The organism is Bacillus canaveralius, assembly GCF_002860125.1.
Taxonomy (GTDB): Bacteria; Bacillota; Bacilli; order Bacillales; family Cytobacillaceae; genus Bacillus_BJ; species Bacillus_BJ canaveralius.
Genome location: NZ_PGVA01000024.1, coordinates 1 through 230,686 on the forward strand (window position 1 = coordinate 1; position 230,686 = coordinate 230,686).

250 protein-coding genes, 1 tRNA gene, 1 other RNA gene, 5 pseudogenes and 6 riboswitches (1 of these 263 cut by a window edge) are annotated in these 230,686 nt (G+C 41.8%); of the genes and pseudogenes, 73 read left to right on the forward strand and 184 right to left on the reverse strand.

Annotated elements, in window-relative coordinates; all coding sequences use genetic code 11:
• Positions 1–139: 139 nt before the first annotated feature.
• Positions 140–1,207, forward strand: coding sequence for a TRAP transporter substrate-binding protein (locus tag CU635_RS09895; protein ID WP_101577209.1), 1,068 nt, complete (start codon positions 140–142; stop codon positions 1,205–1,207).
• An 80-nt stretch (positions 1,208–1,287) separates the two neighbouring features.
• Here the strand turns inward: CU635_RS09895 and ribD are convergent, their stop codons facing one another.
• The 6 genes from ribD to CU635_RS09925 all read right to left on the reverse strand — a co-directional run bounded on the left by ribD (position 1,288) and on the right by CU635_RS09925 (position 7,450).
• Entirely contained in the window at positions 1,288–2,397 is a 1,110-nt protein-coding gene (ribD, locus tag CU635_RS09900) for a bifunctional diaminohydroxyphosphoribosylaminopyrimidine deaminase/5-amino-6-(5-phosphoribosylamino)uracil reductase RibD (RefSeq protein WP_101577210.1), read from the reverse strand.
• A complete protein-coding gene (locus CU635_RS09905; RefSeq protein WP_101577211.1) occupies positions 2,390–3,148 on the reverse strand; it encodes a GTP cyclohydrolase II in 759 nt (252 codons plus the stop codon). The genes ribD and CU635_RS09905 overlap by 8 nt, the downstream gene beginning before the upstream one ends.
• Before the next feature lie 128 nt (positions 3,149–3,276).
• Positions 3,277–4,170, reverse strand: a complete 894-nt coding sequence (locus CU635_RS09910) for an ROK family protein (RefSeq protein ID WP_101577212.1) — start codon at positions 4,168–4,170, stop codon at positions 3,277–3,279.
• A 156-nt stretch (positions 4,171–4,326) separates the two neighbouring features.
• A complete protein-coding gene (locus CU635_RS09915) occupies positions 4,327–4,752 on the reverse strand; it encodes a GtrA family protein (RefSeq protein WP_245917402.1) in 426 nt (141 codons plus the stop codon).
• Positions 4,721–5,758 carry a glycosyltransferase family 2 protein gene (locus CU635_RS09920; protein WP_101577214.1) on the reverse strand — a complete coding sequence of 346 codons (1,038 nt, stop codon included), beginning with the start codon at positions 5,756–5,758 and terminating at the stop codon, positions 4,721–4,723. The genes CU635_RS09915 and CU635_RS09920 overlap by 32 nt, the downstream gene beginning before the upstream one ends.
• Positions 5,759–7,450 carry a DUF6044 family protein gene (locus tag CU635_RS09925; RefSeq protein WP_101577215.1) on the reverse strand — a complete coding sequence of 564 codons (1,692 nt, stop codon included), beginning with the start codon at positions 7,448–7,450 and terminating at the stop codon, positions 5,759–5,761.
• A gap of 226 nt (positions 7,451–7,676) precedes the next feature.
• Between CU635_RS09925 and CU635_RS09930 the strand changes: the two genes are divergently transcribed.
• A complete protein-coding gene (locus tag CU635_RS09930) occupies positions 7,677–8,237 on the forward strand; it encodes a 3-oxoacyl-[acyl-carrier-protein] synthase III C-terminal domain-containing protein (RefSeq protein ID WP_101577216.1) in 561 nt (186 codons plus the stop codon).
• Positions 8,238–8,544: 307 nt separating this feature from the next.
• Here the strand turns inward: CU635_RS09930 and CU635_RS09940 are convergent, their stop codons facing one another.
• Positions 8,545–8,751: a hypothetical protein gene (locus CU635_RS09940; protein WP_101577218.1), complete on the reverse strand. Its 207-nt coding sequence runs from the start codon at positions 8,749–8,751 to the stop codon at positions 8,545–8,547.
• Positions 8,752–8,828: 77 nt separating this feature from the next.
• Positions 8,829–9,596, reverse strand: a complete 768-nt coding sequence (locus CU635_RS09945) for an N-acetylmuramoyl-L-alanine amidase (RefSeq protein WP_101577219.1) — start codon at positions 9,594–9,596, stop codon at positions 8,829–8,831.
• A 388-nt stretch (positions 9,597–9,984) separates the two neighbouring features.
• Here CU635_RS09945 and pssA point away from each other — a divergent pair, with 388 nt between their 5' ends.
• Positions 9,985–10,686 (forward strand): CDP-diacylglycerol--serine O-phosphatidyltransferase, encoded by a 702-nt coding sequence (gene pssA, locus CU635_RS09950; RefSeq protein ID WP_101577220.1) that lies wholly within the window; start codon positions 9,985–9,987, stop codon positions 10,684–10,686.
• A gap of 205 nt (positions 10,687–10,891) precedes the next feature.
• Positions 10,892–10,965 (forward strand) — tRNA-Arg (locus tag CU635_RS09955).
• A 122-nt stretch (positions 10,966–11,087) separates the two neighbouring features.
• A riboswitch (cyclic di-GMP riboswitch) is annotated at positions 11,088–11,174 on the forward strand.
• 342 nt (positions 11,175–11,516) lie between these two features.
• Here the strand turns inward: CU635_RS09955 and CU635_RS09965 are convergent.
• From CU635_RS09965 to CU635_RS09990, 6 genes and pseudogenes are all read right to left on the reverse strand, one after another.
• Positions 11,517–12,198, reverse strand: a pseudogene (locus CU635_RS09965) (FAD-binding oxidoreductase); the annotation flags it as partial.
• A gap of 56 nt (positions 12,199–12,254) precedes the next feature.
• The gene (locus tag CU635_RS09970; RefSeq protein WP_101577453.1) at positions 12,255–13,436 is read right to left on the reverse strand and encodes a YeeE/YedE family protein; all 1,182 of its coding nucleotides are present in this window, start codon (positions 13,434–13,436) and stop codon (positions 12,255–12,257) included.
• Positions 13,437–13,688: 252 nt separating this feature from the next.
• The gene (locus tag CU635_RS09975; RefSeq protein ID WP_180956528.1) at positions 13,689–14,585 is read right to left on the reverse strand and encodes a peptidylprolyl isomerase; all 897 of its coding nucleotides are present in this window, start codon (positions 14,583–14,585) and stop codon (positions 13,689–13,691) included.
• A 123-nt stretch (positions 14,586–14,708) separates the two neighbouring features.
• Positions 14,709–15,938: a S1C family serine protease gene (locus CU635_RS09980; RefSeq protein ID WP_101577222.1), complete on the reverse strand. Its 1,230-nt coding sequence runs from the start codon at positions 15,936–15,938 to the stop codon at positions 14,709–14,711.
• 184 nt (positions 15,939–16,122) lie between these two features.
• The gene (locus tag CU635_RS09985; protein WP_101577223.1) at positions 16,123–17,292 is read right to left on the reverse strand and encodes an AI-2E family transporter; all 1,170 of its coding nucleotides are present in this window, start codon (positions 17,290–17,292) and stop codon (positions 16,123–16,125) included.
• A 127-nt stretch (positions 17,293–17,419) separates the two neighbouring features.
• A complete protein-coding gene (locus CU635_RS09990) occupies positions 17,420–18,403 on the reverse strand; it encodes a Gfo/Idh/MocA family protein (RefSeq protein ID WP_101577224.1) in 984 nt (327 codons plus the stop codon).
• 383 nt (positions 18,404–18,786) lie between these two features.
• On the opposite strand from CU635_RS09990, the gene CU635_RS09995 reads away from it, so the two are divergent.
• Complete coding sequence (locus CU635_RS09995) at positions 18,787–19,779, forward strand: potassium channel family protein (RefSeq protein ID WP_101577225.1); 993 nt, start codon at positions 18,787–18,789, stop codon at positions 19,777–19,779.
• A 12-nt stretch (positions 19,780–19,791) separates the two neighbouring features.
• Here CU635_RS09995 and CU635_RS10000 read toward each other — a convergent pair whose 3' ends face one another.
• From CU635_RS10000 to CU635_RS10010, 3 genes are all read right to left on the reverse strand, one after another.
• Positions 19,792–20,196: a YugN-like family protein gene (locus CU635_RS10000; RefSeq protein WP_101577226.1), complete on the reverse strand. Its 405-nt coding sequence runs from the start codon at positions 20,194–20,196 to the stop codon at positions 19,792–19,794.
• A gap of 93 nt (positions 20,197–20,289) precedes the next feature.
• On the reverse strand, positions 20,290–21,639 hold the full coding sequence (locus CU635_RS10005; protein ID WP_101577227.1) for a glucose-6-phosphate isomerase: 1,350 nt from the start codon (positions 21,637–21,639) through the stop codon (positions 20,290–20,292).
• Between the two features lie 155 nt (positions 21,640–21,794).
• Entirely contained in the window at positions 21,795–22,958 is a 1,164-nt protein-coding gene (locus tag CU635_RS10010) for an iron-containing alcohol dehydrogenase (protein WP_101577228.1), read from the reverse strand.
• Positions 22,959–23,126: 168 nt separating this feature from the next.
• Here CU635_RS10010 and CU635_RS10015 point away from each other — a divergent pair, with 168 nt between their 5' ends.
• Positions 23,127–23,360, forward strand: a complete 234-nt coding sequence (locus tag CU635_RS10015) for a DUF378 domain-containing protein (RefSeq protein WP_101577229.1) — start codon at positions 23,127–23,129, stop codon at positions 23,358–23,360.
• A gap of 63 nt (positions 23,361–23,423) precedes the next feature.
• Here the strand turns inward: CU635_RS10015 and CU635_RS10020 are convergent, their stop codons facing one another.
• Both CU635_RS10020 and yugI read right to left on the reverse strand, forming a co-directional pair.
• Positions 23,424–24,620 carry an ornithine--oxo-acid transaminase gene (locus CU635_RS10020; protein WP_101577230.1) on the reverse strand — a complete coding sequence of 399 codons (1,197 nt, stop codon included), beginning with the start codon at positions 24,618–24,620 and terminating at the stop codon, positions 23,424–23,426.
• A gap of 310 nt (positions 24,621–24,930) precedes the next feature.
• Positions 24,931–25,335 (reverse strand): S1 domain-containing post-transcriptional regulator GSP13, encoded by a 405-nt coding sequence (gene yugI / locus CU635_RS10025; protein WP_101577231.1) that lies wholly within the window; start codon positions 25,333–25,335, stop codon positions 24,931–24,933.
• A 328-nt stretch (positions 25,336–25,663) separates the two neighbouring features.
• Here yugI and CU635_RS10030 point away from each other — a divergent pair, with 328 nt between their 5' ends.
• Complete coding sequence (locus CU635_RS10030; protein ID WP_101577232.1) at positions 25,664–26,038, forward strand: helix-turn-helix domain-containing protein; 375 nt, start codon at positions 25,664–25,666, stop codon at positions 26,036–26,038.
• 107 nt (positions 26,039–26,145) lie between these two features.
• Here the strand turns inward: CU635_RS10030 and CU635_RS10035 are convergent, their stop codons facing one another.
• Both CU635_RS10035 and CU635_RS10040 read right to left on the reverse strand, forming a co-directional pair.
• Positions 26,146–27,315 carry an aminotransferase gene (locus CU635_RS10035; RefSeq protein ID WP_101577233.1) on the reverse strand — a complete coding sequence of 390 codons (1,170 nt, stop codon included), beginning with the start codon at positions 27,313–27,315 and terminating at the stop codon, positions 26,146–26,148.
• Positions 27,315–27,815: an Lrp/AsnC family transcriptional regulator gene (locus CU635_RS10040; protein ID WP_101577455.1), complete on the reverse strand. Its 501-nt coding sequence runs from the start codon at positions 27,813–27,815 to the stop codon at positions 27,315–27,317. Before CU635_RS10040 ends, CU635_RS10035 begins: the two co-directional genes overlap by 1 nt.
• A gap of 204 nt (positions 27,816–28,019) precedes the next feature.
• On the opposite strand from CU635_RS10040, the gene CU635_RS10045 reads away from it, so the two are divergent.
• Positions 28,020–28,847, forward strand: coding sequence for an alpha/beta fold hydrolase (locus CU635_RS10045; RefSeq protein ID WP_101577234.1), 828 nt, complete (start codon positions 28,020–28,022; stop codon positions 28,845–28,847).
• Between the two features lie 62 nt (positions 28,848–28,909).
• Here CU635_RS10045 and CU635_RS10050 read toward each other — a convergent pair whose 3' ends face one another.
• A complete protein-coding gene (locus tag CU635_RS10050; protein WP_101577235.1) occupies positions 28,910–29,170 on the reverse strand; it encodes a DUF1871 family protein in 261 nt (86 codons plus the stop codon).
• Positions 29,171–29,254: 84 nt separating this feature from the next.
• Between CU635_RS10050 and CU635_RS10055 the strand changes: the two genes are divergently transcribed.
• Positions 29,255–30,421, forward strand: coding sequence for a MalY/PatB family protein (locus CU635_RS10055; RefSeq protein ID WP_101577236.1), 1,167 nt, complete (start codon positions 29,255–29,257; stop codon positions 30,419–30,421).
• 46 nt (positions 30,422–30,467) lie between these two features.
• On the opposite strand, the gene CU635_RS10060 is transcribed toward CU635_RS10055, so the two are convergent.
• Both CU635_RS10060 and CU635_RS10065 read right to left on the reverse strand, forming a co-directional pair.
• Positions 30,468–31,244, reverse strand: coding sequence for a TerC family protein (locus tag CU635_RS10060; protein WP_101577237.1), 777 nt, complete (start codon positions 31,242–31,244; stop codon positions 30,468–30,470).
• Between the two features lie 512 nt (positions 31,245–31,756).
• Positions 31,757–31,963 (reverse strand): hypothetical protein, encoded by a 207-nt coding sequence (locus CU635_RS10065; protein WP_101577456.1) that lies wholly within the window; start codon positions 31,961–31,963, stop codon positions 31,757–31,759.
• 217 nt (positions 31,964–32,180) lie between these two features.
• Between CU635_RS10065 and kapB the strand changes: the two genes are divergently transcribed.
• Positions 32,181–32,558: a kinase-associated lipoprotein KapB gene (gene kapB / locus CU635_RS10070; protein ID WP_180956527.1), complete on the forward strand. Its 378-nt coding sequence runs from the start codon at positions 32,181–32,183 to the stop codon at positions 32,556–32,558.
• 74 nt (positions 32,559–32,632) lie between these two features.
• On the opposite strand, the gene kapD is transcribed toward kapB, so the two are convergent.
• Positions 32,633–33,253: a 3'-5' exonuclease KapD gene (gene kapD, locus CU635_RS10075; protein ID WP_101577239.1), complete on the reverse strand. Its 621-nt coding sequence runs from the start codon at positions 33,251–33,253 to the stop codon at positions 32,633–32,635.
• 278 nt (positions 33,254–33,531) lie between these two features.
• Here kapD and CU635_RS10080 point away from each other — a divergent pair, with 278 nt between their 5' ends.
• Together CU635_RS10080 and CU635_RS10085 are read left to right on the forward strand one after the other, a co-directional pair.
• The gene (locus CU635_RS10080) at positions 33,532–34,716 is read left to right on the forward strand and encodes an MFS transporter (RefSeq protein WP_281258881.1); all 1,185 of its coding nucleotides are present in this window, start codon (positions 33,532–33,534) and stop codon (positions 34,714–34,716) included.
• 82 nt (positions 34,717–34,798) lie between these two features.
• Positions 34,799–36,649, forward strand: coding sequence for a transglycosylase domain-containing protein (locus CU635_RS10085; RefSeq protein WP_101577240.1), 1,851 nt, complete (start codon positions 34,799–34,801; stop codon positions 36,647–36,649).
• 46 nt (positions 36,650–36,695) lie between these two features.
• Here CU635_RS10085 and CU635_RS10090 read toward each other — a convergent pair whose 3' ends face one another.
• Positions 36,696–37,253 (reverse strand): DUF5366 family protein, encoded by a 558-nt coding sequence (locus CU635_RS10090; protein ID WP_101577241.1) that lies wholly within the window; start codon positions 37,251–37,253, stop codon positions 36,696–36,698.
• A 298-nt stretch (positions 37,254–37,551) separates the two neighbouring features.
• Between CU635_RS10090 and CU635_RS10095 the strand changes: the two genes are divergently transcribed.
• From CU635_RS10095 to sfnG, 8 genes are all read left to right on the forward strand, one after another.
• Entirely contained in the window at positions 37,552–39,942 is a 2,391-nt protein-coding gene (locus tag CU635_RS10095) for a Na+/H+ antiporter subunit A (RefSeq protein ID WP_101577242.1), read from the forward strand.
• Positions 39,939–40,361: a Na(+)/H(+) antiporter subunit B gene (locus CU635_RS10100; RefSeq protein WP_101577243.1), complete on the forward strand. Its 423-nt coding sequence runs from the start codon at positions 39,939–39,941 to the stop codon at positions 40,359–40,361. Before CU635_RS10095 ends, CU635_RS10100 begins: the two co-directional genes overlap by 4 nt.
• Complete coding sequence (locus CU635_RS10105; protein WP_101577244.1) at positions 40,361–40,702, forward strand: Na(+)/H(+) antiporter subunit C; 342 nt, start codon at positions 40,361–40,363, stop codon at positions 40,700–40,702. The genes CU635_RS10100 and CU635_RS10105 overlap by 1 nt, the downstream gene beginning before the upstream one ends.
• Positions 40,695–42,176 carry a Na+/H+ antiporter subunit D gene (locus CU635_RS10110; RefSeq protein ID WP_101577245.1) on the forward strand — a complete coding sequence of 494 codons (1,482 nt, stop codon included), beginning with the start codon at positions 40,695–40,697 and terminating at the stop codon, positions 42,174–42,176. Before CU635_RS10105 ends, CU635_RS10110 begins: the two co-directional genes overlap by 8 nt.
• Before the next feature lie 6 nt (positions 42,177–42,182).
• Positions 42,183–42,659, forward strand: coding sequence for a Na+/H+ antiporter subunit E (locus CU635_RS10115; protein ID WP_101577246.1), 477 nt, complete (start codon positions 42,183–42,185; stop codon positions 42,657–42,659).
• Positions 42,660–42,706: 47 nt separating this feature from the next.
• Complete coding sequence (locus tag CU635_RS10120; RefSeq protein WP_373270874.1) at positions 42,707–42,943, forward strand: Na(+)/H(+) antiporter subunit F1; 237 nt, start codon at positions 42,707–42,709, stop codon at positions 42,941–42,943.
• Complete coding sequence (gene mnhG / locus CU635_RS10125) at positions 42,927–43,301, forward strand: monovalent cation/H(+) antiporter subunit G (RefSeq protein ID WP_101577458.1); 375 nt, start codon at positions 42,927–42,929, stop codon at positions 43,299–43,301. The genes CU635_RS10120 and mnhG overlap by 17 nt, the downstream gene beginning before the upstream one ends.
• Before the next feature lie 120 nt (positions 43,302–43,421).
• A riboswitch (SAM riboswitch) is annotated at positions 43,422–43,529 on the forward strand.
• A gap of 208 nt (positions 43,530–43,737) precedes the next feature.
• Positions 43,738–44,835, forward strand: coding sequence for a dimethylsulfone monooxygenase SfnG (sfnG, locus tag CU635_RS10130; RefSeq protein ID WP_101577248.1), 1,098 nt, complete (start codon positions 43,738–43,740; stop codon positions 44,833–44,835).
• Between the two features lie 96 nt (positions 44,836–44,931).
• On the opposite strand, the gene CU635_RS10135 is transcribed toward sfnG, so the two are convergent.
• The 4 genes from CU635_RS10135 to CU635_RS10150 form a co-directional block, all read right to left on the reverse strand.
• Entirely contained in the window at positions 44,932–45,315 is a 384-nt protein-coding gene (locus CU635_RS10135) for a hotdog fold thioesterase (RefSeq protein WP_101577249.1), read from the reverse strand.
• Between the two features lie 224 nt (positions 45,316–45,539).
• Positions 45,540–46,142: a DedA family protein gene (locus CU635_RS10140; protein WP_101577250.1), complete on the reverse strand. Its 603-nt coding sequence runs from the start codon at positions 46,140–46,142 to the stop codon at positions 45,540–45,542.
• A 279-nt stretch (positions 46,143–46,421) separates the two neighbouring features.
• Positions 46,422–46,637: a hypothetical protein gene (locus CU635_RS10145; RefSeq protein ID WP_101577251.1), complete on the reverse strand. Its 216-nt coding sequence runs from the start codon at positions 46,635–46,637 to the stop codon at positions 46,422–46,424.
• 187 nt (positions 46,638–46,824) lie between these two features.
• Entirely contained in the window at positions 46,825–48,327 is a 1,503-nt protein-coding gene (locus CU635_RS10150) for a leucyl aminopeptidase (protein WP_101577252.1), read from the reverse strand.
• 493 nt (positions 48,328–48,820) lie between these two features.
• On the opposite strand from CU635_RS10150, the gene CU635_RS10155 reads away from it, so the two are divergent.
• Together CU635_RS10155 and CU635_RS10160 are read left to right on the forward strand one after the other, a co-directional pair.
• Positions 48,821–49,288, forward strand: a complete 468-nt coding sequence (locus CU635_RS10155) for a divergent PAP2 family protein (RefSeq protein WP_373270873.1) — start codon at positions 48,821–48,823, stop codon at positions 49,286–49,288.
• 11 nt (positions 49,289–49,299) lie between these two features.
• Positions 49,300–50,088 (forward strand): cobalamin-binding protein, encoded by a 789-nt coding sequence (locus CU635_RS10160; RefSeq protein ID WP_101577254.1) that lies wholly within the window; start codon positions 49,300–49,302, stop codon positions 50,086–50,088.
• A 20-nt stretch (positions 50,089–50,108) separates the two neighbouring features.
• Here the strand turns inward: CU635_RS10160 and CU635_RS10165 are convergent, their stop codons facing one another.
• The 5 genes from CU635_RS10165 to CU635_RS10180 form a co-directional block, all read right to left on the reverse strand.
• Positions 50,109–50,822: a 3D domain-containing protein gene (locus CU635_RS10165; RefSeq protein ID WP_245917419.1), complete on the reverse strand. Its 714-nt coding sequence runs from the start codon at positions 50,820–50,822 to the stop codon at positions 50,109–50,111.
• 302 nt (positions 50,823–51,124) lie between these two features.
• Positions 51,125–51,445: a YuiB family protein gene (locus CU635_RS10170; RefSeq protein ID WP_101577256.1), complete on the reverse strand. Its 321-nt coding sequence runs from the start codon at positions 51,443–51,445 to the stop codon at positions 51,125–51,127.
• A gap of 113 nt (positions 51,446–51,558) precedes the next feature.
• On the reverse strand, positions 51,559–51,684 hold the full coding sequence (locus CU635_RS23295) for a YuiA family protein (RefSeq protein WP_180954815.1): 126 nt from the start codon (positions 51,682–51,684) through the stop codon (positions 51,559–51,561).
• Between the two features lie 155 nt (positions 51,685–51,839).
• Positions 51,840–52,328 carry an NUDIX domain-containing protein gene (locus CU635_RS10175; RefSeq protein ID WP_101577257.1) on the reverse strand — a complete coding sequence of 163 codons (489 nt, stop codon included), beginning with the start codon at positions 52,326–52,328 and terminating at the stop codon, positions 51,840–51,842.
• A gap of 112 nt (positions 52,329–52,440) precedes the next feature.
• Positions 52,441–53,658 carry an NAD(P)/FAD-dependent oxidoreductase gene (locus tag CU635_RS10180; RefSeq protein WP_101577459.1) on the reverse strand — a complete coding sequence of 406 codons (1,218 nt, stop codon included), beginning with the start codon at positions 53,656–53,658 and terminating at the stop codon, positions 52,441–52,443.
• A gap of 394 nt (positions 53,659–54,052) precedes the next feature.
• On the opposite strand from CU635_RS10180, the gene CU635_RS10185 reads away from it, so the two are divergent.
• Positions 54,053–55,051, forward strand: coding sequence for an NAD(P)/FAD-dependent oxidoreductase (locus CU635_RS10185; RefSeq protein WP_101577258.1), 999 nt, complete (start codon positions 54,053–54,055; stop codon positions 55,049–55,051).
• Between the two features lie 35 nt (positions 55,052–55,086).
• Here CU635_RS10185 and CU635_RS10190 read toward each other — a convergent pair whose 3' ends face one another.
• Positions 55,087–55,449 carry a HesB/IscA family protein gene (locus CU635_RS10190; protein ID WP_101577259.1) on the reverse strand — a complete coding sequence of 121 codons (363 nt, stop codon included), beginning with the start codon at positions 55,447–55,449 and terminating at the stop codon, positions 55,087–55,089.
• A 377-nt stretch (positions 55,450–55,826) separates the two neighbouring features.
• On the opposite strand from CU635_RS10190, the gene CU635_RS10195 reads away from it, so the two are divergent.
• Entirely contained in the window at positions 55,827–56,525 is a 699-nt protein-coding gene (locus CU635_RS10195) for a DUF2225 domain-containing protein (RefSeq protein WP_101577460.1), read from the forward strand.
• Between the two features lie 93 nt (positions 56,526–56,618).
• On the opposite strand, the gene CU635_RS10200 is transcribed toward CU635_RS10195, so the two are convergent.
• Positions 56,619–56,858, reverse strand: a complete 240-nt coding sequence (locus CU635_RS10200) for a YuzB family protein (protein WP_101577260.1) — start codon at positions 56,856–56,858, stop codon at positions 56,619–56,621.
• A gap of 355 nt (positions 56,859–57,213) precedes the next feature.
• On the opposite strand from CU635_RS10200, the gene CU635_RS10205 reads away from it, so the two are divergent.
• The gene (locus CU635_RS10205) at positions 57,214–58,281 is read left to right on the forward strand and encodes an NAD(P)/FAD-dependent oxidoreductase (protein ID WP_101577261.1); all 1,068 of its coding nucleotides are present in this window, start codon (positions 57,214–57,216) and stop codon (positions 58,279–58,281) included.
• Between the two features lie 27 nt (positions 58,282–58,308).
• On the opposite strand, the gene CU635_RS10210 is transcribed toward CU635_RS10205, so the two are convergent.
• Positions 58,309–58,632, reverse strand: a complete 324-nt coding sequence (locus CU635_RS10210; RefSeq protein ID WP_101577262.1) for a YuzD family protein — start codon at positions 58,630–58,632, stop codon at positions 58,309–58,311.
• 304 nt (positions 58,633–58,936) lie between these two features.
• On the opposite strand from CU635_RS10210, the gene CU635_RS10215 reads away from it, so the two are divergent.
• Positions 58,937–59,173, forward strand: coding sequence for a NifU family protein (locus CU635_RS10215; protein ID WP_101577263.1), 237 nt, complete (start codon positions 58,937–58,939; stop codon positions 59,171–59,173).
• A gap of 39 nt (positions 59,174–59,212) precedes the next feature.
• Here CU635_RS10215 and thrB read toward each other — a convergent pair whose 3' ends face one another.
• From thrB to yutH, 4 genes are all read right to left on the reverse strand, one after another.
• Complete coding sequence (gene thrB, locus CU635_RS10220; RefSeq protein WP_101577264.1) at positions 59,213–60,133, reverse strand: homoserine kinase; 921 nt, start codon at positions 60,131–60,133, stop codon at positions 59,213–59,215.
• The gene (gene thrC, locus CU635_RS10225; protein ID WP_101577265.1) at positions 60,130–61,191 is read right to left on the reverse strand and encodes a threonine synthase; all 1,062 of its coding nucleotides are present in this window, start codon (positions 61,189–61,191) and stop codon (positions 60,130–60,132) included. The genes thrB and thrC overlap by 4 nt, the downstream gene beginning before the upstream one ends.
• Positions 61,191–62,486, reverse strand: a complete 1,296-nt coding sequence (locus tag CU635_RS10230) for a homoserine dehydrogenase (protein ID WP_101577266.1) — start codon at positions 62,484–62,486, stop codon at positions 61,191–61,193. The genes thrC and CU635_RS10230 overlap by 1 nt, the downstream gene beginning before the upstream one ends.
• Positions 62,487–62,718: 232 nt before the next feature.
• Positions 62,719–63,723 carry a spore coat putative kinase YutH gene (gene yutH, locus CU635_RS10235; protein ID WP_101577267.1) on the reverse strand — a complete coding sequence of 335 codons (1,005 nt, stop codon included), beginning with the start codon at positions 63,721–63,723 and terminating at the stop codon, positions 62,719–62,721.
• Positions 63,724–63,930: 207 nt separating this feature from the next.
• Between yutH and CU635_RS10240 the strand changes: the two genes are divergently transcribed.
• Positions 63,931–64,434 (forward strand): phosphatidylglycerophosphatase A family protein, encoded by a 504-nt coding sequence (locus CU635_RS10240; RefSeq protein ID WP_101577268.1) that lies wholly within the window; start codon positions 63,931–63,933, stop codon positions 64,432–64,434.
• A gap of 85 nt (positions 64,435–64,519) precedes the next feature.
• Here CU635_RS10240 and CU635_RS10245 read toward each other — a convergent pair whose 3' ends face one another.
• Positions 64,520–65,284: a TIGR01457 family HAD-type hydrolase gene (locus tag CU635_RS10245; protein WP_101577269.1), complete on the reverse strand. Its 765-nt coding sequence runs from the start codon at positions 65,282–65,284 to the stop codon at positions 64,520–64,522.
• Positions 65,285–65,421: 137 nt separating this feature from the next.
• Complete coding sequence (gene hepT, locus CU635_RS10250) at positions 65,422–65,859, reverse strand: type VII toxin-antitoxin system HepT family RNase toxin (RefSeq protein WP_101577270.1); 438 nt, start codon at positions 65,857–65,859, stop codon at positions 65,422–65,424.
• 163 nt (positions 65,860–66,022) lie between these two features.
• Here hepT and CU635_RS10255 point away from each other — a divergent pair, with 163 nt between their 5' ends.
• The gene (locus tag CU635_RS10255; protein WP_101577271.1) at positions 66,023–66,289 is read left to right on the forward strand and encodes a DUF3055 domain-containing protein; all 267 of its coding nucleotides are present in this window, start codon (positions 66,023–66,025) and stop codon (positions 66,287–66,289) included.
• A 181-nt stretch (positions 66,290–66,470) separates the two neighbouring features.
• Here the strand turns inward: CU635_RS10255 and CU635_RS10260 are convergent, their stop codons facing one another.
• On the reverse strand, positions 66,471–66,791 hold the full coding sequence (locus tag CU635_RS10260) for a YutD family protein (RefSeq protein ID WP_101577272.1): 321 nt from the start codon (positions 66,789–66,791) through the stop codon (positions 66,471–66,473).
• Positions 66,792–67,020: 229 nt separating this feature from the next.
• On the reverse strand, positions 67,021–67,938 hold the full coding sequence (gene lipA, locus CU635_RS10265; RefSeq protein WP_101577273.1) for a lipoyl synthase: 918 nt from the start codon (positions 67,936–67,938) through the stop codon (positions 67,021–67,023).
• A 229-nt stretch (positions 67,939–68,167) separates the two neighbouring features.
• Between lipA and CU635_RS10270 the strand changes: the two genes are divergently transcribed.
• Positions 68,168–69,130, forward strand: a complete 963-nt coding sequence (locus CU635_RS10270; protein ID WP_101577461.1) for a M23 family metallopeptidase — start codon at positions 68,168–68,170, stop codon at positions 69,128–69,130.
• Between the two features lie 90 nt (positions 69,131–69,220).
• Here the strand turns inward: CU635_RS10270 and yunB are convergent, their stop codons facing one another.
• The 34 genes from yunB to CU635_RS10430 all read right to left on the reverse strand — a co-directional run bounded on the left by yunB (position 69,221) and on the right by CU635_RS10430 (position 102,501).
• Entirely contained in the window at positions 69,221–69,979 is a 759-nt protein-coding gene (gene yunB / locus CU635_RS10275; RefSeq protein ID WP_101577274.1) for a sporulation protein YunB, read from the reverse strand.
• 130 nt (positions 69,980–70,109) lie between these two features.
• Positions 70,110–70,412, reverse strand: coding sequence for a YunC family protein (locus tag CU635_RS10280; protein WP_101577275.1), 303 nt, complete (start codon positions 70,410–70,412; stop codon positions 70,110–70,112).
• A 93-nt stretch (positions 70,413–70,505) separates the two neighbouring features.
• Complete coding sequence (locus CU635_RS10285; protein WP_101577276.1) at positions 70,506–71,888, reverse strand: bifunctional metallophosphatase/5'-nucleotidase; 1,383 nt, start codon at positions 71,886–71,888, stop codon at positions 70,506–70,508.
• Between the two features lie 17 nt (positions 71,889–71,905).
• On the reverse strand, positions 71,906–72,031 hold the full coding sequence (locus CU635_RS24080; protein WP_257985651.1) for a hypothetical protein: 126 nt from the start codon (positions 72,029–72,031) through the stop codon (positions 71,906–71,908).
• A 46-nt stretch (positions 72,032–72,077) separates the two neighbouring features.
• On the reverse strand, positions 72,078–72,923 hold the full coding sequence (locus CU635_RS10290) for a DUF72 domain-containing protein (protein ID WP_101577277.1): 846 nt from the start codon (positions 72,921–72,923) through the stop codon (positions 72,078–72,080).
• Positions 72,924–73,132: 209 nt separating this feature from the next.
• Positions 73,133–73,807: a methionine ABC transporter permease gene (locus CU635_RS10295; RefSeq protein ID WP_101577278.1), complete on the reverse strand. Its 675-nt coding sequence runs from the start codon at positions 73,805–73,807 to the stop codon at positions 73,133–73,135.
• Entirely contained in the window at positions 73,788–74,819 is a 1,032-nt protein-coding gene (locus CU635_RS10300) for a methionine ABC transporter ATP-binding protein (RefSeq protein WP_101577279.1), read from the reverse strand. Before CU635_RS10300 ends, CU635_RS10295 begins: the two co-directional genes overlap by 20 nt.
• Positions 74,820–74,843: 24 nt before the next feature.
• Entirely contained in the window at positions 74,844–75,683 is an 840-nt protein-coding gene (locus CU635_RS10305; protein WP_101577280.1) for a MetQ/NlpA family ABC transporter substrate-binding protein, read from the reverse strand.
• Positions 75,684–75,704: 21 nt separating this feature from the next.
• Positions 75,705–76,823 carry an iron-containing alcohol dehydrogenase family protein gene (locus CU635_RS10310; protein WP_101577281.1) on the reverse strand — a complete coding sequence of 373 codons (1,119 nt, stop codon included), beginning with the start codon at positions 76,821–76,823 and terminating at the stop codon, positions 75,705–75,707.
• A gap of 137 nt (positions 76,824–76,960) precedes the next feature.
• Positions 76,961–77,073: riboswitch (SAM riboswitch) on the reverse strand.
• Positions 77,074–77,198: 125 nt separating this feature from the next.
• Positions 77,199–78,596, reverse strand: coding sequence for a Fe-S cluster assembly protein SufB (gene sufB / locus CU635_RS10315; protein WP_101577282.1), 1,398 nt, complete (start codon positions 78,594–78,596; stop codon positions 77,199–77,201).
• Between the two features lie 120 nt (positions 78,597–78,716).
• Positions 78,717–79,157 carry a Fe-S cluster assembly sulfur transfer protein SufU gene (sufU, locus tag CU635_RS10320; RefSeq protein WP_101577283.1) on the reverse strand — a complete coding sequence of 147 codons (441 nt, stop codon included), beginning with the start codon at positions 79,155–79,157 and terminating at the stop codon, positions 78,717–78,719.
• The gene (locus CU635_RS10325) at positions 79,147–80,376 is read right to left on the reverse strand and encodes a cysteine desulfurase (RefSeq protein ID WP_101577284.1); all 1,230 of its coding nucleotides are present in this window, start codon (positions 80,374–80,376) and stop codon (positions 79,147–79,149) included. Before CU635_RS10325 ends, sufU begins: the two co-directional genes overlap by 11 nt.
• A complete protein-coding gene (gene sufD, locus CU635_RS10330) occupies positions 80,376–81,686 on the reverse strand; it encodes a Fe-S cluster assembly protein SufD (protein ID WP_101577285.1) in 1,311 nt (436 codons plus the stop codon). The genes CU635_RS10325 and sufD overlap by 1 nt, the downstream gene beginning before the upstream one ends.
• A gap of 17 nt (positions 81,687–81,703) precedes the next feature.
• A complete protein-coding gene (sufC, locus tag CU635_RS10335; RefSeq protein ID WP_101577286.1) occupies positions 81,704–82,489 on the reverse strand; it encodes a Fe-S cluster assembly ATPase SufC in 786 nt (261 codons plus the stop codon).
• 341 nt (positions 82,490–82,830) lie between these two features.
• On the reverse strand, positions 82,831–82,983 hold the full coding sequence (locus CU635_RS24465; RefSeq protein ID WP_483860567.1) for a YuzK family famiily protein: 153 nt from the start codon (positions 82,981–82,983) through the stop codon (positions 82,831–82,833).
• A gap of 199 nt (positions 82,984–83,182) precedes the next feature.
• Positions 83,183–83,551, reverse strand: a complete 369-nt coding sequence (locus tag CU635_RS10340; protein WP_101577287.1) for a carboxymuconolactone decarboxylase family protein — start codon at positions 83,549–83,551, stop codon at positions 83,183–83,185.
• A gap of 262 nt (positions 83,552–83,813) precedes the next feature.
• On the reverse strand, positions 83,814–84,668 hold the full coding sequence (locus CU635_RS10345; protein ID WP_101577288.1) for a MetQ/NlpA family ABC transporter substrate-binding protein: 855 nt from the start codon (positions 84,666–84,668) through the stop codon (positions 83,814–83,816).
• Between the two features lie 14 nt (positions 84,669–84,682).
• The gene (locus CU635_RS10350) at positions 84,683–85,351 is read right to left on the reverse strand and encodes a methionine ABC transporter permease (RefSeq protein ID WP_101577289.1); all 669 of its coding nucleotides are present in this window, start codon (positions 85,349–85,351) and stop codon (positions 84,683–84,685) included.
• Entirely contained in the window at positions 85,344–86,369 is a 1,026-nt protein-coding gene (locus tag CU635_RS10355; protein ID WP_101577290.1) for a methionine ABC transporter ATP-binding protein, read from the reverse strand. Before CU635_RS10355 ends, CU635_RS10350 begins: the two co-directional genes overlap by 8 nt.
• Positions 86,370–86,558: 189 nt before the next feature.
• Positions 86,559–86,674, reverse strand: a riboswitch (SAM riboswitch).
• Between the two features lie 129 nt (positions 86,675–86,803).
• Positions 86,804–88,120, reverse strand: coding sequence for an O-acetylhomoserine aminocarboxypropyltransferase/cysteine synthase family protein (locus CU635_RS10360; protein ID WP_101577291.1), 1,317 nt, complete (start codon positions 88,118–88,120; stop codon positions 86,804–86,806).
• 124 nt (positions 88,121–88,244) lie between these two features.
• A riboswitch (SAM riboswitch) is annotated at positions 88,245–88,371 on the reverse strand.
• A gap of 62 nt (positions 88,372–88,433) precedes the next feature.
• Positions 88,434–88,802 carry a hypothetical protein gene (locus CU635_RS10365; protein ID WP_101577292.1) on the reverse strand — a complete coding sequence of 123 codons (369 nt, stop codon included), beginning with the start codon at positions 88,800–88,802 and terminating at the stop codon, positions 88,434–88,436.
• Positions 88,803–88,958: 156 nt separating this feature from the next.
• Entirely contained in the window at positions 88,959–90,230 is a 1,272-nt protein-coding gene (locus CU635_RS10370) for an MFS transporter (protein ID WP_101577293.1), read from the reverse strand.
• A gap of 163 nt (positions 90,231–90,393) precedes the next feature.
• Positions 90,394–90,708 (reverse strand): thioredoxin family protein, encoded by a 315-nt coding sequence (locus tag CU635_RS10375; protein ID WP_101577294.1) that lies wholly within the window; start codon positions 90,706–90,708, stop codon positions 90,394–90,396.
• Between the two features lie 9 nt (positions 90,709–90,717).
• Complete coding sequence (locus CU635_RS10380) at positions 90,718–91,074, reverse strand: toprim domain-containing protein (RefSeq protein ID WP_101577295.1); 357 nt, start codon at positions 91,072–91,074, stop codon at positions 90,718–90,720.
• A gap of 180 nt (positions 91,075–91,254) precedes the next feature.
• Positions 91,255–91,638 carry a glycine cleavage system protein GcvH gene (gene gcvH / locus CU635_RS10385; RefSeq protein ID WP_101577296.1) on the reverse strand — a complete coding sequence of 128 codons (384 nt, stop codon included), beginning with the start codon at positions 91,636–91,638 and terminating at the stop codon, positions 91,255–91,257.
• 104 nt (positions 91,639–91,742) lie between these two features.
• Positions 91,743–92,099 (reverse strand): arsenate reductase family protein, encoded by a 357-nt coding sequence (locus tag CU635_RS10390; RefSeq protein WP_101577297.1) that lies wholly within the window; start codon positions 92,097–92,099, stop codon positions 91,743–91,745.
• A 240-nt stretch (positions 92,100–92,339) separates the two neighbouring features.
• Positions 92,340–94,124, reverse strand: a complete 1,785-nt coding sequence (locus CU635_RS10395) for an acyl-CoA dehydrogenase family protein (RefSeq protein ID WP_101577298.1) — start codon at positions 94,122–94,124, stop codon at positions 92,340–92,342.
• A gap of 65 nt (positions 94,125–94,189) precedes the next feature.
• Positions 94,190–95,365, reverse strand: coding sequence for an acetyl-CoA C-acetyltransferase (locus CU635_RS10400; RefSeq protein WP_101577299.1), 1,176 nt, complete (start codon positions 95,363–95,365; stop codon positions 94,190–94,192).
• A 61-nt stretch (positions 95,366–95,426) separates the two neighbouring features.
• Positions 95,427–97,811, reverse strand: coding sequence for a 3-hydroxyacyl-CoA dehydrogenase/enoyl-CoA hydratase family protein (locus tag CU635_RS10405; protein ID WP_101577300.1), 2,385 nt, complete (start codon positions 97,809–97,811; stop codon positions 95,427–95,429).
• Between the two features lie 277 nt (positions 97,812–98,088).
• A complete protein-coding gene (locus CU635_RS10410) occupies positions 98,089–99,006 on the reverse strand; it encodes a proline dehydrogenase family protein (protein WP_101577301.1) in 918 nt (305 codons plus the stop codon).
• 217 nt (positions 99,007–99,223) lie between these two features.
• Positions 99,224–99,484, reverse strand: a complete 261-nt coding sequence (locus tag CU635_RS10415; protein WP_101577302.1) for a YusU family protein — start codon at positions 99,482–99,484, stop codon at positions 99,224–99,226.
• A 68-nt stretch (positions 99,485–99,552) separates the two neighbouring features.
• Positions 99,553–100,377: an ABC transporter ATP-binding protein gene (locus CU635_RS10420; RefSeq protein WP_101577303.1), complete on the reverse strand. Its 825-nt coding sequence runs from the start codon at positions 100,375–100,377 to the stop codon at positions 99,553–99,555.
• A gap of 61 nt (positions 100,378–100,438) precedes the next feature.
• Positions 100,439–101,500: a FecCD family ABC transporter permease gene (locus CU635_RS10425; protein WP_101577304.1), complete on the reverse strand. Its 1,062-nt coding sequence runs from the start codon at positions 101,498–101,500 to the stop codon at positions 100,439–100,441.
• Positions 101,497–102,501 carry a FecCD family ABC transporter permease gene (locus CU635_RS10430; protein ID WP_101577305.1) on the reverse strand — a complete coding sequence of 335 codons (1,005 nt, stop codon included), beginning with the start codon at positions 102,499–102,501 and terminating at the stop codon, positions 101,497–101,499. The genes CU635_RS10425 and CU635_RS10430 overlap by 4 nt, the downstream gene beginning before the upstream one ends.
• A gap of 323 nt (positions 102,502–102,824) precedes the next feature.
• Between CU635_RS10430 and CU635_RS10435 the strand changes: the two genes are divergently transcribed.
• The 4 genes from CU635_RS10435 (at position 102,825) to CU635_RS10450 (ending at position 107,638) form a co-directional block, all read left to right on the forward strand.
• Positions 102,825–103,814, forward strand: a complete 990-nt coding sequence (locus CU635_RS10435; protein ID WP_101577306.1) for an ABC transporter substrate-binding protein — start codon at positions 102,825–102,827, stop codon at positions 103,812–103,814.
• A 163-nt stretch (positions 103,815–103,977) separates the two neighbouring features.
• Entirely contained in the window at positions 103,978–105,471 is a 1,494-nt protein-coding gene (locus tag CU635_RS10440; RefSeq protein ID WP_101577307.1) for a spore germination protein, read from the forward strand.
• Positions 105,472–105,485: 14 nt separating this feature from the next.
• Entirely contained in the window at positions 105,486–106,580 is a 1,095-nt protein-coding gene (locus CU635_RS10445; protein WP_101577308.1) for a GerAB/ArcD/ProY family transporter, read from the forward strand.
• Complete coding sequence (locus CU635_RS10450) at positions 106,577–107,638, forward strand: Ger(x)C family spore germination protein (protein ID WP_101577309.1); 1,062 nt, start codon at positions 106,577–106,579, stop codon at positions 107,636–107,638. The genes CU635_RS10445 and CU635_RS10450 overlap by 4 nt, the downstream gene beginning before the upstream one ends.
• Before the next feature lie 81 nt (positions 107,639–107,719).
• Here CU635_RS10450 and CU635_RS10455 read toward each other — a convergent pair whose 3' ends face one another.
• Together CU635_RS10455 and CU635_RS10460 are read right to left on the reverse strand one after the other, a co-directional pair.
• Entirely contained in the window at positions 107,720–108,892 is a 1,173-nt protein-coding gene (locus CU635_RS10455) for an FtsW/RodA/SpoVE family cell cycle protein (RefSeq protein ID WP_101577310.1), read from the reverse strand.
• Positions 108,893–109,016: 124 nt separating this feature from the next.
• Positions 109,017–109,472, reverse strand: coding sequence for a FixH family protein (locus CU635_RS10460; RefSeq protein ID WP_101577311.1), 456 nt, complete (start codon positions 109,470–109,472; stop codon positions 109,017–109,019).
• A gap of 295 nt (positions 109,473–109,767) precedes the next feature.
• Here CU635_RS10460 and CU635_RS10465 point away from each other — a divergent pair, with 295 nt between their 5' ends.
• From CU635_RS10465 to CU635_RS10485, 5 genes and pseudogenes are all read left to right on the forward strand, one after another.
• Positions 109,768–110,679 carry a helix-turn-helix transcriptional regulator gene (locus tag CU635_RS10465; protein ID WP_101577312.1) on the forward strand — a complete coding sequence of 304 codons (912 nt, stop codon included), beginning with the start codon at positions 109,768–109,770 and terminating at the stop codon, positions 110,677–110,679.
• A gap of 19 nt (positions 110,680–110,698) precedes the next feature.
• Positions 110,699–111,544, forward strand: coding sequence for an ABC transporter substrate-binding protein (locus CU635_RS10470; protein WP_101577313.1), 846 nt, complete (start codon positions 110,699–110,701; stop codon positions 111,542–111,544).
• A 27-nt stretch (positions 111,545–111,571) separates the two neighbouring features.
• Entirely contained in the window at positions 111,572–112,270 is a 699-nt protein-coding gene (locus CU635_RS10475; RefSeq protein ID WP_101577314.1) for an ABC transporter permease, read from the forward strand.
• A 53-nt stretch (positions 112,271–112,323) separates the two neighbouring features.
• Positions 112,324–113,016: pseudogene (locus CU635_RS10480) on the forward strand (energy-coupling factor ABC transporter ATP-binding protein); the annotation flags it as partial.
• Between the two features lie 95 nt (positions 113,017–113,111).
• Entirely contained in the window at positions 113,112–113,867 is a 756-nt protein-coding gene (locus CU635_RS10485) for a (S)-benzoin forming benzil reductase (RefSeq protein WP_101577316.1), read from the forward strand.
• Between the two features lie 163 nt (positions 113,868–114,030).
• Here the strand turns inward: CU635_RS10485 and CU635_RS10490 are convergent, their stop codons facing one another.
• On the reverse strand, positions 114,031–114,411 hold the full coding sequence (locus CU635_RS10490; RefSeq protein ID WP_101577317.1) for a helix-turn-helix domain-containing protein: 381 nt from the start codon (positions 114,409–114,411) through the stop codon (positions 114,031–114,033).
• A 170-nt stretch (positions 114,412–114,581) separates the two neighbouring features.
• On the opposite strand from CU635_RS10490, the gene CU635_RS10495 reads away from it, so the two are divergent.
• Together CU635_RS10495 and CU635_RS23300 are read left to right on the forward strand one after the other, a co-directional pair.
• Entirely contained in the window at positions 114,582–114,872 is a 291-nt protein-coding gene (locus tag CU635_RS10495; protein ID WP_101577318.1) for a helix-turn-helix domain-containing protein, read from the forward strand.
• 65 nt (positions 114,873–114,937) lie between these two features.
• Positions 114,938–115,102 (forward strand): hypothetical protein, encoded by a 165-nt coding sequence (locus CU635_RS23300; RefSeq protein ID WP_180956526.1) that lies wholly within the window; start codon positions 114,938–114,940, stop codon positions 115,100–115,102.
• Between the two features lie 58 nt (positions 115,103–115,160).
• On the opposite strand, the gene CU635_RS10500 is transcribed toward CU635_RS23300, so the two are convergent.
• Positions 115,161–115,397: a hypothetical protein gene (locus tag CU635_RS10500; protein WP_101577319.1), complete on the reverse strand. Its 237-nt coding sequence runs from the start codon at positions 115,395–115,397 to the stop codon at positions 115,161–115,163.
• Positions 115,372–115,692, reverse strand: a complete 321-nt coding sequence (locus tag CU635_RS10505; RefSeq protein WP_180956525.1) for a DUF4937 domain-containing protein — start codon at positions 115,690–115,692, stop codon at positions 115,372–115,374. Before CU635_RS10505 ends, CU635_RS10500 begins: the two co-directional genes overlap by 26 nt.
• Before the next feature lie 143 nt (positions 115,693–115,835).
• Between CU635_RS10505 and CU635_RS10510 the strand changes: the two genes are divergently transcribed.
• Positions 115,836–116,045 (forward strand): hypothetical protein, encoded by a 210-nt coding sequence (locus CU635_RS10510; protein ID WP_101577321.1) that lies wholly within the window; start codon positions 115,836–115,838, stop codon positions 116,043–116,045.
• Positions 116,046–116,076: 31 nt separating this feature from the next.
• On the opposite strand, the gene CU635_RS10515 is transcribed toward CU635_RS10510, so the two are convergent.
• The 7 genes from CU635_RS10515 to CU635_RS23305 form a co-directional block, all read right to left on the reverse strand.
• Complete coding sequence (locus CU635_RS10515) at positions 116,077–116,706, reverse strand: precorrin-2 dehydrogenase/sirohydrochlorin ferrochelatase family protein (RefSeq protein WP_101577322.1); 630 nt, start codon at positions 116,704–116,706, stop codon at positions 116,077–116,079.
• On the reverse strand, positions 116,675–116,902 hold the full coding sequence (locus CU635_RS10520) for a hypothetical protein (RefSeq protein WP_101577323.1): 228 nt from the start codon (positions 116,900–116,902) through the stop codon (positions 116,675–116,677). Before CU635_RS10520 ends, CU635_RS10515 begins: the two co-directional genes overlap by 32 nt.
• A 6-nt stretch (positions 116,903–116,908) precedes the next feature.
• Complete coding sequence (locus CU635_RS10525) at positions 116,909–117,439, reverse strand: sirohydrochlorin chelatase (protein ID WP_101577324.1); 531 nt, start codon at positions 117,437–117,439, stop codon at positions 116,909–116,911.
• 31 nt (positions 117,440–117,470) lie between these two features.
• The gene (cobA, locus tag CU635_RS10530) at positions 117,471–118,943 is read right to left on the reverse strand and encodes a uroporphyrinogen-III C-methyltransferase (protein WP_101577325.1); all 1,473 of its coding nucleotides are present in this window, start codon (positions 118,941–118,943) and stop codon (positions 117,471–117,473) included.
• 80 nt (positions 118,944–119,023) lie between these two features.
• Complete coding sequence (gene nirD / locus CU635_RS10535; RefSeq protein WP_101577326.1) at positions 119,024–119,344, reverse strand: nitrite reductase small subunit NirD; 321 nt, start codon at positions 119,342–119,344, stop codon at positions 119,024–119,026.
• Positions 119,345–119,357: 13 nt separating this feature from the next.
• Complete coding sequence (gene nirB, locus CU635_RS10540) at positions 119,358–121,784, reverse strand: nitrite reductase large subunit NirB (RefSeq protein ID WP_101577327.1); 2,427 nt, start codon at positions 121,782–121,784, stop codon at positions 119,358–119,360.
• A gap of 280 nt (positions 121,785–122,064) precedes the next feature.
• Positions 122,065–122,214 carry a hypothetical protein gene (locus tag CU635_RS23305; RefSeq protein WP_180955618.1) on the reverse strand — a complete coding sequence of 50 codons (150 nt, stop codon included), beginning with the start codon at positions 122,212–122,214 and terminating at the stop codon, positions 122,065–122,067.
• A gap of 303 nt (positions 122,215–122,517) precedes the next feature.
• Between CU635_RS23305 and CU635_RS10545 the strand changes: the two genes are divergently transcribed.
• A complete protein-coding gene (locus tag CU635_RS10545; protein ID WP_101577328.1) occupies positions 122,518–123,144 on the forward strand; it encodes an FMN-dependent NADH-azoreductase in 627 nt (208 codons plus the stop codon).
• Between the two features lie 608 nt (positions 123,145–123,752).
• Here CU635_RS10545 and CU635_RS10550 read toward each other — a convergent pair.
• Positions 123,753–123,935, reverse strand: a complete 183-nt coding sequence (locus tag CU635_RS10550; RefSeq protein WP_101577329.1) for a hypothetical protein — start codon at positions 123,933–123,935, stop codon at positions 123,753–123,755.
• 801 nt (positions 123,936–124,736) lie between these two features.
• On the opposite strand from CU635_RS10550, the gene liaG reads away from it, so the two are divergent.
• The 5 genes from liaG to CU635_RS10570 all read left to right on the forward strand — a co-directional run bounded on the left by liaG (position 124,737) and on the right by CU635_RS10570 (position 128,835).
• Positions 124,737–125,594: a LiaG family protein gene (gene liaG / locus CU635_RS10555; RefSeq protein ID WP_101577330.1), complete on the forward strand. Its 858-nt coding sequence runs from the start codon at positions 124,737–124,739 to the stop codon at positions 125,592–125,594.
• A 660-nt stretch (positions 125,595–126,254) separates the two neighbouring features.
• Positions 126,255–126,515 carry a hypothetical protein gene (locus CU635_RS10560; RefSeq protein WP_101577331.1) on the forward strand — a complete coding sequence of 87 codons (261 nt, stop codon included), beginning with the start codon at positions 126,255–126,257 and terminating at the stop codon, positions 126,513–126,515.
• A 572-nt stretch (positions 126,516–127,087) separates the two neighbouring features.
• Positions 127,088–127,927 (forward strand): hypothetical protein, encoded by an 840-nt coding sequence (locus tag CU635_RS23780; protein ID WP_125928030.1) that lies wholly within the window; start codon positions 127,088–127,090, stop codon positions 127,925–127,927.
• A gap of 3 nt (positions 127,928–127,930) precedes the next feature.
• Complete coding sequence (locus tag CU635_RS23785; RefSeq protein ID WP_245917405.1) at positions 127,931–128,452, forward strand: hypothetical protein; 522 nt, start codon at positions 127,931–127,933, stop codon at positions 128,450–128,452.
• A gap of 92 nt (positions 128,453–128,544) precedes the next feature.
• Positions 128,545–128,835 (forward strand): hypothetical protein, encoded by a 291-nt coding sequence (locus tag CU635_RS10570; protein WP_101577332.1) that lies wholly within the window; start codon positions 128,545–128,547, stop codon positions 128,833–128,835.
• A 211-nt stretch (positions 128,836–129,046) separates the two neighbouring features.
• Here the strand turns inward: CU635_RS10570 and CU635_RS10575 are convergent, their stop codons facing one another.
• From CU635_RS10575 to CU635_RS10620, 10 genes are all read right to left on the reverse strand, one after another.
• Positions 129,047–130,681 (reverse strand): glycoside hydrolase family 13 protein, encoded by a 1,635-nt coding sequence (locus CU635_RS10575; protein ID WP_101577462.1) that lies wholly within the window; start codon positions 130,679–130,681, stop codon positions 129,047–129,049.
• A gap of 31 nt (positions 130,682–130,712) precedes the next feature.
• Positions 130,713–132,392: a glycoside hydrolase family 13 protein gene (locus CU635_RS10580; RefSeq protein ID WP_101577333.1), complete on the reverse strand. Its 1,680-nt coding sequence runs from the start codon at positions 132,390–132,392 to the stop codon at positions 130,713–130,715.
• 66 nt (positions 132,393–132,458) lie between these two features.
• On the reverse strand, positions 132,459–133,277 hold the full coding sequence (locus tag CU635_RS10585; protein WP_101577463.1) for a carbohydrate ABC transporter permease: 819 nt from the start codon (positions 133,275–133,277) through the stop codon (positions 132,459–132,461).
• Between the two features lie 2 nt (positions 133,278–133,279).
• A complete protein-coding gene (locus CU635_RS10590; protein WP_101577334.1) occupies positions 133,280–134,143 on the reverse strand; it encodes a carbohydrate ABC transporter permease in 864 nt (287 codons plus the stop codon).
• A gap of 62 nt (positions 134,144–134,205) precedes the next feature.
• Entirely contained in the window at positions 134,206–135,441 is a 1,236-nt protein-coding gene (locus CU635_RS10595) for an ABC transporter substrate-binding protein (RefSeq protein ID WP_101577335.1), read from the reverse strand.
• 136 nt (positions 135,442–135,577) lie between these two features.
• A complete protein-coding gene (locus CU635_RS10600; RefSeq protein WP_101577336.1) occupies positions 135,578–136,573 on the reverse strand; it encodes a LacI family DNA-binding transcriptional regulator in 996 nt (331 codons plus the stop codon).
• A 210-nt stretch (positions 136,574–136,783) separates the two neighbouring features.
• On the reverse strand, positions 136,784–137,497 hold the full coding sequence (locus tag CU635_RS10605) for an exonuclease domain-containing protein (protein ID WP_101577337.1): 714 nt from the start codon (positions 137,495–137,497) through the stop codon (positions 136,784–136,786).
• The gene (locus tag CU635_RS10610; RefSeq protein WP_101577338.1) at positions 137,494–138,465 is read right to left on the reverse strand and encodes a DUF294 nucleotidyltransferase-like domain-containing protein; all 972 of its coding nucleotides are present in this window, start codon (positions 138,463–138,465) and stop codon (positions 137,494–137,496) included. Before CU635_RS10610 ends, CU635_RS10605 begins: the two co-directional genes overlap by 4 nt.
• 59 nt (positions 138,466–138,524) lie before the next feature.
• Positions 138,525–139,790: an ammonium transporter gene (locus CU635_RS10615; protein ID WP_101577339.1), complete on the reverse strand. Its 1,266-nt coding sequence runs from the start codon at positions 139,788–139,790 to the stop codon at positions 138,525–138,527.
• A 278-nt stretch (positions 139,791–140,068) separates the two neighbouring features.
• A complete protein-coding gene (locus CU635_RS10620; RefSeq protein WP_101577340.1) occupies positions 140,069–141,466 on the reverse strand; it encodes an amino acid permease in 1,398 nt (465 codons plus the stop codon).
• A gap of 98 nt (positions 141,467–141,564) precedes the next feature.
• A riboswitch (Lysine riboswitch) is annotated at positions 141,565–141,745 on the reverse strand.
• Between the two features lie 270 nt (positions 141,746–142,015).
• Here CU635_RS10620 and CU635_RS10625 point away from each other — a divergent pair.
• A complete protein-coding gene (locus CU635_RS10625; protein WP_101577341.1) occupies positions 142,016–142,168 on the forward strand; it encodes a YpzG family protein in 153 nt (50 codons plus the stop codon).
• Between the two features lie 70 nt (positions 142,169–142,238).
• On the opposite strand, the gene CU635_RS10630 is transcribed toward CU635_RS10625, so the two are convergent.
• From CU635_RS10630 to CU635_RS10655, 7 genes are all read right to left on the reverse strand, one after another.
• The gene (locus CU635_RS10630; protein ID WP_101577342.1) at positions 142,239–143,231 is read right to left on the reverse strand and encodes an LLM class flavin-dependent oxidoreductase; all 993 of its coding nucleotides are present in this window, start codon (positions 143,229–143,231) and stop codon (positions 142,239–142,241) included.
• Positions 143,232–143,420: 189 nt separating this feature from the next.
• The gene (gene fdhD, locus CU635_RS10635) at positions 143,421–144,218 is read right to left on the reverse strand and encodes a formate dehydrogenase accessory sulfurtransferase FdhD (RefSeq protein WP_342751451.1); all 798 of its coding nucleotides are present in this window, start codon (positions 144,216–144,218) and stop codon (positions 143,421–143,423) included.
• 107 nt (positions 144,219–144,325) lie between these two features.
• On the reverse strand, positions 144,326–144,466 hold the full coding sequence (locus tag CU635_RS23310; protein ID WP_180955620.1) for a hypothetical protein: 141 nt from the start codon (positions 144,464–144,466) through the stop codon (positions 144,326–144,328).
• 20 nt (positions 144,467–144,486) lie between these two features.
• Positions 144,487–144,720 (reverse strand): heavy-metal-associated domain-containing protein, encoded by a 234-nt coding sequence (locus tag CU635_RS10640; protein ID WP_101577344.1) that lies wholly within the window; start codon positions 144,718–144,720, stop codon positions 144,487–144,489.
• A 17-nt stretch (positions 144,721–144,737) separates the two neighbouring features.
• Positions 144,738–145,235, reverse strand: a complete 498-nt coding sequence (locus CU635_RS10645; RefSeq protein WP_101577345.1) for a helical membrane plugin domain-containing protein — start codon at positions 145,233–145,235, stop codon at positions 144,738–144,740.
• On the reverse strand, positions 145,210–148,194 hold the full coding sequence (fdhF, locus tag CU635_RS10650) for a formate dehydrogenase subunit alpha (RefSeq protein WP_373270872.1): 2,985 nt from the start codon (positions 148,192–148,194) through the stop codon (positions 145,210–145,212). Before fdhF ends, CU635_RS10645 begins: the two co-directional genes overlap by 26 nt.
• A 29-nt stretch (positions 148,195–148,223) precedes the next feature.
• Positions 148,224–149,006, reverse strand: a complete 783-nt coding sequence (locus CU635_RS10655; protein WP_101577347.1) for a formate/nitrite transporter family protein — start codon at positions 149,004–149,006, stop codon at positions 148,224–148,226.
• A gap of 171 nt (positions 149,007–149,177) precedes the next feature.
• Between CU635_RS10655 and CU635_RS10660 the strand changes: the two genes are divergently transcribed.
• Entirely contained in the window at positions 149,178–149,396 is a 219-nt protein-coding gene (locus CU635_RS10660) for a hypothetical protein (protein ID WP_101577348.1), read from the forward strand.
• A 62-nt stretch (positions 149,397–149,458) separates the two neighbouring features.
• Here the strand turns inward: CU635_RS10660 and CU635_RS10665 are convergent, their stop codons facing one another.
• From CU635_RS10665 to CU635_RS10675, 3 genes are all read right to left on the reverse strand, one after another.
• Entirely contained in the window at positions 149,459–149,758 is a 300-nt protein-coding gene (locus tag CU635_RS10665; RefSeq protein WP_101577349.1) for an iron-sulfur cluster assembly accessory protein, read from the reverse strand.
• A 148-nt stretch (positions 149,759–149,906) separates the two neighbouring features.
• Positions 149,907–150,575, reverse strand: coding sequence for a ribose-5-phosphate isomerase RpiA (gene rpiA, locus CU635_RS10670; RefSeq protein ID WP_101577350.1), 669 nt, complete (start codon positions 150,573–150,575; stop codon positions 149,907–149,909).
• A gap of 268 nt (positions 150,576–150,843) precedes the next feature.
• Positions 150,844–151,254, reverse strand: coding sequence for a DoxX family protein (locus tag CU635_RS10675; RefSeq protein ID WP_101577351.1), 411 nt, complete (start codon positions 151,252–151,254; stop codon positions 150,844–150,846).
• A 226-nt stretch (positions 151,255–151,480) separates the two neighbouring features.
• Between CU635_RS10675 and CU635_RS10680 the strand changes: the two genes are divergently transcribed.
• Entirely contained in the window at positions 151,481–152,473 is a 993-nt protein-coding gene (locus CU635_RS10680) for an NADPH:quinone oxidoreductase family protein (RefSeq protein ID WP_281258883.1), read from the forward strand.
• A gap of 97 nt (positions 152,474–152,570) precedes the next feature.
• On the opposite strand, the gene CU635_RS23315 is transcribed toward CU635_RS10680, so the two are convergent.
• From CU635_RS23315 to CU635_RS10715, 8 genes are all read right to left on the reverse strand, one after another.
• Complete coding sequence (locus tag CU635_RS23315; protein WP_180955622.1) at positions 152,571–152,714, reverse strand: hypothetical protein; 144 nt, start codon at positions 152,712–152,714, stop codon at positions 152,571–152,573.
• A gap of 37 nt (positions 152,715–152,751) precedes the next feature.
• A complete protein-coding gene (locus CU635_RS10685) occupies positions 152,752–154,056 on the reverse strand; it encodes an acetamidase/formamidase family protein (protein WP_101577352.1) in 1,305 nt (434 codons plus the stop codon).
• Positions 154,057–154,227: 171 nt separating this feature from the next.
• Complete coding sequence (locus CU635_RS10690; protein WP_101577465.1) at positions 154,228–154,878, reverse strand: DsbA family oxidoreductase; 651 nt, start codon at positions 154,876–154,878, stop codon at positions 154,228–154,230.
• Between the two features lie 124 nt (positions 154,879–155,002).
• Positions 155,003–155,377, reverse strand: coding sequence for an IDEAL domain-containing protein (locus CU635_RS10695; protein WP_245917407.1), 375 nt, complete (start codon positions 155,375–155,377; stop codon positions 155,003–155,005).
• A 260-nt stretch (positions 155,378–155,637) separates the two neighbouring features.
• Complete coding sequence (locus tag CU635_RS10700; RefSeq protein ID WP_101577354.1) at positions 155,638–156,057, reverse strand: RrF2 family transcriptional regulator; 420 nt, start codon at positions 156,055–156,057, stop codon at positions 155,638–155,640.
• Positions 156,058–156,240: 183 nt separating this feature from the next.
• Positions 156,241–157,248: an LLM class flavin-dependent oxidoreductase gene (locus CU635_RS10705; RefSeq protein WP_101577355.1), complete on the reverse strand. Its 1,008-nt coding sequence runs from the start codon at positions 157,246–157,248 to the stop codon at positions 156,241–156,243.
• A 90-nt stretch (positions 157,249–157,338) separates the two neighbouring features.
• Positions 157,339–157,542 (reverse strand): hypothetical protein, encoded by a 204-nt coding sequence (locus tag CU635_RS10710; RefSeq protein ID WP_101577356.1) that lies wholly within the window; start codon positions 157,540–157,542, stop codon positions 157,339–157,341.
• Positions 157,543–157,615: 73 nt separating this feature from the next.
• Positions 157,616–157,996 carry a winged helix-turn-helix transcriptional regulator gene (locus CU635_RS10715; protein WP_101577357.1) on the reverse strand — a complete coding sequence of 127 codons (381 nt, stop codon included), beginning with the start codon at positions 157,994–157,996 and terminating at the stop codon, positions 157,616–157,618.
• Between the two features lie 198 nt (positions 157,997–158,194).
• On the opposite strand from CU635_RS10715, the gene hxlA reads away from it, so the two are divergent.
• The 4 genes from hxlA to CU635_RS10735 all read left to right on the forward strand — a co-directional run bounded on the left by hxlA (position 158,195) and on the right by CU635_RS10735 (position 160,868).
• Complete coding sequence (gene hxlA, locus CU635_RS10720; RefSeq protein WP_101577358.1) at positions 158,195–158,827, forward strand: 3-hexulose-6-phosphate synthase; 633 nt, start codon at positions 158,195–158,197, stop codon at positions 158,825–158,827.
• 7 nt (positions 158,828–158,834) lie between these two features.
• A complete protein-coding gene (hxlB, locus tag CU635_RS10725) occupies positions 158,835–159,392 on the forward strand; it encodes a 6-phospho-3-hexuloisomerase (RefSeq protein ID WP_101577359.1) in 558 nt (185 codons plus the stop codon).
• Between the two features lie 60 nt (positions 159,393–159,452).
• A complete protein-coding gene (locus CU635_RS10730) occupies positions 159,453–160,169 on the forward strand; it encodes a 3-ketoacyl-ACP reductase (RefSeq protein ID WP_101577360.1) in 717 nt (238 codons plus the stop codon).
• Positions 160,170–160,340: 171 nt separating this feature from the next.
• Complete coding sequence (locus CU635_RS10735) at positions 160,341–160,868, forward strand: potassium channel family protein (RefSeq protein WP_180955623.1); 528 nt, start codon at positions 160,341–160,343, stop codon at positions 160,866–160,868.
• An 84-nt stretch (positions 160,869–160,952) separates the two neighbouring features.
• Here CU635_RS10735 and CU635_RS10740 read toward each other — a convergent pair whose 3' ends face one another.
• The 14 genes from CU635_RS10740 to yhfZ all read right to left on the reverse strand — a co-directional run bounded on the left by CU635_RS10740 (position 160,953) and on the right by yhfZ (position 174,071).
• Entirely contained in the window at positions 160,953–161,141 is a 189-nt protein-coding gene (locus tag CU635_RS10740; RefSeq protein ID WP_101577362.1) for a hypothetical protein, read from the reverse strand.
• A 141-nt stretch (positions 161,142–161,282) separates the two neighbouring features.
• Entirely contained in the window at positions 161,283–161,771 is a 489-nt protein-coding gene (locus tag CU635_RS10745) for a DinB family protein (protein ID WP_101577363.1), read from the reverse strand.
• A 446-nt stretch (positions 161,772–162,217) separates the two neighbouring features.
• The gene (locus CU635_RS10750; protein ID WP_101577364.1) at positions 162,218–163,321 is read right to left on the reverse strand and encodes a glycerol dehydrogenase; all 1,104 of its coding nucleotides are present in this window, start codon (positions 163,319–163,321) and stop codon (positions 162,218–162,220) included.
• 280 nt (positions 163,322–163,601) lie between these two features.
• Positions 163,602–164,465 (reverse strand): aldose epimerase family protein, encoded by an 864-nt coding sequence (locus tag CU635_RS10755; RefSeq protein WP_101577365.1) that lies wholly within the window; start codon positions 164,463–164,465, stop codon positions 163,602–163,604.
• Between the two features lie 18 nt (positions 164,466–164,483).
• Positions 164,484–165,302: a histidinol-phosphatase gene (locus CU635_RS10760; RefSeq protein WP_180956524.1), complete on the reverse strand. Its 819-nt coding sequence runs from the start codon at positions 165,300–165,302 to the stop codon at positions 164,484–164,486.
• Positions 165,303–165,466: 164 nt separating this feature from the next.
• A complete protein-coding gene (gene nagB, locus CU635_RS10765) occupies positions 165,467–166,210 on the reverse strand; it encodes a glucosamine-6-phosphate deaminase (RefSeq protein ID WP_101577366.1) in 744 nt (247 codons plus the stop codon).
• Positions 166,211–166,265: 55 nt separating this feature from the next.
• The gene (locus tag CU635_RS10770; protein WP_101577367.1) at positions 166,266–167,453 is read right to left on the reverse strand and encodes a phosphopentomutase; all 1,188 of its coding nucleotides are present in this window, start codon (positions 167,451–167,453) and stop codon (positions 166,266–166,268) included.
• A gap of 3 nt (positions 167,454–167,456) precedes the next feature.
• The gene (locus tag CU635_RS10775) at positions 167,457–168,620 is read right to left on the reverse strand and encodes a YhfX family PLP-dependent enzyme (protein ID WP_101577368.1); all 1,164 of its coding nucleotides are present in this window, start codon (positions 168,618–168,620) and stop codon (positions 167,457–167,459) included.
• A 7-nt stretch (positions 168,621–168,627) separates the two neighbouring features.
• On the reverse strand, positions 168,628–169,734 hold the full coding sequence (locus CU635_RS10780) for an aminotransferase class V-fold PLP-dependent enzyme (protein ID WP_101577369.1): 1,107 nt from the start codon (positions 169,732–169,734) through the stop codon (positions 168,628–168,630).
• A gap of 54 nt (positions 169,735–169,788) precedes the next feature.
• Complete coding sequence (locus tag CU635_RS10785) at positions 169,789–170,706, reverse strand: phosphotriesterase family protein (protein WP_101577370.1); 918 nt, start codon at positions 170,704–170,706, stop codon at positions 169,789–169,791.
• Between the two features lie 57 nt (positions 170,707–170,763).
• On the reverse strand, positions 170,764–172,266 hold the full coding sequence (locus tag CU635_RS10790) for a YhfT family protein (RefSeq protein ID WP_101577371.1): 1,503 nt from the start codon (positions 172,264–172,266) through the stop codon (positions 170,764–170,766).
• 11 nt (positions 172,267–172,277) lie between these two features.
• On the reverse strand, positions 172,278–172,649 hold the full coding sequence (locus tag CU635_RS10795; RefSeq protein ID WP_101577372.1) for a DUF2620 domain-containing protein: 372 nt from the start codon (positions 172,647–172,649) through the stop codon (positions 172,278–172,280).
• A complete protein-coding gene (locus CU635_RS10800; protein WP_101577373.1) occupies positions 172,649–173,011 on the reverse strand; it encodes a PRD domain-containing protein in 363 nt (120 codons plus the stop codon). The genes CU635_RS10795 and CU635_RS10800 overlap by 1 nt, the downstream gene beginning before the upstream one ends.
• Before the next feature lie 139 nt (positions 173,012–173,150).
• Entirely contained in the window at positions 173,151–174,071 is a 921-nt protein-coding gene (gene yhfZ / locus CU635_RS10805) for a GntR family transcriptional regulator YhfZ (protein WP_101577374.1), read from the reverse strand.
• Between the two features lie 187 nt (positions 174,072–174,258).
• Here yhfZ and CU635_RS10810 point away from each other — a divergent pair, with 187 nt between their 5' ends.
• Positions 174,259–175,023: an HAD family hydrolase gene (locus CU635_RS10810; protein ID WP_101577375.1), complete on the forward strand. Its 765-nt coding sequence runs from the start codon at positions 174,259–174,261 to the stop codon at positions 175,021–175,023.
• 140 nt (positions 175,024–175,163) lie between these two features.
• Here the strand turns inward: CU635_RS10810 and CU635_RS10815 are convergent, their stop codons facing one another.
• The 6 genes and pseudogenes from CU635_RS10815 to CU635_RS10840 form a co-directional block, all read right to left on the reverse strand.
• Positions 175,164–175,679, reverse strand: coding sequence for a Ger(x)C family spore germination C-terminal domain-containing protein (locus tag CU635_RS10815; RefSeq protein WP_444500391.1), 516 nt, complete (start codon positions 175,677–175,679; stop codon positions 175,164–175,166).
• Positions 175,680–175,724: 45 nt separating this feature from the next.
• Positions 175,725–176,182, reverse strand: a pseudogene (locus CU635_RS10820) (Ger(x)C family spore germination protein); the annotation flags it as partial.
• Positions 176,183–176,188: 6 nt separating this feature from the next.
• Positions 176,189–176,604 (reverse strand): annotated as a pseudogene (locus CU635_RS10825) (spore germination protein); the annotation flags it as partial.
• Positions 176,605–176,639: 35 nt separating this feature from the next.
• Positions 176,640–177,407, reverse strand: coding sequence for a GDSL-type esterase/lipase family protein (locus CU635_RS10830; RefSeq protein ID WP_180956523.1), 768 nt, complete (start codon positions 177,405–177,407; stop codon positions 176,640–176,642).
• A gap of 209 nt (positions 177,408–177,616) precedes the next feature.
• The gene (locus CU635_RS10835) at positions 177,617–178,303 is read right to left on the reverse strand and encodes a zinc metallopeptidase (protein WP_101577379.1); all 687 of its coding nucleotides are present in this window, start codon (positions 178,301–178,303) and stop codon (positions 177,617–177,619) included.
• A gap of 253 nt (positions 178,304–178,556) precedes the next feature.
• Positions 178,557–179,324: a TraR/DksA C4-type zinc finger protein gene (locus CU635_RS10840; protein ID WP_101577380.1), complete on the reverse strand. Its 768-nt coding sequence runs from the start codon at positions 179,322–179,324 to the stop codon at positions 178,557–178,559.
• A 171-nt stretch (positions 179,325–179,495) separates the two neighbouring features.
• Between CU635_RS10840 and CU635_RS10845 the strand changes: the two genes are divergently transcribed.
• From CU635_RS10845 to CU635_RS23320, 3 genes are all read left to right on the forward strand, one after another.
• A complete protein-coding gene (locus CU635_RS10845; RefSeq protein ID WP_245917409.1) occupies positions 179,496–179,705 on the forward strand; it encodes a YozQ family protein in 210 nt (69 codons plus the stop codon).
• A gap of 145 nt (positions 179,706–179,850) precedes the next feature.
• Positions 179,851–180,594 carry an alpha/beta hydrolase gene (locus tag CU635_RS10850; protein ID WP_101577382.1) on the forward strand — a complete coding sequence of 248 codons (744 nt, stop codon included), beginning with the start codon at positions 179,851–179,853 and terminating at the stop codon, positions 180,592–180,594.
• 355 nt (positions 180,595–180,949) lie between these two features.
• Positions 180,950–181,117 carry a hypothetical protein gene (locus CU635_RS23320; RefSeq protein WP_180955452.1) on the forward strand — a complete coding sequence of 56 codons (168 nt, stop codon included), beginning with the start codon at positions 180,950–180,952 and terminating at the stop codon, positions 181,115–181,117.
• 47 nt (positions 181,118–181,164) lie between these two features.
• Here the strand turns inward: CU635_RS23320 and CU635_RS23325 are convergent, their stop codons facing one another.
• Positions 181,165–181,311: a hypothetical protein gene (locus CU635_RS23325; protein ID WP_180955450.1), complete on the reverse strand. Its 147-nt coding sequence runs from the start codon at positions 181,309–181,311 to the stop codon at positions 181,165–181,167.
• Between the two features lie 327 nt (positions 181,312–181,638).
• Positions 181,639–182,400, reverse strand: a complete 762-nt coding sequence (locus CU635_RS10855; protein ID WP_101577383.1) for a kanamycin nucleotidyltransferase C-terminal domain-containing protein — start codon at positions 182,398–182,400, stop codon at positions 181,639–181,641.
• Between the two features lie 161 nt (positions 182,401–182,561).
• Between CU635_RS10855 and CU635_RS10860 the strand changes: the two genes are divergently transcribed.
• A complete protein-coding gene (locus CU635_RS10860) occupies positions 182,562–182,723 on the forward strand; it encodes a VOC family protein (protein ID WP_245917411.1) in 162 nt (53 codons plus the stop codon).
• 48 nt (positions 182,724–182,771) lie between these two features.
• Here the strand turns inward: CU635_RS10860 and cotJC are convergent, their stop codons facing one another.
• Genes cotJC through CU635_RS10875 form a run of 3 tightly spaced genes read right to left on the reverse strand, consistent with a single transcriptional unit; the run spans position 182,772 to position 183,868 of the window.
• Positions 182,772–183,341 carry a spore coat protein CotJC gene (gene cotJC, locus CU635_RS10865; protein WP_101577384.1) on the reverse strand — a complete coding sequence of 190 codons (570 nt, stop codon included), beginning with the start codon at positions 183,339–183,341 and terminating at the stop codon, positions 182,772–182,774.
• Between the two features lie 21 nt (positions 183,342–183,362).
• Complete coding sequence (locus CU635_RS10870; RefSeq protein ID WP_101577385.1) at positions 183,363–183,623, reverse strand: spore coat protein CotJB; 261 nt, start codon at positions 183,621–183,623, stop codon at positions 183,363–183,365.
• Positions 183,620–183,868: a spore coat associated protein CotJA gene (locus CU635_RS10875; RefSeq protein WP_101577386.1), complete on the reverse strand. Its 249-nt coding sequence runs from the start codon at positions 183,866–183,868 to the stop codon at positions 183,620–183,622. The genes CU635_RS10870 and CU635_RS10875 overlap by 4 nt, the downstream gene beginning before the upstream one ends.
• A 219-nt stretch (positions 183,869–184,087) precedes the next feature.
• On the opposite strand from CU635_RS10875, the gene CU635_RS10880 reads away from it, so the two are divergent.
• Entirely contained in the window at positions 184,088–184,270 is a 183-nt protein-coding gene (locus tag CU635_RS10880) for a hypothetical protein (RefSeq protein ID WP_125929021.1), read from the forward strand.
• A 143-nt stretch (positions 184,271–184,413) separates the two neighbouring features.
• Here CU635_RS10880 and CU635_RS10885 read toward each other — a convergent pair whose 3' ends face one another.
• The 9 genes from CU635_RS10885 to CU635_RS10925 form a co-directional block, all read right to left on the reverse strand.
• A complete protein-coding gene (locus CU635_RS10885) occupies positions 184,414–185,046 on the reverse strand; it encodes an ABC transporter permease (protein WP_101577388.1) in 633 nt (210 codons plus the stop codon).
• Positions 185,047–185,060: 14 nt separating this feature from the next.
• A complete protein-coding gene (locus CU635_RS10890) occupies positions 185,061–185,954 on the reverse strand; it encodes a glycine betaine ABC transporter substrate-binding protein (RefSeq protein ID WP_101577389.1) in 894 nt (297 codons plus the stop codon).
• 27 nt (positions 185,955–185,981) lie between these two features.
• The gene (locus CU635_RS10895; RefSeq protein WP_101577390.1) at positions 185,982–186,629 is read right to left on the reverse strand and encodes an ABC transporter permease; all 648 of its coding nucleotides are present in this window, start codon (positions 186,627–186,629) and stop codon (positions 185,982–185,984) included.
• A complete protein-coding gene (locus tag CU635_RS10900; RefSeq protein ID WP_101577391.1) occupies positions 186,630–187,763 on the reverse strand; it encodes an ABC transporter ATP-binding protein in 1,134 nt (377 codons plus the stop codon).
• Between the two features lie 321 nt (positions 187,764–188,084).
• Positions 188,085–188,873, reverse strand: a complete 789-nt coding sequence (locus CU635_RS10905) for a PAS domain S-box protein (protein WP_245917414.1) — start codon at positions 188,871–188,873, stop codon at positions 188,085–188,087.
• A gap of 880 nt (positions 188,874–189,753) precedes the next feature.
• Complete coding sequence (locus CU635_RS10910; protein WP_101577392.1) at positions 189,754–190,797, reverse strand: spore coat protein; 1,044 nt, start codon at positions 190,795–190,797, stop codon at positions 189,754–189,756.
• 336 nt (positions 190,798–191,133) lie between these two features.
• The gene (locus CU635_RS10915) at positions 191,134–191,535 is read right to left on the reverse strand and encodes an HI0074 family nucleotidyltransferase substrate-binding subunit (protein ID WP_101577393.1); all 402 of its coding nucleotides are present in this window, start codon (positions 191,533–191,535) and stop codon (positions 191,134–191,136) included.
• Positions 191,490–191,834, reverse strand: a complete 345-nt coding sequence (gene mntA / locus CU635_RS10920) for a type VII toxin-antitoxin system MntA family adenylyltransferase antitoxin (RefSeq protein WP_219619897.1) — start codon at positions 191,832–191,834, stop codon at positions 191,490–191,492. Before mntA ends, CU635_RS10915 begins: the two co-directional genes overlap by 46 nt.
• Positions 191,835–192,089: 255 nt before the next feature.
• Positions 192,090–192,272: a hypothetical protein gene (locus tag CU635_RS10925; protein WP_101577395.1), complete on the reverse strand. Its 183-nt coding sequence runs from the start codon at positions 192,270–192,272 to the stop codon at positions 192,090–192,092.
• Between the two features lie 282 nt (positions 192,273–192,554).
• Here CU635_RS10925 and CU635_RS10930 point away from each other — a divergent pair, with 282 nt between their 5' ends.
• Complete coding sequence (locus CU635_RS10930) at positions 192,555–193,133, forward strand: class I SAM-dependent methyltransferase (RefSeq protein WP_101577396.1); 579 nt, start codon at positions 192,555–192,557, stop codon at positions 193,131–193,133.
• 199 nt (positions 193,134–193,332) lie between these two features.
• On the opposite strand, the gene CU635_RS10935 is transcribed toward CU635_RS10930, so the two are convergent.
• The gene (locus CU635_RS10935) at positions 193,333–194,154 is read right to left on the reverse strand and encodes a glycosyltransferase family 8 protein (protein WP_101577468.1); all 822 of its coding nucleotides are present in this window, start codon (positions 194,152–194,154) and stop codon (positions 193,333–193,335) included.
• A 700-nt stretch (positions 194,155–194,854) separates the two neighbouring features.
• Here CU635_RS10935 and CU635_RS10945 point away from each other — a divergent pair.
• The 3 genes from CU635_RS10945 to CU635_RS10955 are packed head-to-tail and all read left to right on the forward strand — an operon-like array spanning position 194,855 to position 198,199.
• Positions 194,855–196,135, forward strand: a complete 1,281-nt coding sequence (locus CU635_RS10945; RefSeq protein ID WP_101577398.1) for an ArsB/NhaD family transporter — start codon at positions 194,855–194,857, stop codon at positions 196,133–196,135.
• Between the two features lie 40 nt (positions 196,136–196,175).
• A complete protein-coding gene (locus tag CU635_RS10950) occupies positions 196,176–197,516 on the forward strand; it encodes a TrkH family potassium uptake protein (protein WP_101577399.1) in 1,341 nt (446 codons plus the stop codon).
• Between the two features lie 26 nt (positions 197,517–197,542).
• The gene (locus CU635_RS10955) at positions 197,543–198,199 is read left to right on the forward strand and encodes a potassium channel family protein (RefSeq protein WP_101577400.1); all 657 of its coding nucleotides are present in this window, start codon (positions 197,543–197,545) and stop codon (positions 198,197–198,199) included.
• A 265-nt stretch (positions 198,200–198,464) separates the two neighbouring features.
• On the opposite strand, the gene CU635_RS10960 is transcribed toward CU635_RS10955, so the two are convergent.
• From CU635_RS10960 to CU635_RS11055, 20 genes are all read right to left on the reverse strand, one after another.
• Positions 198,465–199,886, reverse strand: a complete 1,422-nt coding sequence (locus CU635_RS10960) for an aldehyde dehydrogenase family protein (RefSeq protein WP_101577401.1) — start codon at positions 199,884–199,886, stop codon at positions 198,465–198,467.
• Between the two features lie 58 nt (positions 199,887–199,944).
• Complete coding sequence (locus CU635_RS10965; protein ID WP_101577402.1) at positions 199,945–201,144, reverse strand: MFS transporter; 1,200 nt, start codon at positions 201,142–201,144, stop codon at positions 199,945–199,947.
• Between the two features lie 25 nt (positions 201,145–201,169).
• The gene (locus CU635_RS10970; protein WP_101577403.1) at positions 201,170–202,228 is read right to left on the reverse strand and encodes an XdhC family protein; all 1,059 of its coding nucleotides are present in this window, start codon (positions 202,226–202,228) and stop codon (positions 201,170–201,172) included.
• Positions 202,229–202,351: 123 nt separating this feature from the next.
• Positions 202,352–203,347 (reverse strand): fumarylacetoacetate hydrolase family protein, encoded by a 996-nt coding sequence (locus tag CU635_RS10975; protein ID WP_101577404.1) that lies wholly within the window; start codon positions 203,345–203,347, stop codon positions 202,352–202,354.
• Between the two features lie 26 nt (positions 203,348–203,373).
• Complete coding sequence (locus CU635_RS10980; RefSeq protein ID WP_101577405.1) at positions 203,374–203,667, reverse strand: putative quinol monooxygenase; 294 nt, start codon at positions 203,665–203,667, stop codon at positions 203,374–203,376.
• 2 nt (positions 203,668–203,669) lie between these two features.
• On the reverse strand, positions 203,670–204,386 hold the full coding sequence (locus CU635_RS10985) for a phosphoglycerate mutase family protein (protein ID WP_101577406.1): 717 nt from the start codon (positions 204,384–204,386) through the stop codon (positions 203,670–203,672).
• Entirely contained in the window at positions 204,383–206,683 is a 2,301-nt protein-coding gene (locus CU635_RS10990) for a xanthine dehydrogenase family protein molybdopterin-binding subunit (RefSeq protein WP_101577407.1), read from the reverse strand. Before CU635_RS10990 ends, CU635_RS10985 begins: the two co-directional genes overlap by 4 nt.
• Positions 206,684–207,160 carry a (2Fe-2S)-binding protein gene (locus CU635_RS10995; protein ID WP_101577408.1) on the reverse strand — a complete coding sequence of 159 codons (477 nt, stop codon included), beginning with the start codon at positions 207,158–207,160 and terminating at the stop codon, positions 206,684–206,686.
• A 2-nt stretch (positions 207,161–207,162) separates the two neighbouring features.
• Positions 207,163–208,044, reverse strand: a complete 882-nt coding sequence (locus CU635_RS11000; protein ID WP_180956522.1) for an FAD binding domain-containing protein — start codon at positions 208,042–208,044, stop codon at positions 207,163–207,165.
• Positions 208,028–208,501: an SRPBCC family protein gene (locus tag CU635_RS11005; RefSeq protein ID WP_101577410.1), complete on the reverse strand. Its 474-nt coding sequence runs from the start codon at positions 208,499–208,501 to the stop codon at positions 208,028–208,030. Before CU635_RS11005 ends, CU635_RS11000 begins: the two co-directional genes overlap by 17 nt.
• An 18-nt stretch (positions 208,502–208,519) precedes the next feature.
• Positions 208,520–209,251: a cyclase family protein gene (locus CU635_RS11010; RefSeq protein ID WP_101577411.1), complete on the reverse strand. Its 732-nt coding sequence runs from the start codon at positions 209,249–209,251 to the stop codon at positions 208,520–208,522.
• A gap of 101 nt (positions 209,252–209,352) precedes the next feature.
• Positions 209,353–211,047 carry a PEP-utilizing enzyme gene (locus CU635_RS11015; protein WP_101577412.1) on the reverse strand — a complete coding sequence of 565 codons (1,695 nt, stop codon included), beginning with the start codon at positions 211,045–211,047 and terminating at the stop codon, positions 209,353–209,355.
• Positions 211,048–211,117: 70 nt separating this feature from the next.
• A complete protein-coding gene (locus tag CU635_RS11020) occupies positions 211,118–211,771 on the reverse strand; it encodes a GntR family transcriptional regulator (RefSeq protein ID WP_101577413.1) in 654 nt (217 codons plus the stop codon).
• A gap of 15 nt (positions 211,772–211,786) precedes the next feature.
• Positions 211,787–212,914 carry a PEP/pyruvate-binding domain-containing protein gene (locus CU635_RS11025; RefSeq protein ID WP_101577414.1) on the reverse strand — a complete coding sequence of 376 codons (1,128 nt, stop codon included), beginning with the start codon at positions 212,912–212,914 and terminating at the stop codon, positions 211,787–211,789.
• A gap of 75 nt (positions 212,915–212,989) precedes the next feature.
• Positions 212,990–213,619 carry a nucleotidyltransferase family protein gene (locus CU635_RS11030; protein WP_101577415.1) on the reverse strand — a complete coding sequence of 210 codons (630 nt, stop codon included), beginning with the start codon at positions 213,617–213,619 and terminating at the stop codon, positions 212,990–212,992.
• Positions 213,620–213,742: 123 nt separating this feature from the next.
• Positions 213,743–214,174 (reverse strand): DMT family transporter, encoded by a 432-nt coding sequence (locus tag CU635_RS11035; RefSeq protein WP_101577416.1) that lies wholly within the window; start codon positions 214,172–214,174, stop codon positions 213,743–213,745.
• Positions 214,175–214,494: 320 nt separating this feature from the next.
• On the reverse strand, positions 214,495–215,277 hold the full coding sequence (locus CU635_RS11040) for an ABC transporter permease (RefSeq protein ID WP_180956521.1): 783 nt from the start codon (positions 215,275–215,277) through the stop codon (positions 214,495–214,497).
• Positions 215,278–215,282: 5 nt separating this feature from the next.
• Positions 215,283–215,666, reverse strand: a complete 384-nt coding sequence (locus CU635_RS24085) for an ATP-binding cassette domain-containing protein (protein WP_101577418.1) — start codon at positions 215,664–215,666, stop codon at positions 215,283–215,285.
• A gap of 173 nt (positions 215,667–215,839) precedes the next feature.
• Positions 215,840–216,619, reverse strand: a complete 780-nt coding sequence (locus tag CU635_RS11050; RefSeq protein WP_101577419.1) for a TatD family hydrolase — start codon at positions 216,617–216,619, stop codon at positions 215,840–215,842.
• A gap of 155 nt (positions 216,620–216,774) precedes the next feature.
• On the reverse strand, positions 216,775–217,194 hold the full coding sequence (locus CU635_RS11055) for an RrF2 family transcriptional regulator (RefSeq protein WP_101577420.1): 420 nt from the start codon (positions 217,192–217,194) through the stop codon (positions 216,775–216,777).
• Between the two features lie 176 nt (positions 217,195–217,370).
• Here CU635_RS11055 and CU635_RS11060 point away from each other — a divergent pair, with 176 nt between their 5' ends.
• The 5 genes from CU635_RS11060 (at position 217,371) to CU635_RS11075 (ending at position 221,647) form a co-directional block, all read left to right on the forward strand.
• Positions 217,371–218,243, forward strand: coding sequence for a sulfite exporter TauE/SafE family protein (locus tag CU635_RS11060; RefSeq protein ID WP_101577421.1), 873 nt, complete (start codon positions 217,371–217,373; stop codon positions 218,241–218,243).
• A gap of 252 nt (positions 218,244–218,495) precedes the next feature.
• Positions 218,496–218,660, forward strand: a complete 165-nt coding sequence (locus tag CU635_RS23330; protein WP_180956520.1) for a hypothetical protein — start codon at positions 218,496–218,498, stop codon at positions 218,658–218,660.
• A 534-nt stretch (positions 218,661–219,194) separates the two neighbouring features.
• The gene (locus CU635_RS11065; protein ID WP_101577422.1) at positions 219,195–219,470 is read left to right on the forward strand and encodes a hypothetical protein; all 276 of its coding nucleotides are present in this window, start codon (positions 219,195–219,197) and stop codon (positions 219,468–219,470) included.
• Between the two features lie 84 nt (positions 219,471–219,554).
• Positions 219,555–220,883 carry a Mur ligase family protein gene (locus CU635_RS11070; RefSeq protein ID WP_245917415.1) on the forward strand — a complete coding sequence of 443 codons (1,329 nt, stop codon included), beginning with the start codon at positions 219,555–219,557 and terminating at the stop codon, positions 220,881–220,883.
• 5 nt (positions 220,884–220,888) lie between these two features.
• On the forward strand, positions 220,889–221,647 hold the full coding sequence (locus CU635_RS11075; protein ID WP_101577423.1) for a type 1 glutamine amidotransferase: 759 nt from the start codon (positions 220,889–220,891) through the stop codon (positions 221,645–221,647).
• A gap of 150 nt (positions 221,648–221,797) precedes the next feature.
• On the opposite strand, the gene ssrS is transcribed toward CU635_RS11075, so the two are convergent.
• The 3 genes from ssrS to CU635_RS23340 form a co-directional block, all read right to left on the reverse strand.
• Positions 221,798–221,991, reverse strand: a non-coding RNA gene (ssrS, locus tag CU635_RS11080) — 6S RNA.
• Positions 221,992–222,096: 105 nt separating this feature from the next.
• Entirely contained in the window at positions 222,097–222,246 is a 150-nt protein-coding gene (locus tag CU635_RS23335; protein WP_180956519.1) for a hypothetical protein, read from the reverse strand.
• Between the two features lie 239 nt (positions 222,247–222,485).
• On the reverse strand, positions 222,486–222,632 hold the full coding sequence (locus CU635_RS23340; protein WP_180956518.1) for a hypothetical protein: 147 nt from the start codon (positions 222,630–222,632) through the stop codon (positions 222,486–222,488).
• A 286-nt stretch (positions 222,633–222,918) separates the two neighbouring features.
• On the opposite strand from CU635_RS23340, the gene CU635_RS11085 reads away from it, so the two are divergent.
• Positions 222,919–223,125, forward strand: coding sequence for a hypothetical protein (locus CU635_RS11085; RefSeq protein ID WP_101577424.1), 207 nt, complete (start codon positions 222,919–222,921; stop codon positions 223,123–223,125).
• A gap of 197 nt (positions 223,126–223,322) precedes the next feature.
• Here the strand turns inward: CU635_RS11085 and CU635_RS11090 are convergent, their stop codons facing one another.
• A complete protein-coding gene (locus CU635_RS11090; RefSeq protein ID WP_101577425.1) occupies positions 223,323–224,246 on the reverse strand; it encodes a S66 peptidase family protein in 924 nt (307 codons plus the stop codon).
• 602 nt (positions 224,247–224,848) lie between these two features.
• On the opposite strand from CU635_RS11090, the gene fdhA reads away from it, so the two are divergent.
• Complete coding sequence (gene fdhA / locus CU635_RS11095) at positions 224,849–226,066, forward strand: formaldehyde dehydrogenase, glutathione-independent (RefSeq protein WP_101577426.1); 1,218 nt, start codon at positions 224,849–224,851, stop codon at positions 226,064–226,066.
• Positions 226,067–226,715: 649 nt separating this feature from the next.
• Here fdhA and CU635_RS11100 read toward each other — a convergent pair.
• Entirely contained in the window at positions 226,716–226,979 is a 264-nt protein-coding gene (locus CU635_RS11100; protein ID WP_101577427.1) for a hypothetical protein, read from the reverse strand.
• Between the two features lie 112 nt (positions 226,980–227,091).
• On the opposite strand from CU635_RS11100, the gene CU635_RS11105 reads away from it, so the two are divergent.
• Positions 227,092–227,379, forward strand: coding sequence for a hypothetical protein (locus CU635_RS11105; protein ID WP_101577428.1), 288 nt, complete (start codon positions 227,092–227,094; stop codon positions 227,377–227,379).
• A 652-nt stretch (positions 227,380–228,031) separates the two neighbouring features.
• Here the strand turns inward: CU635_RS11105 and CU635_RS11110 are convergent.
• Positions 228,032–228,505 carry a hypothetical protein gene (locus CU635_RS11110; protein ID WP_101577429.1) on the reverse strand — a complete coding sequence of 158 codons (474 nt, stop codon included), beginning with the start codon at positions 228,503–228,505 and terminating at the stop codon, positions 228,032–228,034.
• A pseudogene (locus tag CU635_RS11115) lies at positions 228,477–229,031 on the reverse strand (site-specific integrase); the annotation flags it as partial. The pseudogene CU635_RS11115 and the gene CU635_RS11110, both read right to left, overlap by 29 nt.
• Before the next feature lie 386 nt (positions 229,032–229,417).
• On the opposite strand from CU635_RS11115, the gene CU635_RS11120 reads away from it, so the two are divergent.
• On the forward strand, positions 229,418–230,035 hold the full coding sequence (locus CU635_RS11120) for a GntR family transcriptional regulator (protein WP_101577430.1): 618 nt from the start codon (positions 229,418–229,420) through the stop codon (positions 230,033–230,035).
• 73 nt (positions 230,036–230,108) lie between these two features.
• Here the strand turns inward: CU635_RS11120 and CU635_RS11125 are convergent, their stop codons facing one another.
• Positions 230,109–230,686, reverse strand: partial view of an ABC transporter permease/substrate-binding protein gene (locus tag CU635_RS11125; RefSeq protein WP_101577431.1) — the end only. It continues 997 nt past the right edge of the window; the window shows 578 of its 1,575 coding nt (coding positions 998–1,575); its start codon lies off the right edge, out of view — the gene reads right to left on this strand; its stop codon occupies positions 230,109–230,111.

Sequence of the window (230,686 nt, forward strand, 5' to 3'; positions counted from 1 at the left end):
ATCTGTTTTGTGGCAGAACGGAACCCTCAAAGCCGAGTTTTCATAGAACTTTTTACACTACCCTTTAAAATCATCTTTACGAAAAGAACACTTCTCCGGTATGCTTACAATAATGAATGGAAGAGGAGGCTCGAACATCATGAAAAGAACGCTTACTCTTTTGCTTCTTTTAACAGTCGGCATTGCGGCTGCATTATTTATCGCGTTCCACAATTCCACTCCCCCTGAGGCACTTTCATATGACGATGATCAGGAAGGGCTGAAAGATCAAATTGTTTTTAAGTTCAGTCATGTCGTCGCGGAAAATACACCTAAAGGTCTGGCAGCCAACAAGTTTGCTGAACTTGTCTACGAAAAATCAAATGGAGATATAAAAATAGAAGTTTTTCCAAATGGAAGCCTTTATTCTGATATCGAAGAGATTAATGCCCTAAAAGAAGGACAAGTCCATTTTATTGCACCTTCAACTTCAAAGCTTGGAATGCTCTCCCCCAAGTGGGGTGTACTAGACTTACCCTTCGCGTTCCCAGATCACAAAGCTATCCAAGCAGGCTTAAACGGCAAAATTGGCGATCAATTGCTCCAATCATTGGAGAAAGACGGATTGAAAGGACTTGCCCATTGGACAAACGGATTTAAACAAATTACTTCTAACAAAAGGCCTGTTTACAGTCCTGACGATCTCAAAGGACAATCGTTGCGAATTATGCAAAGCAAAGTGATCCAGGCGCAGTATGATCTACTGGACGCCGATGCCCATCAAGATTCATTTAATTCTACTTACCAGTTGCTTGAAGCAGGCCAGGTTGATGGAGAAGAAAACACGATTTCAAACATCTATTCAAAAAAATTTTATAACGTGCAAAAGCATTTGACAATCAGTAATCATGGTTATTTAGGTTATGCCGTGATGATGGATCAGCAGGTTTGGAAACGACAATCAGAAAAAACGCAGCAAATCCTGCTTGAAGCAATGGAAGAGACCACGGCCTGGAATGAACGGCATTCTATTAAACTGAATGAAGAGCAACTAGAGCTGATCAAGCAACATTCATCTATCGAAATTCATGAATTAACTGAAACACAAAAACAGGAATGGATCAACAAACTCGATCCGGTGTATGATGACCTTGCACCATATATCGGCAAAGAATTAGTAGAGGACATTAAAAAATTGAGGAAGCAATACGAGGCTGACGGGACTTAAGTTGACCAGAATTTAAGATGCTCGGCCAGAAAAAAATCCTGAAGGAGATAGCATTTTTTCCTTCAGGATATTATAATCATTCATTTTTCACTTTGTTGGTCGATGTAAACTGGATACCCAACAAATTTAAAATCCTTTCCAACTGAAATGATGCTGGCATCGGAAAGTTCAATGGCATCTCCCATCTTATCAATGCCTGCTCCCTCGAGAAACGTCGGGGCTTCCCGTCCGCCGACTAATTTTGGGGCGATGTAAATAACGGCTTTATCCACTAATTTATTTTCAAGAAAAGCAGCGTTTATCGTTCCTCCACCTTCAATTAATAAAGAAGAGACAAGCTTTTCTCCCAATGTTTGAACTACATCGACCGGGTTTACATGCGGGGATCCTGTTGTTGGCCAAACCTTGATCCCTAATTCTTCTAATATTTTTCGCTTTTCTTCATCATAATGCTCTGCTGTAAAAATCCATGTCTCAGCCTGCATATCTTTGATGACTTTAGCATCTAACGGAATTTGTAAAGTTGAATCCAAAATGACGCGAATCGGGTTTCGTCCATTAGGTATCCTTGTAGTCAATTCTGGATTATCCTTAACAATCGTGTTAATACCGACAAGTATCGCCATATTTTCATTTCTAAGCTGGTGGACATCTTGCCTGGCTTCTGCGGATGTAATCCATTTGCTGCTCGAGGAGTACGTAGCAATTTTGCCATCCAGGCTGATTCCTGATTTAAGTGTGACAAATGGTTTTTTCTCGACAATGAACTTATTAAACACTTCATTCATTTTCTTTGATTCTTCCGCGCGTACCCCGGTAATGACTTCAATACCAGCATCTTTCAGGATGCTGACGCCTTGCCCGGAAACAAGTGGATTGGGGTCAAGCGTTGCAATCACCACTGTTTTAAGGCCCGCGTCAACAATCGCTTCCGCACACGGTCCTGTCCTGCCATGGTGGGAACATGGTTCGAGGGTGACATAAATGGTCCCTCCCCTTGCTTGATCTCCAGCCATTCGAAGCGCATGAATTTCGGCGTGCGGTTCCCCTGCCTTTAAATGGGCACCTATTCCAACTACGCGGTTGTCATTAACAATAACTGCTCCCACTAATGGGTTCGGGTCGGTTTGCCCTTTCATTGCTTCGGCGTTTTTTAAAGCCAAATCCATATAGAAATGATGATTAGTCATTTGGGCAAGTTCCTCCGTCTTCGATGTGGCCGGAGCGCTCTACCTTCGTTTTCAGATAGTTCTCGTTAAACTCGGATTTATCTCCCCATAAAGGTGTTCGGCCAGAAACAGGCAATCCGGAATTTCTTAATGCCTCGAGCTTTTTAGGGTTATTTGTGATCAACGTAACCGGTTTTGTACGCAATGCCTTTAATACGCGAATGGCATCATCGTAGTTTCGCGAATCATCGACAAAGCCAAGATGTAAATTGGCCTCGACAGTATCGTAGCCATTTTCCTGAAGGACGTAAGCTATCGCTTTACTGAATAAACCAATTCCCCTGCCTTCATGGTTCGCTAAATAAAATAGCGCTCCTGTTCCATTTTCGACGATCATTTTCATCGACTGTTTGAGCTGGAAACCGCAGTCACAGCGTTTACTTCCAAAAATATCCCCAGTATGGCAAATAGAATGCATTCGAATCATCGCATTATCGGAGTATTCAAAATCTCCATAAACAAGCACGCTTGACTGTTGAAGTTCGGCCAGATTGGACGATGATAGTTTATCAATTATCTGCTGATAATCCTCGGTTACTTCGTTGCATTGCAGCCAGCAGTACCACTGAAAAATGACCGTTTCGCCGTATAAATTAACCGGGAGCCGGATCGGCCCGACTAAGTAAATCGCGCTATCCTCATTTGTTTTAATTAATTGGATTTTATCTTCTAAAATAGAAAGAACTTTTGATTCAAGTTCGGTTTGTTTCACAATGTCATTCCCCTTTTTTGGTTAGTGTGCGAGAAGATGTTCTATTACATGTAATGATTTTACCAAAAGATTGATAACATATAAAAAAAAAGGAATTACCTGTGGTAACCCCTGGATTTTTTTTATTTTCACTTTGCTCGCGTTACTGCGTCTTCATAAGCCTGGACGGCCAGTAAAAGAGAACCGGTAATTCCCGCATTATCGCCTAATCCGGGACTGACGATATATTGTTCGATATCGCTCGTCAATTCCGGGACAACTACATAGTTATTTAAAAATTGCTGAAGGTATTTATTTATGATCGGAAAAATTTGCTTCTGCTTCATAACGCCGCCGCCAAGAATGATTTTTTTCGGCGAGAGGATCAGAATGTATTGCATAAGAGCCTGGGCGATATAAAAGCCCTCCAGCTCCCATACTTCCTGTTTGTTTTGCAAGGATGCCCCTTTTTCTCCCCAGCGCTCTTCAAGAGCTGGACCGGCCGCCAATCCTTCAAGGCAATCATGGTGGTATGGACATTTTCCTTTATATATATCATTTTCATGGCGCCGGACGAGGATATGCCCCATTTCCGGGTGCGAAAGACCTTGCAGCAGCTTACCTTGCATGATCGCACCTGCTCCTATTCCCGTTCCGACCGTGATGTACAAACAGCTGTCCAAACCCTTTGCCGCTCCGAGAGTTGCTTCCCCCAAAGCTGCAGCATTCACATCCGTATTGAATCCGATTGGCACCTGAAAAGACTCGCGAATCGTGCTCACAAGCGGGTAATCCCGCCAAGCTGTTTTCGGGGTGGTCGTAATATTCCCGTAAGTCGGACTGTCGTGATTGACGTCGACAGGACCAAATGATCCGATGCCGACTGCGCTCAGCTGATAATTTTTAAAAAATGCAATAACCTGTTCCATCGTTTCTTGCGGAAAGGTAGTTGAGACAGAAATTCTCTCAACAATATTTCCCTTTTCATCGCCGACAGCACAAATAAATTTTGTACCGCCTGCCTCAATTCCTCCAAAAAGCATGGTTTCTCCTCCTAAAACGCTGTTTATTTGCAATGGTTTCTATTAACTCTGTTAATGTTTATTTTAAAGGAATTTGCTGAGTTTTCCTATGTATTCAAGTGAAATTTACTCAAGTTGAAAAACTTATGAAAAAATTAGTAAAAGTCATCTGGACTATCACCGGCTGAATACTAAATATTTTTGTCCCAAAAAATTGGCAATCGTGTACAGAGCCGTGCCGATCAGGATGGCCAGCTCTTTTTCCGAAGAAATAATAGTGCCAAAAATGCTTTGCATAATTGTCCAGCCGGCCAAAATATCAGCAGTTCCATAGGCTAAAAAATAGCAGGCCAGTATGATGAGGAGGAAACGGGGCGCGCCCTTCCTGAACGTAACCGTGCTTTGGAAGGTAAATGCCCTGTTTAAGGTAAAGCTTATCACCGCTCCGAGACTATTTCCGATAAATGTTGCGATCCAGTAGGACTGCTGCAAGAGGTTCATCAGGATGAACATGACCGACAGGCCGATGATCGTGTTAATGATGCCAACAACCAAGAAGCGCAAGAACGGCTTAATTTGTTTCAGAGAGTGTTCCAAAATCACGGCCAAATGTCTCCCCTTCCTCTCTATCCGTATTTTTCAAATGGTCCGGCAAGGGCAGGTTGTAAAAGTCAATATCAACTGAAAATTTTGGGCGCCGCTTTGATTCTTTATATATCTTTCCGATATATTCGCCGACGAGCCCAATGGCAATTAGCTGCAGGCCGCCGATCAGCCAGATCGATGTAATTAACGATGTCCAGCCGGTTTTTGTATGTCCCATGAATTTTAGCGTTAAAAAATAACTGCCAAAAATGAGGCTTACTAAAAAAGAAGTACAGCCAATAAAAAGCACAAAGCGGATTGGTGTAACGGAAAAAGAGGTAATCCCGTCAAAAGCGAAAGCAAGCATTTTCTTTAAAGGGTATTTCGTTTCACCGGCAAGCCGTTCTCTCCTGTCATAGTAAACGGAGGCAGACCGGAAGCCAATCATGGGGACAATTCCCCGCAAAAACAAATTCACTTCATCAAACCGTTCAAGCTCATCAAGGGCCCTCTTGCTCATTAAACGATAATCGGCATGATTATAGATTAAGTCAACACCCATTTTTCTCATTAATTTATAAAATGCTTCAGCTGTAGTCCGCTTGAACAGTGAATCCTTATCGCGTTTTTTCCTGACTCCATACACGACATCAAAGCCTTCATCAAACTTTTCGATAAATTCCCGGATCACGGAAATATCGTCCTGCAAATCAGCATCAATCGAAATCACACAATCAGATCTATCCTTTGCTGTAAACAGGCCCGCCAGCAACGCGTTTTGATGGCCTACGTTTCGGGACAATTTTAAGCCGCGGATTTGTTCGTTTCTTAAGCCTTCCTTATAAATCATCGGCCATGTGCGATCCTTGCTTCCGTCATCGACAAAAAGGATTCTGCTTTTATGTGAAATAAGCCCTTCCATGATCAAATTTTTTAATAATCCGCCCAACTCGGAAATCGTGTATGGTAAAACCTCTTCCTCGTTATAACAAGGTACAACGATCGTCAAGATTGTTTGTTCCATTTATGGTCGTCCTCCTGTTGATAAATTAACTTTGTATAAGTAAATTTTCCAGGCTGCAGTGTCCGATGTAAAAACCTTGTCCAGCTGTAATTGATTTTCAAGCGCATTATCGATCGGAAGTGCAGAGAGGATGTATCTGCCGCCCATTTCTTTAAAAGGTTCAATGTTTAACTCGAGGGTATCGAGCCGCTTTTTTGAATCCTTTTTAAACATATAATGCTTTCCGAGCTCGTCCGTAAACAGATAGCAGCGCCCGCCCCATTCATCAAAATAAATGCGAATCGTTTTATTTTTTGCCAATTCTTGCTCGATTATTTTTCTAAACTGATATTTGTATTCGAGAGGATAAAAATTATTGTATGTATCAAGAGTGTAAAATCCATTATATTGCGGGATAGCCGGGTGAATTCCAAGGCTGGCAACCCGGTAATCCTCAAGGGGCGAGTTAATATGCTCCTTTATATCGCTGAATAAGTCTTCGGCATAGAATTCTTTAACAGAGGGCTTTGACTGATAGATGATTTCATCATTAAAAGCGGCTAACAATAGTATCTGTGCGACAATAAAGAAATGAACGATTGATTTCCATCCCTTTAAGTACGTCCAAATGATTTTCAATCCTAAAGCAAACCCCATGTAAATGACGAGCGGCCTCAAAAAATGAAATCTGGCAAAATTAAAAGTATCCATAAAGTGAAATCTTTCTGTAAGCGGGAGCCAGCCCTTATAAAACCAGAAGGCATACCATGCGGAAAGGGCAAAATTCAAGGCGAACAAATAGATGAAAATTTTTTCCTGCTTCCAGAGCCTCTTTTTTACCACAACATAAACGGAGATCAAGGTCACCGGCAAAATAATTAAGCCATGGACTGTCATTACATGCGTATGCCCGAGGACAAAATTTTTAAAAGTTAACCGAATCGCCCGCCACAGGGACAATCTTGCATGAAAATATTCATCCCGGCTATTTGGTTCATTATCAAACAGAAATGAATGGACAAGCCGATATTCGACAATAAAATAGATGAAGGCCATATAGGCAATCGCAAGGAGAAAAGGGAGATTGAATTCTTTTTTCCTGAAAAGATCGATCACCCAAAGCACTCCGATTGAAAACAGGAAAAAGAAAAAACCTAAAACAATGCTTGAGTAAAACGGCAAAAGTGTGAGCGTCAGATAATTCTTCCATGACCTTTCCCCGTTCCGGATATTTAAAAAGGCCCACAACGCGAGTGGCATCCCCAACGTACTCAGCATACCGGAAGGCCAAAAAGGGGTGAGTGAAAAAGCCAAAGCCGTCCCAACGGTGATCCAGGCCATGTCGGGGCTTTTGATAAAATGCTTTTTAAGAAGAAGGTACATGCCCAGAAAAGCAATGACCCTTGTAATCGTTTGGCTTAATGCATAAGCAACCATCGTTGGAAATAAGACAAAAAGCCAGACTATTACCGTAAACTCCGAGCCAAAAGCATTACGCGGTAGCCCATTTATAATTTGGGGAATCACAGCGTCAACAGAGCCAAATATTTGTCCGCTCCTTGCCAGCACCTTATACCAGGCAAGGTTTGAATCCAAATTATCATGCACCCTGATATGGGCATTTTCACCCAGCAAAAATAACGGCGAAAGATAAACAGCTAAAATAAGAAAAGCAAAGAGGATTAGTCTTTGCTCTTTATTATTTGTCATCATGGACAAGTACAACACCTCAAGAATCGATAATTAACTATAATTTTCGCAATAGCGGTCAATTCTATTCTTAGGAAAATGAAGCTGTTAAAGCATTTTATTAAGATAATTTCTTTGAAAATAACAAAAAACTCGTTTGATCACACAGTTCAAACGCTATTTGCTTAATCATCGGCTTTAACCTTTCAATATATAGTTCGGAGGATTTAGATACTAAGAACCAAGTTTAGTGATTGGCTCGGATTACAACTCGCTTGTTTGTAATCCGGAGGATGAAATTACCTATTCCAATTATGGGGATGCAGCCGCGGCGGTTATTTTAGAAATGACCGAAGAAGATACCGGGTTTATTGACTCAATTTATTTTACGAATTCAGTAAGCCGCAAGAACATTATGTATCCTGAAAACGGCTTATCCAACGCGTTACAGGACCGTTCAGACGGAAAGTATATTAAATGGATCCCATTTGACGGCACTGAAAGCATGCCATATGTTTATGAATCGTTTGAAAAACTGATGGGCAGATACAATTTAATGCCGAATGACATTGGAGCATATTGCTTATCTCAATTTGCCCTTGCTAACATTAAACTCATCCAAAATAAATTTGATATTGATGATGAAAAAATAGTTTACGTCGGAGACAGATTCGGCTACACCGGGACAAGCAGCCCGTTTCTTGCTCTTCATGAAGGGATAAAAAGCGGCCGCATCAAACGCGGTGACCATTTAATATTCTGGACAATCGGTGCAGGCTACCAGATCATTACCATGCTTTATAAATATTAATTGAAATCCCCCGCTTAAGCTATGCGGGGGTTATTGATGCTGCAGGGCCGTTGATAATCTTCTACTCTTCAACTTTCAGAGTTATCATCTACTTCGGCCAGTTGACAGTGAACTCTTTCTGCCATGTCATCAACTTCGGAGGGTTTATCATCATCTTTCCAGGATATATCGTCAACTTCGGTCATTTTATCGTCAACTTTCCGATAAATCATCAACTTAAGATGGTTTATCGTCAACTTTCCAGGATATTTCACCAACTTCAGTTATGTTATCATCAACTCCTCTGACTTATCATCAACTCGCATACTTACTTGGCAAAACGTTTAATTATAAAAGCAATTGCAAAACCGATAATCGTACAGGGAAGGATGCTGGCTGCCAGCATGCCGAGTCCAATCCCATACCATGGATTACGGATTACTGCCACAGCAAAACTGGCGACAAATATTGTAACTGAGTAATAGTAAACTGGATCGCAAATAAAACCAAAAAAATTGGAGAACCGTTTTGTCATGGTTCTCCAAATTAAGCATCCTTAAAATTTTTATAGCTTACTTGATTCGAATTTTGACAGAGTTAAGCGTCAGTGCCTTATTCCTGAATGACGATGGCTTCGAAACCGGCTTCTATAGCTTTCCCTGCTAGCTGATCCGCGTTTTCCCGATTGGCGAATGCGCCGATTTGCACTTTATAGTATCCGTCGCGATAGCTTATATAGGTGTCGAATCCTTTTTCCTCTGCTTGTGCAGCTAACTGGTCAGCATTAGTGCTTACAGTAAAGGCGCCGATCTGGACCCTATATAGCGGCCCGGCCAGATTTTTTCGCACCAGCCCGAATGAGCGGACTAATCCATTTACATGGCCGCGCGCGATTTGTTCAATAAATGATGATTGTTTAAGCTTTGCAGCATCCGATGTGTTGTCGATAAAACCGTTCTCGGTTAATACGGCCGGCATGTTGGACTCACGGAGGACATGAAGGTTCGCTTGTTTCTTTCCACGGTCGCGGTAATCAACTTGTTTAAGAACCTCCTCATGAATCAAGTTCTGGTAAGTTGTCGTCGGCGCACCAAGTCCTGGAAAAATATAGTCTTCGTAACCAGTCCCGCCTCCAGCATTAACATGAATAGAAAGATAGAAATCTGCCCCCCAGTTATTCGCCGCATCTGTGCGCTGAGTAAGGCTCGTCGTTTGGTCACCTGTGCGGCTCATTAACACAGAAATTCCTTCGTATTCATTTAAAAGAATATCCCTTATTCGGGAGCTGATCTGCAAAGTGAGGTTTTTCTCTTGCATTCCATTTCCCACTGCACCAGGGTCTGTTCCACCATGACCGGGATCTATGAAGATTTTTGTCACTTTTTATCACCTCATCCTATTCTATGTATTTCAAAATAAACTGGTTGTACATTTTACATAGGATAAATACTCAATTTGCATTAGATGAGGATGGGTAATAACTGGATTGAAAATCATAGAGTGCTTTCGCGGCGGGGGAAATTGGCTGATAAGTACTGGATTGAATTAAAAGCCAGTTACTTTTACATCTTTAACTAAAATAATGCCGGGCCGGCATGCAAATGATTCAGTTTACTTCCACTTCATGTATAATATATTTATCAAATGCTTCTCTTTTCGATGTTAAAATTGATTTTCAAAGGGATATTGCAACAGATGGTGGCAAATTGGGAAAGCTGTGTATGTTTTAAGAACGATAAATTCATGTGATTTGGGGTTACTAAATAAGATGAAGTTTAAAAAAGCTATACCTAATTTATTTACGCTAAGCAATTTATTTTGTGGTTTTTTATCGGTGTTATTAACTGCTCACGGCGACACAAGGAACGCATCAATACTGATTTTGATCGGGATGATGCTCGATAGTATGGATGGACGAATCGCGAGAATGCTAAAAGCCGAATCCGAAATCGGAAAAGAGCTTGATTCTCTGGCTGATATTGTCACTTTCGGCGTTGCGCCTGCGATTCTCGTCTATTATGTATCGTTTTCTCAATATGGATTAATCGGAATGATTATAGCCGGTTTGTTTCCTTTGTTCGGGGCGTTCAGGCTGGCGCGCTTTAATGTCAACGCAAGAAGCTCTATCTATTACTTTACCGGTGTCCCAATCACCGCAGCAGGCGGTTTACTAACGCTGGTGGCAATCCTGCACCGCTGGATTCCCGATATCCTGATCAGCGTCTCCTTCATGGCTTTATGTTTCTTAATGGTCAGCAAATATAAAATACCAAGCTTAAAAAACGTTCCCCTTCCGAAATACGGAACGATAGTCACAGCGCTGCTCGGATGCCTTATTTTTATTATTTTTAAAAATCAGCAGCAAGAAATGCCTTATTTTATTTATATCGCAGTCCCCCTCTATATCGGTTTTATCGGCTACCGTCTGAAAAAACGCCGGGATAATGGCGGGAAAAATCATAAGAGCTAATCGATGAGATACGCAAAAGAACCGCACCCGGAAATTTCGGTGTAGTTCTTTTACGGTCTTTATTCAACATTCTTTAACGACTCGAACCGAAGTGTACTGGAACAACAATAGATTGGATTGGCTTCGGCGTTAAAAATTTGGTAAATACTCGTACTTGACCTTATCGGCTCTAAACAATATAATTAATAATGTTTTCAACTTATATGTCCCAGTAGCTCAGCAGGATAGAGCAACAGTTTCCTAAACTGTAGGTCGGGAGTTCGAATCTCTTCTGGGACGTTAACTCATGCGGGAAATTCCTTTATTGATAAGGAATTTCCCTTTTGTCATTTTGTTTATAAATCCATGTAATAAAAGGAAAAAAATTTAAATTAAGCTTTTTTCTACAATTTATGTTATTATATCCCTTAGGGCAAATTTTACGAAAGTAAAAGACGCAAAGCCACGGGCCTAAAGCATTGAGTTGTCATGGCAGCCGGGTTGCATAAGTCACATACTTGTTTGTTCGATCCCTTTCTAATTTGCCTAAATTAGCTAAAAAGAAGGGTGAAAAATGTTTTATCCAACCGTTTATAGTAAGGAAAATGATCAAAGGCACATTGTAAAAGACAAAAACATCTGTGAATGTGGATTCAAATACAATGGTTTTTCGACGTTTATCATGCGCGACTTTAAAAAGATTCAATTTAAACATGTTAAAGAAATAACATGCCCAAAGTGTAAATCCGTCTTAAAACAATAAGATGGATTTTTTCATTTTCCAGAGGCTATTTCGCCAAACTTCCCATTGGCCCGAAAAATTCAAAGTGAATTTTATCTTCACGAAAGCCTCCTCCGCTTATTAAAACAACTGGATTTAACCGGTCAGAATGTAAGATAAAGTCACCGGCTGGTGCACTTACTTGCAAAGTGTCTCCCTCTTCTACTTGGTTGTGAAGATAGTTTGAGACGATGCCATCAGGTGCTTTGTTTCCATCTTCACGTTTAACTGAAATACGGTAATAATCTTTTCCAGGTGCATCGGCGAGGCTGTATTGGCGAATATGGGTGTAATTTTCCCCGTCAATATTGAACTGAAGGCTGACATATTGACCCGGGATAAAATCTGCGATCTCCGCTCCGTCCGCTGCCTTTAAATAGAAAGAGGTAATGACATCACTTTCCTTTACTTTCTCTGTTACCATGAAGCTGCGGAAATCTTTTCCATCCGCCTTTCTGGCTGGACGCTTCGGCATACATGTCAAATTCAACACTTATAAATGCATCAGCTTTTATTGCATAGGCTCTTTCCCAGGCATGGATGATTTCCGGAGTTGCAGCATCACCTAAAACATCCTGAATCGCCAAAAGAAGGTGTTTCCCGACTATTGGGTATTGTTCCGGTTTAATCCCAATGCTGCGGTGTTTATGTGCTATTTGCTTCACAACCGGGATAATCGCTTCTAAATTATCGATGTACTTTGCGGCTGCATAAACAGTACCGGCTAAAGCCTTCTGCTGTCTGCCCTGTTGCTATTGTGAACGCAAAAAACTCCCTTCATTGTAAAAAGGGAGTTTTTCGCATTCCATTAACACACTGAATCTGTCGATTTTGGGACTGTTAATCCAAACAGCGGACGGATAAATAAAGCGAGCAATGTTCCGAGCATTGCCATAACCATCCAGACCCAGCCATGGAGGCTGAAGGATGCGATCCCGCTGAAGTAAGCCCCGATATTACAGCCGAAGGCAAGACGTGCTCCATAGCCCATCATAATTCCGCCTACGATAGAAGCTGCCGCCACTCCCGGTTTAATTCTGCCGGGTTTAAAGGTACCTTGTGCTGCCGCAGAAACAAAAGCACCAAGAATAATTCCGAAGTTCATTACGCTTGTCGGATCAGCCAACACGGTATTGGCAAGTGCGGCACCGTTTGGTCCCGAATAATAACCCCAGCTCGTCACATCAATGCCCATTGCCATCATAGCCTTGCCGCCCCATAGTGCAAAGGCGGAAGTGATTCCCCATGGATTTCCGCGAATAGTTAAGGTTAACGCGTTTAAAACAGCTAAAACGATTGCTGCTGTAAAGAGCGGCCAAGAACCGCGAATAATCTTTTTCCAGCCTGTTGTGGTCGGAAGCGGCTTCATCATCGGCGGATTTTTCTTTTTCGCAATTTGAACTGTTACCCAATAAATAAGGGCAAACGCCACCAATTGTACAAGCAGCGCACCGAAATAGCCGAGACCGGTCGATTGCGCAAGGGAAATCGCTGGCAGGGAAGGCATATCCTCCATCCAGAAAGTGAAATGGTAGGCTCCGAGCACGGATCCTGCAATAAAAGCCAAAAGCGTTAATATCATTGATGACGAACCGCCACCAACTGAATATAGGGTACCAGAGGCGCAGCCGTTGCCGAGCTGCATGCCAATTCCAAAAATAAATGCCCCAAATAAAACACTGACACCTACAGGTGAAACGTTCCCGGAGGGTGCGACACCAGTGAAGCTAAAACCTGTGCCAAGAATAATCGCAAATAAAGTCGATGCGACAGCAAGCATGAGCATGTGGGCTTGCAATCCCTGAACATTGCCGACTGACATTAAGCGCCGGAATGCCGATGTGAATCCAAATCGGGCATAAAGCAAAGTGATTCCCAACAAAAGCCCAATTACAAATAAAGTACCTTGTGTCCAGTTCGTTATAGAAACAATCATAATAAATAAAATAACTGCTGCAAAGACACCTAATGCCACAAGTGGCTTTTGCATTGGACTGAGGGTTGTCACAAAAGTTGTCGACTTTTTATCCCATTCCAATGAAGGAACTGTTGAAGTTTGTGCCAATCTAATCTACCCCTTTTCTTACCAGTTTACTTGGTTTTGTTGTTTAACTATTTCATACTATAACGATTTGAACCAATTGTAAACCAGTTAGCTTTGAGTCGTAATAACTAAAATTTGTATAAATAAAGAAGGAGCAACCGCAACAATCCGGCTGGCTCCTTCTTAAGATATATTCTACTATTTTTTGTCGTCATCGAGGTAGTTCTCAATTTTATATTCTTTTTTTCGCTCTTCCAGCCAGGTTGGATACTCGGTTTGAAACTTTTGATCATAGAGCAAATCGCGTATCTCTTCTTTATGGTCCTCTAAGCTTGCTTCTTTTGCCGCTTTTTTATCAAGCACTTGAATGAGATGGAAGCCGTGTTCAGTCTTAACCGGCTCGCTGATTGCGTCAACATCGAGCGAAAAAGCAGCCTCTTCAAACTCAGGAACCATATCTCCCCTTGCAAAATAGCCCAAGTCACCACCGGACTCTGCATTTGTCTCATCCGTCGAAAATTCCTTTGCCAGTGCAACGAAATCTTCGCCGGCGTTAAGCTTTGCTTTTACTTCTTCAGCAGTTTTCTGGTCCTCTACTAAAATATGCCGTGCTTTAACCTGTTCTTCTTCAGCAAACTGGGCTTTATTTTCATCGAAATACGTTTGCATCTCTTCTTCTGAGATCGCAATTTTGTCCTTGAGTAGCTTTCTTGTTAATAAATACATATCGATTTCTTCCTCGATACTGGCTTTTGAAATCCCGCTCATTTTCAGCTGCTCATTAAAGGCTTCTTTGCCTCCGTATGAATCCATAAGAGTTTTGAGTTCAGCTTCCTTTTCTTTGTCGCTTACCGTGATTTTTTGCTTTTTAGCTTCGAGGGCAACAATTTTATTGGAAATCAGTGAATCCAAAGCCTGCTTGCCATATAGATCAACCAGCATCTTATTTAATTCCGCCTCTTTGATCGGTTCCCCCTCCACTGTTGCAACTGCATCATTATTTTTTGAAAAAGCGACTGTAATCACTGCCGCACTCGCGATGATAATCGCAACCAAGATAAAATAAAACTTTCTGTTTCGCAAAACGGAACTCATTTTTCCCCTCCAAATTTTATTTCTATCTTTTATACTTTAACAGGCAATTATGAACAAATGATGACCAAATCCATAAAAAAATGATAATAAACAGGAAGCGGACCTTCGCTTCCTGTTACTTTACTAGTTGTTGCTCGTTAACGTTATTGGAATGGTTTTTAAGCTTCCTGCTTGATAAACTTTTAACTCGATTTTGTCGCCGACCTTAAGATTTGTATATAAGTATTTTCTTAAATCTTTCGAATTTGTAACTTCTGTATCGTTGATCGCGACAATGACATCCTCTACCCGCAAGCCGGCTTCAGCTGCTGCAGAGTCTGGATCAATATTGGCGACGATCGCACCCTTAGTTACGCTATCTGGAACATTTTTCAAATAACTCCTCGGAATTTCTTCTAAATTTGCTAATCCGACTCCAAGATATGGCCGTTCCACCTTGCCGTTTTCGATTATTTCTTCGACAATCGGCAGAAGGTCGTTACTCGGAATCGCAAAGCCCAGTCCTTCTATACCATTTTGAGAAATTTTCAGGCTATTTATCCCGATCACTTCACCCTGTGTATTGATTAGCGCTCCCCCACTATTTCCGGGGTTGATCGCAGCATCTGTCTGGATTACATTTAAATCCCATTCACCTGCTGAAGTAGGGACGGAAATACTTCGATCAACCGCACTGACAATTCCCTGGGTCACTGTCCGGGATAAATCAAGACCAAGCGGATTTCCTATCGCCAGTACTTGATCCCCTGGTCTTAATGTTGATGAATCACCGAATTTAATCACGGAATCGGCATACTTGGCATCCATTTTCAAGACGGCCAGGTCAGTCAAGGCATCTGCCCCGATTAATTCCGCCGTTGTCTTTTCTCCATTATATAGAGATATCTCAATTTCTTCCGCCGCTTCAATCACATGGTTATTTGTGACGATATAAGCACTGTCTTTATCTTTTTTAAAAATAACGCCAGAGCCTGAACCACGTTGGGCATTTTCACGGTTATTTTCAAAATAACCCTGTTGCCCCTGCAGATTTACGATTCCAACGATCGCCTTCGAAGAAGTTTCGACAATATCGGCGATCGAAGTTGATGAATTTTGTGCAGAAGCAGGGACAATATTGCTTGCACCTTGTTCTGTTTCAGTTTTTTCATTGTTCGCCGCTGCTTGGCGATCTTCAGCTAAATCGAGGGTCTGAAGCAGATCCGTATTGGCGGCCAATGTTAAGGTCAGCATTGAGCCTGCCACTCCTGCTGATAACAACGAAAATACATTTTTTATTTTTGACTTGCCAGATATTTTTTTCTCCTTGCTACTATCATTTTCGTGTGAATTTATTTCATTAAAGTCTGTCATGCTCATTTCCTCCTCTATCTTCTAACACAAACATTGTTATGATTTGTTTTTATCATATCCATAATTTATGACGAAATTATTAACAATCTTTGAAGAGAGTTAGAAAAAATGAAGAAGAATTCAAGATGTGTGTTAAATTAAAAATTGCCTTTATCATCCCGATAAAGGCAAAAACAGTATTTTTTCACTCTTCGAATGAAATCCCCCGGCGTTCATCCACGCTGTTTTCGTAAAGGTTGCTGCGGTGTTTAAACCACTCGAACAGATGGGTGATGATGACCTTTAAAATCGCATAGCCCGGTACTGCCAGCAGGATTCCGACGACGCCGAACAAGTTACCAGCCGTTAAGATCACAAAAATGATCGTAATCGGGTGGATATGAAGATTCCTGCCCATAATTTGCGGTGAGATAAACTTTCCTTCTATTAATTGTACAATCGTCCAGACAATGATTAGCTTAAGAAGCATAAACGGGGATGTGACAATCGCAATAATCAAAGCAGGCGTAATCGCGATCGCCGGCCCCAGATACGGGACAATGCTTGTAAAAGCAGCAATAAGGGCTAATAAGGATGCATAATCGAGCCCAATCGTTAAGAACCCGATAAACAGCAGAATCCCAATGCAGAAGCTGACGATGATCTGCCCCCTGATATAGGAACTGATTTGATTATTCATTTCCTGCATCACCGTTGCGGTCTGTTTGCGCAGCGACACAGGCAGCAAGCTGCGGATATATTTTGGCAGCTTATCTCCGTCCTTCAATAAGTAAAACAAAATGAATGGCAGGGTAATGACCGCTAAAATAAAATCCTTAACTGCTCCGACAAAGCTCCCGATCCCTGTCCACGTATTTTCAATTAGTGTCGTTGCCTGGCGGGAAAGATTATTGGATAAATCAGCTACATTTATATTTAATGTCCTTTGCGCCTGATTAACAAATTCGCTGCCAAGTATTTGTTTTGTCATCGATTCAACATCCCTGGCATATTGCGGGAAGCTATAAATGAGGCTCAACACCTGGTCGCGCAGGAACGGGATTACCGATACAATTAAAATCGTCAGCACCCCAATGATGATAAGAAATAGCATGAGAATGGAATAAACCCTTTTTATCTTAAATTTCTCCAGGAAATCTACAATTGGATTCAATAAATAATAGACAACAGCAGTCATAATAATGGGCAGCAAGACCGTCTTTAATAACACCACAATCGGCGTGAAAATAAATGATACTTTCATATAGACGAGAATATTCAACCCAATTAACAACAGAATCAACAAGAAAAGCACGAATCTATTATTCAGGACGAACCTGCGGAAAACCCCCATCCTTGTCTGACGGACATCCATATGTAATTCCCCATTTCTTTAAAAAGCACTACGATTTAAAAAGTTGTTAATCAATCGCCGAGCATTGTTGAAATGTTTGTAATAAGGCGCCCCTAAAAGGGACCGCCTTATTACTTTTCCGGCCAGCTTATTTATCAGCGGGAAAAACAACCCCGACCTGGCGTCGGACCTCATCGAGGATTTCGATAACTGCCGCAGAGTTTGCCAGGGAATTTGTTTGAGATTCTGTCTGTCCGCTTTGAATTAAGTCAATAAATTCCTTCGCCTCATAATACATTGAATTTCGATCCTGATTCCGCGTAATATTTTCAACAGAACCATCCCGATAGTGGATTTCTGCTTTTTCGGGAATATTGATCTTATCAATCACAATATTGCCATTTTCACCCTGGATTTCGGCGGGAAGAGCAGAATTCGTTATTTTTGAATACATGATCACTGCATCCATGTCTTTATATTTGAGCACCAAGCTGCCCTCACCGTCGACTCCGGATTCAAGCAGCAGTCCGGTTGCCTTCACTTCATCCGGTTTGCCAAACAAAACAACAAGCGGATAAACGCAATAAATGCCAATATCCATGATCGCCCCGTTCGAAAACTCCGGTTTAAAGGCGTTTAAAATGTTCCCGGATTTGTAGGCATCATAACGGGATGAGTATTGACAATAACTCGCGAAATACCTTCGCGCTGTTCCAATTTTGGTGAGGTTTTCTTGTACAGCTTTAAAATTCGGGAGCAATGTTGATTTTAAGGCTTCCATCAGCAGCACCCCGTTTTTCTTTGCGGCCGTCATCATTTCTGCTATTTCCTTACTATTTGAAGCGATCGGCTTTTCACATAAAACGTGCTTGCCATGATTCATGAATATGATCGCCTGTTTTCCATGGAGCGAGTTGGGACTTGCAATATAAACCGCGTCAATCTCCCCGCTGTCCGCCATGCTTTCTAAATCAGTGAAAGTATGGACAACGCCAAATTTCCTTGCGAATTCCTTTGCCTTTTCCTCTGTCCGCGAATACACCGCAGTTAACACAAAATCCTCTACTTCGCTTGCCGCTTTGATAAATTCTTCTGTAATCCAGTTTGTCCCAACAACGCCAAATCGCACCATTTCAGTTCCTCCTCGGAATAATCAATATATGTAAGGTCATTCAATTATAAGAATAACAGGTTCTTTGCTATCTTTTCCACCTCTGCAGTGAAAAGAAAAAGGAAAAACCTCCGGTATGTGCTGAAGGCCTCCACTTCAACCATATATTGTCCAATTTACCAGCAATATAATGAAGAATAATAGCAATGCTCTAGCAAATGAATCTTAGGTGAATGAATTTCACAAGGTAAATTAATTGAAAACAAACAGATATTTAAAATGTAGACAACTCCATTCTTTTTTCCGTTTAGCTTATTACATTCAAATTATAAATTAGATACAATTATCTTATTGAAGCTTTTCGTCAATAATGTGTTCATACTATTCTTTTGAGGTGAGAGTGCTTGCAGCAGCATCTTTATTCGAATTTTTTACGTCTGCCGCTCCTTATCCGGATTTTGATGATCGCCCTGCTTGTGATCGTTACTTTTGGCGCGATTATTCATTTGATCGAGCCGCAAAATTTCCCGTCTATTTTTGATGGAATTTGGTGGGCAATTATCACCGCTTCGACTGTGGGCTATGGTGATTACGCACCTGAAAGTTTTTGGGGAAGAATCGTCGGCGTCCTGCTTATTCTCGTCGGTGCAGGTTTGTTATCGTCCTATTTTGTAACGATTACAGCGACAACCGTGAAAAAGCATAATGAATATATCGATGGAAAGGCCGTATATCGGGGCATGGGACATATTATCATAATTGGGTGGAATGAACGGTCAAAGGAAATCATTCAAAGTATTTTAAACACTGACAAACATATGCAAATCATTTTAATTGATGAGACATTGCAAAAAAAGCCTTTATCAATGCGGCAACTTCATTTTTTAAAGGGGAGGGCCAACCAAGATGAAATACTGCATAAAGCCAATATAAATGGCGCTGGAAAGGTGTTAATTACAGCTGATCAAAATAAAGATGAGCTTCAGGCAGATATGAATTCAATTTTAACTCTGCTCTCGATAAAAGGGATTCGTCCCGAGCTGACTTGCATTGTCGAGATTTTAACGTCGGAGCAAGTTGCCAATGCAAAACGCGCCGGAGCCGATGAAATAATCCGGACAAATAGCCTGACCAGCTTTGTGATGATCCACGGCCTCACCTCCCAGGAAAAAATGGGCTCGATCCTCGAGTTGCTTAGCCAGCTTGAAGGAAGCAGACTTACCTTCAGCGGAGTAACGGACCAATTGATCGGCAAAACATTTATGGATGCTGCGGCAGAAATGCTCGCTAACGGAATATTAATCGTGGGGGTAAAAAGAGGCAAAGAAACATATATTAACCCTCCCCATCCGTTTACGATTGAACGTAACGATCAGCTGCTTGAGATTGTCAGTTAACCACATCAATTCCTAATCTGCAAACAAGGTTGATTCCAACTCATTCACGAGTGATTTTCCGATATCAACATACTTTTCGGGAAAATTTGCGTCTTTATCGACAGGTTCGGAAAACTGGTTGAAAGCTGCTGTCATATTGCCCGTGACGGCATGGTCATCAATACCCTGCTGGTATTTATGTGAAAGAAGGAACGGCCTTCCAATTGCCACGGTGCAGCCATTTGAATCAAGCTGGCCATCAATAGCCCGGAATGGCACGCGTAAAAACTGATAGCCGTCATCATCAATTTTATAATCAAACGAGCCATGGTCATAGTCCCAGCCACTGCCAATCGTATAGCCGAGCGGCTTTAGCATCCTTTCAAGCTTAAATAAATCAAAATGCATTCCCTCGGCTTTGGACGGTATTTCTATCATGAAAAATCCACCCTCTCGGAGTTTTCCCCTTAGGTTCTCCAATCCGGTGGATTTCATAATCTTTTCTAGCTTCGTGTTTTTTGCAGTGAAACGTTATTTTAAGCGTTTTTCAAGCTCCGCTTTCTTCTCTTCAAAACCTGGCTTGCCAAGAAGCGCAAACATATTCACTTTGTAAGCTTCAACTCCTGGTTGGTCAAATGGATTTACCCCCAATAAATAGCCGCTCATTGCACAGGCCTTTTCAAAGAAATAGGCAAGATAGCCAAAAGTGAATTCATCCTGCTTCGGAATGGATACAATTAAATTTGGAACGCCTCCATCTGTATGGGCAAGCATCGTCCCTTCAAACGCCTTGTTGTTGACGAAATCAACACTTTTACCGGCAAGATAATTCAAGCCGTCCAAGTCGCTGTCGGCCGCTTCGATCGTAAGTTCATGGCGCGGTGTCTCAACCTTAATGATCGTTTCAAACAGGTCTCGGCGCCCTTCCTGTACATATTGCCCCAGCGAATGAAGGTCGGTAGAGAAGTTGGCTGATGAAGGGAAAATTCCTTTTTGGTCTTTCCCTTCACTTTCGCCAAACAGCTGCTTCCACCATTCTGCGAAATATTGGAGCCCCGGTTCATAGTTGACCAACATTTCAATCGTTTTTCCTTTGTTATAAAGGATGTTGCGCACAGCTGCGTATTGGTAAGCAGCGTTTTCTTCAAGCTCGGAATGGCTGAAATCCTCGCGCGCCTTGGCAGCACCCTGCATCATTGCTTCAATGTCTGCCCCGCTTGCTGCAATCGGAAGCAAACCTACAGCGGTCAGTACTGAGTATCGGCCGCCGACGTCATCAGGAATAACGAAGGATTCGTAGCCTTCTTCAGATGCCAGAGTTTTTAACGCACCTCTTTCTTTGTCTGTTGTCGCATAAATGCGTTTGCGGGCTGCCGCGGCTCCATACTTTTCTTCTAAAAGCTTGCGGAAAATCCGGAAGGCAATCGCCGGTTCTGTGGTCGTACCCGATTTTGAAATAACGTTAATAGAAAAGTCTTTGCCATCGAGCAGATCGATGACATCGTTCATGTATGTTGAACTGATGTTGTTGCCGACAAACAAAATTTGCGGCGTGCTTCTTTTTTCTTTTGGAAGGGCATTATAAAAGCTGTGCTGCAGCATTTCGATTGCAGCCCGGGCTCCCAGGTAAGAACCGCCGATACCAATCACAAGCAATACGTCGGAATCCGCTTTAATTTTTTGTGCCGCTTTTTGAATGCGTGAAAATTCTTCTTTATCATAATCAACAGGCAGGTCAATCCAGCCCAAAAAGTCGCTGCCCGCTCCCGTTTGCTCATGAAGGGAATGATGGGCAACTTTTACCTGATCTCTTAAGTATGTAAGTTCATGTTCGCCAAAGAAACTTAATGCTTTCGAGTAATCAAAACGAACGTGTGTCATATCTGATCCTCCTCGTATTTATTCATTTACCACTTTAACGAATGCTGTTCGGAATATCAAGAAACAGCCGATAATGTAAGCGCGTCCAATTATGACATATTTTTTACTCTTAAAAAAGGACCCAGCAACAATGCTGAATCCTTCCATGCATTTCTTTATAAAGAAGCTCTATATATTGCGAGTACATCCTCGCGGTTCAACTTTTTAAAGTTGCCGAACTCTCCATTGACCATTGCTTTGTCTGCCATAACATCCAACTGGCTGTCATCAATATCATAATCGGCTAAATGGGCAGGAGCGCCAATGCTGTTCCAGAATTCACGAAGCTTTTCAATGCCTTCGAGTGCTGTTTCTTCAACTGTTTTCCCTTCTGGATTGACACCAAATACCCGAACAGCGAGCTGTGCAAAGCGTTCCGGCTTGACCTTCAGATTGTGCTTCATCCAGTTGGGGAACAAAATAGCCAGTCCGCCGCCATGAGGGATATCATAAACAGCTGATACAGCATGTTCAATATTGTGGGTTGCCCAGTCACCGCGATAACCCATTGATAGCATTCCGTTCAGTGCCATCGTTCCACAGTATAGAATCGTCGCCCTGTGCTCATAGTTTTCCAGATCTTCTAAAAGCTTTGGAGCTGTTTCCATAACAGTAATCAACAAAGATTCACACATGCGATCCTGGAGAAGCGTATTTTCCTCGGGATGAAAATAATGTTCGAACACATGTGACATCATATCAACAATCCCGTAAATCGTTTGATCTCTCGGAACTGTAAAAGTATTTTCCGGTTCAAGAATTGAAAATCTCGGGAAGACAGCCGGGCTGCCCCAGCCATATTTTTCATTCGTTTCCCAGTTCGTAATCACCGAGCCGGCGTTCATTTCAGATCCCGTCGCGGCCAATGTTAATACAGTTCCAAACGGAAGCGCGTCTTCTGCAGCTGCCTTTTTTGTAACAAGATCCCATGCATCTCCATCATATTTTGCACCTGCTGCAATAGCTTTCGTACAATCAATGACACTGCCGCCGCCAACAGCCAATATGAAATCAATTTTTTCCTTTTTGCAAATCTCTACTCCTTTATGAACAGTGGACAGGCGTGGATTTGGCTCCACACCAGACAATTCGTGAATATCTGCACCGATTTCTTGCAAATACTTGACCACTCTGTCATATAATCCGCTTCGCTTAATACTTCCGCCGCCATATACAAGCAGAACTTTGTTTCCGTATTGGGGAATCTCATTTTTTAACTGTTCCAGTTGGTTTCTGCCAAAAATTAATTTTGTAGGGTTCCAATATGTAAAATTTTGCAAAATGATTCAGCCTCCTTTTTACTTTATTATCCCCCCTATGTGCCAACAATGCAAAAAAGACGTTTTTCACAAAGCACATTTGGATAAACAAAAAACATAGCCTTGTATGAATAAATTAAGTAAGGCTGTATCACTCTATAAAAGAATCCATTAAAAGGAGGAAACTTCATGAGTACAATTCAACGTATTGCTCTAGTACTTACTATCATTGGTGCGATTAACTGGGGTTTAGTCGGTTTTTTCCAATTTGATTTAGTTGCAGCTATTTTTGGCGGTCAGGATTCCGCCTTGTCACGAATTATTTACGGTTTAGTAGGGATTGCTGGTCTTATCAATCTAGGTCTTCTGTTCGCACCAAGTGAACAAGCTGAGCGTCAAGCGGGAACAAATCCCAGCCGTTAACCTTTAAAAACATAGAGAAAACGCTTTGCCAGAGTTGGCAAGGCGTTTTCTTTGTGTTATGGATCACATTAAAACTTTTTTAATTCGCTCAATCGCCCAGTCAAGATCTTCTTGGCTGATGACAAGAGGAGGAGCAAAGCGAATCACTGTATCATGCGTTTCCTTGCAGAGCAACCCCTCTTCTTTCAACTGCTCACAGTATTTTCTTGCTGGTTCATTTAGTTCGACTCCGATAAATAAGCCCCGGCCGCGAACGTCCCTGATGATTGGGTTATCAATCTCTTTTAGCTTTGAGATGAAATAATCGCCAAGCTTTTTCGAGCGTTCGGCCAAATTCTCATCAATCAGGACATCGAGTGAAGCTACTGAAACCGCACAAGCAATCGGGTTTCCGCCAAAAGTTGAACCATGTGAGCCTGGATTAAATACACCAAGCACATCTTTGTTTGCCACTACGCATGAAATAGGAAAAACTCCGCCGCCGAGTGCTTTTCCGAGAATATACATGTCAGGGACGACGTCTTCCCATTCGCACGCAAACATCTTTCCGGAGCGGGCTAAGCCTGATTGAATTTCGTCTGCAATCAATAAGACATTATTTTGTTTACAAAGCTCATATGCCTGCTTCATAAAGCCCTCCGGCGGAATAATAATTCCTGCTTCGCCCTGTATCGGCTCAATTAAAAAAGCCGCTGTGTTTGGAGTAATCGCCTGTTTGAGCGCGTCCAAATCACCGTAAGGAATTAATTTTATACCCGGGAGCAGCGGACCGAACCCGCGTTTATATTCGTCTTCTGATGAAAGTGAAACAGCCGTCATTGTCCGGCCATGAAAATTTCCGGTGCAGGCAATAATTTCTGCTTTGTCTTCGGCAATGCCTTTCACATCATATGACCAGCGGCGGGCCGCTTTGATGGCGGTTTCAACCGCTTCTGCCCCGGTATTCATCGGCAGTGCCATTTCTTTATTTGTTAGTGTACAAATCTTTTCATACCATGGGCCAAGCTGATCATTATGGAATGCGCGTGAAGTCAAGGTTACCTTATCAGCCTGGTCTTTTAAGGCTTCGATAATACGCGGATGGCGATGTCCCTGGTTGAGCGCCGAGTAAGCGCTTAACATGTCCATATACTTTTTCCCTTCCGGATCTTCTACCCAGACACCCTCGGCTTTTGAAATGATAATTGACAGTGGATGATAATTGTTAGCCCCATATTTTTCAGTTTGTTCGATTAACTCCCGCGTTTTCGTTTCTGTCATATTAATTCCTCCATTTCCCTGTTCACTTAGCCCCGCAAAATAACTGGTCAGTCCAGTGACCTTGTCGATCCTGCGACATATCCCATCCAGTTCATTGTAACGCAGACCGTCTGTTGTTTGTAGATGCTTCGCTTATTTTACCCTATTCTCGGTCGGGAGCACCTTTTCCTGCATAACGAAACGTCCACTTCTTTATGCACTATATTGCTCGCTGGCGAGGCATTATTTTCGTGGATATATCAATTCTTGCACACTTTGGCCGTCTGAAAAAAAGTATAAAAAAAACCGAGATATCCCCGGTTTTTCCAACTTACTTTTTAATTAAATCTTCACGCTGTGACTGCTCAATCCACTCTTCCAGCTTGTCTTTTAACGTATTGAATCCTTGCGGTGATTCTTCTGTTTGCTGTTGCAGAGTAGGCTGGCGCTTACGAGCGGCTTTTTTCGGTTTGGCCTCCTGTTGGACAGGGGCTTCTTCTGTTGCACGGATTGAAAGACCGATTTTGCCTGCAGCTTCGTCGACCGACAACACTTTAACCTTAACTTCATCTCCGACCTTTAAATGTTCGTTAATATCCTTTACATACCCGTGGGTAATTTCTGAAATATGAACAAGTCCCTGGGTATTTTCGTCAAGCGCCACAAACACGCCGTATGGCTGTATACCAGTTACCTTTCCTGTTATGACACTTCCTGTTTCGATTTTTTCTGACATAGAAACACTCCTAAATATAAATTTATTTACTCTTTTTTATACGCAATTAAAAATTATATCACAGAAGGACCCTGTTATCAAAGGGATATTAGGTTTTTTCCACATTTCCGGCAGGATTAAACGCGGATTTCATTCAAAAACCGCACCACTACTCTTTATCGATTATGAGTAGTAAATACTGGGCTTTCCAAAAAAAGCACCGCTTAACATGCATTTTATTTAAAATTGAGCAGGATTATGTAACTGAATGTTCACCTCGAACACCCGAATTTTGCCTGCCTTCATGATAAAATAAACTTAAAACAGGTCCTTGAAAGGAGAGAGAGGTATGTCCGCAATTGGTGAAAACATCAAAATGAGCCGGGAAAGGCGAAATTTAAGCCAGCAGGAGCTTGCGATGAAAGTCAGGGTGGGAACGGGAACAATTGAAAAATATGAATCAGGGGAAAAGCTTCCGGACATACAAACTATTTTAAAAATCTCTACAGCCCTTGATACACCTGCATCGGAACTTCTTGAAAAAGCCTATCAAACAAATCCTTCCGGCATCGATCATGAAATAGAACAGTTAGTAAAAGAAATTGGCACGAAAAAAGCAAAGCTGATTCTGAGGAAAGCAAAGGAATTCTCTGAGGATGATTTTCTGCGTGCTATGCAAATGCTCTATGAGATTAAACACAAAAAAGTAAACAACGACGTATAAAAAAAAGGGGGACTGGAAAGCCTGATATCGTAAGGCTTTCTAGTATTCCCCCCTTTTTTTGTTGAGGTTAACCTGAATGGTTAAGCCTCTTTTTTTTATTGCTTGAACTAACAAATCGAGTCAACAAAGCGATTGATGCGTTTCAGCGCTTCCTGGAGCTGCTCCATTGAAGAAGCATAAGAGCAGCGTACATGTCCTTCTCCACTATCCCCAAATACATTGCCCGGAACGACAGCGACCTTTTCCATTATCAGCAGCTGTTCTGCAAATTGCTCTGAAGAAAGTCCCGTTTTTTCTATTGATGGAAAAGCATAAAATGCTCCGCCTGGAACATGGCATTCAAGGCCGATTTCCGTTAGGGAGTGGACAAAGTAGTTTCGCCTGCGCCTGTAGCTTTTGCGCATTTCCTCAACATCTCCGCTGCCGTTTTTTAATGCTTCGATCGCCGCATGCTGCGCCATCGTTGGCGCACACATCATTGCATATTGATGGATTTTCAGCATCGCTGCACATATTTCTTCCGGCGCACAAACAAATCCGAGCCGCCAACCGGTCATCGCAAACCCCTTCGAAAAACCGGACACAACGATTGTACGCTCCTGCATGTGACTGATCGCAGCCATCGAGGCATATTTTTCATCATAAACAAGCTCAGCATAAATTTCATCGGACAAAACGAGCAAATCATACTTCTCCGCAATAGCGGCAATTCCTTCAAGCTCACTTTTGCTTAACAGGGTTCCCGTCGGGTTATTTGGGGAGCAGAGCATGATGATTTTCGTTCTTTCAGTGACAGCCTCTTCCAACTGGGAAGGCTGGATTTTGAAATCATTTTCCTTTAATGACTGGACATGGACAGGAACTCCTCCAGCCATTGTCACCAGAGGCGCATAGGAAACAAAACACGGTTCAATCACGATCGCTTCATCACCGGGATCGAGCACCGCCCGCAGCGCAATATCAAGCGCCTGACTTGCACCGACTGTCACAATAATTTCTGAATCGGGAGCATAGCGAACTTCAAATTGTTTTTCCATATAATAACTAATCTCTTCGCGAAGCTCCAATAACCCGGCATTGGCCGTATAGGAGGTATATCCTTGTTCAAGCGAAAGAATCGCTGCTTCTCTTACAGACCATGAAGTTACAAAATCCGGCTCGCCAACCCCAAGAGAAATGACTCCTTCCATGCCGGCAGCAAGATCAAAAAAACGGCGGATTCCGGAAGGCTTTAACTGGCCAACGGTTTTTGATACATATGCAGTCTTTTGCTTCATCAAGGGGACACCACGATGCGCTTATCTTCATCTTGTTGTTCAAATACCGTGCCGTCATGCTTATATTTCTTCAATATAAAGTGCGTCGTCGTCGAAATCACGGATTCCAAAGTTGATAGTTTTTCCGAAACAAATCTGGCCACTTCATTCATCGACCTGCCTTCGACAATCACAGACAGATCATATGCACCCGACATCAAATAAACAGATTTCACCTCTTTAAAGCGATAAATCCTCTCGGCTACGCCGTCAAATCCCACTCCCCGCTTCGGTGTTACCTTTACATCAATCATCGCTGTTACACCTTCATGTCCCTCAACCTTCGACCAGTCGATCATAGACGCATAGCGGACAATGATCTTTGCTTCTTCTAATTTAGCAAGAATGTCTTCTGCTTCGCCTGCTTTTAAACCAACCATTTTTTCAAGGTCAGCAATCGGTATTCTCGCATCCTTTTCCAATATTTCAACAATCTCTAATTCCTTATCGGTTAAATGCATCGAATCCATCCCTCAATTCTGCTTTATAAAATATGTTCATTATAGCAAAATTTTCGATCAAAATAGATTCCTTTTATTTATTTTTTTTATGTGCCTTTTAAAAAATAATACTGTCATTATTTTAGAAAATGATAATCTTTTATGTGTATAGTGGAAAAGCTAAGGGAAATTAACGGTAAAAAGATTTTCAAGGAGAAGATTAAAATGGTCCCAACTGCTGCAGCCGAAACAAAAAGAATCAACGGGAATGACGTTTATTATGAGTATTACCTAAATACACAGTCTTGTGAAACCATTGTGCTGCTGCATGGGTTTCTTTCTTCGAGTTTCAGCTTCCGCAGATTAGTTCCGCTGCTGAAGAATGATTACAGCGTAATCTCGATAGATTTCCCCCCGTTTGGAAAAAGCGGTAAGTCGCGTAACTTTCATTACTCGTATCAAAATATCGCCCGCACGATCATCGGCCTGCTGGAGTCGCTTAACATCAATAACTTCAACATTATTGGCCACTCAATGGGCGGACAAATCACGTTAAATATGCTTCACTACCGTCCAGATCTTGCGGACAAAGCGGTTTTGCTATGCAGTTCCGGTTATCTCAGCCCTTCAAAAATACCGCTCGTCTTTTCCAGCTATCTTCCGTTTTTCCATGTATTTGTGAAGCGGCGCCTTGAAAAATCGGGGCTGAGGACCAACTTGGAGAATGTCGTCCACAACCGATCGCTGATTGATGAGGAGATGGAGAACGGCTATCTTCAGCCTTTCCTGGACGAAAATATTTTCAAAGCATTAACAAGAATGATCCGTGACCGCGAAGGCGATTTACCATCCAATGTGCTTAGGGAAATTGAAACTCCGTGCCTTTTGATCTGGGGTGAGCATGACAAGGTTGTTCCGCTCCGCGTCGGCAGGAAATTGCATAAAGATTTACAGCATTCCAAGCTCGTCGTCTTGAAAGATACCGGACATCTTGTTCCTGAAGAAAGACCCGCTGAGGTTTACCACTATATTAAGAAGTTTCTTACCGGGTGAAAAAGGCTCGTTTCACATGCAAAAGGGCCGGCCGGTGTTGTATCCGGTCAGCCCTTTCGCCGCTATACTGAGCAAGATCCCTGACCCTTAATTTCCAGCAAAGCGACGGCAATTTTTCTGCAGTCGTCCAGTTGAATGATCTGTTCGAATGAAAATTCGTATATGCTCTGAATTTTTCTGGCAAGCTTGTTGGCATCATCTTCGTCATGCACGGCCTGGACTACATCGGCAATCTCCGTGTCATATCCGCCCTCACCGCAATGAAAAGGATCCCAGCTGTTTAAAACATCGACAAGACGTAAATTTATTTGTTGGGTTTGCATATAATCACCTATTATTTTAACTTTTGACGTTCATATCTTATCATATTAGTATCAGTAGATAAAAACATGATAGAGGGTGAAAAGATGGCAGGCTATGATTTTCATGAAAAAATCGATCGCGTTAACACTGCGTCTGTAAAATGGGGAATGACAAAGGAAGTTTTTGGTTCGGATGATCTTTTGCCGATGTGGGTCGCCGATATGGACTTCCGCCCGCCCGAAGAGGTCCAGAAAGCGCTGGCGAAACGAATTGAACATGGCATCTACGGCTACACATATGTGCCGCCTTCTGTTTCCAAAGCGATCCAAAGCTGGCTCTACAAACGGCACGATTGGCAAATAAACCGATCATGGCTTTTATATGCTTCCGGAGTTGTTCCGGCAATCAGCACAGCCATTCAAGCATTTACGGTTCCCGGTGATAAAGTGATGCTTCAATCACCAGTATACTATCCGTTTTTTGAAATGGTCGAAAAAAATGACCGCATTGTTGTCAACTCTCCTCTTCAACTCACAGGCTCGCAATACGAGATCAATTTTACTGATTTTGAAGAATGCCTAAAACAGGGCGTAAAGCTATTCCTGTTATGCAGCCCGCACAACCCGGGTGGGCGAGTTTGGAATGAAGAAGAACTGACAGAGATCGGCAGACTATGTGTCAAATACGACTGCCTCATTCTTTCTGATGAAATTCATTCCGATTTGGTTTTCTCACCCTATCGCCATATTCCGATTGCATCCTTTGAACCGTTCAGCAGCCATGTCATCACTTGTATCGCCCCTTCAAAAACGTTTAACTTAGCAGGATTGCAAGCAGCGGCCCTGATCATTAAAAATGAGAAACTGAGAGAGCAATTTCGGGAAGCCCAGCAGCGCCAAGGATTTTTCAGTTTAAACACATTTGGAACACTAGCTATGGAAGCCGCTTTCCGCTACGGTGAACCATGGCTTGATAGTTTGCTTGACTATTTGCAGGGAAATGTTGGAATCGCCAAAAAGTATTTTCAGGAACACCTGCCCCGGTTCCGATTAATTGAGCCTGAATCAACATACCTATTATGGATTGATTGCCGTCCGCTTGGGCTAACAGATGAACAATTACAAGATCGGCTTTTGGAAAAGGGCAAACTTGCCCTTGAACCAGGCAGCAAGTTTCGCCAGGGCGGGGAAGGGTTTGTCCGGATGAACATCGGCTGCCAGCGCGAAGTTCTGATCGAAGGATTGGAGCGGTTTACGAAAGCATTTGCATAATTTAAAACACCCAAAGCTATTAGCGGCTTTGGGTGTTTTAATTGTATTATGAAGCTTTTTCACCAGCTTGGACTTGCTTATCTTTTGATAAAAACCAACCGCCAACCGCAATTAAAATTAAGACAACGTAAAAGCTGATTTTCCATTCGGAAGATTTCGCAAATGCTTCGGGCAGGACACTCAGTGCCGGATGGGACAGAGTATAAACGGCAAGCTTGACCCCGACCCAGCCGACGATCATAAATGCAGCGATTTCCAGCCCCGGCCTGCGCTGCAACAGTGTTACAAAATAATTGGCTGCGAAGCGCATGATGATTAGACCTATTAAACCTCCAGCGAAAATGACGAGGAATTTCCCGCCGTCAAGTCCTCCAATCTGTGGGAGTGGCGTGTTCGGAAGCGTCACAGCCAGCGCAACAGCGGCTAAAATCGAATCGACCGCAAATGCAATATCCGCCAATTCAACTTTAAAAACGGTCGCCCAGAAGCTTGATCCCTTCTTTTCCTCTTTTTTCACTTCAGTTCTGTCCTTATTTATGACGAACTTACGGACAATATGGTTAATGGCAATAAAGAGAAGGTAAAGAGCTCCGATTGCCTGTACTTGCCATACGTCGACAAGGAAGGAAATGATAAACAGTGACCCGAAGCGGAAAATAAAAGCTCCGAAAAGACCATAGAAGAGCGCTTTTTTCCTCTCCTCCTCAGGAAGGTGTTTCACCATAATAGCCAAAACCAATGCATTGTCAGCAGCCAGAAGTCCTTCAAGTGCAATTAGGACAAGTAATACCCAGCCGTATTCCAGTAAAATTGATACATCCATGAAAAAATTCCTCCTTGAATTTTATTATTTGCTGGCAGTCAAATAGATTTTTCCCACCGGCCTTGCAGATACAAAAAGGCAATCTCATATGTCGGGTTAACAACAGGTGAACATAATAATGAATTACCCCATACCAAGAAAACAAAGCATAGTTGTAGTCCCGGGCAATGAAAAAAGGCCTTTACTCATGTAAAGGCCCGAAACATACAAAAAGACCTTTACACATGTCTGTAAAGGTCTTGCTAACAACGGTAAGGTTGCCAATAAAGCCGGAGATATGTATCCCGAAATGACGACTTTATTGTCCAGCTACTCCCCTTTAAAAAGGATTATTGAATTAATATAAATATAAAGGAAACTGTTCTGAAAAGTCAAGTCAATTCCGATAATCTGGTTGATTTTTAGAAAATTAGCTCTATGAGCACCAACCCATCTATCATCTTATACAGCTAAATTATTTTGGTGTTGCAGTTAATTGATCAGGAACATCTGAAAAAAGACGCAGAGCCATGTTAACGGTCTTTGTTTCGTTGGTTTTGTTCGTTTATTCTTTTTTCAAGCTCCTCCGTTTTGCGGGCTTCCCGTTTGGAAACATTTATGATGAATCTCATCGTTAAAATGGCCGCAATCAAGAAGACGACAAGCGTAATAGCCGAGGGGATATATTCAGATTTATCTTCAGGAAAATATAAAAAGAGGGAAAGCACATACCATTGCATCGTCTGTTTCTTCCTTTCTGCCGGGGCAGGGTTCCATTCATCTATTATAACGCGAACGGCCGGGGCCGGTCTTTTTGACAAAATCCAGCGGGAGACCCCTGATATCACGTTGAATCCCGTTCCCGAAAATTAAACAACTGCGGATTCAGGTTATTATGATACCATATGAATAAGCTATTTACACTTTCAGAGATTTAATCCAAGGAGGAGAGCAGTCGTGGAATTACAAATTGGCGATAAGGTAACAGCCCATTATAAGACGGGAAAATATGCAGGGGAGATTACTGATGTTCGGCCCGCGCATTACTTAGTGAGAGTCCTTGCTGTTTTAAAGCATCCGAAGCAGGGTGATTTACATAGCCCGAATGAAGCTGAAGGAGTTTTCTTCCACGAAAGACGTGCGCTTGCCCACCGGGAACAAGCAAACATTACGAAGCAAATGGTCAAGCCTTTTGCCGATGACATGCCCGACTATGATGAATCGTTGCGGGCGGCAATCGCGAAAATGAAGGAAGAACTGGCCAATGACAGTTCCAAATGGACCGAACTGAGCTTAAGAAATCTTGAATCATTAGAAAAAGATTATTTTAAATGAACATCCTCGTCTGTGTCATCATGCATGCTCATTAACTAAAAAGCCAAATCTCCAATTACAGGGGATTTGGCTTTTTAGGCGAACTTATTTAACAGCTTGGAAAAATCAACGCGATCACCGATCGTCGTGGGAGTTGGCTTCTGTAAATATTGCTTATCCTTTTCGACCAAACGGAAAATGCTGTAAGTGGTCATGGCGTCATCTAAAGCGCGATGGTGTTTGCCTGTCCCTTCCTTTCCGTACTCCTGGACTGCCTTCCATAAACCCGTCTGGTTTTGGTCTCCAAAGAATTGTTTGTATTCCATCGATAAGTCGATTTCCTTCCCGGAAAAAGGAAATGGCAACCCGGCCTTTGCACAATTTTGGCGAAGTACCCTCATATCCATATTTCCCCATGTGACAACCGTGCTTGAAGCTCCCCGATCCAAATGCTCCAATTTTTTAATCAGTTCATAAAAAGAAACTCCCTGATTCACCTGTGCCTGTGAAATATGTAAAAACGATTTGCAGCGGTCTGTTAATTTGGGGAAGCGCAACGGGATAACAAATGAAGAAAATTTCTCGAAAATATTCTCTTCTTCTACGATGACGATACCCGCTTCAATAATTTCCGGGTAAAACCCTGTTAACTTGCCTTTTCGATCTGGCATTGTAAACTCAAAATCAATAAATAAATACCGGTGCTTCTCCTTCACTTATTCACCTGCTTTCCCCTTGTGAATCAACCAATTCCGTGAATTAAAGTTCGATACAGCGATTGTTTTAAATTATTATATCATGTTCAATTTTAAATTTTTAAATTTTCTGCATTATTTTTCCCTATTTTTTTTTTGCAGACTTTCAATTAAAGGATTTTTTTATTAAAATTAATATTTAGATAGACGAAATAATTTTATTAACAATATCCAGAAATTCACTGTGGATAAATTCCAACAAGAAGGTGTTTATAATTCAGTTACAACGAAGAAACCTGATGATTATGTGGTTTGCGAATTTTTTAGTCGCTGCAAGTGCCACGATGATCTTGCCTTTTTTATCCCTATATATTGAAACAATGGGAGCATTTAGTGATGATTATGTACAGCGTTGGTCCGGATTCGTCTTCGGTATTACATTTTTAGCTGCGTTTTTCATTTCTCCATTATGGGGACGGTTTGGAGACAAGCACGGGTACAAACCAATCCTGATCATTACTGGCTTTGGAATTGCTTCGTGCATTTTTTTAATGGGCCTGGTTGATTCTGTGCAGGGATTATTTATCCTGCGGCTTGCGATGGGGGTTGTCACCGGGTTTATCCCGACATCACTAGCACTCATTTCATCGCAAACAAGAAAGGAAGTTGCCGGGAAAACGTTGGGAACCTTACAAATGGGGACTGTATCCGGAAGCTTGTTGGGACCGCTGATCGGTGGAATGATGGCCGATATATTCGGGTTTCAATATACGTTTTTGATTACTTCGTTTGTAATCGCTCTGGCCACGGTGTTAGTTGCAGTAGGTATAAAGGAGAAACGGCGTGAAAAAGCGGCAGATTATGGAAAGTCGTTTTCACGGAAGGATGTTGTAAGCCATATTTTTCATAACCGGGTATTGCTTACAATTATGATTTTGTCTTTGCTTGTCAACACAGCCAACTTTAGTATCCAACCGTTGCTTGCCCTTTACGTCAATCAATTAAATCATTCTAGCAATATCGCTTTTCTGGCCGGGCTGGCATTCTCGGCAACCGGCTTTGGAAACCTGCTTTTCACACGAAGCTGGGGAAAGCTTGGTGATTCAGCTGGACATGACCGGGTTTTAATGATCCTGCTCGTCCTCTCAGCCCTGCTGTTTATACCTCAGGGGCTTGTCGAGTCCTTATGGCAGCTTATCTTGTGTAGATTTTTATTTGGCGTCGCGATCGGTGGGGTGATTCCATGCATCACCGCTTACATCCGCCAGATGGCACCACTTGCAATGCAAGGAGAAATCCTTGGTTATAATGTTTCGTTTCAATTTATGGGGAACGTAATAGGGCCGGCAATGGGTGGATTGCTCTCCGGATTATTTGGCATTTCTACCGTCTTTTTTGTAACAAGTGCTTTATTCGTTGCTGCTTTTGGCTTATTATGGTGGAGTGTTAGAAAATCAGGAGAGCTGGCCCAGTCCTCTTCCTGAATTAATAGTTTACAGAAAAGCTAAGATCATTTTAATTGCGGCTATAGATATTCTTATATTTTAGAAGGAACGGGATAACAATTTGCGGACATTAAGCGGCTACTTCATCATTTCGATTCTTTTCCCTTTATTAATTGGTACAGTCTTTTATGCGACGCAAGAAACAAAAAAGGCAAAAAGCCTGGATACGATCTTAGAAGATATACATGTTGAAGAAACAAATTTAAAGCAAAAAAGCCTGATCCTGGCCGGAAATGGCAGCATCGCAACCGAGCTTTACAATCCGGAGAACAGAGTTTTTTTGCCTTTTGAACAGATCCCGGCCTTTCTAAAAGACATATTTATTGTCAGTGAAGACCAAAATTTTTATGAACATCCAGGGTTTGATTTAACTGCAATTGGGCGGGCTTTGACGGTCAATATTAAAGAAGACGGGATCGAACAGGGTGCAAGTACGATCACCCAGCAGGTCGCCCGAAACTTATACTTAAGCCATAATAAAACCTATAACCGCAAGCTCAGCGAGATTTTATATGCATATCAACTCGAACGGACCTTCTCAAAGGATCAAATACTGGAGCTTTATATCAATGCCATTTATTTTCAAAACGGGGCATACGGAATTGAAGCAGCAGCAGGTTTTTATTTTAATAAAAACACAGCCCAGCTAACAAAGGGGGAGTTAGCTTTCCTTGCAGCGATCCCGAACAACCCCTCCTATTACGATCCTATTGAACATTTTGATCACACAAAACTGCGCCAGGAAAGACTGATTGGCCTGCTTAAACACAGCGGCCTTATCGGCGGGTCGGAGGCGGAGCAAATAAAAGGGGAGCCGATCGTTCTCCATATAAAAAAACGCGTCGACCAGTTTCCGGACTATACTGCCTATGTAGAAGATGAACTGCATAGGCTCGTCGCCCAGCAGGACGGCTACGATGCCCGATTTGCTGAAGCATCTGAACAAGAACAGGCAATTCTCGAAGAGGAACTGGCTGCAAAAGTGGACGATCTGCTGTCCTCCGGAATTATCATCCATACGGCGCTGGACGCTGGAATCCAGGAAAAAACGGTACAGGCAGTCCAGAATCATTTAGGGAATATCGATGCCCAGGGAGCAGCAGCGGTAATCCGCCATCGCGACATGGAAATTATCGCCTTATCCGGTGGTAAAAATTATCAAAAATATGATTTTCATCGCGCTTATCAGGCATACCGGCAACCAGGATCAGCCATAAAACCGTTGCTCGTCTACGCCCCATACTTTGAAAGAACAAAGGCTACTGCTTCGGAAAATGTCGATGCAGGCCGATATTGCAATAAAAATTATTGCCCGGAAAACTACGATGGCGCCACTTACGGACGGGTGCCAATCGAGCAGGCTTTTATCCATTCCTACAATACTCCGGCTGTCAGGCTGCTTGAGAAAATCGGCATTCAAGAGGGCTTTGCCGATATTGATCATTTTCATTTCAAACAAGTGGTTAGTGATGACCACGTCTTGCCTGCAGCTGTTGGTGGTTTCACGTACGGGATGACACCGCTCGAATTAACGGGCGCTTATACAGTTTTCCCAAATGGCGGCCAATATCGGACTCCAAGAACGATTCGAAAGATTACCGATCGAAACGGAAAAATCCTTTATGCCTGGAATGACCAGCCCGTACAGATTTGGAGTCAACAAACGATTGAAACGGTTGATCAGCTTTTGCAAAAAACGCTGTCCTCCGGCACCGCACGAAAAGCGTACCTGCCAAACCGGGCAGCAGGAGGGAAAACCGGAACAACCAATCATTTTAAAGATCTTTGGTTTGTCGGCTATGCGGACGATTTAACTGCTGGAGTTTGGGTCGGCAAGGACCAGCCGGAAAGCATTGAGTCACTGCAAAACAAGGCGCCCCAGCTGATGATCTGGCGTGATATTGTTAAATAAATTAGGATTAGAAAAAGGCGGTGGGCTAATTAATCCCTTCCGCCTTTTAAACTGGCAAACTTGCGATCACACTGTTATAGATTTTAATAGACAAATAGAATACACCAGTCAACAGAGATGCCCAGACTACAACCTGAAAGAAAATCATGCCAATAATCCCCCCAGCAGACAGGTCCTGGCTTGTTTTATGGACAAAATAAATAAAATAAATGACTGTCGTAATGAGCAGGATGGCACCGATCCCGATAAAGCTGTACATGCTGGCAACAGATAATGCACTGCCAACAAAATAAATAATCGAACCGCTGCGAATCTTTTTCAAGCTGTCCCCTTCAGAATCCTTCGAAAAAAACAGCAAGGACATGCCATTTATCGTATCGGCTACCAATTTTAACGCAGCAAACACCATAAAAAACACGACAACCAATAAAATCAGCAGGGAAAGCTTTATGCCCCCTTCCGAAAAGAATTCGAGCATTCCCTTATAAATACCAATCTTTTTTAAAAAATCCAACAGCCATAATTCCACACGGATGGCCAGGGCAAGGCTGAACAAAATAATCGACATAAGCGGGAAATAGCTTGTTAAGTATGTATTTTTCATATGTTGTTGGGCTCCCGGTTTCATTTCATGTATCAAAATTTATTATGATTGAAATCCCGGCTTTGCACAACCGTATTTTTGAACACTCCGAAGGTAGACGGTCATCACCATCCCCGGCTCCGTTTAATGGATTCTTTGCATGCATGCGTTTTTAATTTAGGTTATAATTTGTTCTAAGGCAGTAATAAGAGATTAAATATTCGCATTTTTGGGTTCACTACATAGGGGATTTAGTGTTAACGTTCATTTTGCACAGGAGAAATGCTCATGAAAATTTACGATTAAGGGGGTTATGTTTTTGTCATTGCTTCATCTTGCTATTTTATCACCGCTATTGCTTGCGATAGCTATACCTTTATTATATAAGTACTTTCGGCAAATCCATACCGGCTGGTTTGTTTTACCTCTGCCTATCGTGCTCTTCATTTATTTTTTACAGTACATATCTCTGACAAGAGAAGGCTCCGCCATGATCAAGTCAATTGCATGGATTCCATCACTCGACATCAATTTTTCGACAAAAATAGACGGGCTTGGTTTGCTGTTTGCCCTGTTAATTACCGGGATCGGCTCGCTCATCGTCCTTTATTCGATCTATTATTTATCAAAGGATAAAGAAAAGCTTAATACTTTTTATGTGTATCTGCTGTTATTTATCGGGGCTATGCTCGGTGTGGTTTTATCGGACAACCTGATCGTTCTGTACGCCTTTTGGGAACTGACAAGCTTTTCTTCCTTTTTGCTGATCGGCTACTGGCACCACCGGGAAAAATCACGTTATGGTGCACAAAAATCAATGCTGATCACCGTATTTGGCGGTCTCGCCATGCTTGGCGGGTTTCTTTTGCTTTATATCATGACCGGCACCTTTAGCATTACGGAAATCATCTCTCACTCTGATCAAATCTTTACACATTCTTTATTTGTACCTGCACTGTTATGTGTCCTGTTAGGAGCATTTACAAAGTCGGCACAATTCCCCTTCCATATCTGGCTTCCTGATGCAATGGAAGCACCTACTCCTGTCAGCGCTTACCTTCATTCAGCAACGATGGTTAAGGCGGGTATTTATGTTGTTGCGAGGTTCTCGCCAATTTTCGCTGAAGACAGCTTATGGCTATCGCTTGTGGCTGGTTTTGGAATTGTTACGATGTTCTGGGGGGCTTTTTCTGCAGTAAAACAGACGGATTTGAAAGCGATTCTTGCGTTTTCAACAGTCAGCCAGCTTGGTATGATTATGTCGCTTTTGGGCGTTGGCGCTGCAGCGATCCATTTTGAAGAGATTGATAACAGCTATTTTACAGTTGCGACGACAGCTGCTGTTTTCCACCTTATTAATCACGCCACCTTTAAAGGCAGCCTCTTTATGGTCGTTGGAATTATCGACCATGAAACCGGCACACGAGATATTCGCAAGCTGGGCGGATTGATCAGCCTGATGCCAATATCGTTTACAATCGCACTGATTGGTGCCTTTTCAATGGCCGGTTTGCCGCCTTTCAATGGATTTTTAAGTAAAGAAATGTTCTTCACCGGCATGCTCGGGGTGGCGGAGATGAATATCTTAAACCTTGATACATGGAGTGCGCTGTTTCCGATTATCGCCTGGGTCGGAAGTATTTTTACTTTTGTTTACAGCATGATTATTGTGTTTAAATCGTTTACCGGAAAATATCAGCCGGAAAAACTTGATCGAAAACCGCATGAAGCTCCATTTGGGATGCTGATTCCGCCATTGGTTCTCGCCGCTCTTGTGATTATTTTCGGGATATTCCCAAATATTTTGTCAGAGACGCTGATTGCACCTGCGATGATGTCAATATTACCTGGTTTTAGCTTCGATGTTCATATTTCTTTCTGGCATGGTCCTAAACCAGAGTTGTTTATGACATTGGGAGTCGCTGTAATAGGAACAATTCTTTATCTGACCCTGGCAAAATGGCGTGGAGTGTATGGCTTGCTTCCTGAAAAGCTTGCGTTAAACAGGTTTTATGATGAAGGGCTTGAAAAAGCGCAATACGGTTCCTTCCGGTTAACGAGTACATATATGAACGGCTTTATCCATACGTATTTAGTGTATATTTTCACCTTTTTCATCGTCATATTGGGGACGACGCTGTTTGTAAAGGATGCGCTGTCGATAGACACCGCTAATGTAGCACCTGTTCGTTTTTATGAGGTGATTTTGGCCCTGATCGTAGCTGTTTCAGCAATTTCGATTCTTTTCGCCAAATCGCGCCTGACTTCAATCATTTTACTCGGGGCTGTTGGATACACAGTCGCTTTGCTGTTTGTTGTTTTCCGCGCACCTGACCTTGCTTTAACTCAGCTTGTTATTGAAACCGTCTCTGTAGCGTTGTTCCTGCTTTGCTTCTACCATTTACCTGAAATCAGCCGAAGTGAAGAACGGATTCGCTTTAGAATGACGAATGCGGTCATCTCAATTGGAATAGGAGCAATTGTCACACTGATTGCTTTATCTGCCCACAGCACAAAACTGTTTGATTCGATTGCGCACTACTATGTTGAAAACACCTATGAAGAAGCTGCCGGAAAAAATATGGTGAACGTTATTCTTGTTGACTTCCGGGGCTTTGATACGATGTTTGAAATAACCGTATTGGGCATTGCGGCACTAGGGATCTTTACCATGATTAAGCTTAGGCTGGCAAGGAGGAAAGAGGGATGAAAACAAATGATATCATTTTACAGACTGTCACAAAAATAACCGTTTTTATTATTATTCTTTTTTCCATCCATTTGTTTTTCGCCGGCCACTATTATCCAGGAGGCGGATTTGTCGGCGGATTAATGACTTCGGGCGCCATCGTTTTATTGCTGCTGGCGTTTGACATGAAAACGGTAGCCAATGTACTGCCGATTGATTATAAGCATTTAATCGGCATCGGGCTTTTTTTCGCTATCGGTACCGGGTTAGGCGGGCTTATATTTGATGCTCCGTTCCTGACACATGCATTTACGGATGTAAATTTGCCGCTTTTAGGCGAAACCTCACTGCATACAGCCGTTTTATTCGATACTGGCGTGTTTCTTGTTGTTATCGGTGTAACGATGACCATTATTCAAACGATAGGGGAGGACGAATAATGGAGATTTTAATGGCTTTTGTTATCGGCATTTTATTTATGGCTGCGACGTATTTAATGCTGTCAAAAAGTCTGCTCCGCATCATAATCGGAACGGGATTATTAAGCCATGGTGCCCATCTTTTACTTTTAACTATGGGCGGTCTTAAGCGTGGTGCTGCACCGCTGTTGGGTGAACATGCTAAGGCTTACACTGACCCAATTCCACAGGCGCTTATTTTGACGGCGATTGTGATCAGCTTTGGAGTTACCGCCTTTTTTCTTGTTCTTGCTTACCGGGCTTACCAGGAGCTGGGAACGGATAATATGGAGCGCTTGAGAGGAACGGAAAGAAATGAATAATTTGATTATCCTGCCGATATTGATCCCTTTAATATCAGGGGTCTTTCTAATCTTTTTCAGTAAAAACATCCGCATCCAGCGATGGGTGTCTGCCCTATCTTCACTTGTGACTATGATTCTTGCTGTTATGCTGGTCCATCAAGTTAAATCAGAGGGTATCCAGACGATGAATGTGAGCAACTGGGAAGCGCCGTTTGGAATCACACTCGTTTCAGATATGCTTTCCGCCTTGCTTGTATTAACGACAAGCATCATTGGGTTGACGTGCATTATCTACTCGTTTCGCTCGATTGGAGAAGACCGCGAAAGGTTTTATTACTATCCGGTTGTTTTCTTCTTAATCGTCGGTGTCAACGGGGCGTTTACGACTGGCGATATTTTTAACCTGTTTGTGTTCTTTGAAGTGATGCTGATGTCATCCTACGTTTTAATTGTCCATGGCGGTACAAAGATACAGCTTCGGGAATCAATTAAATATATTCTTGTGAATGTTATTTCTTCCGCGCTCTTTGTTATTACTGTCGGTTTTCTGTATTCCGTTGTCGGAACTCTGAACATGGCTCATATTTCACAACGGATCAATGAAGTGGACGAGTCCGGAATATTAACCGTTATTTCGATCCTGTTCTTGATTGTATTCGGGTTAAAAGGTGCCATTTTCCCGCTTTACTTTTGGCTCCCGGGCTCCTATTATGCTCCCCCTGCAGCAATAACGGCGTTGTTTGGTGCATTGCTTACCAAAGTCGGTGTCTATTCGATCATGCGGACACATACATTATTTTTCAGCCATGATACTGGCTATACACAGCAAATTTTAAGTGTTCTTGCGGTCATGACGATTATTTTTGGAGTAATTGGCGCGATTGCGTATTGGGATTTCAACAAGATTATTATTTACAATATTATCGTTGCGGTCGGGATCATTTTATTTGGATTGTCAACAATGACTCCAACTGCTTTAGCAGGGTCAATTTTTTATCTTATCCACGATATGATTATCAAAGCAGCACTGTTTTTCCTCGCAGGTATTGTGATAACCATTACAGGGACAAGCAACCTGCGCGGCTTTAGCGGTTTAATAAAACCGTATCCCGGTGTCGGCTGGACCTTTTTCCTGGCTGCCCTTGCACTGGCAGGAATTCCGCCACTGAGCGGTTTTGCGGGGAAACTGTTAATTGTCCAGGGAGGGTTTGAAGGAGGGCAATTCTGGGGAGCAGGTATCGTCCTAATGTCCAGCCTGCTTGTACTGTTTTCCGTTATGAAAATATTTATACATGGTTTCTGGGGGAGTGCCGATACTTTTAAAGGTGATGATAAAGTGCCGGTTAGAGCCCTTATGATCGCTCCAATTGTATTGGTTGCGCTATCTGTTTTATATGGAATCGGCTCAGAGTTTGTGATGCCTTACATTATCGAGGCTGCAGAAACATTATCCGATCCGTCCATTTACATTGAAGCTGTTTTAAAGGAGTAATGGACTATGGCATTTCAAATCTTATTAAACTTTCTATTAGCGTTCACATGGATGTTTATCAAAGTCTCGTTTGACCAGGTCACCTTTTTTGTTGGCTATTTTTTCGGGCTCCTGATTATTTTTGCCTTTAGACGGTTTTTCAGCTCCCGTTTTTATTTGCACCGAGTGAATGCAGTTATAGCGCTGTTGCTTATTTTTATTAAAGAACTGGTGCTATCCAACATCGCCGTTTTAAAGGTCGTGTTAAAACCGAAGCTCGACATGAAGCCAGGCATTTTTGCACTGCCTACCGTACTCGAAAAAGATTGGGAGATTACCGTGCTGGCCAATCTCATCACATTAACGCCCGGAACGCTTGTCGTTGATATTTCACCGGACAACAAAATTCTTTATGTTCATGCCATGGATATTGACGATGTTGACGACGCAATCAGCAGCATTAAAAACACGTTTGAAAAAGCAATCATGGAGGTGAGCCGCTAATGTTTCATTTCATTATACAATTATCGCTCGTTTGTATTTCACTCTCGATGCTCGGCCTCATTTATCGTGTCATTAAGGGCCCCAGCGTCCCTGACAGGGTTGTCGCACTCGATGCAATTGGAATCAATCTTGTTGCGATTATCGCGCTCGTATCCATTCTCCTGAGGACAAATGCATTCCTCGAAGTTATTTTATTAATTGGGATTCTCGCCTTTATTGGAACCGTTGCCTTTTCGAAATATATTGAAAAGGGGGTAATTATTGAAAGTGATCGAGATCTTTAGATTTATAAGCGGAGCGTTAATTCTTATTGGGGCGTTTTTAAGCCTTGTAGCAGCTTTTGGAGTCATCCGCCTGCCAGACGTCTATACACGGAACCATGCGGCTTCAAAAAGCGCCACGCTTGGGGTAATGTCTATCCTGCTAGGTACGTTCGTCCATTTTTTTATGGAACAGGACCACTTCAACTCGCGAATCATCCTCGGGATTGTGTTTATTTTCATAACATCTCCGGTCGCCGGGCATCTGATCAGCCGGGCTGCTTATAACTCTGGTGTTAAACTGTGGGAGAAAAGCGTTCAGGATGATTTAGAAGAGGCGGTTTGGAGACGCAATAACCGTGTCAGACAAAGAGACAATTAGAACTCTGCAGCCATTAAGTGGATAATGGCTATTTTTTGAAATCATTAAAAATTCAAAAAAGGTTGACGAATTAATATTCAATGATTATGATGTACATTATACAGTTTAATAAAGCTATTCTTCTTATCAAGAGAGGTGGAGGGACTGACCCTGCGAAACCTCGGCAACCAGCATTTATTTGCCCGGTGCCAAATTCAGAGGAAATACCATTATTTCCGAAGATGAGAAGGCGGAACGTTGAATATATTCATCCACCCCCTTCTCTCTTTTCGAGTAAGGGGGTTTTTATTTTTCAATGACTAGATAAAGAGATACTGCAAAATGGTCCATGAGGAAAATAGTGTTCATTTCAATTACGGAAAGTGTGGCCGCTCCATGTTTACCTTTAAACTATAAAAACAAGGTGTAGTCCGCTTTAAAAAGGAGACGATGCTTTATGGGAAATTTTCAATTTGCTTACTGGGTACCAAATGTCAGCGGTGGGCTTGTTGTATCCAAACTGCCTCAAAGAACAGGGTGGAATTTCGAGTCAAATAAAAAATATGCGCAAATTGCAGAACAATCGGGTTATGACTACGCTTTGCTGCAAACCCGCTTTTTTGCAAGCTATGGAGCAGAAAACCAGCTGGAGGCAATCACACTTGCTTCTGCACTCGCATCAGTCACGGATAAGTTAAAATTGATTTCTGCTGTCCATCCGGGGTTATGGCATCCTGGTGTGTATGCGAAAATGCTGGCTACTCTAGATCAAATAAGCAATGGACGCGCCGCAGTCAATATTGTCAGCGGATGGTTCAAGCAGGAATTCATCGGGTATGGCGAACCTTGGCTGGAACATGATGAACGATACCGGAGAGCGGAGGAGTTTATTCAAGTGTTAAGATCGATGTGGACAGAAGAAACAACCACTTTTAAAGGAGACTTTTACCGCATAAATGAAGCCCCGCTTAAACCAAAGCCGGTGCAGGGGGCAGAACTGCCAATATTCCAGGGCGGCAATTCTTTGGCTGCCAAGCAAATGGCTGCCCGTGTTTCCGACTTTTACTTTATGAATGGGAATACACTGGAAGGCTTTAAGACCCAAATACATGAAGTAAAAGCACTTGCTGAAAAAGAAGGGCGCAACTTAAAGTTTGCGGTAAACGGCTTCGCTATCGTCAGGGATACAAAGGAAGAGGCAGTGCAACTATTACGGGATATCGTCGCCAGTGCAGATGTTGAAGCAGTTAACGGCTTTAAAGAAGCGGTTAAAGAGGCTGGGCAATCAACGAGAGATAAACAGGGAATGTGGGCGAATTCCACGTTCGACGATCTTGTTCAATACAATGATGGATTTAAAACCGGCTTGATTGGGACAGCTGAACAGGTGGCTGATCGGATCATTGAGTTAAAGAAAATTGGCATCGATCTCATTTTAACCGGGCATTTCCACTACGAAGAAGATTTGCAGCGCTTTGGCGAAGAAGTCATTCCTCTTGTTAAGAAAAAAGAGCAATTATTAGAAAAAGAGGGAACTGCAGCTTCATTTTCATAAGACTATTCATGTAGCTAAACCTTTAAAAAGCCATTCTGGTTGAGTGACTGGAAGAAGGAAGCTTGATTGCTCCCTTCTTCTTAAAAATTTATGATGTTATTTTCTTTTTAGCACCGCCATTGTGCATCTTGAAACACAGATCAGCTTTTCCTGTTCATCAACAATTTTAATATCCCATACCATCGTCGTTTTTCCCTGATGCAGTACTGTGGCTCTTGCTGTAACAACTCCATCCGTTTTGCCGCGGACATGATTGGCGTTAATTTCCAGTCCTGCAACAGCTTCTGTTTCTTTGTCGACCAGCTCATACGCACCTATACTTGCAACGGTCTCCGCAAGGGCTACAGAAGCTCCTCCATGCAGAAGGCCAAAAGGCTGCCTCGTTCTTTCATTAACCGGCATTGTCGCAGTTACCTTCCCCTTTTCGAGTTCAGTGATCTCAATCCCGAGTGTGCTGATAAACGTCTTTTCAATGTTCAAACCGATTCCCCCTTAATATGATAACATCGTTATTATAACGGGCCTGGATGTAATTGTCGTGTATAGTCATGGTTATAGAAGTTTGAAATTGCCCGCTTTTTAACTTTCAAATATATCGTCATTTCAGCCGCTTTATCGTCAACTTTTCTAATATATCATTAACTTCAGCCGCTTTATCGTCAACTTTTCTTATATGTCATCAACTTCACCCTCTTTATCGTTGACTAACTTGCCTGCATCTTTTCCCTTCGCTTTTTTCGAACCACTTTAACCGATAGAAAAATGGCTGCACACACCCCCAAGATCAATAACAGCTCTTTCCCGTATTGCATAATTGTGTCGATCTCCTCGCCAAATATGTATCCTAACGTGAACATAATCAACAGCCAAACGAAAGCACCTGAATACGCAAATAATGCAAAAGATTTATAAGGCAGCCGGCTGGAGCCATACAAAAAGGGGACGAAGTTTCTGACACCGGGCAGAAAATAGCTGAACGAAAGAGAGAATGCATGATATTTTTCGATTAAATACAATGATTTGTCTATCGACTTGGAGAACTTGTTCTTTTTTGCGAACATGCGGAGCAGCGGCCTTCCAAGAAAATGGCCAAGCGCATAGATCGTTGTTAATGCCGTCAAAATTCCAAAGTACACAACGAGAAAGGTCAAGATTGGATTTAAAACACCTTGTGATGTTGCAAGGCCTACGGTCATTACAATTAACTCATTTGGGATCGGCATTCCAAAAATACCTAACCACAGCCACAGGAAAAGCGCCCAATAACCGCCCTCCTCAATAATATTAAGTATAAACTCCAGATCCACTCGCATTCCCTCCCCTCGCAATTCCATTTAGGGCATGCGTACTCTCGAGCTATTTTATATTGTATTATTAATTTCGATGTTTTTTTATGTTTTCCTTTTTTAATAATCACGTAGCTTGCGTAAACGAGCAGGTTTCCAGAGAATTAAAAGACCGCTAATGACTGAACACCAGCGGTCTTACAGATAATTCACGTAAAGCATCCATCTCACGAATTATAAATCGGAGCCTGCAGCTCTAAATATCTTAAACATCTCCTCCAAAGAGCTGTTTTGCTTGAACTAGTACGGATAGCCGCCGTAGCCGCCGTATCCACCATAGCCACCGTAGCCATAGCCGTATGGAGGATATGGAGGATAATAAGGATATGGTGGGTAGTACGGACGTGGATACAATAAAGCGCTGCCGACAAGCCCGCCTATTAGCCCACCGACAAATGGCCCGCCAAAAAAGAACCTTCTTCTTCCATATCCATAAGGTCGTCTATAATCATACATTTGGGTACCTCCTTCTCCTATAAAACTTGCTTACACTACTTCATATGCAAAATGCCCCTACTTTGAGTGGGCGAATCCAGTATTTGCAAGGGTTCCTTACATTGTTGACGAGGTTCTTCCGAAAGATCCCATTCTTTCATCCGCATAAAAAAACCCCGGAAACTGAGGTTCCGAAGTTTCATTTACTCTATTTTGTCTCAAAACGTTCAACAAGCAGGGCAAGTGTCCGCACCATAACTCCTGTCGCACCGGCAGGACCGAGGTTGCTTTCTTTTTTTGTCGTTGCTGTACCGGCAATGTCAAGGTGTACCCAAGGTGTGTCTTCTGCGAACTCACCAACAAACGCTCCGCCCATAATCGCATGGCCTTCACGGCCAGGAGAATTGTTTAAATCGGCAATTTTGCTGCTTCTAACCCGTTCTTTATCATCTTCAAATAATGGCAGGCGCCAAATCCGTTCTCCAGCTTCCAATGACGCTTCAAGCACTTGCTCAAAAAGCTGCTCATTATTCGTCAACGCCCCGGTTGTCTCTGTTCCAAGTGCAACGATCACTCCACCTGTTAATGTGGCAATATCAACTAAATAATCAGCACCGTGATGCTTTGCATACGTAACTGCATCTGCAAGGACGAGCCTGCCTTCCGCATCGGTATTCAGGACTTCAATTGTTTTTCCGCTCATCGAGGTAATTACATCATCAGGTTTCATTGCTGATCCACTGATCATATTATCTGTCGAAGCAATGACAGCAACGACGTTTTGCTCCGGTTTCAGCTCGCCGATGACCTCCATGGCGCCAAGGACAGCTGCCGCGCCTCCCATATCCATTTTCATCCCAACAATTCCATCCTTCGGTTTAAGCGAATAACCACCGGTATCAAACGTTATTCCTTTCCCCACAAGGCCAATAACGTCCTTCCACTCTTCTTTTCCCTGGTATTTGAGGACAATCATTTTGGGTGGTTCGGAAGATCCCTGGTTTACGGCTAATAATGCTCCCATCCCAAGCTTCTGCATTTCTTCTTTGCCCAGTACCTCGGCTTCAAAATCATATTTGGCGGCAAGCTCCTTCGCGTAGTTTGCCATATCTGTCGCAGTAAGCATATTGCCGGGAAGGTTTACTAGCGTACGGGCGGAGTTTGTTCCGTGACCATAGGCTGCGCCAACTGATAATGAAGCGCGAATGTCCTCTTCATCCGCCAGTTCACAGTAGACGGAGATGATTTCGATTTTCTTTTCCGGTTCATTCGACTTTTGCTTATAGCCTTCAAAACGGTATGTCGTCAAGGCGAAAGCTTCACTTAAAGCATGGGCGGCGTCCTGTGAGTCGACGTCCTCATTCGTAAAAGAATCCAAATATACAGCGGCTTCCTGGTACTTGGCTGATTCGATAGCCTTAAATGTTGCACCAAAGGCTTCACGGAGCAGTTCGAATGAAAAATCTTTTTGTTTACCGAGCCCGACAAAAACAATCCGTTTTGCAGCAATTTTTCCAAATGTATGTATGATAGAGATTGCTTTTTTCTTTGCTGCAATATCGCCGTGTTTTATAAGTTCATTCAGCTGGGCTGCAAATTCGTCATCGACACCTGCGATGATTCCTTCAAGCTTGGCCGGTTTATCAAAAATGCCAACCACTAAGCATTCATGCTCATTTGCAAAACTAAAGTCTTTTTTTATTTGAAACATTCCAACCACCCCCAAAGTATTGGATTTATTATAACGAAAAAAAACAAATATTTCGAGTGTCTAATCATCTTTCAAAATTAAATACAACTTTGCAACTCAGTAAACCGTCTGTTCGTGAAAAAGGAACACGATCGATATCTTTTGGTATAATAATATGGCATTGTTCCATAAACTGATTGATTCTTTTCTAGATCAAGTCCACTTTATCAAAAACTCATAATACTCAAGATGAAGATACACGGGCAACTTCACTCCCTGTGATGAACGGCGTATATTCTCATTTTGCACATTAATCTCAGTCAATTTTTATCCTTAACAAAAGTAGCAAACCATTTTAAATGTTTTCAATTTTTCATAGAGGTTATTACATAATATAGCTGGTTTTGGATATATTACGATTTTTCCTAAAGGAACAATTCACTAACTTTTCTTTTATCGTATATAAGATATAGAGGTATTAACTAAAAAGGTGGTTTTTTAATTGGATTTTTTTATGAATTTTCCTTTCTGGGCGGCGTTGGCAGCGATTTTTTTCGCTCAGTTTGTGAAAGTCCCGATTCAATTCATCGCAACCAGAAGGCTTGACTGGTCCTTGCTGACGAGCACGGGGGGAATGCCAAGCTCCCATTCCGCAGCCGTTACTGCTCTATCAACAGGTGTGGCGCTTGAGACGGGTTTAGACTCCGCCGTGTTTGCTGTGGCAGCTGTTTTTGCGATCATTACGATGTTCGATGCAACCGGTGTGCGCCGCCAGGCTGGCGAGCAGGCAATTGTGCTTAACCAGCTTGTTGCTGATTTTGCCAAGTTCGTCGTGGAGGCAAAGGTATGGCAGCAAAAGCCGGAGCAGGAAAAGCGGAAAGAGCTTAAGGAGTTGCTCGGGCATAAGCCGATTGAAGTCTTTTTTGGTGGATTAACTGGAGTGCTCCTGACTTTGCTTCTCTATTTTCTCTTTAACGTATAGGAGGCCGTATCATGCGAATCGTGTCATTATGTCCAAGTAATACAGAAATCATTGCTTATCTGGAACTGACCGAAGCTCTGGTCGGGGTTGATGATTTTTCCGACTGGCCGGATTGTGTACATCACCTCCCGAGGCTCGGACCTGATTTGTCAATTGATCTTGACAAGGTTGAACAATTGAAGCCGGATCTTGTACTGGCGTCATTGAGCGTACCAGGGATGGAAAAAAATGTGGCGGAGCTCGAAAAAAGGAGCATCCCGCATATCGTTTTAAATCCGCAAAGCCTTTCCGATATTCAGGAAGACCTCCTGAAAACCGCTGAAGCTTTAAATGTGCCGGCACACGGGAGAAGAGCCGCCGCCAATTTTGCACTAAGGCTTGCGAAATTGAACGAGGCGGCCTCAACAGTTCAACAGCGGCCGTCGCTTTATTGGGAATGGTGGCCCAAGCCCGTATTTACGCCGGGGAAAATAAACTGGCTGACCGAAATTAGCCAAGCTGTCGGTGCTTATAATGTCTTTCACGATGTTGAGCTTGCAAGCGTCCAGACAGATTGGAACGATGTACTTGATCGGAACCCGGATTATATTTGCCTTGCCTGGGTTGGTGTAAGGCGGGGAAAAGTAAATCCCGATATCGTAAAAAAGCGGCCTGGATGGTCCAAGCTTAAAGCCATAGAACACAATCGGATCTTTGTTCTTGAGGAAGAACTTTTTTGCCGCCCATCCCCCCGGCTGCTTGAAGGAGCCGAAAAACTCTTCCAATTAATTCATGGCAAACAAAAAACAGGCAGCGTGTAAAATAACTGCCTGTTTTTATTCTATTCTTTGTCCGTGCTTATATACTGCTGCCTGAATACTTGCATCGGTTCGGCTTCGTTCAATGCTGTTAAATCCTCTTCCGTGAGTTTCCCATCTCCACGCTCAACAACGAAAACATCAATTGTTTTCTTGCCCCAATTCGTGAAAACATCGTCGACGGTTTCGTAATAAAGATCGAGTTTATTGCCTTTAATGGCTCCGCCTTTATCTGCTACCACACCAAAGCCATAACCAGGAATGAACAAAATGGTTCCGATCGGAAATACATTTAAATCTGCTGCTACTGTCGAATAGAGATCCCTTTTCACCTTCACCCCGGAGTATGTAATGCCGTAAGCAGGGTGGTCAGAACCTTTTCCGGTAGACTCATAGCCGGCTGTGTAACCTGTGGCCACAACAGTCTCTGTCGGATACTGATTCAAATTAAACTGGTCCTCTAATGATGGCAAAGTTCCAGCTACAGCATTGGTTGACGAGATTTTCGGTTCAACCTGTGCTACTTTTTGAATAAACTTAAATGCAAGCCCGATAGTTTTTATATTATGATCAAAATAGTTTCTGTCTTCAATCTCATTTTGCCCTTCATGTCCCCTTTGTGCCATCGCAACAAACGTCTTCGCTTCAACACCTGAAATAGCTTGGAATGTTGTCGATATAGCTGCCAAACATAAAATAGTCATTACTGAACGCTTAATCCAAACTTTTGGTTTCATCAAAATTTTCACTCCTCCCAAGACTATTCATTTCCCATATATCAGAGAAATATTCCTAAAAGGAGAAAAAACACAGGAAAATAAGGCTATAAGCTAAAAGTTTTGCAATTTACTAGCAAGTTATGTATTATGGAAGCTTTGTGCTGGATAAGGGAAAGGCATGATGAGCCGGATTGCCCGGGATAATAATGTTTGTTAATATAAATGCGGAATTTTGTCGTTTTTTGTTGGCGCAATTTGCCCTTCTTATCTACCGGGTTGATTTAAGCATAAAAAAAGAACCCTCTCAAAATGAGAAGATTCTAAAACATTTGATAGCCCTTTTTACGAAGCAGTTTAATGACGATTCCGGCCAGAATCGCTCCAGCCAGGCCGCTGCTTAAAATCAGCACATCAGACAAGGCCAATCTTGAAAATTTTACACCCAAATCAGTTAATGCTGTTTTGCTGCTAGTGAAATATTCGATAAAACGAACATCGTCGACAATAATGATCGCGATCAGAGGATACACAATTGCCATTATCCAAGACATGCGCAGTAGCATATTTAATAAAAAACCAATGCCAAAAAACAACACAAAAAACAAAAGCATTGATATGATTAATGTAACAATCGTTAGCATTCCATTTCCTCCCTTAACACATCAATTTTAAGTGTACTGAAAGGAAGTAAACCCGTCAATTTAAATAACAGAAAAAAACTCCGCATTTTGCGAAGTTTATTCATTAATTATTGTTATTTTTTGCTTTTCCCCGAACCGCCGCAGCAGGAGCATGTTTCAGAGCCACCTAGCAAAAGCTGAAAATACCCTTTTCCTGCGCAGTATGGACAATCTTTTGAATCCAGCTTCTTTGCTGTCATCTGAACCATCTCCTTATATATCACTGAATGTTCTGATAATATATCAAAATTTATTTTAAAAGCAAAGGAGCAAAATCAACGAAAAAACGCATGTGTAAACGCATACATAACTCTTTTTCTCCTGATTTCATTTGTTTACTCAATATTTCTGAATATTATAAAAATAATTTATATGCTGTGTAATTAAAGTGATCGCCCGGATTTATGCCGTTGATTGGCGCTTTTACGGCAGCATCTTTAAGGTTGGCCAAATGATGGAGAAGCACTGAAGCCGATTTTTCAGCAAGCAATTCATCTGGGTCTATAAAGCGAGCCTCCAAAATTTCGCTTTCCTGTACTTTAATAATTTGATCCTCTTTCGGCTTAAGCGAAAATACCAACATATTATCACTGATTTCATCGCTAATGACACCCGTTCTTAAGCCGATTAAACCTTGAATCGCACAATTGATTCCGGTTTCCTCGAAAACCTCGCGAACTGCCGCGGCATCAGCTGTTTCTCCAGGCGCAACAAAACCGGCCGGCAGTGACCACATTCCTTTCAATCCCCCGTAGCTTTTTTTGACAACAAGCCACTCGAAGGCTTCATTTATAACCAGGCCGGACACCCCTAACCAAACATTTCCTCTTTTGTTCACACTCATCCCCTGCACCCCTGTTTGTTTAATAATTCTATTTTATCAAAAGGCCCCACTTTCGGTGCCGTCGGGCGAAAAGGGTAAGTAAAAGCAGGCAGATCTTTGTCTGCCTGCCTTGTTATAGAATATTGAATTTCCCTTTTTTAAAGACGAGAGATGGTCCGCCAATCATGTAAAGGGCACGATTGTCGATCATTTTTTTCATGAAGGAAGCTTTTCCGCCTACCATTTTCTTTCCGAAGGCAACTCCAATCGCATCGTCTTCACCAAGGGAACAAACGGTTCCTTTTATATCAGGCGTAAAAGTTTCAAGTTCGCCTTTATCGCGAATAAGTGCGGCAAGATTTCTGGCGCATAGTTCGCCCTGCTGCATCGCAATCTGGGCTGTTGGCGGATATGGACGGTTGATTTCTTCATTGATGATCAATGAGCAGTCGCCAATTATGAACACGTTGTCGGAGCCTGGTACTCTTAAATCCGGGTCTACTTTTACACGCCCGCGCATTGCTTCGATCCCTGACTTTTCGATAATTGAATTACCGCGTACTCCGGCGGCCCAAACAACAGTTGCCGCTTTAATTTCTTCCACTTCATTTTCACCTTTTGCCACAATAATCCCTTCAGGAGTACATTCTTTGATCGCTGTTCCGATCCTGAATTCAACGCCTTTCTTCTCCAATTGGGAAACGGCATATTCGACAAGCTCCGGATCAAAGCCAGGCAGAACCATTGGTGCTGCTTCTACACAAATCATTCTGACATCATGGAAATCAACATCATATTCCTTGCATAATTCAGGGACGCGGTTTGACAGTTCCCCTAGAAATTCGATTCCCGTAAACCCTGCTCCACCCACGACGATAGAAAGGCGCTCAGGCTTTTTATCTGCATCTGTATTGTATGTCGCAAATTGGTATTCAATATGATTACGAATTTGTCTCGCAGAATCGACATTGACGATTGAAAAGGCGTATTCCTTCAAACCTTTTATACCAAATGTTTCAGGCTCTGCCCCCAATGCAACAACAAGATAATCGTATGCCACTTCCCCATTTTCGAGGATGACCTTTTTTTCTTCCATCTGAATCTCAACGGCCGCATCCTGAATGAACTCGATCTTGTTCGTGTCAATGACATTTTTAATGTCATAGCGGACACGGTCATGATGTAAAGTTCCTGCAGACGCTTCATGCAGCCAAGTTGTTTCATAGTGGTAATCGTTTTTGTTGATTAAAACGATGTCAGCTTCATTTACACCGACAAGCTTTTGCAGCCGAACAGCAGTCATTAAACCACCGTAGCCCGCTCCAAGAATTACTATTTTTGGCTTTCTCAAGTATATCACTTCACCTTTATCTATATATTTTTCATCTGCAAACACTTTTTCTTATCTTCCGCTGCTTTATAATGAATTATTTTAAGTTTCAAGAAAAAGTTTGTGATGTAATTCACGAACTAAGTCAAAAAAATGTGCTGAAATTGTCATAAAATATTAACATATTGTCTATATTACATATTATTCTTTTTTACTCTACTTTTCAAGCTATTAAATCGAATTAAGAAAATTTATAATTGACTTAAAAACATTGCTCAATTTTCTTATATAGGCATTACCTGAATACCGAAAGTCATTTTTTTCAAATCGGAATTCCCGGCTTTTGAGTGAGGATTTCCTTCGTTTATGGTATGATAGGGAATGGATTTGTTACTATCAGATGGGGGGATTTGGTGTGAAAAAAGATCAAAAGGTTTATGATATTACGATCATTGGTGGAGGGCCTGTCGGACTCTTTACGGCTTTTTATGGAGGTATGAGACAAGCCTCAGTAAAAATTATCGAGAGCCTGCCTCAGTTGGGCGGTCAGCTTTCAGCTCTTTATCCGGAAAAATACATATACGATGTGGCGGGTTTCCCAAAGGTTCGCGCCCAGGAATTAGTCAATAACCTGAAAGAACAAATGGCTAAATTTGAGCCGGAAGTGGTAGTCGAACAATCAGTAGAGAAATTAGAAAAACAAGAAGATGATATTTTTAAATTAACGACAAATAAAGAAATTCATTATTCGAAAACGATTATTATCACAGCAGGGAACGGTGCTTTCCAGCCACGCCGAATCGAACTGGAAAATGCTGCTGAATACGAAGGAAAGAATCTTCATTACTTTATTGATGATTTAAACCAGTTTGCCGGCCAAAAAGTTGCCGTTTGCGGTGGCGGGGACTCCGCAGTCGACTGGGCGCTCATGCTTGAACCAATTGCGGAAGAAGTGATGATCATCCATAGACGGGATAAGTTCCGGGCTCATGAGCACAGCGTGGAAAATCTTCATAACTCAAGGGTCCAAGTGAAAACACCGTACATCCCGGTTGAGTTAATTGGGGATGATAGCGAGATTAAACAAATCGTTCTGCAGGATGGGAACGGTGACAGCAAAGAGGCAATTGATGTGGATGCCGTAATCGTGAACTTCGGATTCGTGTCTTCTTTAGGGCCAATTAAGGAATGGGGATTGGAAATAGAGAAAAATTCGATTGTTGTCAATTCAAAAATGGAAACGAATGTCCCGGGAATTTATGCTGCGGGAGACATTTGCACATATGATGGCAAAGTTAAATTAATCGCGTGCGGATTCGGGGAAGCACCAACAGCTGTAAATAACGCGAAAGCATTCCTTGATCCAAAAGCAAGGGTACAACCGCTGCACAGCACATCTTTATTTGAAAAATAAAAATGTAAAAGGCACCTGATCGGTGCCTTTTTATGTTAACACTCTTCCGGTGTACCGGCATTTACCGCAGTCCGGAATGATGATCCGCAGCCGCAGGAGGCGATTGCGTTCGGGTTGTCGATGGTGAAGCCGCCGCCCATCATGGATTGTTTGAAGTCAATTTTTGTTCCATTTAGGATGGCTGCATCTTCTTTTTTGACCAAAACAGGGATACTGTGCTGCTCATCAAGAAAATCATCGTCACCTTTTTCTTGCTCAAAGCCCATCCCGTATGAAAGTCCGCTGCATCCTCCACCCTTGACCGCTATTCTTAAGAAAGAGCCTTCTTCCTCATTTTGCTTCATCATATCTTTTATTTGAAATGCCGCTGCTTCTGTAATAGTCACTACTTGATTCATGCTAACGATTCTCCTTTCAAGTTGTCCGGTATACATGGACATGAATTTCTTGAATAAAACTTTATCTATAAATAGTATATACAGTTGGGGCCGAACACTCAACTGAATGAGCATCACTTCTGTAAATTTCGGTTACAAATGAGTGAAAAGCAGTCCTTTTTACCCGCGTATACGGTATAATTTTAAATATACGAATGAATTTCATAAAGCAATTCTTTAAGTGAAAAACGAACAGTTACTTAATGTTAAAATAGTATTATTCGTTTCCTACGGCATACTCCTGTATATCTAGACAAATTTGTTCGTTTTTCCGTTTAGCTTGTTAAATTGTGAAATTGACTCATATTTTAAAATAAGAAATCTGGATGGTGATTGCTTTGACTGAATTAACTCCACTGTATGATAAAAGCTGCCAATGTATGATGTGTAAAAAGTCATTTACCACCAAAAAGATCCGATCCCGCTTTATAAAAGTTAAAGAATATGAAAGTGATTTTAAGCCGGTCTATGAATCTGTTGAAAACAATCCACTGCTTTACTACATAAATGTCTGTCCGCATTGCGGCTTTTCTTTTTCAGACGACTTTTCTCTTTTTTTTCCATCAGGGGCGAAAGAGACAATAACCGAGAAAGTATCGAACCAATGGGTACCGCATGACTTCGGAGCTGAACGCAGCATCGACACTTCGATTAATACATATAAACTCGGATCGTATTGCGCCACGCTTAAGAAAGAAAAGCATATCATTATTGCTGGAATTTACATGCGGCTAGCCTGGCTGTACCGCACCTTGAATAACAGCATACAGGAACAGCGCTTTATGAAACTTGCGATCCACGAATATAAAGAATCCTTTTCAGCCGACGATTTTCAAGGTACGCAGGTTTCCGAAACCAGATTGCTTTATTTGATCGGAGACTTGTCCAGAAGAATTGGAGATCAAGACCAGGCAGTCAAGTATTTCTCAAAAGTAATTGAAAAACAAAGCGGAACGACGGAACCAACGATAATCGAAATGGCCCGGGAACGCTGGCATGAGATCAGGGATTCCCGAAAGCAGGCCAAAGGAATTTGAACAGTTTAGAATTTATTGATGGAGAATTCATTTTGATGGCAATTCACCAGTGAAAAACCAGCCGCACGGAATTGGGGCTGGTTTTTTTCTATCTTAAAACATTGGATTTTCTTCCAAGTATTGATATATGTTTTCAACCAGCTCAGCTGGGGTATCTCCGGTAACAACTTCACCATTAACGAGTGCATATAATGATTGCGCACATTTTCCGCAATAGCCAAGGCAGCCATATTCAATAACGTCGAGATTAGAATCTCTCTCAAGCTGCTCTAGTGCCGCCTGTGCACCGCTTGCCAGGTTGCTGATGCAGAATTCTATGATCGGCTTAATCAACTTTCTCACCTCTCTACTAGTAATTTATCGTACCTGTTTTGTCCAGGCTCGTCAAATAGCACTGCCTCAGTCCTTTTGTCAAGTTATTTTGCCATTATCTGTTGTGATTTTGTGACAACTTCGTTATACTTTTTATGGTGTTAACAGTGACAAAAATAATTTATATATATTTAACTTTTTCAGAAAAATAATTTTCAATCTTTTTTATTGTGTGATCAGTGGAGTAGACCGGGCTAAACATAAGAATGCATTATATCAGGATGTTTTTTTAAAGTACGTAAAGTTATTATCCGCTAACAGGGATTTGGAGGGTATTTTTAAACCGCTTACAGAGTCAGATAAAGGGGAAATTCGAATGAAAAATTTAGTCATTCTTGGTGGAGGCTATGGCGGAATGAGAATTCTTCACCGCCTTTTACCGAATCAACTGCCAGAGGACATTACGATCACTCTGATTGATCGCGTCCCTTATCATTGTTTAAAAACGGAATATTATGCACTGGCTGCTGGAACAATCTCAGATCAACATATCCGGGTTGCGTTTCCTGAACATCCTCGGCTGAACGTCAAATACGGGGAAGTTTCAGGAATAAACGTCGGGGAAAAACAAGTATTGTTAACAGGCCAGGATCCGATCAGCTTCGATGATCTAATTATTGGTCTTGGTTGCGAAGATAAATACCATAATATTCCTGGTGCTGATGTTCACACATTCAGCATTCAATCGATCGATAAATCGAGAAATACCTATCAGGCTTTGAATAATCTTTCCCCGGGCTCGACAGTTGCGATTGTCGGAGCAGGACTTAGTGGAGTCGAACTTGCCAGCGAATTAAGCGAAAGCCGCCGGGACTTGAACATTCAGCTGTTTGACAGGGGCAACCATATTTTATCAGCGTTTCCGGAACGGTTGAGTACTTATGTAGAAAACTGGTTTGACAACCACGGCGTCGAAATCGTTAATAATGCGAACATTACCCGCGTCGAAGAAAAGCTATTATACAATCACGACGAGCCGGTTCACTGCGATGTGATTGTCTGGACGGCTGGAATACAGCCAAGTAAGGTAATTCGTGATTTAAACGTTGAAAAAGATAATCAGGGCAGAGTTGTGCTGACACCCCAGCACAATATACCAGGCAATGAACACATCTATGTTGTCGGCGATTGTGCGGCACTATCACACGCACCAAGCGCTCAATTAGCCGAAGGGCAAGCAGAGCAGATCGTCCAGGTGCTGCAGAAGCGCTGGAACGGTGAAGCGCCTCCAGAAAGCTTCCCAGCAATTAAATTAAAGGGAGTGCTCGGATCGCTTGGCAAAAAGCACGGTTTTGGCCTTGTTGCCGATCGGGCGATAACCGGCCGTGTTGCACGGCTGTTAAAATCGGGGATACTATGGATGTATAAATACCATAATGGGTAAAAAAACCTTGCTGTGGCAAGGTTTTTTCTACGCTCCATACCCGTGCTTTTCCATTTCAGCAAAAATTGTTTTCAACCTTGGGTTTCCTTCTCCAACGACTTCGCCTTCGATTAACACGACAGGATAGAACATATCTTCTTCTATAACCTGCCGAGCAAACGAGGCTTTTCCTTCTTCAGCTGGAGGATTATATATATCAACGTAACTTATTTTAAATGGCTGATCGGGAAATTTCCTGACGACTGCGGCTTCAAGCCATTCAAAAGTCTCCTTTGAAGATGGAAGGTTAACACAGCTGGGACAAAGTTGCTCTGCGCCGTATACGATAATCTCGACTTGTTTATTCGCCATGTCTGCACCCCTGTTTGGTCTTTTTTTTATTTTACAATATAATCGAGTAAATTTCACAATTTAAAAAGCCACACCGAAAACACGAACGAAGTTGTCTAAATAAACAAAAGTAGCCGTGGCAATGAATAATAATATGTTAACTCTGTAAATAACTGGTTCGTTTTTCAATTAAAGAAGCTTTATACAATTTATCAATCAATGAAAAACCTATGAAAATATTGTTTAATTGTGGTTTTCTGGTTCAAGGAATAGATTTTTGGCAGAGTAGTGATTATAATAAATATTAAAGAAAGGAGTCGATTTCATGGCTGATCTAGATGTTAAAGCTGAAGTCCAGGAAGTATTAGATAAATTGCGTCCGTTTCTTCTTCGCGACGGAGGAGACTGCGAATTGGTTGATGTTGAAGATGGCATCGTTAAGCTTCGCCTGCTGGGTGCTTGCGGAAGCTGCCCAAGCTCAACCATTACTTTAAAAGCAGGAATCGAACGGGCCCTTTTAGAAGAAGTTCCAGGAGTTCTTGAGGTAGAACAAGTATTTTAAGCACATAAAAACGATTTCACCACCTGGTGAAATCGTTTTTTATTTAGAAATCTGATAATTTTCTTTTTCAACATTGCTCCCGTTTCGGTCCATTTCCAGACTCAAAATATCCATGTCGGGAATATGTTTTTTCAGTCTTGATGCGAGCTCGTCCCCTTTTCCCTTCTCGATGAAGCACATCACAGCGGGGCCTGCTCCACTTAGCGCTGTGCCAAATGCTCCGCTTTCGGCTGCTACCGCTTCGATGCGGCTTAAATGGGGAACTAATTTACGGCGGTACGGTTGATGATATCGATCAGCTGCCATCATTTTTCCGGCGAGCTGCCAATTCTCAGCTAACAATGCCGCAATAAGCACATTTGAAACTGCTCCAGCCGTAACGGCTTCCTTGTAATCCAGCAATTCCGGCAATACCTGCCGTGATGCTTCTGTTAACAGCTCCTCCTTTGGCACGACGGCGACGATGTCAAAACAAATGTCACTGAAAACTGCGGCGTTTGCCTCTTCGCCATTCAGGCAGCCAATCACAAGACCCCCGAATAGAGAGGCTCCGGCATTATCCGGATGTCCTTCGAATTGGGACGCCAGCTCAAATTTCCCCTGCTTTGACAATCCTAATTGACAGACTGAATCAGCTAGTTCGATTCCGGCGACAATTGCTGCGGCACTGGAGCCCAAGCCTCTGGCAAGGGGAATTTCACTATTTACACGGAGGTGGCAGCCTGGCATTTCTTTACCAAACATAGCCGCTGTCTTAATGGCCGTAGAGCAAATTAAATTCGTCTCATCTTCAGGAAAGTCATGCAGTTCATCGGTTAAATAAGCAACCTTCCATTCGCTTCCCGGGAACACCTCAACTGTTAAATACAGATTTAAGGCCAGTCCGATTGAATCAAAGCCAGGGCCAAGATTTGCGGTGCTGGCCGGAACTTTGATGACCAGCTTTGCATCTTCCCTCATATCTGGACCACACCCTTAATATGCCGAGCAACCACCTCGTAGCTATTTGGAAGAACAATCGGCTTTACAGGGCTAACCTCAATAGCCGCAGTCGGGTCCTTCAGGCCGTTCCCTGTTAAGATCGCAACAATTCTTGTGCCCCGTTCAATTTCACTGTTTTGCAGTTGCTTGAAAATACCGGCAAGTGATGCGCATGAGGCCGGTTCGGCAAAAATGCCTTCACGGGAAGCAAGAAGCTGATAAGCAGCAAGAATTTCCGCATCGCTAACCTCATCTATTTTTCCGTTTGATTCCTGGACTGCGTTAACTGCTAAGCTCCAGCTTGCCGGATTGCCAATTCGGATTGCCGTCGCAATCGTTTCCGGCTCCTCAAAGACGCGATTATGGACAATTGCCGCAGCTCCTTCCGCTTCAAATCCGTGCATCCGCGGGAGAGCATACCCTTTTATCTCATTGTATTCTTTAAAGCCCTTCCAGTAGGCACTTATATTCCCGGCGTTTCCGACCGGAATCGCTAATATGTCCGGTGCCCCGCCAAGCTGGTCGCAAACCTCAAAAGCACCTGTTTTTTGCCCTTCGAGCCGATATGGATTAACGGAGTTTACGAGAGTAACTGGCTCAGTCTCGCTAATCTTTCGTACCATCTGTAAAGCTTGATCAAAATTCCCCTCTATTGATATGATTTCGGCTCCGTACATAACGGCCTGGGCGAGCTTGCCCATTGCTATCTTTCCTTCAGGAATAACAACAATGCAACGCAAGCCGGCCCGCGCCGCGTATGCCGCAGCAGAAGCAGATGTGTTACCTGTAGAAGCACAAATAACCGTGTCACTACCTTGTTCCTTTGCTTTTGCAACGGCCATCACCATTCCTCTGTCCTTAAAGGATCCGGTCGGGTTGGCTCCCTCTGTTTTTACGTACAGATCCACTCCCCATTCGATTGAAAGCTGCTCCAGCCTGACAAGAGGTGTATTTCCTTCATGTAGTGATAATAACGGTGTCTCTTGACCAATAGGTAAATATTCTCGGTAAGCTTCTAATAGTCCCGGCCATCGCATTAACGGCCTCCTCCTTCTACTCTGTATGAGCTTTTAATTTCATTTATGGCACTTAAATCTCTTAATTTGTTTAAAATTTGTTCGAAGTCCTCCAGGGACGAACGATGTGTAACGAGTACGATTTCAGCTTCTTCTGCTTCCTTCAAAGGAAGCTGGAGGATCTTTTCAAAGCTGACCCCATGTTCAGCAAATACCGACGTAATATTGGCAAATACCCCGACTTCATCCTTGACATGAATCCGTAAAAAGTATTTGGAGTAGATTTCTTCGGGTTGCTTCAATTTTTTTTCATACTGCGGTGAAATAGCACTCTTGCCGTTCACGCCAAGACGCATGTTTTTCATTACGCCGACCAGGTCTGAAACAATAGCGGTTGCTGTCGGCAGGCTTCCCGCCCCCGGTCCGTAAAACATTGTTTCCCCGACTGCTTCACCGTACACATACACAGCATTATACTCGTCATTAACGGCTGCAAGCGGATGGGCATCGGCCAGCAGGGTCGGCTGGACACTGACTTCAACTTTTTCGCCTTCCCGCTGGGCTATGCCGATTAATTTCATCGTGTAGCCGAGCTGTTTTCCGTATTGCAGGTCATCCTCTGATACAGAACGGATTCCTTTTACTTTTACATCATCCAAATCGATTTTCATGGAGAAACCGAGAGTAGAAAGAATCGCCATTTTTCTGGCTGCGTCAAGCCCGTCAACGTCTGCTGTTGGATCTGATTCTGCATATCCGAGCCTTTGTGCTTCCGCAAGTACATCGTCATAAGCACTGCCCTGTTTACTCATTTTTGTAAGAATATAGTTTGTTGTTCCATTGACAATACCCATCATCTTTGTAATCCGGTCAGAAGCCAGGCCGTCGACAAGGCTTCTCAAGATAGGAATCCCTCCGGCAACACTTGCCTCATAAAATAAATCACAACTATTTAAGGATGCCGTTGTAAGCAGCTCTGAACCATGGACCGCCATCAAATCCTTGTTGGCGGTAACAACATGCTTTTTCTGTTTAAGTGCCTTTAAGAGCAGTTCCTTAGTGCCCTCTAAACCGCCCATTACCTCGATAATAATGTCAATATCCGGATCATCGATAATCTCCTCTGCACTTGTGGTCAACAAAGATTGATTCACCGCTACCTCTCTCTCTTTATGTATGTTTTGGACGAGAACTTTTTTCACCTGCACAGGGCAGCCAATCTGGTGCATCAGCTTATCCTGATGGTTTTCAATGATTTTTACGACACCTGATCCTACTGTTCCCAATCCCAATAAACCTATCGAAATTGCTTTCATGCTTTGCCTCCCCGGGAATGTCTTTTTTATGCGTACAAATGTTTATATATAAAAGACATTATAATTTGGTTGTTGTCTTTTTACAATAGCCAATTGTTGTTGTTTTTTGTGTGTAATCGCTTTACATGCACGTATATCAATGAAAAAAATATTTTTATTCTTTTGAGTTAATTTCACAATGCTAAACCCATCGGACTTTAAATGATTTTAAGCATTGTCGAGAAGTGTTGCATCAATGAATTTTCAGCCATTCCGGCTCAGGAATACTCAGCCTGCGGACTGGAACTTCTGCAAGCTGATAGAAATCACCGAGGAAGCGTTCGTATTCACCCGATTGCGATAAATACTTATTGAAACGATCCTCCAGCAAATGCTTCTGTTGTTCTGAGGATGATGTATAATAGTTTTCCACACAATCAAAGTAGTGAAGAGGGAATAAAATCCTTGCGTATAAAAGTCGCCAGGCAAAAGGTGAAAGGCGGGAGATCGTTTGATAATTTTGTAAAAATTGCTTCAACCCCGGCTGGTACGTTTGCGTATGATGAAAATAGTGATTCCTTGTCCATTCGGCAAGGTCCCGGCTTGGATGGTCAAATGTCCAGTCCAAGGGATTTTTGATCAATGGTTTCCGCCATGTTGTTTCCGAGAATCTTTCATGGCAGACTGTGCCGCCATCAGCACCAGTCGGTTGTTCGTCTATTTCGGTATCAACTAAATACTGGATCGCATTTTCTGTCAAACCCATATAATAAGGGAAGGAATCCAAAAACAATTTATCGAATTCATGATCAGGCTGGTGAATCAACTTACCATTCCACACGGTTTCCATCTGCTCCAGACGTGTTTCCCACAGCTGCTTCCATTGCCCGATCCTGCTGATCTTCTCAACTGAAAACGGTAATGATCGTCCACGAACATGGAACTTAGCCAGCTTTCGGCCAATGTTGATTTGCCTGTCCGTTTCACGTTGCCGGTAAAAAAGCAGGCAGTGCGCCGTCCCTCCCGATTCATAAACGAACTGCCCGGTTTTTGTTTTGACCAACGCAGAAACATATCGGTCTCCAGCGCTGATTAAATGCCGGGCTATTTGGTCAAGCTCTGCCAATTCCTCCTGTGAAAGGCTGGAAGGCACTATAAAATACAGCTCGTTATTTTTTTTAACAGCTTTATAATCGCCAACTTGCAGCTCCTCGTCCGCGCTAATCCCATACTGCTGCTCGATAATTCGCTGAAGCAATTCGTTTCCCCCTTTTTGGTGATTTTCTTTTCAATATATGCCTGATATCTGTAAAACTTGTTGAGTATGCCGAATAAGGATATCTTTTAAGGAGATGATGAAAAAAGGCACTTGCAGAATCTGTACTCAGGAGGAGACCCTAGTTCAAAAACGCATATTATAGATAAACAATATATATAGAGAAAAATCACAGGAAAAGGTGAGAAAATGGAAGAAGAAAAAAAAGTAACCGATGTGAGCGAAACAACAGCCCGCAAATGGCTTCATGAACGAGGGGTAGAAATCAAGGACATTGCAGACCTTGTATTTTTCCTCCAGGAACAGTACCATTCAAACCTTGATATAAATGACTGCATTGAGAATGTCGAGAGGGTTCTTTCGAAACGGGAGGTGCAAAATGCGATTCTGACCGGCATCCAATTGGATGTACTGGCTGAAAAAAGACTGCTCGATGACCCCCTGCTACGCATTATCCAAACAGATGAGAGCCTTTATGGTATCGATGAAATATTGGCATTATCAATCATTAACGTTTACGGTTCAATCGGTTTTACGAATTATGGATACATCGATAAACTAAAACCAGGGATTTTAAAGCATCTAAACGATAAATCAACGGGAAAATGCAATACTTTCCTGGATGATATTGTTGGAGCGATAGCTGCTGCTGCTTCAAGCCGACTCGCCCATAGCGCAGCGAACACTGAATAAATCCCCGTCTCCCCGTGTTGCTGATGGTCGGGTTTTTTTCGATAGAGAAACCCTGCCACTAAAATTGAGGCAGGGTTTCTTAGTTTTATATTTCCCATTGATCGAGAGAATCCACTACGTGAGTGGGCTGCTGCTGATAGTTTTTCAGTAATTCCTTTGTCGTTACACCCGTATGGACAAGCAGTGTATCCATTCCGGCATTTATTCCTGCGAGAATGTCGGTGTCATAATTGTCCCCGACCATCAATGTCTCCTCCATCCTGGTTCCAATTACCTTTAAGGCCTGCTCCATAATAATCGATTCCGGTTTGCCGATAAAAATCGGCCTCGTTTGTGTTGAAACCGTAATTACGGACGTAATTGAACCATTGCCGGGCAGGAACCCTCTCTCAGTCGGCAAAGCAATATCACCATTCGTTGAAATAAACGTGGCCCCGTTCCGGACTGCTAAGCAACCGATCGCAAGTTTTTCATAGTTGACTGAGCGATCAAGGCCAACGACCACATATTCTGCATCCTCCCCTGCCAGAGCAAATCCTTTTTCTTCAAGCGCGGTGCGTAGTCCGTCTTCACCGATAAAATAAACAGATGCGTTGCTATTCTGTTCATAAATATAATTCGCGGTTGCCATGCTTGTTGTAAACACTAAATTTTCCTCGGCAGGAATGCCAAAGGCCGTCAGTTTTTCAGCGACCTGGGCTGGAGTTCGTGATGAATTATTTGTTACAAACAAATAAGGGATACCGTTATCGCGCAGCTTTTTAACAAAAACTGCAGCTTCTTCAATCAACTCTGTCCCTTTGTACATCGTGCCGTCTAAATCAATTAAGTAGCCTTTATATTTTTTCAAGTCTGTCACTCCCAACTATATGATACCCGATCTTTCATATTATTAAAAAATATAAAATTGTGCAATACTTCACTATCTCATTTTGATGCTTTTTTCAAAAACAAAAGGACCAATCAGTGGTCCCGAAATGAACGCTGTCAGTTTTTAAATGCTGATACCGGCCCAAGTTCATTCAGCAAATAAGCCCGTACTGACGGAGCAAACTGTTTTAAAACCTTTATATGTGTTTGGAAAGTGGATTTCAGAGCATCATGATCAATTTCCGTATAGGTTTGAATGAGCATCTTCCTATATGTCAGGATGTTTTTATAGATGCTGCTCATTTCGGCAGTGATCACCTTTTCATCTGCCAGAATATCGATTATGTCCTCATAACTTCCCGGATCACGCATTATAAATCCATCGATCATCGCATTGCCTACATCTAAAAAAGCTTCGATCATTGTATGGGTTAACCTCTCTAACGCTGCCTGCTCAAGCGGGTCTTCCCATTTGTCTTTTTCTTCAAAAAGGCGAATTTGTCTTTCCAAATATCGCAGTATTTCGTCGATCTTTTCCCTGTCCACAAAATACACTTTTTCTCCTCCTTGTCCTGCTGTAAAATGAACTATTCTTTCTTAAATGTCGATTTTGTTTATCCATATTGTATCATAACATGTAGAAATAGATATTTTTGCCTGCTATTATATAGAAAAAGGGATTGAGTAAAAAACAATAGCGAATTCGGAGGAATAATAGATGGCAGAGCGATTTTTTTTATACGATGATACAGAGGAAACAAAAACGAGGTTCGTCAGCTTTATGGGAGAAAATACACGTTTTGATTTAGCAATCACGCAAACTGACCGCCATTACGGAAAGTCGCTTGTCCTTGATATGCAGGGAAGCCGGTTTGCCATCATTGGCCAGGACGATCTGGATGAAGAGGGATATTTGGAGCATGCCTTTCAGCTCTCAGAGGAAGACGCGGCCGAACTTCGTTCTTTTTTATTTGAACTTTTATAACGATGAAACAGCCACGCTTTATAGCCCGGCTGTTTTCTTGTTTGCATGCATATAATTGAAAAACGAACGGTTATATAAAATTAAGATAGCATTATTCGTTTCCTGCGGCATACTTCTGTTTTTTTAGACTACTTCATTCGTTTTTCGGTTCAGCTTATTATATTGTAAAAATTACATATAGCTAACCGTCTAAGACAGAGTTATCTGATTGTGCTTCAGCTAGTTTTTGGTTTTTCATCTTTTTAACAACAAAATAAGGGCAGCCGAAATTACAATATTCGTACAGGTATTCCGTTAAAGTGCTGATTTTTGTATCGAATGAGGCTTTTTGGTTCTGGTCGTCAAAGAAACCTTTGAGCCGAAGCTGGCCGTACCCCCAGTCCCCCACAATATAGTCGTACCTTGCTAATATTTCACTATATCTGGCACGAAATGCTTCTTCATTAAAACCATCCCGTTGTTCTTCAACGACTTCATAACAAACATTATTAATGCAAATCATTTTTTCACCTCTTTATCTTCCATGTCCTTAATTTGATTATAACTGATTGATCGACAATTACTAAGCGAAAAAACGAACTCGCAGGCCATTATAACCCCGGATAAGCATAAGAGGAAATCTCGGCTTGCACAACCATTACTAAGATAAACCGACAAATTGTAAGATTATATGCAAAATGAACACGTTGTTCGATGTAAATAAGAGTTCAGCAAATGCTGAACTCTTTTCGTTATGCTTGCTGGGCAGTCGTTTCCCCGAAGAGCTGCTTTTGTTTCGCAGCGGCATTCACTTGCTCATCTGCATGATAGGAAGAGCGCACTAATGGACCTGCTTCACAATGGCTAAAGCCCTTGCTCATCGCTATTTCCTTTAATTCCTGGAACTCGTCAGGATGGTAATACTTTTGAACCTTTAAATGTTTTTTGGTGGGCTGCAAATATTGCCCAATCGTCATGATATCGACATGATTGGCCCGCAGGTCATCCATTACTTCAACAATTTCTTCTTTCGTTTCACCAAGTCCGATCATCAAGCTTGACTTTGTTGGAATGTCGGGCTGCAATTCTTTTGCACGCCGCAGGAATTCAAGTGAGCGCTCGTAAGTAGCCCTTGCCCGTACTCTTGGTGTCAGGCGCCGTACAGTCTCGATGTTATGATTTAAGATATCAGGGCGTGCATCCATTAACGTCGCTAAGTTTTCAAGAACGCCCCCCATATCTGAAGGAAGAACTTCGACGCTCGTAAACGGGCTTTTTCTTCTGATCGCTCGAACGGTTTCCGCAAAAACGGCAGATCCGCCATCCTTTAAATCATCACGGGCAACTGCCGTTACAACGACATGCTTTAAATTCATTAAACTGACGGAATCAGCAACCCGCTCCGGCTCTTTCCAATCAAGCTCTGTCGGCAAACCGGTTTTGACTGCACAAAACCGGCAGGCGCGCGTACAAGTATCCCCGAGGATCATAAATGTGGCCGTTCTTCTTACTGCCCAGCACTCATGGATATTTGGACACTTCGCTTCTTCACAAACAGTATGTAGGCTTTTTTCCCGCATCATTTTTTTAAGTCCGGTATAATTCTCATTTGTATTCAGCTTTATTTTCAGCCATTCAGGCTTACGTAAATGTTCTTCTTTCTTACTCAATTGTCCCACTCCAATCACTTAAAGCATTACAAAAATACATCATCGAAAGTGTATGATATGTATTCAATTGTCACTTTAACATATTCAACATAAGCAGGACAAGTTGAACAGCTTCCGATTACCATTAATTGATATATATTAATTTTCCTTTTCCTCACAAACTAAACAAGTAGATGAATTAGGAGGGAGGATTCCAGTGCGGTTTATTTTGATTATTCCATTCGTTTTTATGCTGGCTTTGCAACTATGCACACCATTGGCCGTGAATGCCGAGGAGCCAGATTTTTATGCAATTCGAATGGAATTGTACAAAAAGGTTGAAGCCACGACAAACATTCCGTGGTATTATTTAGCAGCGATCGACCAATACGAAAGAAATGTTCGCCAATCGAGGCGGGATCTGCCAAAAGCTGATGGTGCTATCGGTATTTATTTTCGGCCTGAAGAATGGGCAGGCTTGCTGAACCCTAACCTTACGGATGAAAACCCGGCCTCAATTCAGTTTTTCGATGGAATTGGCATCGATGGAAATGGTGACGGTAAGGCAAGCTTTAAAAATGATGAAGATGTTCTCCATGCTTTTGCCAATTATCTTCTATCATATGGGGTCGACCATGATAATCTTAAAATCGGTCTTTGGAATTACTATAAGCGTGATAAAACAGTTGGCATCATTATTGGAAAAGCAAGAATTTATAAGCACTTCGGCCGTCTCGACCTTGAATCCCATGCCTTTCCAGTCCCATTAAGGAGCAGTTACAGCTACCGCAATACTTGGGGCGATGCACGGGGCTGGGGAGGCAGGCGCATCCACGAAGGCACTGACATCTTTGCAGGTTACGGCGTGCCTGTTCGTGCTACATCGTACGGGATCATTGAGATGAAAGGCTGGAACAGGTATGGAGGCTGGCGGATTGGTATACGGGATATTAACAACAATTATCACTACCTGGCCCATTTGAGCGGGTTTGCGAAGGACTTGCAGGTTGGCCAAATCGTTGAACCGGGCATGGTCATAGGCGGAGTCGGGAGCACGGGCTATGGACCTCCCGGAACATCCGGGAAATTCCCACCACACTTACACTATGGCATGTACAAGGATAACGGTTATACAGAATGGTCATATGATCCCTACCCCCATTTAAAACTATGGGAAAGACAGGAACGCAAAAAGGCGCGGAAACACAAATAATAGTTTAGGCAAGGATTGTTTATCTACCGGATAGCATTTAAGCAGAGATGACTGCCGGATGACCGCAGTCATCTCTTATTTTCATCGCATCTAATTAGAAGGCAGCTCAATCGAAGGACCTCCGCCCTTACCGCCATTGTTATAAAATTGAGGTACTTTTCCAGGGTAGAAGTATTCCCCTATTTTAACAGATACCACTTCTTCTATTTCATTTTCCAACAGCGGGATAATGACATTCATATGCACCTTCACCTTAATGTAGACCTCAACGATCGTGTTATTGATTCCCGTCTCGATATATTTGGTTTCTAAATCGGAAGTTACCGCACCAATAATTTCAAAACGAACCGGTATTTCCGGCCCTAAATTTGATAGCAGGGTAACATTTGTTGCCATCCCCAACGGAATATTGTAGACAATTCCTTTTTGCTCCTGTGATTTAGTAAAATCAATATCCTCGTCTTTTTTAAAAGCCTCAAGTTTTTCAAGTTCACCAGCCTCTACCAGATCCAAGTATTCCTGAACACGGATTGTCGCATCAGCTATCAATTTGCTATACATCTGGGGATTAAAACTAATAATTGCCTCATCCCCAACCTCACGGGAAATAATCAATTTTTCGATGTCAACTTGTTTAACAATCGTATTGGAAATTGCATCATTTATCGCCTGCGCTGCGAACTGTCGCGATCTTGTTTCAGCAATGCTTTTTAAGGCAGGTTCAATATTTTTATTTATAATAATTAAGCTAAAGAATGTGCAGCCAATAAAAATAATAAAGCTGATCATAAATACATACTTAAATGGCAAAGGACCTTGTTTAAAGGTTCTTCTTCTAGGTTTGAACACAAAAAACCCTCCCTTACCCAATATATATGTCCATTGCACGCTTTCATGAAAGTTTAGTTGTTAATAGTGGTTCAGTATAAACAGTCATTTTCCAACTAAAAAAAGAGAGCGGCCAGTCTTGTCGGCCGCCTCAAACCATCTTCAGCAATGCATCTTTCCCAATCATGCCTTTACGAATTCCGAGGTCGACCGCTGCAAAAGTGATAGATTCCAGCGGAGCCTCCAGAAGCTCCTCAATTGTCTTGACTCCGACCGCGCGCCCGGCAATCACTTTTCGATCTGCCAGCTTTTCATTGAGCAAGGCCACATCAAGGGCACCGCACATAATATATCCTTTATCGCTCATTACAGCGAGGAGGTTCGTTTTTGGCAGTCTTACTGACATAGCAAGAAAAGTCTGCCCCTGAATCTCAATCGGCGATAATTCGATCATACTCACACACTCCTTTTCTATCCCTTTCATTACACTTTATGAATAAGAATGGAAAAGCGTGTATCATGGCAGGAGTTTCTTAAACGAGCTTACTTATTCTGTTACCCGATGCAGTTCGGCGAGCTTCCAGCCGAGCAAATCCCGCAGAAATTCCGGGAGAAAATACTTTTTATGTTCAGCGCGAAAGAGTCCCGGGAAAAGTCGGCCAAACGTAAACATATCAGGAACTGCCAATTTATAAAAAGCGTCCGGCTTAATTTCCCGATTTTGGATATAAATTTTCTTAACACCTTTATGTACTATAATTGAAATTCCGTCATATTCCATTCTTCCCATCACCGTGCCCCTGAAGCCGAGACCGACTATTTGCAGGTGGGGCCATTTTTCATCGAAGGTCTGGTTAATAATTTCCTTTAATTCACTTCCGGACAATTCAATGACACATGGATTGATCGGATGGGGGCAAACCTTTAATAAGTCATATTCAGTTAACGGTCCCGCCGGCAAGTCATGCAACAATAGACCTGCATTTAAGAATGCACAATCTGCCTTGCACCATTCTCTTAATGCCTCAACCAATATTTGCGGCAGAGGCGACGGCTTAAAGTGATCTGTGTGAATCGGCTCAGGCAAGATTGTAACTGTGTTATTGAGCAGCTCTTTTCCTTGAATAAAAAGTTCTTCAGCCCATTGTTGTTCCTGATCGGCTTGACTGAGCTCATTCGTATCGTATAACCTCGCTGTTTTTTGTACGATTTGTTTTTCCTGAGGACTAAATTCAATCGTCACCTGGCCGACATAAAAACCATATTTCCCGGCACCGCATAATAGACGTCCAGCGACTGTTTTCCCTTCATGTAACACATGGTGGGTATGTGCCCCAAGAATGATATCAACCTCCGGGAACTCTCTGGCGATTCTTTCATCTTCATGGAGTCCAAGATGGGATAAAATGAAGATTAGATCTGTCTCGTTTTTCAGCACCTCCACCTGTCTCCTTAATTCTTCAAGCGGTTCGGTAAGCTTCCAACCGAGCAATTCATATAAATGCGAAAAGTACGCTGTTAAACCGATCAACCCGATCCGGGTACCGGATTTTGTCGTTTTAATTGTAAACGGTTTGGCCCAGTCTGGCCGGGTTCCATCTTTCCGATAAAGGTTGGCGGCCAGAACGTCAAAATCGGCCTGCTCGTACAAGCTGTCCAAATCTTCATGGGAAAAGGTGATTCCTTCATTATTACCGATCGCTACAGCATCGTATCCCGCCCTGTTTAGTAGCTCTGTATTTCCTTTTCCACGCGTTCCTTCTGTATATGGGTGCCACCTGTCTGCATGGTCTCCGATATCAAATAATAACACTTCTTCCCCCTGCTCGCGATGAAGCTTTTTCCGGCTCGTGAGAAATTGTTGAATGCGGGGCCAATGGTCGAAATGGCTATGCAGATCATTTGTATGGTAAATATGAATGTATTCCATTTTATCAACCTCTTTTACTAACCGACTAGTCCTTCTAATACCAGCCGGGTTCCGATCATAATCAAAATGATCCCCAGCACAAGGACGAGCGTGCTGCATTGCAATTTTATATGGCATAAGCTTCTAATTTTGCGCCAGCCCATACTCCGCGTTCCACCCTGCCCGCTCCCGGCAATTGTCATCCTTTTTTTAAAACAAGTCAAGCTGCCGTGGTGCCAATCCATCGTATTCTATATTTAATATATCTATAAGTTGTTTCGCATTATCAGCCGCATCTCCACCGGAATTGTTGTTAAAGATCGCATACACATCGCGGCATTGCGTTTCTAAATCTTTCAGCCATGCTGCCCAGATCTTAAGCTCCTGCTGATTATAGCGATATAAATAACGAACCTCGCGCCAATTTTGGCCATTGCGTTGATTCCAGCCATGGACGTTTCTGCCGTGAAACCTCACCAGCACCTGCTCGTCGTTCGTTGCCGTTAACACTGTCGGCACCGAACCTTGTCCTGCTTGCGGTTCATCGCAAATACTGTGGATCCATCCGTCGTTTTTCATATATTCAATCGTTTTATCACGTAATTCTCCTTGAAACCAGCTTTGGTTACGGAATTCAAGAGCACAGGGAATATCGCGCATTTCCTCTCTGCACCAGCGCAGGTAATCAACGTTTTCCCGGTTGCAGTCAAACCATGGTGCAAACTGAAAAAGTGTCATCGCCAGCTTGTTTGCCGACTGATAAGGCTTTAGCGATTCCCGAAAGGCAGCAAACATCTCTTGTTTGTTCTCAAATGGGATTTCCCCGCGCTGGTGGCCTGTCATCCCTTGATATGCTTTAACAATAAACCGAAACGAATCTGGTGTTTCCTGCACCCATTTCTCAGCATTTCGGATCGGCTGTACAGCATAAAATGAAGCATCCACTTCGACAGTTGGAAAAACACCGGCATACTCTTTTAATTTGTCACGGGAAGAAGTATGGCTGCTATATAAGCTGTCATGGTCTCCCCAGCCCGTTAACCCGACGATGATCATGGATACACCTCCATACAATAAATAATAGCATATTCTTTTCTGCTAGAAAAATTTGGCTGTTCCAGTAATATAAATTCTTCATCATTCGGATTTTAACATCTCCCACATATGGAGAATTCCATTTTCTACCCAATTTCTGTTGCTTTTAAACCACGTTGAAAAAGACAAAAAAATACACCAGCAAAAGAATTGCCGATGTGTTTTTATTGTTAATCTTTTTTCAGCCTCGCTGCCACCCGGTTGCCAAGTGATTGAAGGCCTTGAACGAGGATAATTAAGATAACGACCGTTACGTACATTACATCTGCTTCGTATCGAAGGTGGCCAAACCGGTAAGCAAGATCGCCCAACCCGCCGCCGCCAACAAGGCCTGCCATTGCGGTTGCACCAATTAAGCCAATTGTTGCAATCGTCAAGCCAAGAATAATCGATGACCGCGACTCCCTTACAAGAACATGCCAGATAATATCTTTTGTCGCAATCCCCATTGCTTCATATGCTTCGATCACACCTCTGTCAACTTCGAGGAGCGCCGTTTCCATTAATCTTGCAATATATGGAGCCGTGTAAACGACAAGCGGTACAATCACTCCCTGAACACCGATCGTCGTCCCGACAATCAACTTAGTGAACGGAAGAATAAAGAACAGTAAAATTATAAACGGTACCGACCGGATGATATTGATCAAAACATTTAACACCTGGTAAATGTAGCGATTCTCAAGGCTTTTTCCCGGGCGGGTTAAAACGAGCAAAATCCCGAGCGGAAGACCGAGCAAAATCGAGATGAGTAATGATATCCCGACCATCTGGAAGGTTTGCAAAGTTGCCTGCCAGATGTCAATGCCCCACATATCAAGAAATTCATTGATTCGTGAAATCATGCTCACTCACCCCTTCTACATGTACACCCTGCTTTTTTAAAAAATCAACTGCTTTCTTGATTTCTTCATCTTCACCTTGCAAGTGAACAAGAAGCTGTCCGAAAGGCTCTTCTTTCAGCTGGGTAATCGAACCGGACAAAATGTTCGGAAAAATATCGAAGTTTTTGCTGACAAGAGCGAGAGCCGGTTGTTCTGAAGATATGCCGAAAAAAGATAAAGTAAACACATGACCCGTCTCTTTTAAATGGTCGAAAACATTTTCCGGAATCTTATGAGAAAACAAGCTGTTTACAAATTTCCTGGTTGTCTCCTGTTGTGGAGCACTGAAAATCTGGGCAGTTTTCCCCTCTTCAATCACTCTTCCGTTTTCCATTACTGCAACCTTGTCGCATATGCGCTGGATGACATGCATTTCGTGGGTAATCAGCAAAATTGTAATCCCGAGTTCACGGTTGATCTTAAGGAGCAAATCAAGAATCGCTTCTGTTGTATCGGGATCCAACGCACTTGTTGCTTCATCGCTCAACAACACTTCAGGTTCATGGGACAGGGCGCGGGCGATCGCCACCCTCTGCTTCTGTCCGCCTGATAATTCAGAAGGGTAGGAATGTTGTTTTTCCGCGAGACCGACAATGTTTAAGTACTTTGAAACTCGTTCATCAACTTGTTTTTTACTCAGGCCTGTTAATCGTAAAGGAATCGCAATATTATCATAGACCGTTGCTGTTTTTAATAAATTAAAGCCTTGAAAAATCATGCCGATTTTTCGGCGTGATTCCCTTAGTTTTCCTGGTGAAAGTTCAGTCAGTTTCAAACCATTTACCGTTACTGTCCCCTCTGTTGGCTTTTCAAGAAGATTGACGCAGCGGATCAACGTACTTTTGCCTGCTCCGCTGTAACCGATCACCCCGAAGATTTCACCTTTTTTTACCTCAAGTGAGACGTTTTTTAAAGCATCAATTTTTCCCTGTTTAACGGCAAATGTTTTGGAAACATTTTCTAAAACAATCATGCTAGCACTCCTTTGAAACGCTCATTACCAGGCTGCGATAACAGACCCGGCGAAGGTTTCTTCAATAAATTGCTTTACTTCTTCCGACTTATAATATTCAACGAATTTCTTAACTGCAGCGTCATCCTCGTTTCCCGTCCGGACAGCAATGACATTGGCCCAAGGAGAATCCTTCGGTTCGATCGCAATGGCATCTTTTGCCGGAGTAAAGCCGTGTTCAACAGCAAAGTTTGTATTAATGGCCGCTGCATCCAATTCTTCTAATTGACGAGGGATTTGCGCTGCCTCCAATTCGATAAATTCAAGATTTTGCTTATTTTCTTCTATGTCTTTAAGTGTTGCCGTTACGCCGGCACCTTCTTTTAATTTGACCAAACCTGCTTGTTCAAAAAGAATTAATGCACGTGCACCATTTGTCGGATCGTTTGGCAAACCGATCTTTGCTCCATCTTTAATTTCGGAGAGATCTTTCACTTTTGAAGAATAAAGTCCCATTGGGAAGTTAACAACTTCTGTAACTTCAGTTAGATCAAGGCCACGGTCTTTCTTAAATTGTTCGAGGTATGGCTTATGCTGGTATACATTTATATCAATCTCTTCTTCTGCTAAAGCCATATTCGGCATCACATAATCATTGAATACCTTCAGCTCTACTTCAAGTCCATCAGCTTCGGCAACTTCTTTTACTTTTTCAACAATTTGTTCGTGTGGGCCAGCTGTTACTCCGACAACTAATTTTTCTTCACTCAGCTCTGATTCTTTGTTAGCTGCTTTATCTTTATCGCCAGATGATCCTTCTTTGCTGCCACACGCTGCAAGCAACAACAATAATAATAGTGATGTAATCGTTAAAAACTTTTTCATGTTAACTTATCTCCTTTAAGGTCAATTTTTTGTTTTTGATCGATTCAAAAAGTCTTCAGCAAATTTTTCGAGCCCCCAAATAGCTTCAAGGAGACTCTGTTCGGAAACTGTCTGCTTCATGAGATGAATGGATTCTGATTCCCTTAATGCTTTGCCAATAATGAAGGCAAGTACTTGCTTATTTTCAGGATCAATTGAAAATTCCTTTAGCCGGTATGGAAGCTTTGTCTCGACATAAAAAGGGATGATTTGTTCTATCTCCTTCCAGTTGCACTCAATTGCAAGCTGAACGAGAATTCCATAGGCTACTTTTTCGCCATGAAGGAATGCGTGAGTTTCCTTGACGGCGGTTAAACCGTTATGTACCGAATGTGCACCGGCAACCCGCCCATATTTTCCGGCAAAGCCGCCGACCATCCCGCCTGCTATAATATTAGCCTCGATTACTCTAATGATCTCGGCGGTAACAAGCTGGTTCTCACATGATTGAATTGCTTCCCGGCCGTCTTTAAGCAAAATTTGTTTACAAAGTTCAGCTGCTTCCCTGCCGACTTGAACCGCAACAGGCAATGACTCGTTTTGAAAAAAAGATTCAAGTAAAGCTTCTGCCTCATAAAACTTGGCAAGCGTATCGCCAATACCGGCTCTTAAGTAAGCTACAGGCCCTTTCGCGATAATTTCCGGCTCTATTAACACAAGTGCTGTCGCTGTCGGAAAAATCGAGTAATGCGAAAATTCACCCGCTTGATTGTAAAAAACACTCAAGGGTGTCCACGCCGCACAAGTTGACGCCACGGTCGGGATTAACACTGTTTTCAGCTTCGCCTTATAACCAACTGCCTTCGCAATATCTAAAATCGTGCCTCCGCCAATCCCGATAATTGCATCTGACTTGCCCTGCAATTCACTGGCAAGTCTATCCGTCATTCCCTCTGTGCAAGGACCGGTTAATTCGATATACTCCCAATTTTCTGTCTTCTCATTTGTTAAAAAAGGTTGAGCCGCCTGTAAGGCAGTTTTCCCATGTAAAACAGTAACGCGTTCAATTTCTAAAGCCTGAAGATAGATTGGGAGTTTTTCCAAAGCGCCCTGCCCACATTCATACTGCATCGGGGCGCCTTGTACAGTAATAGCTTCCATGTCTCATCCCCCTAAAGATCACCTCATTATAAAAGGTTAGCCCAGCATTGACTTACTTTAAATGAGCTGTTTAAACACAAAAAATGCCTCCCTGATAAAAGAGAGGCATGAAATCATAATAAATGACAGATCATCCTCTCTTATCTTTCAAAACATAGCGTTTTGCAGGATTTAGCACCTTTTCTCATCTATTGACAAGAACGGTTGCCGGGTTTCGCAGGGCCAGTCCCTCCACCACTCTGAATAAGAGATTTGCTCATTAAATTGTTATAGTCAGTTTAATCATTATTATTTTATTCGTCAAGAACTTTTTAATCGCGACATTTTTTTGATATCACAAAAAAACCGCCCGTCAGTTGACAGGCGGAAAATTTATTAACCAATTGAACCTTCCATCTCAAATTTGATCAGGCGATTCATTTCAACTGCATATTCCATTGGCAATTCTTTTGTAAACGGTTCGATAAAGCCCATTACGATCATCTCGGTTGCTTCTTCCTGGGAGATGCCCCGGCTCATCAAATAGAATAATTGTTCTTCCGACACTTTTGAAACCTTGGCTTCATGCTCTAATGAGATGTTATCATTTAAGATTTCGTTGTAAGGAATCGTATCTGAAGTCGACTTATTATCCATAATCAGCGTATCACACTCGATATTTGAACGCGCTCCATCTGCTTTACGGCCAAAGTGAACGATACCGCGGTACGTTACTTTACCGCCTTGTTTCGAGATTGACTTCGAAATGATGGTTGAGGAAGTATTTGGCGCAAGATGGGTCATTTTCGCACCGGCATCCTGGTGCTGCCCTTTACCTGCCAACGCGATTGACAATGTCATGCCGCGGGCGCCTTCGCCTTTTAAAATGACAGCAGGATATTTCATCGTCAATTTTGATCCAATGTTTCCGTCAATCCATTCCATCGTTGCATTGGCATCACAGACAGCACGCTTTGTAACAAGGTTATAGACATTATTTGCCCAGTTTTGAATTGTTGTATAACGGCAATATGCATCTTTCTTAATAATAATTTCAACAACTGCGCTATGAAGAGAGTTTGTTGTATAAACAGGTGCTGTACAGCCCTCAACGTAATGAACGTGTGCACCTTCATCAACAATGATCAATGTCCGCTCAAACTGGCCCATATTTTCAGAATTAATCCGGAAATAGGCTTGAAGCGGAGTTTCGACTTTAATGCCCTTTGGAACATAGATAAATGATCCACCAGACCACACTGCAGAGTTTAATGCTGCGAACTTGTTATCTGTTGGCGGAATTACCTTTGCCCAGTGCTCACGGAAAATATCTTCATTTTCCTTTAGGGCAGAATCTGTGTCTTTAAAGATGATCCCCTGTGCTTCCAGATCTTCCTGCATGTTATGATATACGACCTCTGATTCGTACTGGGCAGAAACACCGGCAAGATATTTCTGCTCAGCTTCCGGGATTCCCAATTTATCAAAGGTTTGTTTAATTTCCTCAGGTACTTCATCCCATGAACGTTCCGTTTTTTCGGACGGTTTTACATAATACGTAATTTCATCAAAGTTTAATGAAGCCAAATCCCCGCCCCATTGCGGCATTGGCATTTTGTAAAAATGTTCAAGAGACTTCAAACGGAAGTCGAGCATCCACTGTGGCTCATCCTTTAACTTAGAAATTTGCTCCACGATTTCACGCGTTAAGCCACGCTTTGATCGGAAAATGGAAACGTCTTTATCGGCAAAGCCATATTTATAATCACCGATTTCGGGCATTTTCTTAGCCATTGTCGAATTCCTCCATTCTTTGATGGACAGGGAACTTCTTCCCTTCCACTCTTATTATCCGCCGTAACGGTCTTAAAAGTTTATGTTCGCACATTCATCGAAATTCCGGGGTCCGCTTAGTTAAAGTCTGTCTTCGTTCAAGCCTTTTTCCATCGCTTTCCAAGCCAGTGTGGCACATTTAATTCGTGCTGGAAACTTCGATACTCCCTGCAAGGCTTCGATATCGCCTAAATCAAGGTCATCATCTTGTATTTCTTTACCCTGCATCATTTCCGAGAAAACTTTGGACAGTTTGATTGCGTCGTCAATATGCTTCCCTTTGATTGCCTGGGTCATCATTGAAGCGGAAGACATCGAAATTGAACAGCCTTCCCCTTCAAACTTCGCATCGTTCACAATCCCGTCATTGACCTTCAGCGTTAAGCGGATTCGGTCTCCACATGTCGGGTTGTTCATATCAATCGTTAAGCTTCCGTCTTCTAAAACCCCTTTGTTGCGTGGGTTTTTGTAATGATCCATGATTACTTGGCGATAAAGGGTATCCAAGTTATTAAAAGACATTGCTGAAATACTCCTTTGTTTTGACAAGGCCTTTTACAAGCTTATCAATATCTTCTTCAGAGTTATACAAATAGAAGCTCGCTCTTGCTGTTGCCGATACATCCAACCATTTCATCAACGGCTGTGCACAGTGGTGGCCTGCCCGAACTGCAATTCCCTCTGCATCCAATACTGTTGCTACATCATGCGGATGGACATCCTCAATATTAAATGTAACAACACCTGCCCTCTTCTCGGGATCCTTGGGGCCATAGATCGTCAATCCGTTGATTTGCCCGAGTTGATCCATGGCATAAGCAGCGAGCTTATGCTCATGTGCTTCAATATGATCACGGCCGATTTCTTCTAAAAAGTCGATGGCCGCTCCCAAACCGATAGCTCCGGCAATTATCGGTGTGCCTCCTTCAAACTTCCAGGGAAGCTCTTTCCAGGTTGAATCGTACAAGCCGACAAAATCGATCATTTCGCCGCCAAATTCAATCGGCTCCATATTTTCAAGCAAATGTTTTTTTCCATATAATACACCAATCCCGGTTGGTCCGCACATTTTATGGCCGGAGAAAGCAAAGAAATCACAATCGAGATCCTGCACATCCACGTTGATATGCGGAGCAGCCTGGGCGCCGTCCACCACCATCACTGCACCATTTTCATGAGCGATTTTGCCAATTTCCTTGATTGGATTCATTACTCCAAGAACATTAGAGACGTGCGTAACCGAGACAATTTTCGTGTTTTCTGTTACTGTACCCCTGACATCATCAAGGCTAATCGTTCCGTCAGCCTGAAGGGGCAAATATTTTAACGTTGCCCCGGTATGTTTGGCCACTTGCTGCCACGGAATGATATTGCTGTGGTGTTCCATATAACTGATGACAATTTCATCGTCTTTGGAAAGGTTTGCCCTTGCGTAGCTGGCTGCAACTGTATTCAAAGCGGTCGTAGTTCCGCGAGTAAAAATAATTTCTTCTGTTGATTTTGCCTTGATGAACTTTCGAACCTTTTCGCGGGCTCCCTCATAGCCGTCGGTGGCTCTTGTTCCGAGAGTATGCACTCCGCGGTGGACATTGGAATTATATTCGCGATAATACTTATCCAATGCCTCAATCACCTGGTAAGGCTTTTGCGATGTTGCTGCACTGTCCAAATAGACAAGTGGATTTCCGTTAACTTCCTGGTCAAGGATGGGAAACTGTTTACGAATATCGGCGATATTCATTACTTAACTTTCCTTTCAATAACATTGACGAGCTGTTTTTTAACTCCTTCAATTGGAAGCTGGTTCACAACAGGAGCAAGGAACCCGTGAATAACGAGACGCTCCGCTTCTTTTTGGGTGATACCCCGGCTCATTAAATAATAAAGCTGAAGGGGATCGACCCGGCCGACAGAGGCTGCATGGCCTGCCGTAACATCATCTTCGTCAATTAACAGGATCGGGTTCGCATCCCCGCGTGCTTTTTCGCTTAGCATTAAAACGCGCGATTCCTGTTGGGCATTTGATTTTGTCGCACCATGCTCGATTTTTCCGATTCCGTTAAAAATCGAGGAAGCACTGTCCTTCATAACACCATGCTTCAGAATAAATCCTTCAGTATGCTTTCCGAAATGGACAACGGTCGTTGTGAAGTTCTGTGTTTGTTCTCCGCGTCCAACAACCACTGTTTTCGTGTCGCCAATCGAGCCGTCACCGACTAGATTTGTCAAATTTTCAGAAATCGTGTTTCCGTCATTCATTAAGCCCAATGCCCATTCAATTCGTGCATCCCGTCCGGCCACACCGCGGCGGTTTACATATGTCGTTACCCCTTTTGACAGGTTATCAACTGCACCGTATTGAACTTTAGCATTTGTACCCGCAATCACTTCGGTAATAATATTAAAAACACCAGTCCCTTCATCAGAAGTGGACACGTAATTTTCAACATAAGTGACCGAACTGTTATCCTCTGCGACAACAAGCACATGGTTGAATAAGTTCGCTTCCGGCTCATCATGGACATAGATCGCTTGCACAGGTACTGATAGCTCAACGTTTTTCGGAACATAAAGGAAAGCCCCGCCATTCATCAATGCCGCATGCAGAGCAGTTAAGCGATGCTCAGCCGCTTTAACTCCGGAATTCATAAAATACTTTTGCAGCAATTCACCATGCTCGCGGGCCGCCGTAAATATATCTGTGAAGATAACGCCGCTATCCTGCAATTCCTTTGTTAAAGATAAAAATGCCGGTCTGTTATTTCGTTGAATGTATAAATTGTTATTTGAAGATTCAAGATCGATCAGTACTTTCACTTGTTCGGGAAGCTCGTCCAACGAAGCATAGTCTTCGCTCTTGACAATATGTTTACCGATTTTCGTGAAATTCCATTTATCGATTTTCGTTTTATCCGGTTTGGGCATTGGCAACATTTCAGCCTGTGCCAAAGCCTCAAGGCGTTTCTCTGTCAACCAGGCGGGCTCACCCATTTCTTTTGAAAATGAGTTCACATACTCCTGATCGAACGGTAATCTTGTTTCAGTCGTCATTATGATCCCCCTAACGCTTACGCTTCTTGCCCAACTGTTTCGTCTTCAATACCGAGCTCTTGCTTAATCCAATCGTATCCTTCTGCTTCAAGACGCTGGGCCAGCTCAGGACCTCCTGATTTCACAACGCGCCCTTGCATCATAACGTGCACATGGTCAGGAGTAATATAATTAAGAAGGCGTTGATAGTGCGTGATAATCAAGCAGCCGAAATCCCCGCCGCGCATTTCATTGATTCCTTTAGAAACGACCTTTAGTGCATCAATATCAAGACCGGAGTCAATTTCATCGAGAATCGCGATCTTAGGCTCAATCATCATTAACTGAAGAATTTCATTGCGCTTCTTTTCTCCACCAGAAAATCCTTCGTTCAGGTAACGTTGTGCCATATCTTGGTCCATTTCCAGCAAGTCCATTTTTTTATCCATTTGGCGAATAAACTTCATTAAAGAAATTTGGTTTCCTTCGTCAAGACGGCTGTTAATTGCTGAACGTAAAAAATCAGCATTTGTTACACCGCTAATTTCGCTAGGATATTGCATGGCAAGAAATAGTCCGGCACGTGCGCGCTCATCCACTTCCATTTCGAGGACGTCTTCGCCATCGAGCGTAATGCTGCCTTTTGTTACTTCATATTTTGGATGTCCCATGATAGCAGAAGATAAAGTTGATTTACCTGTTCCATTCGGCCCCATGATCGCATGGATTTCGCCGCCTTTTACCTCCAGGTTTACACCTTTTAAAATTTCTTTGCCATCAATTTCAACATGTAGATCCTTGATTGTTAATGTTGACCCTGCCATTTTATTACCTCCGTCAATAAAAGAAAAATTTGTATCTAACAGCTTTTAAGCCTAAAGCTTTTTCTATTCTCATTTTATTCTCATTACAATCTTATAACAAATGAAAAGTGTTAGCAACTCTTTGACTGCAGATGAAATTCTATAAAAATAAATAACTGGATAATATTCGAATCGATACACTTTTGTCCATTAATGGCCACTTAACATCTTTTCATATGATTTCCTTCTGTCTTGTTTTCATGTAATCGAATCTTTTTCGGGACAGGCCATTGACAAAAGCGTAAAAATAGCGAAAACCAGTGCCTTTAAACACTGGTTTTCTGCCTTATCATCCAATTATCTTACGAATGTAATTTTCTCTCCAAATCAGAAACCATCCTCTGGCTTCTCAAATAATCTTTTTCCCGTTTTTTCTCAACTTCCATTCTAACATCATGCTTTCTGCTGTAAGTTTCATAGCCTACACCGTGAGCACCGTGCATCGCCTTCTCCATTTCACTCGTGTAATTAAGCTGTAAGTGACTGATAATGAATCCATCCTTTCGGTTTTACGCTTTCGCGTTTTTTTCTCACGAATTCATGTTAACACTATTCTTTTACCACGCTCAAAGCCGATAAAACCGTTAATTTATGGATAATAAGGAGAGAGAGTGATTCTCCCTCGTTCAGCTCTTTATTGCTTAAAAATGCTGGTTATTGCTTTAATTGATTGAGGTCACCGATTGCTTCCTGAACCAATGTTACAGCCTGGCTCATCGATGCCCCGCCCCCAAATGCTGAAGTAACGCCTACTGCTTCAAGAATCTCGTCTTCAGAAGCACCCTGATCAAGACATCCTTTCAAATGGTAAATAATACAATACTCATCTTGAGAAAACAGGCTAATTCCAAAGGCGATCAGCTGTTTTTCACGCTGTGTTAACGCCCCTTCTTTGAAGCAGGCTTCTGTAAATGCGTTATAATGCTCCGCCAGATCGGGCATTTTTTGCGTAAATATCCCGAGCCCCATTTTATAATCGTATAGGGCTGCTTCTGTTGCGTTTCGTGGTTCCATTTGTTCCATGTGCATCCACTCCATTCTTATAATCACAGCATTAGTATGTTTTAGAAAAAAAGAAACTATTCGAGTGAATTTCATAATGTAATAAGCTAATCCGAAAAACGAACGAAGGTTGACTAAATAAACAAGAGATTGCCCTTAGGAACGAATATTACTATCTTAATTTTAAATAACTGTTCGTTTTTCAATTAAAGAATTGCTTTATGAAATTGACTCATTCTTATAGAAAAAACAGGCACCCTTTTTGGATGCCTGTTTTCATGCATTACTCGGAAACCGGAACAACGGCGCCTTCATATTTTTCTAAAATAAAATTCTGGATTTCTTCTGAGCGAAGTACTTCAACCAATGTCTTGATTTCTTCTTTTTCTTCGTCACCTTCGCGAACGGCAATAACGTTCACGTATGGAGAATCCTCTTCTTCAATCGCAATTGAGTCGTCTAGAGGATTTAAACCAGCATCGATAGCATAGTTGGAGTTGATTAAGACGGCATCACCTTCACCGTTATTATAGATTTGCGGCAAAAGGGAAGCTTCATACTCAGTGTCGAATTCAAGGTTTTTTGCATTTTCTGCAATATCATCAATTGTTGCTGTTGTTTTCTCAACACCTGCATTAAGCTTGATTAAGCCTTCTTTTTCAAGCATTGATAAAATACGGCCATGGTCTGCAACAGAGCTGCTCATGATAATATGGGCACCTTCCGGCAATTCTTCAAGACTCTTGTACTTTTTAGAGTAGACCCCGATCGGCTCGATATGAATTCCGCCGGCATTCGTGAACTTGTAGCCATGCTCCTTCATTTGTGCCTCTAGATACGGGATATGCTGGAAATAGTTTGCGTCAAGCTCTTTGGATTCCAACGCTTGGTTTGGCACGATATAGTCCTGGAATGTTTCGATTTCAAGCTCGATTCCTTTCTCTTCCAACAATGGTTTTGCTTCTTCAAGAATTTCAGCATGCGGTACGTTAGAAGCACCGACCACCAACGTTTTGCTTTCTTTTTCATTGCTTTCACCAGCATTGCCGCCTTCAGGGCTTGTTTTTTCGCCAGTTCCGCAAGCTGCAAGCACGAGGGCAATTGCAAGGGTTGTAATAAACAGTAACCATTTTTTCATCTGTAAACCTCTCCTTATCTTTTATCTAATTTTGATGTAATAAAATCTCCAATAAACTGGAGGATGAATACAATAATTAAAATAATAATCGTCGCGACAAGCGTGACATCAAAACGGCTGCGCTGGAAGCCATCAAGGTATGCGAGGTTTCCAAGTCCTCCGGCACCGATTACGCCTGCCATCGCCGTGTAGCCGACCAGAGCGATCGCCGTTACGGTAATTCCTGAGACAAGAGCAGGCATCGATTCTGGAAGAAGCACCTTCCAAATGATTGTGCTTGTTGATGCACCCATTGATTTGGCCGCTTCAACAACCCCTTTATCAATTTCGCGCAGGCCAATTTCGACCATTCGCGCATAAAAAGGCGCTGCGCCGATGATCAGCGCGGGAAGGGCTGCATTTTCTCCAATCATCGTTCCAATAATGAATTTTGTAAAAGGAATTAATAGAACAATTAAAATAATAAACGGGATTGAACGAAAAATATTAACAAAGCTGCTGATAACTAAATTAACGAATCGATTTTCCCAAATATTCCCTTTAGACGTCAAAAACAGCAACAGTCCGAGCAGTAGACCTAAAACAAACGTAGCGAGAACGGAAATACCTGTCATATAAAGCGTTTCGGTTGTCGCTTCCCACATTTTTTCCCAATCTACATTAGGCAGCATTGTTTCAATCATTCGTGATCACCTCCACCCCAACCTGCTGGGTGCGTATGTAATCAATTGCCTTCGCTGCCTCTGCTTCTTCGGCATCAATATGGATAAATAGTGTTCCATAAGAGCCATTCTGGGTTTTGGAAATTTTACCCTGCAAGATGTTAATCGTCACCTGATAATTTCGGATCAGGTTTGTAATTAACGGCTGTTCTGTACCTTCCCCTACGAAGGTCAGTTGAACGACCTGGCCGTGCGGATAGCTTTCCAGCAAGTGCTCAATCGTTTCCTTTGTTTCCTCCGGTTCGGTAACTTGCTGAACAAATCTTCTCGTGATCGGCTGCTGTGGATTTTTAAATACATCGAGCACATCTCCAAGTTCGACAACCCGCCCACTTTCCATTACAGCGACCCGATGGCAAATTTTCCGGATCACATGCATCTCATGGGTAATCAACACGATCGTCAACCCAAGGCGTTTATTAATATCTACGAGCAGCTCAAGAATAGAGTCCGTAGTTTGCGGGTCAAGGGCAGATGTTGCTTCATCGCATAGAAGCACTTTCGGATTGTTGGCCAGTGCTCTTGCTATTCCGACCCGTTGTTTCTGCCCGCCGCTCAATTGTGAAGGGTAGGCATCTTCCCGCCCTTCCAGTCCGACCAATTTAATCAATTCATCGACGCGCTTTAATCTTTCCGGCTTTCTGAGCCCGGCAATTTCAAGAGGAAAAGCAATATTTTCACGTACTGTTCTTGACCAAAGCAAATTAAAGTGCTGGAAGATCATACTGATCTCCTGGCGCGCCTTGCGAAGCTTGCTGCCCTTGATTTGTGACACCTGACGCCCAGCTACGGTAATCGATCCCTCAGTTGGAATCTCAAGACCGTTCAGCATGCGAATCAAAGTACTTTTTCCAGCGCCGCTATACCCGATGACACCAAAGATTTCTCCTTCTTTTATTTCCAGGTTCACGTCTTCTACTGCGCTAATCTGTCCATTTTTAGAAGGATAAATCTTTTTTACGTTTTTTATCGTAATCAACTGATTCACCCTCTTAAATCCGATTCACCCCGTGGGCTAACTTAACATTAAAAACTGCCCTTACATCGCTATACCATTTTGAATGCATCACTAATACAAACTCGTATCTATGTGTATCTATCCCGATAAGCGCGCAAATAAAAAGCCTTTCTGCTCTGTGAGCAGAAAGGCATATCATCTATGTCCTTTCTCTCATCTCCCAAAGCCTTAAGCTTTGTGTGAATTGGCACCATTTCATTGAATAAATGTTCAATGATGGTTGCCGGGCTTCAACGGGCACATCCCTCCACCTCTCTTGATAAGAGCGCAAAATCTTCTTTTATATTAAATTGGTTTTCGCCTGAAAATAAGCAGTTTTTAATTATGAGTGATATCGTATCACGGATAAAAAAGAGTGTCAACGACAAAGTTTTTCCGCTGAAATCGTCTAAAAATTATACATGGGCCGTCCTTGAAATGATGCCTGTTGCTTTTTCAATTGCTTGTTCTAAATCTTCAATTAAATCTTCGGCATTTTCGATTCCAATCGATAAACGAATAAGGTCTTCTGGCACACCGGCTGCCGCCAGTCCATCTGCATCAAGCTGCTGGTGGGTCGTGCTTGCTGGATGAATGATTAAGCTTTTCGCATCTCCGACATTCGCAACATGCGCCCATAATGACAAAGAGTTAATCAATTTTTCGCCAGCTTTTCTTCCTCCTTCGATTCCAAATACGACAACAGAACCTGCCCCTTTCGGCAAATACTTTTCAGCTAATTTCTTATCAGGATGGGCTTTATGCCCCGGATAAAGAATCCATTTTACTGCAGGGTGGTTTTCCAGATACTCAATCATGATTTTCGTGTTGGCAACATGCTCCTTCATTCTCACATGAAGGGTTTCCAATCCAAGTGTGAATTGAAAAGCGTTTTGCGGGCTCAGTGCCGGTCCCAAATCGCGAAGAAGCTGGACTCTCGCTTTGACAATGAACGCTGCTGGACCCAATGCTTCACTATAAACAAGATCGTGATAGCTTGAATCAGGCTCATTAAAACCCGGGAACTTTGCTGAGCTCCAATCAAACTTCCCTCCATCTACAATGATCCCGCCAAGAGTGGTCCCATTCCCGACGAGCCATTTCGTGGCCGAGTGGATAACAATATCCGCACCGTGCTCAATCGGCCTGCATAAATATGGTGTAGCAAATGTATTGTCAATGATTAATGGAACACCAGCACTATGTGCTGCCTCTGCAACAGCTTCAATATCCAAAACTCTCAAGCTCGGGTTTCCGATTGTTTCTGCAAAGACAGCCTTCGTTTTTTCCGTAATTGCCCGTGTAATTTCATTAGGGTCTGTGGAATCAACGAGCTTTACCTTTATCCCGTACTTCGGCAAAGTGACCGCGAACAGATTATAGGTGCCGCCATAAAGATTAGCAGATGCAACAATTTCATCGCCAGCCTCGGCAACATTTAAAATCGCTGTCGTAATCGCAGCCATACCGCTCGATACTGCAAGAGCGCCTATGCCGCCTTCGAGCTGCGCAACTCTTTCCTCGAAAACGGTAACGGTTGGATTATGAATTCTTGTGTATATATATCCTTCTTCTTTTAGGGCAAACAAGTTTGCTGCATGCTCGGTATTTTTAAATTGATAGGCATTGTTTTGGTAGATCGGCACAGCCCTTGCACCTGTTATCGGGTCAGGTTTTAGCCCGCCATGAACCCCAATTGTTTCAATTCGATATTTTTGCTGCTTTTCACTCACTTTTCATCTCTCCTCTTTATTTAGTGATTTCTTTTAACAATAAGCTGCCTATGGCAGAGAAAACCAGGATTCATTAAAAGAAGAAATGAAAAACCCCCTTTTCAAAGAAGAGGGGGGTCATCTCTTCTTATCTGCCAGAGCAAGTTACATTGGCTTTAAACTTTATCCATGCTCTGCTGGAATTAGCACCGTGTTTATTAACCGGTTGCCGGGCTTCGTCGGGCCAGTCCCTCCACCTCTCTTGATAAGAATATTCAATTGTCGTTTTTGTCGGAATATTTAAACAGATGATACCATGCCTTTTGCCGGTTAGTCAACTGTTTCCTGCGTCCGAAATCCTCCCATAAACAGTTGGATTATATGGTTTTCCTAAAAAGAAAAGTGATTCAAGAAAAAGAATGATCCGAAATGGCGCGATTATGCTCAATCCAGTTGCAGAAGCTTCCCTGAGCTTTAATTCCCCGGCAAGCAACGAACAGATCAATCGTTCTTCCCCTGCTATTTTAGCATCGGGGGAACCCACATGATCTTTCACGATAATGATGACCCCGTCACTAATATGCAGGCAGGTGTCGATCTTTTCGGAAGAGAACAAAATAGTCAATGACTTATCTTCAAGTAAACAGGCTGTATGACGTCTAGTTTTTATTTCTTCAATAAAAATAGTTAAGTGCTGTTCCATTCCGGGCACCTCTTTACAAATCGATATTGATTCATTCGACTTTCTTGTTCAATAGCCCTGCGTGAAAAGTTCGACACTTTGAATTAAATAAAGCAATACCGCTGCATATTTCGGCATTGCCAATTCATTTCCCGAGAAATATGTCTTTTTTCGATTCTAGACCGTTTTTACCGAAGCTGCTGTCGTTTCCGGGCGGTTTATGCTCCTGAAGACGATAAAGAAATAGGTCGAGCCAATAAGATAGAGTCCGGCCGTAATTGAAAAGACGAAGGCATATCCCCAGTATTCCCCATATTTAATAACAATGCCGGTTGACACAGGTCCCATGATGGCCCAGCCGAGGCTAAAAACCATCTGATTGACTGAATTCGCCAGCCCCTTCATCGAATCATCAACATGGGACATCATCAAGGACATTTGGATTGGATTTCCAGCATTCATTAACGCCTGCCTGAACAAAAACCCCAGCGCCGCCAGCCATAGCTGTTCCGTATAAGCGGTGAGCAGCAAAAATGGCAGTGACAACAATTGAAGAACCACGACTGCCCTTACCTCGCCAAGCCTTCTGACAACATACGGACCAATAACCATGGCAACTGCTGTCGCAGCCTGGCCTAATGAAATAATCAGGCCGATTACTGAATTTGAAGCAGAAAAACGGTCAGCAAAGTATAAGTTCAAATACGGGATGACTAAACCTGCCCCGACACCGATAATCAGTTGCGCAACTGCGAACAGAATAATTACTTTTAAGCTGTCCCACTTTAGCTGCACTTTTTTTAAAACGGCTGTTTTGACAGCGTTTTTCTGGACAAGCAATTCCGGTTTTTCCTGAAACCGCAAAATCGGTATAACACCCAACAAGTAAATGACACCACCCATTAATAGGGTCACCCTGATGCTCGTGAGCGGATCAATTAATAAGGAAAGTAGATCAGTAAAAACACCGCCAAGCAAGTTTCCCACTACGTTGGCTGCAGTCATAACGGCAAAATGCATGCTGAAAAGGTGGACACGCTGCTCTGGCTTCGAGTTTTCGGCCAGCCACGGAATGCCGGAAACTTGTATAAAGGAAGTCGTGAGTCCGGTGGCAAAGGCAAACAAAATGAGCAGTGTTTGCGGTTCAACAACACTTCTTGACAGGAGAACAATTCCGGAAGTTATTGCCCCGAACAGCATTACTTTTTTTCTGCCGAGCTTATCACTTAAAAGACCCGCAGGTATTAAGATCAACGCCGTAGCTAAAGCCGTCATCGATATAACCTGTCCATTAACCTGTTCAGAATAGCCGAGCTCACGAATATAAAAGTTATAGATAACCATGAAAACACCCAGGCCAATTTGGGTGAAAATATTTGCTGTAATCGCTAATTTAATATTGCGATTATAATTGCGAAATTGATTTGCCCATTCCATATATAACGCCATCCAGCTTCGCCCCTTAAATATTTCGAATCCCTAAATATCATAATCCTTTTCGCATCAATCTGTAAATATTTGCGAGTAAAATGATTCAAAATAGTTTAAAGAAATATGGCATGTTATCTTGCCGCAAGCCATGCAAAACAAAAACCAGGAGCTTAACCCCTGGTCAATGTTTTAGAGAAGCAGTTATTTTTTCAACTAAGTACGGGACAGAATGAAAAGCATACAGTTTTTCTTGCAATTTGCCATCTTTGAATATGACAAGACATGGTACACTTTCAACCGTAAGAAGTTCAGAAAACTCAGGAACGAAGTTCAAATTTGCCTGTCCAATCGGCACTTCTTTAAACAGCATGGCCGCGACTTCCAGCATTTTTCCGGCAAGCTGGCATGTGCCGCATAAAGGTGTGTAAAAGTAGATGACTGCCGGCCCGCCCGCCTCGAGTTGTTTTTCGATATCTTCGCGCGTCCATTCCTTCATGGTACAATTTTATCCTCTTTCCAAGTATTCAGAATGAACATCAATATTGGCCCCGAGAAGAACAGTAGCCAAGTGGTGTTCGGGAGCCGTCGCTACTTCCCGGTACATTCTGTCAATATAGAGATGTGCTGCCTGGGGCATTTCTCGTTTAAATTGTTTGCGAAGCCTTTCTCCTGCAGCATCCGAATCAAATAATATATAAACATCCTTTTCAAACAGCAGCTCAATTAATTCATCGAGCTTAGCTAAGCTGATTGTGCCATTTGTACAAATAATCTCAACAGGTTCCTTTAAAATGTTTTTCACTTTTGTTTTGTCCGATTTCCCTTCAACAATAAGAACCTTCTCAAAAATATCAATGTTCATTATGATCACCTATGTTTGGAGTTATATCTGTAATTACGATAATTTATGCAGACGAGACTGTGGTGGTGTACTACCTGTGATTCATATTGCTAAATTTATTTTTACCTATTTTCACAACGTATGCAAAAACGACGCATTCCAGATGATAAAAAAACGCCTTGATCACTCAAGGCGCATTTTTCAATCTTCTTTGGTCATTTCTTCGTATTGTTCGGCACTCATTAAGTTGTCAATTTCACCGGAATCTGATGGTTTCACGACAATCATCCATGCCTTTTCATATGGTGACTCATTGACAAATTCAGGATTGTCATTTAAATCTTCGTTTACTGCCACAACTGTCCCGCTGACTGGTGCATACAGCTCAGAAACGGTCTTTACGGACTCAACGCTTCCAAATGGCTCATCAGCTTTCACTTCATCTCCCACTTCCGGAAGCTCAACAAAAACAATGTCGCCCAGTTCCGATTGTGCAAAATCAGTGATTCCAACACGGACGTTCTCGCCTTCCACTTTAACCCATTCATGTTCTTCTGAATAACGCAATTCGTTTGGTGTATTCATTCATATCCCTCCATATGTTCCTGTAATCTTAGGTAATCTATTATAGATTTTCTTACCAGGTAAGTAAAAGCATTTCCTTGCCTGGTAACAAATACTAACCTAACTTAAAGCCATGCTTTTTCGTAATCTTCTTCTTTAAACCCGATCGTTACCTTTTGTCCATCTGTCGCTATTGGACGTTTAATAAGCATGCCATCGGCTGCCAATAAATCAAGAAGCTCGTCCTCTGACGCTGTTTTCACTTTGTCCTTTAAGCCAAGCTCGCGATATTTTTGCCCGCTCGTGTTAAAAAGCCTCTTAATATCGAGTCCGCTGTTTCGATACAGCTTTTCGATCTCAGTGCGGGAAGGAGAATTTTCTACAATATGTACTTCTTCATAAGCTATCCCGTGTTCCTCGAGCCATTTCTTTGCTTTTCTGCACGTACCGCACTTAGGATACCAATAAAACGTTAATGCCATGCTTCCACCACCCAATGTAATCTTATCCATTTCTTTCTATTGACATGCTTCCTGTTATTCATTTGAATAGTACCATAATTTCAGGTGAATTCCTAACGGATACGTCCATACATAATGATTCGACACTCTTCTCCGCCTTCCTGCTTTTCTGATTCCGCTGCAATATAAAACAGTAATATTTTTCAACGAACAAAAAAATGGCCGGAAGGTTTTTACTTTTCCGGCCAATTTTGGTTCGTTTTATACGACAAACCGTTCTGCTGTGATTAATTTTTCAGATGCTTCACGTTTTTTGCCAATTACATTTATCGGTGTATGGCGTGTAAATTTGCGAAGCGCTGATACAAGCATGCGCAGCGTATCGCCTTTCTCTACAGCGACCAACGTTTCTTTTGCATGGCTTTCAATTTCGTTGAAAGCTTCCTGGCAGAAAATTTGTGTATACAGCAGCTTTTGCTTGCTCTTCTCAAGACCATCTCTTTCAATTGCTTTTTCTGTACGAAGAACAACCGATTCCATTGCATAGGCATTGGAAATTATATCGGCAATATTTGCGAGGATCTCCTGCTCTTTATCAAGCGCTTTTCCAAATTTTTGTGCAGCGAGGCCAACGGCCAACAAGCCAATTTTCTTTGCATTTTTCACCAAATATTTTTCCTGCGCCAATGGCTCATCGCCCGGTTCTTCCGGCATTAGCATCATCAACTCTTCCTGTAAAGCTTGCGCTTTTTGAAGCAACGGAAGTTCTCCTTTTAATGCTTTACGGAGGAAAGTGCCCGGCACGAGCAGACGGTTGATTTCATTCGTTCCTTCAAAAATACGGTTGATACGGGAGTCACGGTAGATTCTTTCGATTTCATACTCGGCCATGAAACCGTATCCGCCATGAATCTGCACACCTTCATCAGCAATATAATCCAATACTTCACTTGCAAAAAATTTATTTAATGAACATTCGATCGCATATTCAGCAATCGCTTTTGCATTTTCTTTTCCATCGTTAGCTTCCGCGTCGGTCAGCCGGCTCATCCTGTCTTCAAACAGACCGACTGTACGGTAAACAGAGCTTTCTGCAGCGTAAAGTTTTGAGGCCATTGTTGCGATTTTTTCTTTCGTAAGATTGAACTGGGAAATTGGCGTTTTAAATTGCTGGCGCTGGTTTGCATACTGAACTGTGACTTCAAATGCACGTTTGGAAGCACCAACTGCACCAACTCCCAATTTGTAACGGCCAATGTTTAAAATATTAAATGCAATGACATGACCCTTGCCAAACTCGCCAAGCAGATTTTCTTTCGGAACAAGCGCATCCTCCAGAATCAATGTACGAGTTGAAGAGCTTTTGATGCCCATTTTCTTTTCTTCTGCGCCGGTCGACACACCTGGATATTCACGTTCAACAATGAATGCTGAAAAATGCTCGCCATCGATCTTTGCATACACCACAAATACATCGGCAAAACCCGCGTTTGTGATCCATTGCTTTTCGCCGTTCAGGATATAATGCGTTCCTTCCGCATTTAACTTCGCGGTTGTTTTCGCCCCAAGTGCATCCGATCCTGACCCCGGCTCTGTCAAGGCATAGGCAGCAAGCTTTTCACCTGTTGCCAACAGCGGTAAATACTGCTGTTTCTGCTTTTCATTTCCGAACAAAACAATCGGCAGTGACCCAATTCCAACATGTGCGCCATGAGAAATCGAAAAGCCGCCGGCACGGGCCATTTTTTCAGAAATTAACGCAGAGCTGATCTTATCTAACGCCAGTCCGCCATATTCTTCCGGAACATCAGCACCCAGTAATCCCAGCTCGCCAGCTTGCTTCAAAAGCTTTACCGAACGGTCAAATTCATGGTTTTCCAGGTGCTCCACTTGCGGAATAACTTCGCCTACAACATAATCTTCAGTCGTTTTCGCAATCATTTTCTGCTCGTCGGAATAGTCCTCGGGCGTAAAAATATGATCTGGAGACACATCTTCGATTAAAAAGCTGCCGCCTTTTACTAAGCTATCTGTTTGGTTTGCCATTTTTATATTCCTCCTGTCTATTTTTAAGAGAGAGTCTTACGTTTAAGCCTCTCCCATCACTTTTTTCATAAAAGTTCAAACACTCCGGCTGCACCCATTCCGCCGCCGATGCACATTGTGACCACACCAAATTGCTCGTTTCGTCGCTTCAACTCATGAATAAGCGATAAAGTCAGTTTTGCACCTGTACAGCCGAGCGGATGGCCAAGCGCAATCGCGCCGCCGTTGACGTTTACTTTTTCCTCATCCAATCCAAGCTCACGGATAATTTGCAAAGACTGCGATGCGAACGCTTCATTTAATTCAAACAAGCTAATGTCTGAAAGCTCCAGGCCTGCTAGTTTCAATGCTTTTGGAATTGCCACGACTGGGCCAATCCCCATGATTTCAGGCGGAACTCCGCCGACAGCGAAGGAACGGAACTTGGCAAGAGGTTTTAAGCCAAGCGAATCCGCTTTTTCCCTGTCCATCACCATAACAGCTGCTGCACCATCACTCGTTTGCGACGCGTTACCTGCCGTTACCGAGCCGGTAACTGAGAAAGCCGGGCGAAGCTTTGCGAGCGTTTCCATATTTGTGCCCGAGCGAACACCCTCATCTTGCTTAAATTGAATCGTTTTCTCAGTCAGCTTATGATCGCGGCCGACTGAGCGAATCGTTACATCGACAGGAACAATTTCGTCTGCAAATTTACCTTCTTCTATTGCCTTGGCAGCTTTTTGGTGACTGCGAACCGCGAAGGCATCCTGATCTTCTCGGGAAATGCCGTATTTCTTTGCAACTTCTTCCGCTGTATGCCCCATCCCCATATAATACTCAGGAGCTGTTTCTGCCAGCTTTGCATTTGGACGGACCACATGCCCCATCATCGGGACGAGACTCATCGACTCTGCCCCGCCGGCAATCACCGTGTCGGAACCACCAACCATGATTCTTTCTGCTGCATAGGCGATCGCCTGCAGTCCTGAAGAACAATACCGATTAATCGTGATCGCCGGTACGGTATGGGAAAGGCCAGCCAATGCGCCGATATTACGTGCCATATTCAGGCCCTGTTCCGCTTCCGGCATGGCACATCCAATAATTAAATCATCAATATTGCCCTCATAGTTTTCTGCCCGCTTTAATGTTTCTTTGACAACAAGCGCGCCAAGATCATCAGGCCGGACATTCGCAAGCGTGCCTTTTTTCGCTTTTCCTATAGGAGTACGTGCACCTGCAACGATTACCGCTTCTCTCATCTTGTTCCCTCTCTTTCCTCTGCAATGTCGAGAAAATCTAAAACTATCAATCTTGTTCTGGTTAGTTGCGCAACGGCTTGCCTTTAACAAGCATATGCTGCATTCTTTGCTGCGATTTTGGCTCAGCAATTAAACTTAAGAATGCTTCCCGTTCGAGGTCCAGCAAATATTGTTCATCGACTTCTGTCCCGTATGGTACCTTCCCGCCAGCAAGAATATAAGCCAGCTTTTTCGCAATTTTTAAATCATGCTCGGAAATGTATCCGGAATACATCATCGTTTGCGCGCCAAGAAGAAGCGTCGCATATCCAGGTTCACCAACGACCGGAATTTTCTTGCGAACTGGTGGTTTATACCCCTGTTCATAAAGAGCAAGCGCCGCCTGCTTTGCATCATGGAGAAGGTGATCCCCGTTCACGCTGATGCCATCCGCAGCATTCAAGAAATTATTGTCGCGCGCCTCTTCCCCGGAGGTGGACACTTTCGCCATCGCAATCGTTTCGAACACTTTATTGGCGACTTTTTGCAGATCAAATTCAACACCGTTCGGCAGGCTGTTAAGATATTTAATATACAATTCCTTGTTTCCACCGCCGCCTGGAATCAAGCCGACACCAACCTCGACAAGTCCCATATACGTTTCCATTGAAGCCTGGATGTGTGCGGCAGGAAGACATACTTCTGTTCCGCCGCCGAGCGTCATTCCAAATGGGGCAGCGACGACCGGCCTTGAACTGTATTTGATTTTCATCATCGCCTGCTGGAATTGGCGGACCGTCATATCGAGTTCATAAATATTATCATCCTGTGCCTCCATTAACATCATCGCCAGGTTAGCGCCGACGCAGAAGTTTTTTCCCTGGTTGCCAATCACCAGACCTTTATAATTTTTTTCAACTTCGTCAACCGCAAAGTTGATCATTTGAATGATGTCGAGCCCGATTGCGTTATTTGGTGAGTGGAACTCAAGCAGTGCAACACCATCTCCGAGATCAATTAAGCTTGCTCCGCTGTTCTTTCTGATAAGGCCTTTTTGTTTTTTCAGCTGTTTAAGGTTAATCACCTTCGGGTTTTCTTCAATGAGGCTATATTCACCATTATGGAAAAAGCTCAGCTTTCCGTCTTCTTCTTTGTAAAATGAAGTATATCCCGCTCCGACCAGCTCTTTTACCCAGTCAGGAACCTCCAGGCCGGAAGCTTCCATTTTTTCAACAGATGTCTCTAAACCAATCGCATCCCATATTTCAAATGGGCCAAGCTCCCAACCGAAGCCCCACTTCATCCCCCTGTCGATTGCGACAATATCATCGGCTATCTTCCCCAGCAATTCAGCAGAGTAGACGAGTACCGGACTAATAATCTTCCATAGTAATTGTCCGGCGCGGTCATCAGCAAATATGAGCGCTTTCATTTTATTGCCAAGCCCTTTTTCCTGCTTGCTCATTTCGGTTGAGGCTGTTTTAAGCTTCTTCCATTCTCCATACTCCAATGTGTTTGGATCGAGCTCGAGTATCTCTTTCCCCTTTTTCAAAAAGAAGCCCTGACCTGATTTGCTGCCCAGCCAGCCTTTGTTCAACATTTCTTTCATAAAGTCAGGAACTTCAAAAGCTTCTTTTTCCTTTCCTTCTACCTGCTCATATACGTTGTTGGCAACATGGACAAACGTATCAAGTCCCACTACATCAAGGGTACGGAAGGTCGCGCTTTTTGGGCGGCCAATGAGCGGCCCTGTAAGGGAGTCAACCTCGCCGACACTGTACCCGCCTTTCAACATCTCTTGAACCGTAACGAGTAACCCATACGTTCCAATCCGGTTCGCGATAAAGTTCGGAGTGTCTTTCGCTTCAACAACCCCTTTTCCTAGAACGTCTTCACCGAATTGCTTCATGAATGAAAGAACGTCATTATTCGTATGTTTAGTCGGAATCACTTCCAAAAGCTTTAAATAACGCGGTGGATTAAAAAAATGTGTGCCCAGGAAATGCTTTTGAAAATCCTCTGAGCGCCCTTCCGCCATCGCTTCAACGGAAATCCCCGAAGTATTGGAACTAACAATGCTTCCCGGCTTACGGAATTGATCTACTTTCTCAAATACTTGTTTTTTTACATTTAGATTTTCGACAACGACTTCAATAATCCAGTCAACTTCACTCAATCTTGGCATATCATCGTCGAAGTTACCTGCTTCAATTAAAGCTAGGTTCTTTGTTGACGTAAGCGGGGCTGGCTTTTGCTTGAGCAATTTTTGCACGGAACCTGCGCTGATTCGGTTGCGGACCTGTTTATCTTCGAGCGTTAAATCTTTCGCTTTTTCCGCCTCGGATAATTCTCGAGGCACAATATCCAACAACAATGTTGGGATTCCAATGTTGGCAAGATGCGCAGCAATTCCTGAACCCATCACACCTGACCCAAGAACTGCAGCTTTTTTAATACGTTGGACCAATTTTGTTTCCCCCTTTGACACTTTTGAATGAATACTCATTCATTTTTCTGTCAAAAAAAATTTGCTTTCGAATGAGTCGTGCTACTTATAACTATAAAATATTTACAAAATTTCCGCAATAATAAACAGCGGAAAAATAAAAATTTTTCAAAAAATATCATTAAGGCTAAAATTGCCGACTAGTTAAAATGAAGTTTGCCCACAAAATCAGCCATTATTATAGAAAAAGCTAATCTAGAAAACTGCTTTTCTGAGCAGAATTTAGATTAGCTTGTCTTTATTTCTTAAAGACTCCCTTTAAAACAAACGCTACATTGGCCGGCCGTTCAGCTAGGCGGCGCATAAAGTAGCCGTACCAGTCGGTGCCGAACGGGACATAAACCCTCATTTTATAGCCTTCCTGGACGAGCTCAAGTTGCCGATCAGGGCGGATTCCAAACAGCATCTGAAATTCAAACTGGTTGTTTGGGAGATTATGTTCTTTCACAAGCTGTTTCGTATATTCAATGATAGCTTCATCATGGGTGGCGACAGCCGTATAGTTGCCGTTTAAAAGATGGATGCCAATAATTTTTTTAAAGTTTTCGTCTACATCCTGTTTGTCGGGAAAAGCAACCTCTGCCGGTTCCTTGTAGGCTCCTTTTACGAGGCGAAGATTCGGTGAATACTCATTTAAGTCGTGTATATCACCTTCAGTGCGATATAAATATGCCTGAATGACGGTGCCGACATGATCATACTCAGCTTTTAAACGTTTAAAGATATCGATCGTCCTTTGACATCGTGAGAAGTCTTCCATATCGATCGTAACAAACACATCGTTTTCTTTTGCAGCATCAAGAATCCGCCGCATATTTTGCATGACAATTTCATCTGAAATATCAAGCCCCATCGAGGTCATTTTCAAGGAAAGCTGTGCATCGAGCTTTTCCCGGCCAATCGCTTTAATTGCTTCAATTGAGTGATCTGCCATCTCGTTTGCTTCCCGTTCATTGTCGACAAATTCACCTAAATAATCAATCGTCACAACGAGCCCTTTTTGGTTAAGGTCTTTGATCACTTCTACAGCCTGCTCGATTGATTCTCCGGCGACAAAGCGGGAAGCCCCGAAGCGCAATCCGTATTTTTTCGCCATTTTTGTTAAAGTTTTATTTTTAGATAAAAAGAGAAAAAAGTTTCTTAATGCTTGCTCCAATCTCATTATCCCCTCTCGAAAACGGTTACACAACAGTAAAAAGCACCTGAGTGGCAAATCAATTTTATCATTTTTTCATATTTTTGAATATTAGTTTAGTAAGAAAATCATCGGAATGTGTCGGTCAACTTTGCAAAAACGCCATACATATAATTGATCGATAATTATCACCCTCAAAGAAGAAAGCCATTCCCCAATTATTTGGGCAATGGCGTTTTTATTTTTCAGCGCGGCCCCCATGCTGGCGATGCGCTTCATTTAAACTTTTAATTTCACTTATGATCGTTTTTACTTCTTCCTTTGCCTCAGGGTACATCTCATTCCAATGCTTGGCGAGCGGAGGCATCGATTTGGCAATATAGCTGTACAGAGCCCATACTTTCACTTTTTCTTTCAGATCCTCATTGCTTTCACCAATCAAAAGCTCCGTGTATTTGTCCAGTAAAGCTTCAAACTGATTTAAGAATTTCTCATCCATGCTGGTCCTCCTTTGTCAGCCTCCCGCATTTTAGCGGGCAGGTTTTGTTCATTTCTGTCACCGTTGGCTTAAACTCCACTTAAGACGCCTGGCCTCTCGATAATGCATCTTCCCTTGCCATAGGGAATACATAATGGCGTGCCGAAAAGCGGGTCCATCGTCACTTCACATTCCATTCCAAATACATTTTTCACAAGGCTGCAATTAATGACAATTTCCGGCTTCCCTTGCGCAAATACTGTTTGATCCTTAATCGCGACAATATTATGTGCATAACGGCACGCTAAATTCAGATCATGAAGAACCATCACAATCGTTCGTTGTTCTTGTTCATTTAATTCAAAAAGCAAATCCAATATTTCGATTTGATGAGTCATGTCAAGGTAAGTAGTCGGCTCATCGAGGAGGATGATATCCGTGTCCTGGGCAAGGGTCATTGCTATCCATGCCCGCTGCCGCTGTCCGCCCGATAAGGAATCGACGGAACGATCTTTCAAATCTGCGAGCTCGGTTGCTTCCAAAGCTCCGATTACTTTTTTCTCATCAAGTTCGGTCCACTGCTTCAGCCATGTTTGATGCGGATAGCGCCCTTGCTTGACAAGCTGCAGAACGGTCAGCCCTTCCGGTGCAATTGGAGATTGGGGAAGAATCGCCATTTTTTTTGCGACATCCTTAGTCGGCTGTTTGGCAATCGCTTCGCCTTCCAGTAAAATCGTTCCTGCCTGCGGCTTGATCAGCCTGGCAATCGAACGGAGCAAAGTCGATTTTCCACAGCCGTTCCCGCCAATAAAAACGGTAATTTCGCCTTTCGGAATTTTCAGGTCCAGCTCATCAATGATGATCGTGTCTCCATAAGAAAGCGTCAGATGTCTCGTTTCAATTGCTTGCCCCATGTTTGCCAGCTCCTTTTTCCGTATAATTTGCTCCGTGTATGTCTGAAAAAAAGTTGATTACTCAGCCTGCCGAATTTCGGGTTTTGTACAACAAATAAATAAAGTATGGCGCGCCGATTGCGGCTGTAAACACCCCGGCCGGAACCTCGAGCGGAGCAAACAATGTTCTTCCCACCAGATCAGCAAGCATGACGAGAATACCGCCAATCAATGCAGAAGCAGGGATTAACGCACCGAACGAAGCACCGACAAGCCGTCTTGCCATATGTGGCGCCATTAAACCGACAAAGCCGATTGCTCCAGCGAATGCGACCGAGCCGCCAACCAGCCCAGTGCTCAGCATTAATAATATAAAGCGCTGCCTTTGCACACTGCCTCCAAGCCCCGCCGCTACTTCATCACCAAGTTCTTGAATATTAACATGCCTTGCATATATGAAAGCTATGACAATCAGAATGGAACACCACGGCACTAAAACCCCTACGTTTTCCCATGTTGAACCGTATACCGTCCCGGTAATCCAGATATTTGCCTGGCTTGTCTGATAAATTGGCCCCAAAACCATCATTAATGTTGTCAGAGCCTTCGTTAAACTCATGACCCCAATTCCCACAAGAACGAGTCTTATCGGAGAGACTCCATTTTTCCAGGCCAAAAAATAAACCAGCAATGCGACGATTGCTGCTCCTGTAAAAGCAGCAGCAGGCAACCATTTAATGCTTACAGTCAATACATGGTTGTTATCGCTAAATATAGCTAAAAAACCGACAACTGCAACCGCTGCTCCACCGGAAATCCCCAGGATATCTGGAGATGCAAGCGGATTTCGGATCATCCCCTGCAAAATGGCTCCCGCTACTGCCAGGCCCACGCCTGCCAGCAACGCTGTCATAATTCTCGGCAACCGGAATGACTGGATGACAAGTCGGTCCATATCTGAACCTCCGCCGAAAAACACTTGTAGTACCTTAAACGGGTTGATTTTCATTTCTCCCAATCCAGTGCTGATAATAAATATTAATGCAGCTACAAGCAACAAACCAAGGACAGTAAATAATGCCTTTTTATCGATTAAGAAAGAAACTGTTCCTTTATAGATGCGAACAATTTTGTATTCGCTCATCGCCCATTGAACCCCTTTCTCGCAATATAAATGAAAAATGGGGTTCCGATAATAGCAGTGATGGCCCCGACTGGAACTTCCTGCGGCATCAAAATATATCTCGATGCAATATCAGCAGCAACCAGTAATACTCCGCCCAGCATGCCGGAAAGCGGGATCAACCAGCGATGGTCATTTCCTATGAGTGAACGGGTCAGATGTGGAACAACGATTCCAATGAATCCAATCGGGCCTGCCACGGCAACTGCACCTCCTGAAAGCAGGATGACAATTACACCAATACTTATTTTAATGAAAGCGGTATTTAACCCGAGACCTTTTGCCACATCTTCACCCATCGCCAGTACATTCATTCTGGATGCAATAACGAGAGAAGCAATCCAACCTGTGACTAAATAGGGAAGAACTGCCGTTAAGTTGTCAAGTTTACGACCGGATATTGAACCCGCCAGCCAAAATAACACTTGCTCTAAAGCAGCTTCATTTAAAACGAGGAGTCCCTGGGTAAAAGATGCAAACATCGCTGTCATTGCTGCGCCGGCAAGTGTCATCTTCATGGGTGTTAAGCCTTCCCTGCCTATGGATCCAACAGCATAAACAGTGATCGCAGCTATAGCCGCTCCTGCAAAAGAAACCCACGTGAATAATTGGAGATTCCCAATGCTGAAGATCGTTACAGCTATTACAACAAAGGCGCCAGCTCCCGCATTTACCCCAAAGATATCGGGTGAGGCGAGCGGATTTTTCGTTAGTGTCTGCATCAAGACACCTGAAATTGCCAAGCTTGCCCCAACAGCAGCCCCAATAAATGCACGGGGAACTCTTACCGATTGAATGATGATATGTTCATTTGAACCATTGAAATTCGTAAACGCAGCAATGGCCGTCCGCCAGGATGTCTCCGTATACCCGTATACAATACTTGCGCACATTAACAAAAGCAAAATAATCATCGCTACAGCCAAGCCAGTCCATTTTTGCCGGTTATTTTTGAACAACATAGCTTAATACCTTTCCAACTGAGTAAATTCCACAATGTATTAAACGAAAAACGAATTAAATTTATCCGGAATAACCATGAGGGTTCCGTATGAACGAATAAAACTGTCATAATTTTAATTTATTATTCGTTTTTCATAAGAAATGCATTATGAAATTTATTCAACTACTAAATATATTTTCAGTCTATTGTAACAGTGAAATAGTGTCAATGACTTTGATAATCATTTTCATTTAGTTATTGACACGGTAAAAAAATCATTTTATGATTGACTTACAAATGAAAATGATTATCATTCACAACGCTTTTAGGAGGCTACATAAAATGAAAGGCTTTAAACATTTATCTGCAATTATTTCTTTAGTTGCTCTCTTCCTTCTTGCCGCTTGCGGGAACACAGCTGAGGAACCTGCTGCAACAAACGAAGCTGGCAACAATGCAGAAGCTGCAAGCTATACGGTTGAACACGCAATGGGCACCACTACTATAGAAAAAACACCTAAGAGAGTGATCATTCTTACAAACGAAGGTACAGAAGCATTGTTGGCACTAGGCGTGAAACCCGTTGGTGCTGTGCAATCATGGCTTGGAGATCCGTGGTACGATCATATTAAAAAGGATATGGATGGCGTAGAAGTTGTCGGTGTCGAGCACGAGGTGAATTTGGAGAAAATCGCCGCACTAAAACCTGATTTAATCATTGGTAACAAGCTGCGTCAAGAAGCTGTGTACAGCCAACTGAATGCGATTGCACCTACCATCTTTTCAGAGACGCTAAGAGGAGATTGGAAAGAGAACTTTAAATTATATGCAAAAGCTTTAAATCAAGAAGAAAAAGGTAAGAAAGTATTAAATGATTTTGATAACCATGTAAAAGAGTTAAAAGAAAAACTGGGTGATAAAGTAAATCGAGAAGTTTCCGTCGTCAGATTCATGGCCGGAAAGTCCCGTATTTATTACACAGATTCGTTTTCCGGGGTTATTTTCGAGCAATTAGGATTTAAACGCGCTGCACAGCAGGCAGATCTTTTCACTCCAGATAATAAGCTCGGAAACCTTGCGATCGAAGTTGGCAAGGAGGTAATCCCACAAATGGACGCAGACATCCTTTTCTACTTCACATATGCTCCAAAAGGTGATCAAGCAGCTCTCGATACAGCAAAAGAATGGACAAATGATCCCTTATGGAAAAACTTAAACGCTGTGAAAAGCGGGAACGCCTATGAGGTTAGCGATGCAATTTGGAACACAGCCGGTGGTGTCATAGCGGCTAATCTAATGCTCGATGATCTCGAAAACTATTTCCTAAAATAACATCCCCCCTGTCAACAGTTAAAAATAATAACATCACTGTGCATATTACTTAAAAATATCTTCTAGAAAGAATCTGCAAAAATTGCGGATTCTTTTTTATCTCTCATAAAACTGGCAGATAAGGAAATAATAGCTTTATGGCAAAACTGGCGGTGGGAACAATATGAAACAGTGGTTTAAAAAAAAGCGAACTCAAAAAGATGCCAAGAACAACGACTGGGAAAAAAAACTTAGTAAATCAAAGGATTTTAAGAAAACCTTTTATGTTAACCGAAAAACGAATGTGCGTTTCACTTTTACATTCATAGCAACGCTTGTTGATGAAAAAATTTTGCAGGAAAATGCGCTTCCTTATTTGCTGGAGCAGCCATTTGCTGTTATCGATGATGTCAAAAAAATTATCCCGGTAGCAGAGGTGGAAGTATCGGAAGACCCTTCGGTTATCGAGCAAAAGCTTTTCGCTGGCAACGCGATGTTAACCGTCGAAACAGATCCGAAAAAATTCGCCTTTATCTCGGCACAGAAAAACGTCGCGAGGAAAGTTACACAGCCTGAGGTTGAGTTCAGTGTTATCGGTCCGAAAGAAGCTTTCGTTGAGACGCTTGACCAGAATTTGAACATGATCAGGAAGCGGATTCCTATTAAGGAATTGGTGGTCGAAGAAATCATTGTCGGTGATTTATCTAAATCAAAGGTTTGTATTCTTCATATTGACGGGATTGCCGATCCAGAGAATGTAAATACGATCAGGCATCGAATCAAAAATATTAACTTTGATGAAATTTTAGACAGTTCTTACATCGCCCAAATCATCTCTGATAATCAAAACTCTCCGTTTCCACAGTTATTGGACTCCGAAAGGCCTGACAGGGTTGCGGCGGTGCTCGCAGAGGGGAAAGTGGCGGTGATTGTGAACGGTTCACCGCATGCGATTATTGGCCCTACTACATTAGTTGAATTTTTCAGTTCCTTTGAGGATTATCTGTTAAATTGGTATTTGGCCTCATTTTTCCGGCTTATTCGCTTGTTTTCGGTTGCTTTTTCGGTTTTGGTTACGCCTATTTATGTCGCTGCCCTTTCATATCATTATGAACTGATTCCGAAAGATCTCCTAACCACATTGATTACGTCACGAAGGGCAGTTCCGCTTCCACCAATACTGGAGGCATTATTTTTGGAGCTAACGATTGAATTACTGAGGGAAGCCGGGGCCCGTCTGCCGACAAAAGTTGGCCAGACTATTGGTATCGTCGGCGGAATTGTCATCGGAACCGCTTCCGTTGAGGCCGGCTTGACGAGTAATGTCCTGTTGATCCTTGTAGCACTTGCCGCGCTGGCTTCGTTTACCACACCGATCTATCGAATGGGCAATACCATTCGTTTACTGAGGTTTCCATTTTTATTTTTCGCCGAGCTTTGGGGCCTGCTTGGAATCATCTTTTGCTTCTGCATTTTAATTACTCATTTGTTAAGGCTCACTTCATTGGAAAGACCATTCTTAGCACCGCTTTATCCACCAAGAATGATCGATTTCAGGGATGCTTTAATCCGCCTTCCTTTTGAGAAACAAGCGCTGCGCCCGCTATTTTTACGGCCGGAAGACCCGGTTCGTTTCAACCCGAAGAAGGCCAGAGAAAAGAAAGACATAGATGAATAGTTCCGAGGTGAAATATGCTCCAGAATGAGTCGATTCCAGAACCATTGAAAATTTCCCCTTTTCTCGTCTTTTACATTGTAATAGCAATGCAAATTGGCATCGGGATCCTTGGCTATCAGCGGATCATTGCCAAGGGTGCAGGATATGAAGCTTGGATTTCCGTCCTTTTTTCCGGTTTATCCCTTCATATCATTATGTGGTTAATTTATAAAATCTGCAGCACCGTTGAGGGCGATCTCGTAACTGCGAATATTTTCGTTTTTGGGAAAAAACTAGGGAAAGCGATCAGCACGATCTTCATTGCTTATTTCACGATCATTGCCGTCACTACCCTTCGCACCTTTATCGAGGTCATTCAAGTATGGATGTTTCCAGAAATGAGTATTTTTTGGTATTCACTCGCCTATTTACTGCTCGTCATTTACATTATATACGGTGGATTTAGGACTGTTGTCGGGATCGCCTTTTTTGGAACAGTCCTTCCAGCTTATTTGCTCCTTACGTTTGCATTCGCCTTAAAATACGCGAAATTTGCAAACATGCTTCCGTTGTTTGACCACTCATTAGTCGAATTTTTAATCAGCGCTTATAAAATGTCGCTAACCTATATCGGTTTCGAGGCAATATTATTAATGTATCCATTTATCAAGAGTCCCGAAAAATCCAAGAAATGGGCTCATTTAGCGATATTAACAACGACTCTTATTTATACAGTGTTAACCATTATTTCCTTTGCGTATTTTTCGGAGCAACAACTGCAAAAAACGATTTGGGCTACCCTCACGATCTGGAAAATCGTCGAAATGCCCATTGTCGAACGTTTTGAATACATTGGCATTGCCAATTGGAATCTTGTGATTCTCCCTAATATATGCATCGCAGTTTGGTGTGCAAGCCGATTAATTAAGCGAATTTTTTCTTTTCAGCAAAAAAAGAACGTTTTTTTGATTGCGATCATTTGTATCATTGTCACCATTTTAATCGAGACCCGTAGCCAGGTCGATTTCCTCAACACTTTGACATCGAGAATCGGTTTTGCTTTTATTTATATTTATATCCCGATCCTTTACCTTTCAATTGTGATTGCGAAGAAGGTGAAAAAAGGATGAGGACGTTTCTTACGGCGATGCTTGCCACCTTATTACTGACCGGCTGTTTACAGAAGGAGATTGTCGACGATGTGAGTATCGAAGCAGGAGTATCGTACGATTCACATGATGGCCGTCTGAAAGGCACATTTGCCGTCCCCCAGTATGAACCTGATAAAAAGGTTAAAAACCTTTCGTATACAGCTGTTTCGACTTTGCGCCAGGATATCATTGCCGAAGTTCAAAGAATGGCGGCCGATCCGCTCGTAACCGGAAGCCTCGAGGTTGCCATGTTTGGCGAAGATCTTTCCAGGAGAGGTCTTGCTCACTTAATCGATGCTTTTCAACGAGATCCGAGTATCGCAGAACGACTTTATTTAGCGGTAACTGAAGGAGAGGCCGGCAAAATTATCGGTGGTGACTATGGAACGAGGGGAACCGCTGTTTATTTCGCGGATATGCTGGAGCATAATATCGAAAATAGGAATGTACCAAATGTAAACCTTCATGTTTTTTCTGCGATGTATTTCCAAAAAGGCCAAGATCCATTCCTGCCGATTATTAAAGATATCGGCGGTGGGAAAGCAATAATCAATGGCTTGGCGCTGTTCTCTGGAGACAAAGTCGTTGATAAAATCCCGGCTGATAACATGTTTTATTTTAAATTGATGGTAGATAGGCATACAAGGGGAGGATTGAAGGTCCACATATCCGAGGAAGAGGAAGCGTATGTCCGCAGTATCAAGTCTAAATTCAAACTGAAAATCGTTAAGCGAGAACCATATGAGCTAGGCCTCGACATTAAAGTAGAAGGAATTATCAAAGAATATTCCGGTGGTAGACTAAGCCCCGCAAAAGTAAAGAAGATAGAAGATACAATGGTTAAAAATATAAAAGAACAATGTGCGGGCATGACCCACCGGTTTCAGGATAAAAACATTGACCCGATCGGCTTTGGAACATACGTGAGAAGCAGAACCCGGCATTTCGACTACAACAGGTGGCCGGATGAGTACAAGCACTTAACCGTTAACGTTAATCCTGATGTGACGCTCACTGAAGCAGGTGTGCTTGAATAACGGCCTGTTTAAAAGAGCGAAGAGAACTTCCCTTCGCTCTTTTCCTTTCCACATGAAACCCAGTCTTTTCGAGTTCGCTGCCTATGCATCCTTTGAGAACATATACTTTTTGTAATGATAGCGTATCGAGAAAATCAGGCTGATCGCGAGCATGTTTCCCATCAACGAACTTCCGCCGTAGCTGATAAACGGAAGCGGAATCCCCGTGATAGGCAGCAAGCCAATCGTCATCCCGATATTTTGAAAGACATGAAAGGTGATCATGCTAATGACCCCTACACAAACAAATGTATAGAAATCATTCTTCGTTTCCATGCCTACTTTTGTGATTTGGTAAATAAGCAAAAAGAACAAACTAACAAGCACACTGGCTCCGACAAAGCCAAATTCTTCACCAACAATACTGAAAATAAAATCGGTATGGCTTTCAGGCAAATAGACCTCGCGGTTCCCGTAGCCCTTTCCGCCTGTTTGCCCTGACCCGATCGCGAGCAGTGACCGGGTCAGCTGAAACCCTGTCGTGCTTTGATAGTTGTAAGGATCAATCCACGAATAAATTCTTCCGAACTGGTATTCTTGCACACCAAGATATTTTTCAAGAATTTCCGGTTTCCAGAGGACAAAGTACATGATAACCGAAATAATCGACAGCCCTGCACCGAAAATAGACAATAACAGTTTCCAGCTGACGCCAGAAATAAAGATCATTCCGACCATAATCGCAATAAAAACAAGCGATGTCCCGAGGTCGGGCTGCTGCATGACAAGAAGGAGCGGCAGCAGCGTAATCAAGCCGATTTTAACCAATAACCATAAATCGGTTTGAGTTGTTTTCACGAGGTGTTTCTGATGGTGTTCAACAATCACCCTTGCGATCGCAAGAATGATAAATACTTTGACAAACTCGGACGGCTGGAGCGACCCCATTCCAGGTACCCTGAACCAGCTTTTTGCACCGTTAATTGTAGGTGCAATACTATCTGGAGCAACAATCAACAAGCCAAGCAACAGAATTCCGAATCCGTACGCATACCAGGCCAATTTTTTTAACTGATCAGAGTCAAGATTAATAACCGCAGCGATAATTCCGCAGCCGACTGCATAAAAGACGATCTGCCTGATTAAAAAGTTTTCCCCGTATTGGCCCGTTGTCTGTGCACTATAGATGGCTGCGCAGCTGGCCAGAAATAATAAAAATAATATTAAAACTAGACCGAAATCCAGTCTGGAATTTGATTTTTGATTCGAAGTCATATCCATTCTCCCAAAAAAGGATTGTGTACAATAGTTCATTATATTTTTATTACGGGAAAAGCACAACTTCTTACTGGCGTTTGGATATTATTACATTCAATTTTTATGATTAGCCGTCATCACGCTAATGATCATGGTCACTTTCTTCATCATGATGTTCATGGCTCATTTCCGCCGGGTTGCCAATTTGCAGTTGCTGCTTTGGCATCGTATGCATGCTGCGTGCCGTCACGTGCACCTGAACAGTATAATGGCCTTCTTCTGCGAAAGTTTTTATCGCCGTATATTTCCCTTTTCCTTGATATTTCGCAGGAATCAGCTCGCTTGCATCTTTATTGCTGTCACGCCAAATTTCAAATTTTACCTCGTTAGCATCTTCAACTGCTTCGCCGTCTTGTGTTACGGCGACACTTAACTCAACTTCCCCTGCCGATTCTACTTTTTCAGGAATCTGTAACTCTGCCTCAATTAGACCCGGCATTTGATCACCATTCCCGTTTTTACCGGACTCCTGATTAGCATTACCGCAGCCTGCCAAAAGAAGCATTGCAAATAGCATAACTGTGATTCTTTTTTTCATAATAATTCCCCCATTAGTTAATAGTACCTTTGCTTAATATACTAGCTAAATGTGTCCCAACAAAAATATTCTACATATTGTCACAAAAATTTCACAAAAACCCACGCTATCAGTAGGATCAACTGGCCAGCTTTACTGATTAACGGGGAAAAACGTAGATTATTGGAATCAACACCTAACAATCCTTCACAAAACTTAACGTTTCCAAACGAATTGTAACAAAAATCACAGATAGAAAGATACTTCTGCTTTATTTTTAAATAAACAAGCATTTTCTTGAAAGGAAGGGCGCCTATTGGATCAAGAATTGTTTACTGCCAATGATGTTGCTGAAATTTTAAAAATATCAAAGCACACTGTTTATGAATTGATCAAACGAGGCGAATTAAGAGCTTTTAAAGTCGGAAATAAAATGCGAATTGAAGCTGACGAGGTTGAGCGTTATAAAACGATGGTGCAGACGTTCCCTGCCATAACGGAAAGTCCGGATCAAAGAATGAACGGGGCTCTTCAATTGTCTGGAAGTCATGATTTCCTTGTTGAGTACCTTGTAAAACATGTATCAAAACGGAACTCAAAGCTAAGCTTACAGCCGGCCTATATCGGCAGCCTCGAAGGTTTGATGAGTCTTTATCGCGGTTTTGCTGATATTGCAGCCATTCATCTGCTTGACCCTTCCAGCGGTATGTATAACCTTCCGATTATCAAACAATTATTTGTTTATGAACGAATCACCGTGATCAGGCTGGCATCCCGGGAGCAGGGATTGATGATCGCCAGGAATAACCCGAACAATATTTCCGGGCTCGCTGACGTGGCAAGAAAGGATATTTCGATTGTGAACCGGCAAAAAGGGTCAGGCACCAGGTTCTCACTCGATTACTTGTTATCCTTAACAGGGATTGACCCTGCTTCCGTAAATGGGTATGACAACGAGGAATGGACCCACCTCTCTGCTGCTTCATATATAAGCAAAGGTCTTGCCGATACGGCATTCGGCATTCGTGCAGCCGCAGATCAACTGAATCTCGATTTTATCCCGATCACAACCGAACCATTTGATCTTGTCTTTCGCTGGAAATCGGAAAATACACCGTTTCTCGAACAATTAATCGAGATCATCCAAACGCAAGATTTCAAAGATACTGTGATACATCTATCTGGCTATGATTTTAGTGAGCTTGGAAAGATGATCTATCAATTTTAAAAAGTAGGGGCGAATAATCTTGAATTTAAAAAACCTTTATGTCTCTTCCTTGATTGCTACGATTCTTATCCTATTATCTGCCTGTTCTTCCGCGTCCGGGTCGACAGCGAAAGGAGCACCGACAAATCTCATTCTTGCGACAACAACCAGTACTCAGGACAGCGGGCTGCTCGATGTGCTGATCCCTGCTTTTGAAAAAGAAAACAACATAAACGTCAAGACTATCGCTGTCGGTACAGGGCAGGCTCTTGAAATGGGTAAAAAAGGTGAAGCGGATGTCCTGCTCGTTCATGCACCAGAAGCGGAGCAGGAGCTAATCGACAGTAACGATGCGATTAACCGGAAAAGAGTCATGTATAACGACTTTATCATGGCCGGGCCAAAAGAGGATCCAGCTAAGATAAGTGGACTTGAGATGGCGAAAGCTTTAAAAAAAATAAATGAGCGTAAATCACTGTTTGTTTCCCGGGGGGATGACTCCGGAACCCATAAAAAAGAGCTTGAGCTATGGAAGAACGTTGATTTGCAACCTTTCGGAGCGGACTTTTATTTTGAAACAGGCCAGGGCATGGTCAATACGCTCAGGGTTGCTGCAGAAAAACGCGGTTATGTGCTCACAGACCGGGCCACCTATCTTGCCCAGCAAAACCAGCTCACAGACCTTATGATAATGGTTGAGGGTGATGGAGAGCTCTTAAATGTTTACCACGTAATGCAGGTGAATCCCGAAACGCATCCGAAAGTAAACGAAGAAGCCGCAAAATTATTTGTTGAATTTATGACCAGTGAAAAGACACAGGAAATGATTCAGCAGTGTGGCGTCGAAGAATTTGGAGAGCAGCTGTTCTTTTTGTTTTCAGAATAGCGAAACTAACGAAGGGTATGAAGTGATATGGAGCTTTTACTGGATGGACTAAAACGGGCGTTCGAAATGCTTTTGAGCGGGGATACCGAAATTATCGAGATTGCCTGGCTGACATTAAAAAGCTCCTTAACAGCAGTCCTGATTAGTACAGTGATCGGGATTCCTGTGGGAGTTTGTCTCGGTTTACTCTCATTTCCAGGAAAAAAGTTCCTGCTTGTGTTCGTCAATATCGGAATGGGCCTTCCCCCTGTTGTAGCAGGCTTTTGGATTACAATTTTATTATGGCGGTCTGGACCTTTCGGCGATTACGCTCTTCTGTTTACACCTGCGGCGATAGTGATCGCTCAGGTTGTTGTGTCTCTGCCACTGATTGTAGGATTAACGAGCTCCGCCTTTCAACAAATCGATGACAAAATGCTGCTGCAAATAAAAGGCCTGGGCGCGACAAAGCTGCAAATGCTGTTCATCCTTCTAAAGGAAACGAAAATTGGCATTCTCGCCGCTGTCATGGCTGGCTTTGGCCGGGTCATTGCGGAAGTCGGCGCCGCGATGATGGTCGGCGGAAACATCCGCGGTGAAACAAGAATACTGACGACAAGCATTGTCATGGAAGTTTCCAAAGGGAATTTTGATATTGCGCTTGCTCTGTCTTTTATTTTGATGTTTCTCGCTTTCATGGTTACATGCTGCCTAACCTTCTTACAGCAAAGGACTGGATCTTTATGACTGAGTTAATTCGGATTGAACAGATGAAACGGGTTGCGAACGGAAACAATATTCTTGATATAAGCCAATTAACCATCGACCGTGGCGAAATCCTTGGCATCATGGGGCCAAATGGTGCAGGAAAAAGTACGCTGTTGAAGGCCCTTTGTTTGTTGGAACCGAAATGCATCGGAAGTTATTTTTTTCAAGGGCAAAACACCCCCCTCCAAAAACCACCTCTTCAATTGCGCAGAAGGTTTGCGATTGCGCTGCAACAGCCGCTATTGTTCAATGCTTCTGTCCATAAGAACGTCGCAATCGGCCTAAAAATCCGCAATACCGGCAACAAAGAATTGAAAAACAAGATTGCGTTTTGGCTTGATGCTTTTGAGATTGGCCATCTTGCTGCAAAACAAGCACAGCATTTGTCCGGCGGCGAGGCCCAGAGAGTCAATCTTGCACGGGCTTTTGCGCTTGAGCCCGAGGTTTTATTCCTTGACGAACCGTTTTCCGCACTCGATTATCCGACTAAAAGGAAGTTAATTCAAAATTTAAAAAAGGCCATCGACGAAACTAATACAACGGTCGTCCTTGTCAGCCATGACTTGACGGAAATTGAATACTTAACAAATCGTCTCATCATTTTAAAGGAAGGGGCAGTTGTTCAGGCAGGGGCAACCGTTGAGGTAATTGCTCATCCCCACCAGCAGGCATCAACCTTTTTAAGTGGCTGGAATCCATTAATGGAAAAGCAGAGCAACCAGTAACTGTCGGATTTATCATTGAACGGCAGACTTTTAATTTGGATTTGGTCCCTATTTTGTGGTTGACTAGTGTTACTAATGTCAAGGAGTGAACAATAATGAAATTTGCATTAATTACCGGGGCATCAAAAGGATTGGGTGCAGAAATCGCCAAACGAATGCTTGCAGAGAACATTGGCATCATCACCATTTCCCGTACTGAGAATACGGAATTGCAAGCGATCGCAACTGAAAAGGGTCATCTCTATCAGCACATTTCCTGCAGCCTCTCAGATGTGGAGCAGGCCCATGCGGCTTTTTCAGAAGCTGCAACAATGCTTTTTGGAAAGCGGCCAGAGCTTGTTTATTTGATTAATAACGCTGGTACGATCGAACCGATTGAAACGGTTGGGCGCCTTGATGCTCAGTTCGTCGAAGACAGTATTCAAATCAATTTAACCGCTCCCGTTTTACTGACAAACCTGTTCATTTCGGAAGCAAATCGCCACAACACTCCCATTCATATCATAAACATTTCTTCCGGGGCAGGCGAGCGGCCTATTCAAGGATGGAGTATTTACTGCAGCACGAAGGCGGCCTTAAATATGTTTACACAAACAGCAGCAATGGAGCAACGTTCTGCAGGCCACCCACATAAAATTATTGCTTTTAGCCCTGGTGTAATGGACACCGACATGCAAGTGACGATCCGTTCTTCATCTGCCGAAGCTTTTCATGATGTTGATACATTTCAGCAATACAAGGAAACAGGAGCTTTGCGCAGCCCATACATAGTTGCCAATGCATTAATGGACAAACTCCTGGAAGGAACGATTGATTCAGGAAAGATTTATCATATCAATGAATTGCTATAACTGTTTACCCTCACAAAAAGCGGGAACAATGGTTTCGCTTAATTAATCGAGTTCTCGTGCATCAATATGTTTTCAAAGGGGTCGGGGTTCGCTTAAATGTGCTTATTATTTACGCTGCTACCCCGTCTTTTTTCAGCTTCTGAATGTAAACCACGTGTTGGTTTTAAGATTTTTTCCCTTTTGTATTTAGCCATTTGAGAAAACGGAGAGCTTCGTGGCGATTTTCTTCTGGAGAATTTTTTAATTCCTCACGCCATATCCTAAACTCCGGATCGTTAAGAAGCTCGACTATCTCATTTTCCTCTTCTCTTGTGGTGAAATTGTCGTAACCGTGTTCTCTCACCTGGCTTTCTCGACCTAATAAATAATCTGCAGTTACTTCAAGCACCTTTGTCAGTCTGGCAATATCTTCAGTTCCCGGAGAAGTGTATCCCCGCTCCCAATTTGAGACGACCTGTGACGAAACATTGACTTTTGTAGCGAGTTCCTTTTGCGTTAGTTTTCTTCTCTTCCTATACTCTCTAATTCGGTGACCGATTGACATTTAAATCACCTGCTATCGGATTAGTTTTATTTTAATAATACCAATTAGTAACTAATTTCGATAGAAAACTAACGGAATTTGAGATCTAATGGATTATATTTGACATTAACAGGAAATGGTAGTATGATTTTATTAACGGAAATCGTTATTCTTGTTTTGGAGGGGATACATTGATTCATATAAATGTTGAACGTATTCGTCAAGCAAGAGGGGTTACAAAAACGCATATGGCCAAGAAGTTAAATTTGTCTCTGCAAGGTTACAGGCATATCGCTTCGGGAAGTGTTAGATTGGATGCAGAAAGGCTTAAGGTTATTGGACTTATTTTAAACGTAAATCCGAGTACTTTTTTTGATGATAAACTAACGGAATTGGTTATAAAAGAAATCGATAGTATTGGGAGTAATGATTCTGTTGGACAACCCAATAAGAATAAAAAAAGAAAGCCTGGTGAGGGATAGCAAGTAACCTCGAGCCTTGCTCATTGAAAGCTGAACGGAAAATGGAATTAAGGGGAGATCCTTATATGACCAAGCTCGAAACAGCTTTAACGATCGCTGAAATCCAAGTTGCCTTGTTGAGGCTCCTTCATCGTATAACTGAGGATGAACTGTATGAACGGGAAGATGCGATTGAGGATATTAAAGAATTGCTTCGGGAAATGAATGGAGTATACTATCCTTTTGAATAATGAATAACTGTTCCGGTTTTGGGCCATGCAAAAACCGGCTTTCATGATGAAAGCCGGTTTATTTTTTTTCATAAGGGTTTTTGATGAGAATTGGGTTGGGGTTGCCAGAAATATAAGGCAATATTGAGTATTCTGGACGATGATTGTCAGCATAAAACTCCTCTTGGATCTTTAAATTTGCAGCTTCTGTTTCAGACATGCCCTCAGCGGAACCGTAAATTCGTTTCGCAGCCTCTCTGCTGTCCAGCTTCCCATTCTTGTCGGCCGGTTTATTTTCCGTTTCTTTTCGATTCATTTAAAAAACCTCCTTCAGTAACAAGCCTAGTATGCTCATTGCTGCTTTTTTTACACCATGTTTCAAAATGAATTTGTTTCTTTATCTTGTTAATACCCGAATACGGAAGGGGTATAACTTGATAATCCTTCCAAAAGCCGATAACACAGGCTTCACTCGGGTTGCGTTGATTCCATCCCCCGCATTGTCCCAGAAACCCTTGAAGATTTCTCAATTCAGCCCACTGCTCTTGAGCCTCTGAAAATTGCTCTCTTTTGTCGTCAGGCACTTCTGCTCTAATCCATTTGACTAGCAATTGATGATCCTCCTTACTGACTGATTGTTTATTACATTTATTTTCCATTTCCGTAAACGTTTCACAGGGTTTCATAATGGGTACTATGATACAAACATTTTCATTTTATTAAAGAATCAAATATTCCTAAAGGAGATGTAGAAATGAACAAAAATTCAGTAAACGCTACTAATATGGAATATCTTAATAATGGACAGACATTAACCCGTGAATCAGATGAATCCTTTTATTTTGAAAATCAATTGGAGGGGATCGAAGATATTGAAGATGTTGATGCATCAGATATTGCCTATATATTTGCGGGGTGTTCGCTGATCGGATCGATTATTTATCTTTTGTCATATATTTTATAGCTAACAAAACTAAACAACCGGAGAAGGCGAATTAGTCCGTTGTTAAAATTTCCGCATACAATTTTTCAAACTCTTCTTCCCTGGTGTTGCTGTTTAAAAAAGCAGGGTCGATGATGGCTGTCAAGAGCTGTTGCTTCTTGATGGGATCGGCGACGTTGTTTAAGATAAATTGTCGACAATCATGTAGAAATTCGAGATAGTTTTCGAATTTTTCATCATACACTTCGGCAAGGTCATCTCGTATTGCTTTTGCCAACGAAGGGCTGGCTCCCGAGGTGGAGACTGTAATTAGAAGCTTTCCTCTTTTCAAAACGGACGGTGCTATAAAGTCTGAATGCTCAGGGTTATCCGCCATGCTGACAAGCTGAAAATCTGAGGCAGCCCTGTGGACTTCTATGTTTGCTTCTTGATTATTTGTCGCGGCGATAATCAATGCTGCCTCTTGAATATCCTCGGCAGAAAAGCTTTTTTGGCGCCAATCAATGTTCTGTCCATCCGCTAATTTTTTCAGGCCCGCAGTTAATTCAGGACTAACGACGCAGATTGTGGCGCCCGTATTTAGCAGCCCGTAAACCTTGCGCTCGGCCACTTTTCCCCCTCCGACAACCACAGTCATTTTTCCGGACAAATTAAGGTTCACCGGATAATACTCTTCTTTCATAATCAACACCTCTACGTCCAAATATAGCATGGCTTGCCCTAGTTTCAGCAACTCTTTTGCGCAGAACGTTTCGGAGCCTTCCATCAAAACCGGTCGGATCACACAAAATCGATTGTTCTCCTGCAAGCCGTTCAGAAATCTGCTTTGCAACTCCACCTGTAAAAAGAAAATGTGGGACGACATAGACTTTATTCATATTGATTCAATCCATCACAACCCGGTAATCGGGATCAGATTTAATATACCCGGTATACACCGGCGAAGCAAGATTGAATTGGAGCATTTCTGCGAGACGGCTCAATTCCTTTGCGGCTTCTGGCTCGCGGCTGCCGTGGCAGACAAGCAACACTGATTCCTGTTTGCTGTTTGAAAAACCTTTCGCGCCAAGCCGTTCCTGAATCACCTTTACAACTTCTTCGTCATAGCCGATTGGTTTTCCGTATTGAATCGTAACATCGGGAAATACCTGTTGTACCGTTTTTAATTCTGATGGAATATCTTCATTGGCATGAATGCCCGGCAGCAGCAGGAACGGAACAATAATCAATTGCTTTGCGCCTTTTTCAACACAGCCTTCTACAGCTTGAAAAATATCCGGTTCCCCGTTTTCGAGAAAGCCGTATGCTTTTATCGGCACTTCGACCACTTTATACCACTCATCGATAAATCTTCGGAACTTCATGTTCCCCTTTTCCGACCGGCTTCCATGGCCGATTAAAATGACTGCCTCCATGTGCTTGTCCTCCTATACTTTAAGCAGAGGCTTACCCCCATTTACTATTTATCAAATGCTCCAACAAAGCAGCTTTAGTTGGATTGGCAAGCACAGCTTTCGGCTTAATTTCATGTTCTGCCGCTGCCTGCAGCGTTTGCTTCCCCATACAGACGATTGATGCACGATCCAGCAGCTCCCTTGGAATAAAGTTAGCATTGATCCCCTCTTGCATCAGAATCTTGACCGATAAACTGCTTGGAAAAATAACGGTATCAACAGCAGCTTCCTCAAGCATTCGCTCAAAAATCGGCAGAAACTGTTCATCGATTTTTTTATGGCTCGTGATGTACAAATCAAATCGTCCATACTTGGAGGAGGCATAGGCCAGCTGCTGTTCTTGAAGATGATTGTCACCAACCAGAAGCAGCCTTCCATCAGGACGCATTTTTTCAGCTGTGTCGGCCAAAAAGCCTTTTTCATTCAATGCTTTGGCAGATTTCACTGAAGCTCCAAAAAGCTCAGCCTTCAGGGAGCGGATATCGATTCCCGCTTCGAAAAGGACTGTAAAAAAATCGGTGATACTTTCCGGCGAAGTGAACAAAATTCTGCAATAAGCATCTAAGTTCTTTAGTATATGCATATCAATCGGGGCCGGGACCTTATTCCATTTCGGAAATTCGATCACATCTGCACCCTGGTCCGAAAGCTCTTTTGCAAGTTCACTTTGATTGGTTCCCGTCCGGGCAAGCAAAATTTGCCGGCCAAACAATGGCTTTTTTTCAAACCAGCTGATTTTTTCCCTTAAGGACACGATATTGCCTACCAATGTTATCGCAGGATTGCTGAAACTGACCGCTGTCGCTTGAACTGCAATTGTTGCCAGTGTACCCTGGAGCGTCTTCTGGCGCCCGAATGTGCCCCACTGAATCAAGATCACTGCTGTGTCGGAAGGCTTACCATTTTTGATGAGGTTTTCGCAAATGAATGGCAAATTTGCAATTCCCATGTAAAAGGCAATCGTATCAACACCGGAAGCGAGTCCTGGCCAATCAAGAAGCGGCTTGCCATCCAGCGATTTATCATGAGCCGTCACAACGGCAAAAGATTCACCATATTTTCGGTGCGTGACGGGAATGCCCGCATAAAGTGGAGCCGCAATCCCGGAAGAAATACCGGGAACGATTTCAAACTCGATACCATGCTGCGCCAAAGCTTCCGCTTCTTCGCCGACACGGCCGAAAACCCCCGGGTCCCCGCCTTTTAGACGGATTACGGTTTTTCCTGTAAGCGCATTTGAAACGAGCAAATCAGTGATGGCTTCCTGGCGTAAAATATGACGGTGGGGCAGTTTTCCGCAATATATCAGCTCGCAGCCGGGCACTGCAAATTCAAGCAGCTTCGGATTTGCCAGCCTGTCATAAAGAATCACTTCCGCTTTCCTAATGGCTTCCATACCTTTGACGGTGATTAATCCGACATCGCCAGGGCCGGCTCCAATTAAATACACTTTTCCTTTACTCATGATGCTGACATCCTTCCGGGGTTTCGTGTAGAAAATAAACCTTTTTTCCTTTGATGAATTGCGTTTCCAAGTTCAATCATTTATCGAACAAGGTACACGCTATCACCCTCGACCTCGATATTGTATGTTTTTACCTTGCCGCTTTCCGGTGCCTGGACTCTTCCATCCTGCAATGAAATCTTCCAATCGTAAACCGGGCAATAAATGAATTCGCCGCTTAGCATGCCTGCTGCAAGGGTCCCGCCTTTTGGATGCGGACTCTTATTTTCAATCGCTTTCACTTCACCATTTGTCAAACGGAACAACGCAATTTCTTCGTTTTCAATTTTTATGACTTGCCCCGATCCTGCTGGAAGGGCCGCATAGTCCGCCACTCTGATTTTTTCTTTTGTTGTCCTCATGTCTGCCACTCCTTTATCGAACCGTTACCGGGATTGATCGTGTTTGGTAATATTTTTCCTGGATTTCTTTGCTTTCAATAGCTTCCATCCATGGTTCATTATATCTTGAAAGGGTGCGGTCGAGGCGCTCGTTTAATTGTTTTCTTAAGCCCTCTTCTGCGAGTATTTCTTTTACAGCTCCGAGCCCGATTCGGTCAAGCCATTTTGAGGTGCGTTCCAAGTAGTTTGCTGTCTCGCGATAATACTGCATGTAGGCACCGGTTATATCCATAACTTCTTCTTCCGTTTTAACAGTACAGAGCAGGTCCCCGGCACGGAGGTCAGTCCCGCCGTTTCCAGCAACATAAATTTCCCAGCCGCCATCGATTCCGACGACCCCGACGTCTTTAATGCCTGCTTCAGCACAGTTGCGCGGGCAGGCCGACACTCCCATCTTGACCTTATGCGGTGTATCGAGGCGTTCGAATTTTTTCTCCAATCTGATTCCCAGGCTCATTGAGTCCTGCGTTCCAAAACGACAAAACTTTGCCCCGACACAAGTTTTTACCGTACGCAGTGTTTTACCGTACGCATAGCCGGACGGCATGCCGAGCTCTTCCCAGATTTGCGGCAAATCTTCTTGTTTCAATCCGAACAGGCCAATCCGCTGGCCGCCTGTCAGTTTCACAAGCGGGACGTCATATTTTCTGGCGACTTCGGCGATTTTTTGCAGATCCTCCGCAGTCGTTACGCCGCCATACATTCGCGGCACTACAGAATAAGTTCCATCCTTTTGGATATTAGCGTGCATTTTTTCATTGACGAGGCGGGAGTCACGGTCATCACGATAAAGCTCCTGATGGACCATTCCAAGGAAATAGTTAAGCGCCGGGCGGCATTTCGTACAGCCTTCCTCCTGCTTCCATCCCAGCACGTACATCGCTTCTTTGACGCCTGTCAAGCCCTTTTCCCGGATTTCTGCGACGATTTCATCCCGGCTTAATTCTGTACAGCCGCACAGCGTTTGTTTTTTCGGTGCTGCGTCAAAGCTGTCACCCAGTGTATAAGCTAATATATCAGAAATGAGCGGTTTACAGCGTCCACACGAGCGACCGGCATTGGTACATCCACCCACTTCATCAACGGTTGTCAGCTGATTTATTTGAATAGCATCGACAATCGTCCCTTTAGTCACACCGTTACAGCCACATACCAGTTCTTCAGCTGGCATTGAGACGATATCACTATGCTCACCGCCGCCACTTTGAGTCTGTAAGAGTGATGTGCTGGTCATGCCACTGATATCTTCTTTATTCAGAAGCATTCTGAACAACTTTGTGCTGTCCTTCGTTTCCCCGTAAAGGACTATGCCAACGACCGTGTTATTGCAGATCAAGATTTTCTTATAAATACCATCAAATTCATTATGGACTTTAATGGACTGTGTGGTCGGGTCATCGATGATTTCTCCGGCGGAGAACAAGTCGACATCAGAAACCTTTAGCTGTGTACCGACAATTGATCCTTCATAGGGTTTTGGCTGCTGCCCGCATAAATGTGCAGCAAGAACTTTGCCTTGTTCGTAGAGCGGAGCAACCAGGCCGTATACAATTTCCCGGTGTTCAGCACATTCACCGACTGCATAAATATTCGCTTCACTCGTCTCCATGTAATCATTGACGACGATCCCCCTGTTAACGTATATACCGCTGTCTTTTGCAAGATCTGTGTTCGGTTTAATTCCAACAGCCATCACAACGAGGTCCGCGCCGACTTCCGAACCATCTTGAAAGCGGAGCCCTGTCACACGGTCATTGCCAAGAATTTCAACCGTTTCTTTTTCCATCAAGAAATTCATGCCCTGATTCTCAAGCTCTCGCTTCAGCATCGCAGCAGCAATTGGATCAAGCTGTCTTTCCATGAGATCCGGCATTAAATGCACAACATCGACTTCCATCCCGAGATTAAGCAATCCCCGGGCAGCTTCAAGACCGAGCAGCCCGCCGCCAATTACGATTGCTTTTTTGTTTGTTTCCGCAATATTGATCATCATTTCACAATCTCGAATATCACGAAATCCTGTTACACCCTGTTTGTCAGCTCCCGGAATGGGCAGGATGAATGAGCTTGAGCCTGTCGCGATAATCAGTTTATCGTAGGTGACGGTCCGGCCCTTTTCCGATATCACCCGTTTGTTTGCTTTATCGATTGTTGTGATTGCCTCACCTGTATATAGCTGAATCTGATTGTCTTCATACCAGCTCCAGTTATTCATAATGATATCTTCAACATTGGTATCTCCCTGAAGGACTGTCGATAATTGGATCCTGTTGTAATTCGGGTATGGTTCGTTTCCGAATATCGTGATTTCAAATCTGTCAGGCGCAATTTTCAGGATTTCTTCAATTGTTCTGACCCCGGCCATGCCGTTTCCGATCATGACGAGCTTCGTCTTGTTCATGTTATGGTCCTCCAGTGCAGCTCAGTATTGTCGTTTACAATGAATATCATTGTTCTTCTGCCTTTATTGTAATGCGATAAATATACAAAGTTTGTGAAGTTGATCACATTGATGTAAAAATTGTTCACTTCTTCACAAAAAATGCAAAAAAAAGATAGTGCGTGTCCTCACATATAATTGGGAAGAAATAAGCCGGGAACAGCTGATCTGTTCCCGCCTAAAGTTTATGCCTGTTCGTTTTTCCATTAAAGAAATTGCTTTATGAAATTCATTCACTTAACTATTTTCTTAAATTCTCTTGATCCTTTAAGCGGTTTTGCTGGTCAGGCACTCTGCCCTGGTCCTTGAATTGACTCTCCTCCTTTTGTTCTTCTTGTAGTTTCCGCGCATAGTCCAATAAGCTTTCTTTCTCTTTTCTGTTAGATGCCATGTCTATCCCTCCTTAAAGTCATTGTTAGTCTTTTCCCGAAAGATTTCATTGAAAAACATCGCTCGCTGCATGTGTGAGCAGTTTTTTTGACAGCCAAAAAATAACTATTATATAATCGCAAAGTATTTTGTTTGTGCAGCATTTTTGCAAGCTATCATTCATGATCAATTGTTTTTGACGGCCGGATAAACAATATTTGAAAGATTTTGAGGAAGATTGATTGCCCGCATATTTAACCTCCTTGCAGACACTGCACTCTCAGGCTACAACAACCACAACATAGATAATGGAGGAACACAGCCAATGGCAAATGTTTTATTTGTAAAAGCAAATTCACGACCTGCTGAGCAAGCAGTCAGCGTGCAATTATATGAAGCTTTTCTAAACAGCTATAAAGAATCCCATCCAGAAGATCAGATCACAGAACTTGATTTGTTTGCAGAAAATCTGCCATATTACGATACTGATAAAATCAACGGTATGTTTAAGCTAGGCCGCGGTCTTGAACTCACGCCTGAAGAACAGCAAGCAACAGAGTTGGTTAATAAGTATTTGGACCAATTTATTGCTGCTGATAAAGTAGTTTTTGGTTTCCCGCTATGGAACTTTACGATTCCGGCAGTTCTGCATACTTATTTTGATTATCTTGGCCAGGCGGGAAAAACATTCCGCTATACACAGGAAGGTCCAGAAGGATTGCTCTCAGACAAGCAGGTCGTTCTTTTAAATGCAAGAGGCGGTGTTTATTCAGAAGGCCCTGCAGCTTCGATTGAAATGGCAGTTAATTATGTCATGACTGTGCTTGGATTCTGGGGAATCAAGGATGTAACAACTGTTATTGTCGAAGGACATAATCAATTTCCTGACAGAGCAGCAGATATCATTGAAGAAGGTATCGCGAGGGCAGCAACGGCTGCAAATCAATTCTAATATCCATTAGAAAGAGCTGTGAATTTGGTCTTGTACCAAACTTCTAAGTAGTTCAGTTTTAAGGTACAAATCATCGGTAAACACCATAATTTGATGTCCAATTCGCATATGAATTGGACTCTTTATTTTTTGTTGATATATCAACGCCATATAAAGAGATACGGAAGGCTTTGGCAAGCTTCGAAAAGCGCTGGCCGACTCAAAACCGCCACGTTTGATGGCAACATCGGAACTACCACGTCGATGCTGCGGGCCTGACAGTGAAATCGGGCTTGACTCCATCCGCAGGACCGCAGCGACTCGGACTGAGCTGGGCACATCATCGCGTTGTACCGAGCCATAATGTGCACAAGATGGTCCGAATAACCCACTCATTTAGACTATCATTGCTTATTTCTTGCTTGTCCTGTCCGAATAACCCGCAATTCGGACTATCATTGGTTAGTTCTTGTATGCCCTGTCCGAATAGCCCACTCATTCAGACTATTATTGCTAGTTTCCCGCCTGTCCTGTCCGAATAACCCGCGCATTCGGACTATCATTGCTTTTTTCCCGCTCGTCCTGTCCGAATAGCCCACTCATTCAGACTATCATTGCTTATTCCCCGCTCATCCTGTCCGAATAGCCAACTCTTTCGGACTATCATTGCTTATTCCCCGCTCATCTTGTCCGAATAACCCGCGCATTCGGACTATCATATGCCAATTTCCCGCCTGTCTTGTCCGAATAACCCGAACATTCGGACTGTCATTGCTTTTTTCCCGTTCGTCCTGTCCGAATAGCCCACTCATTCAGACTATCATTGCTTATTCCCCACTCATCCTGTCCGAATAGCCCACTCATTCAGACTATCATTGCTTATTCCCCGCTCATCCTGTCCGAATAGCCCACTCATTCAGACTATTATTGCTAGTTTCCCGCCTGTCCTGTCCGAATAGCCCACTCATTCGGACTATCATATGCCAGTTTCCCGCCTGTCTTGTCCGAATAACCCGAACATTCGGACTGTCATTGCTTTTTTCCCGCTCGTCCTGTCCGAATAGCCCACTCATTCAGACTATCATTGCTTATTCCCCGCTCATCCTGTCCGAATAGCCAACTCTTTCGGACTATCATTGCTTATTCCCCGCTCATCTTGTCCGAATAACCCGAACATTCGGACTCCCATAGGTCATTCCCCGCCAACCGCTGTCCGATTTCACCCCCTCACTCGGATTAGCACCATAGCAAATTTCTAGAAATCCCTCATTCGGGAACTTATTTATCTTCTAATAATGTTTGACGGCAAATTAACCTCATTTATAATGAGCCTTTTTATCATTTTTCCACTTCAAAACTTAGCTGCTTAACGAAACTTCACAGTTCTTTTTTCATTACGCCCCGGAAATCTGTGCATTGTGATCCCCCGCCTCATCCAGGGTATTCCTTGATCCTGATTCACCGCTTTACGTCTTAGGACTTACAAAAAAATAATTCCCCGGCTCAATGAATTAAGAGAAAATCCGTAATACACTGATATTGTCGATACAGTTTATTCGTTATACGATAAACGAGAGCTTATTACATGATCATTATAGAAAGCGGGTAAAGAAATGAAAAGAATATTAATCATTTTTTGCATCATTCTTGGCGTGTACTTATTGTTTTTCTCCAGCTTCAATATTTCAAGCCTGCTGACCGGAAAAGACGAGCAACAGGCACGAGTTACGGACAATATCGATTTGATTGAAATTGATGTTTCCAGCCTGGATGCGGTGGTTATTCCTGAGGAACGGGACAATGTCAAAGCGGTGCTTGATGGTAAAGGCAAGGTAACGGTTAAAGAGCGCGGAGATAAGATTACAGTGGATTATGATCGGAAATGGTATCAAGGTTTTGGTTTTTTCAACACGCCAACACTTGCCGTTTATATTCCCGAGAACTACAAAGAGGATATGAATATCGATATTGGTTCAGGCACATTTAATTATGATGGAGGATCGGCGGGAAATCCTGCAAAATTGAATCATTTATCACTTCACATGGGTTCAGGTGATGTGAATATAATGAACCTGGATGTCAAAGAATACGTGCAAGACGTAGGATCAGGCAGTGTTGTGATTGAAACTCTTACTGCTGAAAAAGGTGTTTTTAATGTCAGTTCCGGAGATACGATGCTATCCAATTATTCCGGACAATTAAATGCTGATGTTTCATCGGGAGAATTAATCGTTCAAATGGCAAAACTGAACGATGCAATTAATATTGATGTCAGCTCTGGAGATGTCAGTCTCGACCTTCCTGCTGATGCCGATTTCAGTTTAAAAGGGCAAGTGAGCAGTGGGGATATTTATAGCGATTTTGATTTAAAGAACCAAAATACAAGCAAAAAGCTAATGGAAGGCACTTATGGTTCAGGTAAACATGAAATTAATTTGAATGTTTCGAGCGGACAAATTAATGTCTTTTAATTCGTGAGGAGAATACTTGCCATTCTCCTTTTTTACATATAATGTTTATAAAATCCTATGACGAACACTTTCCCATTTTCCAAATGAGTTTTGGCCTTCATGAGCCCTGTAAAGAACACTTTCCTATTTTCCACATGAGTTTTGGCCTTCATGAGCCATAAAAGCACCCGCTCTCTTTGCCCATCTAAAGATAGCTGGAAAATGTTAAATACAAGTTATAGATAAGCAGTTCCATGCCTTATTACGATTTAACCCTCCCTGACAGATGTGGACTCAAGTGTCCAGCCAGCCAAAGAGCCGCCAAAATAATGAATAACATTCCTATTCTTTTCATGGCTTGTTCCTTTCATGTATAGTCACAAAATACTTCTATTTTCTGTTACTGAATTCCTTCAAAAAGAAGAGAACCGCAGCTTTAAACTAACGGGTTCTCTTGATGGGGACAAAACAATAAAATAACATATAAAATCGCAGACCTATCAGCATTATCTGATAGGTCATTTTTTATTGATATAGAGCCATTTGTTTGGATAATTCAATAAAAATAGCACCAAAAATAGCATACAGGTGACAATGTACAATAGTCATGAAGTGCGATTTAATTGGCTAAAATATATACTAAAAAGTGTGCTATTTTTCCTAAATAAGGGAGGCTTTATTATGCGATTTATGGTGCCAAAGGAAAAGAATTTAAAAAAGGCAGATTGGGAAGTATCGCAAAAGATAATAGATTTGGTCAAGGCTTATTCCGAATACACGGATAACACCGAAAATGAGGTTGTCGAGTATTATTTAAGCCAAATTCAAGAAGATGAACGGTTCCGAGCTTGGGCTATGAAGAAGCGGAATAACAAGAAACTGTTGAAATTATTGGAGATTGAAGAACCTCAAAACGGAGGGACTGCCAGTAGAGCAAATTAAAACGACTCGCAACCGTTTCGGATACGATTGTTGAAATTGATAGTCCGTTCTCATTGGATGAAATTAACCAAAGAAATAAAGATTATCCCATTCTATCGGATAAAAAATTTGCGACGAAGTACAGTAAATCTTTGTTTCATCCAGTTACATTTCGGATAAACGGGGTTGATCCAGTATCCAATATAACTTCTGTGATGACCAGTTTTGTAAGTGGTTTGGTCAGCCTCAAGTCCGATTTACCACAGTCAAAAATAAACCATATCGCTACAAACTTGTCGGGCAATCAAATAAGAAATCAATCCAATGCAATCCTGACCCCATTTATCCAAACAGGGGAATGATTTTCAATTGCACTTCTAAAACCTATTCAAATTGGAGCGTAGCACAGGAAATCGAACGGTTAATCCGCATCAATTCTGTAAAGGATATAGAGCCTGAACCAGTTTCATAAAGAATCCTGTGAATATACAGATGAAAATCCATTTGAACATCCCTCCCTTTTCTATAAAAGAGGGAAAAGCAAAACGGGAACGCAGCGATGGCAATGTAAAAAGTGCGGGAAAAGAACAGATATGATGCCGACAAGAAGGCAAACATCCACCTACAATCAAAAGAGAAATGACATCCTTCCATTGTTCACGAAGCTGCTTGTCAACAAAATGCCTGTTTCAAGAGCTATTGATGTTTTGGAGATTGGTGTCAAAACCTATTACAGCAAACTGGAATGGATCTATCGTCGGTGCTTAGAATTTTTGGAGCGGCACGAACAAAAGCCACTTCAAAATAAAACATTTGGAACGGTCTGGTTAAATACTGACAAGATGATTTATAATTTGAACAATGTTCGAAAGAAAGGAATGGGCGGAGCGAGATATGATGATGTGGAAGATACGCAATTTTCAACTCATATCATCATTTCTGCCGATGTATTTTCCCGTTATGTATATCGGGCAGATGTTGCTTTTGATTGGGATGTACGGATGGAAGATATAATGCTTGATACCATTTTATATAAAGATGACCATCTGCATCTATTTGCTCGTAAACATGCAAGATTACGGTTCAGCTCTTATCCGCAAGAGCCAACGGAAAATGACACTCAAACGATGGCTGAGTACAAGAAAAAACTCGATGAATTCGATACCAGAAACCACTATATTGAAGGGTTGCATACAAACGGAACTTACACCACTATGGCTCATTATTGGCTTATCAAAGACCTGTTAAAGGCACAAAATTGGCGATTTGTGACCGATAACGAAAGTTCCTTGCATTCAGCAATGTATCGGGTGTTTTCGGAGGATTTCAGGTCATTTTCGGCTCATCATTTCTTGTGCCTAACCGACCGTGAGAAATCACGGAAACAAGCCTACCAGGAGTTCAGTGAGGCAAGTACCGATTTGTATAATTAGGGATTGGCGACGGGAATCGACAGCCGCAATCCTTATACAATTGCCTATCATTATCTTGTAGATTTGTTTAAAAATCGTGGTCATCAATTTCATAAGGAGATTGTCTTACCGACACACAGCTTCACGGTCAAAGATAATAATCCAATTGTTCATCCCCTTGCTTCCATTGACCGAGGATATACGAAAGTGGATTGCAAGACGGACTTATCTTCACTGGAACCTGAAGAAGTTGCAAGGTTAATTTTGAATGTAAATGACCACGCCACCAACTTCTTTATCCAACACATTCGCAGAAAATTGTCGGTCCTGGAACGCCCACTCACAACTGCAAGAGGTGATGGGAAAAGCTATATCTATTCGAATTTCAATCCCAAATACGCTCAAATGGCTACCACAATCCTCCGAACGTATTACAATTTTTGTTTGCCTTATAAATCTTATGATAAGCAAAAGTTGACTCCTGCACAGCGTTTAGGGATTACTGACAAGAGATTTAACATTGAAGATATATTGTATTTAAGGTGAGTGTAAAAATTAGAAAAATTAATAAAGGATGGTGAAAATATAAGCTAAAATTAGAAGGTAAATAATAAACAGGGTGAAGGAGTTTTAGGTTGATGGGCAGGTTAAGTAAGTTCTCGTTTATGTGCATAGGCTTCAATTTGTTATTAAATATTTTGCTTTTTTTATTAATTAGAATTCCGTTTTCAGGTGGAGTAATCTTCGGAACCATTTACCAAATTGTACTTTTTGGCAATATAGTCCTACCAGTTATGGTATCACTTGGGGGAGCTATGTTAGGAATTGGTTCTATAATACTTAAGGAAAAACCGTTAGTAAAATCAATGATTGCGATAGTATCTAATATTATTTATATAATTGCATACTTTTCTGTTTGGTCTATGTAAAACATTGGAAAATTGTGAGAAATAGCGGATACCAATGTCGAATTTTTATGTTAAATATTAAAGCGATTTAAAAAGCATCGGTGCGAAAACCGATGCTTTTTTTGATGCTAAAATTTTGTGATTTTTATTGTTTTTTTTACTTTTGTCCCCCAGAAGAGAACCCGTTAGCTTTAAACTGCGGTTCTCTTAAGTGAAACAAGTCGTGGACTTGTCAGATATTTAACTCATAAACTCTCGCTTCATGCGGCCTTATATTCATTGTCTCTGAGAAGTCTGCACAATCTTCATTCGGGTAGTTTGAGATGATTAGCTTTCCTGTCGATATTTCTGAAACAGGAGTGTACGAGTTTGCCTTATCCGAATGGTTTAAAATGACCAACCATGTCTTGCCATTGTAAGTGCGGGTATAAACATATAAATTTGGGTCGTCTTTGGATAAATCTTTATAATCCCCATAAACCATAACCTCATGGTCTTTTCTTAACGATATAAGCTTTTGATAATAATAGAAAACAGAATCAGGGTCCTTTAATGCTTTTTCCACATTAATACCCCGATAATTCGGGTTCACTTTTATCCATGGTCTTCCCGACGTGAACCCAGCCTGATCGCTATCATCCCACTGCATTGGCGTTCTTGAATTATCGCGGCTGGGTAGAAGCAGGCTTTCAAACACTTCATCCGGATCCTGCCCTTTTTCAACCAATTCTTTGTACTTGTTCTTCATAGCAACATCATCATAATCATCGATCGAATCAAAGCGGACCCCGGTCATGCCGATTTCTTCGCCTTGATAAACATATGGCATGCCCGGCAGAGTATGAACCATGGTCGCCAGCAGTTTCGCAGATTCAACACGGTATTCACGATCGTTTCCATACCGGGTTACCTGGCGCGTGTGATCATGATTATTGAGAAACTGCGAATTCCAGCCTTTCCCCTTCAAGCCTTCATACCAGCGGGTTTGGATTTCCTTATAACGAAGCATATCCCACGTCGCCATTTCGTCGGCAACCTGAAAATGAAAGAGTGTGTTCAGCTCGTTTCTGTCTTCCCCTACATAAAGCAGGCCTTCCTCCGGCGTCACGAACGGAATTTCCCCTACTGTCATCACGTCGTAATGCTGCAGAACTTCCCTGTTCATTTCCTGCAAATAATCATGTATCCCCGGATTATTGGCCAAGTAGCTAATATCGAATGGATTTTCGGCATCTGGAAATCCTTCCTGTTTTGCAAGCAAATTAATGACATCCATGCGGAATCCATCGATCCCTTTATCAAGCCAAAAGCGCATCATTTTATAAATTTCGCTGCGAAGCTCCGGGTTTTGCCAGTTTAAATCAGGCTGCTCGACCGCAAACGAATGGAAATAATATTGGCCGGTTGCCTCATCCAGCTCCCATGTCGACGGGGCAAAATAAGACCGCCAATTGCTCGGCTCCCGCCCGTCCTTCGGATCTTTCCAAATATACCAATCACGCTTTTGATTATCAATTGAGGAACGGGATTCAATGAACCATGGATGTTTGTCAGAAGTATGGTTAACAACAAGGTCCATAATCACTTTCATGCCACGCTCATGAATTGCTTTCACAAGCGTCTCGAAGGTTGGCATGTCGCCAGCCTTGCCCATTACTCCATAATAATCGCTGATATCATAGCCATTATCGCGATCAGGTGATTCGTAAAAAGGATTAAGCCAAATAACATCAACGCCAAGACTTTTTATATAATCAAGCTTCTCGATTACACCTTGCAGGTCACCATAGCCATCCCCGTTCGTATCATAGAAACTGCGCCAATACACTTGGTATACAACAGCTTCCTTCCACCATGTTTTTTTCAGTGAATTCATCAAGGTCAGCTCCCGTTCTAAATTAAAAACCCTTATAAACTCTTGCTTCATATGGCCGCAATTCAAACGATAGAGATGGCTTTCCTTCAATCGCATAGTTGCTGGTTAATAGTTCATTTGCAGTGAAATCGACATCTTCAGGCAATGAGAATGGAACAGATTCACCGCTAAAATTAGTGACGACCAACAGCTTCTCATTTTCCAGGGAACGGGTATAAGCAAAAATTTGCTTATCTTCCGGAAGAATCAATTGATAATCCCCATAAACAATAATCGGATGTTGTTTGCGAAGTTTAATAAGCTTGCGATAATAATGATAAACTGAGTTTTGATCTTCAACCGCTTGTTTTGCATTAATTTCATGGTAGTTAGGGTTTATTTTCAACCAAGGTTCACCGGTTGTAAAGCCGGCATGTTCTGAGTCGTCCCATTGAAAAGGTGTTCTGGCATTATCCCTGCCCTTGACGTAAATCGATTCCATCACTTTATCATGGCTTTCATTGCCTTCAATCACTTTTTCCTTGTACATATTTAGGATTTCAATATCTTTATAGTCTTTAATCGAATCAAAGCGGACATTGGTCATGCCGATTTCTTCACCCTGGTAAATATACGGAGTACCTTGAAGCATATGGAGGAATGTCGCGAGCATTTTCGCCGACTCTACCCGATATTTCCCATCGTCGCCAAACCGGGACACCATGCGCGGCTGGTCGTGGTTATTTAAGTAAAGACTGTTCCAGCCTTCCCCGTTTAGGCCTGTTTGCCACTTCGTAATACTTTGTTTTAAATCACGAAGATCAAGAGGTCTTAAATCCCACTTTCCATTTGGTCCTGAATCCAGATCGACATGTTCAAATTGGAAAACCATATCTAGTTCTTCGCGATCGTCCCTTGTATAAAGCTTCGCTTCGTCTACAGTAACACCCGGCATTTCACCAACGGTCATGATGTCATATTTTGAAAGAACTTCATTGTTCATTTCATGCAAAAACTCATGAATACGGGGGCCGTTCATATAAAACCTCCCGCCTCCCACATACTTTTTCCCTTCAGGATTAGGAGCGTCCAGTAGGCCTGGTTCTTTGGAGATAAAGTTGATCACATCCATTCGGAAGCCGTCAATCCCTTGATCTAGCCACCATGTCATCATTTTGTAAACTTCTTTCCTTAAGTCAGGGTTCTCCCAATTCAGATCTGGCTGTTTTTTACTGAATAAATGAAGATAATACTCTTCTGTCGCTTCATCGTATTGCCAGGCAGAACCGCTGAACGCCGACTCCCAATTATTCGGCTCACGCCCATCCTTTCCCGGGCGCCAAACATAATAGTCTCGATAAGGATTGTCCTTCGATTTTCTTGATTCAACAAACCACTTATGCTCATCGGATGAATGGTTCACGACCAGATCCATAATCAGCTTCATGCCGCGATTGTGCACTTCTGTAAGCAGCTTCTCCCAGTCTTGCATTGTTCCGAATTCATCCATAATATCCTGGTAATCACTAATGTCATAACCATTGTCATCATTCGGGGATTTATAGACCGGTGATAACCAGATGACATCGACACCCAATTCTTTCAAATAATCAAGTTTTTCGGTAATTCCTTGTAAATCACCGATCCCGTCGCCATTGCTATCATTAAAGCTGCGGGGATAAATTTGATAAATGACGCTCTCTTTCCACCAGGTTTTGTTCAAAACGATCGCTCCAATCACTGATTTTTGTATAGCGTATTATTGTAGTTTCTACATTCTTAAAACTGTTTATTTTATCGAACCTCTCATCACGCCGCTGATTACCCATTTTTGCGCAAAGATATAAACAATGATCATCGGAGCTAACGCCATTAAATAAGAAGCAAAGGCCAGATTATAATCTGTGCTGAATTGCGATTGGAAAATATACTGGACGAGCGGTAAAGTCGCCATATCGCGGTCGCTTAGCATCACTAGCGGAAGCATAAAATCATTCCACGCGCCAAGGCATGTGATAATCGCAACTGTTGCATTCATAGGCGCCAAGAGCGGGAAAATGATTTTCCAAAAAACTCCCCATGTGCTCGCACCATCGATAATTGCTGCTTCCTCGAGTTCTTTTGGTATCGATCTGATATATCCAATATATATAAATACATTAAATGATAAATTGAAAACGATATAAAGGATAATCAATCCGACTAAATTATCCATTCCCCATGCACTCGTTTGTTTTACAATCGGAAGCATAATAATTGGAAACGGAATAAACATCGCACTAATAAAATAATAATACAAAAACTTATAAAACTTCTTATGAAGATTGCGGGCCACCGCATATGCAACCAGGGAATTCGTAAGGACCGTAAAGATGACAACAAAAACAGTGACGAATAAACTATTTTTGAAGGCGTTGAAGAAATTCGTCATCTCGATCGCTTCCGTAAAGTTATTGAATGACCATGATTGCGGCAGCGCCAATAAGTTTCCTGCCATTTCAGCTGGCGTTTTAAACGCAATTGTGACGGTTAAATAGAGCGGAAATACAATAAATAATGACCCCAAAATTAAGAGAATGGTAACAGGCCAATTTGTTTTTTTCGTCATCATTAGCTTTCCACCTCTCTTTTTTCTAAAAATTTAAGCTGAATGATCGAAATGACAACAATAATGATGAAATATATAACGGCATTTGCCGATTGGTAAGCAAATTCGCCGCCCTCGAATCCGCCGCGGTAGATGAGCAACGAAATCGATTCGGTTGATTGACCTGGCCCCCCACCAGTCAGGGCCATAATTTGATCAAATACCATCAAGAAGTTTTTCATCGATAACACCATATTAATCGTAAAGAAAGGAGCGATTAGTGGAAAGGTAATCTTCCAGAACCTCGTCCAATGATTGGCGCCATCAATGCTCGCTGCTTCATATAAATCCTCAGAAATCGTGACAAGACCTGCTAAATAAAGAATCGTATTAAATGCGACTGCCTGCCAGACGGCAACAATAACGATCCCGATCCAGGCAAGGTCAGGGTCTCCCAGGATGTTTGTTGACAAGAATTCAAGCCCAGTTGCTTCGCCAATCTTCGGCAGGAAATGGGTAAACACAAAGTTAAAAATAAAGCCAACAATCAGTATGCTTAGAATATACGGTAAAAAATAGACAGCCCGTAGTGATTTATGGAATTTAATCTTTGAATTAAGGCCCATCGCAACCAGCAAGCTGATCATGTTGACGATAATGGTTGATATAATCGCAAACTTAAAGGTGAATATATAGGCATCGAGCGCCCGTTCATCCTTAAATACATTTAAGTAATTCTTCAATCCGACAAAATTCCAATTTCCGTACCCTTTCCAGTCAGTAAAGCTATAAAAAATCCCCTGCAGTGCAGGATATGTGTGAAAAGTAAAGAAAAGGACAAACGCAGGAATTGCAATGACCAAGAATGTTTTGTTTTTCTTATTCATCGAAACCTCTCCTTCTTAACAGCCCAGGGCCTCCGCTGCAGATGCCCCGGGCATTGATCCTTTTAGCGATTTTGGACTTTGTCCCACTCGCTGTCCATTTTCTTTAGAAAAGCCTCTTTCTTTTGTTCAATTAAAAACTCTTGAACGATGTTTTCTGCTCCCATTCCTGCTGGGTAGTAATGATCAGGAAAGCTCGTAATCGCTCCGGATTCAAAATTAGCTTTAATTCCTTCAAATACCGGATCCTCCTGGAAGACACCTTCGATAGCAGAGAAGGCTTTTTGTTCATCAATATAACGTTTCGCTGTTTCTTTTTCCATCATAAATTCAACAAATTTCAATGCTTCGTCTTTATGCTCTGTATCCTCATTCACACCAAGTAGTACATCAACACCTGAAACCAATTTATTTTGAGCTGGATCATTTGTGACCGGCATTGGAAATACTCCAAGCTGAATATCCGGATTTGCCTTTAAAATTTCCGGAATCGCCCAGTTGCCCTGGATGTACATGACAGACTTTCCACTCGCAAACGCATTATTTCCGTCTTTATAAGCAACTCCCATATTATCTTTATGACCATAGCTTATAAGAGATAACATTTTGTCAGCAGCCTCACCATAGCTTTTAACAAATGTAGTTTTACCTGCCGTTTTCTCCTCGGCAAAATCGTCCCCTGCGGTATTAGCACCTAAAGAGTTCCATGAGATCATTCCTGTCCAGGCGTCTTTCAAGGTGAAGTAAATCGGGATCTGACCGGCAGCTTTCGCTTGATCAAGTACAGCGATAAATTCATCCCAGGTCGCAGGAACCTGCAAGCCAAGCTCTGCAAATTTTTGCTTATTATAAATCACCGCATTGGCGTTCGATGCGTATGGAAGACCGAATATTCCATCCGTTTCAGACCCGACCAAACGGCCAATCATTTCAACGTAGGAAGGCTGAACATTCTTTACAAGCTCAGAATCAGTAAAGTCATGAAGGACACCGGCACGACCGAGCTCTCCATATGTCGCATTACCCGCGATTGCCATTATGTCAGGCATATCATTTTTCGTTAACCGTGTTTTTAAAACGGTTTCTGCTTCAGGTGGTGCCTCGAGCTTCACTTTAATATCCGGGTTTTGTTTCTCAAAATCTTTGATTAACCCTTTATAGGTTTCTATATTCTCCGGCTTATTTGAAAACATCTCCAACGTGACCTTTCCATCTGCGCTTTCGCTTGAAGATGAACATCCCGCTAACAATCCAGCACCCAGCGCCAGAGCCATCATACCTGCAATCATTTTTTTAAACATTGTTTTTCCCCCTGAATATCATTTTTTAATTACGTAAACGTTTACTTTTTGCGTCTTAAAAAAATTCCTATCTTGTCCGATATTTACGTAAACGTTTACGTAAAAGAGTTGAGAAAAGAAGAATGATTATTCTTCTTTATACACTGTTTCTTTCGATAATTTGATGTGGCATAATCCGGCTTTCCACGCTCTGTCCGGTTTCCATCATCTCAAACAGCATTTTTGTGGCCATTTCCCCCATTTCAGCTAACGGCTGCGCAACAGATGTTAACGGGGGTGCCGACATTTCCGCAATGCTCAAATTATCGTACCCAATAATCGATAGGTCATCAGGAACTTTAATCCCAAGCTGATATGCTTTTGATAAGGCACCAATTGCGATCTCATCGCTGGCTGCAAAAACCGCGGTTACTCCCGGAGCCTGCCGCATCAAAGCTTCCAACCCTTCGACCCCGTCCTGGAAAGCAAAGCTTTTACTGTTAATAATGTATTTGTCGTTTACAGGAAGGCCGTTATCTGTCATTGCGTTGATGTAGCCGTCTATTCGCGGTTTCCCCGCAATAATATCGTCTTTATTCCCGCTGATCATCGCAATTTTTTTATGTCCTTTCTGAATTAGATATTGCGTCGCTGTGTATGCGGCATGCCTGTCATTCACTTTTACATAGGGTACCGGATAAACGTACGATTCAGTTGAAAGAAGCACCATTGGGACCTTCATCTTTTTAATATATTGATAGTATTCATCTTTTAGAACTTCACTGGTAAAAATAATTCCGTCAATTCTTTTTTCATTCAGTAACTGAAGGTACTTCATCGTTTTTTCACCGTTTGACTCTGTATGACAGACGATAACGCTCGATCCCTGTTCATTGGCTGCTTTTTCAATTCCACTTAAAAACTCTGTGACCAGCATTCCGGAAAACTTCGGAAAAAGTACCCCGATCGTATGCGTTCTCTTATTAATCAAGCCCCTGGCAACAGCATTAGGCTGATAGCCTAATTCCTCAATCACGTCCAGCACTTTTCGTTTTGTTTTTTCAGAAAATCCCGTTTGGTTATTAACTATTCTTGATACCGTTGCAATCGAGACATTTGCTTTCTTTGCAACATCTTTGATGGTGTATTCCATATCCCACCCTCTTTCTGGAAGCATCAAAATTACGAAAACGTTTACGTAATGATCTTAGCACTAATTGAAAACCCTTTCAATGTTTTTCGAAAAATTTTTTTTGCTATAAAAAATAAAACCTGATCATAAAGAGAATTAAAATTCTCCTCTGCACCAGGTTTATTTTTTAGTTTGATTGATTTGTTGCTTCCTGCTCATTCTCTTGTTCTCCTACAGCTTCGCAACCCGTTCATATATATCTGATAAAGTACGGCAGCCAAGTTCGTCGATTTTTGACAGATAGCAGCACCAAAGCTTAGCGGTCAACTTTGCATCTCCAAGCGCATGATGGCGATCTGCGACCGGTATGCCATTATGTTCACAAAAATCTTCGAGCCTGACCATGTTTGCTTTAGGTTCGGCAATTCGGTACAAAAACGATGTATCAATAATTCGATGCTTTAAAGGTGCGCGAAACAGTTTCCAGCATGCATTTTGCAAGAAGCTTTTTTCATGATTTGCATGATGGGCAACAAGGGTATCACCGTTTACGAATTCAAAAAATTGAATAAGGACATCTGAAAGATAAGGTGCATGTTTCAGTTCATCACTTGTAATGTCGGTCAGTCTCTCTATTTCCGGTGAAAGATTTTTCTCGTAACGAACAAGTGAGTAAAATACCTCGTTTTCATGAATTTCCCGGCCGCAAACCCGAACTGCTCCCAATGAGATCATTTCATCTCCCTGGTCAGGAAAAAAACCGGTCGTTTCGATATCAAATACAACAACATTCAACTCGTGTAAAGGTATGGTCATTGATGCTTCGACCTTCATCTCTTTTTGCAGCTGCCGCAAAAATGCCACTTGTTGAGAGCTCTGCCCCCCCACGGTTGAATTGATCTTTCCGTGAATTCCTCTCATCATATCAATAAGCGGAAATCTCATTTTCTTACACCCTTTTCAACAATTGCCTGGACGTATTGTTGCAGCTTTTTTCCATCTTTAAGGATTTTCTTTAGTTCATGTTTTTCAGCTTTACTTAGTTTTTTTATGCTCAAATAATGGCCTTCATCATACGATTTATTTGCAGCCAGTGAAAGTCGATAGCTTAACAGCTTTCTAAAATTCTCTCTATAGTCCAACAGTTCATGATGATTTTTTGTTAACCGGTCAATTCTCGCCAGAGTTGACGTCTCTTTTATCCCTTCTTTTAGCGCCAAAATCCTGACGGCATTGACATATGGAATAATCGCAGTATTTTTTAAATCGATCGAACCTTTATACAAGCCTTTTTCCTCGGGAATAATTTGTCCAAAAGGGCCGACTGCGTTTTTCATATGCATGACATTTTCTAATAAACGCATTAATATTTTCGGATGCTCTTTTTGAAAGTCATAAATAAACGACTTCAGCTCGTTTACAAAGCTTTCCGCACCGACCAGCGGCCGCGAATCGTAAAATATATGCAAATAACGGATTGACTGCCAGCTTTCCTCCTCGAGCCACTGCAAAAGCTGCGCTTTCCATTCAACCTTCGATTGGCACCAGAGCGGATTCGAACTCATTACTTTCCCTTCGCAATAAGGGTATCCGACTATAGCCATTCCAAGGGAAAGCTCTTCGCCAAGCCTCAGAAAATACTCAGCGGCTTCCGGGCTGGACCTTTCGTAAATAATGCCATGGTCCTGGTCGCTGATCAGCCCTTGCTCAAACCGCCCTCCACTGCCCGTAATAAACCAGGAATAGCTGCAGGGAGGGGAACCATTGTTCAATCGGCATGCCGCAAGCTGATAAACCTTGCGTAACACTCTGTCATGAAACTCATTTAAGGAAAGAGTATCTCCCTGAAACGAATGAATCGCTTCATCCTTCCATATTTTAATCGCTTCATAAGATTCAAAACCATCGGCCATTGCAACACTTCCTTCGTACCCGGCAGAAATTTCATCAGCCTATTGCAGAATTTTTGATCTTATGAGGTCAGTTTATTCTCTTTTGCCATGAATACTTCAGGATATCCGTAGCTGCCGTGCTCGCTCATATCCAGTCCCATAATCTCTTCTTCTTCTGTTACTCGAAGCCCTTTCATCGCTTTCTTGGCGACGAATAAAATTGCGAATGAAACGGCAAATGCATAAGCTCCTGAAACTGCTACCCCCATTAATTGAACGCCCAGCTGGGTAAGCCCTCCACCATAAAATAACCCGGGTAAGCCAACAGTTGCAAGTTCTGGTGTTGCAAAGAAGCCGGTTGATATTGTTCCCCAAACTCCAGCTGCGCCGTGAACGGATAAGGCATAAATCGGATCATCAATTTTTCTCTTTTCAAAAAATCTTGCACTATAGAACACTAGCATTCCTGCGACAAACCCGATCACAACCGCTGCCCATGTGTCGACAAAAGCACATGATGCGGTGATTGCGACCAACCCGGCAAGTGCTCCGTTCAGCAATGTCGTTACATCCGATTTACCCATTACGACCCATGAGATTAACAAAGCGGCAACAGCACCGGCTCCGGCGGCTAGATTTGTATTCAACGCAACGAAACCGAAAAATCCACCATCTACAGAAACCGTACTGCCCGCATTAAATCCAAACCAGCCAATCCATAAAATCAATACCCCTAAGGAAGTATATACTTGGTTATGCCCGTAAATGTTATTGGCCGAACCATCTTTATTATACTTGCCGATTCTTGGTTTAAGCAGTAATGTCGCAGCCAGAGCAGCCATTGCACCAGTCAAATGCACCACGGTAGATCCGGCGAAATCCTGTTTACCATGTTCCGCCAACCAGCCTCCGCCCCAAATCCAGTGGGCAACCACCGGGTAGACGAGCGCGGAAAACAGAATAGTGAAAACTAAATAGACCGATAATTTAGCGCGCTCCGCAAAGCCTCCGAGCGCGATGGTAATCGCGATTCCTGCAAAAGCCAATTGAAATAGGAAGAAAACCGATGAGGAAAGATTGATTCCTTCAATTTCATAACCGGAATAAAAAAAGTGGGAAAGACCAACGAAAAAGTTCGCATTATCACCAAAAATAAAGCCAAATCCTACTGCCCAAAACACAAGTGAGGCAAGCCCAAACGTAAAGATCGTTTTTCCTGCGATATGACCCGCATTTTTCATTCGAGTCGAGCCGGCTTCAAGCAGAATAAATCCACCGATCATCAAAATGACTAAAACTGCTCCTACCATTACCCACAAGCTGTTCATCAAAAAGATGGTGTCCATACATTTTCCTCCTTTTTCAATGTGTTTTTCATAACATTTCATGTTAGAAAATATAACATTGATTTATTATTTCTTATTTTAACCGATATGAATGATCTGTCAATGAAAATTTTAAAGTTTCTGATTGTTTAATGTAAGAAAATATAACATTAATAATTGATTCATTAAGATAAAATCATCTGCAGACGGTTTTTCGGAGGTGTTAAGGAGAAAATAAAAAAACAAAGCTGACTTGCAAAGGATTGAATCCCAAGTCAGCTTTGTTCTCATATTGTTTGTTAGTTATTTGACTTCTTGCGGTTGACAATCGGATAAATGATAAATCCGGCCAGGAACAGCCCAATTCCTAAAGAAAATGTTTGCAGATCCGCAGTTCCCGATCTGATCACATATAGCGAATAGACCAACGCCAATGCCGCAATGATGCCATCAAGAACACGCGGTCCTTTGATGAGATCATATGTTTCTCCTTTAATCGTCAGCATCAAGAAGAAAATGGCTGAGACAAGATAAGGAATTAAATAAGCAAGTGTTGCCGATGTTGTTAAAAATGTATAGGCCTCACTGATCGTCCCGGAAATCGTCGAAAAGATAAAGATCTGTGACATTGCATTTGTAACCGTAAGGGCACGAACAGGACTTCCATTTTTATTTACTTTCGCAAAATAAGCCGGGAAAATCCCCGATTTTGCCGCTTGATATGGAACTTCTGAGCTTAGCAATACCCAGCCGATTGTCGCGCCAAATAATGAAATAACTGCGAGCACTCCCATAATCGTCCCACCGTTGTCGCCAACCATAGCGGACAGGGCGTCAACAAAAGGTTTATCAGAGGCTCTTAATACTTCCTGAGGTAAAATACCCATGATGAGCATCGTAATTCCCATGTAAATAATGAGCGCAATGAATAATCCAATGACGGTTGCCCGGCTGACATCCCGCTGCGATTTGGCGCGCCCGGATAAAATAACAGCCGATTCAATGCCAACAAATGCCCATAGCGTTGAAATCATGACTAAATTGATTTGGCTGGCAAGATTGTGCGTTTGCCCCTCAGCATCGACTACTGTTGTATAGAACTCACCCAAGTTGGAGGACTGGAAAGCAAACAAGGCAGCAACAATGAATAATAAAAATCCGATAACCTTTGAAACTGTTGCAACGAAATTTAATTTTCCGGCAGCATTGAGGTTTGTAATTAAGATATAATGAGTTCCCCATAGCAAAATCGTACAAACGATGAATGTAACCAATCTTCCTGCTTCAATTGGCTGGCCCCCGATAGTAAAGAGAACAGCAGAGCTGCCCATTACCGGGAAGAAGGTTGACAAATATCCGGCTAAGCTCGTGATGATCGCAACATTACTGATCCAGTTTGCGACCCAGTATCCCCAGACCATGCTAAATCCGGCTAATTTCCCTTTACTTTCGGATTGGAACAGAGCACGCGCATAGCTTTGCGGACCTGCCGTTAAATCAGGACGGCGAATTGATAATTTCCCAAAGACCAGTGCGATCATCAGAACTCCGAAACCTGTTATGATCCAGGCAATCGTAACTCCCATAGGGCTGGCAATTTGCGCCAGTGTACTTGGAAGCATAAAAATCCCCGAACCTACCATATTTCCGACGACTAAAGCTGTCAGCAGCCAAAGTCCCCAATTTTTTTCATTCATGCAAAAACCCCCAAGGAATCTAGTATTTAAACAATAAAAAACGCGTAGGTATAGTGTACCCGCGCGTTTCTGTGAATATAAAAAAACCCGCATCCTATCTCGTTCATAGCTCTCCCCAGAATAATCTGCGACAGTCCTGCACCTATTCAATGCAGTCCCAGCGTGAACGGCTGTGTGGGTCCATCCATACTTCGGCAGCAATTCCTTTCACTCTTCGTCTCAGATCCCAACAGACCTCAGAAAAAGCTACTCTTAATTGCCGCAACCTCTACCTCACCGAGATAGCGATGAGGATTTTGTTCATATGAAATTGCTAGTATTGAGAATAGCAACATCGCAACCATCTGTCAACAATCCCGCTAGAATTCAGATTAGTTGTTATTATTAGTCTGTTCGGGAATTTTGCTCGTCGGCCAAAAAAATAAAAACTTTGGTTTGCGCGCAGGATGTATTTTTTATTCAATGTATTCAAATACTGTTAATGATATTCGTGAATATCACGTTATCACGTGTTTTAGCATATTCTATCCTATTATGAGGTGATTCAAAATGAGCTATAAAGATCACTTGGATCCACATTCTCAACAGTTTCACCACAATTGGACGAGACGTAAGCGCGCGAGTTCGCAAGTAAATGGACACACTCAGATGTCGCAAATGACCATTATACTAAGAAGTAACGCAAAGGCTCACAGGTGGTAAGGATATTTCTGAACTAAAAAGAAAGAAGACTTCTTCGGTCTTCTTTCTTTTTATACTTGTCGGGATACTCCTAATGGAACATCTCTGCCAATAAATGATAGGAGTAAATTTTATCTTGAAAATCATAAACATTGGTTATGATCATAAATTCATCTGTCCGGTAAAATTCACTTAAACGGAGAAGTTCGTTTCTTACTTTCTCAGGTGTACCAATAATCATTCTCTTGCGGTTTTCTTTTACTTTTAATCGTTCCTCATTTGTTAAGTTCATGCTTTTCACTTCTTCGATCGAAGGGATTCTTGTATCTGTCTGATTTCCCACCGCCAGCAGCCACATATCCTGGCTCAGTGCCATCTCCTCAGCTTTTTCTTCTGTCGAGGCGCAAACGACAAAAACACAGACATTTGCTGTTGGTACCGTTAAATATTGAGATGGTTGAAAGTCATTTCGATATTGGTCCATCGCTCTTTGCCCGTTAACAGGAGTAATGAAATGGCCATAAGTAAACGCTGTGCCGTTTTCAGCCGCAACCCGCGCACCCCGGTGTGTTACTCCCAAAAGCCACATTTGCGGAAGCGATTCTGTTGTTGGGAAGGCATGAACATCGTGAAATTGGTGAGCATCAGGCAAGCTGTTGTTTAAAAATCCTTGCAGGTCTTTGACCTGTTGCGGGAAGTCATTCATACTTTTTCTTAACCCATCTGTCAGCGCTAACCGGGTAGATGGCGAGCCTCCAGGTGAACGCCCAATTCCGAGGTCGATGCGGTTCGGAAATAATGCCTCTAAAACCTTGAAATTTTCAGCTACTTTATAAGGGCTGTATTGCGGGAGCAGAACCCCGCCCGAGCCTACGCGGATTTTTTTCGTCCTCGAAGCAAGATGAGAAATTAGAATTTCAGGCGCTGAACCTGCAAACCCGTTCGTATTATGGTGTTCAGCCACCCAAAAACGGATAAATCCAAGCTCTTCTGCTGTTTGAGCAAGTTTCACAGTGTTTCGGAATGTTGAGCTTGCATTTCCTCCTTTACTGATAACAGATTGGTCCAGAACACTCAATTTCAAACAAATTACCTTCTTCCTCTATAAATAGCATGACAATAATGGTCTACTTACCATACCAACCTATTATAGTTTTCATTTTCAATATCATCTATTATGCAAGCTTCGGACTGATTTTTTTAGAAATGAAAAAGAGCTATTCTTCTAAAAAGAGAAGATATAGCTTCAAATCTTGGAAACAGTTCAAGCGCATTAAATATCCCTGATCCGCTCCGGATGTGTATAAACATTTAATGATTTGTTGCGGATAAAACCCACTATGGTAATCCCCAATTGCTCTGCTAATTGCAAAGCGAGTTCAGTCGGGGCTGATTTTGACAATATCACTTCACAACCGATTTTTGCCGCTTTTAATAAAATTTCTGATGAAATTCGGCCGCTGAAAACGAGGCTCTTATCACCAATGGCAATGTCATTTCTTAAGCAATAGCCATAAATTTTATCAAGTGCATTATGGCGCCCGATATCCATTCTTCCAAGCAAAATTCCATTTCCATCTCCCAGAGCGGCATTATGGACGCCACCAGTATGATGGAAAGTAGTGGCCGATTGTTGCATATGATTCATCAACTGAAAACAGTCGTCAACAGAAAGTGATGCGGTGATTCGCTCCATCTTTTTGGCAGTATGCGCATCGTTTACGAATACAAAGCCCTGCCGTCCCATTCCGCAGCATGAAGTTATATAGCGTTTGCTTTGAAAATCGCGGAAATAAGGGTTGACCCTGGAAGTTTTCACATAAGCAAATCCATCTTTTTCCTTCACCCATATCTCTTCGATATCTTTATAGCGGCGAATAATACCTTCCGATGCCAAAAAACCTGTTACCAAATCTTCGATATATTCAGGAGTGCAGACGATCGTCACAAATTCCTCGCCATTGATTTTGATAGTAATCGGGTACTCGGTCACAATCGTATCTTCGACCCTGTTCAATTCACCGTCTCCATAACGCAGAATTTCTCGTCTCACTTCTATCGGTTTTTCCACGGCCACGACCTCTTTATGCTTTGTACTTCTTGTAAAGTAATCATTAACAAGGCCCTATAGCCTGGCTTAGGGGATGCCCACCATTAAAGGACATCCCCTTAATTAGTTTAAAAGAAATCATTTTGTAGATAATCCAATTTGCGGTCATTTTGACAGTCTTGGCAAACATGCAACAATGTACCTTCCATTTTTGTTGCCTCATCATGTTCTGCTTCCTCAGTTAATCCGCATACTTCACATGTTTTCATCAGCGCTTCCCTCCTAAAACTTATTTTTCGACCCGATAATTTTCAACCGGTTCAGCCTGGTAACCCCTATCAACAAGTGCATATTGAAAGTCTTCATAAGATGCCATTCGTTTATCGAAAGTAAATACGGCTTGATGGTTTTCTAAATGGACCTCAGCTCTGCCGATTCCCCATACATCAAGCAAGGCATTCAACACTTTATTTGCATCCTGCTGATTGGACATATTTTTCACGAAAAAAACGCCTGTTTCCACATCATCTCCCCCTTTTCCTATTGATTATTTTGCTTATTTTTCAGAAATGCTTGTCCCATTCCTTCAAGGAAATCAACCATTGTCGTCATTGCGGCCCTGATCTCGGGGCTGCGCAGCCTCCTTCTCATTTTCCATATTGTCTGCTTCTCGCCCTGTTGCCCGGTCTTGGATAAGCGTTTCAAGCCAAGGCCGACTCCGTCAAGAATGGTTTCAAGCTGGGCGGGTTGCAAACTGCCAAGGAATTTAAATGCACCCATGCCATTTTTAATTGTATTATGCATTTCCGGCTGATTGATTTGCTGAATCGCGATAACCCCTACTTCGGTACGCTGGTCGATGAGCCCATGCACAATCTCAAGGACCCTCATTTCATGCAAGCCTTTTAAAATCCCTATCGTCGACATAATCGCTTCGCGGTTTTTCGTGAGCTCCTCTAAAATATCCGAGATGGCCTGGGCCTGTTCCTCCGCAGGGTTGGGAATGGCCTGCTTAATTTGCCTGATTGCCTTCGCCATACTCATCACCTCCCATTTCGAACATTTCCGGTATTGGTGTAAAATCAGCCCGCTTCCATTTTTCTTCAACCCTCACACTGATTTGCGGCACACGGTTGCCATAACGAAAATTTTCCCTTGGAAGCGGCGGGTGTCCTTCCACTTCCAATACGTCCATTTTCACACTCATTTCCTTATAACTTGGAGTGTGGGTGATGTAATCATGGTAGCTGCTTGTTAAGCGATTGACAGCCGAAATAATTTCTGGTGAGTGCATTGGGAAATAGAGTTCATTACCCTGCACCCGGTCAGTAACGATCACGCGGATCTCAGTATGCCCGTATGGTGAGGTAAGCCGTACCAATGAACCGTCTTTCAGGCCTCTTTCCTTGGCAAGCTCATGGGAGACCTCCAGCCATGGCTCAGGCACTTTGTGTGTGATGTCTTCACTGCGGTACGTCATATTGCCTTCATGGAAGTGCTCAAGGATCCGTCCATTGTTGAGATGGAGATCGTATTCCTCACCAGGTTCATACGGCTCTGTCCAATCAACCGGAACAAGTCTCGCCTTGCCATCCTGAAAGCCAAACCGCTCTGTATACAGCAACGGGGTGTCCTGCCCGTTTGGAGCGACTGGCCACAACTGGCTGTTCCAGCCTTCAAGCCGATCGTAACTGACGCCGGCAAACAGCGGTGCGAGCTTGGCTACTTCCTCCATAATTTCACCAGGGTGTTCATACTTCCAATTGGCTCCGAGCCGGTTCGCCAGGTCCTGAAAAATTTCCCAATCGGGTCTTGCTTCTCCCAGCGGTTCGAAGACTTTATAAAAGCGCTGGATGCGGCGTTCCGTATTGACAAATGTGCCGTCTTTTTCAAGATTTGGAGCAGCTGGCAAAACAACATCAGCAAACTGGGCAGTCCTTGAGAAGAAGATGTCCTGGACAACAAAAAAATCAAGCTTTTCGAAATTCGATTCAACATAGTTTGAGTTGGAGTCAACCAGGGCCATTTCTTCTCCAAAAAGGTAAAGAGCCTTGAGCTTGCCTTTATCAATTCCTTCTACCATTTGGTGGTTGTTCATGCCTGGATCGGCCGGGAGCGACACACCCCATGCTTCTTCATATTTCTCCCGAACCTGTTGGTCTTGGACGGGTTCATAACCAGGGAACCATGCAGGCAAAGAGCCAAAGTCGCATGCCCCCTGAACATTGTTATGACCCCTGAGCGGGTAAGCTCCTGTTCCGGGACGACCGTAATTGCCGGTAATTAATAACAGGTTGCAGATCGCCGTGCTTGTGTCGGTTGCTCCCGTGTGCTGAGTTATGCCCATTGCCCAGAGGGCACATACCGTTTTCGCGTCATGGATCATCGTCGCGATTTGAATTAAAGTGTCCCGGGAAATTCCTGTTTTTTCTTCGGCATACTCAAGCGTGTATTTCTCAAGGGAATCTATATATTTTTCCAAACCGTTAACCCTGCTTGCCAGAAACTCCTTAGCTTCCCAACCTTGGTCAAGAATATATCTGGTCACGGCATTTAACCAAATAAGATCCGTGCTTGGCTTCGGATGGACGTACAGATCTGCCCGCTGCGCCAGTTCATGCTCCCGCAAGTCGACAACGATCAGCTTTTGCCCGAATAATTTATGGGCACGTTTCACGCGTGTCGATAAAACCGGATGGGATTCAGCAGGGTTTGCACCAACAACGAGGACAAGCTCGGCTGAAGCGATATCCCTGATCGTGCCGGTATCGCCTCCCAATCCAACCGTCCGCATTAGAGCGGCAGTTGCCGGTGTTTGGCAGTAGCGGGAACAGTTATCGACATTATTGGATCCCATTACTGCACGGACAAATTTTTGGAACACATAATTATCCTCATTGGAACATTTCGAAGATGCAATATATCCGATCGAATCCGGGCCATGCTTTTCTTTGATCTCAGTCAGCTTGTTGGCAATCAAATTCAGAGCCTCATCCCAGGTTGCTTCCACAAATTCCTCTCCCCTGCGGATTAACGGCTTTGTTAAACGCTCAGGACTGTTGATAAAATCCCAGCCCCATTTACCTTTCACACAAGTGGAGATACCGTTAACCGGTGCCTCTTCGGTGGGCTGGATCCTGAGAATTTCCCGGTCCTTTGTCCAAACCTCAAAGCTGCAGCCGACTCCGCAGTATGTGCACACCGTTTTTGTCCTCTTAATACGGGCTTTGCGCATCGCTGCTTCCACTTCCGATATCGCAAAAATCTCCTTATATCCTGGCTCGACTTCCTTTGTTAAATCGATCATCGGCGCCAATATCTTTGGTGGAATCCCAGTTAAATAGCCAGCTTTGCCAATCATCGATTTTTCCATTAAGGCATTGCACGGGCACACATTTACACAGTGACCGCAGGAAACACAGGAAGACTCATCAATCGGGACATCGTTATCCCAAATAACCCGGGGCACTTCCCGGTTCCAGTCAATCGACAGCGTCTCATTTACCTGTAAGTCCTGGCAGGCTTCGACACATCTTCCGCATAGAATGCACTGATCTGGTTCATACCGGTACATCGGATGCGAAAGGTCCGGTGGATATGGTTTCGCCTCAAATTCGTATTTTTGGTGTTCAATCTCCATGTACTCGGCCGTGTTGTGGACCGTGCAGTTTCCATTGTTGTTATCGCAGACTGTACAGTACAATTCATGATTTTTTAAAATTCGGGACATTGCTTCGTCCTGAGCCTCTTTAACCGGCTTGGAGAAGGTATCAATCTCCATTCCCTGCTCCACTTTTGTCGCACAGGAGCGAACCAGATTTCCTCCCACATTGACAAGACATGTATCACACGTTTGAATTGTTCCAAGATTCGGGTGATAGCAAATACTAGGAATAAATAAATCCTGTGCCTTGGCAACATCCAGAATCGTTTGTCCAGGTTTAGCGGAGTACACTTCTCCATTAATTTGCACTGTGAACATTGTTTCCGTCATCATCACTTCTCCTAACTATCAGATTGTCTCCCTCATGCCTCCGGGGCTGCGTAATCTTTGTAAGCAATCCAGTACAGTGCCGCTACAAAAACAGCCCCTCCAATCATATTTCCAATAAATACCGGAATGAAATTTGATATGTAGTCGCCCCAGCTAAAATGGCCTGCGAATATCGCAGCCGGAATGACGAACATGTTGGCGACAACGTGCTGAAATCCAATCGCGACAAATCCCATAATTGGAAACCAGACAGCAAGTATTTTCCCGGCAACATCCTCGGCACCATACGATAGCCAGATCGCGAGACCGACCAACCAGTTACAACCGATCGCTGAAAAAAACGCTTCCCAAAAGTCTTCATCCAGCTTTGCCCCTGCGATTGCGACTGTCTTCTCTAAATATGGACCAGTGTCTGTCAGACCGGCGATATGGCCAAAGCAATAAGCGACAAAGAGCGATCCGATAAAATTGGCGATTGTGATCCAAAACCAATTGCGTATCAGGCGGGTTAACGAGATACGCTTTGATAAGAAAGCCATAGAAACGGCCATCATGTTTCCCGTTAACAACTCCGCCCCGCCAACGACGATTAATATGAGTCCCATCGGGAAGACTGCCGCACCTAAAAAGGCCCCAAACGTTCCCCAGTCTTTCGGTAAATCCGCTGTCACCCTTATATCTAACAGATAGCCCAAAGAGATAAATGCTCCGCCCAAAAACCCTAATACAAGCATGCTCCGAATCGGTAATGTCGCTTTCCGAATCCCGATCTCTGTTGCTAATTGGGCAATGCGCGGGGGACTATGAAACGCCATTGAGGTTCCCTCCTACTTAAATTCACTTCTTACTATCTGCTTTTTTTCGAGTTTTATTAGGAAAGTTAGGATAATTTTCGTGATTTGATCGATATATGTTCTTTGTTGTCATTTCTTTGATCGTTTTGGGAATGTTATTAAAAAGATTTATAAATAGAAAGGAAGGCTTGCATGGAGAAGGAAAAGCTTTTTCAAAGAGTGGAGACAATGATCCATTCCTCATCAAAAAAACCAAAATATATGTCTCTATCGACAGTAAAAATGGCTGATATTTTTGCGGTAAACCCTTCTGATATTGAGCAGGGATTGGTGGATCTTGTTAATGACGGAAGGTTGCGTAAATCGAAACTGACCGATCCTCCTTTTAATGAGATATACTTATTGCCCTAGTGTAAAAAGAGCGAAATCCTTGGCGGATTTCACTCTTTTTTCCTTTATCACCGTAACCAAACTTAATGGTTGTGTGTTCCTTTTGATGGATTTGTGATGACAAATCCCTCTTCACCTACATAAAAGTACTGGATCCAGACACCGTCCAGAAAATCTTCACGTTTGTCAAGGAGGATATCAATGTCTTTATCTGTCTTGACGATTTCATCGTGCTCTGTTGGTGTATCAAGCTTTAAATCAAAGTGGGCGTGATCGCCATGGTGCAAAGAAACGTATACGCGGATCATTTTACCTTCTGCTTCTTCACTGCTCAACATCTTTTTTAGTTCTTTTGCTGCATTACGGTTAATTTTACATTTCATCCTGGTTGTCCCCTATTCTATGTTTTCTGTTTTATATTATGGCATTATTGTTGTAAAAAATAAAAAATCCTGCTTTCGCGGGATGTTCAGTTCTAGATCAATATTTATTTTACTGAAAAGAACTTCTTTTGTCCCTTTCTAAGTTCTCTTATCTTGTAATGATAATGTTCCTATTCGAGTCCAACGTAATGATAGTGTCGACCATTTTTACGAACAATCCATTGTCAACAACTCCAGGAATTAAATTCAGGTCGCGTTCTAACGCTGCAGGCTCGAGTATTTCCGGAAAGCTGCAGTCAAAAATATAATTTCCGTTATCTGTCTTAAAGGGAGTGTCGTAAATCTCGCGCAGTTTTGGTTCACATCCAAATCCAGCTAGATGTTTCCGCGTCATCTCATATCCAAATGGGACAACCTCTACCGGGAGAGGAAAATTCCCTAACTTTCCAACGAATTTTGAAGAGTCGGCTATAACAATGAAAGCTTTTGCCGTTTTAGCAATCATTTTTTCCCGTACAAGGGCACCGCCGCCTCCTTTTATCAGATTCCATTCAGAATCAACTTCGTCCGCTCCATCTATCGCAACGTCAATTTCATCTATTTCACTACTGTAGCCGACAAGGGGAATTCCCCACTGTCTTGCTAATTTTTCTGTTTGAACGGACGTGGCAACCCCTTTAAGCGAGAGTCCGTCCCGCAGAAGCTGTCCAAGCTTGGCAATCGTATAAAAAACCGTGGAACCCGTTCCAAGCCCGACAATCATCCCGTCCTTTACAAATTCGGCAGCCTTTTCACCTATCACCCTTTTTTCATTCATGCATTGTTCTCCTTTTGCGAGTTTCGTTGATGATATTTATGATGACAACTGTGAATTTGCATTTGTTTCATCCATGTTTTTTTATCAAGGGAGCCGTTTAAGCTCCCCTGCGATCATTACTTATTGAAAAATTGAGTGATGGGGGAATGGGGCAAAAAACATCTAGAAAATCAGAAAAACAACCAAGGGGATATATCTTAAAAGCTAAAGCCCGATGTGGCTTTAGCTTTGATGAGTTTCCTTTTAAACCCGTTCCTCACAGATGTGTTTACCAGAAAGTTATATCAAAAGCCGCAGCCAATGAGAAGGCACCGGGACCGGTCAGCATGATTCCTAACGCAACCGCTATCAGCACAACAGTATATTCGATTCCACCCTTGTCAGAAAACAGTCCATTTTTGCCATGAACCGTTTTGATCGCCACAATCATTGGAATAATAATTAAAATCGCAGCCAAAGGCGTTAAAAACCCGAGTAAGAACAAAACACCCCCGATAACTTCACCCCAACCGGCTAATAGAGCCATCGTTTTGCCTGGTTTAATTCCGATTTGGTCAAAAAAAGCACCTGTTCCTTCAGGCCCTCCCCCGCCAAACCAACCGAAGGCTTTTTGGGCACCATGTGCTGCATAGTAAAGACCAACAACAACACGGATAATTAATAGTCCTAGGTCTACCACTCTGTGACCTCCTCGTAAAGTGATGAATCTAATATGTAGTTTGATTATACCCCTAAAGAGCAGCTTTATTCACACCTGGCACAGTTAAAGGAATTGTCACAATCTCATTAAAAATAACTAAGATAGAATCGAAATCATCCTCATCCTTTTTAAAAATGTAGTAAGATGGAGAGGAATCCATTGGTAATTTACAATTCATTTCCTATATACGAAAGGAGTTTTTAGTGTGTCTGAACAGTTTAAAGCATTAATGGTTAATAAAACCGAAAGTGATTTTTCAGTTGATATCAAAAGTATTTCTTTAAACGAGCTGCCTGAAGCTAATGTGTTAATCAAGGTTGCTTATTCCGGTATTAACTTTAAAGATGGCTTGGCTGGCACTCCTAATGGCAAAATTGTCAGGTCGTACCCCTTTATACCTGGGATTGATCTAGCCGGAGTCGTTGTGTCTTCTCAGGACCCCCGTTTTAACGAAGGGGATGAAGTGATCGCAACGAGCTATGATATCGGCGTTTCCCACTATGGAGGCTATAGTGAGTATGCACGCATTCCCGGGGAATGGATTGTTCCACTGCCAAAAAATTTAACCTTAAAAGAAGCAATGGTATTCGGTACGGCCGGTTTTACAGCAGCACTTTCGATCCAGCGCCTGGAAGACAACGGGTTAACGCCTGATAAAGGTAAAGTGCTTGTAACAGGAGCAACAGGGGGCGTTGGAAGTTTAGCGGTTTCAATGCTTGCAAAGCTGGGATATGAAGTGGTTGCCAGTACTGGTAAAGCTGATGAACACGATTTTTTACATAAGCTCGGTGCGAAAGAGATTATCTCTCGAGAAGATGTTTACAATGAAAAAATTAAACCTCTAGATAAACAACTATGGGCCGGGGCTGTTGATCCAGTCGGTGGAAATACTCTTGCTGCTATCTTGAGCAAACTAAGCTATGGCGGGGCTGTTGCGGTAAGTGGCTTAACCGGCGGAACGGATGTGCCGGCTACGGTATTCCCATTTATTCTGCGCGGTGTCAATTTACTCGGGATTGACTCTGTTTATTGCCCAATGGATGTCCGAAAAGAACTGTGGAACCGCATGGCAGCCGACTTCAAACCGGCTAACCTTTTAGATAACATGCAAAAAGAAATCACCCTTGAACAATTGCCAGAAACATTGCCTTCCATTTTAAAAGGACAGGCGCGAGGCAGGATCGTAGTGAAGATTTAGCAGATCAGCGTGACGCGTGCTAAATCAATTATGAACAGAAAAGGCTGCTGAATGCATGATCGGCAGCCTTTTTGTTTTATTATTTCATCAACCTTGATCAGTTTATCGTCGACTTTGCTGATTTATCTTCAACTTCGACTACTTTATCGTCAACTTCACTATATATCATCAACTTCCCCCATTTTATCTTCAAGTTATCAAATATATCTTCAACTTTGACTACCTTATCGTCGACTTTCACAGTACATCTTCAACTCGGATGATCAATTATCAGCCTTTTAATCAAGGAACTCGCTATATTGAGCCCTTACAAGATCAGTTAAGCCAACTTTATCCAAATAGTGGATCGGGGCCAGGAATGTCACGGTGATCACTCCGGGATGACGGCCAATTTCGATTGAACCTGTAATCGTTGCCCGGTTCATTACTTCAGGTACAGTAATCCCAAATACATCTGCCGCCCTCTTTAAACCATTTTCGGTTGCCTCGTTAAGATTCGCGCCTGTTCCAATAAAAGAAACCGGCAGTGATTCTTCTAATTCCTTCACACCCCATTGCCCGGCAAGAGCCTGCGCGGATTCTTTCTCTTTCTTTGTAATTGGTTTGGCTAAATACGGCAGATCTTCTGCAACAGGAAGCAACACAGGGCCATCTAGCTCCAACCCTTTCATAACCTTTGTTTCGAGCGTTACGATTCCTGCGACATCGGCGGTATGCCCTGCAATCTCACCATCGCCTTGCATTGCATGCATATCACCGATATAGACGCCGCCGCCCGGTACTTTTACAGGGCAAATCAGTACAGCTCCTTCACGGACCCTGTTGATATCCATATGGCCATCGGTCCGATCCTCCAGCTGTTCTTTTGTAATCCCGTATTCGTGTGGAGCCTCCACTAAAAATTGCCCAAAGTCCCCTGCATTATGGGAGTCTGGCAATGGTCTTGACGGGGTTGTGCCAAGCTGTCCCAAAAATGGGCGAAGTCTAGCGACCGTTCCAACTAAATCATGAGGGGCAAAAGTGACAATCGGGTTTTGGACCGAGTTCTCAGGCGTTGACATATATGAGCGGCCGTCTTTAGCAATTTCTTCTGCAGCCTCTTTGCTTAGTGTAACGCCCACATTGCGTTTTGCGTCAAAGGCAATCGTGTATCCATTCGTAAACACAAATGGTGTAACATCTTCACCGCAATTTGTGCAGCGAATCGCCTCAGGACCTGTGCCGACAATTTTGGTATCGGGATAGAGTTCTCCGCAGCCCGGACATTTTACTGCGACAAATGGATCACCTAGGAATCGCCCATCTACCGGTTTATCATTTCCTGAGGATGTTGCCAAAGAAGTCACTTGAATCGATTTGATTTTAATCGCTATCGCATCGCCTACTTCTGCTCCTTCAACAAATACCGGCCTCGTGACCTCATGTCCGCCACGAATACATGGAGTAATCATCGGGCCCCAACAACCCGGGGTAGTATTTGCAATGATGTGTCCCCCGTCGATAACGGGACCGAGCATTTCTTGTTTCGGATCCAAAATGCCATTTGTAAACTCGTTTACATATAGAGTTTGCTGTGCCTTCATTATTCTTCCCCCAATCAATTATGTAAGCACTTACATTATAACTCAATTCAATTATTTTTTGAGCTTTTCACCTAAAAGTATCAGCAATCTTTCATAGATTTCTATGCACGCAAAAAAGGGATTGCGTTAACCACAATCCCCTGCATAAATGGGTGAACTTTATATTTTCAATTAACAGCCATCGATCCCGCAAGCCATTCCTTCAAAAAATTGGTCATCAGACAGTTGTTTTTTTAATTCTTCCTCGATAGCTTGTTCAATCGTCTCCTTCGAACGAACACCTGAGAGAACAGTATCACCAATCACAAAGGTAGGGACGGCTGTGATATTTGCTTCTGTGTAAGCGTGCTGGAGGGCTTTTTGATGTTGCTCTTTATACTTTCTCGTTTCCAGAGCTTGTCGATATTCATTTTCATCGAGGCCAACTTCCCCTGCCAGCTTTGTTAAAATGTCAATATTCCCGATATCCTGCTCTTCCTGAAAGAAGGCACGAAGCATACGATCGTTATATTCATTTCCCTTTTGATGTTCCTTCGCATATTGGAAGCCCTCAAAGGCTAAATGAGTATAAGGCTGCGGTGATACTTTTGGAAGCACTATCGGAATCCCGAGACGTTCAGCCATTGGATAAACCGATTGTTTCCATGTATTTCGTAAGTAATCTCCCTCAGGCAGCAACGTCTCATTCGGATATGGACGCAGCTCGTACGGCATCCATTCCACTTCGACATCTTTTCCATTTATTGCTTCTTCAAGAGGTTTTTCTGCGAGGAAACAAAAGGGACAAACATAGTCTGAATAAACCTTTATCTTCAATGCCATCATTCAATTCCTCCAAGCCATAGTCATATCAACATGCTCTGCAATATTTAAAATTGCCATTATTAGTGCCCCTTATGTCCCACTAAAAAAATTCTTAATTTAAAAGGGTTCCTGACAACCTTTTTTAACCCAGACGGTTTGTGAAAGTCAGAGTGGCAGGATCTTTTTGTTGTGTTTCTTTTGAAGCCTGTTTCAGAGCTGATAATTCCGTTGTCAATTCCATAAACCATGGCTCATCATTTGTAATCAGCGCAAGATCGATCAAGTAGCCAAGTTCTTCTTCGTCCCTTTTCTCCGCTACGGATAATTTTGCAACCCATCTGCTTAACGTTGCAACCGTTTTTCCAATCGATTTATCATTATCGCTGTCCAACACGTTCACTTTGATAATTCCGTTTATAGGGTCAATCGTTTCGATATAACCGCGGATTAACTCTCCATTTCGTGACTTCCCCTTGACCCAATCGCCTATTTCAAACCCTTTGTTAGTCGCCGTCATTAACATTCACCATCCATTCAAGAATTTTAGTTTCATATGTTGAATGCACTGAAAAGTTATGATCTATCTGTAACAAAAAATATTACACTTAAGTGAATTTCATTGTTATAAGCTAAACCGAAAAACGAATGAAGTTATCTATAAACAACACAATGCCGTAGAAACGAATAATAATATCTTAATTTCACATAATTGTTCGTTCTTCAATTAAAGAATTGTTTTATAAAATTCACTCACTTAGAATAAAAATCAAATCAATATCAGTGACACTGTTTAATTTTCTCCAGTACAGAATGAATCGTAACCTGATCCAGGTATTTTACTAAAGAGACTTCTGCTTCATTAAAAATTTCGTCCATCACTTCCGGGATATTCGATGAAATCGGACAGTCCTGTTCTGGATCCCCAGTGCACCCGTGCGGCTTCACAGCCCCATGTGAAATGGCCCGATAAATTTGCGCCAACGTTACTTCGTGCGGGTTGCTGTTGAGAATATAGCCGCCCCCAATCCCCTCTTTTGTCTTCACAAATCCATTTTTACGCAGGCAGCTCATGACTTTGCGAATTCTGGCAGGGTGTGTTGATACATTTTTCGAAATCAGCTCGCTGCTAGCCATACGCTCAGGCAGATAAGCCAAGTAAACCAAGCTATGCACGGCTATAGTAAATTCACTGTTCACTTACGATATCCTCCTAATGAAGCTTACTGTAATTTTATTTGATACAGTTTGTAATGTCAAAGGTTGTGCTTCAAAAGGAGCGATTCGACTGAATTATTTAATCTTTAAAACATTACATATTTTTGTTTACCCGCTACGATCTATATGGAAACTGAAAAGCATTAAAAATAGACGCCTGCTGGATCATTCAGGGCGGGATGATAAAACTTGATCGGCAATTAATCCATAGGAACGAATCCGATCTTCATAGCTGTGTGTAATCGTCACAATCATTAATTCATCCGCTTCGTATACAGCTTGCAGTTCTTGAAGTTCAGCTTTGACTTCCTGCGGATTGCCGACCACCATATGTCTTTTGCTATTGTCGATACTTTGGTGATCATCGCTATTTAAGTATTGTCTTGCTTCCTCCACAGAAGGTATGCCGTTCTTGCCTTCGCCTTTTGCCAGTTGAGTTTGCCAAGCGCGGCCGCTCAATGCGAGTTCTTCTGCTTTTTCGGTTGTTTCTGCACAAATGGCGGAAACAGCAAGAATCGATGCAGGACGTTTTAGCATACCATTCACTTTAAAATCTGCAGTATACTGTTTCAAAATATCCGGTCTTTCTTTTTCGCTCATGAAATGTCCAAAAGCATAGGCAGTTCCATGTTCCGCAGCAAGAATGGCGCTTTTTTCACTTGTTCCAAGAATCCATGGTTGAGGCGAGACCGCAGGAAGAGGAGCTGCAGATATTTTTGAAAACATTTCATCAGCAGAAAAATCGTTGTTTAAAAAATGGAGAAGGTTTTTAACCAGTTCGGGCATTTTTCGAACTTGCTCCAAAAAATTATCCGACAGCGCCATTGTTACTTCAGCGGAACCACCCGGTGCCCGCCCAATTCCAATATCAATTCGATCTGGAAACAGCGTGGCAAGCATATTAAACGTTTCAGCAATTTTGTATGGTTTGTAGTGCGGCAGTAAAACGGCACCAGATCCAATCCGGATCTTTTTCGTGTTTGCGCCAACATATCCTAACATCACTTCTGGCGCTGAACATGCCAGTCCCGGCAAATCGTGGTGTTCAGCGATCCAGTACCGTGAATAACCCAACTTTTCTCCCATTTGCGCCAAGTGCATAGAGGCCTGTAATGCTTGTCCTGCTGTTTTTCCAGAAGAAATTGGCGATTGGTCTAAAATACTGATTTTCATATCTTTTTCCCTCTTTCCAGCTTGCTTCAAAATTGATCCGGACTGGATAACAAAGCGTTAAAGCCGCCGGATAACTGGAGCATAACAGCTCTAATAGCTTCCAACTCCTAAAGGAAATCCGTCCTTATATTCACCGTTGTCATACAGTTTAACAGGCATTTCTCCTTCATAGACGATCGCTACTTTGCTGTAATTCAGCCCTCTTTTCGCCGATTCGTCCGCAGATTTAAGATCATCAAAACGCCCGATATGCTCGCAAACCGCAGCTTTGTCATATAGTTTTACTACAAACATGTTATTACCTCTGTTTTCTTTTTATTTTGATTATCCCTGTTTGGACTAGTACAATTTATTGTTTGCAATAGCTTCAGTTCGTTGTGGAATTGTCCTTTAGTGAAACATTTTCCGGCTGTTTCTCCATGACATTCTCCATATAGTTCTTTCCCCATTGGTACATCGAGTCAAGAATTGGCATCAGGCTCCTGCCCTCATCGGTCAGTGAATATTCCACTTTTGGCGGGACGATTGGATATACTTTGCGTTTTACAATCAAGTCTTCTTCCAATTCGCGAAGCTGGTTAACGAGCATTCTTTGCGTAATTCCGGGAATGAGTGCCTTCAATTCACCAAATCGCTTCGTTCCTTCTTTCCCTAAATGCCACAAGATCAGCATCTTCCATTTTCCGCCAATAACTGAAAGGGTTAACTCCTTCTCACAGTTAAACGTTTTACCCTGCATCCGTGTCATTCATATCCTTCCATCTCATTAACTTTCTTAGTATACTTTTTAACACTATGTAATAATAAAGTGCGTACTTTTAACTATAAAACATACATAGTATAATGACAATCATTCCGGCCTGAGGAAGCATCGAAAGATTTCACCGAAAAAAATTGGGTATATTACTACAGTGCAACCAAGAAAAAATACTAGGAGTGAAAATTCATGGAACTACAATTAGCATTAGATCTTGTCAACATCCAAGAAGCAATAGAACTCGTAAGAGAAGTCGAAGAGCATATTGATATAGTTGAAATTGGTACACCCGTTGTCATTAATGAAGGACTTAGAGCTGTAAAAGAAATGAAAGAAGCATTTCCAAATTTAAAGGTATTAGCAGACTTGAAAATTATGGATGCAGCTGGATATGAAGTGATGAAGGCTTCTGAAGCTGGTGCAGACATCGTTACGATCCTTGGAGCCGCCGAAGATGAATCGATTAAAGGGGCTGTTGAAGAAGCAAAAAAACAAGGAAAAAAAATCCTTGTGGATATGATCGCAGTGAAGGATCTTCAAGGCCGGGCGAAAGAAGTTGATGCTCTTGGCGTCGACTATATTTGTGTGCATACCGGTTATGATCTTCAGGCAGTTGGCCAAAACTCTTTCGAAGATTTAGCGACTATCAAGCGTGTTGTTAAAAATGCGAAAACAGCCATTGCCGGCGGGATCAAATTAGAAACTCTTCCTGAAGTAATTAAAGCCCAGCCGGACCTTGTTATTGTTGGCGGCGGAATTACAGGAAAAGAAGATAGAAAAGCCGCAGCTGCAGAAATGCAAAGATTAATTAAACAAGGTTAAGGTCATTATGAATACCACTGAATATTTAGCTCAAGTCATTGAGGAATTAAATCGGAGCATCGATTTAATTGCCGATGAACAAGCAGAGCAGCTTGTGAACGGCATTCTTGAAGCGAAGAAAATTTTTGTCGCCGGTGCGGGAAGATCCGGTTTGATGGCTAAATCTTTTGCGATGCGAATGATGCATATGGGTTTGGATGCTTACGTAATCGGCGAAACGGTTACCCCGAACTTTGAGACAGAGGATATTTTAATCATCGGATCGGGTTCAGGAGAAACAAAAAGCCTGGTTTCGATGGCAGAGAAAGCAAAAAAGATTGGCGGGACTGTTGTAGCTGTTACGATTTCCCCGGAATCAACAATTGGACAATTAGCAGACATCGTGATTAAACTGCCTGGCTCACCTAAGGATAAATCGGAAAATGACTATAAAACAATCCAGCCAATGGGATCTCTATTTGAGCAAACCCTGTTGATATTTTTTGATGCCGTCATTTTAAGGTTCATGGAGAAAAAGGGATTGGACTCGGGCACGATGTTTGGCAGGCATGCCAATCTTGAGTAGAATACATTCACGCAAAAGGCCAAAATCATTTTTGGTCTTTTGCCAAAGGAGAGTTGTAAGATGGCTTCATTGAATGGGAAAACAGCTTTAATCACCGGAGCAGGAAGAGGAATCGGACGTGCTGCAGCCATCGCGTTGGCGAAAGAAGGAGTCAATATCGGGCTAATGGGCCTGACGATGGAAAACCTCGAAAAGGTAGCGGCTGAATTATCGGAATACGGTGTGAATGTTTCTGCAGCAGTTGCAGATGTAGCAGATCTTGAATCTGTTCATCATGCGGTGGAACACATCAGATCAGACCTGAATTCAATTGATATTTTAATTAACAATGCCGGGATTGCCAAATTTGGCGGCTTTCTTGAATTAACAGCCGAAGAGTGGGAGAAGATCGTACGGGTAAATTTAATGGGTGTCTATAATGTAACAAGAGCTGTTTTACCAGAAATGATCGAAAAAAAAGCAGGGGATATCATTAATATTTCTTCATCAGCCGGCCAAAAGGGTGCTCCTGTTACAAGCGCGTACAGCGCCTCTAAATTTGCGGTGCTCGGCTTGACCGAATCGCTCATGCTTGAGGTGAGAAAGCATAATATCCGTGTAAGTGCCTTAACACCAAGCACTGTAGCAACCGATTTAGCAATTGAAACAAATCTTACTGACGGCAATCCCGAAAAGGTCATGCAGCCGGAGGATCTTGCTGAATTTATGGTCGCTCAACTAAAACTGAATCCGCGTGTCTTCGTTAAGACTGCGGGATTATGGTCCACCAATCCATAAACAAGAAAAGAATCGTTCTTTTGGCTAAAATTAGCCAAAAGGCGATTCTTTTTATTTTGAACATATATCCAAAGTGCCAACCCTATTGGAAATAATACAAGTTAGAATCGTGCCTGAATGGATTTTAGTCAACGGGGGAAATTATGGTTAATAACTACACTGAGGTTTAATATGAGGAAATTACTTAAAAAAGAATTTAATAAGAACAAATTGTTTACATATTTCATGTTTAATGTTTTGGTGATTCTCCTGTTAATCGCTAATACTATTTACAAAATCAAAGAAAAAACAGGAAACTATCTCCTAATCGCCATTCTCATATTACTTTTAGCCATCTGCCTGTATCTGCTAATTGATTTTATAGTTGTCATTCCAAACTCCCAATCAAGCTTAAAGGTAATATTTATCGGATCAGCTCTACTTTTAAGCTTAATTATCATCACATATGCAAATTTATATTTCCTTGTATACACTATTAAAGGTCATAAAGCTTTTAGCTTTACCGGTAAAAACCTTTCCGGCGGTGATTTTTTATATTACAGCATAACGACCTTTACGACGACAGGCTATGGTGACATCACATCCATCGGTATCCTTTCTAATGCCCTGGCCGCGTCTGAGATGCTGGTTGGGGTGATCACGGACGCCATCTTTATGGCTATTCTAACCGCGAAGCTAATTAAAAAACTGAATAATTGAAGTATCCTTGTTAAATTGCAATGCTTTCTTTATGTTGTTGTCAAAGCTGATAAATCAGGCAGCTGGCAACTTAGGCACTATTGGTTACAGAACCGTGACAAAATATCTACACTCTATATCATTTGCTTTAGAAATAAACCGTTTATTATGATGGGGAAGGATGAGTCCAAAAGAGTCGACCTTTTCCTCAACCTCTGGGTAAAGCATATATATTTGTCTAACTGCTTCAAGTGCCTGCATACCAAAATTCGATGTAATATTACTTTGCCCCATAAATTATTCCTCCAGATTAGTATAAAGGAATGTTTTCCCTGGCAGAGCGAGTGTTAACCAACCCTCACATTACAAAGGCACAAAGAAAAGCAACCTTTGTGCCGCCCAGCCTAAACGTCCAGTTCCATTCCATACACAAATTTAATGAACCCCCTGCTCCGGGTCCCAACTGCCTTGCAGTTTTCTGATATAGACGATTTGACCAATATGGTAAGCATTATGGATGTTGAGGTCGGCAATTGCATCTGCCCACGGTTCGTCAGATTGCTCATTGATCACACTCGCAAGCTTGACGTCATCGCTTTCCTCTATTGCTTTGTACCAGGCGGACATCATTTCATGTAAACTTGCGACTGTAGCGGGCCAATCCAACCGATCCTGGTTACGGAAGGTGCTGTCATTATTTCCTTCCATTTTGTTAGTTGGAACACCCGTGAAATAATGTAAATATCGCAGGTTCCAAAATCTTAAATGGTTGATGATTTCCCAGATGGAATTCATCATATCTGTCTGTTTCCAGGAAGCCTGTTCACTTGTCAGACCTTTTACAGCCCTGTCAAATGAAGCAAACCATCCATCCTCGTTACGGCAAGCAGCGATCTGGTTTAGAAAAATGGATTTGTGATTCAATTCTCTCTCTCCTTTTCCTTTATAATTTTACACATATGGACCATTCCCTCTTTTCCTTAGAAGATAACTCAAATGGGGTGGATATCAAAACGAATACTAACATTAGTAGTTTTTGCTTACTTTTTTTAAAAAGTGAACCGTATTTACACCCGTTTTGAAGAGAAATGATTAAATTCGGCCGAACAATTTGATTGTGAACGAAAAATATTTACATCATTATCCTACCATTTACAATAATTTACTTATAAAATTGTGGCGTCCGAATATTTAAGCGGAAATTGAAGGGAATTAAGCGAAATGATGAATTATTTAAGCGCAAAATTTAAGAATTAAGCGAAAATCAGCTTTATTTAAGCGAAACCAGAATTTGCGATAAGCCAGGCCCCCTACTTGACACTTAAAAAGGCAGGTCCGGAATACCAGACCTGCCTCACAGGATGCAATCATTATTGATTCAAAGACTTATAATAATGACCCAGTTTATCTGCAGTCAATATCGCCGTATAGACTAGCTCTGGAGTGACATTAAAAGGCATATTATAGATCGTTTCACCGTCCGCACACGCAAGCTCTGCTACTCTGCGAATTTGGTCTTCATTGATTGTCTTTACACCAATATCCTCTAAAGTCAGCGGCAGGCCGACACTTAAACAGAATTGAGCCACTTCGTCAATTTCTTCAGTCGGCGCGTTTTCCAGAACAAGCTGTGTGAGTGTACCAAAAGCAACCTTTTCGCCATGATACATATGGTGAGCTTCTTCTAAAACTGTCATGCCATTGTGAATGGCATGGGCTGCAGCAAGGCCGCCGCTTTCAAAGCCAATTCCGCTCAGATAAGTATTCGCTTCAATTATTTTCTCAACCGCTTCAGTGGTTCCTTTATTCTCAACTGCCAGTTTTGCTTTTAGGCCTTCTTCAATCAAAGTATCATAGCAAAGCCTTGCAAGCGCAATCGCAGCCTCGGTTACATTAGCACCGGCCATGGCTGGTTTATTAGCCCGTTTACAAGCGCGAGCTTCGAAATACGTGGCAAGAGCATCCCCCATACCTGCTACAAGAAGACGTACTGGGGCTGCCGCAATAATCTTAGTATCCATAATGACATAGGTTGGATTAAGCGGAAGGAAAAGATATTCATCAAACTCGCCATTTTCTTTATAAATAACGGAGAGCGCACTTGTTGGCGCATCTGTTGACGCAATTGTAGGGGCCACGATGACCGGGATACTATTGTAGTAACCTATTGCTTTCGCGGTATCAAGCGTTTTACCCCCGCCAATCCCAACGACGACATCAGCATTTACCGATGCACACATTTCTTTTAACCGGCTGATCTCCGGTTTTGAGCATTCACCATTGAACTTCTCGGCTGTATAGGTATTCTCTTGATTGGCATAGCTGCTTGCGATCGTTTCTTTTGTGAGATTCATAATAAAATCATCCGCTATGATAAAAGCATGCTGTCCCAATTGGGCTGTGTACGATGCGATTTTTGACAGTTCATCAGGTCCCTGTATGTACTTGCTTGGTGAAATAATCATTTTTGTCATCTCTGTGTTCCTCCTGTTTTTCATGAGTATTTTTCTAGTCAACTTTTCTCTAAGGGTGACTCCTTGTTCTGGATTCATCCTACTAATCAACTATTTGCCACACTACATCGTAAATCCTGCTTCAAAGTTCATGCTTGATGACTTTTTAGCGAACATTTCACAAAAATTTAACATCTTGAATATAAATAAGCCCAAGCCGGTGTTCTTGGGAAACCGGCTTGGGGTTATTATTTCAAATTAAAATTTTTTTATGCTATAAATTGGGTTTCCGAACACCAACTCACTCCACTGTGATCGTCAAAAACGTCTTCAGAGCTTCTCCTGGTTTTACAAAATACAATTCTTCTTTACGATTCAGTTCATCTGTCTTGGCCATCCATGGTTCAACACAAATAAAACCTTGCCCCTTCTCTGTCCATAAATACACGTATTTAAATTCTTCGCCGTATTCCATCAAAACCTTCTTGTTTAGTTCCGGCAAAACAAAGGAGATTTCCTTTTTTACTGCATCCGTTAACACTAAGGATTCCTTCTTGTCTGTCAGGTCCAGGCCGTTATTTACTTGTTTTAATTGTAAATCATTATAGTCCAGGAAGGTTTGCGCATCCGTGTCATAGCCAATATTTTTATCAGTTGTTTTGAAATAGGGATGGAATCCGGCATAGAGCGGCATTGCGGAATCGGATCGATTGACATATTCCTGGTTGATCGTTAAAGTGCCATCTTTCAACACGTATGTAAAAATCACTTCAAAGTCAAAAGGATAAGACTTTTTCATCTCATCATTGCTTTCCAAACTCAACGTGATCGACGCTTCTCCATCCACACTAGTGCCGATAACTTCCCATGGTTGATTTCTTGCAAAGCCATGGTTTTTCATCTTGTACACTTGACCGTTCCACATGTATTCCCCATTTTCCAATTGGCCGGATATCGGGAACAGGATTGGGATTCCGCCTCTAATGTTCGCATCTGCGTCATAAAATGTTTTTTTATTCAAGAACAATAGTTCTTCACCTTGAACGCCAAATCCGATAATGATTCCGCCGCGTTCAGGTGCGATCTTTAGCCATGAATTGGCTGATGAATCGGTCAGTTCGTAAATTTTGTATTTTTCATCTTGATACTGTTTTATTTCGAACATATACTCCCCGCCTTTTCACTATATAGGTACAGAAAACCTCTGCTTCTCCTTAAAATATACCCATTCCTGAAAACCAATTTCCTTGAGGCGCTGTCTGACCGCTTCAAAATCTTCACCGACGCGTTCCGGATCATGCGCGTCAGAACCGAAAGTAACCTTAACTCCATAAGACAAGGCCATCTCAAGAATATCATCTGCGGGATACCAGCCGCCACAGTACTTCGTGTTACCTGACGTATTAATCTCTATGGCAATGTCATATTCGCCAATGACCTTTAATGTACGTTCAAGTGCTTCCGTTTGAATGGACGAAAACTCAGGGTAAAAGCCCTTCATGGCATCAATATGACCGAGAATTTGAAACATCCCGCTCCGGGCCGATTGCTCGATAAGATCGTAATACGTTTCCTTTGTTACTAATTTTTGTTTATTTGAAAGACCTTCCCATCTATCTTTTTTAAATATGTTGATGCCATCAACATAATGTACCGAACCAATCACGTAATCGAAAGGATAACTTTCATAATTACGGCGATAAACTTCTGCGTGCTCCGGAAAAAAATCGGATTCAACACCAAGCAGCACTTCAATCTTCCCTTTATACTCTTCTTTTAACTGAAGAACCTCTGCTACGTATTCAGGAAAATGACTTTTGCCCATCGTGATGAGCGGAAAAGGTTGATCTTCTTCACTTGCAAAATGCGGAGAGTGATCGGAAATACCGATGATGTCCAGCCCGTTTTTAATCGCTGCTTCAATGTAATCGCGGATTTCTCCGCGCGCATGGCCACAGCGGTGGTGATGGGTATGAAAATCAAATTTCACATCAGAGTTCATTTGTCGATGCCACCTCGTTAAGAATTTATATATATACCTTATCATACTCCCCAATTGTAAATGGAGTTTAAAAAAAGCCTCAATCCCTAGTTTACATGGAATTGGGCTATATTTTCATAAGCAGTTCTCGGATTATGCACTCACCTTTTTATTGGGACAGAATTCTATCCTATTCTTACTTTCTCCAGCTTCGAAACCGCTTTTTCATCGGCAATGACAATGACATTTTGGTGAGTTCGTAACACGGAAGCAGGGCAGTCATTGCTTACGGCACCTTCAAACATCCGGTATATCGCGTCAGCTTTTTGTTCTCCTGATGCCAGAAGTAATATTTCTTTGCTTTTTAAAATCGTCGCAATGCCCATTGTGATCGCATGTTTCGGTACCTCGGAATATTCATCAAAATAACGGGAATTTGCTTGTCTTGTTGATTCTGTCAATTCGACAATATGTGTCCTCGTATCGAAGGGGGTCCCTGGTTCATTGAACCCGATATGCCCATTTTCGCCGATCCCGAGAATTTGCAAATCCACGCCACCGATGCTGTCGATCAGTTTTTCATAGCGCTTCGCTTCTTTTTTAATATCGCTTGCAGTACCTCTAGGTATATGAACATTTTCGTTCGGAATATTAATGTGATTGAACAGATGCTCGAACATAAAATAACGGTAACTATTCGGATGATCTGCTGCAATTCCCGCATATTCGTCCAAATTGTACGTGAACACATGCTCATATGATGTGTGATTCTTTCGGTAATCTTCAATTAACAATTCGTATGTCCTGACTGGCGTACCGCCCGTCGCAAGACCAAGTGATACTTTTGAATTGGACTTTACTTTATCAAGTATATGCCGGGCTGCAAATTCACTCATTTCTTCATGACTTCTAACTTTAACAAGCCTCATCTTCTCATTCCTCTCGTTAAAAGGCATGTACGGAACCTTATAAATTTTTAAAATATTAGATGATTTCGTTTAAAAAGCTTGTACCGAACTCAGGCTTATCGACACCCGTGAATTCCGCCATCGTTGCCGCGATATCCGCCATTGTTTCCCTTGTTCCAATTGAAACAGGCTTTACCTTTTGGCCAACGATTAAAATCGGAGTTTGTTCGCGTGTATGATTGGAGTGGCCTATCGTCGGGTCGTTTCCGTGATCAGCGGTAATAATAAGAATGTCCTCTTCCGCTAATTCAGGAATAAAAGAAGCTAAAAACTGGTCAGACTCTTCCAATACTTCTTTATACCACTGGCTGTCTTCTTTATGCCCGGCCAAATCTGTTTCTTGAACATTTACCAAAAATACTGCGTTTTCTTCGCTTTTGCGGTAAAGTTCGCGATACGTTTCAAGAACATCTTTTGTATTTACGACCGGGTCCTTATATCCATTTGCCTGAATCACATCAGCCGTTTTGCCGATTCGGTAGACAGGAATATTGTTCGTTTCCGCCATATAGGCAAATTGTTTCTCAAAATCAACTCCGTAACCTAAATGAAGGACATGATAGCCCTCGCCATAAACATTTGCTTTTGGGCTGTCGACTCCCCATTGTACATCATTTTTGTTCTTCACAACTGAAAGAATCGTTTCTATATTGCTCTTTTTATTGCCAAAGACAATCACCCTGCTTGTATCGACATTTTCCCTGACTATTTTTCCGATTTTCGTCAGTTCTTCAAAAGATAGTTGATTCAAGTCTCCGACTACATTAATAATGTTGCCAACTTGTGATTCAAGGTTGTCTCCAATGACAGCAGCGTTATTGACAAGCAAAACCGTCACTCCGGCAATGGGATAGACCACTTCGTAGCCTTGTAATTCCAAAGCACGTTTAATTTGCGGTCCTACGTCCTTCATTAACCGTTTGTTCGAGACTCCCGGCTTGCTTCCCATTAATTCCTGATGCCCCATAAAGGTATCAGCCCCTGGATGGGCCAGGTTGCTTTTTCCATACGCAGCCGTTGGTGTCCCGATATCATCGGCAATTTTGCCTAACCCAAGCTCAATTAACGTAGGAATATTTAAATCTACAGTTTCTCTTATGTGTTTATAAGTATTGGCGTTTACGTCTTCTGGTTTTACTTCTATACAATCCTCCATGGCACCAACACCAAATCCATCTAAAACGAGTAATGTGATTTTTCGCATTTCTTACATCCCCCTTCTTTGGAAAAAAACGAGCTCGGGATTTTCGGAATTCACGTTTCTGACATATGCAACATGCGCTCTTGTCACAAATATTTGTGTCCGAAACGATTGAATGACGGAATCCCCAACGTTCATATTATTTTTCCGCTCCAGGCAGCCATAGTAATCAATGTTTTCAGGTGATACACAATCGACCGTTGTTCGCTGCGATATGATAGCTGATCCATTACTCCCGTATAATGCACCCTCCATATTAGAACGGGCATAATATCCTCCCGCAATTGTATAGGCGTACTTTTCATCCATATGGGATATTTCCGATGCATAAACGATGCCCGGGATTTCCTGTAAATCCTCTCGATAGGCATGTAATGGCGTCGTTCCTGTTAAGGCATGTCCCGGTTCGCCATGTGTAACACCGTAATCTTTTAGCATTGGGATCGTATGGCAGCTTGTCGCGCTAGGTGCATTGACATGCGTAACAGCAATGCCTTTATTTTCTAATACTTCTCGGGATTTCACGATCGTTTCGATATTGGACGTAAAAGCGAAGTCGTTTTTTTCTTCATTCAGCTGCAAGACAGGAAAGCTCGTGATCCCAATGACGCGAATTCCTTTTAGTTTCAGCAAATCAGCAAGTTGTCCATCCAACTGGTCCAATATAAATCCGCCAAATTGTCCGGGGTACACCAAGTCTTCCGGTTTAATGACACGGAGAATGACATCCTGGACCTTGCCTAATTTGACTGCAGCCTCTGATAATTGTCTGGCCCGTTCAACAGAAAAAAGTGTGACCACTTCCGGATTTAATTTTGTGAGGACTTCTGGCCACTGGGATCTACTTGGCTGGACAATATGGCCAATATTTCCGATCCGGCAGTTACCCTTCTTTAATTCAAATGCTTCATCAATATCAACTGCTACAGCCCGTTCAATTCCATTTTGTTCAATCACCTGGCCGGCAAAAGCACTCCTGCCGATTTGTTTCGTCATATAATAGAGATTAAGGCCGTGTTCACTTGCTGTTAAACTCAGTTTTTTTACATTATGCTCGAGCGTATCCAGATCAATGACATACGTATTCGCCGGGATGATTCCCTCCTGATGGAGTTTAACTGCAGATCTGATCAGCCCTTCATTTCGTTTAAGCGTCATTTCCAAAAACATGGGCTTATTACCCCCTTGATAGTTCTTCCATTACATTTTGTAAAATTCTAATGACTGTATTTGCAGAAGATTTCATAGGGTTGATTCGCGCCCCATGCTGCTTTAATTCAGGTCTGCTTTCCAGAAAACTTCCTGATACCCGATAGATCATCGGAATTAATTCATAACGTGACTCTGCCCCAACTGGATAGGTCGCTGCCCCATATTTGGAGGCAAGCTCAATCACTTTGGCTGCGATCGGTTGTTCGAATTCAACTATCACGTTCTTAGATTGCGAGTTTGTAATGTAAGCTTCTTTTATTCCTTTTATTACCCCATTATTTAAAGAGCGGCATAATTCCTCGACCTGCCCGGTTTGAATGGCGATCATGACTGGGGCAAAAACCAGGCTGCGCAGGAGCTCATGTGCTTCAAAACCTTGCACCTGTCCCCCGCCTGAATAATTTCGCTCGTGTATTCGTTCGATTACATCTTTTCCGCCTAAAATTATCCCAATTCCCTCAGGGCCTAACAGCTTAAATCCGGAAAAGGTTGAAAAATCAGCGCCAAGCTGGGTACCGATTTCTTTTATCTTCATCGCACAATAATTGTCATCCACCACAATCGGTAAGTCAGGCCGTTTTTCTTTTACAAGTGCGATCACATCTTGCAAGTCATAGTCGTCAGTCGGTTGTTGGCGTGAATGCTGGGCGTAAAAAACCTTCGACTCTTTATCACTGTTTAACGTCTCTATTAGAGCAGACTGATCATTAAAGTCAACACGGTTTTGCTTTAATCCCATTAAGCGAAATGTTTCTTTTGTCGTTGTATACATTGGGGCACTATGGACGATACACTGATCACCTGCTTCAACTAAAGCACTGAGAATGACGCGAATCGCTCCTGTGCCACTGCCGCGCACTAAGGCGCACGCTTCTGCCTGAAATGTCTTAGCAAGTACATTTTCAACCCGTGCCGTCATTAACGGCCGCTTATGTTCTGGATGAAGGCCAACATCTCCAATATGAAAGAACTCATTATTCCTGATTTCCCGTGTCACTTCATCCATTAACCGGAATTGAAGCTCCTTCGCTTCTTCAAAAGTCATATCTCTCAAAACTGATTGTTCATACATTGCTTGGCCTTCTTTCTCATCCTGGAAAATTTATTTATCGATAGATTTGAGGATCTACAAGAATGCTAGAAACTTTCTTGGATTGTGAACAAGCATTTTATCAAGAATTTCATTTGTAATCCCCTTTTCAATAAGAGCCGGGATGAAATTTTCAAACAGATGGTTATAGCCATAACCGCCATACCCTTTTAAGTGCGATTTTCTTGTGATGTCACACGAAAGCATTAATTGATCTTCGTATCCGCGTTCAATCAATACCAGCAGGTTATCGACCTTATCTGTATCTTTTCGGTAACTGTTTTTGCCGATTGTGTCAAATTGGATATATGCACCGCTTTTTAAAAGCAGCAGTTGTTCTTCGACAGCTTCGTTTAAATCCTGGTGCCCAAATGATACACGGTTCATGTCTACATGATGTTTTTCGAATATGTCCAGCTGATCTCTTCCCATGGTCCCAATTTCACAATGCGTGCTAATCGGCGCACCTGTCGTTTTATGGGCCAAAATCGACGCTTGAAAAACTTTCTCTTCCGTTTTTGTAATCTCCTCGTAGCTGCTGCCGATTTCAGCAATTAACCCGGCTCTGATAGTTGTTTCATCCATTCCTTCTAAAACTTCACGAATCATGATTTCTGCAAGTTCTTCTTTCGACTTTTCAAACACAAAGGATGGGTACACAGATTCCTTATAGAAGCCGGTAGAAGCAACAATATTTAAATCATGCTTGTGAGCTATTTCACTTAAAGCTTCAGCATCTCTCCCCATTCCGATATTGGATACTTCCACGATCGTATTGCAGCCTGAGTCGATTAACAGCTGGATTTCATGATCCAGTTGAGGAGAGTCTTCCAGCTTCGAATCACGGTCTTTTTCTTGCCTGACCTCTGAAAGATCAAATACAAGATGTTCATGAATCATTGTTTTATGAATCGCTTGAGGATCTACCGGCCCAGTTACGGTTTGGATTTTCATGTGAAATCTCTCCTAACATGAAAGGTAGGGCAACCGAGCCCCTACCTTTCAGTGAATTTAAATTAATTGAAGGAAATATAACAAGTTAAGAACTATACCCGTTAAGATAATCGCTACCGGTCCGGCAGCAAGCTTCATAATCGGACGTCCAAGACCTTCATTTGCAGCATATAAGAGAATATAAATCGTCAGTGATAAACCAACTGCTTCTGGTGCCATCTTCATTGCCGCAAAGGCTCCACCGATGAACAATGCAAGCTCGATCATAGAATTCATCGATGAACGGATATTGTCGGACGATTCCCGTAATGATGGGAAGCGTTGTAGAAAACGACCAATTCCACGAAGAGCGACAATTTCAAGGCAAATCCACACTGCTCCGACGATCGCTGCCAGAATTGGATTCGGCAACAAATAACCAATCGGGAAAACAAAAGTTAATCCGACTACCCCATAAACACCGGTAGCCAGTGCTGTTGTCACAATTAACGGGATGAAGCTGATCCCCCGAATAATATCTGCAATCGCGGCACTTTGTAAAAGATCTCTTTGCTCTTGTCCTGTAGCATCCCATGCTTGTTGAAGGATCGGGCCTGAAACCTCGGAACCCGTCATCAATCCCAAGTTGGCTGCCACCGCTAATAGTGCGCCAATTCCTGCTAAAATAGGGATACCTTTATAAATTCGTTTTGTGCGGGCGTCAAAAATGTTCTCCTCATCAGAGTCAACACTTACTTCCCCTTTGTTTTTAATATCTTTTATAATGGCAAAGCTAACTAATAGAATCATTCCAACCAACATCAAAACAGCGATCTGCATCGTAAATCCGCCGATAGTTGTACCTAACGAAAGACTGTTGCTAGCTTGTGAGATTAATTCCTGTACCTGCGGATTATCTACGCCTGCCTCTTTCAGCGTATTGATTTTCGCTGCAAGATCAGCATCTTTTGGGAACGTAACATTCGCCAACTGGCTGGCTTTTTCTACGCTTGCTTCTGCTTTATCAGTGAAAATACCGCCGACAAGTGGAAGAAGCTGACGGACGATTAGCACGAAAATACCTGAAATAAGTGCTCTGACCCATCCGAATTGATATAAAATCGCGATGATCGGGAATGCGGTAAAGGCTACAAGCACCGGTGTTGAAAGTTCACCCAAGGCGCCAAGCAAATCGACGGGCAATAAAGTAAATACCGCTTGCACACCAGTAAGTCCAAATAAAGCAATTAATCCCCAAACACCACCGAGGCTTGCCGCTACCCACCATCTAGTGGCCATAACACCTAAAATATCAGTCGGCAGGAAAAGTAGCCATGGGTTTAAAAGTTCAAAGGAGACGGCAAAGGACAGTCCAACAGAGACAATAAATCCGATGCTTAAACCAAAGGAGATTGAAGCGAGTTCAGTACGCTTCATTCTGCCTTCCAAAAATTCAGGTAAAATCGGGCGAATTCCATCATGGAATACCGCTTTCCCCAAATGTGAAGCCAAAGCAGTCAAAGCAGTCAGCAGTACGATTACTGCGATTTCAAGAAATGAAGTATTTTGCAAGATATCCATACGTGTTCCTCCTACTCAAGACCGTGTTTTTTAAGCAAACTGTTTATAATTACAGGCACACTTTCCTCAATACCTTCAACAGCCATACCAAAAGCAATCTTTCCGTCGTTTACTAATTTTTGAATTTCCTCAGCATTCGGCTTTTTACCGTTTTTGGCAACAGTCGAGCAATTAGCGTATCCTAAAATTCCGATAGCAACCGAGAGGGCTGCACCGCCACCGCTGTTACATGCACCTAAATAATAATCTGCATCCCCGGCTTTTACTTTTTTAGCGCCTTCAAAATCTGAAGTAACGGTTACTTGAACCTTATCTCCACCAGCTGCTTTTACGGCTCTTTCAGTCACATCTTTTTTAAGTCCTCCAACTACGATTCTTAACATTATTCATTCTCCCTTCCTGTTAATAAACAAAAATATAATGTGATAAATGCTGCTTCAGCATTGATGTCAACATCTCCACTGCTCTCAGACAATAGTTTCTTGGCAAACTCGTAAAAGTCCGGATTCTTCTCAATAACAGTTTCGAGTTCAGCAGCTATCTCTGTTACCGCTTTCTTTTCAGATATTCTCTGTAGAGCTACAGAGATGTGACTGGCGAATGACCCGGCATTTTCCTCGGTAAGCTTCACATCAAGGAACTTTTCGACTTTCTCAAAAATACCTGGTAACTCATGAAAGATATCATCGTTTATTTGGTTTGTGTCATGCAATAGATCAATTCTTTCTTTTAAAGTGGCATCCATGCTGCTTCCCCCTGTTTCACAATGTACTAAAAATTGTATATTACTCGTAAAAATATCTGTATGCTAATCTATACTGATTAATGAAAGTTGATGACAACCACCCCCAAATACATTTTTTTGTATATTTCATCTGAAAAAATTAATACTTAGGAATAAGATTCCCTTTGACTACATCCGCCTGGGTCTCCACTATTCTATCTTTCGAAAGCATATTAATGATGTATTCCATTTTCTGATTATCTTTCTTAATCACACAAACCGCTTCATTCATCTGCTTCTCATATTGAATCGCTAGCGGAGAAGACAGCGGTTGAATATGAAATGACGCCGGGTCAATTTCATCAACATTCCAAATCATCGCATCTATCGTATTTGCTTTTAAATGTTGAAGCAGATGCATATAGTTAAGTTCCAGATAATCTATTTCCAACCCGTTTGCTTCAGCCTGTGTTAAAATTCTTTGGTCTGCTGAAAAACTGTCGATCCCTACCGTCATTCCATCGGAAAGCTGTCTTTTTTCTGCATTGGCAAAAATTACAGCATGTTCTGAAACATAAGTTTTTACGCCAAATTGCAAAGCAATTTTCAGATTATTATCTCTTTTTAATTCCTCCAAAGCAGCGAACTTTGACACAAGGGCGAAATCGTATCTGCCTTGTCTTACCCCATCGAGCCGGATTTCAGATCCTCTCATGAACGCGATATTTAGAGAAAGGCCCAAATGCTCGAGCTCTGACGTAAGACCCGTTGCCAGCCCCTCATACTTTTTGGAATACGGAAGCGGCATAACCCCGGTTATTTGGTTTGCTCCGGCATACAACAATAAATTGGATAGATTCTTTGCTCTTAAAAATGTACCGAGATGGCCTCTTGGTTCGAGGCGTATGCAGTTTTCTTCCTCCAATTTTTTTAATGCCGACTGTATCGTACCGCGGCCAACCTGATATTTCTCGGCGAAATCACCAACCTTTGGCAAGCGTTGATCAATTTCAATAAACAGCAATTCTTCGGCTATCTTTTGTAATATAATGCCTTTTTTCGAATAGAGGCTTTCCTTCATTTGTATCACCATTTTGAGTAATGTACATTTTTTTGTATTTTCATGCTGTTAGCATAACACATGTAGAAAACGGTTTCAATATCTTTTTTGCAAAAACATTTTTTATATACAAAAAATTGTACAATGATATTATTATAGGTGTTGAGACTGATATAAAAAACTAATACTCGATAAAGGGTGGAATTTTATGTACCGGATCGTGTTTTTAGATATTGACGGAACAATATTAGATTCTAAAGGCCAGCTGGATATACATCTTATCAAGACCATTCAGGAGCTTCAGCAACGAGGTGTTTTAGTTGCCCTGGCAACAGGCAGATCTCTGGATGGCGCAATCATTCACGGAGAAAAATTGGGCATCTCGATGTATGTAGTTTATAATGGCGGATACGTTGTTTCCGGGGAAAAGGTTATTCACGATGTGAAAATTCCTGCCCGGCTGGCATATGATCTGTGCAGGAAAACAAACGATTTAAACGAGGTTTATATCCATTTTAGCTACCGTTCTTCCCGCTCGAATCACACCCCGCTTGGAATAGAATATATGCTGCCTGAATCGGAGATCGCTGTTATAGCAGATACAAATCACGATGCCCACCGGTTGGTCCTCTATACAGATCCGCTTCAGCGTGCTGTTTTTCAAAAGCAAATAGACGAAGCTGTGAGCTTTGATGAAGGAGATCGATTGGAGGTGTTTCCGCAAGGCTCAAAATGGACGGGGATTTTGCCGTTAATTAATCAATTGGGAATCTCTGCGAATGAGGTTGTTACAATAGGTAATGGCACAAATGACATTGAAATGCTGGCGGCATCAGGAGTGGGGATTGCAATGAACAATTCTCCGGATTGTGTGAAAGAGAACGCTGATTGGGTAACCGGGGATAACGACAACCATGGTGTTGACGTAGCGTTGCGAAAGGTTTTTAACCTCGATAAAGCATTCATTTCCTAACGTTTTCGGGTTTTTCCATAGACACGTTTATAAGGTTGAAAAATACTTTCCAAAATACCAATAACCACCACCCGCTGGCTCTTGGTATTTTGTGAATGGAATACTTTAAACCGAATGATATGCAGCAGTTTTATATATTCTTATATCGTCAACGGTTCAATATAAACATTGTATCGCACGTCAACTTTCATATTTCCCCAATGACCTAACCATTTCTTTTCTGGCATTAGCTTGTCGAACGGTTTCAGTAAATAGGTTCCCACTCCAAGAGGATCCACTTTTAGCTCTTGCATTTCCTTTATTAATTCCTTTGTATTTTTCTCGAGGTATTTTTCAATCTCCCGGTTTAGCTCCATGAAATCGGCATCATCATGTATATTCTTGTTGCCCTGGTACTCATCAATTCTCCCTCTTAAATCAATTTTCAGATCCAACGAGGAATGATCTTGATTAAAATCAAAATACACGTTTGTACGGACGTGCCCTAACGAAACCGATAAAGGTAAAATCGGAAGATTATTTAAGTAACGATCTTCATCAAGCAGCTGAAAAATTTCATCCTCCTCATGTTTAGCGATTCCAACCAATTTGTCACGCCGAAAAAAACCGGTTCCCTCATATTCAATATTTTCTTTGTCTGCCTTAAAAATCGGCATCACCGGATCAGTAAATGGAGAGTAAACTTGTTTCGTAAATTCATGAAGGTTGACAATCGTGAACTCCCCTTGATTATCTCTCTCATAACGCCTGAGCATACGGTAAAGAAAATAATCCAGATTCTCTTGCTTATTCATTTTATTTTTTATATATTCTTCAAAATTCCCTTTAACAACAACGAAATACAGCGTGGTGAAACATTCGGGTCAGCAAGGATTGCATTGATTATCGAAAGCACTTCCTTCTCCGCGAATTCTTCACTGAAAAATAACGCCCGCAGCTGGCCAAGTTTTAATTCGCGATAATACCTTGAATTAAAATTTTTTCTTCCTTGTTTCAATAAATCAACTTCAACAGATAACAAGTTTTTCTTCTCTCTTGTTACAGGTGGCACCACCGTACTGACCTTTATCTTTCCCTCTTCGCCCTTCGCAATCGATACCGGCAAAACCCAACTGGTGCCAAAAGTAGCTGTTCTATCAGAATACAAAAGTGTCGACACGCTCGATCATCTCCTTCGGTGGTAACGCCATTTCTGGATAGGTTGTAAATGTTCCGGCCGAGTTTTTAACCAGGTTAACGGGGCACGGATGAGGAAGTCTTTCCAATCCTCCAGAAAAAATGGAGCCACCGGTGCGAAATACGGCTGTTTTAGGGATGTCAGTGCATTTAAATGGGCAAGCATGCAATCCCCAAAATCCCCAGAAAAGCCGCTAGGAACAGAAAGATGAATTGGATAATTGTATTTGCTTTACTGACAAGATAGTTCGGAACTAAAAACGAAGCAATCGCGGATATTCCGACTAATACAATCAATACTTTACTGGCGAAACCCGCTTCTACTGCCGCCTGACCGATCACAATTCCGCCAATGACACCTAATGTCTGGCCTGTTTTTCTCGGCATTCGCAGGCTTGCTTCTTTACTGCTAATTGATTTCGCAGCCTACTAACTTATCATCAAGCTCCCTTTTCTACTAGTGGGGTTATGCGTTTTGCAATTAATTTATAGCCCTTTGTATTCGGGTGGAATTTATCTTTGTATAAATAGTCATTCACATTTGACTGAAACAAATCGAAGACTGGAACAAAAACAGTTTTATGATATTTATCTAACAATAGGCTTGTTTCGTAATTCCATTGCCTGACTACACGCGTTATCAAATCAGCATTATTCGTGTCGATAAGCGGATTATATAAACCAATGAAAAAAATTGGCGCTTGCGCATTCAGTGTTCTAAGCTCTGTTAAGATTTCCTGTAAATTAACGAGATATTGCTTCCTTAACTCATCCACCGTCTGTGTATTGAAGTTATTTATTGTTTTCCCTTCCTGGAACAAATCGTTTGCTCCGATCGTTATCAGGATCACATCCGCTCGCTTTACCTGCCGTTGTACCTTTTTTTGTTTTACTTGTTCCAACCATTGATCAGTACTCGATCCACTTATCGCCAAGTTTTGCAATGTGATCTTATCATTTGAACTTTCCTGCAGATGTTCGATTAAATAGCCTGTGTAACCCTGCCCTTTTGAATCGCCGAATCCTCGTGTCAGAGAGTCTCCAATCGCTAAAATATGTTTTCCATCCTCGTCTGCGGTTACCTCCGGCATATCCATACTAACTGACTCCTTTTCAGGATTTTGGATGGTCAAGCCAAAGCCGAACAGCAACAGGAGCAGACATATTCCTGAAAGCAGGGATACAGCTTGGATTAAATTCTTCCTCACCCAGATCGCCCCCTTTTCATTCTGCAAATAAAATACCCCTTCAGGCGGCAAGTAAACAAGCTTGAAGGGGTAAGTATGATAGATTGTTAATGACATCGTTGCAGGCACAGGTTCGGATCACTTGATAGTAGATTGGTTTTCGATTTTTCGAAAAAATATCCCATTCATTTTTCTTATTTCAAATTCTCCGTATTTCTTAGCTGCTTTGATTATTCCTCTCTCTGTCCCTGGAAGAAGATCATCACGTATTTGAGTAACTCTAATAGTGAAATTAGAGCAGCTGCAACATATGTTAAAGCGGCAGCATTTAACACCTTATTCACACCGTGCTCCTCATCGTTATAAATCATTCCTTCTGCGAGCATCAGCGTTTTCGCACGTGAGCTGGCGTTGAACTCAACCGGAAGGGTGATTAATTGGAACGCTACAACTGCGGAGAAAAAGAGAATTCCGAGCCCAATTAAGGATAGATTTTGAAATAAAAACCCACCTATTAATAAGAAAGGAGCGGCACCGGAAGTTAGATTGACAACTGGAAACATGCGATGGCGCAAAACTAAAGCTCCATAAGCTTCTTGATGTTGAATAGCATGACCAACCTCATGGGCGGCCACGGATACAGAAGCAATTGAGTTTCCATAGTAGACGCGCTCGGACAAACGAACGACACGGCTGCGCGGATCATAATGATCTGATAGTGTCCCTCGAACGACTTCAATCCGCACGTCATAAAGACCGTTCCGATCAAGAATCCTTCTTGCCACTTCAGCTCCGGTTAAATGTGCTCTCGTCCCAACCTGAGACCATTTATTAAAGTTTCCTTTTACTCTAAACTGGGCCCACACTGAAACTGCAAATGCTATCAGAATGAGAAAATCCATTGGATGAAAAAACATCATTTATTCCTCCCCTTTTTGATTATCTATCTCATATAAAAAGGCTTTTACCGCTATTGGTAAAAGCCATAAATAAAGACCTCTACCCCATGAAACATAAGATAAAGGTCTTGCTAACAACGTTAAGCTGCCAACAAAGCCGAGAGTCAAAACTCTGTAATGACGACTTTGCTGTAAAAGCTACTCCCCTTTAGGAGAAAATATTCGAGTTATTGTCTAAATTATATGAAATGCTGAATACTATGTCAAATGATTAGCTATAATCATCTTCCTTTTCGACATAAGGGTCATGTTCATATGCAGGGAGATCGCCGAACTTCGTCATGATTCCTTCTTCATCAAGCTGCTGTTCATAATCGTTATGTTGCTTATTATGCGGATAAACTGTAATGTTTTTCCCCTCAATATCGTTTCCAATAAAGTTTTCGTAATCTTCAACATAACCAATATTTTCGTTGTGCTCGTTGAATAAAGCATCCTGGTCTTCAGGAACATCGTAAAAATCAGACGGTGATGAAGAGTTTCCAAAAGCCGCTACTTCCTGCCATGTATCCTCCGCATCGAGAACAACATTCTCCTCTCGTTCATCTAAATCAAATCTTCCAAATGGAGGTCTAAGGACTTCTTCCTCGACAGGCCTGTCATCCGAAATCGTTCTGTCAGGCGTGTGTTCAATGCAAAAGGTTGTTTGTGGAATCGCTTCGAGACGTTCGATCGGTATTTCCTTACCGCAAACTTCACACAGTCCGTAGGTGCCATTCTCTATCGCCTGGATCGCTTTTTTGATATTGCCGAACTGATATTCCAAATGATCGTTCAGCGCAATATCTTTTTCCCTTTCAAACAGCTCGGTTCCTTCATCGCCTGGATGGTTATCATAAGCTGAAAGCTCAATCGATGTTTCGCGGTTCAGGTTACTTTTTAAATTAAAATGATCATTCGTTTTAAATTGCCACTCAATATCTTTCTTCGATTGTTCAAGATCTGCTTTTAGTGCCGCAATTTGGTCTTTTTCTAACAAAGTACACACCCCTTTCTTACTGATGTTTTCTTTATTATTCGTTAATAATCCTTCGTTGATTATAGGTAAAAAGTGTATATGACTTCGTATCTCTTTGCCATTTAATGGCTGGAATCATCGCTGAGCTCCCTGTAGAAAATAAGTTAAAGACATTCGAAGGAGGACGACATCGTGAAAAAAGACAACGAACAGAGCTCAGCGCTCGCAGGTAAATTTTACGAGGAAAAAGATTATCACCGCAATGATGAAGTGTCAATTGGACTGGCTACTACGCATGAACAAGTAAGCGATAATTATATGGGAGAAAGTGTCCCTCCACAAGGAGATCAGCCGCCAATTCCAAGAACCGGAAACAGGGGGGACGGGGAGAATACAATTTAATTTCATAAAAGACCTTGTCAGCCAGTTTCAAATTGTAGATATTTGTGTTGCTGAGTATACTTCTTCCTAAATTTAAGCAGGTTATTTTTTTCCTTTATCGAAAGAAATAGTAGGACTGTTTTAAAACGATTAGGAGGGATGTTGGATGGCAGAAAAATATCCGGTTTTAGAAGGAGCTGAACCCTTTTATTTTGAAGGAAACAAGGTCGGTATCTTAATTTCCCATGGATTCACTGGGTCAACCCAAAGCATGCGCCCGCTTGGAGAAGCATACGCGAAAGCTGGCTACACAGTTTGCGGGCCAAGGCTCAACGGACATGGAACCCACTATGAAGAAATGGAGACAACAACCTACGCGGATTGGATCGCATCCATCGAAGAAGGCTATCAGTGGCTCAAGGAGCGCTGCGACACCATTTTTGTCACTGGTTTGTCAATGGGCGGCACACTTACTTTATACTTGGCTGAAAAATACCCTGACATAAAAGGGATTATTGTGATCAATGCAGCGATTGAAATTCCCGATATGGAAGCCGTCCAACATGCAAATGTGCGATTTTTGGATGCAATTGGGTCGGATATTAAAAATCCAAACGTCAAAGAGCTTGCGTATGAAAAGACTCCGGTTAAATCAGTCCGGGAAATCGTGAAATTGATGGAAATTGTAAAAAATAAGCTCTCGCAAATAACATGTCCGGTATTGATATTTGTTTCGGAGGAGGATCATGTCGTTCCGCCCGGCAATTCGCAAATCATTTACGACCAGGTATCCTCCCCGGTTAAAAAAATGATCGAATTAAAAAACAGCTATCATGTCGCTACTCTTGATTATGATCAAGACGTAATTATTGACGAAACACTTGTATTTATTGATAAAGCGCTTAAGTAACTTGCTTTACTTTGGAGTAATCGAAAGAGCGGGAACAGCTTCGCTCTTTCCTCTTCCTTATTATTCCCTGATTTTTAAGCCCTGACAAAAATTGATTGCACATCAATTATTTTAAAGGAGTTGAAAATTCCTCGTGCACTACTTTACTATAATCACATCCACATTCCCTTTAATCTTTCCGTGCTTTGAAATGACATGAACAACAAATATACCTTCCCCAGGATAGTACTCCACATCAGAAACGGTAAAAGAATACTCAGAGTATCGACTGACATAGTCCTTGACGATATCTTTACTTTCAATCCGCGCTACAGGGTTCTCAGGATTTCCAGAGTTCGGAAGGAGCGGTTAATCAATGATTACCACTGAGAAATCAGGTATTGTCGAATTTAGAAATCAACGGGATATTATTGCTGACCGTAAAAAGAAAACTGAGCAAGAATACCGGGAATTACAAAAACGCGTAGGCAAGATCATTAATCATAACTACCAGCTTGTTCAAAGTTCAATATCTGACAAATAAAAAAGTGTATAAATCGAGGAAGCAAACTCTATGTATTGCTTCCTCTTTTATTTTTTTCGCAATAATTGATCGGCTCTTTTTCTTATTGATTCGTGCTCTGCTATGATCTCTTGTCTACGCTTTTCAAGTTTTTCTTTTCTATTTTCTAAATTGATTGGTTTTGCTACAGATTTAAAATCTATTAATTTTCCCATTATGTCACCTCATTTCAGATTCTGCCCTTATTTAATTTTATCATTCCATAAAAGATACAATAGCTGCTTAGAATTTAGAACAGAAATGTTAAAAACGAATTTAATCTTATTAAGTTTCAACTTTCAGCTTTGAGTACAAAACAGATCATTTTTTCTCAAAAAAGAGGACAAGGCTACCTAAGCAGCTTGTGAGAGACTTTTCAATTTGCTTTTTCCAATACAATACCTGCTTAATTTCAAATGAAATCACTTTCCCTATAATATGGCCTCCTCTGTTTTATTCATAAGAATGACCCTTGACCTCGTTAACGACAATGAACCGCTATATTAAAACGGCAGTTCACGGACTTTATAGTTTATTCCAAGTTCGTCATACCAACTATTTAAACCAGTCCACAAATTTTCACACAGCTGGTACACATGCTGCTTATCATCCAGCCTTCCTGCCATAATTGCCTGCGCAAGCTCGTTATATCCGGAAGGCTTCGACTTCAGCTTCATTGATTCCTCAAAAGTTCGCGCTCTGGTAGAGTAGTATTGCCTATTGGCCAGTCCGATCAGTTTGGCTGTTTGCCACGCTAAATCTAATGCAGCCAGAGGAAGATAATTAAAGTTTTTAGATTGATAATTATTTCGTATTTTGCCGATTGTTTCATACGGTTCCCAGATCATAAATTCCCGCATTGTTTCTTTAATGGCTGAGCTCGAAACCTGAAAGGGAAGTTGTTTGATTTCTTCAAATAAGTGATGCGGGTCATACACTGTAAGGATATGAATAAAGGAACCCGCTTTAATTGGCCATGAGTCACCAACCTGTTGCGCTTTTTTAAACATTTCATTTTTTTGAATAGTATCGATTTCTATTTTGAAGTCGCCGTAAATGAACTCATGACCTTTTATGTCAATTCCATCTTCTGTTATGACATGCATTTCGATATCCGAATATGGTCCGTCCTTTTCCTGGCCTATCGAGCCATATACACCGATAGCCAGTATGTCTTCCCCGTATTTGCTTAATAATCTTGCTTTTATGCTGCTGATCATTTCTATCTTTTCTTCTCTTGATGTATAGGCTGGATATGGAAGCATCGTATTCCCCCTTTCCTACATATTTCTTTTTCCGATGAAGTCTTTCCTTCAAAATTTTCATAAAAAAATATGTTTTCATCATGGAAATGTATATATTAAAAGGGTTTTAGCTATCGTCTAAAGAAATGAAAGTTTAGATAAAAGTGAAAGGAGTGGTATTGGTGTTTAAGGTCGGCAGCATTTTTATCCCAGTTACGGATATGGAAAAGTCAAAGAAGTGGTATGAAACGAACTTAGGGGTTATAAAAGTCGATGAATGGAAAGAGGAATTAGAACATCGAGTTGGGTACTTCAGCAGAGATCATGATCCAATACTATTTTAAAGAAGACAAAATCCCCTTGAAAGGGGATTTTGTGGGTGCTGCTACAGCTTAAAACACCTTTTTACTATCCCGTTCTTCTTTTAAGAGTTCAACCGCTTCACGGAAGCGTTGGGAATGGACAATTTCCCGTTCCCTTAAAAATCGTAAGCTATCATTTAAGTCCTCGTCATCCGACATATCAATAAGCCACTGGTATGTAGCTCTCGCCTTTTCTTCCGCGGCAATATCTTCATAAAGGTCCGCGATCGGGTCACCTTTTGCCTGAATATATGCAGCTGTAAATGGGACTCCTGCCGCATTATGATAAAATAAAGCAGAATCATGGTTGGCATAATGATCCCCAAGGCCAGCGTCTCTTAATTGCTCAGGTGTCGCATCTTTTGTCAGTTTATAAACCATTGTCGCAATCATCTCAAGATGGGCAAATTCCTCCGTGCCAATATCCGTGAGGAGGCCAATCACTTTGTCCGGGATCGTATAGCGCTGATTTAAATAGCGCAATGCCGCTGCCAATTCTCCGTCAGCACCCCCATACTGCTCGATTAAGTACCTAGCAAGCTTTGGATTACAAGTACTGACCTTTACCGGATATTGAAGTTTTTTTTCGTAAATCCACATCATTGTATCCTCCTTGTTATCCTATACTTGCCATGGCCACGGCCCTTTTCCCCAGCTCCAATTCGCATCCGTGTAGCTGTTTCCGAACTGCTGGAGGGGGCCAAACTTCGCCTCAAACGCCCTCTTCATCTGTTTACTGTATAGTGTGTACTGATTAAATTGCTGCATAGCCTGGTGATCTTCCTGATGTGTATCCAAATAAAGAGTCAATTCCACAAGCACAAAATCGACAGCCTGAATTTGTTCTAACGATTGATAATATTCACTAGGCAGCTGGTTCACTCTCGCTCCCTCCCTTTTGTTTCATACGGGTTATTGTAATAATCCCAAAAAACCGGCCATAAAGTTCCCTTTTTTAATGCTTCATGCGCGGAGAATTGTTGAAGATTGGCGGGCTGAAATCCCAGATAGAGCTGTGGAGGCGTCGAGTAAAATTTTACCCCGATAGGTCTGCAAGGGTCATATACGCTATGAAAGGGACGGTACGCTTTTAAGCGTGAAAACGTTTGTTTCTGTTGGTCAGTCAATCGATACACCTCTTTTCAAAATGTCCTTTTTACTGAACATATTCGCCGTCTGGTTGTCCTGATGACAGATAAATATATGCTAAAACAAAGTGGAGCCCGCGAAGCAAATATCCTTCCGTCAGTCTTCATTTCTTATGCAGATATCATCAGCCCAGTAGAAGTATAGAGAAAATGATTTTAGGGAAGCATACTCTAAAATTACGAAAGGAGATGATCTTGGTGACAAAAGAAAGAAAAGATGACGCTGCCTCTATTGGTGAGGAAATAGGTGAGCATGAACCAAAAGATTTAAATGGTCTCGACCCGGATCGGAGTCTTCTGTCTGTTAATTTTGCTACCACTGAAAATCCTTATTTTAGTGAACATCGAAACTTAGATTCTAAAGGGCAGTCTGAACCATGAATCTGCAATGGTCCGAATTAAACCGTCCAAGTCGTTGAATTTCTTGTAATCGTCAACATAACAACACCCCTCAAAGAAACAAGGGGTGTTTGTTCTAGGGATAAACCTATAATTTTCTTGGGTTAAATCTGATTAAAACCTGGCTATATTTTCATCCTTCTCTCCAATTTACCTAAACTGATGTCGGCCAGGATCGCGATGAGACAAGCTGGTATCGCCCCCACATATATGCGGATGTCATTGCGCGAGTTGATTCCGGAGAAGATTTCACGACCCAACCCGTCTCCCCCCACGAACGGGGCAAGTGTTGCTACGCCGACCGCGATGACAGCGGCTATACGCAAGCCGGCCATTATAAACGGCATCGCAAGCGGAAGCTGGACTTTTGTCAATAACTGAACATATGTCATACCGATCCCGCGCCCGGCTTCTGTGATCGAGGAATTCACCTGCTGGAGGCCTACATACGTATGGCGAATGATTGGCAAGAGCGAATAGAGAAACAGGGCCGCAACGACTGTATAAAATCCAAGGCCAAAATACAGCATAAGCAGAGCCAACATGGCTAAACTAGGGATAATTTGAATGATGTTGGCAATGGATAAAATAACAGGAGCAAGCTTTGAATAGCGGCTGCAGAGGATACCTAGGAAGGTTCCAACAATCAGAGCTGCTCCTACTCCGATGGCCACCATGAGCAAATGCTGACCGGTGTAAACAAGCAGGAGGTCAAAGTTTTCTGCCATGTAAGTAAATAGTTCTTGTAAAAACGTCATTTTTTCCACTCCGTCTATTTATTTAGGAGGCCTTTTTCTTTTAAAAATTCTCTTGCGACTTCCCGTTCATTGCGGTTGTTTATATCTACTTCATAATTAAGCCGGGTGATTGTTTCTTCATCTATCTCACCGACAAGCTCATTCATGATTTTTTCTAACTCCGGATTCTTTTCTAAAACCTCATTTCTGGCGACCATGGAAGCATCATAAGGAGGAAAAAAACGTTTGTCATCCTTTAATGTTTTTAAATCGAATTCTATCAGTCTCGGATCAGTGGAGTAGGCAAGAACGACATCCACCCTTTGATTGGCAACTGCTTCATATACGAGATTAATATCCATCGCATACGCGTTTTGAAAATCAAATCGATAATGTTTAATGAACGCCGGATAACCATCGTGTTTTCGTTCCTTCCATGACGAATCTACGCCAAATTCCATATCTGATTGAAACTCTTTTAAATCTGAAACGTTTTCGAGACCCTTTACTTTTGCTACATCTTCTCTGACAGTTAATGCATACGTATTTTCCCAGCCCAATGGATCAAACCATGTAAAATCATAGTATTTTTTGAAGCCTTCCTGTGCCTGTTGAAGTACAGATTCTCGATCAGTGGTTTGCTTAACAGGGAAAAAGTTATTAAAAATAATACCTGAATACATCAGTGCCATATCCAAATCATCCCGGCTCATCGAATTCAGGATCATCGGAGTTGACAGCAAATCGGGGATAATGTCTACGCTTATATCTGTTCGATCTTCAATCAGCTCTTTGTAAATGGCTGCCATGATTTTCGTTTCGGTGTATGTCGCTGCTCCAATTCGAATCGTGTCTTGGGAGCTGCAGGATGATAATAAACCGAGCGATAACATTAACACTGCAGCCCATACTTTTATCGGTTTTAACATATAGTCTCCTTGTTCTCTTTTCTTTTTTTAGGCCCGCGCTTGCTCTGCTTTTCTGCTGACAAAGCCGAGTACTGCATCGACAATCAGTGCTAAAATAATTGCACTGATCGTTCCTGTAAATATAAGAAAGTTATCGTTATTTGCCATCCCGCCAATAATTAAGTCACCTAGTCCCCCGGCCCCAATTAAAGCAGCCAAGGTGGTCCAGCTGATAATGTAGACGGTTGTGAGCCGAACGCCGGAAAGGATAAACGGAAACGCCAGTGGCAGTTCGATTTTCCATAATCGCTGCATCTGGCTAAAACCAATTCCCCGGGCGGCTTCGATCATGCTTTCATCGACCTCTTTAATACCGGAATAAGTGTTGCGGAGCAAAGGGAGAAGCGAATATAGAAATAGAGCAAAAACGGCCGGCTTTAATCCGATCCCGAAGAGTGGAATCAGCATCGCCAGCAGCGCTATCGTTGGCACTGTTTGAAAAATATTAATGATGCCGAACACCAGCGAAGTCAGCCGACCCTCTTTTAAACGGGTCAGAAAAATTCCTGTCGTGATCGCAACAAGACAGCCAAATAGAACGGCCAGAGCCACGATTGTCAGATGCTCCCCGGAGCGAGCCAGTATATCCGGGAACCGCTGCTGCAAGAAGCGCAAGTAATTTTGTAACAGTTCCATTTACATCACCTCATCATCGATCGGGAATACTTCTGCCATTAGGCGTACCATGCTGCCACGGGTGATGATCCCAACAAGCTTTTGTTCTGTTGTCACTACAGGCACGTAGGGAAGATTATGCTGGCCCATATAATCCAGGGCAACGGTAAAGGGGATATTTGGTTCAACAGTATATGTGAAAGGTTGCATTACGTCCTGTAACGTTTTCGTTTCGTCACGATACTGACCAAGAACATTTAAAATCGGGGCGTAGCCCAACAATTTTTTTCGATGGTCAACGATAATGAGCGAATCGACTCTCCGTTGTTCCATTATTTTTAAAGCCGCTGCCAGTCCGCGCTCTGGATAAGCCGTTGCCGGGTTATTTACCATCACTTCATTTACGGTTGGTATCTCCATCTGCTCCTTCAACCGGCTTTTCCCGATAAACTCTTTTACAAATTTATTTGCAGGGTGTCGCAAAATAAAATCCGGTGTGCCGACCTGGATAACCTCTCCACCCTTCATCAAAACGATATTGTCAGCAATTTTGATCGCTTCATCCATGTCATGAGTGACAAACACTATCGTCTTTTTCAAGTCCTCCTGGACATTCAGTAACTCATTTTGCAACTGTTCCCTGCTAATCGGATCCAAAGCACTAAACGGTTCATCCATTAGAATAATCTCCGGTTCAGCGGCAAGCGCCCGGATAACGCCAACCCGCTGTTGCTGTCCGCCACTAAGTTCGCGGGGTTTCCGGTTGCGGTAAATATCCGGGGCTAAATTAACCATCGAAAGTAGTTCATTTACCTTAGATTGCGTTTTATTTTCGTCCCATTTTAATAATCTCGGCACAGCCGCAACATTATCTGCGATTGTCATATGAGGAAACAACCCGATGCTTTGAATGACATAGCCTATTTTCCGGCGTAAAACGACTGCATTCATCTTTGAAACATCTTGATGATTGATATAGACCTGCCCTTCAGATGGTGCAATCAACCGATTGATCAATTTCATCGTTGTTGACTTTCCGCAGCCGCTCGGCCCGATAAAAACGTGTATTTTTCCTGCTTCCAATTCCAAATCAATATTTTTCAATGCTTCAAATCCATCATTGTATCTTTTCGATACATTTCTAAATCGTATCATGAATGTCCCCCATATCTAGCTAGTTAGTAACTTAGCTACTATTACCCTATTTGAAAAATATAAAACGACTAAATACCTATTTTGATTTTTCTTATTTTCAAGTTGCAGTATTGGAAAATCTGTCTGACATCGTTCTCCCGTGTTTGAACTGCGGCTTGCTGACAAGCATTATTGCCATCTATAATGCTTAGCATATGTATCCTGATTGTAATTGTATCTTCCATTGCGTCGGTCTATAAGAAAGCGCAAGCGCTCGAAAAAGCCAAAAAGGACCTCAGCAAAGGTCTGCCGATAATGATCCGGCAGACCTCTGTTATATACTCATTTGATTTTTCCAACTCCCAGATATTCTAATGCCTGTTGTACGGAAGCCATCTTCCTGGTTCCAGACAAATTGACACCAAGCTCTACCGCGGTTTGGGCAAGTTTCGGCCTTATTCCCGTAATAATTGCTTCGACTCCAAGCAACCCCATCACGGCACTAATTTTCAGCAGATAATCGGTTACAAGTTCATCAAAATTATATATACCAGAAAAATCAATAATTAAATATGTAATATGGCGTTTTTGAATTATTGATGGGAGAACTTCCAGCAACTGTTTGGCCCGATCCGAATCAATAGAACCAACGAGGGGCAGAACAGAAATCCCATCCAAAACCGGCACTATCGGGGCGGATACTTCATTAATTTCTCTTTTATGCTGCCTCTCTTCTTCTTTTCGTGTTGTGATATCTCTAAGAGTCGATTGCACTGCTCTTTTATCCCCGAATAAGACAGGATGGCAGTACAATTCAACTTCAACAGGTGTACCGTCCATCCTGAAAATCGTTTGCTCAATCAGTTCGCCGGACTTATTTTCTGTCATTGTCGTCTGTATTCTCTCTTTTATCGCAGGTTTAGCGTTCTCTTCAAAAATGTCCAATACACAGGCGCCAATCAATTCTTTTTTAGTGGCTCTTAGAAAATTCGCGCCAGATTGGTTTATATACAAAACTTTATTGTCAGCATGGATAATAATTGTTTCCACTGAGTACTCAATAATCTGGCGATATATTTGTTCATTTTCGAGAATGGTTTGATAGTCTTCACTTAAGGCGTCTTTTTTCAATCATTTCACTCCCTCTATCAAAAGCTAAAATTGTAGAATACCAATGTAGTAGATATAGATTTGCACCGATATCATTCAGTATGAATTGAAAAAATGGGATGGCTCCCGATTACCAAGCAACTCCCTTTTGTTTACCCTATTTGAATATGATTAAGCCTTATTAACAGAATTTACATGGTTTATTTTGAAAATTCTAGCTGTCTCGGCATAATTATTCCAGTGAAGTCCGAATGTGGTAATGGCACCGAGCTATTTAGCTCAATAACCATCAACCGGCTATTTATCGTTATCTTCTTTGCATGATATTTCATCAAATTCGACTATGTAATCGTCAACTTCTTAGCTATATCATCAACTCCGACTGTTTATCGTCAACTCTTGAGATATATCTTCAACTTCGACTAGTTTATCGTCAACTTCGGCTGGTTTATCGTCAACTTTCCAAGATATCTCATCGGCTTCTTTGACTAGTATACGTCCACTGCCACTTTACACCATCAACTTGTAAGTCGGCTATGTGAACAAATAGCGTAGATAGCAACATCCTCCAGATTTTCCGTCTAAATATAGGGTGTACTACAAATCCATCGGGCGGTCATATGCATTTGGGAGCACGCGAACTGAAATAGAGTAAGTCAGTGGAAGTTACATAAAATACCGAATTTACGAACAGAATTCGAAATTTACCGAGCGGAACTCGAAATTTACGAGCTGAATTCGGGATTTACGAGCGGAACTCCGGATTTACGAGCGGAATTCCAAATTTACCGAGCGGAACTCGGGATTTACATTTGCACCTTCATCCTGAACTTTGTAAAGGAGCTTGGAATCCAAGCTCCTGTTGTAATGCTAATGGTTGCTAAGTATTTGATAGCCAAAATTATTGTGGCAGTGTCCCATTTGCGGCCTGGATCATCGCAGGATTCATGCCGGCTCCTGCCTGATTTGCTAATGCTGCTTGATTCATAGCCGCCCCTGCCTGATTTGCTAATGCTGCTTGATTCATAGCCGCCCCTGCCTGGTTTGCTAATGCTGCTTGGTTCATAGCCGTCCCTGCCTGATTCACAGCTGCCCCGGCCCCATTTAAGTTGTCACCCGCAGCAGCGGATTGTCCAGCGTTAGTATATTCCTGGTTGCCACCGTACAAAACGCTGTCAGCTGCACTTGCATTCAATTCGGCTCCCGCGTCGGATCCAGCGGCTCCGGTTGAATTAGCATATCGCTGTGCTCCATCGCCTTCTCCGGAATAACCCGCGTTAGGCATTGGCTGTCCTGGCTGTCCGTTTTGAGCGTTTTGTCCGTTTTGTCCGTTTTGTCCAGCTTGTGCTTGTCCTTGTCCGTTTTGTCCTGTTCGTCCGAAGTATTGAGTCTCAAGAGATTGATCAGCTGGCTGATATCGGTGAAGGAATGTTTTCGCCGTGTGGTTTCTCATCTCTGGTACCTGATATATACCAGCCTCATTCATAAATAAGAAAACTTCATAAGCTTGGTTTGCACAGTTTACAGAACAGTTGATCAATAACTGGCGAAGGTTTGGATCGGCACTTTCCAGAGCTGCCCACATAGAATTTCTCGCAGCATTTTTATGGGCAAGCAACATTGCAGTAGCGATCTCTCCATCACTGTCGACAGCACCCCACTGAGGGATATATAGCGGTGGATTGTTCAAGCCGTATTTAATCTGCTGCGGATCGATCCCTCTTATGTTCGTATTTGGGGGAATCGGAGAAAATCCTCGATAATCGTGCGTGTATGCCACGACCTCATTATAAGAGCGGATCTCTTCTTGCTGGTGGCGAACGATCATGTCCAGCAATCGCGGATTCCTAGTTTGTGTAGCATACATGTTAAAATGCAGGATCATATTGAATTTTTCGAGTAAACACTCATGTACTTCCATTGTTTCATGCGCGCCGTAAGGCATGGGGATCACTCCTTTGGTTTTTTACTAACAAAGACTAATATTTCCCTTTACCTGGCAATTATGCATGGAATTTTTACTTTATTGGACGTAAATAGTAAACACAGCTTGTGACATTTTAATACCCAAAAATATCCCCCCTGATAAAACTGTATAATCTTTTATAGTTCTTTTTAACATAATGTTAACATTTTTGTTAAATTGGCTATCATACTTGCTAAGAAGGAGAATTGGTCTATAGATTCCCATTTTATTTTTTAAGCATAATAAAAACCGCTTTAATTACCAACAAAGCGGTTTTTTTAAAACATGGATTTGGCAAAGCAAAGTCATAAAAAATCATCCAGTTTTCATCTTACTATTCAATTGATCAATCCAATTACGCATAAGACTGTAGTACTTGGGCAGTTTTCCAAAGATTTCAATCGACAGTTCTTCATTATAAGTGTGTACAGTCAGATTACGGTCATCTACCATTTTCAAACTGAGTATTGTTTCTTCTTCAGAAAATGTGCCCACTTCATGAAAAGAACGCATAACACCTTTGGGCGATCCAATATCCAGACCCTCAATATCATATAAAAATTGCTTTCCTGCTTTCCAGCAAGCTTCAAAGCTAAACTCAAACCTTTGAATTGCTGCATCACGTTCAATACTGGAAGGAGTTTCGATTTGTATTACTTCATGAAACGCTTTTAATGCTTTGTTTGCGAGCTGGAGCCGTTCGAGTAATCTCTCCATAAAATTCCCTCTCTCTCCACTTTTTCTTTAAAAACAGGAGCTGCTTTTGATAGATCAACTAAATCAACTTTATAGGGTAACGTTGATTCTTCTATTCTTTCCCGAAGTTCTATCCATTTTACAGCTGGAATCTCTTCTTTTGATTGAAGAGCAATGTCTATATCGGAAGTTCGCTTTTCTTCTTTACGGGCCCATGAACCAAAAAGATATACATTCACAGATATATCACTCATTGTTTTAAAGATTATACCTTTAAGTAAATCCAAATTCCGATCTCTCTGCGATTTCTGATAATCCATGAGGCTCATCCCCTTCAATTAATTCTTTACTTATTTTCATTATAAAACTTATATCCAAAAAATTCATATGCTTTTAAGATGAATATTTCCATACTAACTCTAGGAAATCTCAACTCTTAGGCATCAACCTTTCAAAATTAACTCCTTATTGTTTTTTATTGTAGTAAGCCGCGCAAATGAGCCCAAAATAAGTTGGTGCTTCATAAGAACGGAACTCAACAACACGTTCGTTCTCTGAAATGGCTCCAGCCAGGATTAATGTTTGCCAGATGCCATCGGGTTTGGCTGCCTCGATAAAGTTTGGCTTTTTTCATTTCTTCTCCGAGCTTGATCATATTCCTTCGAGGTTAATCCCATCCGTTCCGGCAAAGTGCCTTTTAACTCGGGGATGATCTCACCGCCGTGAGGAGCGATGCATGCAAAAATAAATGGAATCATTGTTACCCCGTCCTTTTTAAATGTGATATGTAACTAGTTAGCCATATACAGAAAAAATCCTTTCTGAACCCCATTAAAAATTCAATCTTGAACATTACAGAGGACTGCCATTCAAGTATAAACACCATTCATTCGTGGAAAATTCTCCATTTACCACGACGTCCATTGATTTCCTTATGCCCGCTTTGTATTCCCTCATTTATGTAGGAACATAATAAATGAGTGCACTCAAGAATAGCCAAGCATACAAGGACTAAATCTTAACAAAGCAGGTGTCTCAAATTGCAATTATCACCGCGAATTTATCACTCATTTGTTCGGCCAAAATGGATAACAAAAGTATATATTCAGAACAAGCTTCAACGGCAATTTGATTTTACGGATAAAAAAGTTCTCGATTTTGGAGCGGGTACCGGGGCGAACTGTACCTTGTTTTCACCTGTTCATTATTTTGGGATTGACCCTGATACACACAGGATAAACTTTGCCAAACGATTTTACGCGAAATACCGATTTGAAGCGTTTGAGGGGCATAAACTTCCCGTGGACGACAATAGCTTTGATTTTGTTTTAATCATCGCTGTCCTCCACCATATTCCTCCAGAAGCGATCGAAAACTACATCAAGGAATTCAAACGAATATTGAAACCAGAGGGAAAAGTTGTCGTGATCGAACCTTGCTTTTTTGAAAAGTCCCCGATCAGCAATTGGTTTATGAGGTCTAATGATAAAGGCGATTACATTCAAAAGGAAGAAGATTACCTGAATTACTTTACGAAGGAAAATTTCAAATGCAACGTATTAAACAGGTTTAAAAAATGCTTTGTTTATAATGAACTTTATTTTACAGCGTTACTTTAGCTTGCTTGTTTCAGCAATTGCTCCGCCCGCTTTTTCCTGCATTGCAACAAAATAAACAAAAAAGAACAGGCTCTAACGTCAATGCAAACGTTAGAGCCTGATCTTGTGTTGGCCGATATATTCCTTCCCGGTTCCAGAACGAAGAAGTGTGCCGACCATGAGGGAAATAATTCATTATTCTCACCTGATGTAGTTCAAGTTAAGTTCTCTCTAATAGTAAATTTTCATATTCAAGATAAAAACGGCCCAAGTTACCCTTGTTCTTGTATTTCCATGGCTTATTCTTACCGCAATAGTGGATAAAAACGGTGTTGGTTTGGATCCATTGTAAGTCCCTTTTGTTATTGATAATTAATTTGCTTAACTGATAATATCTTGCTTCATAGTTAAAGCGATAACAATCGACAGGAATCACTTTATCCCAATACAGTGCATTCAGTACATCCTGATCAGGTAAAATGAGTTTTCGCTTATTTTTTTTAATATATTGGAAAACATTGCCCAGGATTACTTCGTTTCTAAGTGAGTGCAGGTTCATCAAAAGAACACCGGTATTAAAGTATCCGTGTGCACGGGGTGTGTTTAACCGAAGTTTATTGAATGCACGGGTGATGTGTGAGAAATGCTTATGTTCTGAAGCAACAAAATAAGAATCCCCAAATTCCGTCCAATATAATTCGGATATTGAATTAATGACAACAATATCGGGATCAAGGTAGAGTATTCGCTGCAAATGATTCGGCAATACTTTGTGGGCAGCTAGACGATAATACATTTCAATTGTAAAGTGGCGAAAAGTTGGCAGCCCTGCAAACAACTTTGGGTCAATGGGAGTAGGATGGAGTTTATGCCCTTCTGATTCTACATAATCTTTCAATTCTTTCAGCTGTTGATCCAATATATTTGAGTACACAATGTAAATAGAAAAACTTTCTTTTCCGTTATTCACAAATAGTGATTTTAGCATCACCTTCAAAGGATGAATGTAATGTTCATTGCATGTGACAAGAATATTCATGATAAGATACACACCTTAACGATATTTATAATCTAATCCGAACATGCTACACAAAAAATTCACAAACGTTTCCTTTCTTATTATTGAGTCATAGGTTTAGGCATCGGAATTATTTCAGCCCTTCTTGCAAGCGTACATTGCATAAAGCATATCTTTAATTGAAAAACGAACAATTATGTAAAATTAGACAGTACTATCAGTCATATGGAATTCTTCTGCTGTGGTTAAGACAATCTCATTCGTTTTTCGGTTTAGCTAAGCTAAATACATTGATTTACTCACGTGAATTATTTTTTCTAATCCAGACAGAAATATTCCCAGTATAAATCACGTCTTCACTTATCTGCTTCGCTTCTAGCAATACAGAAGAGTAGTAGCCTTGGAAAGAGATGGCAGCCAAATAGCATAAACATAGCAAGCTTTTTTCTGCCCAGATTTCGATAATAGCCCTGAGGGATTCATCTAACATATCGATTAAATGTGCTCTCATCGTGCCCGAAAAGCTTGCACTGTTTTAGCCTCCTTGACTATACTGCTAATAAATAATCGATCTTTCCCTGCTTTTTTTGATACCAAAAATAAATCTTAAGCTACCTGCATACCACGATTTTATCCGGCCTAATTCTTTCAATTAAGTTCGCAAGCGAATGGAATTAGAATTAAGCGAAATACTATCGTTGACATTTGTTCAGGAGGCTTATTTATGAGTTTTGATGCAATTATTGCATTAAGTATCTTTCTTATCATTTATGCTTTTATTATTTCCGAAAAAATTCATCGAACTATTATTGCCCTGGTTGGCGGTTTATTGATGATTTACTTTGGCATCCTTGATCAGGAATCTGCCCTTCACCATATTGATTTTAATACGTTGGGTCTATTAATCGGAATGATGATTATAGTAAACATTACGTCACTTACAGGATTATTTGGATACATCGCCATCTGGTCAGCGAAAAAAGTAAAAGGACATCCCATCAGAATTCTTATCGTGTTTAGCCTGGTAACCGCTATTTCGTCTGCGTTTTTAGACAATGTTACGACAGTTCTATTAGTCGTACCAGTTACTTTAAACATTACTTCTTTATTAAAAGTTAACCCAATTCCATTCCTCATTTCTGAAATATTAGCCGCAAATATTGGCGGGACAGCTACGATGATCGGGGACCCACCGAATATCATGATCGGCAGTGCAGTAGAAGAATTAACGTTCCTGTCATTTATTGAAAACTTGGCTTTGATTTCTTTGATCATTTTAATAGTAACCGTGTTTTTATTCTCAATAATCTATCGAAAACGATTAACGACCACACAGGAATTGAAGAACCGCTTACTTGAGAAAGATGAAAAATCTGAAATAAAAGATAAAAAATTATTAATAAAGTGCTTGTTTATCATTGCTGTAACGATTGGCGGGTTTTTCCTCCATCAATTTATTGAAATACAAACTGCAACGATTGCTTTAGCCGGAGCGTTCCTTTTACTTTTGATTACCGGGGACAAGTATTTGGATCGAGCCCTGGAAAAAGTAGAATGGACGACGATATTTTTTTTCATTGGTTTGTTTGTTATCGTTGGCGGGCTGGTTGAGACGGGGCTAATATCAGCTTTAGCCAGAAAAGCCTTATTCTTGACTGGCGGGGAATTGAAAACGACTACACTTCTCATATTATGGATGAGTGCTCTCCTGTCAGCATTTGTTGACAATATCCCGTTTGTAGCAACTATGATTCCAATGATTAAAGAAATGGGTGAAATGGGTATAAATGATTTGGAACCATTGTGGTGGAGTCTTGCCCTTGGTGCTTGTTTGGGGGGCAACGGCACACTAATTGGCTCAAGCGCCAATTTAGTTGTAGCTGGATTAGCTGCAAAAGAAGGACATCCTATTGCTTTTGGTAAATATTTAATTGTTGGATTTCCTTTTATGATCCTTTCCATCCTCATCTCAACAATTTATATATATCTCCGATATTTAATGTGAACTTTCGCCTCCAAATTCATTACAGTCAGGCAGGTAAAAAATGAAAAAGACAAGAGATTTCTTAGACCCTCCAAAAATACTTGTACTGGGCTTCGCCACCGTGATATTGATCGGTGCATGTTTGTTAACCCTTCCTATAGCCACGGTCGATGGAAGTGGTCTCACATTTCTAAATGCTTTATTTACCGCTACATCTGCTACATGTGTAACAGGGCTGGTTGTGGTTGACACTGGAACTGCCTTTACCAAGTTCGGACAAATCGTCATCTTAGCGCTTATCCAAGTGGGTGGCTTAGGATTTATGACCTTTGCAACTTTTTTCTTCTTCCTGTTGGGAAAAAGAATTTCACTTAGAGAAAGGCTGTTGCTCCAGCAATCTTTGAACAACTTGTCGATTGAGGGAATTGTAAGATTGGTAAAAAGAGTATTAATTTTCACTGCCGTTTTTGAAATTGCCGGTGCGATCATTTTGGCAATTCGTTTTGCCTTCGATATGCCGATTGGAAAAGCAATCTATTTTGGTATCTTTCATTCAATATCAAATTTCAATAATGCCGGGTTTGATTTAATGGGAGAATATAGAAGTTTGACCCCGTATGTAGATGATCCTACAGTAGTCCTAACCGTGTGCGCGCTTATCACATTAGGTGGAATTGGTTTTATTGTTTTGAATGAACTTTATGAATACCATGACACCCACCGTTTATCAGAGCATACGAAGGTCGTATTGCTAACAAGTCTGATTCTTACTTTAGGTGGAACGATTTTAATATTCTTGTTTGAATTTGGAAATGAAAAAACGATAGAGCCGTTATCTTATATGGGAAAAGTATTAGGGGCATTGTTTCAGGCTGTCACCCCACGGACAGCAGGTACCAATACATTGCCGATTGCCGACTTAACACAATCTACATTGTTCCTGCTCGTATTTCTAATGTTTATTGGCGCCGGTCCCGGCTCAACCGCCGGGGGTATAAAAGTAACTACCCTGGCAGTTTTATTAAAAACTGTGTGGTCCCAGATTAAAGGGAAAGAAGATGTTGTGTTATTTAGACGCCGAATTGTTATTGATACGATATTTAGAGCATTAACTGTTACAGTAAGTGGGCTATTTCTTGTTATGGTCATTACCATGTTGCTGACGATAACGGAAAAAGAGGCTAGCAATTTTATCGTCTATTTATTTGAAGCCACTTCAGCTTTTGGTACCGTAGGGCTTTCAATGGGATTGACTCCGGAATTATCTCCGATTGGCCGGATACTAATTATCTTTACGATGTTTGCGGGAAGATTGGGGCCGTTGACGGTGGCATATGCGGTCGCGATGAGGCGGAAGCCGGATGCCTTCCGTTATACAAAAGGAAAAATCATGATTGGCTAATTACTTAGAAGGAGTGTAAACATCAGATGCCAAAACAAGGATATGCTGTGATTGGATTGGGACGGTTCGGAATGAGCGTAGCTAGAAAACTTTACGAAGCCGGCCAAGATGTGTTGGGAATCGATATTAAAGAGGCGCACGTCGAAGATGCTGGATTATCTGTCACTCATGCAGTTGTCGCGGACTCTACCGAAGAGGAAGCCCTAAAATCAGTCGGGATTCGAAATTTTGACTGCGTCATCGTGGCAATTGGGGATGATATGCAAGCAAGTATTTTGACCGTACTGCTATTAAAAGAGTTAGGAGCAAAGCAAGTAATCGCAAAGGCACTGAGCAAACGCCATGGACAAGTGTTAAATAAAGTAGGAGCAGATTGGATTGTCTACCCGGAGAGAGACATGGGTGAACGGGTCGCACATCAGCTTCTCTCCCCGAATGTGTTAGATTTCATCGAGCTTTCACAACAATACAGCATTGAAGAAGTCAAAATCCCAGTAAGTATGACCGGAAAAAGTTTGCGAGAAGTCGACCTTCGTGCTGAATATAATATAAGCGCCATTGCGATTGTCAGCGATGAAGATATAATCGTGCCCCCTTCCCCTGATCAAATTTTCCATCAGGAAGATAGATTGGTGGTCATTGGTCACAAAGAGGATCTCGTTGAGTTTGGAAACATTGAGTGATAATGAGTTGAAACTCATGACAATAACTCTTGACGTAACCAAAACCACAAAAAAAGAAAGGGACACCGACTAATAAACCAAGAAGCAGATATTACCCTTGTTAAAGCATCATCGTTCTTTATTTATGAAAATCTTAGTTCAATATTAAAACTGGTAAGAGCACCCCCTTACCAGTAAAAAGTGTTCCATGAATATTTTCATCCAGTATAATTAACAGTTAGTAACCATATAAGCACCATGTCCATTCAAAAAGTGGATTTCTTTTCTATAGCTTAAACGAGACGAATTTTAATTCTGTCATCTCTTCCGTTGAATATTTCACCCCTTCTTTTCCAACGCCGCTATTCTTGACCCCACCATAAGGCATATGGTCAACTCTGAAAGAAGGAATGTCATTGATTATGACACCTCCAACTTCAAGTCTTTCCACAGCATCAAATGCTTTTTGAATGTTTGTGGTGTAAACACCAGCTTGCAATCCGTAGTCGGAATCGTTCACAAAATTAATTGCTTCATCCCATTTATCATATGAATTAACAACTACAATAGGACCAAACGCCTCATTACAAGAAATAGAAAGATCTTTTCCTCCGTTAACAATAATTGTAGGTTGGAACACAGCTCCTTCCCTTTTTCCTCCATAAGCAATAGTTGCGCCAGCTTTCTCTGCCTCCGCAACCCAACTCTCTATTCTATCTGTTTCTCCAGGATGGATTAAAGCAGACACATCGGTTTCTTCACAGCGTGGATCTCCTAAAACTAACAACTTTGTGTATTCAATCATTTTCTCAACAAAGGTATTAAATAAATCCTGCCTAACATATATTCGCTGAACTGATATACAGACTTGCCCGGCAAAATTAAAGGATCCTTCTACGCACCTAGCAACAGTACTATCCAAATCAGACACACTATCTACTATTACTGCAGCGTTGGAACCTAATTCTAATGTAACCCGCTTTAAGCCTGATTTATTTTTTATACCCATTCCGACAGGTACACTTCCAGTAAATGTAATCATTTTCACTCGGGGATCCGTTACAATTAAATCCCCTATTGCTCTACCTTTCCCCGTGATCACATTTAATGCTCCTTTAGGCAATCCTGCTTCTTCAAATATTTTTGCTGTCATAAACGCACTTAGTGGGGTTTGTGATGCTGGCTTTAATACTACTGTATTCCCGGCAGCAAAGGCAGGACCTAGTTTATGCGCAGTGAGATTAAAAGGAAAGTTAAATGGAGTGATTGCCCCAATAACACCTAGCGGTTCACGCTTCGTATAACCAAATCTTCCCTTTCCTCCTTTTGCAGCATCTAAAGGGATGGTTTCTCCATGTATCCTCTTCGCTTCTTCTGACGCAAATTTATATGTTTCAATTGTTCGCAGAATTTCAGCTCGCGCCGATTTTAAAGGTTTAGCATTCTCTTTCGCTAAAATAAGTGCGCATTCTTCCTGCTTCTCTTGAAAAAGTTCAGCGACTCTTTCAAGAATTTCAGACCGTTCTAAAGTAGTCATATTGCGCATAATTGTTGCAGCTTTTTGAGCACTAGATATTGCTGCTTCAACATCAGCATTATCTGCGAGTGGAATTTGAGCTATAACTTCTTGGTTATAAGGAGACCGTAGCCCCTCATATTCTCTGCCTTCAAGCCATTGTCCATCAATATATAACTTTAATTTTTCCATTCTATTCTCCCCTTTTTAAAGTATCATTAACATTTCAGTGTTGTGTTGTTTTCCTTGTTTATAGAACAGAATTTTTCACAATATCCGCTTCACTGATTTGTTTAACAGAAACAATCATTATTTTTGTTAAATAGGCTGTTACGCATCCAAGGAGACCCAGTATAATGAATCCCTGTTTTAAAGTGAGCCAGTCTCCAACTGATCCCATAAAAAACGGACCTATAAACATTCCTAATCCATAAATTGCTTGATAAAAGCCCATTGCAGTTGCTCTTTCTCCTGAATTCATATGTTTAATACTTAGCGACATTAACAGTGGAGATGCAAACCCCCTTCCGAAACCTGCGATCGTCTGGGTAATGATCAAAATAATAATACTGTTCGTAAAAGGTATAAGAGTGGTGAAAACTCCTATTAAGACAAAGCCAATCATAATAGTGTTTTTTTCTCCCAGCTTTTCAGATAAATAACGTCCACCAATCCATGCGGCAATTGCGGTAGGAAACGTAGAGAAAAATGTAAGTAATCCCATGTCAAATTTACTGGCACCTAAGGTATGGGCATAAACGGGGGTAAAACCGAAAACTGTAGCAAATGCTAACATTTGAAAAAGAATCGCTAGAAAAGAAACCGTTAATAACGTACGGTCTCCTGCAACTGCCAGGACTCCCTGAAAAGTAATTCTTTGTTGCCCATCTTCAAATCTTTCTATGATAAAAAATGAACAGATTAAACCTATCATTCCTACAAGTGCTCCAATTAAAAACGACGATTCCCAGCCATAGTGATCTGCAAACCAGCCACCGCATAAAATCCCTAGCATCTGGCCAGAGATATTATAAAAAGAAATGGTTCCAATAGCTTTTGTTGTTTCTTCTTTTAGATAATAGCTTGTAAATAAAATTGTAAAGTCAACCCATGTCGCTGCAGCTGCCCCCGCTAATGCACGAAGAAATAAGATCCAAGTGATATCTTGTGTTACTATTATCCCAATACCTGATAAGATGGAGAATATCATTCCAAAGACTATAAATATTTTGCGTTTATGAAACCGATCTGAAATAACTCCGACTGGAATTCTAAGTAACATTTGGGTTAGACCATACATTCCTACAATCAACCCTGCCATACTGTAGGATGCACCTAAATACTCCACATATGCGGCTAAAATCGGTACACAAGTATACATTGAAAACCAGAATATAAGGGTAACCACACAAAATAAGGGAATACGATTATTTACTTTTTTTGTTTGCAAGGCTCGTCACAATCCTCCTTGGACATTAACAATAAACATTTACTTGTGGAGTGACAATTCTGCTTTTTGCGCTTTTTCTATTCTTAAAGGCTAGCATTTCTGCAATTATGCTTAGTGCTATTTCCTCAGGAGACTTAGCACCAAGATCCAAACCAATAGGGGAATGAATTTGTCCGTCATGAAAAGTACACTCTCCGTCAGTCAATAGTTCTGCCATTATATTTTTAATCCGCCTTGTAGCCCCTAATATTCCTATATAAGGGGTTTCTGCTGAGATGAGTTTTCGAACTAACATTAAATCAAGTTCATAGTTGTGCGTCATAACTACGGCATAGGAACCCTTAGCAATTTGTATGTCTTCGTATTCTGACCGGTTTATCAAAACAACCGCATTTGCATTAGTAAAAAATCGATTACTTGTATACTGTGGTCTATGGTCAATTACTGTTGTTCTCCAATTGATGCCATGCAATTGATTAACCACCGGGTATACATCTGGTCCTGCCCCGAAGATTGTTACATGCTGACGAGGAAGAACCCTTTCGATAAAACAATGCGTCATGATGCCTTTTAATTCGATATTCACGAAACCTGTCCGTTCTGAACCCAAATCCAATTCTTCTTCCTTTAGTTGAGTCATCATACCGATAGGCAATAATTTTATGTTTGAAGATTCTATGATCGTTCCAATGCTAAACGTCGTATTCGCTTCATAAATAGACAGTAGTTGGTTATATAAATTCATTGATTCAGTATAGTGATTCACTGGGTCGAAAGGTTGTAAGAATAATGTCACCGTACCATCACATCCAAGTCCCATACCCCAAATTAAGTCATTTTCTGCTCTAAAATCATAAAATACCAATTCTGCTTTAAACAAAGAAATAATATCTCCTACACGCTCTGCGAGATCCTGCTCTACACATCCACCACTGACAAGGCCTTCTATACGACCATCTTCTCGTATTAAACAGCGAACTCCGGATGGTTGGTAAGTGGAGCCCTCTGTCTCAATAATTGTGGCAATGACTGCAGAACTATTCTCCTCAATGCATTTATTTAATCCTTGAATCACTTTACGCACTGGTTTCCCCCCAAAAGAATGAAAGTTTATTTTAGCAAAATATTATGCAGGAGCAGAAAAAAATGATTTGACTGGCTCAGTTTTTAATGAGTGATGAACCAGTCAAATATTTTACATAAATTTTTAAGAGTTCTCAGCTACAATACGATTCTTCAAGATGCCAATTCCTTCAACTTCTAACTCAACCTCATCTCCTGGATAAAGGAATTTTTCTCTTTCTGCACCGGATCCCCATCCAATGGTACCTGTACCAAGGACTTCTCCAACTTGTAAATATTCACCCATAGAAGCATGAGCAACAAGGTCTTCGAATTTCCAATAAATACTTCCAGAGTTATCATCGCACCATACTTCATTATTCACTTTCGCTTTCATAGCCATATTATATATATCAGGTATCTCATCAGCTGTCACAATCCAAGGACCTAATGTATGACCATTAGTAAAATCTTTTCCTTTTGAAGGGCCTAAGCCAATGGCTATTTCTTTCGACTGAATTTTCCGTGCACTAAAGTCATTGTAAATTGTATAACCAAACACATGACTTAAAGCATCCTCGCGCGGAATGTTCTTTCCGCCGCGCCCAATGATTATGGCCAACTCAAATTCAAAATCCAGCTCTTGAGCATAAGATGGCATTGGAATTTCATCACCATGCGTGGATAAGCTGCTTGGATTACCTTTATAATATGCCGGCATTTCATACCACTCAGGCGGGATTTCTTTACCCAGTTTTGGATAGATATTTTTCAAGTGCGTCTCAAACGCCATGAAATCTCTTAACATAGGCGGGCGTGTTATAGGTGATAGAAGCTTAGCATCCTCTAAAGGAAAAATAATCGTTTCATTATTAGGACCAGTTTCATAACCTTTCTTAACCGCTGCTGATATTGCAACTTGTGCTGCATCCAGACCCGCTTCTCCATTTTCAATGAAGGCTACCATGTCTCCCGGAAGGAGTGCTGAAGCAAGCCTTTCTGCCGCATTTGAATTCAATCCACGGGCTAGTAATTCTAAGCGATAGGCCGCGGATAGATCAATCGCATTCGACCCCTGTACTGCTCCTATTCTGACTTTTGGACCATCCTGGGTATTAACTTGGTATGATATAAGTTTCATTCTTTGCCTCCTCTCATATTGATGATTTAATAATCTACCAATGTAAATAACGCCCGCTCTCGTTTTTCAAGTAAAGGGACAATTTTACCTTCAATAATTTCTCTAAAGTGTGGTGTTTCCCTATGGGCTTCTAAAGCAGCATTATCAACATATTGCTCATAAAGTAAAAATAAGTCTGAATTATCATCTGAGCGATTTGCGAAATATACGGCACACCCTTTTTCATGTTCTTCTACGAGGGGTTTCATCTCTTTTAGATAAGACTGCACCTCATCTCCCTTACCTGGCTTACAATGATATTTTGCTACCAATACGATCATTTTCATTCCTCCAAATCCATAGTTATATTTGTATGATATTCACGATATCTGATAGAGCAGATACCTTTGGAAAACGATAGATTAATTGATTCACAATAGTCGGGTTCACCAAGGTCTTCTTTAAGTAAGTATTTTTTTAAAAAAGCACGAAGAACCGGTGAATGCGTAACACAAAAGTAACGACTTGTCTCCTTATGTGGAATAAAACTTAAACTTAACGCATATGCCATTAAACGGCGAGCAACCGCTTCGGCATTCTCACCGGGAGGGTTGTCGAGATGTAACCAGTAACCAATTCTATCGGAACTAGTCATAAAGGGTGGCCAAAACGGAAGTGTGGGCAATAGACCTTCTTCGATCCCAAGACACGTGATTTGTTCAGACAGAGCTTCATAGGAAGAGACAAGCTCTACCCTTAGTCCTCCTAAGAAAATGTCAGGATTCCGAATGGCATTTTCGTTGAAAGGATCAACAATTGAAACTGTGCGGTTGTTAACATCTTTTAATTTTCTAACAACACCTTTACGCAACTGTTCCGCAGTTTGGCGAGTCCGTTTCGTTATAGTATGCAAGAAAAAAACACGCTCACTTTCAGTTATCCACTCAGCCATTTGTCTTCCATGTTCCTCTGCCGAAGCTAAGCCAGCTTCTGTAATTGGTACGTCCCCTTGGTGGGAAGCAACCTCCTCATGACGTACAAAATGAACGTAGACCGTCATGTTTCTGACCCCTCTTTCTTTGTTATTGCCCTCCACACTCTCTCTGGAGTTAATGGTAATTGGTTTATATGGGTTCCTATAGCCTGAGCGACTGCATTGCCAATCGCAGCTGGGACTGCCATTAACCCCCCCTCTCCTACACCTTTTGCTCCAAAAGGTCCCGGTCCATCCTCGTTCTCTATCACTTTCGAACGAAAATCATCTGGGACATCCATAAATAGAGGTACACGATATTGAACTAGTGAGGGGTTACTTAACACACCACTTTCAAAAATCATTTGCTCATATAGTGCTGCCCCAATCCCTTGCATTGAAGAACCAATATCTTGCCCTTCAACTTGCTGAAGGTTAATTGCTTTCCCTGCGTCGACAGCTGTAAGCAGGCGACATACCTTTACCCTTCCAGTGTTTGGGTCTACCTCAACTTCAGTTGCGACCCAGCAAGGTTCCCAAAAAGGTGTAGATCCTCCAATAGGAGATCTGGTTGGGGCTAGGATAAACTGGCCTATTGAAATGATTTCAATTCCTGATATCTCTTTCGTTTGGTATAAAATTTCAGGTATAGTCAGCCTTTGCTGTCCAAAAACGATTTCTCCATTTTCTATGATTAGATTATCAACTGATTCCTTAAGTAATATAGCAGCCCGTTTTAACAATTTTGACTTTATATCTCGTGCAGCATTTTGGACGGCACGCCCCATTGCGACTGTCGATCGACTAGCAGTTGTAGTTGAATCAAAAGGTACCATTGCCGTATCTGGTTTAGTCACCACAACTCTTTCAAGAGGGATATTTATCTCCTCTGCTGCAATTTGTGCCATTGCACTATTAGAACCCTGCCCCATCTCAGCAGTACCCATTAACACTGACACACTACCATCCGCATGAAGTCTTACAATAGCTGTTGATTCGGTAGGCGCCTGACTCGGTTTAAAAGAAACTGCAACACCACGGCCTCTCCACGGTTTTAAAGGTTGATCCCATTCAAGTTCATTGGCTAATTCTCTTAATACCGGTGCATAATCAGTATCTATTGGTGTATCACCTTCAGCATATGACTCTCCACGCTCCAACATATTTTTCAGACGAAATTCTATAGCATCCATTCCTAAAGCTTTTGCAAGTTCATCTGTATGTTGTTCATAAGCCCATGTTGCTTGTGGTACACCGAAACCTCTATAGGCCCCACTAGGTGGTGTATTTGAATATATAGCGCGGGATCGAATTTCAAGATTTGGGATTCGGTAAGGTCCTGCAGAAACATATCCACCTTTTTGCGCTACACGTGGTGCACAGTCTGCATATGCTCCAATCTGATAATCGATTTCTACTTTTCTTGCAACTAAAGTTCCGTCCCGATTGACTCCACTTTTAATTTTGACTCTAGCACCTGCTCGACGAATTGTTCTTGCAGTCTCAGACATGGAGAGAGCTACCCTTACTGGCTTTCCAGCTTTTCGAGCAAGGGCTACCGCCAAAGGTTCAACCTTACTAAAAGCTTTTGCTCCAAACGAACCACCCATCGGGAAAGAAACTACCTGTATTTTAGATTGAGGACATCCGAAAATTACAGCTAAATCCTGGCGCACAGCCATTGGAGTTTGAGTTCCCGTCCAAACTGTAATTCCTTCCGAGTCCATTTTTGCAACCGTATGTATTGGCTCGAGAGGAAAGTGATGAATAATAGGTACCCGGTACTCATTCTCTATTATTAGATCTGCAGTAGCCATCCCGGCAACAACGTTACCTCGATCATAATCCCACTTAAAAGCTACATTCGAAGTGTGTCGGGGATCCGCGTCAGCTAAGACTTTACTATAGTGACTTCCTCGCTGAGCATAAGATTGGACAAGAGGTGCATTTGGCTCAAGAGCAGCTTCCAAATTATCTATCTCTGGATGAGGGTGATATTCAACTTCAACTAAACTAGCTGCATAGTGTGCTGTTTTACGATCAACAGCAACAATGGCTACAACTGGTTCACCCTCATAACGAACCCGATCGATCGCAAGTATTGGCTGATCTCGGAAAACCGGTCCAAAATAGGGGTCCAATTCTTTGAGATCATCTCTGGTCAATACGCAAATTACACCAGGAACCTCTATTGCAGCAGAAATATCTATAGATTCTATTTCAGCATGTGCAAATGGACTATGGACTATGGCAGACTCTAGCATTCCTTCAACAGCTACATCACTAGGATAAGGTATAGCACCAGTTATTTTTGCTCGATAATCTGTTCGAGGAATAGCTCGGCCAATCGTCTTCAGAGAATTGGCTATCTCAATTTTCCCCATTTATCCATCCTCCCTTGCTACAGCTGCCTGCTGAACCGCTTTTATAATTGTCGTGTATCCAGTGCACCTACAGATATTCCCATGTAGATAATGTTTAATTTGTTCTTCATTGGGATTAGGGTCTTCATTAAGTAGTGCTATCGATGATAACATCATCCCGTAAGTACAAAACCCACATTGGAGCGCTCCATTATCAATGAATGACTGTTGTATTGGGTGAAGCTCGTTTCCATTACTTAACCCTTCAGCAGTAGTAATTTCGGCAGTATCCATCTCAATAGCTAATGTAGTACACGCACTGACCGGTTTTCCATTTATCAACACGGTACAAGCTCCACAAACCTGCATATCACAAGAACGCTTTACACTAATCAAACCTAATTTTTCCCGCAAAATATCTATTACTAAATCCGAAGAAGAAACATTTAAATCTATCTTGTCGCCATTTACAAAGCAATTTATGTTATGAGTACTCATTGCTAATTTACCTCCCTTGCTCTGTTTATGGCTTCCTGTACTGCTTCACGAAGAAGAACTCCAACTACATGGTTCTTGTACTCTGCACTTCCGTCATAATCATCAACTGCGTCCATTTCTGGTCGTGCTGCATCTACCCACCATTCAACCTCTCTATTAACAATTTCCAACGACTCACCGACGAGCAAATCTTCGGCCGATGTTAATCTAGTGGGAATTGGATTGGTTGCTGCAACTACTAATCTGCATTCGGCAAGCTTTTCTTTTTTTTCATCTAACTTCACAATTACAGCTACACCGGCCATCGGGAATTCTGCAACTGAGAATTTTTTATAAGCCGCTCCATTATGTGTTTCCAGAATCGGCACATCAATATGCATGATCACCTCGCCGGGATCTAAACTAGTTTCAAAAGGCCCTCTCCAGAAATCAGACATAGGTATTATTCGAGAGTCCGATAGAGATCTCACATAGACAGAGGCATTTGCTGCCACTAAATAGGCTCCTGGATCTGATCGTGGTTCTGCAAATGCTAAGTTTCCTCCGATCGTACCTGATGTCCTAATCCTGATGTTGCCAATATGGTCCTCCAACTCAGCAAAAGCAGCCTGGTAACGACGAATAAGTGGAGACTTTGCAATTTCAGCATGAGTAGTAAGTGCACCAATTCTCAGAACACCTTGTTCCTCATCAAATTCTATTTGGTTCATGTCTGGTAAACGCCTTAGACTGATTAGTTGCTCATACAGAATTAAGCCCTCTTTTAAGACTTGTAATAACTCAGTCCCACCTGCATAAAACGCAGCTTCTCCCCCAAACTTTGCTTTAAGTTCGACAGCATCGTCGATACTTTTAGCATGTGTCAGGTCAAAGGACCCGAGCATTACCATCGCCTCCTTCCAACACTTCAGTAAGGTTTACAGTGAACGCATCAACTTTTTCCATAAATTTACGATTAATCATACCTTGACCTAAAGTTGCTAGTTTTCCCTTCATATGATAATTCAAATTAAGATTAACCTCGCTGCCACTGCCAGTTGAGCTAGAATCTACACGAACCGTCATTTCAAGTTGAACATGAGTTTTAGTGAATTTGTCTTGACCACTAGCTTTAATTGTCATTTTAGGTTTTTCTGACTCTTCTAATGTTAACTCCATAGGAAAGGATACTTTAAAAGGACCCACACGATCTTTTGCAAGTGCATTGTACTGCTTTCCAGGTTGTATAGCTGTCATGTCTTCAACTCCAGGGATGCAATCAGCAACGCGCTCAATTGCACTTACCCAATCCCATACGACTTCAGGCTCTGCTTTTAATTGGATTGTATGCTCAATACGCATAGCATCTTTTCCTCCTTATCATTGATGGTTACTTTCAACAATAGCTACTGCTCTAACTGCAGCGCCAGTTGATTTTTCCCATTTCACCGGTAACACCGATAACAAGAAACCAGTTGCTCCAGGAAGTTGTTCAAAATTTTGCATATTTTCCAGGTGATAATATTCATGGGTTAGCATAACCCTGTGTGCCTCCCAAAACTTTTGCTTTTCAAACATCGACCATACTGGCGGATCAAAAGTTGGTGCATCACACCCCATTACCTTAACTCCTTTTTCAATAAGATATATCGTTGCCTCTGCACTCATCCCGCAAAAGTCTTTTTGGTACCTATCCTCCTGATTGAACTCACCAGCTCCTGTCCAGATCAACACAATATCTCGTTCCTTGATTTGGTACTCCATGTCTTTTTCGGCTTTTTCGATATCCTCTGCAGAAATAATGCTGCCAGGTTCCTTGTGCCGAAAGTCCAGTCGAACCCCATCTCCAAAACAATAATCTAAGGGAATGCCTTCAGCACCTGGCGCATCATCCCTCATATGACGAAGAGTATCCATATGTGTTCCAATATGATCTCCTTGTACAATCACGCAATGGGCAGTAAGCCAATCAACACCATATTTCAAAGCGCCAATGTTATCAGCAAATTCACTATGGCTTTCCACCTGAGCTATAATCGGGCGTGCGACTCGTGGGAAAGTTTGCATATCTGGTCCAACTGTCATGCTTAGGTCAATTATCCGCCGTTTCAAATTGGTTCCTCCTTAATTTGTGTATCCCTGGTCAGGGAAAAGGTTTTCCCGTAAGGTTATCAAATTATCAGGCCGCAACAAAAGCGGCCCGATAACTATGTTTACTCTATAATCGATACAATACCGGTACTTCCGTCAACCCTGATACGTTGACCGGTTCGAATCTTACTGGTTGCATCCAAAGTACTTGTTACCGCTGGAATACCGTACTCCCTAGCAATTACAGCAGGATGAGAAAGAGCGCCCCCTGAATCAGTTACAAGACCCGAGATTTTACTGAAAAGTAGGGTCCATGCTGGATTTGTCATTCTACACACAAGAATTTCTCCCTGTTTTATCTTGTCAAAGTCTTCTGGATTATTCACAAATCTGGCTATGCCTTCAACGACACCTGGTGAAGCAGCCAAACCTTGAATTTCTGTAGTTTCTTGATCTTTTGTTTTAGAAAGTTCAAAGCGCTCAGGGTAACCCCAAACTCCTACATAGGCTTGTTCGTATAAGGACCAGTAATCAGCAGTGCCAACCCAATCTCGTGGAGTTATGTCATTGGCTCTATCTTGTTCAGCTTTGCGCTCGGCTACTAATGCACGCGCATCGAAGGCATCTGGCGTTGCTGCAAGCTGGCGTATTTCATCATAAAGAAGATAGAAAATATCCTCAGGTTGATTAATGCCATCACGAGCCGCAAATTTCTTTCCTAATTCTTTTATTGAAATTCTCATACGTGCGTAGGTACCTTGGTCTATGTAGAAGTGGTGATCTGGAGTTAAAGGTGCCATAGCAAGAGCAAGCTCAAGTGCGCTCTCGAATTTTTTTGAATCATCTTCGCTTTGGATAAGACTTCTCAAGCCTTCTACTGCGTTCTTTTGCTCCTCAGCTACTCTAGTAATATCTTTATGGAAGTCATAATCAGAATCGAGGTAATTTCGGAGCATTTCATAGATGGGTGCTGGATTCTCCTTCCAGAGCTCATAAGTATACTCATGTGTATAAACAGCCTTGTATCCATATTCTTCTTTGTAGTCATTAATCTTTTGAAGTATTTCTTTTCCACGAGGTGAAGAATCTAATGAGGTAATAATATCTTGGAAATTATCATGGTCTGAAAAAACAGCTTGTAAAGCTGAATCTACTTTAATTTCTTCCTTTATACTCCATAAATCTCTAGAGGAATCCCAGTTTTTGTCCTGAACAGAAACAAGTATTTTTCCGGAAAATTTTGATGCAGCTTCTTCACCCGCAACTTCGCTTGCCACTTGGCCGAATTGTTGGAAAGCAGCAAACTGAGCTAGGTTTAGTATCCAGTGAATCCGCAAATGACGTTCCTGAATATCTAGAGCATCCTCAAGTAGAACCATCATTTCGGGTAAACTTGCTTCATCGTAAGGAAATTTGTCAAGATATTCTAAATTTCGTTTGATTTCTGGCAAATATCGATCATCCCACCATTTAAGAAAGCGAGTTGCATAGATTGGTAACATCATTCCAAAATAAGGTGCTAACTTCTCTGCCTCTTCAGCCTCTCGACGCATTACTGCAGTATACACATAACCGTTAATATTTCGAGCTTGCCAGTCTTTTCCGAAAGGAACTCCAAAACGTCGGTACATATACTTGCACGCATCACCCCACCAACCACCGATATCAAAATAAAGCGGAGATACTGGGCGTGGGACATGAAGATCGTCAAACCACCAGAACTCTTTTTTATCCGCTTCGCTTTGCCAGTTTACCTGAAAACTAGGACTGCCGAAAAATTCACCTAAAACATCATTCGAAGTGCTCTTAACTGTCATGAAAATTCCCCCTTAATCAAAATTTATGCATAAGGTCTTGGAAAGACCGATTTGCTTAATTCCTGTAAAACTAACAATTCGGAGCTAATTCTTCAATATGGGCACGAATGACATAGCTAGCATGCATCGGGTCACCGGAGATAAGAGCGTTTAAGACATCATGATGCCTTTTTGCAAGCTCAACTAAATCCCTCTTTGCATAATGTGTGGTTACCATTGTCCAGCTGCCGGGATTGATGTTTTCCCATACTGATAACAAAAATTCATTTCCAGATGCTCTAATGAAAGTACGATGAAATTCAACATCTAATGAAATCATTTGTCGTAAATCTCCAGCTTCAGCGGTCATAATCATATTCTCAATTAATTGTTCCAACTTCTGAATAATATCTTCTGATAATTTTGGAACTGCTAATCGGGCTGCCGTCTCCTCAAGAGAAGCACGTACAATATATCGCTCTTTTAATTCTTCAATAGATAGTTTTTTTACAAAGGTTCCCCTATATGGTTTACTTAGAAGTACTCCGATTTGTTCCAATTCTCTTAGTGCTTCTCTAACTGGTGCCTGGCTTACGCCTAGATGACGAGCAACCTGTGTCTCCACAATGCGATCTTCAGGTTTTAGAGCTCCACTTAGAATTGCCTTAAGAATATATTCCTTCACTTCATCACGCAAAATCGTTCGTTTTATTGATGGTTCATGAGTTGTTTCTAGCCATTCCACATTTCAAACCTCCTTTTAAATGGTTGTGATCGGTCTACTTTGAAGCAAATAAACCTTTCCTAATTTAATAGCCCATTCAACATCTTGTGGTGAACCGAAAAAACGTTCAAGGGTTATCGCCACTTCATTTAATTTTGACAACTCAATTTCACTTAAGACACGGGCCCGAACCTTTTCTGCAGGTACGGATTGGTGTTTCACTTCCTTTTCACTGCGAACTACCATTTTTAGTTTAGGTAAAACGCTTACATTTAAGATTTGATTTGATTTTTTATCCACTGTGTATTGATCCGGTGTTACTTCGCCCGAAACCAGTGCTTCTCCTAAGCCCCAACAGGCCTCTACAACAACCTGTTCGCTTTTAGTTATAGGATTAACAGTAAACATCACACCCGCTTTATCTGCTTCAACCAATTTCTGAACAACTACTGCTCCCGCAAGTTGTTCGTGCCTAATACCGTGACGGAGCCGGTATGCTATAGCTCTGTCTGTAAAACAAGAAGCCCAACAGTCTTTGACCCTTTGAATTACTTGTTCGGCTGTTACAACTCCTAAGTATGTATCTTGTTGTCCAGCAAAGCTGGCTTCAGGTAAATCTTCTGCAGTAGCGCTTGAACGGACTGCTACCGGCCCGTTTGAGGGGCATAGTTTCTGATAGGAGACCGTTATCTCGGTTTCTAACTCCTCAGTCAATGTTATCGATTCAATCGCCGTCCGGATTGTTGATGACACCTTCTCAACTGCAGCTTCATTATGCAAATCAAGACCAGCTAACTCTTTTGCAATGAGTGAGCTAACACCCGCTTCAGATAACTCTTTAAGATAAGCTTCAGTAGAAACTACGAATCCCTCTGGGATTGGTAGTCCGGCACAAGCCATACGGGTTAGACTAGCCCCTTTGCCTCCAGTTAGATACAACTCTTTACCCAATGAATCATTAAGCCAGATAATCATAATTATTAATCCTCCAATGTATAAGGGTTTTATAAAAAGAAGTACTATAATCTCGTCTTTGATCAATAATCGATTATTATAATTTTCTAAATATTTAACCTTTTTTGTAATTATAAGCGCTTTCATTTTACTTGTAAACCACAAAATAAAAAATAATCGATTATTTTTTATTAAAAATCGATTATACATTTTAAATCTATAAAATTATTAGTAGCGTGAGTATAAAACTCTTCTTTACTCCTCCCCAAAAGTAAATTTTCAAAATTAGTCGCTTGTATTGCTTGTTAATTTAATTAAATAATCTCGGGCGATATCTAAATCATTTTGTGTATCAATATCCAAATTCCATTCCATCGTAGAAAACTCAACAGTTTCCACTTGTTCACTATGGGACTCAATAATGTCTCTAGCTCCTCTATCTCCCTTAATAGCAAACAAAGCTGGAAAAATGCTTCGATCAAAAAGTACTGGGTGTCCTTTCTTTCCCTTATAAGAGGGGCGAACGATACGGACTCCTCTTTTATATTGCTCTTTGTAAGTCCGAATTAACTTGTCAACCACTGAGGCTGGAATGAATGGTTGGTCTCCTAAAAACACCAATACTGCATTTATATCATTACCTAATATTAATAATCCTTTTTTCAATGACGTTGACATACCCTGGCTTGATTCATTATTTTCAAGGTAAGTGACATTTAATTCATTAATAGCATTCAGCATATGCTCAGAACTTTTACTATTTCCGACTAGTAAAATCGGGTTTAATTTTAATTGAGATGCCAATTCAACTGGGTAAATAAATAGAGGCTTATTTGCCAACAGCTGAAATTGCTTCAACTTTCCAAACCTAGTTGCTTGTCCAGCAGCTAAAATTATTGCACCAATTCCATCCATAATAGTCGCCTTTCTGAGATTTGAATTGTATTCTCTTAAACACTTCAATCTTTACTTATTCGGCAAAAAGTCAAACCACTTATTTAACTTTAATTGCAATTTAGGATATCAAGGAATTATAACTTATCTTATAAAGAGATATACAGAAGCAAATAAAAATATCATCGCTACTAGTTTTTTATAATTAAAAGGAATTTGCATACCTCCTAAAAGACCATAATGGTCAATGATAACCCCAACTATGATCTGGCCAGCAATTACTGCGATAATCGTTGTAGCAACCCCAATCTTTGGTACTACTAGAACCATGGAAGAAACATATAAAGCACCTAACAAGCCACCTATCAATTGCCATTTTGGTACTGTTGCAATCGCTGATAAATTACCTTTACCAAAAAAAATTATTATTAAAAATAACGCAAGTGCTCCGGTGGCAAATGATATAAATGCGCCTTCGAAGACACCAACCTTTCTTCCCAGACCACCATTTATTTTGTCTTGAAAAGCGATTGCAATGCCACCTAAAAAAGCAAGCAACGGAAAAATCATATTCACTTATTAGACCATCCTATCTAGTGAAATTTTTTTATCATTAAAAATTAACATATAAGTGATTCTCGAATACAGTTTAGACATAAAATTTTTATAATAATCTTGGCTCTTATAAATGCAATATTAAGTATTTTATTATTCAGTATATTCAATATAGTTCATATGTGATAATCTTGTCTAATAGTTCTTCGGACTTTAATGTTTATCTAATATATCCCTTAGTATAAAGATATAAAGTTTTCTAGAGTTACCCCCTCCCACTCCATTTCGTTGTCCGCTATTCGTTCATTTATCGATTTCGTAGTTCGCCCGCACTCTGTATACTACGATCCCGTCGACCGATAATGCCTGACTCCAATCTGCCACAACCGCAAACAAGGAAGTATAAATGCGACTCCTGCCAACGGTGAAATCATGTAAAGTACAGCATTACCCTCGGTTTTATCAAGAATGTACATTAGCGGTAAGTAGTTGACACATCCGAAGGGGATAACAAAGGTAAAAAAGTGTGTAACCCATTTTTGATAGATGTTTAAAGGATATTGAGCCATCTCCCTGCCGCCATCTATAAAAATGTTGGCCACTTCCACACCTTGAATCGTCCAAAAACACATAGTTGCGGCCAACATAAAGATTCCAGTAAATATTACAACCCCACTCGTGACCATCAGCAAAAGAGTAACTGCCTTCATTACAGTCCATACAATGGAAAGATTGCTTATAGCCCAGATCAAAACCAAGATGCTTTGGAACAGCCTTCCAAATTTGCTGAATTCGAATTTTGAGCCAAGCACTTGAATAATCGTGCTTCTCGGTCGCACGAGCAGCCTGTCAAATTCACCTTTCCCGACGAGAGTTGAGAACGTATCAAAGCCTCTAGCAAAGCATTCACTAATCGCAAATGCCATATGGATGACAGCAAAACAGAGCGCAACCTCAAAGAAATCCCATCCTTTGATTTCCCCGAAACGTTCAAACAGGAAATAAAGACCCGCAATCATCGCAAACGGAATAAAGAACTGGCCGACAGTTAATAGCCAAAAGGAAGAGCGATATTGCATTTGTGACTTAAATAGAATGAGAACATATTTAAAATAAATCCTCAATTCCATCATCCTCCCTGTACGACGAGTTTTCGCAATGCTTTGTCCATTGCAATTTTCCCCAGCCCAATGAGGATTGCGAGCCAGGCAGTCTGCACGATGATTTGTTCAATCGCCTCATGAGCAGGAATATGCCCGGAGTAAACCCGGATACTGCACGTTCCACTGTCAGGTACCAAAATAGCGCTCATTACTTTGATCGTAGTCGATTTCCCGGCGCCATTCGGACCGATATACCCTACAATCTCCCCCGGCTTAATGGAGAAAGAAATATCTTTGAGTGCTTCTGCCGTTGTATATTCACGATAAAAAAGGGATTTTGCCGCTTCCCTTAGCCCAACTGAACGTTTCGGCACCTTGAAAAATTTGCTTAAAGCTTCAATAGATATCATCCGTTTCGCCTCCTCTTTTTTACTGGCAGAAAAAAGATAATATCACCAAAGATATTGCATGTCAATAACTATTCTGAATTCTCAGTCAAGTTTATCATTCAACTTTCAGTTATGCTGTACGCTCCAATGGATGTTAAAAAGTGGTTAAGAGACTGTTGCTCTTAACCACTTGCTTAGAATGCCAATGAGTAAAACTTTAATGTATTAATATATAACCGTCGATACACATCTGGTTCCGGGAGGTTTTTGATTTGTGCGATGATTTTTATGGACGCATGAATCATATTCGGATGAGTTTTTATTCCTTGAAACGGTCCTTCGAATGGCCATGGCCCGTCCGTTTCTACCATCAACTGGCCAAGTGGAAAGTCCGATACCATCGACTGGATCTCCTTCTCATAAACGATATCAGGTGTGATGGAAATATAATAGCCGTTTTCCGCGATTCTGCGTAATGTCTTTGCATCTCCTTTGAACCAATGAAAATGTGCTTTAACGATCGAATGCTTTTCAAGAAGGCCGCAGACAATCGAGGCATCATCATAAACAGCATGAAGGATGATCGGCTTTCCCCATCGTTTTGCATGGATGACGAATGTTTCCAGCAATTCGATATATTGCTGGAGCGGAAATTCACCTTGCTTGTCTTTCTTTCTCCGATAAAACGGCAGACCTACCTCTCCGACCGCAACCATAGTATTCCTGTGTTTTTCCATCCATTCCAGCAGATCGGCAAGTTCACGGCCGGTTGGCAAAGCCTGCTCGGGATGATAACCAAATGCCGGCAAAATTCTCGAATCTCTGAAAGAAAGCTCCAGATTTCGTTTGCAGGATTGCAAATTCATACTCACGGATATAACCTTGTCAATTGAATTGCCATCCAGGAAAAACTTTTCGATCTCATCATCGGAATATTGATCAAGATGGATATGAGCATCTATTATCTTATTCATGATTGCCTCTCCCGCACTTTTTTTTAGATTGTTTAATGTTTTCTACTAAACACAAAAATCACCTTTTTTAATACTATATTCTTATTGAACCTGAACATCTAGATTAATAACAAAAAAAACACCAGTGTTGGCAGCTTAGCACCCGGCAGTTAATTTCATTTTTTAATGATATTACCGTCCAACAAATCCTTCAGTGTTGTATGATCCAATAAATCTGCAACAGTATCCCTGACAAGTGCCCATAAAGGTTTTAATAAGCAGCCTTCTTCTAGTGGACAGCTTTCATATGATGTAATACTCACGCACCCCATCGGCGCTAGCGGTCCCTCCAGGTTCCGAATGACTTCTCCAATGATGATGTCACGGGGGCTTCTACTTAATTTATATCCTCCATTCACACCTCTTTTGCTTTGAACGTATCCATTTCTTTTTAATTGCAAAAGAAGTTGTTCTAAATAATTAATTGGAACCAGGGTCTTTTCGGATATCTCTCCAATAGATGTTAGTTGATTTTTATTGCTGCCTAAACATATAAGTGCACGTAATGCATATTCTCCTCTACTAGAAATTTTCATAAAACGCCTCTCCTTTAGGTATTTGCCCATTTTCAACCTAGACAAGAACCCAATAGTACGTCCTGCTCATATTGTAGGATATAAACTTGATTAGATTAGTCAACAATGACAAATTTATTGATTGTAGTTCCCTATAACAAGTCTATTCAGGAAATTTTGAAAAAGGAGAGGTTTTTTTGCGAAGGTTAATCGTTCTTGCTTTGATCGGCTTAGCAGCACAGTTGGTGGATGGTTCATTGGGTATGGCATATGGAGTTACTTCCACCTCATTATTGCTTATGTTTGGTATTGCACCAGCTGTTGCATCTGCTTCCGTTCATATGGCAGAAGTTGTAACTACTGCTGCTTCGGGTGTATCGCATATTCGATTTGGTAATGTAGATAAACAAGTTGTCCTCAAATTAATCATACCTGGTTCTATTGGGGCTTTTATAGGTGCTTATTTTTTAGGCAGCATTCCTGGTGACATAGTTAAACCATATGTTTCGTTTTTCTTATTGCTATTGGGTGTCTATGTAATATATCGTTTCCTGTTCAAGTTCAATCCTTCCAGTCAAATTGCCAAAACAAACATGGGGAAAAAACACTTTGTACCACTCGGGTTTATTGCAGGCTTTTTTGACGCTACTGGTGGTGGAGGATGGGGGCCAATTGCAACACCTGTACTGCTAACCAGCGGCAAAATGGAACCGAGGAAAGTAATTGGTTCAGTCGATACAAGTGAATTCGCAATTGCCGTATCTTCTACTCTAGGTTTTCTTATTACTCTAGGATGGACGCAGATTCATCTTCAATGGGTAGTTGCATTAATGATCGGGGGTATTATCGCAGCTCCGATTGCAGCTTGGTTGGTCAAAATCATACCGACTAACCTATTGGGAACGCTCGTCGGTGGTATTATTATTTTGACGAATATCAGGACTTTACTGGGAGCATTAGACGTATCTTATACGACAAGTCTTTACACATATTCAGTGCTTGCAACCCTTTGGCTCGCTGCTGTGGTGAATGTAATTTGGAAACAAAGAAAGGCTATAACAATCAGTTAGCAGAGTAAACGAGGAAACCCACAAAGAGTATTTCAAACTCTTTGTGGGTTTCATGTACTTATCATAGATAATATTGATCTTCTTTGTACTATTCTGCCTTTAACGACAAAAGAAAAAGCTAAGTACCTATTAACATTTCATAGTTCATAGAAGAAAACTTGGCTTTCAGCAAGGGAAATCAGGCGTCTCTATGTCAACAGATGGGTATAAATGCATTGTTTCAACAGAGACTATCTCCAGGAGGTTGACATCATGACAGAAGAAAAAGGACAAAACAAAGGTAAGAAAAAGGATAAAAATGTAAAAAACGGGAGTTTATTACCGAAAAGAATCAGCGAAAAAAATACGGATCCTTTTTTGATTGAAGGGAAGGGGGATCCGAACCTTTCACCAGATGCCGGCAGACCGCTCATTTAGTGAAGGCAAAAAGTGCTTGATAAATGAAGTTAAGAAGTTAATTGGAGAGAATCTGTTTATAAATCTTATGATACTTCGCAAGGCTAATTTAGCATAAAATAAATAAAAGGAACCGTCGCAAATATCGAAGAAGGCACTAAAGACACCAGCAAAAGTGTAGAAACCGTTGCGGCAGCTACTCAGGAAGTTGGCCGGCAGCGAAGAAATCATTAACTCCTCCAAGCATTTAAGTGATCTGGCAGAAAAATTACAAGAGGTAATTAAAGGGTTTAAATTGAACCTTTAAATTTTATAGCGAACTTAATAAAAGGGACATCCAAATGGAAGTCCCTTTTATTAATGATCAACCATAATTGCACGACTGCATAGACTATATTCATTTTCAAAATAACATTGTTTCTTTTTGATAAACTTGCCCCGCTAGCCAATCCATTAGAAATGAACTGAATCGGATGTTTCTTGACGAAGTAATAAAAGCAAAGAAACATGGAAAACTTAATCTAGTATTGGCAATCCAACAGAGGAGTGTTTTGCATGTGGGTAATTAAAACCGAGCATAAAAGAGACCATGGCGGTACCGCTGCGCTTGAACTGGAAAGCGAAGACGGCAAATGGGATGTGAATGCCAGGTGGGATGGCTGTATGGAAATTCATGTGTATTCGATCACAGAGGAAAATCGTGAACTTAAAGACACTTTCCACACTTGTGATTTAAACGGTTTTATCGACAAGCTTCAATCACTAAATGGCGTATTATCAGAGTTTTTTGGTGACGAGGAAAGCTATTGGGAATCCATGCGACAATCGTAGAGCAATTCATCTCGCTTAACATTAGCTGGCACCGGCATGGCCGGGGGGGGACAAACATCTGAGCAGATTGAGAGGCGAACATAAGTGCCAGTAAAAACATCAATATTAGCGGCAAAAATGGCTCATAAGGCGAGCCGCATATTACATAAAAGCGGGAGCAACCTGCCAGGTGTAGTAGCACGAAAAATCGATAAGGACATCTTGAAAAAGTTAGCAAACAATACTGATAAAATCATTTTTATCAGTGGAACGAACGGCAAGACGACAACCTCCCAAATCGTCGGGCATATCCTCAGCGAAAATGGTTTTCGTATAATACATAATTCTGAAGGTTCCAATATGATTACCGGCATCACAACAGCATTCATTAAAAACGAAGGGCTACTGAGAAGGAAAAAAGCTGATATAGCAGTCATAGAGATTGATGAAGGTTCAATTGAAAGAGTAACGAAAGAAATCCAGCCAGGACTGATGGTTTTTACAAACTTCTTTCGGGATCAGCTCGATCGTTTTGGGGAAATTGACATTCTGGTTAATAAAATTGGTGACGTTTTAAAGCGAACTGCGGTAAAACTTATTTTAAATGCAGATGATCCTTTCGTCACCCGTTTAGGCTATCTCGGCTTGGAAGCCGAATACTTCGGTTTAGGCAAGCATGCTTTTGCTTTTGAGCAGCACAATATGATTGAATCTACGTTTTGTCCTCAATGTGGCGAACGTCTTCAATACAAACACACTCACTATGGGCAGATTGGCCATTATAGCTGCCCATGCGGTTTTGGACGCAAAAGTCCTAAATATGAAATCAAGCATTTGGAAGTGAATGAAGGCTTATCTATAAAGACAAACGTTGGAGACTTTTCTGTACCTATTTTGGGTTCGTATAACGCCATCAATGCTTTGGCTGCCATCAGCGTTTGTATAGAAAGCGGCCTGAGTCCTGAACAAATCCAAAATGCGCTATCAACATTTCACGTCGAAAACGGACGGATGGAACGGTTCGAACACAGGGATAACCATGTAGTGTTAAATCTGGCTAAGAACCCGGCCGGCATGAATGTCAGTTTATCGGAATCAAACATGAACCATGAGCGAAAACAGTATTTGCTCCCTTTAAATGATTTAGGCGATGACGGCCGGGATATATCCTGGATTTGGGACGCTGATTATGAAAAGATAAACAGCAGTCTTACTGACCGGATCATATGCAGCGGTTTAAGGGCAGAGGACATGGCTGTCCGTTTAAAGTATGCTGGCATCCCTGAACACAAACTGGAAATCATCCAAAATGTCGACCTTGCAGTGGAGGAACTATTGAAAAGACAGCTGAACAGCTATGTCGTCACCAACTATTCAGCCCTGCAGCCAACAAGAAAAGCGTTTGTAAATCGGTTGAAAAATGTTAAGGGGTGATCATTTTGGAAAGGAAAGTTCCGTTACAATCATCCAAACAGCTGACTTTGTATTATTTTTTTCCGGACAAGCTCAATCTCTATGGTGATCGTGGCAATATTATCAGCTTAGCCAAGCGCTCTGAGTGGCGAGGAATTAATCTAAATATAAAAGAAATAAGAAGCACAGATGGCGTAACACTAGAAGATATGGATTTATTTTTTATAGGCGGGGGAAGCGACAGGGAACAGAGCGTAGCAACAGCTGAACTGCAGAACATCAAGATCCAATTAAAAGAAAAAATCGAAAGCGGAGTCCCAGGCCTGACCATTTGTGGCGGATATCAATTTTTGGGCAACCAATATATTGATGCAAACGGTAATGAATTGGAGTGTTTAGGAATATTGGACTTTTATACAGTAGCAAAGCAACCGAGGCTTACCGGGAATATTCTAGTCCAGTCTGAGTTATTTGGGGAAATCGTCGGGTTTGAAAACCATGCCGGACGAACTTATCATTCTTATCGCCCATTAGGGAAAGTGGAAAAAGGAAGCGGGAACAACGATGATAGTGGATTAGAGGGTTTGCTGTATAAAAACTTGATCGGAACCTATTTGCACGGGCCTATCCTGCCAAAGAATCCTGCTATCTCCGACTATTTAATCGCCAAGGCGATTGAACATCGCTACGATGAAGACACTGCCTCCGCATGGATAACACAATTAGATGATTATTTAGAACATCTCACAAGGAAACAGGTATGTAAGAGAGTGAAGAATGGCTGAAAACGGGCTCCGTAACACAACGACAATAGAAACGACTGAAGAATTTGGGGGAAATCTAAATTATCGGTAATTGCTTAAATCTTAGTTGCGGTGCATTGCATATATACAAAAAAACCAGTTGCCAATTGGCGACTGGTTTGGATTTAAAGATTAAAAGCCACGTATGCCGTATTAATATAAGAAAGTTTTAAACCACCACTCCTTAAAGTGGGTGTTCGCAGAAACCTTCCTGCATGTCCTCCTTGTCATATAGACAGAGGCTTGTCATTTCAGCTTCAATTAAAACTCCCGATTACAGCTTAAAGGTTAAAACTTTATTATGATTACGAACAACGCAGCCAGTATTACTATAATACCCATTTCACATGTAAAGTTCAATGATTAATGATTACTATGAAAGGATATGAAAGGAAAAAGTGACGGCTGTTCAGCCTCCGTTGATCTTCGTATTAATCGTCAATAAGCGATCTTATCGTATCTTTAGTTTCCTTATTTTCAGCTACTGACATTGACTTAGAAGTTCGATCTTTGCCAGTGCCATAATGGTAATCGGTTAACGTTCCGGTATCTTTTGGCGGGTATTTTTGCTTATCGTCCATTCTCTTCCTCCTAACCATTTGAAAATAGTCTTAAAGTTATTATCACTGAAAGGAGCAGTAATTATTCACATGGTATAACTAGGATCTGTCGGATTGACTAGAACGATAATCAGCATGAAGGCTTTCTTGTTCTGCATAGCATAAGGAAATAGATTTTTTGTGCATCAATTATCCATTGTCAAGCATCCTTTGATCGACTGGCTTAGAAATGAGCTGCAAGCTGTCATCCTTTCGGCAGGTTATTCTGCATTTTTAGGTAGTGGTGCCCCTAAACCTTGAGGATTTGACTCATCATCTATTTTTTCTTTTCCTTTGCCCTTTTTTAGTCCTTCGAATTCATTATGCTCAAGTAAGTTGTCGTCAAAACTGAACTTGTTGTCTTTCACACGCATCACCTCCATTTAAATAAGTTGTGTAGAAAAGATGAAAGTATACTTATAAAAACATATGTTTTATTTGATTTAACAAGACAGGGGTAGATTTTTTTCCGTATGTAAGAAAAATACAGGCTTAGAAACTCCCCTTTGCAATCCTCTCTCACAGCCTTTTTGTCTGCCACTAGAAATTGTGGTTGACTCTTACAACCTAAGCCTTATGGTAATGCACTTTCTTTAATTTTCCCTTATATTCACAGATATTTTGTCGCAAGTTAAGGAGTAGGAGGTGATTTATTTGGACGAAAACGAACTTACACAGCTTTTTCCAGAGCCAAATGACCTTAGGGGATATCAAGCACACTGTGCTGAACATTCTCCTCGTTGGGAAGGTCAATGTAAATCAAACAATTATGACGCGTTCGAGGATGCGAAGGCACACGATGAGGGTGCACATGGTGGAAAAAGGACTGCCACTGTGTCCCGGAGCAGTTGCACTCCTTAGTTACAGATAAGAGTAGCCTAAAACGGTTACTCTTTTGTGTTATTCGAAATGGTTAACCAGAAGTATCGGCTGACCTTTAATATGAACTGGCAGGTAGTTTAAAAAGAAAAACTTGTGTATCGCATGAGACCCAAATTTGTGTATGAAGAAAAACGTCTCATACAACCCGGTCCTTTTTGATTGGATGTTTTATTACATCACAAAGAAACAGTTGGTTCGAGCACAGTCAATGTATTATTTACCGTATCGAGATTAACAGTAGCACCTATTGGAATAGCAGCTTTATAAACACCGTGCCCTGTAGCAAGGTTGACCATTAAAGGTTTTCCCAACGGGACTAACCAATCATTAATTAAGTCTTGATACGTTGTCTGATAAGATACAAGGCAATCCGTACATTGTCCCATGATAATTCCAAGACAATCCTGGAATTTACCTGACATCGTGAGTTGCGTAAAATACCGAAAAATCGTTGTAGTAGGTGCATGAATTTCTTCTAAAAAGAGTATTTTTCCTCGTGTATCAATTTCAAATGGAGTACAAAGGGTATTGAGTAACGAAGTCATATTCCCACCTACTATTGGACCCGTTACATTGCCTGGTACCAAACTCATCAGAGGCATATCCGGTGGATTTTGGATAGTCCTGGGAGAAACCGATGTAGAGGTTGCTTCGAAGAATTGATTAAAATTATAAGCAGGTGTGTCTGGTTTAAAATCAATAAGCATCAGACTGTGGAAGGTAATTAAATTGCTAAATTGATACAAACTATTTAGTAAAACTGTTATATCACTATAACCAGATAAGATTTTAGGGTTCTCGCTTATCACTGCAAAATCTAAATAAGGAAGAATGGTCTGAACCCCAGTCCCTCCTCGTGTTGGTAGTATCATTTTCACTCCCGGATCTCTGAACATATTCATTACATCCTCGGCCCTTTGCGTTGCTGGTGCAGCTACGATGCCCTCATAGGCATAAACATGCCTGCCGAAGACTACATTAAAGCCCATATCTCTCAAGGTTTGTACTCTGGCATTAATAATATTAGCATCAAGAGGGCTGCCAGGTGTAACCAATCCTATCGTATCTCCTCTTTGCAACAACGGTGGTCGTATCGCCATTTTTTCCTCTCCCTGTGTTCTCTTCAATTTTTTTTGGCTCCAGGCCACTCTAAATCGCAAGCTTACAAAGTCATAACCAATATTTTCAACTCATGTCAATAATGTTTCTTTTATTTCCAACTCCAGCTACTTTCAGCATTCCGGTATCTTCATTGACCTTTTCGTGTACCGATTCGATTTTGTGTGATAAACCATATGTAGATATATGTGCCTCTGACGGATCCCAACCCGCGCTCCTTCGTAAGTCATGAACGCGTTTCCCTATGGATTTTTATATACCTCAGATAACTTGCTTTGCGGTGCTTCTCAAACCTTGGCTAGACCCCGGCGTTCTTTCCATTCGAAACTACAGAGCATCATTACAAATGTATATGAAAAGACAGTTTATTTTATCAACAAATAATGATATGAGACCTTCTATATATATTTTTCAATTCAATCCATCTCGGTATTGCTTAGTTGTGCTATCTGTCTGGCACCTCAACGCAAACAACAAAACCTCATCAATTATTGAACTTGTCAGAATAAATGGAATACCCCCTCATATAATGGTAATGTTTACAAGCTTTGCAGCTATCTATTATTTTAGGGGAGTGATTTGAATGGCCGGTAACAAAGCGGTAGTGTATGTTGAACCAGGAAAAGTAGAAGTTCGCGACATTAGCTATCCAGATCTGGTTCTAAGAGATGGACCCGGGGTGAACCCATTGAATGTCGGAAGAAAATGTAACCATGGTGTGATCCTTAAGGTTGTTACGACTAACATTTGTGGCAGCGACCAGCATATGGTACGAGGTCGGACGACAGCACCAAGTGGTTTGGTATTGGGTCATGAGATAACAGGCGAGGTTATTGAAGTAGGAAGTGATGTTGAATTTATCAAGAAGGGGGATTTAGTTTCTGTACCATTTAATATCGCGTGTGGCCGATGCAGGAGCTGTAGGGAACAACATACGCATGTTTGTGATAATGTAAATCCCGACCGTCCAGGTTCGGCATACGGATACGTGGATATGGGTGGCTGGGTCGGCGGACAATCGGAGTACGTAATGGTTCCTTATGCTGATTTCCAGCTGCTGAAATTTCCTGATAAGGATCAAGCAATGGAGAAAATTCTTGATTTAACAATGCTTTCCGACATTTTTCCAACAGGATATCACGGTGCTGTCAGTGCCGGAGTAAAGCCAGGCGCGACCGTTTATGTTGCGGGGGCGGGTCCGGTAGGCCTGGCTGCTGCTCATTCAGCACAACTGTTGGGAGCATCTGCCGTTATTGTTGGTGACTTGAATGGTGAACGTTTGGCACAAGCTCAAAGCTTTGGCTGTGAGACAGTAAACTTACGGGAGTACCCAAATCTTGCTGAACAAATTGAGCAAATTTTAGGCGTTCCAGAAGTTGACTGTGCCATAGACTGTGTTGGCTTTGAAGCACATGGCCACGGCATGTCCCATGGAGAGGCTCCAGCAACTGTTTTGAATTCGATTATGGAAGTTACCAGAGCAGGAGGACGACTGGGTATTCCTGGACTGTACGTGACCGGGGATCCTGGTGCTGTTGATGATGATGCCAAATTCGGCACTTTAAAAATCCGGCTTGGTTTAGGCTGGGCAAAGGCTCACACCTTTGTGACCGGACAAACGCCAGTCATGAAGTACCATCGGGAACTAATGATGGCGATTTTGAGCGGCAGAGCCCAAATTGCCAAAGCTGTAAATGCTACGTTAATTTCTCTTGATGAAGCTCCTAGTGGCTACAAAGAGTTCGATAGCGGCGCATCGAAAAAATTTGTCATTGACCCACACGGCCTGGTGAAAAATTAGTTGTTCGATTGTTGGCGGCCAATTCCAGTCTGCTGAACCTCATTGTTCTTTACATTGCTTCAATCAAACTCGTACCAATAACATCGTTCTGTTTACTTAGGTTCCATTGGATCCGCGGGAACTGATGGGTAAATATGGATTCATCGAAATCTGAAAAAAACGAAACAACCCTTTATGAAATGCCGTAAAGGGTTGTAGCCGTTATTCAATTCAATCATGGAATGAAAAATTTTTATCAACTGCGCACCCCGTTCAACAGAAAGAAGTTAAATTAAACTTGAAAGTAGTTGTTCATAATTCCTTGGGGATTTTTCAAAATTCTTTGGAATAAGGACAAATAACACATAGCTGTTATTCTGGGTGGGATTGGACTGCTTTTATTAAAAGTCAAGAAAATCATTTGTAAGTCATATATTCAATATACATATATATAATGTCACACATTATATATAATCTTGTGTACATAAAGTCGTCTAAAAATTTTTTCAGGAAATGTTAGGGGATTCCATTCTTATATGATAGTTTACATAAAAAAATTTAAAAGTAAAAAAACAAAACCACCTCAAAGTCTTGTGGTGTTTTTAAAAAATCAACTTTAATAAAATTTCTAAATTTACTTTGTAAAAGGATTTTACACTTTAGTAGTTATTTAGAAGAATAATATGTAGCCTACAAGGGCCATTAATAAGAACAAGACGTTTCCTAGATTATTTAATTTCTTAGGTTTTTCTTTAGAAATTTGGTTACTTAGTAAAATGAATAAACTGGTGCCAACCAAGATAATTAAAGCTTTTAAAAACCATTGCACACTTAAACCATTAGTATGTGTAACAATAAAATTAATAAAGATAGCCCATAATAAACCTAAAAATCCAGATAATAGCAGGTAAACAACCTTTTCACTTGTCTTCATAACCTCAACTCCTTTCTATAATAGTAAGATAATTCTATATATTTTGTCAATTGGTGTTTACACTAATTTACATACTTGTTATTATATATAAAAAGTTACAAGAGGAGTTAAAATGAAAAAATTGTTGTTTAGCTTGATTTCTTTTGTACTGTTGTTCAGTCTTTTGCCCCCTAATGCTATGACTAAAGCCGAAACAAAAATATCTGATCAAGAAAGTTTTTTGGACGCTATAAAAAAGAGTGATAGTTTCAAAGAATACAAGAAGTACCTTATTGAGAAAGAACCAACTATCTTAAACCCTGTTACTGATGAGAATAATAATCATATAGGTTATATAGCCCAGTTCGAGATTGATTTTGAAAAGGATTTCAAAGCAGAAAAAGGATCTATTAACTTTTAACTTTCTATTAACTTACATAATTGATTTTTCAGAGGACGAAATGTTAGAGGGTTTGTTAGATTATAGCAATGTAGTTAGTGAAAAGAAGATCTATTTTAATAATTTTGGAACTGGTGAAACAGTAACATATGATTCTCCGATATACCTGAACTTCAAGAAGTTGTAGTAATGCTCAACAGGAAGCTAATGCTGTAGTTGAAAAAGCTAATATTCAATTGCAGTCAGGAACAGGAGATGTATCTACACAGGCAGCTGGCGAGGTTTGTTGGTTATGCTCAAATATCAATCAGGCGGCGGTGATTATTCAGGTGCTTGTGCTGCTTTTGTTGGTGCGGCCTGCCGTTGGGGAGATAAACTTCCTTATGGAAGAGTACTATGTTCAGCTGCTATAGTTATAGGATGTTATGTACCAAAATACACAATTTGTGTTGAGGGAAAGTGGATGACATCATGTCCAATGTAAAGTGCCTCTTATATATTAAAATATAATTAAAATGTAAAACCACAGAATACCCCCGACTTTAGATACAGCCTAAATTGGGGGTATTTTTGTAAATTACATACAATTAGTAAATACTATATTTAGGTTTTACCTTGGATAAATGATTGTAGGTTTAATATATAAAGCACACATTAATGAAATGCATTTTTGCTACTTAAACTTCTCAAAATAATTCACTATCCATCTTTTTTGATTATCTACAATGAATTTTTCTGCAAGGATTAGACGTTGAACAAGTTCTTTCTTTGATAATTTCATATACTTATTATGTGTATTATCTATATTTCGATTTGATTTTATTCTTCGAAAATCAAATTCATCTGAATTTGTATTCAAGGTTGACTTTTTATTACTGCTATTCTCTTTTTGTTTATAAGTTAGACTATGTTGTTTATAATAATCGTATAGTTGCTCATTTGTTCTAATTGTATTAGGGTGAATACCTTTCCCTTTAGGATCAATTTTTTTTGAGATTTCGGCTATATTACTATATGTAACAGGCTCACCATTCTGAATTAATAAATCAATTGCTTGAATGCCGATCTCTACTGATCGGTTACTACGTTTTCGGTGACTTTCTTTAAGCCACGGTCTATCATTTATCGTATTGAATGTGTGGCTCATATTTTTGTTCCTCCCTATACTGTTCAATTAGATTTATTTCTTTTAATTCAGTCCGAGCGTGTTTTCTCATGGCTTTTGCCTTTTTAACTTCTAAAGTTAACCCCATCGAAGTAAATCGTTTTTCCATATCTTTTGATAGCTCAATCACGTCTAATAATTCATGCTTTTTTTCAGGTTGTGGTATTTTTGCTTGGCAGCCTAAACATTGCATTTTTATAGGACATACATAATCAGTAACACAAGTGCCACCGATTACATTATTGAATACTCCTACTTTTTCTTTGTATTCCTCTAGCTCTTTTTCAAGTTCTTCAGGATTACGTAAAACGGCTTCATCTAAGTCAACATAATCAGAGATCACATCATGTAAATCACTAACGGACTGAGCTACTTGACTCTGAGTGGGCTCTGAGTAATATTCAGTTACCCCTAGATCACGTTGGTGTAGTATTTTAGCAACAATATCAATTGGTATCTTTTGACGTTGAACTGCCTCAGTAGCAAATGCATGACGTAGAAGGTGTGATATCCGTTGGTTATCTGACTTTTGTTGTAGAAAAACAAATAAGAAAGCAGAAAAACGAAAAATAAAATCTTCTTTCATTAACGGTTGCAAGCTTGAAGATTGGAGCTGTCATTAATGGCAGCTTTTCTTATTGGCAATTGAATTTAATTGAGGGTTGGTGTCATTGAAATATTATTAGAATCTTCTACGCTTAATAGTCCCGTCCATACTTGTCAAACTTAGTTCGGCATTCCGGGACGGTGGATGGTATGTTCACCTAATTCAGCTTGAATGGTTCCTGGTAGTCTGTAATAATGATTTTAAATACGATTGTGCGCAAAAAACCCATAATTCTTCAACAACATTTTTCCGTATATATTTTTTTAAAAAGGATGGGAATGTAGCTTATGCCTAGGGCCAAGATGCCAGCCTACGAACGAATCGCAATCGACATTGCGAACAGGATATACACTGAGAAGTATAAAGAGGGAGAAAAGATCCATGGGAGGTCGACATTAGCTAGTGAGTATAATGTATCCCCGGAAACGGTCAGAAAAGCGATAAAGATTTTAGAAGATGTGGAAATTGTCCATTCCACAAAGGGAAGCGGCGTAGTCATCGGAGCCCGGAAGAACGCCTTTAAATACATCAACAGGTTTTCCAATTTGGAAAGCATCAAAGATTTAGAAAAGCAAATGAAAAAGCTGATTGAAGAGAGAGAAAGGCTGGACGCACAACTATTTCAAACAATCGATAATATAATCGATTATACAGGGAAACTGCGCCATACGAATCCGCTTGCTCCAATAGAAGTGGAGATATCAGCACGGTGCAGCCATATCGGCAAAACCGTTTCAGAGGTGAAATTCTGGCAAAATACTGGCGGCACCATTATCGGCGTGAAAAGGAATGGCGAACTAATCATTTCACCTGGACCATATGTGAGCATTGAGGCTGGAGATGTCATGTTAGTTATTGGTGATGAAAAGACTTACGACCGCGTCATGAATTTTCTGGCGGAGTAAACATGAATGGGATATGATGATGCACGTTATTTGACTAGGATTACAAAAAAACAAGGCGGACAGATCCGCCTTGTCAGTCTACCAATCCTTCCTCTTTAAGAAACTCTTCTGCAACCTTCTCTGGAGATTGCTTCAGACTATCCACTTTATAGTTCAGCTCGCGCATTTTATCGTCCGTAAGCATACCTGCCAGTATATTGATGGCTTTTTCCAGCTCAGGATATTCTTTTAATGTCTCATCCTTTACCAATGGAACCGCATAGTAAGGAGGGAAGAAGCTTTGGTCATCTTCCAGCACTTTGAGGTTGAACTCCTTGAGTAATCCGTCCGTTGAAAAAGCATCAATTACGTCACTTTCTCCGCTTTTCAATGCTGTATACCTCAAGCCGCCATCAACCGCCTTCACATCCCCAAATTGCATATTATACTTTTCGGCAAGTCCGGCTAAACCATCGTCCCTGTTCGTGAACTCGATAGTCGCGCCAACGGTCAATTCGTTACTTACGGCGGCCAGGTCCGAGAAAGTCTCCAATCCGTATTTGTCTGCAGTATCCTGCCTCACAGCCAGCGTATATGTGTTATTGAATCCCAGCGGCTTCAATGTCTTAATATTGTACCGGTCGGCAAACTCATTTTCGACAATATCATAGA

Bases quoted from the DNA above. Each gene is read 5' to 3' on its own strand.
- CU635_RS09895 (WP_101577209.1), top strand. From the start codon at position 140: ATGAAAAGAACGCTTACTCTTTTGCTTCTTTTAACAGTCGGCATTGCG.
- ribD (WP_101577210.1), bottom strand. From the start codon at position 2,397: ATGACTAATCATCATTTCTATATGGATTTGGCTTTAAAAAACGCCGAA.
- CU635_RS09910 (WP_101577212.1), bottom strand. From the start codon at position 4,170: ATGCTTTTTGGAGGAATTGAGGCAGGCGGTACAAAATTTATTTGTGCT.
- CU635_RS09920 (WP_101577214.1), bottom strand. From the start codon at position 5,758: ATGGAACAAACAATCTTGACGATCGTTGTACCTTGTTATAACGAGGAA.
- CU635_RS09925 (WP_101577215.1), bottom strand. From the start codon at position 7,450: ATGATGACAAATAATAAAGAGCAAAGACTAATCCTCTTTGCTTTTCTT.
- CU635_RS09940 (WP_101577218.1), bottom strand. From the start codon at position 8,751: ATGACAAAACGGTTCTCCAATTTTTTTGGTTTTATTTGCGATCCAGTT.
- pssA (WP_101577220.1), top strand. From the start codon at position 9,985: ATGAAGTTTAAAAAAGCTATACCTAATTTATTTACGCTAAGCAATTTA.
- CU635_RS09970 (WP_101577453.1), bottom strand. From the start codon at position 13,436: ATGCAAAAGCCACTTGTGGCATTAGGTGTCTTTGCAGCAGTTATTTTA.
- CU635_RS09975 (WP_180956528.1), bottom strand. From the start codon at position 14,585: ATGAGTTCCGTTTTGCGAAACAGAAAGTTTTATTTTATCTTGGTTGCG.
- CU635_RS09980 (WP_101577222.1), bottom strand. From the start codon at position 15,938: ATGACAGACTTTAATGAAATAAATTCACACGAAAATGATAGTAGCAAG.
- CU635_RS09985 (WP_101577223.1), bottom strand. From the start codon at position 17,292: ATGGATGTCCGTCAGACAAGGATGGGGGTTTTCCGCAGGTTCGTCCTG.
- CU635_RS09990 (WP_101577224.1), bottom strand. From the start codon at position 18,403: ATGGTGCGATTTGGCGTTGTTGGGACAAACTGGATTACAGAAGAATTT.
- CU635_RS10000 (WP_101577226.1), bottom strand. From the start codon at position 20,196: ATGATAGAAATACCGTCCAAAGCCGAGGGAATGCATTTTGATTTATTT.
- CU635_RS10005 (WP_101577227.1), bottom strand. From the start codon at position 21,639: ATGACACACGTTCGTTTTGATTACTCGAAAGCATTAAGTTTCTTTGGC.
- CU635_RS10015 (WP_101577229.1), top strand. From the start codon at position 23,127: ATGAGTACAATTCAACGTATTGCTCTAGTACTTACTATCATTGGTGCG.
- CU635_RS10020 (WP_101577230.1), bottom strand. From the start codon at position 24,620: ATGACAGAAACGAAAACGCGGGAGTTAATCGAACAAACTGAAAAATAT.
- yugI (WP_101577231.1), bottom strand. From the start codon at position 25,335: ATGTCAGAAAAAATCGAAACAGGAAGTGTCATAACAGGAAAGGTAACT.
- CU635_RS10030 (WP_101577232.1), top strand. From the start codon at position 25,664: ATGTCCGCAATTGGTGAAAACATCAAAATGAGCCGGGAAAGGCGAAAT.
- CU635_RS10035 (WP_101577233.1), bottom strand. From the start codon at position 27,315: ATGAAGCAAAAGACTGCATATGTATCAAAAACCGTTGGCCAGTTAAAG.
- CU635_RS10040 (WP_101577455.1), bottom strand. From the start codon at position 27,815: ATGCATTTAACCGATAAGGAATTAGAGATTGTTGAAATATTGGAAAAG.
- CU635_RS10045 (WP_101577234.1), top strand. From the start codon at position 28,020: ATGGTCCCAACTGCTGCAGCCGAAACAAAAAGAATCAACGGGAATGAC.
- CU635_RS10050 (WP_101577235.1), bottom strand. From the start codon at position 29,170: ATGCAAACCCAACAAATAAATTTACGTCTTGTCGATGTTTTAAACAGC.
- CU635_RS10055 (WP_101577236.1), top strand. From the start codon at position 29,255: ATGGCAGGCTATGATTTTCATGAAAAAATCGATCGCGTTAACACTGCG.
- CU635_RS10060 (WP_101577237.1), bottom strand. From the start codon at position 31,244: ATGGATGTATCAATTTTACTGGAATACGGCTGGGTATTACTTGTCCTA.
- CU635_RS10065 (WP_101577456.1), bottom strand. From the start codon at position 31,963: ATGCAATGGTATGTGCTTTCCCTCTTTTTATATTTTCCTGAAGATAAA.
- CU635_RS10080 (WP_281258881.1), top strand. From the start codon at position 33,532: ATGATTATGTGGTTTGCGAATTTTTTAGTCGCTGCAAGTGCCACGATG.
- CU635_RS10090 (WP_101577241.1), bottom strand. From the start codon at position 37,253: ATGAAAAATACATACTTAACAAGCTATTTCCCGCTTATGTCGATTATT.
- CU635_RS10100 (WP_101577243.1), top strand. From the start codon at position 39,939: ATGAAAACAAATGATATCATTTTACAGACTGTCACAAAAATAACCGTT.
- CU635_RS10105 (WP_101577244.1), top strand. From the start codon at position 40,361: ATGGAGATTTTAATGGCTTTTGTTATCGGCATTTTATTTATGGCTGCG.
- CU635_RS10110 (WP_101577245.1), top strand. From the start codon at position 40,695: ATGAATAATTTGATTATCCTGCCGATATTGATCCCTTTAATATCAGGG.
- CU635_RS10115 (WP_101577246.1), top strand. From the start codon at position 42,183: ATGGCATTTCAAATCTTATTAAACTTTCTATTAGCGTTCACATGGATG.
- CU635_RS10120 (WP_373270874.1), top strand. From the start codon at position 42,707: ATGCTCGGCCTCATTTATCGTGTCATTAAGGGCCCCAGCGTCCCTGAC.
- sfnG (WP_101577248.1), top strand. From the start codon at position 43,738: ATGGGAAATTTTCAATTTGCTTACTGGGTACCAAATGTCAGCGGTGGG.
- CU635_RS10145 (WP_101577251.1), bottom strand. From the start codon at position 46,637: ATGTATGATTATAGACGACCTTATGGATATGGAAGAAGAAGGTTCTTT.
- CU635_RS10150 (WP_101577252.1), bottom strand. From the start codon at position 48,327: ATGTTTCAAATAAAAAAAGACTTTAGTTTTGCAAATGAGCATGAATGC.
- CU635_RS10155 (WP_373270873.1), top strand. From the start codon at position 48,821: ATGAATTTTCCTTTCTGGGCGGCGTTGGCAGCGATTTTTTTCGCTCAG.
- CU635_RS10160 (WP_101577254.1), top strand. From the start codon at position 49,300: ATGCGAATCGTGTCATTATGTCCAAGTAATACAGAAATCATTGCTTAT.
- CU635_RS10165 (WP_245917419.1), bottom strand. From the start codon at position 50,822: ATGAAACCAAAAGTTTGGATTAAGCGTTCAGTAATGACTATTTTATGT.
- CU635_RS10170 (WP_101577256.1), bottom strand. From the start codon at position 51,445: ATGCTAACGATTGTTACATTAATCATATCAATGCTTTTGTTTTTTGTG.
- CU635_RS23295 (WP_180954815.1), bottom strand. From the start codon at position 51,684: ATGACAGCAAAGAAGCTGGATTCAAAAGATTGTCCATACTGCGCAGGA.
- CU635_RS10175 (WP_101577257.1), bottom strand. From the start codon at position 52,328: ATGAGTGTGAACAAAAGAGGAAATGTTTGGTTAGGGGTGTCCGGCCTG.
- CU635_RS10190 (WP_101577259.1), bottom strand. From the start codon at position 55,449: ATGAATCAAGTAGTGACTATTACAGAAGCAGCGGCATTTCAAATAAAA.
- CU635_RS10205 (WP_101577261.1), top strand. From the start codon at position 57,214: ATGAAAAATTTAGTCATTCTTGGTGGAGGCTATGGCGGAATGAGAATT.
- CU635_RS10210 (WP_101577262.1), bottom strand. From the start codon at position 58,632: ATGGCGAATAAACAAGTCGAGATTATCGTATACGGCGCAGAGCAACTT.
- CU635_RS10215 (WP_101577263.1), top strand. From the start codon at position 58,937: ATGGCTGATCTAGATGTTAAAGCTGAAGTCCAGGAAGTATTAGATAAA.
- thrB (WP_101577264.1), bottom strand. From the start codon at position 60,133: ATGAGGGAAGATGCAAAGCTGGTCATCAAAGTTCCGGCCAGCACCGCA.
- thrC (WP_101577265.1), bottom strand. From the start codon at position 61,191: ATGCGATGGCCGGGACTATTAGAAGCTTACCGAGAATATTTACCTATT.
- CU635_RS10230 (WP_101577266.1), bottom strand. From the start codon at position 62,486: ATGAAAGCAATTTCGATAGGTTTATTGGGATTGGGAACAGTAGGATCA.
- CU635_RS10240 (WP_101577268.1), top strand. From the start codon at position 63,931: ATGGAAGAAGAAAAAAAAGTAACCGATGTGAGCGAAACAACAGCCCGC.
- CU635_RS10255 (WP_101577271.1), top strand. From the start codon at position 66,023: ATGGCAGAGCGATTTTTTTTATACGATGATACAGAGGAAACAAAAACG.
- CU635_RS10260 (WP_101577272.1), bottom strand. From the start codon at position 66,791: ATGATTTGCATTAATAATGTTTGTTATGAAGTCGTTGAAGAACAACGG.
- CU635_RS10270 (WP_101577461.1), top strand. From the start codon at position 68,168: ATGCTGGCTTTGCAACTATGCACACCATTGGCCGTGAATGCCGAGGAG.
- CU635_RS10280 (WP_101577275.1), bottom strand. From the start codon at position 70,412: ATGATCGAATTATCGCCGATTGAGATTCAGGGGCAGACTTTTCTTGCT.
- CU635_RS10285 (WP_101577276.1), bottom strand. From the start codon at position 71,888: ATGGAATACATTCATATTTACCATACAAATGATCTGCATAGCCATTTC.
- CU635_RS24080 (WP_257985651.1), bottom strand. From the start codon at position 72,031: ATGGGCTGGCGCAAAATTAGAAGCTTATGCCATATAAAATTGCAATGC.
- CU635_RS10290 (WP_101577277.1), bottom strand. From the start codon at position 72,923: ATGATCATCGTCGGGTTAACGGGCTGGGGAGACCATGACAGCTTATAT.
- CU635_RS10295 (WP_101577278.1), bottom strand. From the start codon at position 73,807: ATGATTTCACGAATCAATGAATTTCTTGATATGTGGGGCATTGACATC.
- CU635_RS10300 (WP_101577279.1), bottom strand. From the start codon at position 74,819: ATGATTGTTTTAGAAAATGTTTCCAAAACATTTGCCGTTAAACAGGGA.
- CU635_RS10305 (WP_101577280.1), bottom strand. From the start codon at position 75,683: ATGAAAAAGTTTTTAACGATTACATCACTATTATTATTGTTGTTGCTT.
- CU635_RS10310 (WP_101577281.1), bottom strand. From the start codon at position 76,823: ATGGAAGCTATTACTGTACAAGGCGCCCCGATGCAGTATGAATGTGGG.
- sufB (WP_101577282.1), bottom strand. From the start codon at position 78,596: ATGGCTAAGAAAATGCCCGAAATCGGTGATTATAAATATGGCTTTGCC.
- sufU (WP_101577283.1), bottom strand. From the start codon at position 79,157: ATGTCTTTTAATAACTTGGATACCCTTTATCGCCAAGTAATCATGGAT.
- CU635_RS10325 (WP_101577284.1), bottom strand. From the start codon at position 80,376: ATGAATATCGCCGATATTCGTAAACAGTTTCCCATCCTTGACCAGGAA.
- sufD (WP_101577285.1), bottom strand. From the start codon at position 81,686: ATGACGACTGAAACAAGATTACCGTTCGATCAGGAGTATGTGAACTCA.
- sufC (WP_101577286.1), bottom strand. From the start codon at position 82,489: ATGGCAGGGTCAACATTAACAATCAAGGATCTACATGTTGAAATTGAT.
- CU635_RS24465 (WP_483860567.1), bottom strand. From the start codon at position 82,983: ATGGAGAAGGCGATGCACGGTGCTCACGGTGTAGGCTATGAAACTTAC.
- CU635_RS10340 (WP_101577287.1), bottom strand. From the start codon at position 83,551: ATGGAACAAATGGAACCACGAAACGCAACAGAAGCAGCCCTATACGAT.
- CU635_RS10345 (WP_101577288.1), bottom strand. From the start codon at position 84,668: ATGAAAAAATGGTTACTGTTTATTACAACCCTTGCAATTGCCCTCGTG.
- CU635_RS10350 (WP_101577289.1), bottom strand. From the start codon at position 85,351: ATGATTGAAACAATGCTGCCTAATGTAGATTGGGAAAAAATGTGGGAA.
- CU635_RS10365 (WP_101577292.1), bottom strand. From the start codon at position 88,802: ATGGAACAGCACTTAACTATTTTTATTGAAGAAATAAAAACTAGACGT.
- CU635_RS10370 (WP_101577293.1), bottom strand. From the start codon at position 90,230: ATGGCGTTATATATGGAATGGGCAAATCAATTTCGCAATTATAATCGC.
- CU635_RS10375 (WP_101577294.1), bottom strand. From the start codon at position 90,708: ATGAAGGAATGGACGCGCGAAGATATCGAAAAACAACTCGAGGCGGGC.
- CU635_RS10380 (WP_101577295.1), bottom strand. From the start codon at position 91,074: ATGAACATTGATATTTTTGAGAAGGTTCTTATTGTTGAAGGGAAATCG.
- gcvH (WP_101577296.1), bottom strand. From the start codon at position 91,638: ATGAATACACCAAACGAATTGCGTTATTCAGAAGAACATGAATGGGTT.
- CU635_RS10390 (WP_101577297.1), bottom strand. From the start codon at position 92,099: ATGGCATTAACGTTTTATTGGTATCCTAAGTGCGGTACGTGCAGAAAA.
- CU635_RS10395 (WP_101577298.1), bottom strand. From the start codon at position 94,124: ATGGCAAACCAAACAGATAGCTTAGTAAAAGGCGGCAGCTTTTTAATC.
- CU635_RS10400 (WP_101577299.1), bottom strand. From the start codon at position 95,365: ATGAGAGAAGCGGTAATCGTTGCAGGTGCACGTACTCCTATAGGAAAA.
- CU635_RS10415 (WP_101577302.1), bottom strand. From the start codon at position 99,484: ATGGATGAGAAATTCTTAAATCAGTTTGAAGCTTTACTGGACAAATAC.
- CU635_RS10420 (WP_101577303.1), bottom strand. From the start codon at position 100,377: ATGGGGCAAGCAATTGAAACGAGACATCTGACGCTTTCTTATGGAGAC.
- CU635_RS10425 (WP_101577304.1), bottom strand. From the start codon at position 101,500: ATGAGCGAATACAAAATTGTTCGCATCTATAAAGGAACAGTTTCTTTC.
- CU635_RS10430 (WP_101577305.1), bottom strand. From the start codon at position 102,501: ATGTTGTTCAAAAATAACCGGCAAAAATGGACTGGCTTGGCTGTAGCG.
- CU635_RS10435 (WP_101577306.1), top strand. From the start codon at position 102,825: ATGAAAGGCTTTAAACATTTATCTGCAATTATTTCTTTAGTTGCTCTC.
- CU635_RS10440 (WP_101577307.1), top strand. From the start codon at position 103,978: ATGAAACAGTGGTTTAAAAAAAAGCGAACTCAAAAAGATGCCAAGAAC.
- CU635_RS10445 (WP_101577308.1), top strand. From the start codon at position 105,486: ATGCTCCAGAATGAGTCGATTCCAGAACCATTGAAAATTTCCCCTTTT.
- CU635_RS10450 (WP_101577309.1), top strand. From the start codon at position 106,577: ATGAGGACGTTTCTTACGGCGATGCTTGCCACCTTATTACTGACCGGC.
- CU635_RS10455 (WP_101577310.1), bottom strand. From the start codon at position 108,892: ATGACTTCGAATCAAAAATCAAATTCCAGACTGGATTTCGGTCTAGTT.
- CU635_RS10460 (WP_101577311.1), bottom strand. From the start codon at position 109,472: ATGAAAAAAAGAATCACAGTTATGCTATTTGCAATGCTTCTTTTGGCA.
- CU635_RS10475 (WP_101577314.1), top strand. From the start codon at position 111,572: ATGGAGCTTTTACTGGATGGACTAAAACGGGCGTTCGAAATGCTTTTG.
- CU635_RS10485 (WP_101577316.1), top strand. From the start codon at position 113,112: ATGAAATTTGCATTAATTACCGGGGCATCAAAAGGATTGGGTGCAGAA.
- CU635_RS10490 (WP_101577317.1), bottom strand. From the start codon at position 114,411: ATGTCAATCGGTCACCGAATTAGAGAGTATAGGAAGAGAAGAAAACTA.
- CU635_RS23300 (WP_180956526.1), top strand. From the start codon at position 114,938: ATGACCAAGCTCGAAACAGCTTTAACGATCGCTGAAATCCAAGTTGCC.
- CU635_RS10500 (WP_101577319.1), bottom strand. From the start codon at position 115,397: ATGAATCGAAAAGAAACGGAAAATAAACCGGCCGACAAGAATGGGAAG.
- CU635_RS10510 (WP_101577321.1), top strand. From the start codon at position 115,836: ATGAACAAAAATTCAGTAAACGCTACTAATATGGAATATCTTAATAAT.
- CU635_RS10515 (WP_101577322.1), bottom strand. From the start codon at position 116,706: ATGAAAGAAGAGTATTATCCGGTGAACCTTAATTTGTCCGGAAAAATG.
- CU635_RS10520 (WP_101577323.1), bottom strand. From the start codon at position 116,902: ATGAATAAAGTCTATGTCGTCCCACATTTTCTTTTTACAGGTGGAGTT.
- CU635_RS10525 (WP_101577324.1), bottom strand. From the start codon at position 117,439: ATGGAGGCAGTCATTTTAATCGGCCATGGAAGCCGGTCGGAAAAGGGG.
- cobA (WP_101577325.1), bottom strand. From the start codon at position 118,943: ATGAGTAAAGGAAAAGTGTATTTAATTGGAGCCGGCCCTGGCGATGTC.
- nirD (WP_101577326.1), bottom strand. From the start codon at position 119,344: ATGAGGACAACAAAAGAAAAAATCAGAGTGGCGGACTATGCGGCCCTT.
- nirB (WP_101577327.1), bottom strand. From the start codon at position 121,784: ATGAACAAGACGAAGCTCGTCATGATCGGAAACGGCATGGCCGGGGTC.
- CU635_RS23305 (WP_180955618.1), bottom strand. From the start codon at position 122,214: ATGGCATCTAACAGAAAAGAGAAAGAAAGCTTATTGGACTATGCGCGG.
- CU635_RS10545 (WP_101577328.1), top strand. From the start codon at position 122,518: ATGGCAAATGTTTTATTTGTAAAAGCAAATTCACGACCTGCTGAGCAA.
- CU635_RS10550 (WP_101577329.1), bottom strand. From the start codon at position 123,935: ATGAGTGGGCTATTCGGACAGGACGAACGGGAAAAAAGCAATGACAGT.
- liaG (WP_101577330.1), top strand. From the start codon at position 124,737: ATGAAAAGAATATTAATCATTTTTTGCATCATTCTTGGCGTGTACTTA.
- CU635_RS10560 (WP_101577331.1), top strand. From the start codon at position 126,255: ATGCGATTTATGGTGCCAAAGGAAAAGAATTTAAAAAAGGCAGATTGG.
- CU635_RS23780 (WP_125928030.1), top strand. From the start codon at position 127,088: ATGATGCCGACAAGAAGGCAAACATCCACCTACAATCAAAAGAGAAAT.
- CU635_RS10570 (WP_101577332.1), top strand. From the start codon at position 128,545: ATGGGCAGGTTAAGTAAGTTCTCGTTTATGTGCATAGGCTTCAATTTG.
- CU635_RS10585 (WP_101577463.1), bottom strand. From the start codon at position 133,277: ATGACGAAAAAAACAAATTGGCCTGTTACCATTCTCTTAATTTTGGGG.
- CU635_RS10590 (WP_101577334.1), bottom strand. From the start codon at position 134,143: ATGAATAAGAAAAACAAAACATTCTTGGTCATTGCAATTCCTGCGTTT.
- CU635_RS10595 (WP_101577335.1), bottom strand. From the start codon at position 135,441: ATGTTTAAAAAAATGATTGCAGGTATGATGGCTCTGGCGCTGGGTGCT.
- CU635_RS10600 (WP_101577336.1), bottom strand. From the start codon at position 136,573: ATGGAATACACCATCAAAGATGTTGCAAAGAAAGCAAATGTCTCGATT.
- CU635_RS10605 (WP_101577337.1), bottom strand. From the start codon at position 137,497: ATGAGATTTCCGCTTATTGATATGATGAGAGGAATTCACGGAAAGATC.
- CU635_RS10610 (WP_101577338.1), bottom strand. From the start codon at position 138,465: ATGGCCGATGGTTTTGAATCTTATGAAGCGATTAAAATATGGAAGGAT.
- CU635_RS10615 (WP_101577339.1), bottom strand. From the start codon at position 139,790: ATGGACACCATCTTTTTGATGAACAGCTTGTGGGTAATGGTAGGAGCA.
- CU635_RS10620 (WP_101577340.1), bottom strand. From the start codon at position 141,466: ATGAATGAAAAAAATTGGGGACTTTGGCTGCTGACAGCTTTAGTCGTC.
- CU635_RS10625 (WP_101577341.1), top strand. From the start codon at position 142,016: ATGAGCTATAAAGATCACTTGGATCCACATTCTCAACAGTTTCACCAC.
- CU635_RS23310 (WP_180955620.1), bottom strand. From the start codon at position 144,466: ATGAAAACATGTGAAGTATGCGGATTAACTGAGGAAGCAGAACATGAT.
- CU635_RS10645 (WP_101577345.1), bottom strand. From the start codon at position 145,235: ATGGCGAAGGCAATCAGGCAAATTAAGCAGGCCATTCCCAACCCTGCG.
- fdhF (WP_373270872.1), bottom strand. From the start codon at position 148,194: ATGATGACGGAAACAATGTTCACAGTGCAAATTAATGGAGAAGTGTAC.
- CU635_RS10655 (WP_101577347.1), bottom strand. From the start codon at position 149,006: ATGGCGTTTCATAGTCCCCCGCGCATTGCCCAATTAGCAACAGAGATC.
- CU635_RS10660 (WP_101577348.1), top strand. From the start codon at position 149,178: ATGGAGAAGGAAAAGCTTTTTCAAAGAGTGGAGACAATGATCCATTCC.
- CU635_RS10665 (WP_101577349.1), bottom strand. From the start codon at position 149,758: ATGAAATGTAAAATTAACCGTAATGCAGCAAAAGAACTAAAAAAGATG.
- rpiA (WP_101577350.1), bottom strand. From the start codon at position 150,575: ATGAATGAAAAAAGGGTGATAGGTGAAAAGGCTGCCGAATTTGTAAAG.
- CU635_RS10685 (WP_101577352.1), bottom strand. From the start codon at position 154,056: ATGAAGGCACAGCAAACTCTATATGTAAACGAGTTTACAAATGGCATT.
- CU635_RS10690 (WP_101577465.1), bottom strand. From the start codon at position 154,878: ATGGCATTGAAGATAAAGGTTTATTCAGACTATGTTTGTCCCTTTTGT.
- CU635_RS10695 (WP_245917407.1), bottom strand. From the start codon at position 155,377: ATGACGGCGACTAACAAAGGGTTTGAAATAGGCGATTGGGTCAAGGGG.
- CU635_RS10705 (WP_101577355.1), bottom strand. From the start codon at position 157,248: ATGAAAATCAGTATTTTAGACCAATCGCCAATTTCTTCTGGAAAAACA.
- CU635_RS10710 (WP_101577356.1), bottom strand. From the start codon at position 157,542: ATGTTTGTAGTAAAACTATATGACAAAGCTGCGGTTTGCGAGCATATC.
- CU635_RS10715 (WP_101577357.1), bottom strand. From the start codon at position 157,996: ATGACACGGATGCAGGGTAAAACGTTTAACTGTGAGAAGGAGTTAACC.
- hxlA (WP_101577358.1), top strand. From the start codon at position 158,195: ATGGAACTACAATTAGCATTAGATCTTGTCAACATCCAAGAAGCAATA.
- hxlB (WP_101577359.1), top strand. From the start codon at position 158,835: ATGAATACCACTGAATATTTAGCTCAAGTCATTGAGGAATTAAATCGG.
- CU635_RS10730 (WP_101577360.1), top strand. From the start codon at position 159,453: ATGGCTTCATTGAATGGGAAAACAGCTTTAATCACCGGAGCAGGAAGA.
- CU635_RS10735 (WP_180955623.1), top strand. From the start codon at position 160,341: ATGAGGAAATTACTTAAAAAAGAATTTAATAAGAACAAATTGTTTACA.
- CU635_RS10740 (WP_101577362.1), bottom strand. From the start codon at position 161,141: ATGGGGCAAAGTAATATTACATCGAATTTTGGTATGCAGGCACTTGAA.
- CU635_RS10750 (WP_101577364.1), bottom strand. From the start codon at position 163,321: ATGACAAAAATGATTATTTCACCAAGCAAGTACATACAGGGACCTGAT.
- CU635_RS10755 (WP_101577365.1), bottom strand. From the start codon at position 164,465: ATGTTCGAAATAAAACAGTATCAAGATGAAAAATACAAAATTTACGAA.
- CU635_RS10760 (WP_180956524.1), bottom strand. From the start codon at position 165,302: ATGAACTCTGATGTGAAATTTGATTTTCATACCCATCACCACCGCTGT.
- nagB (WP_101577366.1), bottom strand. From the start codon at position 166,210: ATGAGGCTTGTTAAAGTTAGAAGTCATGAAGAAATGAGTGAATTTGCA.
- CU635_RS10770 (WP_101577367.1), bottom strand. From the start codon at position 167,453: ATGCGAAAAATCACATTACTCGTTTTAGATGGATTTGGTGTTGGTGCC.
- CU635_RS10775 (WP_101577368.1), bottom strand. From the start codon at position 168,620: ATGTTTTTGGAAATGACGCTTAAACGAAATGAAGGGCTGATCAGATCT.
- CU635_RS10780 (WP_101577369.1), bottom strand. From the start codon at position 169,734: ATGTATGAACAATCAGTTTTGAGAGATATGACTTTTGAAGAAGCGAAG.
- CU635_RS10785 (WP_101577370.1), bottom strand. From the start codon at position 170,706: ATGAAAATCCAAACCGTAACTGGGCCGGTAGATCCTCAAGCGATTCAT.
- CU635_RS10790 (WP_101577371.1), bottom strand. From the start codon at position 172,266: ATGGATATCTTGCAAAATACTTCATTTCTTGAAATCGCAGTAATCGTA.
- CU635_RS10795 (WP_101577372.1), bottom strand. From the start codon at position 172,649: ATGTTAAGAATCGTAGTTGGAGGACTTAAAAAAGATGTGACTGAAAGA.
- CU635_RS10800 (WP_101577373.1), bottom strand. From the start codon at position 173,011: ATGGATGCCACTTTAAAAGAAAGAATTGATCTATTGCATGACACAAAC.
- yhfZ (WP_101577374.1), bottom strand. From the start codon at position 174,071: ATGAAGGAAAGCCTCTATTCGAAAAAAGGCATTATATTACAAAAGATA.
- CU635_RS10810 (WP_101577375.1), top strand. From the start codon at position 174,259: ATGTACCGGATCGTGTTTTTAGATATTGACGGAACAATATTAGATTCT.
- CU635_RS10815 (WP_444500391.1), bottom strand. From the start codon at position 175,679: ATGCCGATTTTTAAGGCAGACAAAGAAAATATTGAATATGAGGGAACC.
- CU635_RS10835 (WP_101577379.1), bottom strand. From the start codon at position 178,303: ATGTTTTTTCATCCAATGGATTTTCTCATTCTGATAGCATTTGCAGTT.
- CU635_RS10850 (WP_101577382.1), top strand. From the start codon at position 179,851: ATGGCAGAAAAATATCCGGTTTTAGAAGGAGCTGAACCCTTTTATTTT.
- CU635_RS23320 (WP_180955452.1), top strand. From the start codon at position 180,950: ATGATTACCACTGAGAAATCAGGTATTGTCGAATTTAGAAATCAACGG.
- CU635_RS23325 (WP_180955450.1), bottom strand. From the start codon at position 181,311: ATGGGAAAATTAATAGATTTTAAATCTGTAGCAAAACCAATCAATTTA.
- CU635_RS10855 (WP_101577383.1), bottom strand. From the start codon at position 182,400: ATGCTTCCATATCCAGCCTATACATCAAGAGAAGAAAAGATAGAAATG.
- cotJC (WP_101577384.1), bottom strand. From the start codon at position 183,341: ATGTGGATTTACGAAAAAAAACTTCAATATCCGGTAAAGGTCAGTACT.
- CU635_RS10885 (WP_101577388.1), bottom strand. From the start codon at position 185,046: ATGACGTTTTTACAAGAACTATTTACTTACATGGCAGAAAACTTTGAC.
- CU635_RS10890 (WP_101577389.1), bottom strand. From the start codon at position 185,954: ATGTTAAAACCGATAAAAGTATGGGCTGCAGTGTTAATGTTATCGCTC.
- CU635_RS10895 (WP_101577390.1), bottom strand. From the start codon at position 186,629: ATGGAACTGTTACAAAATTACTTGCGCTTCTTGCAGCAGCGGTTCCCG.
- CU635_RS10900 (WP_101577391.1), bottom strand. From the start codon at position 187,763: ATGATACGATTTAGAAATGTATCGAAAAGATACAATGATGGATTTGAA.
- CU635_RS10910 (WP_101577392.1), bottom strand. From the start codon at position 190,797: ATGCCTTACGGCGCGCATGAAACAATGGAAGTACATGAGTGTTTACTC.
- CU635_RS10915 (WP_101577393.1), bottom strand. From the start codon at position 191,535: ATGGAGAGATTACTCGAACGGCTCCAGCTCGCAAACAAAGCATTAAAA.
- mntA (WP_219619897.1), bottom strand. From the start codon at position 191,834: ATGGATTATCAGAAATCGCAGAGAGATCGGAATTTGGATTTACTTAAA.
- CU635_RS10925 (WP_101577395.1), bottom strand. From the start codon at position 192,272: ATGATTCCATTTATTTTTGCATGCATCGCTCCTCACGGCGGTGAGATC.
- CU635_RS10945 (WP_101577398.1), top strand. From the start codon at position 194,855: ATGAGTTTTGATGCAATTATTGCATTAAGTATCTTTCTTATCATTTAT.
- CU635_RS10950 (WP_101577399.1), top strand. From the start codon at position 196,176: ATGAAAAAGACAAGAGATTTCTTAGACCCTCCAAAAATACTTGTACTG.
- CU635_RS10955 (WP_101577400.1), top strand. From the start codon at position 197,543: ATGCCAAAACAAGGATATGCTGTGATTGGATTGGGACGGTTCGGAATG.
- CU635_RS10960 (WP_101577401.1), bottom strand. From the start codon at position 199,886: ATGGAAAAATTAAAGTTATATATTGATGGACAATGGCTTGAAGGCAGA.
- CU635_RS10975 (WP_101577404.1), bottom strand. From the start codon at position 203,347: ATGAAACTTATATCATACCAAGTTAATACCCAGGATGGTCCAAAAGTC.
- CU635_RS10980 (WP_101577405.1), bottom strand. From the start codon at position 203,667: ATGATCGTATTGGTAGCAAAATATCATTGTAAGCCAGGTAAGGGAGAT.
- CU635_RS10985 (WP_101577406.1), bottom strand. From the start codon at position 204,386: ATGACGGTCTACGTTCATTTTGTACGTCATGAGGAGGTTGCTTCCCAC.
- CU635_RS10990 (WP_101577407.1), bottom strand. From the start codon at position 206,683: ATGGGGAAAATTGAGATAGCCAATTCTCTGAAGACGATTGGCCGAGCT.
- CU635_RS10995 (WP_101577408.1), bottom strand. From the start codon at position 207,160: ATGAGTACTCATAACATAAATTGCTTTGTAAATGGCGACAAGATAGAT.
- CU635_RS11000 (WP_180956522.1), bottom strand. From the start codon at position 208,044: ATGCTCGGGTCCTTTGACCTGACACATGCTAAAAGTATCGACGATGCT.
- CU635_RS11005 (WP_101577410.1), bottom strand. From the start codon at position 208,501: ATGCGTATTGAGCATACAATCCAATTAAAAGCAGAGCCTGAAGTCGTA.
- CU635_RS11015 (WP_101577412.1), bottom strand. From the start codon at position 211,047: ATGACAGTTAAGAGCACTTCGAATGATGTTTTAGGTGAATTTTTCGGC.
- CU635_RS11025 (WP_101577414.1), bottom strand. From the start codon at position 212,914: ATGTATAATCGATTTTTAATAAAAAATAATCGATTATTTTTTATTTTG.
- CU635_RS11030 (WP_101577415.1), bottom strand. From the start codon at position 213,619: ATGGATGGAATTGGTGCAATAATTTTAGCTGCTGGACAAGCAACTAGG.
- CU635_RS24085 (WP_101577418.1), bottom strand. From the start codon at position 215,666: ATGATATCTATTGAAGCTTTAAGCAAATTTTTCAAGGTGCCGAAACGT.
- CU635_RS11050 (WP_101577419.1), bottom strand. From the start codon at position 216,619: ATGAATAAGATAATAGATGCTCATATCCATCTTGATCAATATTCCGAT.
- CU635_RS11055 (WP_101577420.1), bottom strand. From the start codon at position 217,194: ATGAAAATTTCTAGTAGAGGAGAATATGCATTACGTGCACTTATATGT.
- CU635_RS23330 (WP_180956520.1), top strand. From the start codon at position 218,496: ATGACAGAAGAAAAAGGACAAAACAAAGGTAAGAAAAAGGATAAAAAT.
- CU635_RS11065 (WP_101577422.1), top strand. From the start codon at position 219,195: ATGTGGGTAATTAAAACCGAGCATAAAAGAGACCATGGCGGTACCGCT.
- CU635_RS23335 (WP_180956519.1), bottom strand. From the start codon at position 222,246: ATGGACGATAAGCAAAAATACCCGCCAAAAGATACCGGAACGTTAACC.
- CU635_RS11090 (WP_101577425.1), bottom strand. From the start codon at position 224,246: ATGGCGATACGACCACCGTTGTTGCAAAGAGGAGATACGATAGGATTG.
- fdhA (WP_101577426.1), top strand. From the start codon at position 224,849: ATGGCCGGTAACAAAGCGGTAGTGTATGTTGAACCAGGAAAAGTAGAA.
- CU635_RS11100 (WP_101577427.1), bottom strand. From the start codon at position 226,979: ATGAAGACAAGTGAAAAGGTTGTTTACCTGCTATTATCTGGATTTTTA.
- CU635_RS11105 (WP_101577428.1), top strand. From the start codon at position 227,092: ATGAAAAAATTGTTGTTTAGCTTGATTTCTTTTGTACTGTTGTTCAGT.
- CU635_RS11110 (WP_101577429.1), bottom strand. From the start codon at position 228,505: ATGAGCCACACATTCAATACGATAAATGATAGACCGTGGCTTAAAGAA.
- CU635_RS11120 (WP_101577430.1), top strand. From the start codon at position 229,418: ATGCCTAGGGCCAAGATGCCAGCCTACGAACGAATCGCAATCGACATT.